209 protein-coding genes, 4 tRNA genes, 1 pseudogene and 1 riboswitch (2 of these 215 cut by a window edge) are annotated in these 230686 nt (G+C 68.5%); of the genes and pseudogenes, 112 read left to right on the top strand and 102 right to left on the bottom strand.

All coding sequences use genetic code 11. The annotated features are described in order from the left end of the window. On the bottom strand, positions 1-1079 hold the 5' portion of the coding sequence (locus ABH933_RS11800) for a sugar porter family MFS transporter (protein WP_429417168.1). 307 nt of this gene lie to the left of the window's left edge; 1079 of the gene's 1386 nt are visible here — the first part of the coding sequence; it begins with the start codon at positions 1077-1079; the stop codon falls past the left edge of the window. Between the two features lie 214 nt (positions 1080-1293). On the opposite strand from ABH933_RS11800, the gene ABH933_RS11805 reads away from it, so the two are divergent. Genes ABH933_RS11805 through ABH933_RS11830 form a run of 6 tightly spaced genes read left to right on the top strand, consistent with a single transcriptional unit; the run spans position 1294 to position 5884 of the window. Beyond that, on the top strand, positions 1294-2157 hold the full coding sequence (locus tag ABH933_RS11805; protein WP_429417170.1) for a fumarylacetoacetate hydrolase family protein: 864 nt from the start codon (positions 1294-1296) through the stop codon (positions 2155-2157). Beyond that, positions 2154-2480 (top strand): L-rhamnose mutarotase, encoded by a 327-nt coding sequence (locus ABH933_RS11810; RefSeq protein ID WP_429417172.1) that lies wholly within the window; start codon positions 2154-2156, stop codon positions 2478-2480. Before ABH933_RS11805 ends, ABH933_RS11810 begins: the two co-directional genes overlap by 4 nt. Before the next feature lie 8 nt (positions 2481-2488). Further along, positions 2489-3310, top strand: a complete 822-nt coding sequence (locus ABH933_RS11815) for an SDR family NAD(P)-dependent oxidoreductase (protein WP_429417175.1) — start codon at positions 2489-2491, stop codon at positions 3308-3310. Further along, complete coding sequence (locus tag ABH933_RS11820; protein ID WP_429417178.1) at positions 3307-4308, top strand: aldo/keto reductase; 1002 nt, start codon at positions 3307-3309, stop codon at positions 4306-4308. Before ABH933_RS11815 ends, ABH933_RS11820 begins: the two co-directional genes overlap by 4 nt. Then, a complete protein-coding gene (locus ABH933_RS11825) occupies positions 4305-5174 on the top strand; it encodes an amidohydrolase family protein (RefSeq protein ID WP_429417180.1) in 870 nt (289 codons plus the stop codon). Before ABH933_RS11820 ends, ABH933_RS11825 begins: the two co-directional genes overlap by 4 nt. Before the next feature lie 41 nt (positions 5175-5215). Further along, positions 5216-5884 (top strand): GntR family transcriptional regulator, encoded by a 669-nt coding sequence (locus tag ABH933_RS11830; RefSeq protein WP_429417183.1) that lies wholly within the window; start codon positions 5216-5218, stop codon positions 5882-5884. 249 nt (positions 5885-6133) lie between these two features. Here the strand turns inward: ABH933_RS11830 and ABH933_RS11835 are convergent, their stop codons facing one another. Further along, positions 6134-7678 carry an acyl-CoA carboxylase subunit beta gene (locus ABH933_RS11835; RefSeq protein WP_429417186.1) on the bottom strand — a complete coding sequence of 515 codons (1545 nt, stop codon included), beginning with the start codon at positions 7676-7678 and terminating at the stop codon, positions 6134-6136. A 194-nt stretch (positions 7679-7872) separates the two neighbouring features. On the opposite strand from ABH933_RS11835, the gene ABH933_RS11840 reads away from it, so the two are divergent. Further along, a complete protein-coding gene (locus ABH933_RS11840; RefSeq protein ID WP_429417188.1) occupies positions 7873-9474 on the top strand; it encodes a hypothetical protein in 1602 nt (533 codons plus the stop codon). Positions 9475-9593: 119 nt separating this feature from the next. Further along, the gene (locus ABH933_RS11845; protein ID WP_429417190.1) at positions 9594-10556 is read left to right on the top strand and encodes an MBL fold metallo-hydrolase; all 963 of its coding nucleotides are present in this window, start codon (positions 9594-9596) and stop codon (positions 10554-10556) included. Positions 10557-10674: 118 nt separating this feature from the next. Here the strand turns inward: ABH933_RS11845 and ABH933_RS11850 are convergent, their stop codons facing one another. Beyond that, entirely contained in the window at positions 10675-11388 is a 714-nt protein-coding gene (locus ABH933_RS11850; RefSeq protein WP_429417193.1) for a hypothetical protein, read from the bottom strand. A gap of 581 nt (positions 11389-11969) precedes the next feature. Here ABH933_RS11850 and ABH933_RS11855 point away from each other — a divergent pair. Continuing rightward, complete coding sequence (locus ABH933_RS11855; RefSeq protein ID WP_429417196.1) at positions 11970-12518, top strand: site-specific integrase; 549 nt, start codon at positions 11970-11972, stop codon at positions 12516-12518. Positions 12519-12699: 181 nt separating this feature from the next. Here the strand turns inward: ABH933_RS11855 and ABH933_RS11860 are convergent. After that, positions 12700-12774: transfer RNA gene (locus ABH933_RS11860), tRNA-Val, on the bottom strand. 351 nt (positions 12775-13125) lie between these two features. On the opposite strand from ABH933_RS11860, the gene ABH933_RS11865 reads away from it, so the two are divergent. The 3 genes from ABH933_RS11865 (at position 13126) to ABH933_RS11875 (ending at position 13388) form a co-directional block, all read left to right on the top strand. Beyond that, positions 13126-13198: transfer RNA gene (locus tag ABH933_RS11865), tRNA-Gly, on the top strand. Positions 13199-13221: 23 nt separating this feature from the next. Continuing rightward, positions 13222-13292: transfer RNA gene (locus ABH933_RS11870), tRNA-Cys, on the top strand. Positions 13293-13313: 21 nt separating this feature from the next. Beyond that, positions 13314-13388: transfer RNA gene (locus ABH933_RS11875), tRNA-Val, on the top strand. A gap of 138 nt (positions 13389-13526) precedes the next feature. Here ABH933_RS11875 and ABH933_RS11880 read toward each other — a convergent pair. Further along, a complete protein-coding gene (locus ABH933_RS11880) occupies positions 13527-14414 on the bottom strand; it encodes a LysR substrate-binding domain-containing protein (protein WP_429417199.1) in 888 nt (295 codons plus the stop codon). A gap of 152 nt (positions 14415-14566) precedes the next feature. Here ABH933_RS11880 and ABH933_RS11885 point away from each other — a divergent pair, with 152 nt between their 5' ends. Both ABH933_RS11885 and ABH933_RS11890 read left to right on the top strand, forming a co-directional pair. Next, positions 14567-15481, top strand: coding sequence for an MBL fold metallo-hydrolase (locus ABH933_RS11885; protein ID WP_429417202.1), 915 nt, complete (start codon positions 14567-14569; stop codon positions 15479-15481). After that, the gene (locus tag ABH933_RS11890; RefSeq protein ID WP_215922043.1) at positions 15478-15969 is read left to right on the top strand and encodes a carboxymuconolactone decarboxylase family protein; all 492 of its coding nucleotides are present in this window, start codon (positions 15478-15480) and stop codon (positions 15967-15969) included. The genes ABH933_RS11885 and ABH933_RS11890 overlap by 4 nt, the downstream gene beginning before the upstream one ends. Here the strand turns inward: ABH933_RS11890 and ABH933_RS11895 are convergent. Next, positions 15911-16678, bottom strand: coding sequence for an ArsR/SmtB family transcription factor (locus ABH933_RS11895; RefSeq protein ID WP_429417206.1), 768 nt, complete (start codon positions 16676-16678; stop codon positions 15911-15913). The two genes, ABH933_RS11890 and ABH933_RS11895, sit on opposite strands and share 59 nt — an antisense overlap. Before the next feature lie 282 nt (positions 16679-16960). Between ABH933_RS11895 and ABH933_RS11900 the strand changes: the two genes are divergently transcribed. Continuing rightward, on the top strand, positions 16961-18358 hold the full coding sequence (locus ABH933_RS11900; protein WP_429417209.1) for an MFS transporter: 1398 nt from the start codon (positions 16961-16963) through the stop codon (positions 18356-18358). A 268-nt stretch (positions 18359-18626) separates the two neighbouring features. Beyond that, the gene (locus ABH933_RS11905) at positions 18627-19826 is read left to right on the top strand and encodes a hypothetical protein (RefSeq protein WP_429417212.1); all 1200 of its coding nucleotides are present in this window, start codon (positions 18627-18629) and stop codon (positions 19824-19826) included. An 81-nt stretch (positions 19827-19907) separates the two neighbouring features. On the opposite strand, the gene ABH933_RS11910 is transcribed toward ABH933_RS11905, so the two are convergent. Continuing rightward, positions 19908-20846, bottom strand: coding sequence for a hypothetical protein (locus ABH933_RS11910; protein ID WP_429417215.1), 939 nt, complete (start codon positions 20844-20846; stop codon positions 19908-19910). Positions 20847-21092: 246 nt separating this feature from the next. On the opposite strand from ABH933_RS11910, the gene ABH933_RS11915 reads away from it, so the two are divergent. Then, on the top strand, positions 21093-22298 hold the full coding sequence (locus ABH933_RS11915; RefSeq protein WP_215922040.1) for an MFS transporter: 1206 nt from the start codon (positions 21093-21095) through the stop codon (positions 22296-22298). Positions 22299-22307: 9 nt separating this feature from the next. After that, positions 22308-22868 carry an N-acetyltransferase family protein gene (locus ABH933_RS11920; protein WP_429417218.1) on the top strand — a complete coding sequence of 187 codons (561 nt, stop codon included), beginning with the start codon at positions 22308-22310 and terminating at the stop codon, positions 22866-22868. Positions 22869-23031: 163 nt separating this feature from the next. Here the strand turns inward: ABH933_RS11920 and ABH933_RS11925 are convergent, their stop codons facing one another. Together ABH933_RS11925 and zapE are read right to left on the bottom strand one after the other, a co-directional pair. After that, positions 23032-23850: a tyrosine-protein phosphatase gene (locus ABH933_RS11925; RefSeq protein WP_429417221.1), complete on the bottom strand. Its 819-nt coding sequence runs from the start codon at positions 23848-23850 to the stop codon at positions 23032-23034. Positions 23851-23993: 143 nt separating this feature from the next. After that, a complete protein-coding gene (gene zapE, locus ABH933_RS11930; protein WP_215922037.1) occupies positions 23994-25013 on the bottom strand; it encodes a cell division protein ZapE in 1020 nt (339 codons plus the stop codon). Positions 25014-25048: 35 nt separating this feature from the next. Between zapE and ABH933_RS11935 the strand changes: the two genes are divergently transcribed. From ABH933_RS11935 to msrB, 5 genes are all read left to right on the top strand, one after another. Continuing rightward, positions 25049-25822 (top strand): pyrimidine reductase family protein, encoded by a 774-nt coding sequence (locus ABH933_RS11935; RefSeq protein ID WP_215922036.1) that lies wholly within the window; start codon positions 25049-25051, stop codon positions 25820-25822. A gap of 234 nt (positions 25823-26056) precedes the next feature. Beyond that, positions 26057-27709 carry an alpha/beta fold hydrolase gene (locus tag ABH933_RS11940; RefSeq protein ID WP_429417226.1) on the top strand — a complete coding sequence of 551 codons (1653 nt, stop codon included), beginning with the start codon at positions 26057-26059 and terminating at the stop codon, positions 27707-27709. An 81-nt stretch (positions 27710-27790) separates the two neighbouring features. Then, complete coding sequence (locus tag ABH933_RS11945) at positions 27791-29116, top strand: glycosyltransferase family 87 protein (protein ID WP_429417229.1); 1326 nt, start codon at positions 27791-27793, stop codon at positions 29114-29116. A 117-nt stretch (positions 29117-29233) separates the two neighbouring features. Continuing rightward, a complete protein-coding gene (locus ABH933_RS11950; protein WP_215922033.1) occupies positions 29234-29458 on the top strand; it encodes a hypothetical protein in 225 nt (74 codons plus the stop codon). Between the two features lie 80 nt (positions 29459-29538). Next, positions 29539-29976 (top strand): peptide-methionine (R)-S-oxide reductase MsrB, encoded by a 438-nt coding sequence (gene msrB, locus ABH933_RS11955; RefSeq protein ID WP_215922032.1) that lies wholly within the window; start codon positions 29539-29541, stop codon positions 29974-29976. A gap of 95 nt (positions 29977-30071) precedes the next feature. Here msrB and hemQ read toward each other — a convergent pair whose 3' ends face one another. Beyond that, on the bottom strand, positions 30072-30767 hold the full coding sequence (hemQ, locus tag ABH933_RS11960) for a hydrogen peroxide-dependent heme synthase (RefSeq protein ID WP_429417234.1): 696 nt from the start codon (positions 30765-30767) through the stop codon (positions 30072-30074). A 115-nt stretch (positions 30768-30882) separates the two neighbouring features. Between hemQ and ABH933_RS11965 the strand changes: the two genes are divergently transcribed. After that, positions 30883-31806 (top strand): hypothetical protein, encoded by a 924-nt coding sequence (locus ABH933_RS11965; protein WP_429417236.1) that lies wholly within the window; start codon positions 30883-30885, stop codon positions 31804-31806. Positions 31807-31974: 168 nt separating this feature from the next. Here the strand turns inward: ABH933_RS11965 and ABH933_RS11970 are convergent, their stop codons facing one another. Together ABH933_RS11970 and hemE are read right to left on the bottom strand one after the other, a co-directional pair. Next, positions 31975-33324, bottom strand: coding sequence for a protoporphyrinogen oxidase (locus ABH933_RS11970; protein WP_429417239.1), 1350 nt, complete (start codon positions 33322-33324; stop codon positions 31975-31977). A 286-nt stretch (positions 33325-33610) separates the two neighbouring features. Next, positions 33611-34687: a uroporphyrinogen decarboxylase gene (hemE, locus tag ABH933_RS11975; protein ID WP_429417242.1), complete on the bottom strand. Its 1077-nt coding sequence runs from the start codon at positions 34685-34687 to the stop codon at positions 33611-33613. A 64-nt stretch (positions 34688-34751) separates the two neighbouring features. Between hemE and ABH933_RS11980 the strand changes: the two genes are divergently transcribed. Both ABH933_RS11980 and ABH933_RS11985 read left to right on the top strand, forming a co-directional pair. After that, entirely contained in the window at positions 34752-35390 is a 639-nt protein-coding gene (locus ABH933_RS11980) for a DUF3000 domain-containing protein (protein ID WP_215922026.1), read from the top strand. Between the two features lie 22 nt (positions 35391-35412). Then, positions 35413-36732: an HRDC domain-containing protein gene (locus ABH933_RS11985; protein WP_429417245.1), complete on the top strand. Its 1320-nt coding sequence runs from the start codon at positions 35413-35415 to the stop codon at positions 36730-36732. Positions 36733-36933: 201 nt separating this feature from the next. Here ABH933_RS11985 and ABH933_RS11990 read toward each other — a convergent pair whose 3' ends face one another. The 3 genes from ABH933_RS11990 to ABH933_RS12000 form a co-directional block, all read right to left on the bottom strand. Continuing rightward, positions 36934-37737 (bottom strand): enoyl-CoA hydratase, encoded by an 804-nt coding sequence (locus ABH933_RS11990; protein WP_215922024.1) that lies wholly within the window; start codon positions 37735-37737, stop codon positions 36934-36936. Positions 37738-37917: 180 nt separating this feature from the next. Beyond that, positions 37918-39807: a 1-deoxy-D-xylulose-5-phosphate synthase gene (dxs, locus tag ABH933_RS11995; protein ID WP_429417249.1), complete on the bottom strand. Its 1890-nt coding sequence runs from the start codon at positions 39805-39807 to the stop codon at positions 37918-37920. Between the two features lie 408 nt (positions 39808-40215). Continuing rightward, positions 40216-41688 carry a class I SAM-dependent RNA methyltransferase gene (locus tag ABH933_RS12000; protein WP_429417251.1) on the bottom strand — a complete coding sequence of 491 codons (1473 nt, stop codon included), beginning with the start codon at positions 41686-41688 and terminating at the stop codon, positions 40216-40218. A gap of 672 nt (positions 41689-42360) precedes the next feature. On the opposite strand from ABH933_RS12000, the gene ABH933_RS12005 reads away from it, so the two are divergent. Both ABH933_RS12005 and ABH933_RS12010 read left to right on the top strand, forming a co-directional pair. Then, entirely contained in the window at positions 42361-43032 is a 672-nt protein-coding gene (locus ABH933_RS12005) for a potassium channel family protein (protein WP_429417254.1), read from the top strand. Next, positions 43029-43688 (top strand): potassium channel family protein, encoded by a 660-nt coding sequence (locus tag ABH933_RS12010; protein ID WP_429417257.1) that lies wholly within the window; start codon positions 43029-43031, stop codon positions 43686-43688. The genes ABH933_RS12005 and ABH933_RS12010 overlap by 4 nt, the downstream gene beginning before the upstream one ends. Before the next feature lie 62 nt (positions 43689-43750). Here ABH933_RS12010 and shbA read toward each other — a convergent pair whose 3' ends face one another. The 3 genes from shbA to ABH933_RS12025 form a co-directional block, all read right to left on the bottom strand. Then, positions 43751-44404 carry an RNA polymerase sigma factor ShbA gene (gene shbA, locus ABH933_RS12015; protein WP_429417259.1) on the bottom strand — a complete coding sequence of 218 codons (654 nt, stop codon included), beginning with the start codon at positions 44402-44404 and terminating at the stop codon, positions 43751-43753. A gap of 136 nt (positions 44405-44540) precedes the next feature. After that, a complete protein-coding gene (locus tag ABH933_RS12020; protein WP_245401765.1) occupies positions 44541-45128 on the bottom strand; it encodes a DUF3159 domain-containing protein in 588 nt (195 codons plus the stop codon). Positions 45129-45392: 264 nt separating this feature from the next. Next, positions 45393-45818, bottom strand: coding sequence for an OB-fold nucleic acid binding domain-containing protein (locus ABH933_RS12025; RefSeq protein ID WP_429417262.1), 426 nt, complete (start codon positions 45816-45818; stop codon positions 45393-45395). A 315-nt stretch (positions 45819-46133) separates the two neighbouring features. Here ABH933_RS12025 and ABH933_RS12030 point away from each other — a divergent pair, with 315 nt between their 5' ends. Next, a complete protein-coding gene (locus ABH933_RS12030; RefSeq protein ID WP_429417782.1) occupies positions 46134-46823 on the top strand; it encodes an alpha/beta fold hydrolase in 690 nt (229 codons plus the stop codon). 52 nt (positions 46824-46875) lie between these two features. Here ABH933_RS12030 and ABH933_RS12035 read toward each other — a convergent pair whose 3' ends face one another. Both ABH933_RS12035 and dut read right to left on the bottom strand, forming a co-directional pair. Continuing rightward, positions 46876-47769 carry a DUF3710 domain-containing protein gene (locus tag ABH933_RS12035; RefSeq protein ID WP_429417265.1) on the bottom strand — a complete coding sequence of 298 codons (894 nt, stop codon included), beginning with the start codon at positions 47767-47769 and terminating at the stop codon, positions 46876-46878. Between the two features lie 2 nt (positions 47770-47771). Beyond that, on the bottom strand, positions 47772-48278 hold the full coding sequence (gene dut, locus ABH933_RS12040; protein WP_429417268.1) for a dUTP diphosphatase: 507 nt from the start codon (positions 48276-48278) through the stop codon (positions 47772-47774). 79 nt (positions 48279-48357) lie between these two features. Between dut and ABH933_RS12045 the strand changes: the two genes are divergently transcribed. Beyond that, positions 48358-48846 (top strand): DUF3093 domain-containing protein, encoded by a 489-nt coding sequence (locus ABH933_RS12045; protein WP_429417784.1) that lies wholly within the window; start codon positions 48358-48360, stop codon positions 48844-48846. Positions 48847-49073: 227 nt separating this feature from the next. On the opposite strand, the gene ABH933_RS12050 is transcribed toward ABH933_RS12045, so the two are convergent. After that, positions 49074-49376, bottom strand: coding sequence for a DUF4193 domain-containing protein (locus tag ABH933_RS12050; RefSeq protein WP_033087954.1), 303 nt, complete (start codon positions 49374-49376; stop codon positions 49074-49076). Between the two features lie 464 nt (positions 49377-49840). On the opposite strand from ABH933_RS12050, the gene cei reads away from it, so the two are divergent. Next, positions 49841-50518: an envelope integrity protein Cei gene (gene cei, locus ABH933_RS12055; RefSeq protein WP_429417273.1), complete on the top strand. Its 678-nt coding sequence runs from the start codon at positions 49841-49843 to the stop codon at positions 50516-50518. Between the two features lie 27 nt (positions 50519-50545). Here the strand turns inward: cei and ABH933_RS12060 are convergent, their stop codons facing one another. Beyond that, positions 50546-51448, bottom strand: coding sequence for an inositol monophosphatase family protein (locus ABH933_RS12060; protein ID WP_429417276.1), 903 nt, complete (start codon positions 51446-51448; stop codon positions 50546-50548). A 140-nt stretch (positions 51449-51588) separates the two neighbouring features. Here ABH933_RS12060 and ppgK point away from each other — a divergent pair, with 140 nt between their 5' ends. The 5 genes from ppgK to ABH933_RS12085 all read left to right on the top strand — a co-directional run bounded on the left by ppgK (position 51589) and on the right by ABH933_RS12085 (position 57684). After that, a complete protein-coding gene (ppgK, locus tag ABH933_RS12065; RefSeq protein WP_215922014.1) occupies positions 51589-52347 on the top strand; it encodes a polyphosphate--glucose phosphotransferase in 759 nt (252 codons plus the stop codon). 75 nt (positions 52348-52422) lie between these two features. Next, complete coding sequence (locus tag ABH933_RS12070) at positions 52423-53874, top strand: RNA polymerase sigma factor (protein WP_429417786.1); 1452 nt, start codon at positions 52423-52425, stop codon at positions 53872-53874. Positions 53875-54074: 200 nt separating this feature from the next. Continuing rightward, positions 54075-55655, top strand: a complete 1581-nt coding sequence (locus ABH933_RS12075) for a Na+/H+ antiporter (protein ID WP_429417279.1) — start codon at positions 54075-54077, stop codon at positions 55653-55655. A 365-nt stretch (positions 55656-56020) separates the two neighbouring features. After that, on the top strand, positions 56021-56794 hold the full coding sequence (locus ABH933_RS12080; RefSeq protein WP_215922011.1) for an MHYT domain-containing protein: 774 nt from the start codon (positions 56021-56023) through the stop codon (positions 56792-56794). A 62-nt stretch (positions 56795-56856) separates the two neighbouring features. Further along, complete coding sequence (locus tag ABH933_RS12085; RefSeq protein ID WP_429417282.1) at positions 56857-57684, top strand: rhomboid-like protein; 828 nt, start codon at positions 56857-56859, stop codon at positions 57682-57684. Here the strand turns inward: ABH933_RS12085 and ABH933_RS12090 are convergent. Beyond that, complete coding sequence (locus tag ABH933_RS12090) at positions 57623-58018, bottom strand: DUF952 domain-containing protein (RefSeq protein ID WP_429417285.1); 396 nt, start codon at positions 58016-58018, stop codon at positions 57623-57625. The two genes, ABH933_RS12085 and ABH933_RS12090, sit on opposite strands and share 62 nt — an antisense overlap. A 377-nt stretch (positions 58019-58395) precedes the next feature. Here ABH933_RS12090 and ABH933_RS12095 point away from each other — a divergent pair, with 377 nt between their 5' ends. Next, entirely contained in the window at positions 58396-58590 is a 195-nt protein-coding gene (locus ABH933_RS12095) for a DUF7455 domain-containing protein (RefSeq protein WP_429417288.1), read from the top strand. 142 nt (positions 58591-58732) lie between these two features. Here the strand turns inward: ABH933_RS12095 and ABH933_RS12100 are convergent, their stop codons facing one another. Both ABH933_RS12100 and ABH933_RS12105 read right to left on the bottom strand, forming a co-directional pair. Beyond that, a complete protein-coding gene (locus tag ABH933_RS12100) occupies positions 58733-59797 on the bottom strand; it encodes an alpha/beta hydrolase (RefSeq protein ID WP_429417291.1) in 1065 nt (354 codons plus the stop codon). 272 nt (positions 59798-60069) lie between these two features. Continuing rightward, positions 60070-60780: a TetR/AcrR family transcriptional regulator C-terminal domain-containing protein gene (locus tag ABH933_RS12105; RefSeq protein ID WP_429417788.1), complete on the bottom strand. Its 711-nt coding sequence runs from the start codon at positions 60778-60780 to the stop codon at positions 60070-60072. A gap of 250 nt (positions 60781-61030) precedes the next feature. On the opposite strand from ABH933_RS12105, the gene ABH933_RS12110 reads away from it, so the two are divergent. Both ABH933_RS12110 and ABH933_RS12115 read left to right on the top strand, forming a co-directional pair. Continuing rightward, positions 61031-62872 (top strand): DEAD/DEAH box helicase, encoded by a 1842-nt coding sequence (locus ABH933_RS12110; protein ID WP_429417790.1) that lies wholly within the window; start codon positions 61031-61033, stop codon positions 62870-62872. A gap of 1 nt (position 62873) precedes the next feature. Then, positions 62874-63431, top strand: coding sequence for a hypothetical protein (locus ABH933_RS12115; protein WP_429417294.1), 558 nt, complete (start codon positions 62874-62876; stop codon positions 63429-63431). 70 nt (positions 63432-63501) lie between these two features. Here ABH933_RS12115 and ABH933_RS12120 read toward each other — a convergent pair whose 3' ends face one another. Beyond that, positions 63502-64242, bottom strand: a complete 741-nt coding sequence (locus ABH933_RS12120; protein ID WP_429417297.1) for an SDR family NAD(P)-dependent oxidoreductase — start codon at positions 64240-64242, stop codon at positions 63502-63504. A 105-nt stretch (positions 64243-64347) separates the two neighbouring features. On the opposite strand from ABH933_RS12120, the gene ABH933_RS12125 reads away from it, so the two are divergent. Continuing rightward, the gene (locus ABH933_RS12125) at positions 64348-64956 is read left to right on the top strand and encodes a TetR/AcrR family transcriptional regulator (protein WP_429417299.1); all 609 of its coding nucleotides are present in this window, start codon (positions 64348-64350) and stop codon (positions 64954-64956) included. A 4-nt stretch (positions 64957-64960) separates the two neighbouring features. Here ABH933_RS12125 and ABH933_RS12130 read toward each other — a convergent pair whose 3' ends face one another. Both ABH933_RS12130 and ABH933_RS12135 read right to left on the bottom strand, forming a co-directional pair. Continuing rightward, the gene (locus ABH933_RS12130) at positions 64961-66784 is read right to left on the bottom strand and encodes a vWA domain-containing protein (RefSeq protein WP_429417302.1); all 1824 of its coding nucleotides are present in this window, start codon (positions 66782-66784) and stop codon (positions 64961-64963) included. A gap of 3 nt (positions 66785-66787) precedes the next feature. Beyond that, positions 66788-67846: an ATP-binding protein gene (locus ABH933_RS12135; protein WP_429417305.1), complete on the bottom strand. Its 1059-nt coding sequence runs from the start codon at positions 67844-67846 to the stop codon at positions 66788-66790. Positions 67847-68026: 180 nt separating this feature from the next. On the opposite strand from ABH933_RS12135, the gene ABH933_RS12140 reads away from it, so the two are divergent. The 3 genes from ABH933_RS12140 to bfr all read left to right on the top strand — a co-directional run bounded on the left by ABH933_RS12140 (position 68027) and on the right by bfr (position 69606). Next, positions 68027-68635 (top strand): methyltransferase family protein, encoded by a 609-nt coding sequence (locus ABH933_RS12140; RefSeq protein WP_429417308.1) that lies wholly within the window; start codon positions 68027-68029, stop codon positions 68633-68635. Positions 68636-68729: 94 nt separating this feature from the next. Beyond that, positions 68730-68972, top strand: a complete 243-nt coding sequence (locus ABH933_RS12145) for a (2Fe-2S)-binding protein (RefSeq protein WP_429417311.1) — start codon at positions 68730-68732, stop codon at positions 68970-68972. A 151-nt stretch (positions 68973-69123) separates the two neighbouring features. Next, positions 69124-69606, top strand: a complete 483-nt coding sequence (gene bfr / locus ABH933_RS12150; RefSeq protein WP_215922002.1) for a bacterioferritin — start codon at positions 69124-69126, stop codon at positions 69604-69606. A gap of 46 nt (positions 69607-69652) precedes the next feature. On the opposite strand, the gene ABH933_RS12155 is transcribed toward bfr, so the two are convergent. After that, the gene (locus tag ABH933_RS12155) at positions 69653-71380 is read right to left on the bottom strand and encodes a DEAD/DEAH box helicase (protein ID WP_429455024.1); all 1728 of its coding nucleotides are present in this window, start codon (positions 71378-71380) and stop codon (positions 69653-69655) included. A gap of 126 nt (positions 71381-71506) precedes the next feature. Here ABH933_RS12155 and ABH933_RS12160 point away from each other — a divergent pair, with 126 nt between their 5' ends. Then, positions 71507-72643: a YihY/virulence factor BrkB family protein gene (locus ABH933_RS12160; RefSeq protein WP_429417318.1), complete on the top strand. Its 1137-nt coding sequence runs from the start codon at positions 71507-71509 to the stop codon at positions 72641-72643. A 21-nt stretch (positions 72644-72664) separates the two neighbouring features. Here ABH933_RS12160 and ABH933_RS12165 read toward each other — a convergent pair whose 3' ends face one another. Together ABH933_RS12165 and ABH933_RS12170 are read right to left on the bottom strand one after the other, a co-directional pair. After that, positions 72665-73690 (bottom strand): GlxA family transcriptional regulator, encoded by a 1026-nt coding sequence (locus tag ABH933_RS12165; RefSeq protein ID WP_429417321.1) that lies wholly within the window; start codon positions 73688-73690, stop codon positions 72665-72667. Between the two features lie 12 nt (positions 73691-73702). After that, positions 73703-74440 (bottom strand): VOC family protein, encoded by a 738-nt coding sequence (locus tag ABH933_RS12170; RefSeq protein WP_429417324.1) that lies wholly within the window; start codon positions 74438-74440, stop codon positions 73703-73705. A 218-nt stretch (positions 74441-74658) separates the two neighbouring features. On the opposite strand from ABH933_RS12170, the gene ABH933_RS12175 reads away from it, so the two are divergent. After that, positions 74659-75915, top strand: a complete 1257-nt coding sequence (locus ABH933_RS12175; RefSeq protein ID WP_429417792.1) for an MFS transporter — start codon at positions 74659-74661, stop codon at positions 75913-75915. Here ABH933_RS12175 and ABH933_RS12180 read toward each other — a convergent pair. Continuing rightward, a complete protein-coding gene (locus tag ABH933_RS12180) occupies positions 75886-76245 on the bottom strand; it encodes a DUF3099 domain-containing protein (RefSeq protein WP_308166837.1) in 360 nt (119 codons plus the stop codon). The two genes, ABH933_RS12175 and ABH933_RS12180, sit on opposite strands and share 30 nt — an antisense overlap. Before the next feature lie 241 nt (positions 76246-76486). Here ABH933_RS12180 and ABH933_RS12185 point away from each other — a divergent pair, with 241 nt between their 5' ends. Continuing rightward, positions 76487-76720 (top strand): DUF3039 domain-containing protein, encoded by a 234-nt coding sequence (locus ABH933_RS12185; protein ID WP_215921996.1) that lies wholly within the window; start codon positions 76487-76489, stop codon positions 76718-76720. A 136-nt stretch (positions 76721-76856) separates the two neighbouring features. Here the strand turns inward: ABH933_RS12185 and ABH933_RS12190 are convergent, their stop codons facing one another. Further along, positions 76857-77771 carry a helix-turn-helix domain-containing protein gene (locus ABH933_RS12190; protein WP_429417794.1) on the bottom strand — a complete coding sequence of 305 codons (915 nt, stop codon included), beginning with the start codon at positions 77769-77771 and terminating at the stop codon, positions 76857-76859. Between the two features lie 400 nt (positions 77772-78171). Between ABH933_RS12190 and ABH933_RS12195 the strand changes: the two genes are divergently transcribed. Beyond that, positions 78172-79167, top strand: a complete 996-nt coding sequence (locus ABH933_RS12195; protein ID WP_429417326.1) for a lipase family protein — start codon at positions 78172-78174, stop codon at positions 79165-79167. Between the two features lie 342 nt (positions 79168-79509). On the opposite strand, the gene ABH933_RS12200 is transcribed toward ABH933_RS12195, so the two are convergent. From ABH933_RS12200 to ABH933_RS12210, 3 genes are read right to left on the bottom strand one after another with little or no spacing between them, the layout of a single operon-like run. Next, positions 79510-81474, bottom strand: coding sequence for a cytochrome c oxidase assembly protein (locus tag ABH933_RS12200; RefSeq protein ID WP_429417329.1), 1965 nt, complete (start codon positions 81472-81474; stop codon positions 79510-79512). Continuing rightward, positions 81471-83741 (bottom strand): heavy metal translocating P-type ATPase, encoded by a 2271-nt coding sequence (locus ABH933_RS12205; protein WP_429417331.1) that lies wholly within the window; start codon positions 83739-83741, stop codon positions 81471-81473. The genes ABH933_RS12200 and ABH933_RS12205 overlap by 4 nt, the downstream gene beginning before the upstream one ends. A gap of 32 nt (positions 83742-83773) precedes the next feature. Next, complete coding sequence (locus ABH933_RS12210) at positions 83774-84868, bottom strand: cytochrome c oxidase assembly protein (protein WP_429417334.1); 1095 nt, start codon at positions 84866-84868, stop codon at positions 83774-83776. A gap of 219 nt (positions 84869-85087) precedes the next feature. Between ABH933_RS12210 and ABH933_RS12215 the strand changes: the two genes are divergently transcribed. Beyond that, positions 85088-85564, top strand: coding sequence for a hypothetical protein (locus ABH933_RS12215; RefSeq protein ID WP_429417336.1), 477 nt, complete (start codon positions 85088-85090; stop codon positions 85562-85564). A 390-nt stretch (positions 85565-85954) separates the two neighbouring features. Here ABH933_RS12215 and ABH933_RS12220 read toward each other — a convergent pair whose 3' ends face one another. After that, positions 85955-86680: a zf-HC2 domain-containing protein gene (locus ABH933_RS12220; protein ID WP_429417339.1), complete on the bottom strand. Its 726-nt coding sequence runs from the start codon at positions 86678-86680 to the stop codon at positions 85955-85957. 107 nt (positions 86681-86787) lie between these two features. On the opposite strand from ABH933_RS12220, the gene ABH933_RS12225 reads away from it, so the two are divergent. From ABH933_RS12225 to ABH933_RS12235, 3 genes are read left to right on the top strand one after another with little or no spacing between them, the layout of a single operon-like run. After that, positions 86788-87315 carry a sigma-70 family RNA polymerase sigma factor gene (locus ABH933_RS12225; RefSeq protein WP_429417795.1) on the top strand — a complete coding sequence of 176 codons (528 nt, stop codon included), beginning with the start codon at positions 86788-86790 and terminating at the stop codon, positions 87313-87315. Positions 87316-87359: 44 nt separating this feature from the next. Then, positions 87360-88562, top strand: coding sequence for an MFS transporter (locus tag ABH933_RS12230; protein ID WP_429417342.1), 1203 nt, complete (start codon positions 87360-87362; stop codon positions 88560-88562). Then, complete coding sequence (locus ABH933_RS12235) at positions 88559-89578, top strand: hypothetical protein (RefSeq protein ID WP_429417344.1); 1020 nt, start codon at positions 88559-88561, stop codon at positions 89576-89578. Before ABH933_RS12230 ends, ABH933_RS12235 begins: the two co-directional genes overlap by 4 nt. 73 nt (positions 89579-89651) lie before the next feature. Here ABH933_RS12235 and ABH933_RS12240 read toward each other — a convergent pair whose 3' ends face one another. The 4 genes from ABH933_RS12240 to ABH933_RS12255 all read right to left on the bottom strand — a co-directional run bounded on the left by ABH933_RS12240 (position 89652) and on the right by ABH933_RS12255 (position 93304). After that, on the bottom strand, positions 89652-90320 hold the full coding sequence (locus ABH933_RS12240) for a hypothetical protein (protein ID WP_429417346.1): 669 nt from the start codon (positions 90318-90320) through the stop codon (positions 89652-89654). 71 nt (positions 90321-90391) lie between these two features. Further along, on the bottom strand, positions 90392-91270 hold the full coding sequence (locus ABH933_RS12245) for a metal ABC transporter permease (protein WP_429417349.1): 879 nt from the start codon (positions 91268-91270) through the stop codon (positions 90392-90394). Continuing rightward, complete coding sequence (locus ABH933_RS12250) at positions 91267-91926, bottom strand: metal ABC transporter ATP-binding protein (RefSeq protein WP_429417352.1); 660 nt, start codon at positions 91924-91926, stop codon at positions 91267-91269. Before ABH933_RS12250 ends, ABH933_RS12245 begins: the two co-directional genes overlap by 4 nt. 199 nt (positions 91927-92125) lie before the next feature. Beyond that, positions 92126-93304: an acyl-CoA dehydrogenase family protein gene (locus ABH933_RS12255; protein ID WP_429417355.1), complete on the bottom strand. Its 1179-nt coding sequence runs from the start codon at positions 93302-93304 to the stop codon at positions 92126-92128. Positions 93305-93391: 87 nt separating this feature from the next. Between ABH933_RS12255 and ABH933_RS12260 the strand changes: the two genes are divergently transcribed. From ABH933_RS12260 to ABH933_RS12270, 3 genes are all read left to right on the top strand, one after another. Continuing rightward, complete coding sequence (locus ABH933_RS12260; RefSeq protein WP_429417358.1) at positions 93392-95074, top strand: CoA transferase; 1683 nt, start codon at positions 93392-93394, stop codon at positions 95072-95074. Beyond that, entirely contained in the window at positions 95071-96705 is a 1635-nt protein-coding gene (locus ABH933_RS12265; protein ID WP_429417361.1) for an AMP-binding protein, read from the top strand. The genes ABH933_RS12260 and ABH933_RS12265 overlap by 4 nt, the downstream gene beginning before the upstream one ends. 277 nt (positions 96706-96982) lie before the next feature. Further along, positions 96983-97444, top strand: coding sequence for an SUKH-4 family immunity protein (locus ABH933_RS12270; RefSeq protein ID WP_429455025.1), 462 nt, complete (start codon positions 96983-96985; stop codon positions 97442-97444). Between the two features lie 112 nt (positions 97445-97556). Here ABH933_RS12270 and ABH933_RS12275 read toward each other — a convergent pair whose 3' ends face one another. Then, positions 97557-98816, bottom strand: a complete 1260-nt coding sequence (locus tag ABH933_RS12275; RefSeq protein ID WP_429417367.1) for an MFS transporter — start codon at positions 98814-98816, stop codon at positions 97557-97559. Between the two features lie 110 nt (positions 98817-98926). Here ABH933_RS12275 and ABH933_RS12280 point away from each other — a divergent pair, with 110 nt between their 5' ends. Continuing rightward, entirely contained in the window at positions 98927-99313 is a 387-nt protein-coding gene (locus ABH933_RS12280; RefSeq protein ID WP_429417369.1) for an ArsR/SmtB family transcription factor, read from the top strand. Between the two features lie 547 nt (positions 99314-99860). On the opposite strand, the gene ABH933_RS12285 is transcribed toward ABH933_RS12280, so the two are convergent. Next, positions 99861-100679, bottom strand: a complete 819-nt coding sequence (locus ABH933_RS12285) for an MBL fold metallo-hydrolase (RefSeq protein ID WP_429417372.1) — start codon at positions 100677-100679, stop codon at positions 99861-99863. A gap of 112 nt (positions 100680-100791) precedes the next feature. On the opposite strand from ABH933_RS12285, the gene ABH933_RS12290 reads away from it, so the two are divergent. Beyond that, positions 100792-101391: a helix-turn-helix domain-containing protein gene (locus ABH933_RS12290; RefSeq protein WP_429417375.1), complete on the top strand. Its 600-nt coding sequence runs from the start codon at positions 100792-100794 to the stop codon at positions 101389-101391. A 403-nt stretch (positions 101392-101794) separates the two neighbouring features. Here ABH933_RS12290 and ABH933_RS12295 read toward each other — a convergent pair whose 3' ends face one another. Then, positions 101795-102634, bottom strand: a complete 840-nt coding sequence (locus tag ABH933_RS12295) for a LysR family transcriptional regulator (RefSeq protein ID WP_429417378.1) — start codon at positions 102632-102634, stop codon at positions 101795-101797. A gap of 105 nt (positions 102635-102739) precedes the next feature. On the opposite strand from ABH933_RS12295, the gene ABH933_RS12300 reads away from it, so the two are divergent. After that, entirely contained in the window at positions 102740-103474 is a 735-nt protein-coding gene (locus ABH933_RS12300) for an SDR family NAD(P)-dependent oxidoreductase (RefSeq protein ID WP_429417381.1), read from the top strand. Positions 103475-103801: 327 nt separating this feature from the next. Here ABH933_RS12300 and ABH933_RS12305 read toward each other — a convergent pair whose 3' ends face one another. Further along, positions 103802-104134, bottom strand: a complete 333-nt coding sequence (locus ABH933_RS12305; RefSeq protein WP_429417383.1) for a winged helix-turn-helix transcriptional regulator — start codon at positions 104132-104134, stop codon at positions 103802-103804. Between the two features lie 99 nt (positions 104135-104233). Between ABH933_RS12305 and ABH933_RS12310 the strand changes: the two genes are divergently transcribed. The 4 genes from ABH933_RS12310 (at position 104234) to ABH933_RS12325 (ending at position 108931) form a co-directional block, all read left to right on the top strand. Continuing rightward, complete coding sequence (locus ABH933_RS12310; protein WP_429417386.1) at positions 104234-104560, top strand: hypothetical protein; 327 nt, start codon at positions 104234-104236, stop codon at positions 104558-104560. Positions 104561-104564: 4 nt separating this feature from the next. Next, the gene (locus ABH933_RS12315; protein WP_429417389.1) at positions 104565-105209 is read left to right on the top strand and encodes a cysteine hydrolase; all 645 of its coding nucleotides are present in this window, start codon (positions 104565-104567) and stop codon (positions 105207-105209) included. A gap of 51 nt (positions 105210-105260) precedes the next feature. Beyond that, the gene (locus ABH933_RS12320) at positions 105261-107102 is read left to right on the top strand and encodes a CDGSH iron-sulfur domain-containing protein (protein WP_429417392.1); all 1842 of its coding nucleotides are present in this window, start codon (positions 105261-105263) and stop codon (positions 107100-107102) included. A gap of 467 nt (positions 107103-107569) precedes the next feature. Further along, the gene (locus ABH933_RS12325; RefSeq protein WP_429417394.1) at positions 107570-108931 is read left to right on the top strand and encodes a flavin monoamine oxidase family protein; all 1362 of its coding nucleotides are present in this window, start codon (positions 107570-107572) and stop codon (positions 108929-108931) included. 48 nt (positions 108932-108979) lie between these two features. Here ABH933_RS12325 and ABH933_RS12330 read toward each other — a convergent pair whose 3' ends face one another. Continuing rightward, positions 108980-109282 (bottom strand): DoxX family protein, encoded by a 303-nt coding sequence (locus tag ABH933_RS12330; protein ID WP_429417397.1) that lies wholly within the window; start codon positions 109280-109282, stop codon positions 108980-108982. Here ABH933_RS12330 and ABH933_RS12335 point away from each other — a divergent pair. Continuing rightward, positions 109239-110093, top strand: coding sequence for an erythromycin esterase family protein (locus ABH933_RS12335; RefSeq protein ID WP_429417400.1), 855 nt, complete (start codon positions 109239-109241; stop codon positions 110091-110093). The two genes, ABH933_RS12330 and ABH933_RS12335, sit on opposite strands and share 44 nt — an antisense overlap. Before the next feature lie 78 nt (positions 110094-110171). Here ABH933_RS12335 and ABH933_RS12340 read toward each other — a convergent pair whose 3' ends face one another. Both ABH933_RS12340 and ABH933_RS12345 read right to left on the bottom strand, forming a co-directional pair. Further along, positions 110172-110804, bottom strand: coding sequence for a response regulator (locus ABH933_RS12340; RefSeq protein ID WP_429417797.1), 633 nt, complete (start codon positions 110802-110804; stop codon positions 110172-110174). Then, the gene (locus tag ABH933_RS12345) at positions 110795-112024 is read right to left on the bottom strand and encodes a sensor histidine kinase (RefSeq protein WP_429417403.1); all 1230 of its coding nucleotides are present in this window, start codon (positions 112022-112024) and stop codon (positions 110795-110797) included. Before ABH933_RS12345 ends, ABH933_RS12340 begins: the two co-directional genes overlap by 10 nt. Before the next feature lie 220 nt (positions 112025-112244). Between ABH933_RS12345 and ABH933_RS12350 the strand changes: the two genes are divergently transcribed. From ABH933_RS12350 to ABH933_RS12360, 3 genes are all read left to right on the top strand, one after another. Next, a complete protein-coding gene (locus tag ABH933_RS12350) occupies positions 112245-112403 on the top strand; it encodes a hypothetical protein (RefSeq protein ID WP_429417406.1) in 159 nt (52 codons plus the stop codon). 207 nt (positions 112404-112610) lie between these two features. Next, positions 112611-113408, top strand: coding sequence for a CPBP family intramembrane glutamic endopeptidase (locus tag ABH933_RS12355; protein ID WP_429417409.1), 798 nt, complete (start codon positions 112611-112613; stop codon positions 113406-113408). Positions 113409-114060: 652 nt separating this feature from the next. After that, a complete protein-coding gene (locus ABH933_RS12360; RefSeq protein WP_429417412.1) occupies positions 114061-114882 on the top strand; it encodes a GNAT family N-acetyltransferase in 822 nt (273 codons plus the stop codon). A gap of 325 nt (positions 114883-115207) precedes the next feature. On the opposite strand, the gene ABH933_RS12365 is transcribed toward ABH933_RS12360, so the two are convergent. Together ABH933_RS12365 and ABH933_RS12370 are read right to left on the bottom strand one after the other, a co-directional pair. Continuing rightward, positions 115208-116260, bottom strand: coding sequence for an aldo/keto reductase (locus ABH933_RS12365; RefSeq protein WP_429417415.1), 1053 nt, complete (start codon positions 116258-116260; stop codon positions 115208-115210). Between the two features lie 61 nt (positions 116261-116321). Next, entirely contained in the window at positions 116322-116789 is a 468-nt protein-coding gene (locus tag ABH933_RS12370; protein WP_429417418.1) for a VOC family protein, read from the bottom strand. A gap of 113 nt (positions 116790-116902) precedes the next feature. Here ABH933_RS12370 and ABH933_RS12375 point away from each other — a divergent pair, with 113 nt between their 5' ends. The 3 genes from ABH933_RS12375 to ABH933_RS12385 all read left to right on the top strand — a co-directional run bounded on the left by ABH933_RS12375 (position 116903) and on the right by ABH933_RS12385 (position 119174). Beyond that, positions 116903-117892 carry a helix-turn-helix transcriptional regulator gene (locus tag ABH933_RS12375; RefSeq protein WP_429417421.1) on the top strand — a complete coding sequence of 330 codons (990 nt, stop codon included), beginning with the start codon at positions 116903-116905 and terminating at the stop codon, positions 117890-117892. A gap of 73 nt (positions 117893-117965) precedes the next feature. Next, positions 117966-118391, top strand: a complete 426-nt coding sequence (gene arfB / locus ABH933_RS12380) for an alternative ribosome rescue aminoacyl-tRNA hydrolase ArfB (RefSeq protein WP_215921946.1) — start codon at positions 117966-117968, stop codon at positions 118389-118391. A 129-nt stretch (positions 118392-118520) separates the two neighbouring features. Continuing rightward, complete coding sequence (locus ABH933_RS12385; RefSeq protein ID WP_429417425.1) at positions 118521-119174, top strand: nitroreductase family protein; 654 nt, start codon at positions 118521-118523, stop codon at positions 119172-119174. A gap of 676 nt (positions 119175-119850) precedes the next feature. On the opposite strand, the gene ABH933_RS12390 is transcribed toward ABH933_RS12385, so the two are convergent. Further along, on the bottom strand, positions 119851-120249 hold the full coding sequence (locus tag ABH933_RS12390; protein ID WP_429417428.1) for a DUF4870 domain-containing protein: 399 nt from the start codon (positions 120247-120249) through the stop codon (positions 119851-119853). A 338-nt stretch (positions 120250-120587) separates the two neighbouring features. Here ABH933_RS12390 and ABH933_RS12395 point away from each other — a divergent pair, with 338 nt between their 5' ends. Both ABH933_RS12395 and ABH933_RS12400 read left to right on the top strand, forming a co-directional pair. Continuing rightward, positions 120588-121484: an aminoglycoside phosphotransferase family protein gene (locus ABH933_RS12395; RefSeq protein ID WP_429417431.1), complete on the top strand. Its 897-nt coding sequence runs from the start codon at positions 120588-120590 to the stop codon at positions 121482-121484. Between the two features lie 397 nt (positions 121485-121881). Continuing rightward, the gene (locus ABH933_RS12400; protein ID WP_429417434.1) at positions 121882-122298 is read left to right on the top strand and encodes a hypothetical protein; all 417 of its coding nucleotides are present in this window, start codon (positions 121882-121884) and stop codon (positions 122296-122298) included. Between the two features lie 491 nt (positions 122299-122789). Here ABH933_RS12400 and ABH933_RS12405 read toward each other — a convergent pair whose 3' ends face one another. The 10 genes from ABH933_RS12405 to ABH933_RS12450 all read right to left on the bottom strand — a co-directional run bounded on the left by ABH933_RS12405 (position 122790) and on the right by ABH933_RS12450 (position 133798). Next, a complete protein-coding gene (locus ABH933_RS12405; RefSeq protein ID WP_429455026.1) occupies positions 122790-123011 on the bottom strand; it encodes a hypothetical protein in 222 nt (73 codons plus the stop codon). A gap of 402 nt (positions 123012-123413) precedes the next feature. Next, positions 123414-124208 carry a glycosyltransferase family 2 protein gene (locus ABH933_RS12410; protein WP_429417799.1) on the bottom strand — a complete coding sequence of 265 codons (795 nt, stop codon included), beginning with the start codon at positions 124206-124208 and terminating at the stop codon, positions 123414-123416. Further along, entirely contained in the window at positions 124201-124482 is a 282-nt protein-coding gene (locus ABH933_RS12415; RefSeq protein WP_429417440.1) for a hypothetical protein, read from the bottom strand. Before ABH933_RS12415 ends, ABH933_RS12410 begins: the two co-directional genes overlap by 8 nt. A gap of 251 nt (positions 124483-124733) precedes the next feature. Then, positions 124734-125480 carry an SDR family NAD(P)-dependent oxidoreductase gene (locus ABH933_RS12420; RefSeq protein ID WP_429417801.1) on the bottom strand — a complete coding sequence of 249 codons (747 nt, stop codon included), beginning with the start codon at positions 125478-125480 and terminating at the stop codon, positions 124734-124736. A gap of 82 nt (positions 125481-125562) precedes the next feature. Further along, complete coding sequence (locus ABH933_RS12425; protein ID WP_429417443.1) at positions 125563-126492, bottom strand: NAD(P)H-binding protein; 930 nt, start codon at positions 126490-126492, stop codon at positions 125563-125565. 332 nt (positions 126493-126824) lie between these two features. Further along, the gene (locus tag ABH933_RS12430; RefSeq protein ID WP_429417450.1) at positions 126825-127094 is read right to left on the bottom strand and encodes a hypothetical protein; all 270 of its coding nucleotides are present in this window, start codon (positions 127092-127094) and stop codon (positions 126825-126827) included. A 76-nt stretch (positions 127095-127170) separates the two neighbouring features. Next, complete coding sequence (locus tag ABH933_RS12435) at positions 127171-128364, bottom strand: MFS transporter (RefSeq protein WP_429417453.1); 1194 nt, start codon at positions 128362-128364, stop codon at positions 127171-127173. A 130-nt stretch (positions 128365-128494) separates the two neighbouring features. After that, on the bottom strand, positions 128495-131725 hold the full coding sequence (locus ABH933_RS12440) for a BTAD domain-containing putative transcriptional regulator (RefSeq protein WP_429417455.1): 3231 nt from the start codon (positions 131723-131725) through the stop codon (positions 128495-128497). Between the two features lie 95 nt (positions 131726-131820). Continuing rightward, the gene (locus ABH933_RS12445; protein ID WP_215921927.1) at positions 131821-132258 is read right to left on the bottom strand and encodes a nuclear transport factor 2 family protein; all 438 of its coding nucleotides are present in this window, start codon (positions 132256-132258) and stop codon (positions 131821-131823) included. 16 nt (positions 132259-132274) lie between these two features. Next, positions 132275-133798: an aldehyde dehydrogenase family protein gene (locus tag ABH933_RS12450; protein WP_429417459.1), complete on the bottom strand. Its 1524-nt coding sequence runs from the start codon at positions 133796-133798 to the stop codon at positions 132275-132277. 183 nt (positions 133799-133981) lie between these two features. On the opposite strand from ABH933_RS12450, the gene ABH933_RS12455 reads away from it, so the two are divergent. Beyond that, positions 133982-137200 (top strand): AfsR/SARP family transcriptional regulator, encoded by a 3219-nt coding sequence (locus ABH933_RS12455; RefSeq protein ID WP_429417462.1) that lies wholly within the window; start codon positions 133982-133984, stop codon positions 137198-137200. A gap of 95 nt (positions 137201-137295) precedes the next feature. On the opposite strand, the gene ABH933_RS12460 is transcribed toward ABH933_RS12455, so the two are convergent. Next, complete coding sequence (locus ABH933_RS12460) at positions 137296-138120, bottom strand: HpcH/HpaI aldolase/citrate lyase family protein (protein ID WP_429417465.1); 825 nt, start codon at positions 138118-138120, stop codon at positions 137296-137298. A 162-nt stretch (positions 138121-138282) separates the two neighbouring features. On the opposite strand from ABH933_RS12460, the gene ABH933_RS12465 reads away from it, so the two are divergent. Next, positions 138283-138942, top strand: a complete 660-nt coding sequence (locus tag ABH933_RS12465) for a GntR family transcriptional regulator (RefSeq protein ID WP_429417803.1) — start codon at positions 138283-138285, stop codon at positions 138940-138942. A gap of 4 nt (positions 138943-138946) precedes the next feature. On the opposite strand, the gene ABH933_RS12470 is transcribed toward ABH933_RS12465, so the two are convergent. Both ABH933_RS12470 and ABH933_RS12475 read right to left on the bottom strand, forming a co-directional pair. After that, positions 138947-139573 (bottom strand): putative glycolipid-binding domain-containing protein, encoded by a 627-nt coding sequence (locus ABH933_RS12470; RefSeq protein WP_429417468.1) that lies wholly within the window; start codon positions 139571-139573, stop codon positions 138947-138949. 145 nt (positions 139574-139718) lie between these two features. After that, a complete protein-coding gene (locus tag ABH933_RS12475) occupies positions 139719-140336 on the bottom strand; it encodes a DedA family protein (RefSeq protein ID WP_429417471.1) in 618 nt (205 codons plus the stop codon). 159 nt (positions 140337-140495) lie between these two features. Here ABH933_RS12475 and ABH933_RS12480 point away from each other — a divergent pair, with 159 nt between their 5' ends. Then, on the top strand, positions 140496-142013 hold the full coding sequence (locus ABH933_RS12480) for a DUF7059 domain-containing protein (protein ID WP_429417473.1): 1518 nt from the start codon (positions 140496-140498) through the stop codon (positions 142011-142013). 231 nt (positions 142014-142244) lie between these two features. After that, positions 142245-143213, top strand: a complete 969-nt coding sequence (locus tag ABH933_RS12485) for a sigma-70 family RNA polymerase sigma factor (protein WP_429417476.1) — start codon at positions 142245-142247, stop codon at positions 143211-143213. Positions 143214-143401: 188 nt separating this feature from the next. On the opposite strand, the gene ABH933_RS12490 is transcribed toward ABH933_RS12485, so the two are convergent. After that, a complete protein-coding gene (locus tag ABH933_RS12490; protein ID WP_429417478.1) occupies positions 143402-144142 on the bottom strand; it encodes a helix-turn-helix domain-containing protein in 741 nt (246 codons plus the stop codon). A 278-nt stretch (positions 144143-144420) separates the two neighbouring features. On the opposite strand from ABH933_RS12490, the gene ABH933_RS12495 reads away from it, so the two are divergent. Both ABH933_RS12495 and ABH933_RS12500 read left to right on the top strand, forming a co-directional pair. Further along, entirely contained in the window at positions 144421-145233 is an 813-nt protein-coding gene (locus ABH933_RS12495; RefSeq protein ID WP_429417481.1) for an alpha/beta fold hydrolase, read from the top strand. Positions 145234-145279: 46 nt separating this feature from the next. After that, positions 145280-145717, top strand: coding sequence for a hypothetical protein (locus tag ABH933_RS12500; RefSeq protein WP_429417805.1), 438 nt, complete (start codon positions 145280-145282; stop codon positions 145715-145717). A 103-nt stretch (positions 145718-145820) separates the two neighbouring features. Here ABH933_RS12500 and ppc read toward each other — a convergent pair whose 3' ends face one another. Then, positions 145821-148643 (bottom strand): phosphoenolpyruvate carboxylase, encoded by a 2823-nt coding sequence (gene ppc, locus ABH933_RS12505; protein ID WP_429417484.1) that lies wholly within the window; start codon positions 148641-148643, stop codon positions 145821-145823. Between ppc and ABH933_RS12510 the strand changes: the two genes are divergently transcribed. After that, the gene (locus tag ABH933_RS12510; protein WP_429417818.1) at positions 148551-148853 is read left to right on the top strand and encodes a hypothetical protein; all 303 of its coding nucleotides are present in this window, start codon (positions 148551-148553) and stop codon (positions 148851-148853) included. The two genes, ppc and ABH933_RS12510, sit on opposite strands and share 93 nt — an antisense overlap. A 41-nt stretch (positions 148854-148894) precedes the next feature. On the opposite strand, the gene ABH933_RS12515 is transcribed toward ABH933_RS12510, so the two are convergent. The 3 genes from ABH933_RS12515 to ABH933_RS12525 form a co-directional block, all read right to left on the bottom strand. Continuing rightward, the gene (locus ABH933_RS12515; protein ID WP_429417807.1) at positions 148895-151624 is read right to left on the bottom strand and encodes a GNAT family N-acetyltransferase; all 2730 of its coding nucleotides are present in this window, start codon (positions 151622-151624) and stop codon (positions 148895-148897) included. A 25-nt stretch (positions 151625-151649) separates the two neighbouring features. Further along, complete coding sequence (locus tag ABH933_RS12520; RefSeq protein ID WP_215921893.1) at positions 151650-152894, bottom strand: acetoin utilization protein AcuC; 1245 nt, start codon at positions 152892-152894, stop codon at positions 151650-151652. A gap of 69 nt (positions 152895-152963) precedes the next feature. After that, positions 152964-154382: an RNA-guided endonuclease TnpB family protein gene (locus tag ABH933_RS12525; protein ID WP_429417486.1), complete on the bottom strand. Its 1419-nt coding sequence runs from the start codon at positions 154380-154382 to the stop codon at positions 152964-152966. 149 nt (positions 154383-154531) lie between these two features. Here ABH933_RS12525 and ABH933_RS12530 point away from each other — a divergent pair, with 149 nt between their 5' ends. The 3 genes from ABH933_RS12530 to galE all read left to right on the top strand — a co-directional run bounded on the left by ABH933_RS12530 (position 154532) and on the right by galE (position 156673). After that, complete coding sequence (locus ABH933_RS12530) at positions 154532-154768, top strand: hypothetical protein (RefSeq protein ID WP_429417489.1); 237 nt, start codon at positions 154532-154534, stop codon at positions 154766-154768. Between the two features lie 225 nt (positions 154769-154993). Beyond that, a complete protein-coding gene (locus ABH933_RS12535; protein ID WP_429417809.1) occupies positions 154994-155680 on the top strand; it encodes an iron dependent repressor, metal binding and dimerization domain protein in 687 nt (228 codons plus the stop codon). Between the two features lie 12 nt (positions 155681-155692). Beyond that, on the top strand, positions 155693-156673 hold the full coding sequence (gene galE, locus ABH933_RS12540) for a UDP-glucose 4-epimerase GalE (RefSeq protein WP_429417491.1): 981 nt from the start codon (positions 155693-155695) through the stop codon (positions 156671-156673). A gap of 77 nt (positions 156674-156750) precedes the next feature. On the opposite strand, the gene ABH933_RS12545 is transcribed toward galE, so the two are convergent. Together ABH933_RS12545 and ABH933_RS12550 are read right to left on the bottom strand one after the other, a co-directional pair. Further along, a complete protein-coding gene (locus ABH933_RS12545; protein WP_429417493.1) occupies positions 156751-158022 on the bottom strand; it encodes a DUF4192 domain-containing protein in 1272 nt (423 codons plus the stop codon). Positions 158023-158212: 190 nt separating this feature from the next. Next, entirely contained in the window at positions 158213-158833 is a 621-nt protein-coding gene (locus ABH933_RS12550) for a sensor domain-containing protein (protein WP_429417495.1), read from the bottom strand. A gap of 376 nt (positions 158834-159209) precedes the next feature. Between ABH933_RS12550 and ABH933_RS12555 the strand changes: the two genes are divergently transcribed. The 5 genes from ABH933_RS12555 to ABH933_RS12575 all read left to right on the top strand — a co-directional run bounded on the left by ABH933_RS12555 (position 159210) and on the right by ABH933_RS12575 (position 165926). Next, a complete protein-coding gene (locus ABH933_RS12555; RefSeq protein ID WP_215921883.1) occupies positions 159210-160166 on the top strand; it encodes a proteasome assembly chaperone family protein in 957 nt (318 codons plus the stop codon). A 45-nt stretch (positions 160167-160211) separates the two neighbouring features. After that, on the top strand, positions 160212-162719 hold the full coding sequence (locus tag ABH933_RS12560) for a DEAD/DEAH box helicase (RefSeq protein WP_215921881.1): 2508 nt from the start codon (positions 160212-160214) through the stop codon (positions 162717-162719). A gap of 304 nt (positions 162720-163023) precedes the next feature. Then, positions 163024-164139: a type III PLP-dependent enzyme gene (locus ABH933_RS12565; protein WP_429417499.1), complete on the top strand. Its 1116-nt coding sequence runs from the start codon at positions 163024-163026 to the stop codon at positions 164137-164139. Between the two features lie 8 nt (positions 164140-164147). Then, the gene (gene speD, locus ABH933_RS12570; protein WP_429417502.1) at positions 164148-165365 is read left to right on the top strand and encodes an adenosylmethionine decarboxylase; all 1218 of its coding nucleotides are present in this window, start codon (positions 164148-164150) and stop codon (positions 165363-165365) included. 114 nt (positions 165366-165479) lie between these two features. Continuing rightward, a complete protein-coding gene (locus tag ABH933_RS12575; protein ID WP_429417505.1) occupies positions 165480-165926 on the top strand; it encodes a hypothetical protein in 447 nt (148 codons plus the stop codon). Between the two features lie 42 nt (positions 165927-165968). Here ABH933_RS12575 and eccCb read toward each other — a convergent pair whose 3' ends face one another. The 7 genes from eccCb to ABH933_RS12610 all read right to left on the bottom strand — a co-directional run bounded on the left by eccCb (position 165969) and on the right by ABH933_RS12610 (position 177490). Next, a complete protein-coding gene (eccCb, locus tag ABH933_RS12580; RefSeq protein WP_429417508.1) occupies positions 165969-170324 on the bottom strand; it encodes a type VII secretion protein EccCb in 4356 nt (1451 codons plus the stop codon). Further along, positions 170317-170685, bottom strand: coding sequence for a hypothetical protein (locus tag ABH933_RS12585; RefSeq protein WP_429417511.1), 369 nt, complete (start codon positions 170683-170685; stop codon positions 170317-170319). The genes eccCb and ABH933_RS12585 overlap by 8 nt, the downstream gene beginning before the upstream one ends. A gap of 227 nt (positions 170686-170912) precedes the next feature. After that, entirely contained in the window at positions 170913-174395 is a 3483-nt protein-coding gene (locus tag ABH933_RS12590) for an indolepyruvate ferredoxin oxidoreductase family protein (RefSeq protein ID WP_429417514.1), read from the bottom strand. Between the two features lie 534 nt (positions 174396-174929). Then, positions 174930-175421 (bottom strand): gamma-glutamylcyclotransferase family protein, encoded by a 492-nt coding sequence (locus ABH933_RS12595; protein WP_429417517.1) that lies wholly within the window; start codon positions 175419-175421, stop codon positions 174930-174932. Further along, complete coding sequence (locus ABH933_RS12600; RefSeq protein ID WP_429417520.1) at positions 175418-175612, bottom strand: hypothetical protein; 195 nt, start codon at positions 175610-175612, stop codon at positions 175418-175420. Before ABH933_RS12600 ends, ABH933_RS12595 begins: the two co-directional genes overlap by 4 nt. Positions 175613-175693: 81 nt before the next feature. Further along, positions 175694-176488 carry an MBL fold metallo-hydrolase gene (locus ABH933_RS12605; protein ID WP_215921867.1) on the bottom strand — a complete coding sequence of 265 codons (795 nt, stop codon included), beginning with the start codon at positions 176486-176488 and terminating at the stop codon, positions 175694-175696. 93 nt (positions 176489-176581) lie between these two features. Beyond that, positions 176582-177490, bottom strand: coding sequence for a hydrogen peroxide-inducible genes activator (locus tag ABH933_RS12610; RefSeq protein ID WP_429417523.1), 909 nt, complete (start codon positions 177488-177490; stop codon positions 176582-176584). Positions 177491-177600: 110 nt separating this feature from the next. Between ABH933_RS12610 and ABH933_RS12615 the strand changes: the two genes are divergently transcribed. Both ABH933_RS12615 and ABH933_RS12620 read left to right on the top strand, forming a co-directional pair. Then, a complete protein-coding gene (locus tag ABH933_RS12615; protein WP_429417526.1) occupies positions 177601-178188 on the top strand; it encodes a peroxiredoxin in 588 nt (195 codons plus the stop codon). 173 nt (positions 178189-178361) lie between these two features. After that, a complete protein-coding gene (locus ABH933_RS12620; RefSeq protein ID WP_429417529.1) occupies positions 178362-178901 on the top strand; it encodes a carboxymuconolactone decarboxylase family protein in 540 nt (179 codons plus the stop codon). A 142-nt stretch (positions 178902-179043) separates the two neighbouring features. Here the strand turns inward: ABH933_RS12620 and ABH933_RS12625 are convergent, their stop codons facing one another. From ABH933_RS12625 to ABH933_RS12635, 3 genes are all read right to left on the bottom strand, one after another. Then, a complete protein-coding gene (locus ABH933_RS12625; protein WP_429417532.1) occupies positions 179044-179652 on the bottom strand; it encodes a DUF5134 domain-containing protein in 609 nt (202 codons plus the stop codon). 195 nt (positions 179653-179847) lie between these two features. Continuing rightward, a complete protein-coding gene (locus tag ABH933_RS12630; protein WP_429417535.1) occupies positions 179848-181071 on the bottom strand; it encodes an aspartate aminotransferase family protein in 1224 nt (407 codons plus the stop codon). 18 nt (positions 181072-181089) lie between these two features. Continuing rightward, the gene (locus ABH933_RS12635) at positions 181090-181368 is read right to left on the bottom strand and encodes a hypothetical protein (RefSeq protein ID WP_429417538.1); all 279 of its coding nucleotides are present in this window, start codon (positions 181366-181368) and stop codon (positions 181090-181092) included. Positions 181369-181493: 125 nt separating this feature from the next. Between ABH933_RS12635 and hrpA the strand changes: the two genes are divergently transcribed. Continuing rightward, entirely contained in the window at positions 181494-186113 is a 4620-nt protein-coding gene (hrpA, locus tag ABH933_RS12640) for an ATP-dependent RNA helicase HrpA (protein WP_429417540.1), read from the top strand. A gap of 131 nt (positions 186114-186244) precedes the next feature. On the opposite strand, the gene ABH933_RS12645 is transcribed toward hrpA, so the two are convergent. Then, positions 186245-186733 carry a MarR family winged helix-turn-helix transcriptional regulator gene (locus tag ABH933_RS12645; protein WP_429417543.1) on the bottom strand — a complete coding sequence of 163 codons (489 nt, stop codon included), beginning with the start codon at positions 186731-186733 and terminating at the stop codon, positions 186245-186247. A gap of 95 nt (positions 186734-186828) precedes the next feature. Between ABH933_RS12645 and ABH933_RS12650 the strand changes: the two genes are divergently transcribed. Continuing rightward, a complete protein-coding gene (locus tag ABH933_RS12650; protein WP_429417546.1) occupies positions 186829-187263 on the top strand; it encodes a nuclear transport factor 2 family protein in 435 nt (144 codons plus the stop codon). Positions 187264-187302: 39 nt separating this feature from the next. On the opposite strand, the gene ABH933_RS12655 is transcribed toward ABH933_RS12650, so the two are convergent. Then, positions 187303-187710, bottom strand: coding sequence for a MerR family transcriptional regulator (locus tag ABH933_RS12655; protein ID WP_429417549.1), 408 nt, complete (start codon positions 187708-187710; stop codon positions 187303-187305). Positions 187711-187738: 28 nt separating this feature from the next. On the opposite strand from ABH933_RS12655, the gene ABH933_RS12660 reads away from it, so the two are divergent. Further along, positions 187739-188425 carry a methyltransferase domain-containing protein gene (locus tag ABH933_RS12660; protein ID WP_429417552.1) on the top strand — a complete coding sequence of 229 codons (687 nt, stop codon included), beginning with the start codon at positions 187739-187741 and terminating at the stop codon, positions 188423-188425. Positions 188426-188520: 95 nt separating this feature from the next. Here the strand turns inward: ABH933_RS12660 and nrdR are convergent, their stop codons facing one another. After that, positions 188521-189018, bottom strand: coding sequence for a transcriptional regulator NrdR (gene nrdR, locus ABH933_RS12665; protein WP_215921854.1), 498 nt, complete (start codon positions 189016-189018; stop codon positions 188521-188523). 125 nt (positions 189019-189143) lie between these two features. Beyond that, entirely contained in the window at positions 189144-189653 is a 510-nt protein-coding gene (locus tag ABH933_RS12670) for a LysM peptidoglycan-binding domain-containing protein (protein ID WP_429417555.1), read from the bottom strand. A gap of 272 nt (positions 189654-189925) precedes the next feature. On the opposite strand from ABH933_RS12670, the gene lexA reads away from it, so the two are divergent. Next, positions 189926-190675, top strand: a complete 750-nt coding sequence (gene lexA / locus ABH933_RS12675; protein ID WP_429417558.1) for a transcriptional repressor LexA — start codon at positions 189926-189928, stop codon at positions 190673-190675. A gap of 45 nt (positions 190676-190720) precedes the next feature. On the opposite strand, the gene ABH933_RS12680 is transcribed toward lexA, so the two are convergent. After that, positions 190721-191689 carry a cytochrome c oxidase assembly protein gene (locus ABH933_RS12680; RefSeq protein WP_429417811.1) on the bottom strand — a complete coding sequence of 323 codons (969 nt, stop codon included), beginning with the start codon at positions 191687-191689 and terminating at the stop codon, positions 190721-190723. A gap of 54 nt (positions 191690-191743) precedes the next feature. Next, entirely contained in the window at positions 191744-192736 is a 993-nt protein-coding gene (locus ABH933_RS12685) for a cation diffusion facilitator family transporter (RefSeq protein WP_429417561.1), read from the bottom strand. Positions 192737-192936: 200 nt separating this feature from the next. Beyond that, positions 192937-193105: riboswitch (M-box (ykoK) riboswitch) on the top strand. Between the two features lie 317 nt (positions 193106-193422). Here ABH933_RS12685 and ABH933_RS12690 point away from each other — a divergent pair. From ABH933_RS12690 to ABH933_RS12720, 7 genes are all read left to right on the top strand, one after another. Continuing rightward, a complete protein-coding gene (locus ABH933_RS12690; protein WP_429417820.1) occupies positions 193423-193599 on the top strand; it encodes a hypothetical protein in 177 nt (58 codons plus the stop codon). Positions 193600-193846: 247 nt separating this feature from the next. Continuing rightward, positions 193847-195601 (top strand): NRAMP family divalent metal transporter, encoded by a 1755-nt coding sequence (locus ABH933_RS12695; protein WP_429417563.1) that lies wholly within the window; start codon positions 193847-193849, stop codon positions 195599-195601. 212 nt (positions 195602-195813) lie between these two features. Further along, entirely contained in the window at positions 195814-196287 is a 474-nt protein-coding gene (locus ABH933_RS12700) for a MarR family winged helix-turn-helix transcriptional regulator (protein ID WP_429417566.1), read from the top strand. A gap of 34 nt (positions 196288-196321) precedes the next feature. Continuing rightward, positions 196322-196903 (top strand): hydrolase, encoded by a 582-nt coding sequence (locus tag ABH933_RS12705; protein ID WP_429417569.1) that lies wholly within the window; start codon positions 196322-196324, stop codon positions 196901-196903. Between the two features lie 361 nt (positions 196904-197264). Continuing rightward, entirely contained in the window at positions 197265-197600 is a 336-nt protein-coding gene (locus ABH933_RS12710) for a histone-like nucleoid-structuring protein Lsr2 (protein WP_429417571.1), read from the top strand. Between the two features lie 203 nt (positions 197601-197803). Beyond that, positions 197804-199114, top strand: coding sequence for a diguanylate cyclase domain-containing protein (locus ABH933_RS12715; RefSeq protein WP_429417574.1), 1311 nt, complete (start codon positions 197804-197806; stop codon positions 199112-199114). 5 nt (positions 199115-199119) lie between these two features. Further along, complete coding sequence (locus ABH933_RS12720; protein WP_429417577.1) at positions 199120-199932, top strand: SAM-dependent methyltransferase; 813 nt, start codon at positions 199120-199122, stop codon at positions 199930-199932. Positions 199933-200174: 242 nt separating this feature from the next. On the opposite strand, the gene ABH933_RS12725 is transcribed toward ABH933_RS12720, so the two are convergent. Beyond that, entirely contained in the window at positions 200175-201170 is a 996-nt protein-coding gene (locus tag ABH933_RS12725) for an alpha/beta hydrolase (protein ID WP_429417580.1), read from the bottom strand. A gap of 369 nt (positions 201171-201539) precedes the next feature. Here ABH933_RS12725 and ABH933_RS12730 point away from each other — a divergent pair, with 369 nt between their 5' ends. Next, on the top strand, positions 201540-202760 hold the full coding sequence (locus ABH933_RS12730; protein WP_429417813.1) for a PucR family transcriptional regulator: 1221 nt from the start codon (positions 201540-201542) through the stop codon (positions 202758-202760). Between the two features lie 7 nt (positions 202761-202767). Here the strand turns inward: ABH933_RS12730 and ABH933_RS12735 are convergent, their stop codons facing one another. Next, positions 202768-202971, bottom strand: coding sequence for a hypothetical protein (locus ABH933_RS12735; RefSeq protein WP_429455027.1), 204 nt, complete (start codon positions 202969-202971; stop codon positions 202768-202770). Between the two features lie 383 nt (positions 202972-203354). On the opposite strand from ABH933_RS12735, the gene ABH933_RS12740 reads away from it, so the two are divergent. The 3 genes from ABH933_RS12740 to ABH933_RS12750 all read left to right on the top strand — a co-directional run bounded on the left by ABH933_RS12740 (position 203355) and on the right by ABH933_RS12750 (position 205634). After that, complete coding sequence (locus tag ABH933_RS12740; RefSeq protein WP_215921822.1) at positions 203355-204257, top strand: helix-turn-helix domain-containing protein; 903 nt, start codon at positions 203355-203357, stop codon at positions 204255-204257. Between the two features lie 36 nt (positions 204258-204293). Further along, positions 204294-205169 carry an SAM-dependent methyltransferase gene (locus tag ABH933_RS12745; protein ID WP_429417585.1) on the top strand — a complete coding sequence of 292 codons (876 nt, stop codon included), beginning with the start codon at positions 204294-204296 and terminating at the stop codon, positions 205167-205169. A gap of 69 nt (positions 205170-205238) precedes the next feature. Then, on the top strand, positions 205239-205634 hold the full coding sequence (locus tag ABH933_RS12750; protein ID WP_429417588.1) for a hypothetical protein: 396 nt from the start codon (positions 205239-205241) through the stop codon (positions 205632-205634). 113 nt (positions 205635-205747) lie between these two features. Here ABH933_RS12750 and ABH933_RS12755 read toward each other — a convergent pair whose 3' ends face one another. Beyond that, positions 205748-206101 carry a hypothetical protein gene (locus tag ABH933_RS12755; RefSeq protein ID WP_429417591.1) on the bottom strand — a complete coding sequence of 118 codons (354 nt, stop codon included), beginning with the start codon at positions 206099-206101 and terminating at the stop codon, positions 205748-205750. Between the two features lie 132 nt (positions 206102-206233). On the opposite strand from ABH933_RS12755, the gene ABH933_RS12760 reads away from it, so the two are divergent. The 6 genes from ABH933_RS12760 (at position 206234) to ABH933_RS12785 (ending at position 213850) form a co-directional block, all read left to right on the top strand. Then, complete coding sequence (locus tag ABH933_RS12760) at positions 206234-207358, top strand: LLM class flavin-dependent oxidoreductase (protein ID WP_429417593.1); 1125 nt, start codon at positions 206234-206236, stop codon at positions 207356-207358. Further along, entirely contained in the window at positions 207351-208712 is a 1362-nt protein-coding gene (locus tag ABH933_RS12765; RefSeq protein WP_429417596.1) for an NtaA/DmoA family FMN-dependent monooxygenase, read from the top strand. The genes ABH933_RS12760 and ABH933_RS12765 overlap by 8 nt, the downstream gene beginning before the upstream one ends. A gap of 226 nt (positions 208713-208938) precedes the next feature. Beyond that, the gene (locus ABH933_RS12770) at positions 208939-210792 is read left to right on the top strand and encodes an SCO2524 family protein (protein ID WP_429417599.1); all 1854 of its coding nucleotides are present in this window, start codon (positions 208939-208941) and stop codon (positions 210790-210792) included. Next, a complete protein-coding gene (locus tag ABH933_RS12775; protein ID WP_429417601.1) occupies positions 210767-211714 on the top strand; it encodes an SCO2523 family variant P-loop protein in 948 nt (315 codons plus the stop codon). Before ABH933_RS12770 ends, ABH933_RS12775 begins: the two co-directional genes overlap by 26 nt. A gap of 4 nt (positions 211715-211718) precedes the next feature. Continuing rightward, entirely contained in the window at positions 211719-212792 is a 1074-nt protein-coding gene (locus ABH933_RS12780) for an SCO2522 family protein (RefSeq protein WP_429417603.1), read from the top strand. A gap of 2 nt (positions 212793-212794) precedes the next feature. After that, positions 212795-213850, top strand: a complete 1056-nt coding sequence (locus tag ABH933_RS12785; protein WP_429417606.1) for an SCO2521 family protein — start codon at positions 212795-212797, stop codon at positions 213848-213850. Between the two features lie 5 nt (positions 213851-213855). On the opposite strand, the gene ABH933_RS12790 is transcribed toward ABH933_RS12785, so the two are convergent. From ABH933_RS12790 to ABH933_RS12805, 4 genes are all read right to left on the bottom strand, one after another. Further along, the gene (locus ABH933_RS12790) at positions 213856-214677 is read right to left on the bottom strand and encodes a hypothetical protein (protein WP_429417609.1); all 822 of its coding nucleotides are present in this window, start codon (positions 214675-214677) and stop codon (positions 213856-213858) included. A 57-nt stretch (positions 214678-214734) separates the two neighbouring features. Beyond that, positions 214735-215241: a GNAT family N-acetyltransferase gene (locus tag ABH933_RS12795; RefSeq protein ID WP_215921810.1), complete on the bottom strand. Its 507-nt coding sequence runs from the start codon at positions 215239-215241 to the stop codon at positions 214735-214737. Between the two features lie 205 nt (positions 215242-215446). Next, complete coding sequence (locus ABH933_RS12800) at positions 215447-216523, bottom strand: alcohol dehydrogenase catalytic domain-containing protein (protein WP_429417612.1); 1077 nt, start codon at positions 216521-216523, stop codon at positions 215447-215449. Between the two features lie 79 nt (positions 216524-216602). Next, positions 216603-217973 carry an APC family permease gene (locus ABH933_RS12805; protein WP_429417615.1) on the bottom strand — a complete coding sequence of 457 codons (1371 nt, stop codon included), beginning with the start codon at positions 217971-217973 and terminating at the stop codon, positions 216603-216605. Between the two features lie 696 nt (positions 217974-218669). Between ABH933_RS12805 and ABH933_RS12810 the strand changes: the two genes are divergently transcribed. Beyond that, positions 218670-219053 (top strand): limonene-1,2-epoxide hydrolase family protein, encoded by a 384-nt coding sequence (locus ABH933_RS12810; protein ID WP_215921806.1) that lies wholly within the window; start codon positions 218670-218672, stop codon positions 219051-219053. 31 nt (positions 219054-219084) lie between these two features. Here the strand turns inward: ABH933_RS12810 and ABH933_RS12815 are convergent, their stop codons facing one another. Both ABH933_RS12815 and ABH933_RS12820 read right to left on the bottom strand, forming a co-directional pair. After that, positions 219085-219420, bottom strand: a complete 336-nt coding sequence (locus ABH933_RS12815; RefSeq protein ID WP_429417618.1) for a YnfA family protein — start codon at positions 219418-219420, stop codon at positions 219085-219087. 106 nt (positions 219421-219526) lie between these two features. After that, positions 219527-220006 (bottom strand): DUF3237 family protein, encoded by a 480-nt coding sequence (locus tag ABH933_RS12820; RefSeq protein WP_429417621.1) that lies wholly within the window; start codon positions 220004-220006, stop codon positions 219527-219529. A 165-nt stretch (positions 220007-220171) separates the two neighbouring features. On the opposite strand from ABH933_RS12820, the pseudogene ABH933_RS12825 reads away from it, so the two are divergent. Then, positions 220172-220519: pseudogene (locus tag ABH933_RS12825) on the top strand (LysR family transcriptional regulator); the annotation flags it as partial. A 231-nt stretch (positions 220520-220750) separates the two neighbouring features. On the opposite strand, the gene ABH933_RS12830 reads toward ABH933_RS12825, so the two are convergent. After that, positions 220751-224155 carry a carboxyl transferase domain-containing protein gene (locus tag ABH933_RS12830; RefSeq protein WP_429417624.1) on the bottom strand — a complete coding sequence of 1135 codons (3405 nt, stop codon included), beginning with the start codon at positions 224153-224155 and terminating at the stop codon, positions 220751-220753. A gap of 235 nt (positions 224156-224390) precedes the next feature. Further along, a complete protein-coding gene (locus ABH933_RS12835) occupies positions 224391-225296 on the bottom strand; it encodes an alpha/beta hydrolase (protein ID WP_429417627.1) in 906 nt (301 codons plus the stop codon). 112 nt (positions 225297-225408) lie between these two features. On the opposite strand from ABH933_RS12835, the gene ABH933_RS12840 reads away from it, so the two are divergent. Next, positions 225409-225849 carry a MarR family winged helix-turn-helix transcriptional regulator gene (locus tag ABH933_RS12840; RefSeq protein ID WP_429417630.1) on the top strand — a complete coding sequence of 147 codons (441 nt, stop codon included), beginning with the start codon at positions 225409-225411 and terminating at the stop codon, positions 225847-225849. 31 nt (positions 225850-225880) lie between these two features. Here the strand turns inward: ABH933_RS12840 and ABH933_RS12845 are convergent, their stop codons facing one another. Then, entirely contained in the window at positions 225881-226273 is a 393-nt protein-coding gene (locus tag ABH933_RS12845; protein ID WP_215921801.1) for a protease inhibitor I42 family protein, read from the bottom strand. Positions 226274-226393: 120 nt separating this feature from the next. Continuing rightward, entirely contained in the window at positions 226394-227890 is a 1497-nt protein-coding gene (locus ABH933_RS12850) for a carboxylesterase/lipase family protein (RefSeq protein ID WP_429417634.1), read from the bottom strand. 348 nt (positions 227891-228238) lie between these two features. Here ABH933_RS12850 and ABH933_RS12855 point away from each other — a divergent pair, with 348 nt between their 5' ends. Next, complete coding sequence (locus tag ABH933_RS12855) at positions 228239-228520, top strand: YggT family protein (protein WP_429417637.1); 282 nt, start codon at positions 228239-228241, stop codon at positions 228518-228520. Between the two features lie 506 nt (positions 228521-229026). On the opposite strand, the gene der is transcribed toward ABH933_RS12855, so the two are convergent. Together der and cmk are read right to left on the bottom strand one after the other, a co-directional pair. Further along, complete coding sequence (der, locus tag ABH933_RS12860) at positions 229027-230466, bottom strand: ribosome biogenesis GTPase Der (RefSeq protein WP_429417640.1); 1440 nt, start codon at positions 230464-230466, stop codon at positions 229027-229029. Further along, positions 230463-230686 carry the 3' end of a (d)CMP kinase gene (gene cmk / locus ABH933_RS12865; RefSeq protein WP_429417815.1) on the bottom strand. It continues 475 nt past the right edge of the window, so the window shows 224 of its 699 coding nt (coding positions 476-699); its start codon lies beyond the right edge, outside the window; the stop codon is at positions 230463-230465. Before cmk ends, der begins: the two co-directional genes overlap by 4 nt.

Raw genomic sequence — 230686 nt, forward strand, 5'->3', positions numbered from 1 at the left:
GTGAACACGAACACGCACACGATGTCCAGTGCGGAGGCGTGCGGGAACAGGGCCAGCAACACCAGCGGCGGCACCTGCCCGCCCAGGCTCACGGCGAGCATTTTGACCCGGCCGATCCGGTCGATGAACGGCAGCGACAGCGCCGTGGACAGCACCAGCGCCCCGCCGACGCTGTAGTTGGCGATGATGCCGGTGTCACTGCCATGGCCGGTGGCGCCGGCGAATACCGTCGGTGCGTAGTAGACGACCGCATTGATCCCGGTGAACACCTGGAAGAAGGTCAGGACCAGACCGATGTTCACGGCGCGGCGGTAGCGGCGGTACAGCTCGCGCAGACCGGCGCCCTGGTGGTTGAGGCTGTCCTGGATCTCGGCCGCTTCGGTGTCGGCCTCGGCCGCCGAGGAGCGCAGCCGCGATAGCACCCGGTGCGCGTCGTCGGTGCGTCCGCGCAGCGTCAGCCAGCGGGGACTAGCCGGGCTGAGGATCATGCCGATCAGGAAGAACACCGCAGGCACGGCGCCGAGGCCGAGCATCCACTGCCACGATCCGGTGCCGCGCAACGCGTCGCCGGTGCCGTAGGCGACCAGAATGCCCACGTTCACGCTGAGCTGGTACAGCGCGCTCAGCATTCCTCGGACGCGTTTGGGGGCGAGTTCGGTGAGGTAGATGAGCCCGAACATATTGGCCAGCCCGACCGCCAGACCCAGCACGAACCGGGAGATCAGCAGTTCGGTGACCGTGGTGGACAGGGCGCAGCCGAGGGAGCCGACGACGAAGATGACGCCCGCCAGGATCAGCAGATGCCGGCGATCGAACCGCTTGGCGGCCAGCGTGCCCGCGACGATCGAGGGCAGCGCGCCGAGCAGGATCAGGCTTGCCACCAGGCCCTGCTGGGTGGATGTCAGCCCGAACTGTGCCGTGGCGAGGGGCAGTGCGGTGGCGATGGCGCCTGAGTCGTATCCGTAGAGTAGTCCGGCCATCCCGCCGAGTACCGCGACCACCAACACGAAGCGGGGGATCGGGACGGTCGCCTCCTCACGGCGGTCGGCCGAACTGTCGAAACGCACGGAACCAGCCATGCTTCCTCCATCAAACGAACGAATTTCCTATAGGAAATTTAGACAGGCGTTGAGTATGCGATGTGGCTCACTATCCGTCAACCCCTTGTCTAGCTGCACATATGCATCACTGCACCGTTCGACGCACAGAAGAGCTTCCACAACTTGAGTATTTCCTATATGTTTTGGCTCACGTCGGGATTGCCGTAGCAAGGAGGTACCGAGCATGCAGCTCATGCGAGTAGGAGAGCCGGGCCGGGAACGACCGGTGGTCCGCGAGGACGACGGCACGCTGCGCGAGCTGACCCCGCTGACCACCGACATCGACGGACGGTTCCTGGCATCCGGAGGCATAGCGGCGACCCGGGCGGCACTGCGGGCCGGCACGCTCCCGGTCGCACGCGAGACGCAGGACCTCCGCATCGGTCCGCCCGTCGCGCGGCCGCAGGCCGTGCTGTGCATCGGCCAGAACTACGCCGCCCACGCCGCCGAGTCGGGCAGCCCGCCACCCGAGGCGCCGATCGTGTTCTTCAAACATCCCAACACCGTCGTCGGCCCCTACGACGACGTCCTGCTCCCGCCCGGCGCCGAGCAGATGGATTGGGAGGTGGAGCTGGCGGTGGTCATCGGAAAGCCGGCGCGCTACCTGGAATCACCGCAGGCGGCGGCGGAATGCATTGCCGGCTACGCCGTTTCACACGACGTCTCCGAACGGCGCTATCAGCTGCAGGATTCCGGTGGGCAATGGTCGAAGGGCAAGTCCTGCGAGACGTTCAATCCGCTCGGGCCCTGGCTGGTCCCCGCGGACGAACTGCCCCAGGGCCCGCAGGCATTGCGGCTGAGCAGCCGGGTCAACGGGCAGCCACGACAGGACTCCATCACCGCGGACATGATCTTCGGCGTGCACGAACTGATCCGGCACCTGAGCCACTATCTGGTGCTCGAACCCGGCGACATCGTCAACACCGGGACGCCACAGGGCGTCGCGCTGTCCGGCCGGTTTCCCTATCTGCGCGACGGCGACGTAGTCGAGCTCGAGATCGAGCGGCTGGGCACCCAGCGCCAGCGGGTACGGGCACACCGGCAGGTGGTGTTGTGATACGGCGCGTCGCCCAGGTCATCAGGGTGAAACCGGACCGGCTCGCGGAGTACCGGCAGCTGCATCGCGCCGTCCCCGAACCGGTGCTGGACCGGCTGCGGCGCAGCAATATCACCAACTATTCGATCCACCTGCTCGGCGACCGGCTGTTCAGCTACTTCGAATATCACGGCGACGATCTGGAAGCCGATCTGGCCGCCATGGCGGCGGACGAGGCCACCCGGCACTGGTGGCGGCTGACCGACCCGTGCCAGGAACCGGTCCCCGAAGCGCGCCCGGGCGAGTGGTGGGCGCCGGCGGAACAGATCTTTCTCATGGAATGAGGGCAACAATGACGGTACGAAACGAGACAGCGGACGCGCCGGCGGCGAGCGGGGAATTCGGCGGCCGGGTCGCCGCGGTCACCGGCGGCGCCTCCGGCATCGGAGCGGCCGTCGCCGCGGAACTGGCCCGGCGCGGCGCATCGGTAGTGGTGCTCGATCTCGTCACGGACGGCGTGCCCGCCGGGCTGGACCGGCAGCCATGCGACGTCACCGACAGCACCTCGGTCCGCGCCGCGATCGAGGCCGTCGAGCGACGCCACGGACGACTCGACATCCTGGTGAACAACGCCGGTATCGGCGCGCAGGGCACCGTCGAGGACAACGACGAGTCCGAATGGCAGCGAGTCCTCGACGTCAACGTCACCGGAATCGCCAGGGTCAGCGCTGCGGCGCTACCACTGTTGCGGAAAACGGCGGCGGCCTCCGGCGAGAGTGCGGCCATCGTCAACACCTGCTCCATCGCCGCCACCGCCGGGCTGCCCCAGCGCGCGTTGTACTCCGCGAGCAAGGGCGCGGTCCTGGCGTTGACCCGCGCCATGGCCGCCGACCATGTGCGCGAAGGAATCCGGGTCAACTGCGTCAACCCGGGCACGGTCGACACCCCGTGGGTCGGCCGGCTCCTCGACGCCGCCGCAGACCCAGACGCCGAACGGCGGGCCCTGGCCGCCCGCCAGCCCACCGGCCGGCTGGTGACCGCGCGCGAAGTCGCCGTCGCCGTCTGCTACCTGGCCGGCCCGCTGGCCGATGCCACCACCGGCACGGCGCTGGCCGTGGACGGCGGGATGCAGGGCCTGCGGCTGCGCCCGGTCGCCGAGGGTGCCACACGATGAGCGGGAAAAACCGGCCGGCCACCGTTCCGTTCGGCCGCGGGCGTCTCGAGATGACCGGTCTCGGTTTCGGCGCGGCCCCGATCGGCGGCCTGTTCGAGCCGATGACCGACGAGCAGGCCGACGAGGTTCTCCGCGCAGCATGGGATGCCGGAATCCGATACTTCGACACCGCACCCCACTACGGAGTCGGCCTGTCCGAACAGCGACTCGGCCGCTTCCTCTCCCAGCACCCCCGCGACGACTACGTGGTGTCCACGAAGGTCGGGCGCCTGCTCGTCCCGCACAACGGCCCCGCGGCCGATGTCCAGGGCATCTCCGGCTTCTACGGCACCCCCAACCGGGACCGCCGGATCGACTTCAGCCGCGACGGCGTGCTGCGCTCGCTCGACGACAGCCTGCGCCGGCTGGGGCTCGACCACGTCGATATCCTGTACATCCACGACCCGGACGACCACGAGGAGCAGGCGCTGGCCGAGGCGTACCCGGCGCTGGCCCAGCTGCGCGATGAAGGCGTCGTCAGCTCCATCGGGGTCGGCGTGAACCAGACCCGCAGCCCGCTACGGTTCGTCCGCGAGACCGACATCGACTGCGTACTCATCGCCGGCCGGTACACCCTGCTGGACACGCAAGCCGGTGCCGAACTGCTCCCGTTGTGTGCTGAACGCGGTGTCGACGTCGTCAACGCCGGAATCTTCAACAGCGGGCTGCTGGCCGACCCGCAACCCGGCGCGACCTACGACTACGAACCCGCACCGCACGAAATAGTCCAGCGCGCAACACATATCGCCGACATCTGCCGCCGCCACCAGGTCTCCCCGGCAGCCGTGGCGATCGCCTTCGCCCGTAACCATCCCGCCGTCCGCACCGCGCTGATCGGCATGCGCACTCCGGCGCAGGTACGGCAGAACAGCACCGCCGCGACGTCGATCGTACCCGCCCGGCTGTGGGCAGATCTGTCCGCCGCCGGACTGCTGCCCGAAAACGGAGCACTCACATGACCATTCGCATCGATGCCCACCACCACCTGTGGGACCTCACCATTCGGGACCAACCCTGGATCACCGGGGCGGCGCTGGCGCCCCTGCGCCGCAACTTCGGCCTACCCGAACTGGTGCCACAGGTCACCGCTCGCGGCATCACCGCCACAGTGGTCGTCCAGACCGTGTCCGACGAGCAGGAGACCATCGACCTGCTCGCCCTCGCCGCGGACGCCGGCCCCATCGCCGCAGTCGTCGGCTGGACCGACCTGACCAGCCCAGATATCGCCGACCGGCTGGCCACCCTGCGCGAGCGGCCCACGGGCGCGTACCTGCGTGGCATCCGCCACCAAGCACAGGACGAACCCGACCCGCGCTGGCTCTGCCGCGCCGACGTGCGCCGCGGCCTGCGTGCCGTCGCCGCGGCCGGGCTGGTCTACGAACTGCTCGTCACACCGGCCCAGCTGCCCGCCGCCGTGGAGACCGTCGCCGCGGTACCCGAATGCCGTTTCGTACTCGACCATCTGGCCAAGCCAGCGGTCGCAGCCGGGCTCGTCGAACCGTGGGCGAGCGATCTGGCCCGGCTGGCCGCCCTGCCCAACACCGTGTGCAAACTGTCGGGCCTGGTGACCGAAGCGGACTGGGTCACCTGGACGGTTCGCGACCTGCGCCCCTACACCGACCGCGCGCTGTCGCTCTTCGGGCCCGAGCGGATCCTCTTCGGCTCGGACTGGCCCGTGTGCACCCTGGCCGCCGACTACGGGAGGGTGGTACAGGCCACCGAAGAACTCACCATGGGCCTGACGGCTACCGAACGGGCGGCGGTGTTCGGCGGCAACGCCACCCGCACCTACCAGCTCAACCAGCCCGAAAGCTATATGCAATAGGATGTCGGAAAAGTGGTCGAGTTGGCACGAAGAGGGGAAAAATGCTCGCCCAACAGCGCACGTTGCCGCATCGCGAGGCATTGGCCGACACCGTCTATGAAGCCGTCAAGGCCATGATTATGGACCTTGAAATCAAGCCAGGCGAACGCGTCGGCATCGAGGCGATCGCGCGCACCCTGGAGGTGTCCCCCACACCGGTACGCGAGGCACTGGCCCGCCTGGCAGCCGACGGCCTGGTCACCAAACGGTCCCTGGCCGGCTACCGGGCCACCGAACTACTCACCCCGCAGGGACTCGAAGAACTCTTCGAAATGCGCCTGCTGCTCGAACCGAAAGCCGCCGCGCTCGCGGCCGAGAACTGCGACGAAACCCACCTGGACCGCATCGAGGACATCCTCGAGCGAATGCGCGCCTGCCCCTACTCCGGTGAGCGCTACGCCGACTACGGCGAGTTCGCGGCATTCGACCAGCTCTTCCACGACACCATCGCCGCCGCCAGCAGCCGCCACCTGCTGGCCAACGCCGTCGAACGACTCCACTCACACCTGCACATCTTCCGCCTCGGCGGCGTCCCGGGCGCCGGTCAGCTCACCATCGCCGAACACGACCGCATCCTGCGCGCGATCCTGCGCCGCAACCCCGACCGCGCCGCGGACGCCATGACCGAACACCTCCAACTCAGCCTGGAACGCCAACGCGCCCGCCGGTAATGGAGCCCTGTCCGCGGGAAGCATGGTGGCCCAACGAAATCCCGTGACGCCTGCCTGCGCTAAATCTGCATCCACCGACGTGGTTTTCGGGCTGACCTGCGGGTACGGTGAATCGTCGACGATCGACGCGCGTCACGCGCCAAATGGTGGGCGGCTGGACACCCGCGATGTCCTGCTGCCGCCGCAACCAACGGAACCTGCTCGATATGTATGAGGGAGCATAGGCTGTGGGATTGCGCATATGTGTTGTTACAACGGCATGAGGTTGTGTTTGCGGGGGCCGTGCTCGACTGACTTGTCCCGTAAGAGCCGTAGCGCCTTGCGGATTCCGAGCCGGGTGTGGGCGGGTTCGATGACTGCGTCGATGTAGCCGCGTTCGGCGGCGGTCCAGGGTGTGGCGACTGTGGCGTTGTAGTAGTCGATCAGTTGTTGGCGCAGGGCGGGGCGGTCGGCTTCTGGGGCTGCGGCGAGTGTTCGCCGTTGGGTGAGGCCGACGGCGGCCTCGGCGCCCACGACCGCGATGCGCGCCGTGGGCCAGGCCAGGTTGATGTCTGCGCCGAGCGATTTGGAGCCCATAACTGCGTAGCCGCCGCCGTAGGCTTTGCGGACGTTGATGGTGACGATCGGCACGGTGGCTTCGACGACTGCGTAGAGGAACCGGCCGCCGCGTTTGATGACGCCGATCTTCTCCTCCTCCAGGCCGGGTAGCACACCTGGGGTGTCGACGACGAAGACCAGCGGTAGCCCGAATGCGTCACAGAGCCGGATGAAATGGGCTGCCTTGTCTGAGCTGCGGGCGTCGATGGATCCGCTGGAGATCAGGGGCTGGTTGGCGACGACACCGACAGGGTGGCCATCGACCCGGGCGAATCCGGTAATCATGTTGCGGGCGTTCGCATCACCGATCTCGTGGAACTCGCCGTCGTCGAAGATCCGGAGCAGGATGTCGTACATGTCGTAACCGGCGCGATCGGAATCGGGGATGATCGTGTTCAGTTCCCAATCGCTGTCGGTGATCTCCGGTTCGAGGCCCGGATTGACTACGGGTGGCCGGTCGAAGCAGTTGGACGGCATGTAACTCAAGTAGTTCCGCACCCAGTCGAAGGCTGCTTGTTCGTCGGATGCGACGTGATGAATGTTGCCGTTCTCGGCCTGGGTGTACGCACCGCCGAGTTCGTCGAGAGTGACCTCTTCGCCGGTGGTCTCGCGGATGATGTCGGGACCAGTCACGAACATGTACGCCGACTCGGTGGCGACCAGCACGTCGGTGTTGATCGGTGAATAGACTGCGCCGGCAGCGCATTTGCCCAGCATCAGTGACACCTGCGGCACGACGCCGGACAGTCGTAACTGTCGCCGGCCGAATGCTCCATACCACGCGAGCGAGGTCACCGCGTCCTGGACTCGCGCGCCGCCTGAGTCGTTGATGGCAACGAACGGGCAGCCGATATCGGCGGCGAAGTCCATCGCTTTGGCGACCTTGCGCCCGAACGTCTCACCGACCGATCCGCCGAAAACCGTCTGATCGTGCGAGATGACAACCGCCGCACGGCCATCGATCGTCCCGCGGCCGGTGACCACGCCATCGCCGTAGAGTGCGCCGGGGGTGCCGGGCTGTTTCACCAGTGCATCGAACTCGAGGAAACTGCCCGCGTCCAGCAGCATCGCGATGCGTTCGCGGGGGCTCGGGATGCCCTTCGCCGCACGTTTGGCGATCCCTGCCTCCCCGGCCGGCTCCTTCGCGACCGCCAAATGCTTGCGCAGTGTGGTGAGTTTATCGGCAGTCGTCTCCACGGAGGCGTCCTCCTTCGCGCTGGCACCGGGTGCGCCGGTTCTTGGTCGGAACTCCGACCGTAAATCGCGGTGGACAGGTTCACAACGATGTGTACTGCAATAGACTCAACAGGGTGTCGTCCACAGCAAAACCCCGCAGTACGCCCAGTTACCAGGCACGAACCGGTCGAACCCTCGAGGAGCACACTCGGGCGATGATCATCGCCGCGTCGGAGCGGTTGATGGCGGCCAGGATCGCTACGCCGGGCGGTTCCCTCGATCGCTTGACGATCGCCGAGGTGTGCGCCGCCGCGCGCGGCTACATCCGCCGTGACGGCACCGAGGGCCCAATCCCCAAGGCGACCATGTGGAAACACTTCAAAACAATCGAAGCCCTGGCCGCTGCGGTCGTGGAAAACATGACCGCCGAGGACCGGACGGTTCCCGCCGAGATCGCAGCTTTGGCCGCCCGTGACAGTCATGCCGGCACTCGTCCCGAGAACCCCGATGTGCAGCGACTGGAGGCACGGTTCTCTGCCCGGCATTTCGACATCACGGGCTTGGAAGGCCAATTCGAGGCCGCAGCGGCGCGCGGCAACCACTCCGACATGTTGTTCTGGTCGGCCGAGCTGGCCGAACGTCACCTGCAACACCACCGCCGCGGGGACCGGCAGCCGACCATCACTGCCCGAGACTGGGCCCGACGCGGTCTCGCCCTGGTCGATCCCGACTCGCGCCTGGACGCCATGATGGGCATCCGGTGCACCCGCGCAGCGACTGCGGCCGAGACGGCGCTGGCCAGGCGGGCCGACTACGAACCCACGGCACTGAGCCGGATCCGATCGCTCGAGGAGACCGAGTCCGCGTTGGCCGACGCCCTCGGTTGGGACCTGCACCGCGAACTCGCCCAATTCCACGCCGAACACGCCCGTGCCCTCAGCGAAGAGGATCCCGAGCGGGAAATGCGCGCGTACGCCGCCATCGGCGCCACGTTGACCGGCCTGTGTGCGGCCAATCCGACCTCAACCCGCGAGCCTCAGGACGTCCTACGAGCGGCAGAGCTGGCCGAAATCATCGTCGGACTGTGCCGAATCGACATGGCCTACGCCGCCCATCCCGACTACCAGGGGATATACGCTACGACCTTCGGTGACGGCATGGCCACAATTACACGAAATCTGCTGGCGTGCTTCCCCGCAACCATCAGCGAACGTCCCCGCCACGAGGGCAACGTCCGAGCGCTGCTTCGCTTGGTCGATCTCACCCGCCGTCTCGATCACCACGACTCGGCCGTCGGCGCCGATCACATCGCGTCAGCTATCCAGGACTACGGGCAGGCGTCCAGCGATCTGCTCCGCACCGCCGAATACGGCACCATCCGCGACATTCTGGTGGCGCGCTTTCTCACCGCCAAAGCCCGTACCCTCACCCACCCCGCGGCCACGCCCGATAATCCCAGCGCAACCATCGCGGCAGATCGACCACAAGACTCGCTGGTTCACCCACACCCTGCCGCGCTGATCCAGGGCGCCATCCAGTTCTACGAGCACGCCGCCAGCACAGCAAGCCCCCGCGGCTCCACCGGGATCCTCCGGTCGCTGGCAGCCACCGCCGGCGCCGAGCTGACACGCTCAAACCCACTGGCAGACCACGCAACCGCACCCGCGAGTAACGAATTCGACAGCATCGCCCGAGCGATCAACGACCTCGTTCTGATCACGGTCAGCCGCCGAAACCGCTTCACCGACAGCGAGATCGAACACCTTCTCGACATCGTCGACCCGATGTACTACTACATCGCCGCCGGACGAAACTAGATGACCTCGACGAAAACCACCCCCAGAGCCTTGTGGACCGGAGGGCCACCGAAGGAGCCGGTTGGTCGCCGACGAATACCTGACCGCCGCACACGCCCGGTCGCGCGCACAATGGACCGATGTCCGCTCTATCGACGGTGCTCGATCCGCTCCGGCACACCGCTGACTATGCGCGGTATTTCCTCAACAAGAGCGCTCGCGACCGTGAGGATGCGCAGGCATTGCACGAACTCGAGGCCCGGCCTCTGACGCTGCCGGCGGGTATGGAACTCCAATGGCTGGGCACCGCCGGATACCGGATGACATACGAGGACCGGACCCTGCTTGTTGATCCGTTCCTGACCCGGGTTCCGCTGTCGACGGTCGTGCGCCGCCGCACCGCGCTCCCCGATCCCGCGTCGATCGACCGCTTTCTACCCGATCCGGGAACGGTAGCAGGAATCGTTGTGGGACATGGTCATTGGGATCACGCATTGGATGCGCCGGAGCTCGCGCGCCGCTTCGGATGCGCGGTCTATGGCTCGCAATCGGTGCACAACCTCATGGATCTGCACGGACTCGGCGATCGGGGCGTGGTGGTAGAACCGTACCGCCGCTACGAGCTCGGACCGTTTACGGTGACCTTCGTGCCGAGCGTGCATTCGAAGATCCCCTTCGGCACCCGTATCCCATCCCCCGGCGACACCAGTTGCGAATCCCTGGCCGCGCTCTCGCCCATGGCCTACGGCTGCGGACAGACCTGGGGCATCCACATCGCGGTGGCCGGTATCGAGATCTATCACCAGGGCAGTGCCGACCTCATCGACGAGGCGATCCGGCACCGGGATGTCGACATCTTTCTCGCCGGGGTTGCCGGGCGGTCAGTGACACTGGACTACTGGCACCGGATCCTGACCAGGTTGCGTCCTGCCATCGTTGTGCCGATGCACTACGACGATTTTCTCCGGCCATTGGACGCGCCGATGGGATTCACGGTCGATATCGCGCTGGCCTCGGTACCCGACGAGATCGGCGCCGTGAGTCACGCGATCGATGTGATAGCCCTGCCGGCGATCAGCTCTCGCGAACCGGGCACCCGATGAGCAGACGAGCCGGAATGAGCTGCCGGTCGATCGCCGATGCGAGCGCCGCCGACCAAATCCTCGACAGCCTCGCCCACTACTGCCACAAACTTACGGCGCTGAACAACGACTCAGCACACTAGCCGGACCCCACGTCCTTGCGCGCGTGCGCGACGAATTTGTCGATCGCTGTGTCGCCGACGAACCTGTCGATGGCGGCAGCGCCCGCGGCGGCGACTCGCGGCCAGTCCGCATCGGTCACGATGTCGTGGTTGTGGGCGTAGGCGAGGGTCGCACCGAGGGAGTCCGGCGCCTCCCACAGGGCCCGTTGAGCGGCGAGCATGCCGTCGAGTTCGGGGTCCATCGAGCTGCTGACGATTTGGAGTGAACCATAACTCCGCTCGTAGGGATCAAGAGCGGCATGAACCGGGGCGACCGCGGCGTCCAGGCCCGCGCGATTCGGAGGTGTGCGCTGCAATGCCCCTTTCAGTCCACCCAGTTGCACCTCGAGATCGGAGAAGGCGACGACGAAATCCGAATAGCCACGCACCCGATCGGCCCGTATCGCCTGTTCCCGCGCAAGTCTCTCCTGCCGGTCGAGCTGGGTTCCGGCGACATGCACGGACGCCCACGCGGACACGCCGGCCGACACCAGCGCCGCTACAGCGGCCAGGATCGCGACGACCAGCGCGTAATGCCCGTTGCGCAAGGCGACTTGGATCTCCGGCGGGATCCGGTCCGGCGCGGAGTCGGATTGCGCGGACTCGGATTGTTCAGCGTCCCGCGACTGTTCGGGATCCCGCGCGGGTGCGGCCTCCGCCGCCGGTTGAGGTCGAGCATCGTCGGTCGCCACGAGGTGAACTTCCTCCCATCATCCGAGAGCACCCGATACCGCACTGAGCCGCACCACGAATCCTCCTCCAGCCGCGCCGCGAAACGTAGCTCTCCCGGCGGCGTGCCGCCCAGCAATCGGGCCCGGGCAGACCGCGGAGGGTTACCCCGACTACCCGCGGTGGTCACCGGATACCGCGCCGGTCGGGTAGCCGCCACTACGCCCGTATGTGCGCTGCTCACGATGTCGGGCTGGTGTTCCTGCGGACGTATTCGTCGTGGTTGAACCGGATCGTGCGACACGAAGTCGCATGAGTAACAGTGGAACTCGTAGAAGGAGGGATCGGCCGATGCCGATAACGTAGTTCCCGATCCCGTGCGCGTGGATCGTCCCCGCCTCGGCGTGCGTCATGGGTGACCGTGGGGTGCGAAGCCCGAGGGCACGGCCCAAGGACCCTTGTTCCATCCGGGGGTTACAGGCTGGGGAAGACCGGGCGGGTGAATCGCGTGAACCCTCGTCGACGCCCCCGCCCCCTAAGAACCGGCCGTGCCCGTAGCGAAGGCTCGGAGCCAACGGGGTTGCCCAGGGTCTGCTCGTACGCAATGTCGCCCGGCTGGTCGATCGCGTGTCCGCCACCAAACCGCCGATCGAGACCTTCACTCCAGAGGAAGTCCGGCGCCTGCTCGCCCAGGCGAACAACAACCGTCTGGCACCTTGCCCTATCGGGCCTGCGACGAGGCGAGATCGGCGGGCTGCGCTGGTCCGACATCGACTTCGACCAGGGCGAGTGGGGCGTGCTGCGCATCGCCAACAACATGGTTCCAGTGGAGGGCGGATCCGAGGAAGGCGAACCCAAAACAGCGGGATCCTGCCGGACCCTTCCGCTGACCAGGTCGCTGCACGACGCCCTCGAGAAGGCTCGACTGATCCAGGCAACGGAGAAGCTGGCGCTGGGAGATAACTACGGCCCCGGGACTCACGTCGTGTGCAACGAGACCGGTAGGTCGTACCACCCCGACACGTTGTACGACTTGTGGGTGGCAATGTGCCGAATGGCGGGGGTCCGCAGGATCAGGCTGCACGACGCGCGCCACACCTGCGGGACGCTGATGCATCTTCAAGGCGTACCGATCGCGGTGATCGCGGCGTAGCTGGGGCACGTGGAACGCGCCTTCACAATGCGAACCTACGTGCACAGCCAGAACGCCGAGCTGTTCGCCGCAGCGAAGACATTGGACGGAGTTGCGACCAACCGTGACCAAACCGCAGATCGGACTTCGCGGCATCGCATCGCGTAAGACGCTGAATGTGCTGGTCAAGGCATATTTTTCGTGGTGGTCCTAGCTGGTTTCGAACCAGCGACCTCTCGCGTGTGAGGCGAGCGCTCTCCCGCTGAGCTATAGGACCGGATGCGGGTGTTCGGGTCGGAGGAGCTCCGTTCCGGACGAGATGGAACCTTAACACGCATCACCCTTGCCACACCAAATCGCGGCTCTACCTGGCGATTTTCAGTATCGCTCAGAGGTGGGCCGCTGGGGTGGGTGTGCCGCGGGCTGATGCCGGGTGCGGACACCGCCCAGGGGTAAGGCTCGAGGGGCGGCACAGCGCCGGGCCTGCGGAAGCACAGTGGTGTAATTCCGATTTACCCGCTTCTACCAGCGGATTTGTTGCTGACGCAGATCGTGGGCTAATGTTCTCTCTCGCAGCCGGAAGGGCCACCACGGGCCGGACGGAAGCAACTTGCACACTACAGTGCATGCGGATGTAGCGCAGCTGGTAGCGCATCACCTTGCCAAGGTGAGGGTCGCGGGTTCGAATCCCGTCATCCGCTCGAAGGCCAACCCGGCCTTGGTTGGCGGTGTGGCCGAGTGGTGAGGCAACGGCCTGCAAAGCCGTGCACACGGGTTCGATTCCCGTCGCCGCCTCGAAAGAGGCACCAAAGACCCGCGCGATTAGCTCAGCGGGAGAGCGCTTCCCTGACACGGAAGAGGTCACTGGTTCAATCCCAGTATCGCGCACCAGAAATGACAGGTCAGCCCCGGTTATCCGGGGCTGACCTGTTTTCGTGTGCCCACCGGTGCACCCGGCGGGGTTACGATTCACTGTTCGCGCCATCGCCGCCGGGAAGATGCGGCGAAAGGTTGTGCCGCGCAGCGCGATCAAGCGCGGCGAGAGGCCCGCCCCGCTGGACGGTAGATCGCGTCGGCGACACGGATGAACGACCGGATCAGCGGATCGCTGTTGGCATCGCTCCAGGCGACGACCAGCGGGCTGCGTGGCATATCGGCCACAGGCACGGTGATCAGGCCCTCGGGGAGCGCGTGACCGAGGGGAGTCAGGCCGATCGTGCCGTTCCACAGGACGGCCTGCAAGCACTCCTGGACGGTGCGGACCTCGGGTCCGTCGCGGTACGGGCCCTCCGGCGTGGTCGCGTTCCAGAACGCCCGCCAGACAGGGTCGGTACCCTCCGGCAGCCGGAACCACGGCCGATCCGCGAGGTCGGCCACGCGCAGGACCTCCCGCCCGGCCAGCGGGTCGTCCGCGCGCAACACCACACCGACCGAATCCTGGCGCAGCACATGGGTTCTGATACCGGAGTCCTCGAACGGCCCGCGAGTGAGCGCGACATCCACGCGCCCCGTGCGCAATCCGCAGGTCGGGTCGCCGAGATCGGCCTCCCGCACGCGGACCCGGACCATGGCGTGGTGTGCACGGAAGGCAGCCACCAGGCGCGGCCCGGCCTCTTCGGCGCTGTCGCCCAACGTCCCGACGGTCAGGGTGACGGTGCCCGCGACCGCCGCGACCCGGGCGGGGATCCGATCGGCGTGCTCCAGAATCGAGCGCGCCTCAGCGTAGAGGACCTCACCGGCGGCCGTGAGCGAGACGCCGCCGGGAGCCCGGCGCAATAGGACCGCACCGAGGTCCGCCTCCAGCGTCTTGATCGCGCGACTGAGCGGTGGCTGGCTCATGTGCAGTCGATCCGCGGCACGCCGGAAGTGGAGTTCCTCGGCGACGGCCACGAAGTAGCGGAGCAAACGCAGGTCCATTACGGGCGACGATACCCGTGCGGTATCGCCCGCACGCAACGGGTCTTGGACCGGGGCGAGGGACCGGTGCTGGACTGGAATCGACCGGTCCCGCCGCGGAGATAAGCCCGCCGGGCACCGTCAACTCATACCTCTCCCGAAGGAGTCGACCCATGCCCGAATACCCGTACCCGGACCCAGTCGTCGAGATCGAGGACGTGCGGGAACTGGGCCACGACCTCGTCGTGGTGCCGAACCGCGGCGTCGATCTGGTGCCCAATATCGGGGTGATCGGCGGGATGCACTCCATACTGGTCGTGGACACCGGCATGGGGCCACGCAATGCCGAGAAGGTCCTGGCCTTCGCCGCCGAGCAGGCCAGGGGGCGGCGAATCTACTTGACCACCACGCACTTCCATCCCGAGCACGCGTTCGGCGCCCAGGTGTTCGCCGGCGAGGCGACCTATCTGATCAACCGGGCCCAAGCCGACGACCTCGCGCACAAGGGCGAGAGTTATCTGGCGATGTTCTCCCAGCTCGGCGAGCCGATCGCCCGGCAGCTCGAGGGCGTCACGCTGACCACGCCGGACCAGGTGTACGAGGGCGCCTACGAGCTGGATCTGGGTGGACGGACCGTCGAGCTGCGCCCGACCGGCCGCGCGCACAGCAGGGGCGACCAGGTCGTCGCCGTCCCCGACGCCGGCGTGCTGTTCACCGGCGACCTCGCCGAGGCCGGGCAGTTCGCAATCTTTCCGTGGTTCCCGCCGTACGACACCGACGTCTCGGGGCTGCGCTGGATCTCGGTGATGGAACGGCTGGCCGCGGAGCCCGCGCGGGTGGTCGTGCCGGGGCACGGTGCGATCGGCGATGGCCGGCTGCTCGCGGATGTGCGCGACTACCTGTGCGAACTGCGCGACGAGACCTGGCGGCGACGGGATTCGGCCATGAGCGAGGACGACATCGCCGAGGAGGTTCGTGCCCTGATGATCCAGCGGCACCCGGACTGGACGATGCGGGAATGGATCGAGCGCGGCGTCGGCTGCCTGTGCGCCGAACACGCGGAACATGCCGCCGGAGGGGTGCGATGACCACCGCCGATGCGGACCTGACCGCCGAGAATTCCGCCGCGGCCAGGCGGGCGCGCGGTATCGCGGCGTACGCACGAATATTCGATGTCCCCGAGCAGGACGTCGAGGCGGCCATGACGGCGCGGGTCGGACCGGTATTCGCCGCGGAGGCTTTCGCTTCCGCAGGCGGTCCAGCCTGGTCGCACGGCGCGCTGACCGCCCGGGACCGGAGCGTCGCCATCATCACCGCGCTGACCGCCCAGGGCGTCACCGGCGACCGCCTCGACACCCACCTGCGATTGGCGAGCGCGAACGGGATCGGCCACGAGGGCCTCACTGCGCTGATGACGTTGCTGGCCAACTACATCGGTTACCCTCACGCATCGGCCGCCATGGAGTCCGTCGAGCGCGCGGCCCGCTCCGGTCTGCTCGCCGCGGACGGCAACCCCGCTACGCCGCCAGCTCCACGCCCAGAATCCGATCCAGCGCCCGGGCGCCCGGGGCGGTGAGTTTCAGGGCACGCCGCGAGCTGTGGCGCTCCACCCAGCCCGCGGATTCCATGCGGGTCAGGACGGCCGCGCCCAGGGCGCCGCTGAGGTGGTGGCGTTGTTCGCTCCAGTCGACGCAGAAACGCAGGAGCGGGCGGCGTTCCAGGCGGACCACGGGCAGGTCGACGCCCAGGGCGGCGAATACCGGTTCGGCGGCGGGGCCCAGCTCGTAGGGGTGATCGTGCACGCGGGCCGAGAGGCGGTCGCCCTCGGCGCGGCAGAGTCCGGACAGGCCGTCGGTGCGGGTCAAGGCACCGTGGTCCAGCAGCGCCTCGGTGACGGCGACGCCGAGACGGCCGGCGAGATGGTCGTAGCAGCTGCGGGCGCGGCGCAGGGCCGCCGCGCGCGTGGACTCCCGCAGCGACCGCACCGAGCGGGTCGGCGCGAGCGCGGCCAGGGCCTCGAGCGCCGTCGCCACCTGCGGGTTCGCGATCGAGTAGTAGCGGTGGCGGCCCGAACGCTCGACCGTCAGCAGCCCACCCTCGACCAGGCGGGCGAGATGTTCGCTGGCGGTCGAGGCGGCGACCCCAGCCTCGGACGCCAACACCGAGGCGGGCAGCGCGCGACCGTCGGCCAGACAGATCATGATCCTGGCCCGCGTCGCATCGGCCAGCAGCGAGCCGATCTCCGCGACATCGGAGTATCCATACAGGGGCCGCACATCCGTCATGCCCCCAGTCTGCCGCGTGAACACTTCGGCCGACGCCGAAATATGCGCACCGAGTCCCCCGCGGGCAGTCGTACCGGCATCGGTCCTCATCGCCCGGGCAGGACGGACACCGATCAGCGCGTTGTGCAGCTGGCCGGCCAGTTCCTTTGCCGCCGCTTCCGCAGTCCGCTTCAGCTGCCGCAGTCCAGTTCAACGGCGGAGCCCCGGGACCGGACACCTCCCTGACTCCGCTCCGCCCATTCTTCGGCCCACACCGAACTTTTCCCGGGACACACTGTCCGCATGAGCATTTCGAGTCTCACCATCCGAAACGAGGAAATACGCGAGATACAGCCCGGACGTGTGCTCGGCGTGATGTGCGCCGGCATGTTCCTGGTGCTGCTGGATGTCACGATCGTCAACGTCGCCCTGCCCGATATCGGGCACGGCCTGCGGTCGGACGTGTCGATGCTGCAGTGGGTGGTCGACGGATACGTGGTGGCGATCGCCGGCCTGCTGCTGGCGGGCGGAACCATCGGCGACCGGATCGGTCATCGCCGGGTGCTGATCGCCGGGTTCGCGATATTCGGGGTGGCATCGCTGATCTGCGCGACGGCGCCGGACGTCGGGGTGCTGATCGGGGCGCGGGTGGTGCAGGGCGTGGGCGGTGCACTGCTGCTGCCCAGCACGATGGCGGTCATCGTCGAGGCGTTCCCGGACCGTGCCGACCAGGCCCGGGCGCTGGGCACGTGGGCGGCAATCTCGTCGCTGGCGCTTCCGGCCGGGCCGCTGCTGGGTGGGATCCTGGTGGGCTGGCTCGGCTGGCGGCCGGTGTTCTGGATCAATGTGCCGCTGACCGCGCTGACCATCGCGGCCACGCTGTGGACGGTTCCGGCCCGGCCCGGGAACCGGAGCGGGCGGCTGGACGTGCGCGGGCTGGCCGGGTTCGTCATCGGCCTGGGCGGGCTGGTGTTCACCATCATCTCGATCGGACACCATGCCGCGCCCGTGTTGATCGCCGCGTCGGCGGTGGCGACGGTGGCGGCGCTGGCCACCGCGCTGACCTCGGCCGCACGCAGCACCCATCCGGTGCTGCCGCTGGATCTGTTGCGCCGCAAGGAATTCCTGAGCCCCAACGTGGTCGCGCTGACCATGAATCTGATCTTCAACGGCCTGCTGTTCGTCACCACGCTGTATCTGCAGGACGTACTGGGCTATTCGCCGCTCGCCTCCGGACTGTCCGTGCTGCCCTTGGCGGTTCCGCTGGTGGTGCTCGCGCCCGTCGCGGGCCGGGTCACGGCGGCACGCGGGCCTCGCACCTCGGTCACTCTCGGCTGTGCGATCGCCATCGTGGGATCGCTGACGCTGACCCAACTGCACGGCGCGGGCGGAATCGGCTGGCTCCTCGTCGGATTCGGCTTGCTCGGCTGCGGATCCGGATTGATCACGGCGTCGGTGGTGGCCGCCGTCGTGCGGGCGACGCCCGCCGACCGCACCGGGCTGGCGACGGGCACCTCCAACACGGCCCGCCAGATCGGAACCGCCAGCGGCGTCGCGATATTCGGCGCCGTCGCGGGCTCCCCCTCCGGCACGCATTTCGTCAGCTCCCTGCACTGGCTCGCCCTGGGGACCGCTGTCGCTTGGGCGGGCGCGCTGGTCATAACACGCTACGGCGTCGCCGGACGTCCCGTCGCCGAGTAGAGGTCCCGGCCCACGCGAGTTCACTCCCTAGCGGCGGCCCGGGAATCGGCATGGCGGGAACTCCCCGCGGCCCCGGATCGGCGTAGCGGGAAGCTCGACAGCGGGCCGGCCCCGTCCCGGCTCGCTGTCAGCGCCAACTGATGGAACCCACGGTGGCACAACGCCACCGAGCGTGGCACGCTCGACCCGACACAGCTCTCGCCTACCGCCCACACGCCGCCCGCCGGGATACCCTATTCGAACGAACGGGCGAAAGCGGGCGAGACTGGTGACGACAGACGAGATCACGGACGGGCGCACCGCCCTGCCCGACGACCTCGAGGACACGGTCACCGTCGATCTCGAGCACTCCGACGAGACGCTCGCCGCGATGGTCGCCGAGCAGGCGCAGGAGCGGCCGCGCGACGGCGAGCTGATGACCCTGCGCCTGGGCCTGGACGGCGAACGACCGGAGACGCTGACCCTGCTCGGGGCCCGCTACGAGCTCTCCCGGGATCGTGTGCGACAGGTCTACACCCGGGCCGCCGGGCAGCTGGTGCGGCGTGTGCAGGCCACCGGACATCCCAGCACCGAGGTCTTCGCCGCCCGCTACCCGGTCGGCTGGGGCGACCAGCGGCTGATCAGAACGCTGCTGGCCGAGATCTACGCCACCGACGCCGATATCGCCGCGCAGGATCTGGCGTATCTGCGGCTGCGGCTGGCGGGGCACGCCCTGCTCGATGCCAAGCGCTTGGCGGGCTTCGTCTTCCAGCGGATCGCGGGCTGGCAGCAGCGCGGCCGCTGGCATCCGGGCACTCCGCGCGCCGCGGAATCGGTGACCGGGCAGCTGAATCCGCTGTTGCGGCGCGTCGAATGGGCCACCGGCAGCCCGGCCCCGCTGCCGGAGCTGCCGCTCACCACGATCGACTCCGCCGACGATGCCCGCGGTTCGATCTTCTCCGACACCCTGGGCCGGGAAACCAGTTTCGATACCGCGCTGGAGGCGCGCCTGCTGCGCATGCTGGACGAGAGCGATCAGGTCGCCGCGTACACCGAACGGCCCGCGGCCGCGGAGTACCGCCTGGACGGCGTGGAGCGCGTGCACTGCCCCACGGTCGCGGCCCGGCTCACCGACGGGCGCGCGGTGCTGATCGATGCGGTTCCGCTGGCGCGGATCGCGGTGCACGGCAACCGAATCAAACTCGCCGCGACGCGTGCCACCGCCCACGAGCACGGCTGGGGCCACCTGGTGTTCACCGGCAGCCGGATCGGCGAACCCGATCTACGCGCCCACACCGTGCCCGCCCAGCACGAGAACATCCTGCGCAACCGGCTCGCCCACGGACCGCTCGCATGGGACGAATTCCAAGGCTACGCACAGGAATTCGGCGTCGGCATTACCGATCTGGCCGCCATGGTGCTACGTCACGACTGGCGCTGGGAGCGCGGGCCGTTCCGGCTGAGCGTACCCGCCCCGTCGGCCCCGTAAGCTCCACCGCACACCGCCCGGTGCTCCCCCGTCGACTCCGAAAGCTCCATCGCGGGGCCATCCGGCGGCGCGAGCGCCTGCTCAGTGCAGGATCACCGCGGACCCGATGAAGGCCACGATGATCAGCATGGCGAAGCAGGTGATCAGCTGCCAATGCGTCAGCGCCGCGCGCTGACGGGCGAGGGTGAGCCGATAGGTCGCATCGATGCGGTTGTGATCGGAGATCTTGCGACGCGCCGCGTCGAGCTCGTCGGCGATCTGCTCGGACCGTTCGAGCCGATGCATCAGCTTGTGCACCTGTTTGGCCTTCTCCCGGGTCGCCTTGCGGGCCAGCGCCAGCGCCGTGCGCTGATTCATCAGTTCCTGGCGCTGCTGCGCGATCCTCGCCGCCTGCGCCCGGGTGTGCTGCTCCCACGTGCTCACCGCCGCCCAACCTCCCGTGATCTCGTCGCGCCAGCCGAAGGCCAGCGCACCGGCAACCCATTCCCGCATGACATCCCGCACCGGCCGGGGCTCCTCGCACGGCGCCGCGGTCCCGGTCGGCCCGACCCCGAGCAGCCCCGAGACGACCTGGTACTCGCAACCCGCGGCCGCGAAATCGTCGATGGCCACGGCGGGCAGGTGCCCCACCCAGAATCCGGGCGGGCACATCCACAGCACCTCGTCCACGCCCACCGCCCGCAGCCGCGCGGTCCGCTCCGCGGCGTGCCCGATATCGACCGGAGCGCTGTGCACCTCGACAGCGAACAGGCGAGATCCGTTGCGCCACACCAGACCCGGCGTCTGTGCGCCGAGCGGCCGATCCACCTCGACGTCGTCGGCGCCATCGGCCAGCAGCCGGCCGCGTAACCAGTATTTGAACCGCTGCACATCCCAGTGGCAGTTCCCACAGCCGGGCTCCCGGCACCGCTCACCCGGCTGATGCCCGCGCGGATTCGGTTCCACTACAGGAAGATTCACCGAGTCCGGCGGATCGAGCACCGTCGCATGCCCCTGCTTCAGGTCGACCTGCTTACTCACGCGACTCACCACCCAAACACCGTGCACCGCGGACCATGCGGCCCGTCCCCCTCCAGGGTGCCCCAAATGCCGGGTGCCTTCATGCCAATGTGCCTACTTTTGTTACGCAACCGGGAGCCGCGCGTGATCATCGCCCCTACCGGAACGCCGAGCGGTCTCGGCGCGGCGACCGGAATGGACAGCGGCGCAATGGAGACGCTCGGCTCTCCCCTATCGGATCGATGGCCCTGCCGCTACGCTTCGCAGATGGTTCCCATCGGATACACTCCTGTATCGACCTCGCTCCGCGCGGCGCGCGTGGCGAATTCGGTCGCCTTCGGGCTGCAGGGATTCTTCCTGTCGGTGGTGCTCACCGAGCTGCCGCAGATACAGACCCGGTATCGCCTCGGCGACACCCTGATCCTGGTCGCCGTCGTGGGAATCACGCTGCTCGCCGCGGTGGGCAGCCTCATCGCCGAACAGCTGGCCGTGCGCTGGTCGAGCCGGGTGTCGCTGCGGATCGGGCTCGGGCTGATCGCGATTGCGGGCACGGTCACGGCGCTGGCACCCACTGCGGCGGTGCTGTTTCCCGCGCTCGCCATCTATGGCATCGCGGTCGGCATCGTCGATGCGAGCACCAATATGCAGGCGGTGTTCATTCAACACGGGTACGGGCGCTTCGTGCTGTCCTCGTTCTATGCGGCCTGGAGTGCGGGCTCGATCCTGGGCGCGCTGCTCGTTTCGGCCTGCGAGGCAACACATGTCACGCTCGCCGAGGCCGTGTTCGCCGCGGCGATGGTGGTGCTGGCCGGTGGGCTGGCCCTGGGCCCGCGACTGCTGGGCACCCGGCAGGCCGAGGCCGAACCCGCCGAGGTGCAGGCCGCGGCGGGCGAGTCGGCGGAGTCGGTGCACATCGTTCCGCTGAAGATGTACCTGGCCTTCGGCATCGCGATGGCACTGATGTTCGCGATCGACCAGGCGAACAACAACTGGTCGACGTTGTACATGAAGAACTCGCTGCTGGCCTCCTCGGCGACCGCCGCGCTGTCGCTGGCCACCTATCAGGGCGCCGCGCTGCTCACCCGACTGACGGGCGACTGGTGGGTGCGACGATTCGGACCGCGCGCGGTGGTGCGCACCGCGGCGCTGATCGGCGTGATCGGCCTGGTGATCGTGGTGAGCGCGCCCGGCCCGATCCCGGCGCTGGCCGGATTCCTCATCATCGGTCTGGGAGTGCCGGTGGTGGCGCCGCTGTGCTTCAGCGAGGTGGGCCGACTCACCGGCGGGCGCGGCCTTGATGCAGTCATCGCGCGGCTCAACCTGTTCAACTACGCCGGGGCGCTCGTCGGCGGCGCGGTGGTGGGCGCGGTGTCGGACGCCTCGACCATGCGGATCGGATTCGTGCTGCCGCTGATATTCGCGGCGTCGCTGATCCTGCTGGCACGGTATTTTCACGCGGGAATCCGTGATTGACTTCATTTCATGACCGAAACCCCAGTCATCACCGTCGACCGGGCCGGACTATGGGACGCGGAAGCCCTCAGTGATGTGGCGGCCGCGACCTTTCCGCTGGCCTGCCCGCCTGATCTCGCCGCCCGGGATGTCGAGATGTTCATCGACGAGGTGCTCTCGGACGAGCGGTTCGGCGAGTACCTCAGCGATCCGGACCGCACGGTGCTCAAGGCCGTCGCCGACGGCCAGATCGTCGGATACGCCATGCTGGTGGCGGGCGATCCCGGCGATCCGGTCGTCGCGGAGGCAGTGGATCTGCGGCCGGTGCTGGAGATCAGCAAGATGTATGTGCTGTCCGGCCATCACGGCGCCGGCGTGTCGACCGCGCTGATGCTCGCCGCGCTGGACCACGCGCGCATCGGCGGGTATGCCGGAGCCTGGCTGGCGGTGAATCAGGACAACGTGCGCGCCCAGCGGTTCTACGCCAAGCGCGGGTTCCGCACCGTCGGCACCCGCACCTTCATGGTGGGCACGACGCTGTGCCACGACTACCTCATGCAGCACGCGCTCGAACCGGACGAGGCACCCTGAAACACGTTGCCGGACCGACGATGTCCGCGCCGAACAGCGATGGGTACAGCGATCCAGCCCTGGTCGTCGCACTCCAGCTCGATGAACACGGTGTCGACGCAGGTCGAGCCCGGGCCGTCGCGAGCCGGGCTCGACGAAGAACGTTGCCGTCCAGCGGCATTCGTCAGGACAGCATCTTGGCCTGCAGCGCCGCGACGTCGCTGTTGCTCAGCCCCAGACCTTTGTGCACGTAGTTGTCGAAGCTCCCGTACGACCTGTTGACCTGGTCGAACGCGGCGTCCAGATCGGCCTGGGCGACGCCGTTGGCCATATCGCCGCTCTGGGCGTTGCGATAGTAGTTGGACAGCAGGTAGTCGTAGTTCACCGTGTTGCGGTCCACGCCCAGGATGGTCAGCAGCACCGCGGACGTCCAGCCGGTGCGGTCCTTTCCGGCCGTGCAGTGGTACAGCACCGCACCGTCTTCGGTGTCGATGATGTCGCGCAGCACGCCCGCGAATGCCTGGTTCGCGCCGGGGGTGGTGATCATCCCGCGGTACATCGCGGTCATGTCACCGCCGCCGAGCGCGCTGGACAGCATCACCTGTGGCGACGCCTGGGCCATGACATCGTCGACGTGTGCGGTCGCACCGGCGGGCACCCGGTCCGGGGACAGCGCCCGCTCGTACACGGTCCGCAGGTCGTCGACGTACTTCACAGTGTGCTGAGTGAGTGCGGCCAGGTCGGCGTCGGCGGCCTTGTTCAGCCCACCGGTGCGGTACACCAGGCCCATGTGCACCATGCGGCCGTCGGTGGTGCGGTACCCGCCGATGTCGCGGGCGTTCAGCACGCCCTGCAGCGGAATCGCGCGCTGGTGCACGTTGTCGACGACCGCGCTGGTCGCCGCGGTCGGATCGGCGGCCAGCGCGGTGCCCACGGCGGGGCCGAGCGCGAGGGCGGCGGTGGCGGCGACCGCCGCGATGACACGAATCGAGCGATGGACCATTTCCAGCTCCGATCTCCGGGTCGATGACCCACACGACTAGCGGCCGTCCACAACCGGAACAGCCGTTCCCATTTCGGTATCGGCAGTCACGGTACACCGAGTGGTCACTCGGTTAGTCGAATGGTGTCTCGCCCCACACGGAATCAGGCCGCGGGCACCTCGTACCGCGACAGGGCCAGCAGCCGGGAGATCGCACGCAGGTACTTCTTGCGGTAGCCGCCGTCGAGCATCTCCTGGGAGAAGATCGCGTCCAGCTTCGCACCGGACACCGTCACCGGAATGCCCGCGTCGTACAGCCGGTCGGCCAGCACCACCACGCGCAGCGCGACGGCCTGATCGGTGACCTCGTGCACGCCGGAGATGAACACCGCGCTCACCCCGGCGATCAGCGCGCCGAACCGCGAGGGATGCAGGGTGCTCAGATGCTGCAACAGCGCGTCGAAATCATCGAGGGTGGAATTCGGGGTGGCCGCGGCCTTCTCGGCCAGCAGCTCGGGTGCGGTCGGCTCCGGGGCGGGCGGCAGATCGCGGTGGCGGTAGTCCGGGCCGTCGACGCGCACGGTCTCGAACAGCGAGCCCAGCTTCTTGATCTCGCGCAGGAAGTCCTGCGCGGCGAAGCGTCCCTCACCCAGCTGGCTGGGCAGCGTGTTGGAGGTCGCCGCGACCGACACCCCGCGCGCGGTCAGCTCGGTCAGCAGCCGCGACACCAGCGTCGTATCGCCCGGATCGTCCAGCTCGAATTCGTCGATGCACAGCACGCTGTTGCCCGCCAGCCGCTCCACCGCATTGGTGAAGCCCAGCGCGCCCACCAGATTGGTCAGCTCGCCGAACGTGCCGAACGATTCGGGTCCCGGGGATGCGTGATAGATCGAGGCCAGCAGGTGGGTCTTGCCGACGCCGAAGCCGCCGTCCAGATACAGACCCGCGCCCTGCACGGGCTTCTTCTTGCCGAACAGGCTCTTCTTGCCGGCCGCGGCATGGATCTTGACGACCTGCGCGGCGAAATCCTCCGCCTTGCGCACGGCCGCGGCCTGGGACGGCTCGTTCGGGTCCGGAATGTACGAGCCGAAGCTCACCTCGTCGAACGTGGGCGGGGGCACCATCTGGGCGATGAGTTGATCGGCCGGAACTTCCGGATGACGATCGACGAGGCGTTGTTGCACGCACGTAGCGTACTGACGTGGTGTGATCGGTACTTATGCAGCGTGTGCCCAATGCGATCCAATTCACAACTCTGGATCCGGACGAGCTGGTGCGGCTCTACACCTACCCGGCCGCACTCGAATCGCCCTGGTTCCGAGTCAACTTCGTCACCAGTATCGATGGCGCCGCGACCGTGGACGGACGGTCCGGCGCCCTCGGCAGTCCGGCGGACCACAGGGTCTTTCCGCTGCTGCGCGATCTGGCCGATGTGATCCTGGTCGGCGCGGGGACCGCGCGGGCCGAGAACTACGGCGGCGCCCGCACCGACGCGCATCGCCGGTTGCGGCTGCATCATCACGGCCTGGGCGGCAGCCCGGACGGCACGCCGCCGCCGATCGCCGTCGTCACCGCGAGCGCGGCGCTGGACCCGGCGAGCCGGCTGTTCACTGACACCACCCGCCCGCCGCTGATCCTGACCACCGCCGCCGCACCCGCGGACCGCAAGCGCGCTCTCACCGACGCCGGGGCGGAGGTACTCGAGATCGGGGACGACACCGTGACCGCGGCGCAGATCCGGACCGCGCTCGCCGCGCGCGGGCTGCTGCGGGTGCTGTGCGAGGGCGGGCCCTCGCTACTGGGCAGCCTCATCGCTGCCGAGACCGTGGACGAGTTGTGCCTGACGGTGTCGCCGCTGCTCATCGGCGGTACCGCGGGCCGAATCGCGGTGTCGCCCAACGCATTGCCGACCCCGATGACGCTGCGCCACGCGCTGCTCGACGACGACGGGACGATCTTGACCCGCTGGGAGCGCAGCCACACAGCCTGCTGACCCGCCCGTCCGGCTCACCGTCCCGCTGCGACGTATCGCCTCGGCCGACCTACCGTCCCGATGCGTCACGCCGACCTCGCCGACTCTGTTGGCGTACGCTCCGGCTGCGTCCGATCCACCCCGCCGGCTCCGTCGGCCTACGGTCCCGATGCGCCATACCCAGCCCCGCCGGCTCCGTCGGCCTACCGTCCCCCGAGGCTGAAACGGCCCGCCGAACCTGGCAGGCTGTATCGCATGCGCTGGACACGACGGCGGTGCCGCCCAACGACTCCGGGGCTGCGCGGCCCATCGACACGGGGGCTGTGCGGCCCATCGATACCACGGGGCCCGCGCCCGACGACGCTGGCCGTCGTCGCGTCGTCCTCGGTGATCGTGCTGCTCGCGGCCGCCTGTGGTGCGGGTCCGTCGGATCGTCCGGGCATCGCCGAGGCCCGACCGCACGCCGGCGGCGCGGCGCCCACCTCCGCGACCGGACAGGCCGCCCCGCCCGCCGCCGAGATGCCCAAGGCGGACCTGGGCTGGCACGACTGCGCGGGCGCCACCTTCGGCCAGCTCGGCCTGGGCACTCCGCCCGCCGGCCTGATCTTCGAATGCGCCACCTATTCGACGCCGATCGACGTCGGCGGCACGGTGCTGGGTACCTTCCAGAACTCCGCGGTGCGCGCGCGGCTGCCACAGACCCCCGCCAACGCCGCGCCCGTGGTGCTCACCTCCGGCGACGACCGCTCCTCGACCTCCGCACTCGCGGGCCTGGCCGCCGGACCGGCCGCGGCCGTGCTGGCCGCACATCCGATCGTGGCGGTCGACCGCCGCGGCCTCGGCAGCTCGCAGCCGATCAACTGCATGCCCGTAGACACCCGGCGCGGCCTGGCCGATGGCGGGCAGAATACCGGCGGCAACCCCGTCGACGTGATGGCCAAGCTGAGCCAGGACGCCACCATCGCCTGCTCGGATTTTCTGCAGCCCTACCAGAACACGTTCGACGCCGGGCACGCCGCCGACGACATCGACCAGCTGCGCAAGCAGTGGCAGGTCGACCACATCGCGATAATCGGCACCGGCGACGGCACCCGCGTGGCACTCGCCTACGCCGCCCGGTACGGCGAGCATCTGGCCCGGCTGGTCCTGGACTCGCCGATCGCGGCCAAGGCCGATTCGCTGACCCGCACCGAACAGCGCGTCAAGGGCTCCGAGGCCGCGCTCACCGCCTTCGCGCAGCAGTGCGCCGCGGCCGGATGCTCGCTGGGCGCCGATCCCCGCGGTGCGATCGTCGCGCTGGTCAACCGGGCGGCGTCCGGCCAGCTCGGCGACGTCAGCACGGGCGGGCTGCTCACCGCCGTCGCCGGATTCCTCGGCGAGCCGCGCGCCGACCAGTCCTCCCACATCACCGAGCTCGCCGACGCGCTCTCGGCCGCCGGGCGCGGCGACAACGGCGCCCTGGACCAACTGGTGCTTCGCGAACAGACCGCCCTCGGCTCCGACGGGCAGTTCGTCTCCAGCTGCAGCGACAACCAGCAGCCGGCTACACCCGATCGGGCCAAACAGCTCGAGTCCACCTGGGGCAACCAGTATCCGGTCTTCGGCAAGGTCGCGGCCGCGGAACTCATGGCCTGCACCGCCTGGCCGGCGCCCGATCCACAGCAGTTGCCCACCACCCTGCCGCTGCGCGTGCTGGTGCTGGGAAACGACGCCAACCCGATCGTCGGCGCCGACGCCCGCCCCTCGGTCACCGGTGCGCTCGGCACCGCCGGCGCCAACACCTCGACGGTGACCTGGCAAGGCTGGGGCTATCCGGTCTTCACGCACTCCAGCTGCATCCAGCAGAACCTGGTCACGTACCTGAAGGACGCCACCCTTCCCGCCGACGCGACCGTCTGCCCGGCCTGACTGACGGGCCGTCCAGCAATCGCAGGTCATTTCGGCGGGTCCGGGCAACAGCCGGAGCGGTTTCCGGTGTACCGTGCCCCAGTGTTCCTTCGTCACCTCGAGCCTCGCACCGCTCGCACGACCTCCGAGGTCCTGAACTTCGCGCTGTGGCCTTTCGCGGTCATGACCGTGATCCATCAGGCCTTCGTCATGGGGACGAATTTCAACGTCACCGACGACTTCGCACCCGTTTACAAGGCGTCGCTGGCGTTCCTGCACGGGCGGTCGATCTACAACGACAACTTCGATCTGGTCGATCCGCACTACCTGTATCCACCGGGCGGCACGCTGCTGGTAGCGCCGCTGGCGTGGATCGATCCCATGCACTCGAAGTGGTGCTTCGTCGCGCTCAACGTCGTGGCGCTGCTGCTCGCCTGGTATCTGCTGCTGAGGCTGTTCGGGTTCAGCATCAAGTCCTATGCCGCGCCGCTGACGCTGCTGCTGATGTTCGCCTCCGAGACGGTCATCAACACACTGGCTTTCGGCAACGTGAACGGGTGCGTGCTGCTGGCGGAGGTGGCGTTCATCATGCTGCTGCTCAGGCGGCGTGATCTGTGGGCCGGGCTGATCATGGGCCTGACGATCACGGTGAAGCCGACCCTGGCGCCGATGCTGCTGATCCCGCTGGTGCGGCGGCAGTGGAAGGTGTTCATCACCGCGCTGGGCGTGCCGATCGCGCTGAATGCCATTGCGGTGGCGGTCATCAAGGATCCGATGGATTACCTCCGCAAGACATTCCCGTACTCGATCCAGGCGCGCGACTACTTCAACAGCTCGATCCCGGGATCGGCGGCCTACTGGGGGCTGCCCTCGCCGCTGGTGTGGTCCATGCGGATCGGCATGGGTGTACTGGTGCTGATCTCGCTGTGGCTGCTGTACCGCTACTGCCGCAACAACGAACTGTTCTTCATCTGCACCAGCGCGGGCATCCTGCTCACCGCCGAATTCCTCATCAGCGGCCTGGGGCAGATGTACTACTCGATGATGCTGTTCCCGTTCCTGATGACGGTGGTGCTGCCCAATTCGGTGCTGCGCAACTGGCCCGCGTGGCTGGCGATCTTCGGGTTCACCACGTACGACAAGTGGCTGCTCGATCACTGGCAGAGCCTGGGCCGGGATCTCGAATACCTGCGGGTCACCTTCGGCTGGGGGCTGCTGCTCGTAGTGACGTTCTGCGTGCTCGTCGATCGGTATCTGGCGGCGCGGCGCGAGGGGCGCCTGGACTCCGGGATCGATCCGGCCTATCTGCTGCCCGAACGCGAGACGGCGACGCCGGAGGACACGGCTGCCGGGGCTGCGGTCCTCGCCGACGAACCGGACATCGCAGCCCCGGAAGCCAGCGCATCGGAGGCCACCGCGCTGCGGTAGCCGCGAATAACCTTCATTACAACCCGCGGCCCCGGGTTGTCCGATTCGCACTATGGTGACCCGGACATTCACACCGGATCAGCATGGGAGCGGGCAGTGTTTTCGAAAATCGTTGCGGTGGGCGCAATCTCCGTGGGCTTGACGATCGGCCTCGGCGGCATCGCGGCGGCCGATGGGCCCGTCCCCGGGCCCAACTCGGTCGGCCCGTTCACCCAGGGGTCGAACGAGCCGACAGGCAAGGCCGCCTGCATGGCAGCGTCGACCAAGACCGGCAGCTACCAGCAGTGCTACGAGTACCCGAGCGGCAGCCTGAAGTACTACTACGACAAGCCCGCCGGCTGAGCCGAACCGGCGGCGCCGTCAGACTTCCGTCATACCTGCGGGGCGGCGCCACCGGGGCACGCAAAACTACACTCGGAGCCATGAGTTCCGAGACCTCGCTTCCCGCGCCCAAGATCGTGCTGACGCCGCAGCAGTGGCGGGCCAAGCTCAACCCGCAGGAGTATGCGGTGCTGCGCGAGGCGGGCACCGAGCGCGCCTTCACGGGTGAGTACACCGATACCGAGACCGCCGGCGTCTACGAATGCCGCGCGTGTGGTGCCGAGCTGTTCCGGAGCACCGAGAAATTCCATTCGCACTGCGGCTGGCCGTCGTTCTTCGATCCGGCCGACTCCGACGCGGTGGTACTGCGCTCCGATGTTTCGCTGGGCATGCGCCGTGTCGAGGTGCTGTGTGCGAACTGCCACAGCCACCTCGGCCACGTCTTCGAGGGTGAGGGTTATCAGACCCCGACCGACAAGCGGTACTGCATCAACTCGATCTCGCTGCGCCTGCACCCCTCGGACGACGCAACACACTGAAGCGACCGGGGAGAACCCTACGGGCGCGGGGTTGCTGAGCGCATGCCCCGAGTTTTCGGGGCAGCTGCCGAAGCCCCCGCGCCCAGCGGGTTCGCTCAGGGCAGGGCGGCGACCAGCTGCTCGACCTCGACACGCGGGCCCGTGAAGAACGGCACCTCCTCGCGCACGTGCCTGCGGGCCTCGGTGGCCCGCAGATCGCGCATCAGGTCGACGATGCGGTGCAGCTCGGGGGCCTCGAAAGCCAAGATCCACTCGTAGTCGCCCAGGGCGAACGACGCGACGGTATTGGCGCGCACGTCCGGATAGCCGCGCGCCTCCTTGCCGTGGTCGGCGAGCATCTTGCGACGCTCCTCGTCGGGCAGCAGGTACCAATCGTAGGAGCGCACGAACGGGTACACGCAGATGTAGTTGCCCGGCTCCTCGCCGGCCAGGAACGCCGGAATGTGGCTCTTGTTGAATTCGGCGGGCCGGTGGATCGCGGCGTTGCTCCACACCGGCGCGATGGCCCGGCCCAGCTCGGTGGTGCGGCGCAGATCGGCGTAGGCAGCCTGCAGCTCCTCGATCCGCTCGGCGTGCCACCAGATCATGAATTCGGCGTCGGCGCGCATCCCCGAGACGTCGTACAGCCCGCGCACGACCACACCCTTGTCCGCGAGGCCGTCGAAGAAGCCACGCGCCTCCTTGATCGCCGCCTCACGATCGTCCCCCAATACCCCCGGTTGCACCTGGAACACCGAGAACATCAGATACCGGATGGTCGAGTTGAGGGCCTGATAATCGAGTCGCGCCATACCCCCATCGTGCCACCGCCCGCCCACGCCCCGCACAACCGCACCCTCTCCGCGCATCCGCACCCGAGACACACCGCCGAAACGCCGCGAAAATGTTTGTCTCGCAAGATAATTGATGCATCTGCTAGCGCCTTGTGACAGTCTCCATGGCGTGCCGTCCATACCCCACGAGGCGCCCCTCGAACTTTTGCGCCACAACCCTTATCTCGCAGCGGTGCTACTAGCGGGCACCGGCGTCGACATCCCCGCCGACGCTGTCGCGACCCCCGCCGACGGCGACCTCACCGCCTGCGAACCCACCGAGCTCCGTGCCGACGCGATGGTCATCCTCCACAACGAACACCGCAAGCTGGCCGTGATCGTCGAATCGCAAACGGCCCCACCCAACCGCAAGAAGCGCCGAGCCATGGCAGCCTACGTCGCGCTCGCCCAGTCTGAACACGATTGCGACGCTGTACTGATAGTGATCACCCGCAATCGTGAGACGGCCCGCGCCTGCAGCAAGACCATCCACACCGGACATCCCGGATACGACCTGAAACCGTTCGTCATCGGTCCCGACACCACCCCAGATCCCACCGACCCGGCCAATGCGCGAGCCACCGCGGAACTCACGGTGCTTGCCGCCCTCACCCACGCACTCGACCTGGATAGCGAGACAACGATCCACACGGTATGGCGAACCCTCGTCGACCTCGATCAGGACCAACGCGAGACCTACACTCGACTTATCAACCTCGCCGCCTCGCCCGAGGCTCGAGCCGCCCTGGAGGACCTCATGACGATCAGCTGGCCCCGTGACCCCTTCCTCGACGGCATCAAAGACGAAGGCCGCGCCGAAGGCCGTGTTGAAGGCCGTGTTGAAGGCCGTGTTGAAGGTGAGGCACGGGCCCTGCTCCGAATGCTGACCAATCGCGGCTTGGCGATCCCGGCGGCGATTCGGGAGCGGATCATGTCCACCACCGACATCGGTCAACTCGATACTTGGTTCGATCGGGCGTGCACCACAACCAACTTGGACGAGGTCTTTGCCGACTGACGGTTCCGCGGACGCCGGTCCGTTGGACAATTGCGGCAGCCGAGGATCAGTTGCCGCCCCGAGGGAGGTCCGCTCTCGGGCCTTGGACCGCAGGCCGCCTGGGAACACCGCAGGCCGCCTGCGAACACTGCGCAGCGCCCAGCGTCTCGGTAGGCCCTTTTCGACGGATCAGCCGAGGTGCGCGAGGATTCGGGTAGCCGCGGCGGTGCCGGAGGCGGTGCACGCGGGGACGCCGACTCCGTTGAGGTAAGCGCCTGCCACGGCGAGCCCGGGAACGTCTGCGACGGCGGATTCGATTTCTGCAACGCGGCCGTCGTGGCCGGGGGCGTATTGCGGTAGACCGCCGGGCCAGCGCTGGACCAGGGCGGACAGCGGGCGGATTTCCAGGCCGGTCACGGTGGCCAGGTCAGCGGAGGCGGCCGCGATCAAATCGGTGTCGGGCCAGGACAGGAGGGTGTCGTCGCCGAAGCGGCCGAAGGAGACGCGGACGAGCGCGACGTTGCGGGTGGCGAGGTGCGGCCATTTGCGGCTGGACAGGGTGAAGGCCTTGGCGCGCAACGGTTCTCCGGTGGCGACCAGGATGCCGGAGTTGTCGGGCAGAGGAGTGTCCGCGGGCAGTGCCAGCGCAACGAGTGCGGAGGAGGACAGTTCGATCGTGGCCGCCGCGCGGGCCGCCTCCGGCGACGCGGAACGAAGCAGCGCGGCGGTGACGGGTGCGGGCGTGGCGAGGACCACCGCGTCGACAGCGCCGATCGGATCCACGCGCCAGCCCTCGGGCGTGCGAATCAGATCCGTTACCGCGGTGCCGGTTTCGACCTTCGGCGTGGCGGCAGCCAGCAGGGCGTCCAGCAGCACCCGGTAGCCGTCGCGGATGCCGCCGAATACCGGCGCGGTGGAGGAGGACGGCGGCAGCGCGCGGGCCACCGCCTGCGTGAGGCTCGGCGCACCGGCGTCGAGGGCGGCGGCCAGCGTCGGCAGCGCCGAGCGCACGCCGATCGAGTTGGCCAGTCCCGCGTACACCCCGCCCAGCAGCGGATCGACGCTCCGGCGCACCACCTGTTCGCCGAACCGCTCCCCCACCAGTTCCGCGACAACGACGTCGCCGCCGGACGTCCACCGCAGCGGCCGGTTCGGCTCGTCCGCGATCCACGCCAGCGTCGCGTCGTCCACCAGCCCCGCGACCGAATCCGGCCCCGCGGGAATTCCCATGAGCGTGCCCTCGGGCAGCGGATGCGCCGTCCCGCCGGACCAGATCAGCGGGCGCCGGCCGGCCGGATACACCAGCTGGTCCTCGAGCCCCAATTCCCGCAGCAGCGCCGGGATTTCGGGACGCCGCGCGATGAAGGCCTCCGCCCCCAGATCCATCGGATCCCCCGCGAGCTCCGCCGTGTACAGCACGCCGCCGATCCGCTCGCGCTGCTCGACCAGCACCAGCTCGAGTTCGTCGCCGAGCGCAACCCGCAGCCGATAGGCCGCAACGAGGCCGCTGATCCCCCCACCGACGACCGCGACCCGCATACCCGCTCCGTTCCTGCTCCTGCCGCGCCGGGACCGCTACCCACATCCGCCACGGTTGGCGCGCCGCTCTGTTGGCAAGCTACTCGCACCCCGACGCAGCGAATGCGACGGATGCGCACCGCTCATCATTCCCCGCCGGTTGGATTGCCCGTCTCGCCGGTTCGATCTCGCTGTTCGAGGACACCGCGTGCCTTCGCCGGAGAGCCCGGCCGATCAGACCGCCGGCCGGCCCGCGTCGCGACGGCTGCGCAGTTCTGTTGGCCAGGACTCGTGCCGTCGCCGATTCCTACAGCGGCTGGGGCAGGCTGTGGATCAGCTCGACGGTGGCGGTGAGTGCGCCCGGGTCGGTGTCGGGCAGGACGCCGTGGCCGAGGTTGAAGATGTGACCCGCCGCGCCGAGGGCGATCGCCTCGTCGGCCTCGTGGGCGATGCGGCGCACCTCGCGCTCGATCGCCTGCGGTCCGGCGAAGAGCGTGGCCGGATCGAGGTTGCCCTGCAACGCCTTTCCTGGACCGACCCGCCGCACCGCCTCGGTCAACGGCACCCGCCAGTCCACGCCGACCACGTCGGCGCCGGCCTCCCCCATCACGCTCAGCAGCTCACCCGTGCCGACGCCGAAATGGATGCGTGGCACACCCGCATCGCCCACCTCGGCGAAAACCCGCTCCGAATGCGGCAGCACGAACTCCCGGTACTGCGCCAGCGACAGCGCACCCGCCCACGAGTCGAACAGCTGCACCGCGTCCACCCCGGCGGCCAGCTGGGCGCGTAGGAATTCGATGGTGATGTCTGTGAGCACGCCCAGCAGCGCATGCCAGGTCTCCGGATCGGCGAGCATCATCGCCTTGGTGCGTTCGTGGTTCTTGCTGGGTCCACCCTCGACCAGATACGAGGCGAGTGTGAAAGGCGCACCGGCGAATCCGATCAGCGGGGTGTCCCCCAGCTCGTCCACCAGCAGCCGCGCCCCCTCGCCGATGGCGCCGACCTCCTCGCGCCGCAGCCGGGGGAGCGCCCGCACATCGGCGACGGTGCGCACCGGATTCGCCACCACGGGCCCGACGCCCGGCACGATATCGAGATCGATCCCCGCCGCCTTGAGCGGAACAACGATGTCGGAGAACAGGATCGCCGCATCCACCCCGTGGCGGCGGACCGGCTGCATGGTGATCTCGCACACCAGCTCCGGATCGAAACAGGATGCGAGCATGCTGATCCTGGCGCGCACCTCCCGATACTCGGGCAGCGACCGCCCGGCCTGTCGCATGAACCAGACGGGGCGCCGACTCGGGCTCGCACCGGTGGCGGCGGCCAGGAACGGCGCATCGGACAACCGGCGGCGTGTTGGTGTGCTCATCACGGCCATCGTAGGCTGCGCCGCACGGCGCGCCTCCGGCCCCCTCGAGCCATTGAGGGCTAAGTTCACATACGTGACACCGCTCGACTTCCGCGACGGCGCCGCACCGACCCCGGAACCCGCCGGCGAACCGGCCCAGTTTCGCGCCGCGGTCGATGCGATGGGTACCGCATCCGTGCATCCCCGGATCGAGCTTGCACCGATCCGGCCGCCGCAACGGCTGGCGCCGTACTCCTACGCCATCGGCGCGGAGGTCAAGCACCCCGAGACCAATGTGATTCCGGTCGATTCGATCGACGACGCATTCGGACGACTGATCCTGCTGCACGATCCGAACGGCCAGGAGGCCTGGCACGGGGTCTTCCGGCTTGTGGCCTACATCCAGGCCGATATCGATGCCGCGCTCGCCGGGGACCCGCTGCTGCCGGAGGTGGCGTGGAGCTGGCTGGTCGACGCCCTGGAATCGCGGGGCGAAGCATTCACCGCGCTGGGCGGCACCGTCACGTCCACGAGCTCGGTCCGGTACGGCGACATTGCCGGACCGCCGCGCGCCCACCAGCTGGAGCTGCGTGCATCCTGGACCGTGGAGTCGACCGAACTCGGACCGCACGTCGAGGCCTTCTGCGAGGTACTGGCCTACGCGGCCGGTTTGCCCCCCGCCGGCATCACTCATTTGCAGCCACGTCCGCAGATTGCCGACGACCAGTTCTGACCGCAACGTAAAGTTCAGTCCTATGCCCGATGCCGACGAGTCCGCACAACCGCTGGGTGAAAGCGGGGATAATGCCGCCGTTCCCCTGCTCGAGCCCGCCGAGGGCGTGCCCCCGGTCTCGGACACCGCCTCGGCCGTCGCCGAGGCGGCCGCCCGCCTGGCCGCCGGAACCGGTCCACTGGCCGTCGATGCCGAACGAGCCTCGGGCTTCCGCTATTCCAATCGCGCCTATCTGATCCAGTTGCGCCGCAAGGGATCCGGAACCTTCCTCGTCGACCCCATCCCGGTCGCCGACGCCCTCGAGCCCCTCGCCGCGGCGATCAACGGGCTCGAGTGGGTGCTGCATTCGGCCGATCAGGATCTGCCGGGCCTGGCCGAGCTGGGTTTGACGCCCGCGCGCCTGTTCGACACCGAACTGGGTGGGCGGCTGGCTGGTTTCGAGCGGGTCGGCCTGGCCGCGATGGTGGAGAAGCTGCTCGGGCGCGAACTTCGCAAGGGCCACGGCGCGGCCGACTGGTCCACCCGCCCGCTGCCCGCCGAGTGGCTCAACTATGCCGCCCTGGATGTCGAGCTGTTGCTGGAGTTGCGCGAGGCGGTTGCGGCCGCGCTCGACGAACAGGGCAAGACCGAATGGACCACACAGGAATTCGAACACGTCCGCACCGCGGAGCCGTCCACGCCGAAGCCGGACCGGTGGCGGCGCACCTCGGGCATTCACACCCTGCGCCGCACCCGCCAGCTCGCGGTGGTGCGCGAGTTGTGGGCCACCCGCGACAATTTGGCCCGCACCCGGGATGTCGCCCCGGCGCGGATCCTGCCCGATTCGGCGATCGTGGCGGCCGCGACCGCGGACCCGAAATCCATCGCGGCGCTGCGGGCCCTGCCGGTCTTCGGCGGACCGCGCCAGCGCCGGTATTCGCGGGATTGGCTCGGTGCGGTGGAACGCGCACGCGCCCTTGCGGATTCGGACCTGCCCACGCTGACCGCGCCCTTCGACGGCCCGCCGCCCGTGAACCGCTGGGAGCGCCGCGACCCGGAGGCGTCGGCCCGGCTCAACGCCGCGCGCGCCGCGATGGGTGAGCTCGGCGCCCGCCACGCGATCCCCGTGGAGAACCTGCTGACCCCGGATCTGCTGCGCCGTTTATGTTGGGACGGCCTGCCCGAGTTCCGTTCCGGCGGGATGCCGGAGGATCCGGCGGGAGCCATCGACGCATTCCTGGCCGCTGGCGGCGCCCGCCCCTGGCAGCGCGAACTCGCCGTCGAGCAACTGGTAACGGCGCTGTTCGGCGGCCGATCCGACGGCGAGGCCAACCCGCCGCCCCGCGTCTCGGCTCACCAATAGGATCGGCTCGCTCGGCAGGACCGACCCGTTCGGCGGGATCGGCCCGTTCGGCGCCTGCCCTCGGATCCGTGCCTCCAGGCACCTCCGATCGGCCACCAGCAGGAGGCACGTCGAAGTTGCCGAGGCCCGAGCCTCAGGCGACGCACCCAAGTCGCTGGGCCCGCCCCTCAGACGGACACGCCCAAGTCGCCGGGCCGCCCCTCAGTCCTCGAACGCGGGGGCGCGGCGGTCCCGGCGGGCGCGGATCGCCTCGTCGAAGTTCTCCGTCGTGAGCCGCACGTAGAGCTGCGCGGTCCCCTCGTGCTGCATGTGCGACTCGAAGCTGCCCGCCTCCAGGCCGCTCCACAGCATGCGCTTGGTGAGTTCGGCGCCCACCCGGCTCCACCGGATGATCTGTTCGGCGGTGTCGTAGGCGGTCTCCAGCAGCTTGTCACCTGGCACGACGCGGGACACGATGCCGATGCGCTCGGCCTCGGCGGCATCGACGTCCCGGCCGGTCAGCATGATCTCGTAGGCCCGTGTGGTGCCGATGGCGCGCGGCAGCAGGTAGCTGATGCCGAGCTCGGCGGAGGTCAGGCCGTTGTTGATGCCCGCGGCCCGGAAGTAGGCGTCCTGCGAGGCGATGCGGATATCGGTGCCGATGGCCAGGCAGAATCCGCCGCCGATGGCCGCGCCGTTGATCGCGGAAATCACCGGCTGGTGCATGCGCCGGATCGTCAGCATCACGTTGTTGAGCAGTTCCATCGAACGCCGCGCGATGCTGGTCTTGGTCAGCCCCTCCACCCCGGGCACCTTCCCTGCGTGCTGCAGGTCCGCACCCGAGCAGAAGCCGTGCCCGGCGCCGGTCAGCACGACCACGCGCACCTCGTTGTCGGCGGACACGGCCTCGAGCGTCTCCCGCAGCGGAATCATCACGTCGAAGGCCATGGCGTTCATTCGTTCGGGCCGGTTCAGGGTGACCAGCGCGATCTGCGGACGCGGCTTCTCGACCAGAACAAACGACATGCGGGCTCCCTACCTGCTGCGGACTTCTAAAACTGTAACCAGTTCTAGAAGTTACGCGACAGCCCCCGGCATCCGACGATGATCCGCCGATTCCGGCCATCCCAGCCTGTCAGCCCCGCCCACTCGTCGGTCCGGCGTGCTTGCACGACGAATGGCGGGAGCCCGGGCAGGGCCGCCGGCTCAGATCCCGCCGAGCCAGCCGGTGATCCGCTGCGCGATGTCGGCGGCGGTCAGGCCCAGCGCCTCGTGGATCTGCGCGCGCGAGGCGTGATCCAGGAAGCTTTGCGGCACACCGATATCCCGCGTCGGCACATCCACACCGGCCGCGCGCAGCCGCGACGACACCGTAGAGCCGATCCCACCGTGCAGCCCGCCGTCCTCGAGGGTGACCACCAGCCGGTAGTTCTCGGCCAGCTTCACGACCGTGTCCGAAACGGGCAGCACCCAGCGCGGATCCACCACCGTCACCGAAATCCCCTCCGGCGCCAGCAGATCCGCCACCGCCACCGCGGCCTGCGCGAATGGGCCGACCGCGACCACCAGCACATCGCCGCGCACGGCGCGGGCCGAGGCGCCCTCGGGCATGCGCAGCACGTCCACGCCGTCGAGTCGCTCCACCGCCGCGATATCCTCCGCGACCGGGCCCTTCGGGAAGCGCAGGGCGGTCGGGCCGTCGGCCGTGGCCAGCGCCTCGGCCAGTTCCTCGCGCAGTGTCGCACCGTCGCGCGGCGCCGCGACGCGGATGCCCGGCACGATGCCCAACACCGACAGATCCCACATGCCGTTGTGGCTGGCGCCGTCCTCGCCGGTGATCCCGGCCCGGTCCAGCACCAGGGTCACCGGCAGCTTCAGCAGCGCCACGTCCATGACCAGCTGGTCGAACGCGCGGTTGAGGAAGGTCGAGTAGATCGCCACGACCGGATGCAGCCCGCCCAGGGCCAGGCCCGCGGCCGAGGTGACCGCGTGCTGCTCGGCGATGCCGACGTCGAACATGCGCTCGGGGAACCGCTCACCGAACGGGGTCAGCCCGGTCGGGCCCGGCATGGCCGCGGTGATGGCGACCACGTCGTCGCGCTGTTCGGCCTGGCGGATCAGCTCCTCGGAGAACACCGAGGTCCAGCCGACCGTCTTGCCGCCGGTCGGCTGCCCGGTCTCGGGATCGATGACGCCGATCGAATGCATCTGATCGGCCTCGTGGTCCTCGGCAGGCTGATAGCCGCGCCCCTTCTGCGTGACGACGTGCACGACGACGGCACCGCCGAAATCCTTGGCCCGGCGCAGCGCGGCCTCCAGCGCGACGGTGTCGTGGCCGTCCACCGGGCCCAGGTATTTCAGGCCCAGATCGCTGAACAGCTCCTGCGGTGCCACCGCGTCCTTGATCCCGGCCTTGAGCGCGTGCAGCATCGAGTACGCCGAGCCTCCCACGCGCGGAATCCCTTGTACAAAACGCCTTGTCGCATCGAGGGCCTGCTCGTAGGCGGGTTGCATGCGCAGCGCGCCGAGCCGGTCGGCCAGGCCGCCGATGGTGGGCGAATACGACCTGCCGTTGTCGTTGACGACGATGACCACCGAGCGGTCCGGCGCGGCGGCGATGTTGTTCAGCGCCTCCCAGCACATGCCGCCGGTGAGCGCGCCGTCACCGACCACCGCGACCACATGGCGGCGCTGCTTGGTCAGCGCGAACGCTTTGGCCAGGCCGTCGGCGTAGGAAAGCGCCGCCGAGGCGTGCGAGGACTCCACCCAGTCGTGGGCGCTCTCGGCGCGGCTCGGATAGCCCGACAGGCCACCCTCCTTGCGCAGCCGATCGAAGGAGTCCTTCCGGCCGGTGAGCATCTTGTGCACGTAGGCCTGGTGGCCCGTGTCGAAGATGATCGGATCGGCCGGGGAGTCGAAGATCCGGTGCAGCGCGATCGTCAATTCGACGACGCCCAGATTCGGCCCGAGATGTCCGCCGGTGACGGCCACCTTCCGCACCAGGAACTCGCGAATCTCCCCCGCCAGTTCGCTCAGCTCCGATACCGTCAGCCGACGCAGGTCCTCGGGCGTCTCGACCCGGGCAAGCACACTCACCGCTATCGCTCCCTACTCCGGTGGCTCGTCTGTTTCGGAACAGTCTACGGAGCATCGGCACCGAGCCACGCCGGGAACCGCGAGCCGCCCACGACACACCGAAATACTGTGAGCCGACACACACCCGAGAACACCGTGTCCCGCACACCATGGCTCGCATAACCGGGAGCGCGGCAGCCCGCACACCCGAGAACACCGCGGCCACACGACCGAGAACCCGACAGCCCACACCCGTGAACCACAGCCGCACACCCCAGAACACCGCAACCACACAAACCCGGTAGCTGCACAACCGCAACCGCGGCTGCCGCACAACCGGGAGCACGGCAGCCCACACCCGGAACACGTCGCCCGCGCACGCGGAACGACAGTGTGGTCCGCACGCTCGGAACATTGTGGCCCGCAGGCTCAGGAACGGACCGGTTCGAGGAGGGTCAGGCATTCGACATGGTGGGTGCCGGGGAAGGCGTCGAAGGCACGCAGGCGGGTCGGCGCGTAACCGGCGGCTCGGTAGAGGGAGATGTCGCGAGCGAATGCGGCCGGATCGCAGCCGATATGGACGATGCGCGCCGGGACGGCTGCGGTCAGCGCCGCGACGACGGCCTTACCGGCGCCGGCGCGCGGCGGGTCCAGGACCACGACATCCGGTGCGGCGCCGCCGGATTCACCGGCAATCCAGCGTTCGACGCGGTCCGCGCGCAAGCTCGCCCAGGGCAGGTCGCGCAGCGCCGCCACGCCGTCTGCCACCGCCGGCCGCGCCGATTCCACGCCGAGCACCGCACCCGCCGGACCGACCGCCTCGGCCAGCCGCGCGGCGAAAACGCCCGCACCGCAATACAGATCCCAGGCCCGGTCGCCCGGCGAAGGGTCGGCCCATTCGGCGACCACATCCGAATAGCACTGCGCCGCACCACGATGCGCCTGCCAGAAGCCGGTCGCGGACACCTCCCAGCGCCGCCCCGCGACGAATTGCACCGCGCGCCCGCTGCCCTCGATCACCCGCTCATCTCGGTCGGCGTGCGCGGCGGCCCGACGCGCGGCCGTACTCCCCCGATCACCGGCCCGGTCGGCCCCGGCCCGATGCAATGCTTCCCGCCGACCGGCACCGCTGTACCTCGCACCGCCACGCCCGTATTCGCCACCACGCCCGCGTTCGCCACCGCCGCCGTATTCACCACCGCGGCCATGTTCGCCGCTACGCCGCGCACGACGATCATTGCCGGCCCGCGAATTTCCTTGCCTACGTTCATGTTCCACAAGTGCAGGGGCCACCTCGACGACGTGCCGCATCCCGTCACCGTCCACCGCGACCACAAGATCCGCACCGGGAGTCCAGATCCGGTCGGCGATCCCCTCGAGTGCCCCCGAAACCGGTTGCGGGCAGCGCAGATCCGCGATGATATCGGTGCTCCGGAACCGGTGGACCCCCGCCCGCCCCCGCTCATCGACCACGAGCCGGATGCGAGTCCGCCACCCGACGTCCTGCTCTCCGCCCGGAATCGGCTCCACCACCACGTCGGTCTCCCACGCCGCCACCCGCCGCAGCTGCTCGCTCACCACGGTCGCCTTCAGCGCCCGCTGCGCCGCCGGAGTCGCGAACGAAAAATCACAACACCCCGCACCGCCGGGCCCGGACACCGGGCAGATCGCGGGCACCCGATCCGGCGACGCCTCCAGAATCTCCACCGCCTCCGCGCGGCAGAAGGACCCACCGCGGTCCTCGCTCACCCGCGCCCGCACCAACTCCCCGGGCAGCCCGTGCCGCACGAACAACACCCGCCCCTCGTGCCGCGCCACACAGAACCCCCCGTGCCCGGGTGACCCGAGCCGCACCTCGAAGACCGAACCCTCCCAGTTGGATTCGCCGTCACGACCGCTCACAACCACTCCTCATCACCGATGGTCCACACGATCGGACCCGTACACCGTGGCGCGAAGGATCCACCGCGATGCGCCCGGACGGCACAACATATCCCGGCCACCCCGCATCGCACTGCCCCACCGTCACGTGCCGGCTGTCCCGAGTCCCACACCGGCGCCGAGCTGGAATACGCCAAGCTTGTGTGCGACGCCCTGTGCTCGTCACCAGCGCGCGCCGGGTGTGCGACACCACTGCGCACAGCGGAATCACACCGCCGGCGCGCGGATCCATTTCCGGTCTGTCCCACCAATGCGCCGATCCACCGCCCGACCGCGCACGGCGGCGCCGCCGGTTCGCCCGAGAACCTGTGTCCGCGGATCCGGCGACCGCGCAGGCCGCCGGGCCCATCGCCGCCACCTCGTGCCGAGACGGAACATGATTCGGCCCCCCACGCGGGGAGAGCTCCGCTACGGCCCGGACTGCTCGAGCCGGACAGGGCGGATACCGCGGCGCGCGTCGACAACGGGAACACTCCGGTCAGCATAGAGCCGCGGGCGGCGGCGTCCGTGCGGTGTACCTGGTGTTTCGATCCCGCGGACGAAGAATACCGCTGCTGGGGCTCCGTAACGGGTACGGTTCCCTGCGGGTAGTGGAGCAGACCGCGCAGGCGGTTTCCAGAACGGGGTCGGCAGGTGTACGTAGTGATCATGGGGTGCGGCCGGGTCGGCTCCTCCCTGGCCCGCGCGCTGGTCCGGGTCGGACACGAGGTCGCCGTCATCGACCGCGATCCCAGCGCATTCCTCCGCCTGGGCCGGGACTTCACCGGTGAGCGGGTCATCGGCGTCGGCTTCGACCGGGACGTGCTGCGGCGGGCCGGAATCGAACGGGCCGGTGCGCTCGCGGCGGTGTCCTCGGGCGACAACTCGAACATCATCGCCGCGCGGGTGGCACGCGAGACGTTCGGGGTGAACCGTGTGGTGGCGCGCATCTACGACGCCAAACGCGCCGCGGTGTACGAACGCCTCGGCATTCCCACCATCGCGACCGTGCCGTGGACAACGGACCGCTTCCTGCGCACCCTCATCGGCGAGGACGACACCGCGCCGTGGCGCGATCCCAGCGGCAGCGTCGCGGTCACCGAGCTCAGGCTGCACGAGGCCTGGTTCGGCCATCCGGTGCGCGATCTGGAGAGCGCGACCGGCGCCCGGGTGGCCTTCATCATCCGATTCGGGCAGGGCCTGCTGCCCACCGAAAGGACGCTGCTGCAGGCCGAGGACACCGTCTACGTGGCCGCTACCGAGGGCCGGGTCGCCGAGGCCGTCGCCCTGGCGGCCGCCGCACCGTCGAGTGGGGAGCACTGGTGAAGGTCGCCATCGCGGGAGCCGGGGCCGTCGGCCGCTCCATCGCCCAGGAACTGCTGCGCGGCGGGCACGAGGTGATGCTGCTCGAACGCCGCATCGACCACATCGATCCCGGCGCCGCCCCCGCCGCGGCCTGGGTGCACGGCGACGCCTGCGAGCTGGAACTGCTCGAGGAGGCCGCGCTGCAGGAGTACGAGGTGGCCATCGCGGCCACCGGCGACGACAAGGCGAATGTGGTGTTCAGTCTGCTCGCCAAGACCGAATTCGGGGTGCGCCGGGTGGTCGCGCGGGTCAACGATCCCCGCAACGAATGGCTCTTCGACGCCTCCTGGGGCGTGGACGTCGCGGTATCGACGCCGCGGCTGCTGGCCTCGCTGGCGGAGGAGGCCGTGGCGGTGGGCGATATCGTGCGCCTGATGACGCTGCACCAGGGACAGGCCAACCTGGTCGAGATCACCCTGCCCGCGGACACCCCGCTGGCGGGCCGTGCGGTCCAGACGCTCGAGCTGCCCCGCGACGCCGCGCTGGTGACCATTCTGCGCGGCGGGCGGGTGATCGTCCCGCAGCCCGACGACCCGCTCGAGGGCGAGGACGAACTGCTGTTCGTGGCCTCGGTCGAGGCCGAGGACGAGCTGCGCCGGGTTATGGGAGAGGGCTAGGCGTACCTCCGCATTCGCTCCGGCCGTGCGCGGTTTACGGACGGCTGCGCCGACAGCGCCCCTTAGGCGGCCTCCCGCAGCCGCGCCCGCAGCTTGTTCAGCGCCCGGTGCTGCATGACCCGCACCACGCCCGGGCTGGTGCCGATCGCCTCCGCGGTCTGCGCGGCGCTCCAGCCCAGCACGATACGCATCACCAGCACCTCGCGATGCGCGGGCGCGAGCACCTGCATCAGCTGGTGCGCGACCCGGGCCCGCTCCGAGGCGATGGCCAGCTCCTCCGGCCCGGCGGCGAGCGAGGGTTGCTCCGGGAACTCGGACACCGGATAGTCCGGGCGCTGGCAAGCGTGCCGGAACGCGTCGGCAACCTTGTTGGAAGAGATGCCGAATACGAAGGCCAGGAACGACTTTCCCTGATCGCGATACCGGGGAATGGCCTGCACCACGGCGAGGCAGATCTCCTGCGTCACATCGTCGGCGGTGACGTGCACGTATCCGCCGGAGGTCAGGCGGCCCGAGCAGTACCGGCGCACCAGGGGGTAGATGATCTTCACGATCTCGGTGACCGCCGCGGAGTCCCCCGCGACGGCGGGCCCGATCAGGCGGTCCAGCTCGGCGGCGACCCGCTGGCTGTCGGAGCGAGGGGACTGCTGCCGAGCCGCCGCCGGACGCGAGCCACGCTGCCGCACCGCCCGCGTTCCCGACCCCTTCAACGCCACTGGTCTGTCCTCGGTAGCCAACACCCCGGTTCCTTCCGCCGACCCCTGTAGTCCTTACAGACGATCGTGCTGTGAACCGGGCCACCGAACCAGGCACCCCAGGGTGGGCTGATCCCCACCCCCCGGCCGGAAAGGGTCAGTCCGCGGCGGCCGGGGCATGCCCGGCCCGGCGCACCGCCCACACGGTGACCAGCAGGGCCACGGCGGTCAGCGGCCAGCCCATCGCGATGCGGGTGACCGCGAGCAGACCGGTGCTGTTGGTCGCGTAGAAGTGCGACTGCACCAGGTACCGGGCGCCGAACACCAGCACCCACACCAGCGTCGCGAGGTCGTAGAGCCGCACCACGCGACGATCCGAACGCCATTGTGTGCCGTGGCCGTTCAGCACGCCCCAGATCACCCCGGCCAGCGGCCAGCGCACCACCAGCGAGGCCAGGAACACCCCCGCGTACAGCAGGCTGGCCCAGATCCCGAACAGGAAGAACCCCTTGGCCGCACCCATCCGGTAGGCGATGAACGCGCAGACGCCCACGCCGAGGAAGCCGGAGATGGCGGGCTGGATCGGATTGCGGCGCGCGAGCCGCCAGACCAGGATGGCCGCCGCCACGCCGAGCGCGGTCCAGATGGCCGCGCCCAGGCCCCACAGCGCGTTGGCGGGGACGAACACCACAACCGGCAGCGTCGAGTAGATCAGGCCGCTGATGCCGCCCAGCTGCTCGAGCAACGTCTCCTCGGCCTCGCGATCGGCGGCATCGTCCGCCTCGTCGGTCTCCGCGGCGGCCGGCGCGCCGGCCACCGACTTCCCCCGTGATTTCCGCAACCGCCCGAGGTCTAGCCCGTTTGGGTCGGTGTCCGCGTCGGTGAGATCCGGCCCCCACGAATCATGGTCGTCATGCTGATGGGCGGGCGCGAACCGATCGTCGGATGCGGCGCGGCGCTCGTTGTTGGCGACGAGGGCGCCCTCGTCGTTGCTGGGTGTCGGCATGCGTCAGGAATTCTCACGGAGTTCGTAGTAGGGATTGAAGATGACCTTGGCGCCATCGCGATCGCCGATGCGGCCGCGAACCAGGATACGGCGTCCGGGCTCGATACCGGGGATCCGGCGCCGCCCGATCCACACCAGCGTGACCGCGTCGGTGCCGTCGAAGAACTCGGCCTCGAGGCACCCCGTCGCCGCCTGCGGGCACTCCTCCACGCTGCGCAAGCGGCCCAGCATGGTGACCTCCTCGCCGCGCCGGCACTCCGCGGCCTGACAGGCCCCGGAGGCCTGCGAGGTCTGCGCCAGCTCCTGAGCGTCGAGCCGGTCGAGATCGGCCGTCAGCCGAAAGCCCAGGCGGCGGAAATACCCACTGTCGGGTCCGGCCTCGGGCACAGCGGCCCCGGAGACCGCCCTGTTCCTGCCGGAGAATGGCATGGCGTACACACTTCCTGCACTGCTCTGCGGCGGCGTCACGCGCCGTCGGTCCTCGTGACGACCGGCCACCTCGGCCGCACACCGCCACTGTAGATCGGGCCCGCCGGGCCCGCCACGCGCGCCGCCCGCCCTGTGACGGGAGGCACCGACAGTGTCGTCTTCCCTGTGGTACCCCGGTCCGGGACCTTCAACCCTTGTGCGTGCGATCGCGGCGACCTGCGGCAACCGCCGCGGCCCCGCCACACTCGGCACGGCGGGACCACCGCGTACTCTCGAGCCGTGCCAGATCTACCCCGCCCGGCGCTCGTTGTCGGTCTGCCCGGAACCGGCTCCGATGCCGACTTCGCCCGCCGCGCCTTCGGACCTGCCTGTGCCGCATGGGATCTGCCGTTCCTGGCGGTGGAACCCGACCCGCGCCGGGTGGTGGCCAGCTGCAGAGCCGCGCTGGACACCGCCGCCCGCTCGGGCCCGGTGCTGGCGGCCGGAATCTCGCTGGGCGCGGCCATCGCGGTCGAATGGGCCTGCGCGCGAGCCGAATCCGCCTTCGGCGTCATCGCCGCGCTGCCCGCTTGGACCGGCGCGGACACCTCGGGATGCCCGGCCTCGCTCAGCGCCGCGGTCACCGCCGAGCAGCTGCGCGCGGACGGTCTCGAGGTGGTCGTCGAGCGGATGCGTGAGGGGAGCCCGGACTGGCTGGCCGCGGCCCTGACCCAGTCCTGGCACGCCCAGTGGCCGGATCTGCCCCAGGCCCTGGAGGAGGCGGCCGACTACGCCTGGCCCACGCCGGAAACCCTTGCGGCGCTGTCGGTTCCGGCCGTCGTCGTCACCGCGGTGGACGATCCGGTGCACCCGCTGGCCGTCGCGGAGGACTGGGCCGAACTCATCCCACGCGCCGAATTGCAGCGCATCACCCTGAACGAACTGGGCGCGGATCCGGCCGTCCTCGGCGCCCGCGGCCTGGCGTCCCTGTTCGGCCGCCAGACCACGTCCGGGCGCGCGCGCTGACCGGGAGGCGGCGCTGCCTGTCGGCCGAACGCCGCCTCCCGCGAACCGACTACTAGTTCCGACCCAACTGCTGCATGGCCGAACCCTCCGCGCCCCGGCGCGGCCCCTCGGGCTGCGGCGCTACGGCGGGGAAACTACCTGTCGCGTGGGCTTGCGCCGCGGCCGCCTGCGCCGACAACGCGTCCTGCTGGGCCTGCACCTGCTGCTGATGCGCGGCCTGCAGCTGATCGGCCAGATCCTGCGGCAGCACCACCGGCAGCGGATCACGCACCGGCAGCGGATCGTCGCCGCGGCGCACCACGGTCTCGCCGAGAATGGCCCGGGCCGCGGCGACCAGCGGCCGGCCCTCGTCGACCGCGCCCGCCGGGCCCGCCGCCACCAGCCGCACCATCCACCGGTATCCGTCGACGCCGATGAATCGCAGATCGGCGCCCTCGGTCACCGCGTGCAGCTCGCGCCCCCACGGGCCGGACTGCACCGACACCTGGGCGCCCTCGGCGCGCAGCGAATCGGCCAGGTCCGCGGCCACCGCGCGCCACTGTCCCGGCGACTTCGGCGCGGCATAGGCGGCCACGGTCAGCCGGCCGTGCTCGGTCGCCAGGTGGACCGCCTGGGGGGTGCCGTCGGGGGTCATCTCGACCTGCAGCTGCCCGCCCGGCGGCACCGGGACGATCACCGAGCCGAGATCCAGGCGCTGCTCGGTCACGTTCTCGAGCAGATCGGCCACGTCGTCGAAGTCGTAGGGCCCGGTGCGGGGAGCCGAGTCCCCGGGGCCCTCGTCGTACTCCGCGGCCGCGTAAGCGGGTTCGTCGTATTCGTCCTCGTCCTCGTACCCGGGCTCGTCGTAGCCCTCGTCATCCTCGTCGTATTCGTCGTCGTACCCGTAGTCGTCGTACGCACCGGCCCCGGCGCCATCTTCCGGGGAGCTCTTCTTCCGTCCGAACATCCTCATGCCTCCTTGCCGGCCGAGACGTCTCCACCAGCCCTCACCCCACCATTATCGAGGCTGGCGTGACCGCCGCTGGACCCGTATCCGCCCGCGCCGCGGGCAGTCTCGTCCAGGCTCTCGACCTCCGCGAATTCGACCAGCTCGACGCGCTGGACCAGCAGCTGCGCGATGCGGTCGCCGCGGCGCAGGGTGATCGCGGCACGGGGATCGTGGTTGATCAGGCAGACCTTGATCTCGCCGCGATATCCGGCGTCCACGGTGCCGGGGGTGTTGACGATCGACAGACCCGTCTTGGCGGCCAGGCCGGAGCGCGGGTGGATGAGGCCGACGGTGCCCGTCGGGAGCGCGACGGCGATGCCGGTGCCGACCAGCACCCGCTCCCCCGGCTCCAGGATGACGTCCTCGGTCGTGCACAGGTCCACGCCCGCATCCCCCGGGTGCGCACGGGCGGGAACGGGGATGCCGGGGTCGAGCCGCAGCAGGGGTATGGATGGAATGCCGGTCACGTCGAGGGAGCCTACGCGGTCACCACGACGGGGACTGACCTAGTCTGATGTGGTGTCCGACCAGCCCCCACAGGTAGCCATGCCGCGCAACGAAACCACCTCCCCCGTGTACTCCGAACGCCAATGGGCGCCACTGTGGTGGTGGCCGGTGGGGCTGGGCATCATCGGCCTGTTGGCCGCGACCCTGCACATGGGCGCGCCGGGGATCCAGGCCTGGCTGCCGTACGTGCTGCTGCTTCCGATCCCGGTGTGGGTGCTGCTGTGGTTCGGCCGGCATCGTGTCGAGGTGGCGCCGGATGCTGCCGGAACTCTCGAATTGCGCACGGACAAGGCACATCTGCCGGTAACGTATGTTGCGCGGGCGGCGGTCGTACCCGCCAGCGCCAAGAGCGCAGCGATGGGCCGTCAGCTCGACCCCGCCGCCTTCGTGCAGCATCGACCCTGGATCGGGCCCATGGTGCTGCTCGTCCTCGACGATCCGGACGATCCGACGCCGTACTGGCTGATCAGCGCCCGCCACCCGGACAGGGTCCTGGCCGCGCTGGGCATCACGCCACGCACGGCCTGAGGGCTTCCCGGCAGGGGTGACACGCCGTGGGCGGCTCGTCTGCGGCGGTACAGGCCGCGCACGAGCCCGGCGGCACGGCGACACGGCGGCGCCGCACCGATCGCCGACGCGCGGCTATTTCGGCGCGGGCCACACAGGTATTGGCCGCGCTCGGCCTAGCCGAGCGCGGAGTGGGCGGATGTGTGTTCCAGGGGCAGTGCGTGCGAACGCGATGATTCGCCTCGGGCTCAGGCCGCGCAGTCCATGCAGATCAGCTGCCCGCCGGCCTCGCTGGCCAGGCGGCTCCGGTGGTGCACCAGGAAGCAGCTGGAACAGGTGAACTCGTCGGCCTGCTTCGGGATCACCCGGACCGAGAGCACCTCCTCGGACAGATCCGCGCCGGGAAGCTCGAACGACTCCGCGGTATCGGATTCGTCGATATCCACGACGGCGGACGCGGCCTCGTTGCGACGAGCCTTCAGCTCCTCGAGCGAGTCCTCCGAAACCTCGTCGGATTCACTGCGCCTAGGTGCGTCATAGTCGGTTGCCATGTCGTATCCCCTCGTCCTTACTTCGTATATCCCGGACCGGTCTCTCCGCACCGCTCCCGGCCGAAAACGGCCGGATTCGGCTCGGCGAGTACCGCTCCGCCGGTGGTGTACGTCACGTGTACACCGGTCGCACACCGGTCCGGATCTGCGGAATCCGTTCCGGATCGCGCTCGGTTAACGCAGGACATGCCCTCGTTGTTCCCGATAACGCACCCCTGATTCACCTCGGTCGATTCGAATCAGGCCGCCAGACAATAGCGGACGTGGAGGCAAAAGTCGCAATCAAAACACTCGCGAGTCGAAACTGAGGGTCAATCGTCATCGCAGGGCCGGGCCGAGGCGATTCCGTGGTCACCGCTGATGCAAACCGTTATCGACGCGACACGAGACGGATACCGAAGGGGCGCCACACGCTCGGCGGCACGCATGCGAGGAACCGCCGCCCCAACTCGTAAGGTGTGCGTGTGGTTTCACTGATCACCGAAGGCAGCACGACCGACAAGAAGGGGCGCCCCTTCACCCGGCGCCGCTATCAGCCCTGGGTCGCCATGGTGGCGATCCTGACGCTGATCTGCGCAATCGTCTGGATCAAGGCGCTGACGACCCCGGACCACTCGCACACGGCGATGGCCTGCAACTCCCCCAGCCCCGCCTCGGGACCCGACGCGCCGAAGCCCGCACCGCTGGGCGAGCGCGTCTCGCCCTCGCGCCTGCACGACGTGGAACCCGCAGCCCTCGCCCAGGCGAAGGTCCGCGTATACAACGCCTCTGGCGAGCGCGGCCTGGCCGAGCACATCGCCACGGGCCTGAGCGACTACGGATTCGCCAGCCCGCCCCCGCCGGTGTACGCCAACGATCCGGTCTACACGAACGGCGACCTGAACTGCACCGGCCAGATCCGCTTCGGCGTCAACGGCCGTCCCGCGGCCGCCGCGGTGCAGCTGGTCGCGCCGTGTGCCGAGCTGATCGAGGATCAGCGCACCGACAACACCGTCGACCTGGCGCTGGGAACGCTGTTCGGCAACGACATCCAGCCCAGCGACAACGCCGAGGAGGTGCTCAAGTCGCTGAAGAACCCGGCGCCGGGCAACCCCTCGATAGATTCGGGGCTCCTCTCGGCCGCCCGCGCCGCCAGCTGCTGACCCGGGCCGGGGCGTCGGCGACCCTCGTCACGGCTCCGGAATCGCCTCCGACACGCCCAAGCGGTCGAACAATTTTGTCAATTCGGCGGCTATGCCCGGCGCCGCGGCAACCACGAGTTCACCGGTCTTGGCGACCGTCCCGGCCGCGGGCAGCGTGAGCCGGGCGCCGGCCTCCGCGGCGATCAGCGCGCCCGCCGCCCAGTCCCAGGTGTTCAGGCCGTGCTCGTAGTGGGCGTCCACCTGACCGGAGGCGACCATGCACAGATCCAGCGCGGCCGAACCGACCCGCCGGATGTCACGCACCCGCGGCAGCACCTGCGCGATCAGCTCGCCCTGCCGTGTCCGGCGGTGCACGCCGTAGCCGAATCCCGTGGCCAGCAGCGCCATTTCGACCGAGCCGACCTCCGCGCAGCGCAGCGCGCTCGTCGTGCCGTCCGCATCGGTCCGCTCGGCGCCCGCGCCCAGGCCCGCGCTGTAGACCCGCCCGCGGACCACGTCGGCGACCGCGCCGGCCAGCGACCGCCCGTCCCGCATGGCGGCCACCGACACCGAATACGCCGGGATGCCGTACAGGAAGTTCACCGTGCCGTCGATCGGGTCCACGACCCAGACGATGTCCGCGGCGCCCTCCTCGATGCTGCCGCCGCCCTCCTCGCCGAGGACGCGCTCCCCGGGCCGCAGCCGCGCGAGCAGGCTGCGGATCAGCTCCTCGGTCTCGGTGTCCACGACGGTGACCGGATCGGTCGGGGTGCTCTTGGACTGCACGGCGTCGGCGTGCAACGCGCCCGCCGCACTGCTGACCTGAGTCCGGCGCAGCCGCACGTGCGCGGCCGCCGTCCGTGCGAGATGTATTGCGACACGCCGCAATTCGGCGATTTCGTCGACGTCGGGGTTCGGAACCGCAGGGTTGATATCGTGCACGACCCCCATCGGACCACAGAATGCCCATTGCTCGCATTAGGCTTGTCGTGCACGACACAGTCCGTCCGTCGCGCACTCCACCGCACATCGGCGTGTATTGTGCCGCGCGCAGTCGTTTGCGCCGACCTCACAGGAACGAGGAGTCGTCAATGTCCACTCGGGGCCAAGCCTTCGGTATCGACATCGGAGGGAGTGGCGTCAAGGGCGCCGTGGTCGATCTGGCCACCGGCGACCTCGCCCACGAGCGCATCAAGATGGCCACACCGCAGCCGGCGACCCCGAACGCCGTCGCCGAGACGGTGGCCAAGCTGGTCGCCCAGGCCGACTGGGACGGGCCGGTCGGTATCACGCTGCCCAGCGTCGTGGTCAACGGCATCGCCCGCACCGCGGCCAACATCGACAAGAGCTGGGTGGACACCGATGCACACCAGCTGTTCTCGCTGGCCCTGGGCGGGCGCGAGGTAGTGGTGCTCAACGATGCCGACGCCGCCGGCATGGCCGAGGACCAGTACGGCGCGGCCAAGAACATCAAGGGCCTGGTCATGCTCCTGACCTTCGGCACGGGCATCGGCTCGGCGCTGATGTACCACGGCACGCTGATGCCGAACACCGAATTCGGGCACATGGAGATCCACGGCAAGGAGGCCGAGCACCGGGCCGCCTCCTCGGTCAAGGAACGAAAGAATCTGTCCTACAAGGAGTGGGCCGCGGAGGTTACCAAAGTGCTGGTGACCTTGGAAAACCTGCTGTGGCCGGATGTCTTCGTGGCCGGTGGCGGCATCAGCCGCGACGCCGAGCATTGGATCCCGTTGCTGGGCAATCGAACCCCCGTGGTGGCCGCGCATCTGCGCAATACCGCGGGTATCGTCGGGGCCGCGATGGCAGTCGATGCCGGTATCGCGCCATAGGCATTCCGTTTAGATAGTTACAATGGAACGCATGCCCGGCGGTGAGCCGGAACCGACCCCGGCACGAGAGCCGGGATACCCCCGACAGAACCGCTCCGCCGGAATGACTCACTCTGGCGTGACGCCGCACGAGACCGTCACGAAAGGGCGTACGTGGTAGCCACGAATACCCGAGAGACCGCCGATTCGGCCCCCGAGGCCGACTCCGCAGACAACACTGCCGCACGGCCGGTCCGCAAGGCCCCGGCCAAGAAGGCCCCCGCCAAGAAGGCCGCCGCCGCGAAGAAGGCGCCGGCCAAGAAGGTCGGCGCCAAGGCCGCGGCCAAGAAGGCTCCGGCCAAGAAGGCCACGACCAAGAAGGCCGGCCCCGAGACCGAGGGCGAAGAGAACCTCGACGAAGAGGCCATCGACCTCGAGGATCTCGGTGACATCGACGTGTCCGAGGACGACCTCGCCGAGGAGGAGGTCGTCGAGGACGCCGTCGAGGAGGAGGCCGAAGAGGAGGCCGAGGAGCCCTCGGCCGCCGACAAGGCCTCGGGCGACTTCGTCTGGGACGAGGAGGAGTCCGAGGCGCTGCGCCAGGCCCGCAAGGACGCCGAACTCACCGCCTCGGCCGACTCGGTGCGCGCCTACCTCAAGCAGATCGGTAAGGTCGCCCTGCTCAACGCGGAGGAGGAGGTGGAGCTCGCCAAGCGCATCGAGGCGGGGCTCTATGCCACCGAGAAGTTCCGCGAGCTCAGCGAGAAGACCGAGAAGCTGCCCGTCACCACGCGCCGCGATCTGAACTGGATCATGCGCGACGGCAACCGCGCCAAGAACCATCTGCTCGAGGCCAACCTGCGTCTGGTCGTCTCGCTGGCCAAGCGCTACACCGGCCGCGGCATGGCGTTCCTGGATCTGATCCAGGAGGGCAACCTGGGCCTGATCCGCGCGGTCGAGAAGTTCGACTACACCAAGGGCTACAAGTTCTCCACGTACGCCACCTGGTGGATCCGTCAGGCGATCACCCGCGCGATGGCCGACCAGGCCCGCACCATCCGCATCCCGGTGCACATGGTCGAGGTCATCAACAAGCTGGGCCGTATCCAGCGCGAGCTGCTGCAGGACCTGGGCCGCGAGCCCACGCCCGAGGAGCTGGCCAAGGAAATGGACATCACCCCGGAGAAGGTCCTCGAGATCCAGCAGTACGCCCGCGAGCCCATCTCGCTGGATCAGACCATCGGCGACGAGGGCGACAGCCAGCTCGGCGATTTCATCGAGGACTCCGAGGCCGTGGTCGCGGTCGACGCGGTGAGCTTCACGCTGCTGCAGGATCAGCTGCAGTCGGTGCTGGAGACGCTGTCCGAGCGCGAGGCGGGCGTGGTCCGGCTGCGCTTCGGCCTCACCGACGGCCAGCCCCGCACCCTGGACGAGATCGGCCAGGTCTACGGCGTCACCCGCGAGCGCATCCGTCAGATCGAGTCCAAGACGATGAGCAAGCTGCGCCACCCCAGCCGCTCCCAGGTGCTGCGGGACTACCTGGACTGATCGACTACCGCATCGTGACAAGGCACCGCCGGATCTCCCGGCGGTGCCTTGTTACGATGCGTGACAACTGATTTCGCATGAACATGGGTAACTCGCCGGGCACCGGCCCACCTTGACCGGGCCGTCATCCGCCGGCCCGACGAGCGAGTCTCGTGGTAGGCAACGGCACGCTGAAGTCGCGGAGAGGCGGGACAGCGCTCGTGGATCAGTTGGTGTTGGTGTTCATTCTGGCGTTCGCGACGATCCTGGCGCAGCCGCTGGCGCGGTGGACCGGGCTGGCCCCGGCGGTGCTGATGACCGTGTTCGGACTGATTCTCGCGGTGATTCCGGCGGTGCCGAACATCAATCTGGAACCCGAGCTGATCCTGCCGCTGGTGCTGCCGCCGCTGCTGTACGCGGCCGCGCGGCGCACGTCCTGGCAGCAGTTCGCGAGCAGTGCGGGGCCGATCCTGTTGCGCGCGGTGGGCCTGGTCGTCGCGACGGCCGTGGCGGTGGCCGTGATCTTCCACCTTTGGTATCCGGCGGTTCCGGTGGCCGCGGCGCTGGTCTTGGGCGCGGTGGTGGCGCCGCCGGATCCGGTGGCCGTCAGCGCGCTGGCCGAGCGGCTGGGGCTGCCGCGGCGCCTGATGAGCGTGCTCGAGGGTGAGGGCCTGTTCAACGACGTGACGGCGATCGTGCTCTACAACGTCGCGGTGCAGGCGGTGGTCACCGGCAGCTTCTCCGCGTGGCACACCGCCCTGGAGTTCGTGCTGTCGGCCGTCGTCGCGATCGTGGCCGGACTGGTGCTGGGCTGGGTGGGCAGCCGCATCATGCGCCGCCTCGAGGAGGCGCCGTGGCAGGTTGCGCTGGGCTTGCTGCTGCCCTTCGCCGCCTACGGTATCGCCGAGTCCGCGCACGGGTCCGGGGTGCTCGCGGTACTGGTGTGCGCGCTGTATCTGACCGATGCCGCAACCGATTTCAGCGACAGCGACTACCGGATCGTCGGCGATTCGTTCTGGGATGTCATCGACATGCTCGTGACCGGATTCGCCTTCGGCCTCATCGGCCTGGAGCTGTCCTCGGTGCTCGCGGCCACCGGGCCGGACTGGCCGCGCCTGCTCAGCGGCGCGGGGATCGTGATCGCGCTGGTGGTGGGGCTGCGGCTGGTATGGCTGATGGTCAGCACCGCCGCGGTCCGCGGCTGGTGGTATAGCCGCACCGCGGACGAGCCGTATACCTGGCGCGAGACGCTGGTGACCTGGTGGGCCGGGATGCGCGGGGTGGCCACGGTCGCGCTCGCGCTGGCCGTGCCGCTGACCACCGATGATGGTGCGCAGTTTCCGGGCCGCCCCGAGATCCTGTTCACCGCGTTCGCGGTCGTGCTGTTCACGCTGCTGCTGCAGGGCACCACGCTCCCCGCGGTGGTGCGGCTGAGCCACGTGCAGGCCGACACCGAGGCCGAGCGCGCCCTCGAGCGCGACCTGTGGATCCGCATCCTGCGCGCCGAACTGGCCCGCCTGGACAAGCTCGCCGTCACCGACCAGCTGCCGCCCGCGGTCCACCAGCGCCTGCGCGACGGATTCGAACGCCGCCTGGCCCATGCGGACCCGGCAACCGCGGACAACGTCAAGGATGCCGACAAGCCGCTGCGATACTCCCGGAAAATCCGTGCGATCAGCAACGAGGTGCTCGATGCCGGGCGCGCCGAGGCCCTGGCCGCCCGCCGCGAACCCGGAATGCCCCCGGATCTGGTCGACCGGCTCATGCGCCGCCTGGATCTGCGCCCGGCGCCCTTCGTCTAACCGGGGCCCCGGCACGGCCCCGTCGATCCGGGCGCGGCACGCATTCGCCCGGCGCTCGCAAATCCGCTGTGCGCCGATGCCTTTCGGCTATGAGCTCGCCGCGCGGCGGGTGCACCCGGGCGCGCTGCCGGACATTCGCCCGATTCCGAAGCACCGGCGCTCCAGTGCCATTGACGTACTCGCGACACGCCGATCCAACATGCTCAGGGCCGTGACAGAGTCGTTACCTGCGGACATGCCGCCAGCAAACTCAGCTATTTACAGGAACTAAGTACTTCAAATTTACTACCTGTGAGTATCGGGCTAATGTGCGGGAGTGTCGTCGCCCGTTGGGTCCTGCGGCGACTCGCTAGCAAGGAGTTGGCATGTCGGAGATCAACCAATTCACCTACGGGTGGCTCACCCCCGCCCTCGCATACCTCATGTCGGTCATCGGGTCGTTGCTCGCACTGCGCTGCATGACCCGCGCCCGCACCAGCCCCAAGCCCCGCGGCTGGATCATCACCGCGGCCCTCGCGCTGGGCGGCACGGGCATCTGGGTCATGCATTTCATTGCGATGCTGGGCTTTTCGGTGCACGGCGCGACCATTCGCTACAACATTCCGATCACGATCCTGAGCGCGCTGGTCGCGATCGCCGTGGTGTGGATCGGGCTCTCATTGGTGGTCCGCAGGCAGGGCGATCCCACCGCGCTGCTGATCGGCGGCACCATCACCGGCCTGGGCGTGGGCGCGATGCACTATGCGGGCATGTTCGCGATGAAGTCCAACGCCCAGATCAGCTACGACCCGTGGATCGTGCTGCTGTCGCTGGGCATCGCGATCGCCGCCGCCACGGCCGCGCTGTGGTTCGCCATGCACGTGCACGGCATCCTGTCCTCCATCGGCACAGCCCTGGTCATGGGCGTCGCGGTCACCGGCATGCACTACACGGGCATGTACGGGATGCACACCCAGGGCTCGGACGGCATGGCCATGCCCTCGGGTGCGCAGGCGCACGAGCTGCTGACCCCGCTCATCATCGGGGTGAGCATGCTGACGATCCTGCTGTTCCTCCAGGTCGGCATCACCGACCCCGACGAGCCGGACCTCACCCGCATCCAGGGCCAGCGCGCGAGCAGGTACTGGCCCAGCCGCTGACCGATTCCCGACACACCTCGCCGTTGTTGCTCCAGCCACGGCCGACCCGCCAAACTGATCGCGTGCCCGTCTCGGTGCTGACCCGCTACCGATCCCCGTGGACCCGGACCGTCGACGCCGGGACGGCCCTGCATGGACTGCGCGAGTGGTGGCGCGGACCCGAACGGCTGACCCGCGCGCTGCGGGCCCTGCGGGACCTGCTCGGCGACGCACCCGCCAGCTGCGCCTACGCGTTCACGCTGTTCGTCACGTGGTGGACACTGCGCGGAATCAGCGATTACGCCGGGCACCGGCTGATCCTGTCGCAGTCGACGAATCTGCACAACATGCGTCGCGAGCCGGTGCAGGTGCTGGTGGCCTCCGCGTTCTGGACCGAGGGCGGATTCCCGTGGGGCACGATCATCGGATTCCTGATCGTCATGGCCTTCGCCGAACGCTGGCTCGGCACGCTGCGCTGGATCTTCGTGTTCGCGGTCGGGCATGTCGGCGCGACGCTCATCGTGGTCACCGGGATCTCCTACGCGGTGCACCACCACCTGATCCCGCTGAAGGTCGTCCTGGCCACGGATGTCGGTTCGTCGTACGGCTTTTCGGCGGTGCTGGCGGTGCTGGCGTTTCATCTGCGTGGCACCACCCGGGTCGCCTGGATGCTCGCGCTGGTGGTCTGGTACGCCCTGGGCGTCTGGCGCGGGCACACGTTCACCGACTACGGCCACCTGACGGCGGTGCTGCTCGGCTTCGTGCTGGGCGCGGCCTCGCTGCTGATCTCGCTGCGGCTCGAACGGTGGCGCGACGGTCAGGCCCGCACCACCACGACCGATCCCCTCGCTACTGCGCCGAGCCTGCCAGCTCCGGATACGTCCCGTCCGGACCCGGCCGGTAGTCGGTGACCGAGACCACCGCCGCGGCCGGGAGCGGCCCGTACAGGTGCGGGAACAGCATCGAGTCCGGATCGGACGGAACTCCCGGCTCCCATTTCACCGTCGATCCGAGCCGGTCCGGATCGAGCCATAGCAGAACGACATCATTGCGCCCGGCGAACAGCCGATTGGCGGGAAGGTGAACCTGACGCGGGGCCGAGAGGTGCACGAATCCCTCGGAACCCAGTGCGGGCGTCCGGCGCACGCCCTCGGCTCGCGCCCGATCCCATTCCTCCCGGGTGCACAGGTGAACCAGGCTGCGCGCGTTGGCAATTGGGGCACTCGCGGCGGAAACGGCGTCCATGAAACGACTTTAGCTCATAACGACAAGGCCTGGCCTGCGAGTTTGCCGGATCTCGGGTGTGAGCGCCCACGCCCCGGGGTAATCTCCGAACAGACAACTGGATCGACGTGGCAGCGGAGGTGGGAACACTGAACGAGCAGGTGTTTCGCGGGCGTCGAACCAGCCCTGGGAGGTTTGTTCGCGCACAGCGAAACTCCTGGTCATGTTAGGGAAAACACAGTGAAACATCCCCGGGAACAAACACCCCGTCTCAAACGTCTGACAAAGTAGTCACGTAGCCCCTGCTGGGAAGTAGCGGAAGCGAGCTCGCGGAGTAGACCGACGAGCCCCACACCAGGCGAACGGTCTTCTGCACCGGGAGCCAGGACGGAGGAGTCATGCCAGGAACCCTGACTAGCACCCCACTGACCGCGGTCGACCGGTGCGACCGTTGCGGTGCGGCCGCGCGTGTACGCGCAGTCCTTCCCGCAGGTGGTGAGTTGCTCTTCTGCCAGCATCACGCCAACGAGCACATGGATCGTCTCCGCGCGCTCGAGGCCGTGATCGACACGGAGTCGGCACCGGCGCTGTAATCAGCTCCTTACGTCCGATCAACCTGAGACAACTGAATCGTCCAAATGAAACCCCGTGAACGGGCGGCCCCTTGCGGGCCGCCCGTTCCGCTGTCCCCGAAACGCCGTCCCGGGCCGTGGGTCCACACCATGAGCCACGGCATCACACTCCGAGGCCCTTCGCCAGCACGGGCCAGGAGCGCATGAAATTGTCCCGCCAGTACCCCCACGAGTGGGTGCCCGAGGGCTGGAAGTTGAAGGTCGCCGGAATCCCCAGGTGACCGAGCCTGGCCGCGAGGTTGTGGGTGCAATAGTTGACCCCTGCCTCGATAACGCCGCCGATGATCAGCTGATCCGCGAGCCCGCCGACGCCGGGCGAGGCGTACGGGCCGTCGAGGGTGTCGTGTGGCCCGGGCAGGCCGTTGCCGGAGGACACGTACAGTGCCAGGCCGCGCAGCCGGTCGGCATGCAGGTACGGGTCGTTGGCGGCCCACTCCGGCGCGCCGACGGGACCCCACATGTTGTCGGTGTTGCCGCCGCCCCAGACGTCGACGGTCATCTGGATGTATTTCGAGCCGATCGGATCGCTGGTCTGGGCGCAGCCGCTGTAGGCCGCCGCGGCCCGGTACAGGCCCGGTTTCGCGATCGGCAGCGCCAGCACCGTGGTGCCCGAGGTCGACAGTCCCGCAATGGCATTGACGCCGTTGGTGCCCAGTGCGGCGTTGACGACCGGCGGCAGTTCCTCGGTGAGGTAGGTCTTCCACTTGTTGCGACCCAGGTGCGGATCGTCCTTGATCCAGTCGGTGTAGTAGCTCCACGCGCCGCCGATCGGCTGGATCACGTTGACGTTCTTGTCGGCCATGAACGCGCTGACGATGTCGGTGTTGTGATCCCAGGTGGCGGTGTCCTCCCCGCCGCCGGCGCCGTTGAGCAGGTACAGGGTCGGGCGCGGCACCGAGGCGTCGGCCGGCCGGTGCACATCGACGGGGAAGCTCTGGCCCATCGCCGCCGAATACACCGTCAGGCGGACGTCGCGGTTGTTCAGGAGCCTGGTGGATTCGATCCGGGAGCCGTCCGGTGCGGACACATCACCCAGCAGGGAGCCCGACGCCACGATCGGATCGCCGCCCCGCGCGGTTCCGGTCCCGATATCGATGGCCGTGAGCAGCACCGCGGCCGCTGTGACCGCCGCGGTCCTGACCGCGAGGCGTGCCCAACGAAAGTTCAACTGCGAGCCCTTCCGATCGTCACCGGCGGTCCGCCGCACCGATCCCGCGGTCCGCCTTGGGAACTCACCGATACCATTCCCACAAGACAGCAATTACTCAGCAAGCTACGTTCGACACAGTAGTCGACGCGGCGATCCGGATCTACGCGGCTCGCTGGCCGCCGCCGAACGACATCGCGGACTACCGAGTCGGTTGAGGGTGCGCGCACGGCCGGAGGGAAAACGATGCAGGACGCGTGCCGCGCGGCCGACGGTGCACCGAATGCCGACGGCTATCGGCGGCCGATCTGGATACCGTCCAGCAATCGGTCGAGTCCGTAGGCGAAGGCGATGTCGGGGTTGCCGGGGGCCTGGTATGCCTCGCCGGCGGCGGCACCGACGCGCATCGCGAGCGGAAACTCCTCGGCGGGAACGACTTCCGTGAGCACCGGGCCGTACACCTCCCACCATTGCGCGTCGCTCATCTCCTCGGCGCTGCGGGCGGCGGCGACCGCCATGCGGGCATTGCCGGTGGCGAACTCGGACAGCACCGCGATGATGCGATCCATCTCCAGATCCGTCAGGCCCAGGCCCTCCAGCGCGGCGAGCTGGCGTTCGTAGCGGCGCATCCGGCCCGGGCCCAGCACCTGCCGCCAGGGCGGCACCTCCAGCAGCCAGGGGTGGGCGAGCAGTTCGGCGCGGACGCCGTGCGCGATCGCGGCCATCCGCTCGCGCGCCGGGAGTGCCGGATCGATGGGCGCGTCCCACATCGCGACCGCATCGACCATGAGCACGATCAGCGCCTCCTTGCTCGGCACGTAGGTGTACAGGCTCATCGGACGCAGGCCCAGGTCGGCCGCGACGGTGCGGATGGAGACGCGGTCGTAGCCGTCGCGGTCGGCGATGGCGATCCCGGTCCGGACCACCTCGTCGACGGTGACGGCCTGCCGCGGCCCCCGCAGTCCCTGCCGCGGAGGCAGGGACTCACGCCACAGCAGACCCATCAGGCGGGCGGCCTGGTCAACGGCCGATTCGTCGGGCACGGCACTCCTCGCGGAATTTCGGTACGATGTACGGAGTTACAATACACCGTACGCCGTACGTTGATAAGAGAGGCTCGTCCTGCCCGCCACTCCCGCCACCGCCCCGCCCAGCCAAGACTCGCGCACGCCCCAGCGGCCGCTCAGGCCCGCCGACCGGGAAGGAGCCTCCGTGCCCGCCGCCCTGCACGCCACATACCTGCCCGACCGTCACATGTTCGCCCTGTGGACATGGACCGGACAGCGCCCGGGCCCGGCGCCCGCGGGAGGTGAGCACGCGACCATCGCCCTGGCAACCCCCTCGTCCGACGGTGCTTTCGCCATCACGGACGTCGAATGCGTTCTAGTGGAACCGGATCGCTACGCCGAACAGCTCGATATCGAATCGCCCCTCGCGGCCGACCGGCCGTCGGACGATCCCCTCACGGCGACCAGAGCGGGACGCACGCCAGCCGATCCACACGGAGACGCCGCCCCGTTCCCCAGCCCGTCGTTGCATGCGTGGCGCGACGCGCTCGAGGGGCGCGACGATACCCGCACGCTGCCGCCGGCGGCGCATGCAGTGCCCAATGCCGCAGGGACCGAGATCGTTTCGGCGGAGCGGGCGATGCGGGCGCTGACCGGAACGCTGGCGGTGAGCGCCGAGCTCGGCACCACGCTGAACGCGCGGCTGCGGCCGTATCAGGCCCGCGGAGTCGCCTGGCTGCGCGAAAGCACAGCCCTGCACGGCGGTGCCGTGCTGGCCGACGAGATGGGGCTGGGAAAGACCCTGCAGGCCATCGGATTTCTGCTCGGCCGGGCTGCGGAACCACAGCTGGTGGTCTGCCCGACGTCGCTGGTCGGGAACTGGACGCACGAGATCGAGCGGTTCGCGCCGGGACTGCGGCCGCTCCCGTGGCGCGGCGGCACGCTGGCCGGCCTCGCCGCGGGTTCGGTTGTGATCACCGGTTATCCGACGCTGCGCGGCCACGCCGCGGCATTGACCGAACAGCCCTGGGCCACGGTGATATTCGACGAGGCCCAGGTGTTGAAGAATCCGCGGACACAGGTGTCCCGGGCCGCGCGGGCGCTGTCCGCACGGGCGCGTGTCGCGCTCACCGGCACTCCGATGGAGAACCACCTGGACGAGCTGTGGGCGCTGCTCAATCTGATCGCGCCGCAAGCATTCACGCATCGAGCGCAGTTCCGGCGGCGCTTCGTGCGGCCGATCCACGAGGGGTCGGCCGCCGCGGCGATCCGGCTGCGGGACACGCTGGAACCGATCGTCCTGACCCGCACCAAGTCTCAGGTCGCCGCCACCCTGCCGGCGAAGATTCACTGCGATCTGACCTGTGATCCGACCGCCGAGCAGGGGCGGCTCTACGACGAGGTGCTCGAGCGCGCCGAGGCCGAGGGTTTCGGCTCCGGCGCGCAACGGCATTCGAGGGTGCTGGCCGCGTTGACCGCGCTGAAACAGGTGTGCAACCATCCGGGGCTGATCTCGGGGGATCTCGACGAATTGTCCGGCCGCTCCGGCAAATTCGATGTCTGCGCCGACATCCTCGCCAACAATGTCGAACTCGGCGCCCCGACCCTGGTGTTCACCCAGTACCGCCGCACCGGCGAGCTCCTGGTGCGGTACTGCGCCGAGGCGCTCGGCGTGCGGGCGCCGTTCTTCCACGGCGGGCTGAACCAGGCCGAACGCGCCGAGATGGTGGCCGAGTTCCAGGCGCCGGACGGTCCGCCGGTGCTGATCCTGAGCCTGCGCGCCGCGGGCACCGGACTGACCCTCACCCGCGCCGCGGACGTCATCCACTTCGACAGGTGGTGGAATCCAGCGGTCGAGGCGCAGGCCTCGGATCGCGTGCACCGCATCGGTCAGACCCGCACGGTCACCGTCACCACCCTGACCACGGACACGACCGTCGAGGAACACATCGCGGGCATGCACGCCCGCAAGTCCGCGCTCGCCGACCTCACCGGTGGCGCCGGGACCGAGACCGGCACCGTCGCGGCGCTGGCCCGCCTCGACGACGACCGCCTGCTCGACCTCCTGCGCCGAAAGCGAGGCAATTGATATGCCCGACAACGAATTCGGTTACACCGCCTGGGGCATGGACTGGGTCCGCCTGGCCGAACCCCTGCGCACGACCCACCCCGAGCCGCTGCTCCCCCGCGCCCGCAGCATCGCTCGCAACGCGGGGGTGCACACCGAGATCGAGGGCACCGCGGTGCGCGCATCGATCCACCGCGGCGCCCAGGCCTCGGTCACCTACCTGGAACTGACGCCGCTGTCCGGCAAGGCGATCACCGCCATCGCGGCGCTGATCCCCACGGACACGGTCGAACTGGGCGACGCCGCACACGCCGCGATCACCGCCTCGGGCATCACCGTGGCCCCGCAGCCGCGCAGCACCGACTGCTCCTGTTCGGCCCGCACGCCCCGCTGCCTGCACGTCCTGGCGACCTACTATGCCCTTGCCCGCCGGATCGACGAGAGTCCATGGCTGGCGCTCGATCTGCAGGGCTACCGGACCGCCGCACCGTCTGCCGACAGCGACACGGCCGCCCCACCACCCCGCTGGACGCCTCTCGACTCCCTGAACCCGGCAACATATTTCGGAATCCCGACCTGAACCAGCGCCGCGAGCTCGGATGGCTCCCGGGGCAGCGACGGGAAACACCCTGGGCCACACACGATGACAATCAGGCGTTGGTGCCACTATCGATGGTGAGGGTGGCGCCGGTGATGCTGCGGGCTCCGGGGCCCGCGAGGAATTCGACGGTGGCGGCGACGTCGTCGGGGACGGCGAAGCGGCCCAGCGGGTTGAAGGACAGCTGCCCGGCGGCGTGGTCGCCCGTCGCCGGATTCATGTCGGTGTCGGTCGAGCCGGGCTGGACCAGGTTCACCGTGATGCCACGCGGACCCAGTTCGCGCGCAAGGGCTCTGGTGAATCCGTTCAACGCGGACTTGCTCAGGTTGTACAGCGACACACCACCGAAGAGGGCGCGTTCGGACAGGTTCGAGCCGATGCTGATGATCCTGCCGCCCTCGGTCATGTGCGCGACGGCGGCCTGCGCGGCGACGAACGCGGCGCGCGCGTGGATGGCCAGTGCCTCGTCGATCTCGGCGAGGGTGAATTCCTCGAACGGCTTGGCCGGGAAGATGCCCGCGTTGTTGACCAGGATGTCGATGCGCCCGAGTTCGTCCGCGGTCCGGCGCACGGCCTCGACCACCTGTGCCGCATCGGCGCTGTCGGCCCGGATGGCCAGCGCGCACGGCCCGAGCGCCTTGATCTCGGCCACCACCTCGTCGGCGGCGGCCTGGTCGCCGCGATAGGTCAGCGCCACGTCCGCACCGGACGTGGCCAGGCGCCGGGCGATCGCCGCGCCGATCCCCCGGCTGCCGCCGGTCACCAGGGCCGCCATGCCGGACAGGTCACTCATCTGCACTCCCAATTCTGTGTCGATCAATACATAAATAACCCAAGCAGACGCCGGGCGACCGCGTCAAGGGGTATATTTAGCGATCGACACAGAAAGGATCCGGCCATGGCGGAACGCGGACGCCCTCGCGCCTTCGACCGCGAGCTGGCGCTGCGACGCGCCATGGAGGTGTTCTGGGAGCACGGCTACGAGGGCGCCTCGATGGCCGACCTCACCGCCGCCATGGGCATCGGCTCGCCCAGTCTGTATGCGGCGTTCGGCTGCAAGGAGGCCCTGTTCCGGGAGGCCGTGGGGCTGTATTCGCGCACCGACGGCTCGCACACCGCGCGCGCGTTACGCGAGGAACCGACCGCGCGCGCGAGCATCGAGGCGATGCTGCGCGACAACGCCGTCGTCTATACCGCCCCCGACAAGCCACACGGCTGCATGGTCGTGCTGGCCGGATCCACCTACACCACGCGCAACACCGAGATCCGCGACTTTCTCATCGAAAAGCGCACGCACACAACCGAAGCCATCCGCGCCCGCCTGGACCGCGGCATCGCCGACGGCGACCTGGACCCGGCCACCGACACCGCCGACCTGGCCGACTTCTACGCGACGGTCCTGTTCGGCCTCTCCATCCGCGCCCGCGACGGCAGCCCCCTACCCGACCTCGAGCGCACCATCGACCGCGCCCTGGCCGCGTGGCCCGAGGTGCGGGTCCCGAGGTGATTCGTCAGCGCATGCGGAAGACCGGCCCGCGCGGACGGAACGGCAGGCCCGAGCCCGCCGGCATCAGGTAGGCGTGTTCACGGCGGATGCGCAGCACGTCGCATTCGCCGTCGGTAATGATCAGGATCGGGCCATCGGGCGGAAAGTCCTCGGCCCGTTCGAGCAGCCGGATGCCGGGCTGCAATTGGGTGCCGCCGCGGCCGCGCACCCGGACGCGGCCGGCTATGTCGTCGACCGGCAGATATCCGGCGTCGTGCGCGGCGGCATCGCAGAACACCACCCGCGCGGACGGGACGTCGCGGGCGCGGGCATACGCGGCGATCGCGCCCAGGCCCTTGCCCATCAGGGCCGCCGACATCGAGCCGGAGGTATCCAGGACGACGCCGAAGGTGGGCAGGCGGACCGACTCGTCGGGCCGCGTCCACGCCGGACGGGGGATGTCCGGGGTCGAGGACTGCCGGCGGGAGGCCCGGGCATAGCTGCGCCGCTTCTCCACGACCGGAACGAATTCGTCGAACCAGCATGCTAATTGGGCATCCCACGGCAGCGGCGGCTGGTCCAGGGCGCGGATCGCCTGCTCCAGCCCGGCGGGCAGCAGGCCGCGCCCACCGGCCAGGTGGTAGGCCAGCCCGGTGGACAGCGCGCCGCGGTAGTAGTCGTCGAGATCGATGTACCGGCCGGGAGATCCGCCGTGCGGCAACGGTTCCCCGACGATGTCACCGCGCCCGCGCCCGCGCAGCGTGGCCAGCTTGCGCATGCGGCGCAGATCGCCCGCGATGCGATCGTAGATGTGTTCGGCCGAAAGCCCTTTCAGCTCCGGATCGTAGAGCAGGCCCTCGGGCAGCTCACCGACGCCCATCTCCACCAGCCACCCGTTCACCACGTAGTCGCAGGCCACATTGAACAGGTAGGGGTCACGCCACTGGTTACGCTCCCCGTGACGCAGTGCGGCATGCAGCATTTCGTGGGCGAGCACGAAGCGCCACTCCTCCGTGGAGAGTCCGGCATACGGGTTGATGTAGATCTCGGCCGCCTCGGCATTGACCGCCGCGATCGAAATGTCCCACCCGCGCGCCACATCCGGATCGGCGACGATCGTCATCCCGGCCGCAAGCGCCCCCAGCAGCGGATACGAGGAGACGAACCAGTTCAGCGCCTTGTCCCACGGCCGCAACACCTTTCGCAGCCCGGCCGCGACGTCGCGCCCCGCCGCCTCCAGCGCGTCCCGGGCGGCCTCGGCGATACCCGCGGCGAAATGCGTGCGGTGGTCGGCGTTCTTGGCGATCGCCTCGGTGCCGAGGAGAAAGTCCGGAAAATCCTGCCGCCGATACGGTTCCGGCACACCGTCGCCGCGCCACCGTTCGGCCAGCGCCTGCTCGTCGGCCCCGCCGGGCGGCGGCGGCAGGTCCACCGGCTCGCTGCCGATCTTCACCGTGCGCAGGTACTGATCGACGATCGCGCAGCAGGCCGCCCGGTGCACGGGATCCGGCTGGTGCTGCGCGGGCAGCCAGTCGCCGGTCACGCGATTCGGCTCGAGCGCGTGCCCGGGCACGCCGCGCGGATCGAGATGCCCGAAACCCGCGTGCAGCAACAGATGTGCGAAGACCCAGGCCCACTCGCCGGCCTCGGCCCGCCGCCTCGGATTGCACACGACGCCGCCGTGCGGCCCGATCACGGCCCAGACATCGGCGGGCAGCACCTCGGCCTCCCGCATGCCGCACGGGAGGCGCCGGAAGATCGGATGCTCCCGCACCGCCCGCCAGCCGGCCTGCCGCTGCTCCGCCCACGGATCGGGCGTCTTCGGCCTCCTACGCGCACCTCCCGCCACGGATCACCGCCGCGCCGCCAGCCGCGGCAGATCCCGCGTGACCTCGACCAGGAACCACGACGGCAGCACCGGCACCCCCTCGTCGCCGGAGGCGATCACCAGCTGCGCGCACTCCACGGAGATCTCCGCCAGCTCCGTCAGCATCGACTTCGCCCGCAGCACAAAGCGTTTCACCCCACCCGAGGCGTGCTCACGGGAGGCCGGGAGCTCGCGGACCAACCGCGCCCGGAACGCCTCGGACAGGAAGTACAGCAGGTCGCGGTCGCCGGGATCGCGCGGCCACGACGCGTCCCCCTTGATCACCGCCTCCAGGTCGAAGGCGTGGCGCGCGGTCTTGACGAACGCCCGGAATCCCGAGGCGTGTGCGGTGGTGAGGGTGCCCGAGGCCAGTATCCACAGTGTCTGGTCGGGGATCTCGTCGCCGTAGGAATGCAGTGCGTCCGAGAGCATGTGCCATCCGCGCGGGGTGGAGAACGGCTGCTCGGTCTTGGGCGGCGCGGACCACAGATGATCGGGCCGCTGCATGAGATATTCGACGACCCAGCGGTGAATTCCGTTGTGCGCGGCCCATTTCAGCCAGTCGTCGACATCGGCGCGCAGGTGCACGTGCACCATGCGGTTCACCAGCGCCGAGGCCATCGGCCGGGCCAGCGCGTTGTCGGTGGCCCGATTCCCCGCGCCGATCACGACCGATCCGGCGGGCAGTTCGTAACTCCCCACGCGCCGGTCCAGGATCAGCGAATAGAACGACTTCTGCACCTCCGCGGGCGCGGCATTCAGCTCGTCCAGGAACAGGCAGTAGGGCTGGGCGCGGGCGATCATCTCCGGCGGCGCGAACCGGCTGCGATCCTCCACGATCTGCGGCACCCCGATCAGATCCTCCGGCGCCAGCTGGGTACCCAGCAGCGTCACGCACTCCAGCCCCAGCGATTCGGCGAACGCTCGCACCAGCGAGCTCTTGCCGATACCCGGTGCGCCCCACAGGAATACCGGCCGTACCACCGCCACGTGCAGCAGCAGCTCCGGCAACTCCTCCGGAGTCACCGAGACGGTCGCCTCCACACACCCTCCCCTACCTTCTGCCATATCTCGCATGTGCGTCGCACGCCGTCGAGACCATGGATCGGTGGTCCAGAGTAGATCCGCACCCAGGGGCCCTCCACCGAATTTCCACCCGCGGGTGGACGGGAACCGGCTGGCGGGTGGTGCCGGAGCGGGGCGTCGCCGGAGCACCCTGAAGGTATGAACATCGTGCACCTACTGACCCTCGTCGCCGGACTCAGCATCGACGTGGTCGGAATCGTGTGGCTCGGCACCGCGGTGTGGTTCGCCGCGGTGCGGCCGGGCACCCTGCGCGACAAGCTCGGGCACTTCGCCCGCACGCTGCTGCCCGAGCCGTGGATGATCGCCGGACTCGTCGTGCTGAGCGTCGTGCTGCATCTGCTGCCGCGCTCGATCTGGGACCCGATCACCTGGAAGGCCGCGGCCCTGACGGCCCTCGGGTCGTTGCTGATCATCGTGTCGGCCGGGCTCATGGTCTGGGCGCGGCTGGCCCTGGGCACCATGTGGGCGGGCAGGCCGATGATCCAGCGGAATCACGAGCTGCGCACCGACGGCCCGTACCGGATGGTGCGCCATCCGATCTACACCGGACTCCTGGGACTCATGCTCGGCGCGACCCTGCTGTCCGGATTCGGGGCCGGGGTGGTGCTGCTGGCCTTCGTCACCGCATGGTTGCTTCGCCGGGTCCGCGTCGAGGACACCATGCTGATCGACACCTTCGGCGACGACTACCGCGATTATCGGCACCGGGTTCCCGCGCTGGTTCCGCTCGCGCGGCCCCGCGCCTGACGCCGATCGGAAAACAGGGGGGTCACAACGACGGCGATCCGTGATATACATAAGGCGAGGCTTACTTCATAAGGGGAGGCTAACCTCCTCCCCGGTGCCTCACCCCGACCGACGCTCCCGCACCACGAGGCCCACCGTGTACGTGTGTATCTGCAATGCCGTCTCCGAATCGGACGTGCACAGCTGCGTCGCCGCGGGCGCCTGCTCCACCAAACAGGTCAAGAACGCTTGCGGATGGAAGCCCGGCTGCGGCAGCTGCACCCGGCGCCTCGCGGAGGTGTTCGGCCAGGCCATGACCGCCACATCGGTCGCATCGGCGCAGGCCCCGGCCGCCTGACACGCCGCCGAGTAAACCGGCCGACCGGATTGTCCCGGTATAGCCTTTAGGCCAGCCTTGCTTCGCCGGGGCCGAATTTGCCTGCAGAAAGCCGAGACACGCTGGCTGTTATAGCAACGGCGAATATCCCGGTGTGCCACGATCACACCCCATGGAAGGCGACAAGGAAATCATCGCGCTGCTCAACGAGCAGCTCACGGCCGAACTGACCGCGATCAACCAGTACTTCCTGCACGCCAAGATGCAGGAGAACTGGGGCTTCACCAAGCTCGCCAAGCACACGCGGTACGAGTCCATCGACGAGATGAAGCATGCGGAGATTCTCACCGACCGCATCCTGCTCCTCGAGGGACTGCCCAACTACCAGAAGCTCAACACACTGCGCATCGGGCAGACCGTGCCCGAGCAGCTGCGGGCCGATCTGGCGGTCGAGGTGGAGGTGGTCAACCGGATCCGCCCGGCCATCGAACTGATGCGCTCGCGCGGCGACGCCACCTCCGCGCGCATCTTCGAGACCATCCTCGAGGACGAGGAACACCACATCGACTACCTGGAAACCGAGCTCGAACTGCTGAACACGCTCGGCGAGCAGCTGTACCTGCAGCGCTACACCGATACGCCCGAGGGCGACTGAGCATCTCCACCGGGCCGGGTTCGAGACGGCCCGGTGGAGATGTCCGCTACATCCGGCGCAGGGCCGAGATGCGTTCGGAGAGCTGATCGGCCGTGGCCAGCGCCGTGGGCGGACCACCACATTCGCGTCGCAGCTCGCCGTGAATCACCCCGTGCGGCTTGCCGGTCCGGTGGTGATGCATGGCGACCAGGCTGTTGAGCTCGCGGCGCAGCTCGCCCAGCTTGTCCGCGGTGGCCACGCGCTCCGAGGCCGCGGCCACCTGCGGGCCCGCGGCCGCCGCGGCGGTGCGCTCGGCCACCTGACGAGTCTGTCGATCGCGCAGCAGCGCACGCATCTGGTCGGCATCCAGCAGCCCGGGAATGCCGAGGTAGTCGGCCTCCTCGTCGCTGCCGGAGAAGGTCGCGGTGCCGAACGAATCGCCGTCGTAGATCACCTGATCCAGCTCGGCATCCGCGGCCAGCGCGACGAACTTCTTCTCCTCCTCGCCCGGCTCGTCCTGCTGCTTGTTCGCATCGATCAGCAGCTCGTCGTCCAGGGCGTTCTTCTCCCGGTGCGGCTTGCCGATGACGTGATCGCGCTGAACCTCCAGCTGCGCGGCCAGATCCAGCAGCACCGGCACCGAGGGCAGGAACACGCTCGCGGTCTCCCCGGGGCGCCGCACGCGCACGAAGCGGCCGATCGCCTGCGCGAAATACAGCGGCGTCGAGGCGCTGGTCGCGTAGACCCCGACCGCCAGGCGCGGCACGTCCACCCCCTCGGACACCATGCGCACCGCGACCATCCACGGCTCGGTACTGCGGGCGAACTCGTCGATCCGATCCGAGGAGCCCGGATCGTCGGACAGCACCACCGCCGGCTTGGTGCCCGAAATGTGTTCCAGCAGATCGGCGTAGTCGCGCGCCTTCTCCTGATCGGTCGCGATGACCAGCCCGCCCGCGTCGGCCATGCCCGTGGCGCGCAGCTGTCGCAGCCGGGTGTCGGCCGCGATCAGCACCTTCGACATCCAGTCGCCCGCCGGATCGAGCGCGGTGCGCCACGCCCGCGCGGTCTGCTCGGCGCTGAGCGGCTCGCCCAGGCGGGCGGAATACTCCTCCCCCGCGCTGTCGCGCCAGTGCGCCTCGCCCGAGTAGGCCAGGAACACCACTGGTCGCACGACGCCGTCGGCCAGCGCCTCGGAATAGCCGTAGGTGTGATCGGCCCGCGAGCGCGGGAAGCCGCTCTCGTCGGGTTCGTAGGTGACGAACGGGATCTGGCTGTCGTCGCTGCGGAACGGGGTACCGGTCAACGCCAGGCGGCGGGTGGCGTCGCCGAACGCCTCGGCGGTCGCCTCGCCCCAGCTCTTGGCGTCGCCCGCGTGGTGGATCTCGTCGAGAATGACCAGGGTGCGGCGGTTTTCGGTGCGCACTCGATGCTTGAACGGATGCGAGGCCACCTGCGCATACGTGACCACGACGCCGTGATAATCGCCGGAGGTACCGCCGGTGGAGTTCGAGAAGTTCGAATCCAGCGCGATGCCGGTGCGCGAGGCCGAGGCCGCCCACTGATGCTTGAGATGTTCGGTGGGCGCGACCACGGTGATCTGGTCGACGGTGCGATCGGCCAGCAGCTCGGCCGCCACCCGCAGCGCGAACGTGGTCTTGCCCGCACCCGGTGTCGCGACCGCGAGAAAATCGCGTGGCTTGGTCGTCAAATACCTGGTCAGAGCCCTGCGCTGCCATGCACGTAAAGAACCGCCACCACCCGAAGTCACTCGAAGGAGAGTACCGATCCCCACCGACAGAAAGGTAATCCGACACTGTGTGAGTGCTTACGCCCGGAATGACTGTGACGCTCCCCACCGGCGACACGATCGGCCGCTGCGCGCGCGTCCCGAGCGTCGGTGGGCGATGCTGTAGGCAGCATGGACGCTCACGACACGCCGGACCCGCACCGCGACGGACCCGCAACGCCCGCCGGACCCGCAACGCCCGCCGGACCCGCGCCGCACGCTGCGCCGCCCGCGCGGGCCGTTGTGCCCGGCCGGTGGCTGGCCCCGGTGATCGGCCGGATCATCCACGCATTGCTGCGGCTGTGGGCGTTCGTGGCGCGCGTGGCCGTGAAATCCTGGAACGACGAGATATTCGGCAAGTCCGCCTCGGCCGCCTTCTGGCAGACGCTCTCGCTGGCCCCGCTGCTGCTGGGCCTGCTGGGCTGCCTGGGCTACGTCGGCGGCTGGTTCGGTCCCGACACCGTCCACATCGTCGAGTCCAAGATCATCACCTTCAGCCGGAACCTGTTCAGCCCCACCGTCGTCGACGATCTGATCGCCCCCACGGTGCGTGATGTGCTGCGTCGCGGGCGCGGCGCGGTGGTGTCGATCGGGTTCGTGCTCTCGCTGTGGGCCGGATCGTCGGCGATGGCGACCTTCGTGGACGCGATCGTGGCCGCGCACAACCAGCAGGACGCGCGAAATCCAGTGTGGCAGCGCATCTTCGCCCTGCTGCTGTATGTGCTGTTCCTGATCGTGTCGGTCTTCGTGCTGCCGCTGGTGGCGCTGGGACCGACGTTGATCGGGCGGGCACTGCCGCTCACCTGGCGCGAACCGGGGCTGCGGCTGATCGACGCGTTCTACTACCCGGGCACCGGCCTGCTGCTCATCGTCGGGCTCACCACGCTGTACAAGCTGGCCCTGCACCGGTCGCTGCCGTGGCACCGGCTGTTCGGCGGCGCGCTGATAGCGGGCGTGTTCTTCATGACCGCGAGCACGATTCTGCGCGGCTACCTGGCCTGGGTGGCCCGCACCGGAATCAGCTACGGCGCGCTGGCCACCCCGATCGCCTTCCTGCTGTTCACGTTCTTCCTGGCGTTCGCGGTCATTCTCGGCGCCGAGTTCAACGCCACCGTGCAGGAATTCTGGCCCGCCCGTAGGACCCGTTTCGACCACATCCGCCGGCGGCTCGTGCACCGGATGCGCGCGCGGCGCAACGTATCCGGCGCGGCCAGCCAGGCTGCCCCGGCGCCGGAGGCCCCGGCGCACGGAACCCGCCCGGCCCCGTAGCGCACATCGAATGGTTACTACTCAATGGATTACCGCGTGCCGCACCGCTCGAAAGGTCTTGCGGTAGGCCAGCGGCGGCACGCCCAACTCGGCCCGCATGTGGTGGCGCAGCGAGGACGCGGTGCCCATGCCCGCCGCCCGCGCCACCTCGTCGATCGGGAGTTCGGTGGTCTCGAGCAGGTGCCGGGCGTGCCGCAGGCGCTGCTGCAGCAGCCATCCGCCCGGGGCCTGCCCGGTCTCCGCCTTGAAGCGGCGGGTGAAGGTGCGCACGCTCATGCGGGCATGGGCGGCAAGGGAATTCAGGTCCAGGTCGTGGTCGAGATGGCGCACCATCCACGCCCGGGTGGGCGCGGTGCCGTCGGAACCGTCGTCGGGGACCTGGCGATCGATGAACTGGGACTGGCCGCCCTCGCGCCACGGCGGAACCACGCAGTAGCGCGCCGCTCGATTGGCGACCTCGCTGCCGTGATCGGTGCGCAACAGCTGCAGGCACAGATCGAGCCCCGAGGCCAAACCCGCTGCGGTCCAGATGTTTCCGTCCTCGACGAACAGCAGGTTCTCGTCCAGCAGCACGCGCGGATACAGCCGTCGGAAGTCGTCCGCGAACGACCAGTGCGTGGTGGCCCGGCGGCCGTCGAGCAGCCCCGCCGCGGCCAGCACGAACGCGCCGGTGCAGATGGACACGACACGGGCATCGTCCCGGATGCTCCGCAGCGCCCGCGACAGATCCGGCGGCAGCGTGCCGAACCGGCGCGCCCCGGGCATCTGGGTACCGGGCACGACCACGGTATCGGCCGTGGTCAGCAGCTCGGGCCCGGCCTCGGGGATGATCGCGTAGCCCATCGTGGACCGGACGCTGGAGGTGTTCAGGCCGCATATCTTCACGTCGTAGAGCGGCGTGCCATCCGGCGCCTCTGCCGAACCGAGCACGGTCGGCGGGATCGTCATGTCGAAACCGACAACCGGCTCCAGCGCCAGCACCGCCACGGAGTGCCGGCGCGACGTTTCGGACTGTGGCGCAACCGATTCCGAGAGCGTCCCTGCCATCTGCCCGCTCCCCTACTCCGTCACGCGACCGGTGTGCGGGTCACGGCTGGTCAGGCAGTACGTGCCGCCCGCGGGATCACGCATCACCGCCCACGTCCGGCCGCCGCCGACCCGGCGCGCGCCCAGCCGCTCGTGCCAGGCCGCGACCGCGTCGACGTCCGAGCACGCCATATCCAGATGCGCGGACGGCGGACGGTCTTCGTTCAAGCGCTGCAACAGAATTCGGATCGGCAGCCGCGACGGCACCGCCAGCCGGGCGAATTCGGGGTCGGTGGTGGGGGTTAGACCCCACCCGGTGAACGCGGACCAGAAGCGGACCTCGTCGTCGAATCCCGCGGGCCCGATGTCCAGGCAGATCTGATCGAGGCGGCTCAGGGCACCGTCCGGCGACGGGACGGCCGGCGGCGCCTGCTCTCCGTCCTCGACGGTCAGGCAGAACACCACGCCCCGCGGCGAGCGCAACACCGTCCAGTCGTCGTGTGCGGCAACCAGGCTCGCCCCGTGGCTCAGGGCCGCGCGCCGCGCCGACTCGGGATCGTCCACGTCCAGGTCCAGGTGTGCACCGCCGGGCCCGCCGACCACCTGGATCCGGAGACAGGGGTCGCCCGATTCCGGCAGCAGGGTCGCGAATTCGCCTCGCTCGCCGCGTCGTTCGGACAGGCGAGCGCCCGTCACCCGCGCCCAGAACGCGCCCGCCGCGTCGAAGCCCTCGGCGGGGCGATCGATGAATGCGGTATTCCAGCGGATCATGGCGCCTCCCACGGTGGCCGGATCGAGTGGCCAGATATTGACGGATTGTGGCACTCCGGCCACTCGTACCGCAACCGAATCTCGGGGACGATCTTCCGGTGACCGAACTGCAGGACCCGGCCCGCGGCCCCGAAGCCGCCGGGCGGAACGACGCCCTCACCTCCGACGCCACCGCGCCGCACCTCGGCGCGCGGCCCGCCCGCACCGGCCCGTTCGGCATGCACCCGGCCTGGTTGGTCGCGGCCGCCGGGTTCGTGGCGCTCATCGGCGCGGCCGGATTCCGATCCGCACCCAGCGTCCTGATGGACCCGCTGCACCACGAATTCGGCTGGTCGCACGGCACGATCGGCGCCGCAGTCTCGCTGAATGTGCTGCTGTACGGGCTGATCTCGCCGTTCGCGGCCGCACTCATGGACCGCTTCGGCATCCGCCGGGTGGTGGCGTGCGCGCTGCTGCTGGTGGCGGCGGGCGCCGGACTGACAGTCTTCATGACCCGGCCGTGGCAGCTGCTGGCGACGTGGGGGCTGCTGGTGGGCGTCGGGGTCGGATCGATGTCGATGCCGTTCGTGGCGACCATCAGCACCCGCTGGTTCGTCGGGCATCGCGGGCTGGTGACCGGCGTGCTCACCGCGGCCGGCGCGACAGGTCAGCTGGTATTCCTGCCGCTGATCTCGGCGCTGGCCCAGGCCCACGGCTGGCGGACGCCATCGCTGGTGATCGCGGGCGCGGCCCTGGCGGTGGTGCCGGTGGTGCTGCTGTTCATCCGCGACTTTCCCAGCGATATCGGCGTCACCGCGTACGGCGCGGAACCCGGCAGCCAGGTCGGGGTACGCAAGGAACTGGGAGGCGGGGCCGCACGCGCGGTGACGGTGCTGTTCCGCGTCGCCCGCAGGCCGCAATTCTGGCTGCTGGCAGGGGGTTTCATGGTGTGCGGTGCCTCCACCAACGGGCTGGTGGGCACCTATTTCGTCAGTGCGGCCCACGATCACGGCATGCCGCCCACCACCGCGGCGAGCCTGCTGGCCACCGTCGGCATCTTCGACGTGGCCGGAACCATCGCCTCGGGCTGGCTCACCGACCGCACCGATCCGCGCTACCTGCTGGTCGCCTACTACGGGCTGCGCGGGCTGTCGCTGGTTATCCTGCCGTCGCTGCTCGCGCCGGACACCAAACCCAGCATGTGGGTGTTCATCGTGTTCTACGGACTCGACTGGGTTGCGACGGTGCCGCCGACGGTGACATTGTGCCGCAGGTATTTCGGCGAGGACGGACCGGTGGCGTTCGGCTGGGCGTTCGCCTCGCATCAGCTCGGCGCGGCCCTGGCCGCCACCGGAGCCGGCATCATCCGCGACATGCGCGGCAGTTACGACCTGGCCTGGTACATCGCGGGCGGGCTGTGCGCGGGCGCCGCGATCATGTCGGGATTTCTCCGCTCGCGGCGCGCCTCATCCGTCGATGGAGCGGTTCCGGCCTGACTCGAGCGCCTTGTGTTCGGCGCGGCGCCCGTCCCACCGGCTGGGCTCGTCCTTGCGGCGGGGCGGGCGGTCGTTCGCGACGAGCACCGCGATCCACGGCAGCGGAACCGAGACGCCGATGATGGCCAGCGAGATCAGCGCGTTGTGCCACTCACCGTAGGCAATCGCGGCCAGCACCAGGCAGGGGATGCGGAACCCCATCAGGATCGAGTACCTGCGCACCCGGTCCCGATGCTGCTGCTCCAGCGAGGGCGCGGCCTCGGTGATCAGGACCGGCCTGTCCTCCTTCGACGGACGGAAGAACCCCTCGCGCTTGCGCGGCGGCGGCACCGGGCCCTGATTCAGGGTGTCCCGGAAGAAACCCTCGCCGTGCACCGCATCCGGCGCCGGGACCTCGACCTCGGGTTCGGAGCCGCCCGGGGCGCGGTCATCAGGGGTTTCGCCGTCACGCTGCATACCTCGAGTCTTCCACTCCCCCGTGACGAATGCACATGCGGTAATCCACCGCCGGGCGAACAAACCCCCGAGGCTGCGGCGACGGCCCGGGCGCCGATGCGGCATCATGGAAGGGGTGAGCACCGATACCCTGGTTCGCCCGGATACGACCACCGACGAGTCGACCGGTAGCGATATCCCCAAGTACTTCCATTACGTGAAGAAGGAGAAGATCGCCGAGAGTGCCGTCATGGGCACCCACGTCGTGGCCCTGTGCGGCGAGGTGTTCCCGGTCACCCGCTCGGCCAAGCCCGGCTCCCCGGTCTGCCCGGAGTGCAAGCGCGTCTACGACATGATGAAGAAGAGCTAACCATTTTCGCTGGTCAACGGGTTGCGGGCCGCTGAACTAGCCCCCAGAGTGCCATTTTGGTGCTAGCACACCGTTGGATCGCGAACCGGCTCCGTTCCATTCTCAGCGCTCAACGACCACCACTGTGGTGCAGGTTTCAGGGTTGGTGGACCGGCAACGTCCGCTGTGCGTCGGAGCGATAGCGGGAGGGCGTGGTCGCCGTCCAACGGTGGAATGCTCGCCGGAAGGCGCTCGGTTCGGAGTAGCCGAGCCGCGTCGCGAGGTGAGCGATGGGTTCGCTGGTCCTGGTCAGCGCCGCAATGGCACGGTCCCGCAGGATTTCGTCCTGCAAGCGCCGGAACGATGTGCCTTCTCGTCCGAGTAGGCGGCGCAGGTGAGGTGGGCTCACGGCCAGTTCCCGCGCCACCGCATTCCCGGTCACCGGTATCGGGCCGCGTTCGAGGATTTCGATGACTCGGCCCGAGACCGAGAGCGCCCCGGATCGATCGGACAGCAGACCGGCGGGAGCGTCTCGAAGCAGCTGTGTCAGCTCGGCTTCGGTGCGAACGACGGATTCGTGCAGTGACCCGGCGCAGAACATCAGCCGCGCCGGCTCGATGGCGGCGTGGGGAACTGCCCTGCCGATGAGCCATTCGGCGAAACGATGCACACCGGTCAATATCGCGCCCGCCATGGCCGGGTCGGGGCTTGCCGCGTCAGCGGGGTCGAATTCGATTCGCATACAGCGATGTTCATCGGTCGACGAGGTGAACGGGATACCCGTAGCGAGCCGGCCGAACTCGACCGTGCGGGCAAGTGCCTCGGCCAGGGTGCGGGTGTGGACGACCGCGACCGCGAGCAGGCGCAGCATCCCACGTGGGATCGGGCGCGGACCCAGACCCAGCAGTTCGTCGTCGGTTTTTTCCCAGATCGTCCGGACGACTCGATTGGCAGCCTCCGGCCACCGGCCGCCCGTCCGGCCCGCGCCCGCGACCTGCAGGGCCTGTTCGATATCGGTGCCTTGCGCGGCAATCCGGGCCAGCAGTGTCTGTAGTGGCGGTGACGGCTCCATCGGAATCACCGGGCTCCTTGCGGGTGGCGACAGGGTCACGACAATATCAGGATTCGATGATCGCTTCGGTCCCCTGATCCGCGCAGTCCAGTGCTCACCGCGGTGCCAACCGGGTTCTTACCGTTCCTGATGGCGCCACTTATCGGCCGAGGAACCCTGACAGGAGCGGACCATGCGAACGGCCAGCGATGACACCCGAGACACGAAACGCGTTCCCCCGCAATGGAGGACTGCTGTCCGCCACCGCGTCGCATTGGCCCTGGCCGGGCTGCTCGCGAGTGTCGAGCCGGCGCTCGGACCCATGGCCGACGCCGCGCCTTCGCTCCCGGGGATGCTGGTATCGATTCGGTCATTGCAGCCCGACGACCTGATTCCGGGCGCTACCAAAGGGTTTCGGATCGTGTACACGACCACCGGACAGAACGGGACGGCCGAGGTCAGCGGCGGCGATGTCTATCTCCCAGGAGAGCATCCTCCGGCCGGGGGCTGGCGGGTCGTGTCATGGGGCCACGGCACGACGGGAATCACCTTCGGCTGCGCGCCGAACCTCACCGGGGGCATTACCGGGCCGATCAGTCAGACACCGTACCTGTCACAATTCCTGGACGCAGGATATGCCGTCGCGGCAACCGATTACATCGGGCTGGGCGCACCGGGCGTCAACGAGTACCAGGCCGGACGCGCGGAAGGGCATGCGGTGCTCGACATCGTGCGGGCCGCCCATCGGCTCGACCCGGCGATCTCGACCACCGCGGTCTCGGCTGGCCATTCACAGGGCGGACACGCCGCGTTGTTCGCCGCGGCCATCGCCCAGCAGTACGCACCCGATATCGACGTGCGCGGCAGCCTCGCCTACGCACCGACCAGCCACGCCGAAGACATCATCACCCACCTGATGGGACCGGCCTTTCCGACCCTGCCGATAGGAAATGACCTGCAGCTCAACCTCATTCTCATTCTCGCGGGCCTCGACCATGCCCGGCCCGACCTCGATGTCGACGGTTATCTCAGCGACCGCGGCAGGCAGGTACTGGCGATAGCGAGAAAGGGATCAGGCTGTCTGACGGAGCTCAAAACGGCCGTACACGGACAAGCCCTGGGAACCCTGCTGTCCCGTCCACTGTCGGACCCGGCGTTGGTCGCCGCACTACAGGATTATATGGCGGTACCCGTGCACGGCTATCGGGCGCCGATCACCCTCGAACAGGGTGTTGTCGACGACATGCTGCCAGCACCGTTGACTGTCACACTGGCCCAACAGCTTTCGACCAATACGAGCCCGACCCGCCTGCAGCTGTATCCAACCGCGAACCACTTCACCATCCTCTCGCAGGCATCCGCGGACGCCCTCGGCTTCCTGAACGAACACATGCCTCCCACCGGCAGCAGTCGCTGAACCGCGACTTCTACATCACGGTCGGCCGAAACGTCGTATCGGCGCGAGTTCCGCCGATGGTCGAAGAATGCGCCCGCAGTCGAGCACAGCGCGCTACAAAGGCGGACATTCGTTGTGAACCCGGTCGGTAGAGCCAATCGGTAAATCTCAGCCGCTGAGCCCCTACGCGTGGGTAGTGTGCGCTGCCCATCGGGCGTGAAGTAGCGCGGCGCCCAGTGCGAGAGCCACCGTCAACACGGCCGAGGTAAGGAAGACCGCACCGATAACGCCCCGGAAAAGTGCAACTTCGACTGCCACTTTCAGGGCTGTTCGGCAGCTGGGTGAAATGCGGGTCCTTCTTCATCATCTCGTGGAGGAGCTGAGCTGCGGACTGTGCTCGTGGTGGGAGCGCAGGGCGTTGGCGAGCGCCTTATACGGGTCGGTGGCGTCGTCCCCGGCTTGTTCGGTATCGGAGCGCCAGCGGAAAACGAGTGCGGCAGTGGCGATCAGGAGGGCAGCCTCGCCGATGAGCAGGGCTGCGAGCGCGGCGGCGTGCTGATCGGCGAACAGGTCTCTCACCCACGGCAGGCGCAGTGCGGAGTACATGTTGGCGCTGGCGCGGCCGTCGCCGATCAGGGTGTGAGTGTCGAACAGGGTGGCGGCGAAGATAATGTCCGCGGGCATGGCGGCCAGGAGCATGCCGAGGCGGGCGATCATCGGCATCGGGCGGGGGCCTGGGTCGGGTCCGACGACCATCCAGGCGAAGAGGTAGCCGATGCTCAGGAACACCACGTCGATCAGCAGGTGCGCCCAATGGAAACGTACCGCCGCGTCGAACAGTCCGGTGCAGTAGAGAACAAAAGGCGCACCTGCGAATATCGCAGTGGCCGACAGCGGATGGGTCAGTGCCCGGATGAGGCGCGATTCGGCGAGCGTGGTGATCCACTCCGTGGGACCCGAGCCCTCGCGAGCCCCTGTCGATCGTAGGAGGGTCAGGGGTGCTCCGAGGGCCAGCAGGACGGGTGCGAGCATGCCGATGAGCATGTGCGCGACGATGTGGTAGCTGAACATCGCGCCCGCGTAGCGGGCGATTCCGCTGCAGCTGGCGATGAGCAGGACCGCACATCCGGTCAGCCACGCGACCGTTCTCCCACGCGGCCAGCCACGGCGGCGGATCCGATAGCACGCGGCCAGGTACACCGCGGCCAGCAGCAGCGCGAGGGTGCCCAATAGCGGATCGAACCGCCAGTCGAGCAGCAGTCGCATCACGCCCGGTGGATGCGGGAGGTCGAATCCGAGAAAGGCTTGATCGGGGGTGGCGACGGGGCCGGTATCTGCCGGTGGCGTCAGGTGTGTCAGTCCGACTGAGATACCCGCGGTCGCGGACAGTACAACCAGCTCGCCGGCGCACAATCCGAGCATTCTTGCGGTGCCCGATCGGTGATTCGGGTTGCGCCGCAACCATATTCCGATCACTCCGAGCCCAGCGACCAGGACCACCTTGACCAGGAACCACCAGAGGTAGTCTCCGGTGCGGTGCCGCCCCGCCGGTATCAGCACCGCGGCGACGACGAGTCCGGATCCGGCCAGCGCCAGCCAGCTTCCCAGCGCGAACCGCTGGTAGCGGCGACGCAGCACCTCCGCGGGTACACCGCGTCGCCAGGCCGGCCGTAGCAGGGCGATCAGTAGCCCGATCCATGCCACCGCGACCGGAACATGGATCACCAGTGCCGCCTCGGCTAGATCGTGCCCGGCATCGGAGGCACTGTGTCCGGTGACAGCCTGCGGCAGCACCGCGACGATCGACACTGCCCACACCACCACGGTCGGTTGCCAGCGCAATACCCATCGGCACGCGACGGCTACCGCGGCGGCCAGCACCGCGGTGACGAGCCAGGCCATCGGTTGTTCGAGAGTGGCCCACAGCGCGAGCTGATCGTTGACCGGCGCCCGCAGCGGTGGTCCGGACAGCGGTACGCCCGACAGATCCGCTGCCTCCACCGGGACGAGTGCCGCAGCCGCGACCGCCCAGCCGACCGCCCACCGTCCGGCACTCACCACCGCGGCGTACCCGTGGGGTGCGAGGCGACCCGACTCGTCCGGGGCGAAGAATGCCGCGAACGTCAGCGCCCCGGCACAGATCACCGCACACGCCTCGGCGATCAGGCGCAGCAGCGGCGCGACCCCTCGTACCAAGGTCCCCGGATCACCCAGTCCGAGAAGGGAATACGGTGCGCTGCCAGCGGTCACCGCGACCGCGATCACGATCGCCGGTGCGGCGATCGCAGCGAGCGGCACCGCCCAGCGCCCGAGCCGGCCCGCGCTCATCGACTCGGTGACAGCTTGCGCAGCCGGAGGCTGTTGGTCACGACGAACAGCGACGACACCGCCATGGCCGCGGCGGCGATCAGGGGGTTCAACAATCCCGCGGCGGCGATCGGGATGGCGGCGATGTTGTAGCCGAACGCCCAGACGAAGTTCCCGCGAATGGTCGACAGGGTGGCGCGCGCCAGCCGTACGGCGGTGGGCACCACATCGAGTTCCTCGCGGACCAGGATGATGTCGGAGGCTCCCAGGGCGATGTCGGTGCCGGTGACCACCGCCAGGCCGAGATCGGCGCGGGCCAGGGCCGGTGCGTCGTTGATGCCGTCACCGACCATGGCCACCACCCGGCCGTCGGCCTGCAGTCGCGCGATGGTCGCTTCCTTGTCTGCCGGCATCACCTCGGCGATGACCTCGGCGACGCCGATCTCCGCGGCGACCGCCCGCGCGGTCACCGCGTTGTCCCCGGTGAGCAGAACCGTGGCAAGGCCGAGCCGATGCAACTGTGCGATCGCTTCGGCCGCGCCGGGTTTCACGACATCAGCGAGGGACAGCACACCGATCGCGGTACCGTCGACCGCCACGGTCACCGTGGTGCGTCCCTGCTCCTGCTCGGCATTCCGCTCGGCGGCCAGCTCCGCGGGCACGATGACATCGGCGTCCGCGGCCAGGCGCGTGGATCCCACCAGGACCGCGCGGCCCTCGACGGCGCCACCGGCGCCCAGTCCGGCCAGGGCGGTGAAGCCGGTGACCATTGGCAACGAGCCGAGTTCGGCCCGGGCCAGCGCCGCGATCGCTCGGCCGACCAGATGTTCCGACGCGTCCTCCACCGCACCGGCCGCACGGAGCAGTTCCGCGCGCGTGCGCCCCGGAGCGGGATGCACCGCGACGACCGTCATGCGGCCGAGCGTGACCGTACCGGTCTTGTCCAGCACCACGGTATCCACCGCACGCGCCGACTCGAGTGCCTGATGTCCCTTGATGAATACCCCCAGCTGCGCGCCGCGTCCGGACGCGACCAGCAGGGCGGTCGGGGTGGCCAGGCCCAGCGCACACGGGCACGCGATGATGAGTACCGCCAGTCCGGCGCTGATGGCATGTTCGGCGGTGCCGCCCGCGAGCAGCCATCCGATCAGCGTCAGTAGTGCCAGCACCACGACGACCGGCACGAACACCGCGGAGATCCGATCGGCGAGGCGCTGGATCCCCGCCTTGTCCTGCTGTGCCCGCTCGACCAACCGCACCAGTTGCGCCAGTTGCGTATCCGCGCCGACCCGGTCGGCGCGCACCACCAGCCGCCCGGCCAGCACCACGGTTCCGCCGATCACCTCGTCGCCGACCATGACCTCGATCGGCGTCGCTTCTCCGGTCATCGCGGAGGTGTCCACCGCGCTTCCGCCCTCGACCACGACCCCGTCGGTCGCGACGATCTCGCCGGGACGAACGACGAACCGGTCGCCGACTCGGAGCATGCGGACATCGATACGCTGTTCGGTACCGCCGTCCTCCAGGACCGCGACGTCCTTCGCCCCGAGTTCGGCCAGCGCCCGCAGCGCCCCGCCCGCGGTGTGCTTGGCCTTGGCCTCGAACAGTCGCCCGCCCAGGACGAAGATGGTGACCCCGGCCGCGACTTCGAGGTATACCGAGCCGCCGGGAGTGAACAGCGCTCCCCACCCACCCCCGGACGGATCGGCCGAGCCGTGCGCGAAGATCGTGTACAGCGACCAGCCCGAAGCGGCGATGATGCCGATCGAGACGAGCGTGTCCATCGACGTCGCGCCGTATCGCAGCCCGGTGAACGCTTTGCGGTGGAACGGCCACGCGCACCAGGTCACCACCGGCAGCGACAATGCCAAGAGCAGCCACTGCCAGCCCTCGAACCGCATCCGCGGCACCAGCACCATGACGAAAGCCAGATCCCCGGCGGGCACTCCGAGCAGCATCGCCACCGCGAGCCGCCGCCACAGATACCGCACCCGCCCCGATTCCGGATCGCCGTCCGGGCGCTGCTCGACCGGTACCGCCCGATACCCGGCGCGCTCGACCTGACCGATCAGGTCCTCGACCGTGAGCTCGCCGCCGGCCTGCACCGTGGCCTTCTCGGTGGCGTAGTTGACCGTCGCGCTCACGCCGTCGATCTTGTTGAGCCGCTTCTCGATTCGCGCCGCGCATGCGGCGCACGTCATCCCGCCGATCTGCAACTCCACCGCGCGGGAGGCGGGTGGCGGCCCTGCGACCGGACTCAGGGTGGGCGTCTGGGTCACTGAAGCCATGCCGTCACTCGCTCGCAATCGTCGGAGGGAATCTACGTGCGCTCATGCAGGGTTACCGTCCTTGCATCGCGCCGGGGAACAGGCCGCCGGCCGTGTAGCTGTGCGAGCCGGGCGTTGTAGGCGTCCAGCGCTGCCTGCTCGGCGTCGATGTCGCCGCCGGACGTGGATTCGCCGAGGAGGGCGCGCTGGCGAATGCCATCGAGCCACGGGCCGAAACTACGGGCCTGATCACCGGTACGGACCCACTGGCCCGCGACGATGATCATCAGCACCACCATCAGTCCATCCCCGCCCAGCCACATGATCACCCCGGCGGTGTTCTGGTCGGTCAGTGCACCCGGACCCCATGCCCGCGACGCCGCATAGGCGGGTGCCAGGACGGTCGAGGACATCATCAGCGTGACCCCGACGAGGGTGTCCGGTCCGACGCAGATCGCAAGCACCAGCAGCCGCAAGCCGTACGGCCACGCCGGCTCGGTCGTCAGCTCGCCACCCGCGAGCGGGAGAAGCAGCAGATAACCGCTGATCAGATACAGGAGCAGTTCGGCGGTATGAACCCAGGCATGGGTGAGCATCGCCTGCTGGAACCCGGTCAGATGGGTCAGCACCAGCACCGCCGCGTACAGCGGCACCGTGAACCGTGCCGGTATCAGCCACCGCCACGGCGAACGCAGCCGGGCGGCGTCGATGATCGCGCGGGCGCGTGGGCCGCCGGTCAGATGCAGCAGCCGGATGGGCTGCCCCCACACCATCAGCGCGGGAACGACGGCGATCATCAGCAGGTGGACCACCATATGGATGGTGAACAACCGATGAGAGTACGTCGCCAGCGCGCTGTCGAGGGCCAGCACCAGACAGGCCAGTCCGGCATACCAGCTCGCGATGCGGATTACGGGCCAGTGCTCCGAGCGGCGGTGCGCCCGCAGCACCATCCAGCCGTAGCCCAGGGCGGCGACCGCGATGAGGATGTCGGCGACCGGTGAGAACGTCCAAGTGGTCAGCGCGCCGGTCACCGTCGGCGCCGGACCTTCGATCGGCACAGCCAGGGTGGCGGTATGCAGCAGTTGCTCAGCGCACACGATTGCCCCCTGCGGGTAAGGGTGATCGCCGAGCTCTGGTGGCGACATCCGCATTCACCTCTGGACAGTCGGACCGGAGACCGCCAAAGTTCCCGGGGAGACAGATCGGGCCAATCTCGGCGGTGCGCGCTCCATTCGCCGCGCCCGGCAGAACTTCTGCGACTCGCGACCGTTCTCCGCACCCGCACCGGACCATCCCGCCGTGCCGGGAACCGAACACCACGGCACCGACGACTCCTCTACGGAAGAAAATCGAGTAGGAGCTCCATGCACACGATGCCGCCCGATATGCCTTCGATGACCGGTCCCGCCCCCGACATGTCCATGCTGCCCGGGTGGGTTCGCGTGCTGTGGACCATCGCGTTGCTGGCGGTGGCGCTGTTGCACGTCCGGCACGCCGCCGAGGCTCCCGGACAGGCACGATGGTGGCACGGCACGCACGTGGTGATGAGCCTGGCCATGGCCGCCATGTACGCCGTGGATCCGATGCGGCAGCACCTGCTGGACCGCTGGCTCGCGACGTTGTTCGCGGCGCTCACCGTGGCACTGCCCCGGGTGATCACCTGGGTGGTCGTCGCCTACCTGGGTGCCGCGACCCTTGCCTGGCTGTTCCGCTTATGGGATCGGGCCCATCGGGCGCACCCCACCGCCGGGTTGATCGGACACGACAGCCTCGATGTACGCATCAGCCTGGCGGTCATGACAGCGGCCATGGCCGACATGCTCGCGTCGATGCTCGGATAATCGGCGCGACCCGTCCGGTCCGCAGCGGCGGTTCTGGCCGATCCGCATCTCCGGCTATCCCATATCCGAACGAATACCATTCACCCGCAACCATATTCGCCGACCCGGCACCACCCGGACCGGCACCGGCAACCCCGCCGGGAATACCCCTGGGTCAGGGCCGAGGGGTATTCCCGGACGCCAACTCAGACGACCGTGAAATTTCCGCCCGAGTCCAGGGCCATCTGCACCTCGTCGGGGCGCAGTTCGTGGTCGGCGTCGACGGTGAACCGGATCGGACATGGGCCGCACCGACCGAGCCGACCTCCACACGATCGTACTGCCACTGATAGACGTGAACTATGATCCGGGGATCGCCGAGTCGCGGGTCAACGGGTCGCCCGAGGACGGCTAGGCTGCGCGCCGGCTTGCCGGGCGTTGATAGCCCTCGGAGTGCCGGGGATCCTGGTACACAGGCTCCGCTCCGGGCGCGCGGTCGTAGCCGAATCCGCCGGGAGCCGGGAGCGTCCGGCCGGGCAGGGGTTGCTCGTCGTCGCGATGCTGGCGATGGACCAGGTACAGCAGGGCGACACCGACCACCACGGGTACGTGCGACAGCAGCCGCATCACGGTGACCTCGCCCTCGGCCAGATCCAGCAGCGAGGCCGCGGCGAGCACGCCGACGAAGACGGTCATCATCGGCAGTTGGCCTGCTGCGGCCCGGGTCCGCAGAGCGGCCCACGCCAGTCCGATGCCGATGGCGACGTTCCACGCCGCGCTCTCGTGGCTCATGTGGCCCATCATGAACGCCGTGCCACTACCCATGCCCGGGTCGGCCCCGAACAGCTCGGCCAGGGCCAGGCCGGTCTGGGTGATCGCCACGACCGCGAGCAGGACCCGCAGGGTTTGCCGGGCACGCCGGGGTGCGGGAAGTTGCGCCATGACCGCCGCGGTCAGGTCGGGCACCACGGGCGCGCGGTGCAGGATCGTGGCGCGGCGAAAGGCATCGGCGCGGCGGTACCAGTCCTGGCAGGCGGAGCAGGCGGTGAGATGCCGGTCCACCATCTCGGCGGGGACGGGCTCCTGCTCACCGTCGAGACGCGCCGACAGCGCTTCACGGACCGTTTCGCACTTCATGCACCTATAGTCGCGCAGTTGCCCTGGGAAGTTCCACGACAGGGTGTAGTAGCCTCTGCGATGTGCAGGGTGGCAATGACGAGGACGACCGATTGACCGTGCTCGCCATGGCCGCGGGCCGTGGCGACCGGCACGCGTTCGAACAGTGGGTTCGGGCCCTGCAGGCGGACGTGTGGCGATTCCACGCCTACCGCGCCGGGGCGAACGTCGCCGATGACCTGACCCAGGAGACGTTCGTGCGGGCCTTCGGCAGCCTGCCGCGGTTCGCGGGACGCTCCACCTCGCGGGCCTGGCTGCTCTCGATCGCGCGGCGGGTCATCGTCGATTCGATCCGCTCGGCGGTGGCGCGGCCGCGGCTCCACGCGGGCGAGGACTGGGAGGCGGTGGCCGAGCAGCGGGCCGCGCAGCAGCGTTCGGGACGTACCTTCGAGGATGTGATCGAGGTGCGCATGCTGCTGGATGATCTGGATCCGGAGCGGCGCGAAGCCCTCGTCATGACCCAGATGCTCGGCCTGTCGTATCAGGAGGCCGCCGACGCGTGCGGCGTTCCGGTCGGGACGATCCGGTCACGGATCGCGCGGGCGCGAGAGGACCTGCTCGCGGCGGGTCGGGTCCGCGACGACGGCGTGGGCTGAGGACGCGCAGGAACTTTCCCGCATGCCCCGCCGACTTTGCCGGTGTGAGTGTGGATGTCGCGAATACCGATGCCCGAGGGGCAAAATGGCGTCCGGCGGTACTGACCGGGTTGTTGGTCACCGCCATGACGATGTCCATGCTGCCGCTTTTCGTGCTCGGGGCGCTCGGACCGCGGTTGGTCGATCAATTCCATGTCTCCGCTTGGGCTCTGGGCGCGCTGGTATCCGCCGGGTTCGGGGTGGCGGCAGTGGTGTCGCTGATGGTCGGCCCGATGGTGGCAGCGCTGGGGGCACGGCGCTGTCTGATCGCGATGTTCGTCATCTCCGCCATCGCACTCGGTCTGTTCGCGGCGGCGCCCTCGTACCCGGTGCTGGTGGTGGCCGTCGCTGTCTCCGGGCTGGCGCAGGCGTTGGCGAACCCGGCAACGAATCAGTTGATCGCAGCACGGATCTCGCCCGCGCGCCGCGGCAGTGTGGCGGGCTGGAAGCAATCCGGGGTGCAGTTCGGCGCCTTCCTCGCTGGGCTGCCGCTGGCCGCGGTAGCCTCGGCGACGACCTGGCGCGCCGCGGTCGCGCTCATCGCCGTCGTGGCGCTCTGCGCGGCCGGGATGAGCTTGTTGATAGCGAACGACACTGTGCCACTGCGACTTCCGCCGCTGCGGTTCGCACGTGCACGAGGCGACGCGGGCTGGTTGTGCGGATACTCGGTGCTCCTCAGGGCGGGGGTTTCGGCGATCAACACGTATATAGCGCTGTATGCCGCCCGGCATCTGGCCATGTCTGCGCCCGCGGCAAGTGCACTCGTGGCGGTCCTGGGAGTGGCCGGCATCGCCGGACGGGTCGGATGGACGCGACGCGCGGCGGGAGCGGGCAATTCCGGAGCGTTGCTGGGGCCGTTGGCTTTCGGTGCCACGATCGCCGCGGCATTGATCGGTCTCGCGGGCCGGTTGGAGGTGTGGCCGGTCTGGCTGGGGGTGTTGGGAATCGGCGGCTGCGCTGTGGCGGCGAACGCGGTATCGATGATGACGGTCATCGCGATGGCGCCCCCGGATCGAGTCGGGCCCGACTCGGCGGTGGTCTCCGCCGGTTTCTTCGCCGGATTCGTGATCGGGCCGACCGCTTTCGGCGTTCTGGCCGGAAGCGGCTCGGGCGGATATGATCTCGCGTGGCTGGCAGTGGCGGTGGCGTTCCTCGCCGCCGCGGCGGTGGCATGGCGGTGGCAGCGTCGCGTAGCTGGTTCTCGATGAACGATATTCTCCGGGATGCGCTGGGCCGCATGATCGTTCGGATCGACAACACAGAACTCCTTGTCGGCGAGCGTTTTCCGCTGTATGCCGATCCAGCGACGGCCGAGTGGGTTACGACCCGCCGCGGTTCCTGGGTCGCCGGTTTCTGGGTCGGACAACTGTGGCTACGAGCATCTCTGGCCGGCGAGCGGGCACACCACAGCGCGGCCGAGGAGTGGACGACCCGCTTGAAGCCGGGTGTCTCGGCCGACACCGCGACTCGTGGGCTCACGTTCTGGTACGGCGCGGCGGCCGGCAGCCGACTCGGCCTGTCCGCCGCCGGCGATGCTATGGCCCGCACCGCCGCAGCGCATTTGGCCGAAACGATCGATCCCGGCTCGGGCATTCTGCCTTGGGGTACCGGATTCGGCGATCCGCCCGATCCGATAGTCGCCCGCGTCGACGGATTGCCCGGTGCCGTTCCGCTGTTGGCCTGGGCAGGCGCCGGGCCGGTCGCCGACCGGTATCTGCGGGCGATGCTCGCGATCGGCCGGACCTCCAGCGGTCCGGCCGCGGCACTGGAACTCTCGGCCGGTCGGTGGCGGGTCCGCTCCGAACCACCGCCGGGGTGGTCACGCGGTCGCGCGTGGTTGCTGCTGGCGCTGGCCGACGCAGGACACTGGATCAACGCCGAATTCAACAGTTACGCAGACGAACTCCTGAATGCGCAATCGACGCCTGATCCGGCCGCGGTACCGGACGCCGTGCTGGGCGCCGGCACGACACCCGATACTTCGGCCGCGGCGATCACCGCCGTCGCGCTGTGCAAGCTCGGCCGCCTCGATCAGGCCGTCGCGCTGACCGAGACGCTGATCGCCGAACATCTCTCCGGCGCTCCGCGGCCCGGACGCCTCCTGAACGGCTGCTACGACCTGCCCCGGAAACTGGCGGTCGAGCACGAACTCATCTGGGGCAACTACTTTCTGCTGCTCGCACTGGCCATTCTGTGCGGTGAGATACCGGCGACGGCGGTGTGAAGCAGGTCGGTACGGGCCGGTCGCGGACACCCGGATCCGCACGACTCCGGGTGTCCACGTATCCGTGAGATGATCAGTTCTTCAGCGCAGCAACGATTTTCGACTCGGCGTCCCGGTACACCGACAGCAGATCATAACCTTGCGTCGGGTAGTTCGTCAGCGCGATCTGTGTCGCGGATGTCCCGGGCAGCACTGTGCCGGTGTCCATCTGGGCATTGCCGAACACGAACTGGGGCTTCGTCGCCGACAGATCCGCGATCTGCTTCGCGGTCACCTCCTCGGGCCCGTAGGTCCCCAGTACCTGCGCGCCCGAGAGCTGGGCGGCGAAGCCCATGAAGGTCTCCGCGACGACCTTGGGCGGCTGCCCGTCACGCCAGGCGGCCTTCGCCTCGCCCGCGAGCGTGTCGTATTCGGTGCCGAAGCTCTGGATCCAGCGATCGGCGGACGCTCGGGTGCCGAACGCGTCACCGAGCGTGCGAACCTGCTTGACGACGTTGTCCCTGCTGTTATCCAGGTTCAGTTGCAGCACTTTGGCTTTGGATCCGGCCGCGTCTTTGATCTTGCTGGCGAAACCCTCGAACTGCGCGTAGAGCACGAAGCCCGCCTGCGAGACCGCCGCCAGGTCAGAGGGTTTGGGATCGTAGTCCGGGGCGTGCTTGATCGAGGGCGGCACGATCACCGTGACATCGGTGGCGCCGGCGGCTTCGGCGAATGCCGCCTCCCAGCTGCTGGCCGCCACCACGTGCGGCCCGGTGTTGCTGCCGTGATCCTGCTGCCCGGAACCGCATCCGGCCAGTACCTCCGCACCCGTGATCAGTGCAACGACACCGATTCCGAGGCGGACGAACCGCCGGCGTGTGTTGGGAACCATCCTCGTCTTCTCCAATCGGGTAACACATGAACCGCGAGGGCGACCGCCCCCGCAGACAACACCAGCACCGGCCCCGGCGGGAGATCCAGCCACACGGCCAACACGAAACCGGCCACGTTGACCAGTAATCCGACGGCCACGGCCGCAAAGACCATGCCCGGCAGGGAATTCGCCAGCCGGCGCGCGGCCAGCGCGGGCAGCAGGGTCAGCGCATCCACCAGCAGCGCTCCGGTGAGCCGGATTCCACTGGCCACGGCTACCGCAACCAACACCAGCAGAATCAATGTCAGGCGATTGACCCGCACACCCGAGCAGGCCGCGAGCTCGCGATCGTGCAATAGCAGACTCAGCTGACGCCGCCGCAGCACGAACAACATCGGCACGATCACCGCCAGCACGCCCAGCAGCACGACATCGATGGTGCGGGTCGCCAGAATCGAGCCCCACAACAATTCGAACGCGCCATTGGCATTCACCCCGACCACCGACAACGTCAGCAGTGCGCCCGCGATCGCCAGGCTCATCAGCAATCCCATCGCGCCGGACAATCCGGTCGAACTGCGGGCGAGCGGAGTGAGCGCGGCGCCCGCGGCGGCACACGCAACCAGGGCGCACAGCATCGGGTCCAGGCCGGTCCACATGCCGACCGCGATCCCGAACAATGCCACGTGCATCATCGCGAAACGCACCGGCATGATGTCCAATCCGATGATCACCACGCCGACGATCGGCAATCCGATCGCACCGAGCACCAGCGCGAGCAGCGCGCGTTGTACCGGTATCAGATGCCACAATTCCACGAAGTTCGACGCGCTGTTCACCCGATCTCTCCACTGCGCGAGGAGATTTCACGAAGCTGACCGTCGGCCATCTCGAGCACCCGATCGCACCGGGCCGCCAGCGCCCGATCGTGGGTGACCACCAGCAGCGTCACCGGAACCGTGGTCAGCAGTTCGCTCGCCTCCTCTTGACCCGCGAAATCCAATGCGGCTGTGGGTTCATCGGCTAGCAGAACCCCTGCGCCCGCCGCCACACAGCCGAGTGCCCGCGCCAGATACATGCGCTGCAGCTGCCCCCCGGACAGGGTGTGCAACGGCCGGTCCACACACTGCCCCACGCCCAGGCGTTCGGCGGCTCCGGCCGCGGACGCGAAAGCCCCGCTGCTGTCGAGTAGTTGCCTCGCCAGCAGCGGAAACCTGCCCGGCGCCTGCCGTTGTGGAATCCAGGCCGCGATGCGACGACGACCCCGCCAATCCCGCGGGGTCCGGGCCACGTGCCCGTCGACCGCGATCGTCCCCGACGAGATCGCGTGCAGCCCGAGCACACTGCGTAGCAATGTGGTCTTCCCCGACCCGTTGGTTCCGGTCAACGCCACCCGCTCACCGGCCGCCACACTCAGATCCACCCCGCGCACCACCACCCGCCGGCCGTGCACACAACACACCCCGGACAGCTCCACCGTCGAACTCTTCGGCACCGCTCACTCCACTCGTCGTCACCCGAGAGGTCGGCCCGCGCGTACCGAGAGTTCCCAACACTCCGAAGCCCGAGGACGACACCCATCTCAGCCTCGCGCACCGACGGAGCCTCAGCTGAGGCAGTGGACGCCGCGCGGACGATGCCCGACACGTGGCCGGCGACCAGCTCCGAATCGGGGCCATACCGAGATTCGTTCCTCAGCCACCGATCTCGGCCACGATGGGCTGATAGCTGCGAATCAGGCGCCGGGCCGTGCTACTGACGTGAAATTCGTCCGCCCCGTCCAGAATCCGCGCGGCACGGGCAACCCGAAGCAATCGCGGCAGACCGGTTGCGGCAGTGAGGCCCTCGGCCCCGTAGACCTGAATCGCATTGTCGGCGGCAACGGTCAGCGCACGCGCGGAGGCGACTTTGGCCATGCTCACCTCGATCTGCGCGGTCTCGTCGGCGGCGACCAGTTCGGCCGCACGCGCGGTGAGGAGCCGGGCGGATCGGACGGCCAGTTCGGCATCGAAGACCATCTGCTGCACGAGTTGCCGATCGGCGAGTGTTCCACCACCGAGACGGCGCTGCCCGGCGCGGGCGGCCATCAGCTCGACGGCCCGCTGCGCCTGGCCAACCCAGCGCACGGCCCGCAGGGTCCGGCCGACGGCCAGCCGAGCGCCGGCCAGTGCGAGCGCGCCGCCGACCGGACCGATCAGATGAGTGTCCGGCACGAGTACCTCGTCCATGGCGATCTCGTACTGCCCACCGACGCCCAGTACATCGAGTTCGCGCACCACCCGGAACCCCGGCGCCGCTGTGGGTACCGCCAGAATCGAGCAGGCCGCGCGGGCGGGACCGTCCCCGGTACGCGCGACGACCAGCACGTAGTCCGCCCCGGCGGCGCCGGTGGTGAACCACTTGCGGCCGCTGACCCGCCACTCGGCGCCCTCACGAACGGCTCTGGTGCGCAATGCTTCCGGGTCCGATCCGGGCACACCAGGTTCGGTCATGGCGTAGCCGACCGACAGCGCACCGGACACCACCCCGGGCAACAGCGCATCACGTAACTCCGGGTGTGCGTGCGCGGCGAGCATCCGCACATTCAGCAGGGCGGCCGATCCGAGTGCATCGGGTCCGTGGTCACTGCGCCCCTCGGCCTCGGCAAGGGCGAAATACTCCGCCGGCCGTAGTCCCCCGCCGCCGTACTCGACCGGCAGTGGCAATGCCCACAACCCGGCCTCCACCGCGCGGTCCCGCAACCGTGAGCGGGTGTCGCGGTCACCGGCATCCAGTGCATCTTCAGCCGGAACAACCTGGTGAGCAACGAATTCCCGGACCCGCTCGCGCAAGGCGTCGAGGCGGTCGGGAATGCGGGACGACTCATCACACATGTCCAGATCACATCATTTGCCGGAACTCACCCGGCACGCCGCCCGACCTTGTCTGCGCATCAGCATGCTCTCGATGGAAGGCGAACCATGACGAACACCTCTACATCCGGACCTCCCATCGACCTGTTTCCCAGCGGCACGCTCGCGCGAGTGACCGGCACCGGTCCGGCCGCCGAAGTGTTGCGCGAACACCTGCGTGCGTTCGGCGCCACTCTCACGGAAGCTGCGGATCCGGGCGATTCCGGATCCGCGGCCACCGCAATGCTGGACCTCGGCAACGGCATCCGCAGGGAGGTGTTCGTGCCGTGGGCGGGCCCGATCGACGAACCGGCACTGACGAATGAGACCACCGTGCAAGCGATCTGCGGTGTCATGCACGTCAACGGCCGCCGCATCGGCGCTCCGCGCGGGATATCGCTGGACTACTGCGCCACCACTGCCGGCGTCCTCGCGATGACCGGTCTGCTGGCCAGCCTGCTGGTTCCCGCCGAACATCTCCGGATCGACACGAGCGTCGCGGAGTCGGCGCTCCTGGCGATTTCGCAGTATCTGGCGGCGGCGGGTGCCGACGATCCCGAAGCGGTCGATCTCGCGCCGGGCGGACCGCCGTTCGTCAGCGCCGACGCCATCCGGTTCGAGATCGAGTCCCTCCAGCCCGAACCCTGGGCCGCCTTCTGGACGGCACTGGGCGTAGAAGCCCGCACGGCCGGAAAGGGCTGGCGGCCCTTCCAATTCCGCTACGCGACCGCGACCGCCCCGCTCCCCCGAGCGTTGCACGCGGCCGTCCGGTCCCAGAGGTTCTCCGCGATCGCCCAGACGGCCGCACGCACCGGCGTATCGGTGTGCAGACTGTACGGGGCCGCCGAGCCAGGCACCCCGGCGACGGATGTACTGCCCGCCCCATGGTCGATCGCCGCTTCGATCGATTCTACTGTCCAGCATCGTGATTCGATCGCATCCCCGAGCTCACCACTCGGCGGTGTATCGGTTCTGGAGGCGGGACGCCGGGTCCAGGCACCGCTGGCCGCGCACCTGCTACGGCTGCTCGGCGCGGACGTCACCCGTATCGAACCGCCCGGCGGTGATCCGCTGCGCGAGATGCCGCCCTACAGCGGCGATCTGTCCGCACGCTGGCTGGCACTCAATCGCGGCAAGCGGGCCGCCGAATTCGATATCAAATCTGCCGCGGACCGGGCCCGTCTGCGCGAGCTGGCAGCGGAAGCCGATGTGTTCCTGCACAATTGGGCTCCGGGCAAGGCCGAGGAGCTGGAACTCTCGGCACAGCATCTGCCACCCGGTCTGGTCTACGCCTACACCTCCGGCTGGGCCGGGCTGGATCTCGAGGACGCACCGCCGGGTACGGATTTCATGGTCCAAGCCCGCACCGGTCTCGCCGAACTGGTCGGACCGCCCGATTCGCCGCCCGCGCCGTCACTGATGACCCTGCTCGATGTACTCGGGGGCATCCTGGGCGCTGAAGCGACCGTCCTGGGACTGCTGCGACGGCACAGCCTCGGTCGCGGCACAGCCGTGCAAAGCAGCCTGCTCGCCGCCGCCAATACGCTACGGCGACACGGCATCTCGACCACACCCCTGGCATTGCGGCAACCGTTCCGGCTCGACAGCCGATGGGTCGTCAGCGCACCGGACGCCCTGGTTCCGGTGACCGACGACCCGGCCCAGCTGCTCACCAATCCCCGGTTCGCGACCGTCCTCGGCCGTGACGACCACGGCTGCCCGGCCCTGACCACCCCCTGGAGAATGTCGTGAACCGCGTCGAAAACACCAGCCGCTACCGCGATCTCGTCCCCGCGGACCTGCGCGAACACTGGGCCGCGGCTGGTTACTATCCCGGCGTCGACATCTATTCGATGTTCGCCCGGCACGTCACACGGCAGCCGGATGCGCCGGCGGTCATCGATGCCGACGGAACAGTGACCTATGCCGAACTCGACGATCTGGCCCGCCGCCTGGCCGCGGGCCTGGCCCGGCTCGGCGTCGGAGTGGAAGACATTGTCGCGGTACAGCTTCCGAACGATCGGCTGGCCTGTGCGGCCGACCTGGCCATCGCTGCCCTCGGTGCGATCGCATTGCCGTTTCCCGTGGGACGCGGCACCCGCGAAGCGGCCGGCCTGTTACGCCGCTCGGGGGCGGTCGCGGTGATCGCTGCGGCCGAGTACAACGGTTTTCACAGTGCAGGGCAGATCCGGGAAATGGCCGCGGACCTGCCCTCCTTACGCGCCGTCGTCGCCGCCGGACGCCACGTCTGCCGCGGCTGCATCCCGCTGCACGCGCTCCTTGCTCCCGAGCCCGGCGATTTCCGGCCGCACCGGCCCGACCCGGACGGCCCCACTCGCATTCTGGTCACCTCCGGATCCGAGGCCGAACCGAAAATGGTCGTGTATTCCCACAACGCCCTCGCCGGAGGTCGCGGCGCGATGCTCGCCGCCCTGCACGCGGGTCCAGGCGTGATGCGAAACATGTTCCTGACCCCGCTCGCGTCGGCATTCGGCTCCAGCGGCACCCCGGTCACCCTGGCCACACTGGGCGGCACGCTCGTGCTGCAGCCGAGATTCACCCCGGCAAGCACCTTGGCAATGATCGAGAAAGCCTGTCCCACACACCTTCTCGGGGTTCCCACCATGCTGCGGATGCTGCTGGATCACGTAGCGGACGGCCTCGGCCCTACGAGCCTGCGCGCGATCGTGCTCGGCGGCTCGCCGCTCGACGCCGACACCGTCCGGCGTGGTCGCGACACCTTCGGATGCCCGATCGTCAATCTCTACGGCGCCGCTGACGGGGTCTCCTGTCATACCGCACTCGATGACCCTGTCGACCGCGCAACCAGCGCCGGGCGTCCCGATCCCGCCGTCGCCGAGATCCGTGTGGTCGATCAGCACCAGACCTCGGTGCCCACCGGGCAGGCGGGGGAAATCCTCGCCCGCGGGCCGATGTCCCCGATGTGCTACCTCAATGCGCCCGACCTCGATGCCATCATGCGCACACCCGACGGCTGGACTCGTACCGGCGATATCGGCCGCCTGGACGCCGAGGGCTATCTCACGGTCGTCGGGCGCGGCAAGGACATCATCATCCGCGGGGGCCTCAACATCAGCCCCGCCGAGGTCGAGGCGCTGCTCATCACCCATCCCGCCATCACCGATGTCGTCTGCGTCGCGGTTTCGGACCCCCTCTACGGTGAACGCCTGTGCGCCTGCGTCGCAGCTACCGATCCGGTGAGCCTGCGGGAGGTCACCGATCATCTGGCCGCGCAAGGCCTGGAACCGCGCAAATTCCCCGAACGTCTCCTGCAACTTCACACACTTCCCCTGGGACCGGCCGGGAAAATCGACCGTCGCGCCCTGCGCGCTCGGGCCCAGGCCGATTCAACCGGTCAATAGAATTGCCGAATCTTCTGGTGGACAGCATGATTCCTTCCGCCCCTGCGGCGACCATTTGTCGGCAGCGAATTCTCGCTGCCGACAAGCATTCTGGGAATCGGAGGCAGATAATGATGGTGTGCAGGGGCGCTGCTCTCGCAGCGCTGGTCGTCATCTCGACGCTGGGGGTCACAGCCGGAACAGCTTCGGCGGGACCCGCTGCCGCGCAGCCGGAATCGCGGGAGCGCAACGACTCGGCCGGTCCAGGGCATACTGTCGGGATGGCCGCCTCGAGCCGGTGCCGGCCCAACTCGTCAGCCCCAGGCTCTCGGTGCCGACTCGAAGCTTTCTGACCACGATCGGCCTGCCATACGGAAGTCATTGGGCAGAGTTCTTCCACGACGACAGGCTCTCGGGGCCCGTCGTCCAGCAGGGCCGCGAATACCTGCCCATCGGCGCGGATGACCGGGGGCCGCTGGTAATCGAACCCGAGTCGGATTCGATGTTTCATCTCCTGCCCGAGCCCTACTATGTCAACGCCGACGTGTCCCTGTTCGTCTACTTCCACGGGTTGTTCGTCCGAGAGATCCAGCGCCTGGACTCGGTGACCGAGATGGAACACGACGAATTCGCCGATCTGGTCGACGATTCCATAATGGGCATCGATCGCCGGATGCGTGACCTCGACCCATCCGCGTGCACGACCGGCAGCTGGTGGGACTGCCTGCTGACGGAGATGGTCGAGCAGGGGCACATGTAGCCGTTGAATCAGCTTCATCCCGGGTATGCGGTCGGGACCGGCACCCGCGCCGGCAAGAACGCGCAGCCGTCGCCGTACCCGCGCGGTCATGGTCCGCGCGGGCCCTCATCTGTCAGCTGTTGGCGGTTGACCGTCGGTCGGTGGAGGTCGGCGTCAGCTTTGCGATCGCCAGGCCGCCGATGACCGCGGAGGTCATCAGGACGAGGGCGAAGGTCGTTGCCGCGGCTGGAAGTCCGGCTGCGTCGCTGAGGTAGCCGGCGATGACCGGGAGCAGTCCTGCGGGAATGTAGCCGCCGATGTTGAATGCCGCGTTGGCCTCGGCGAGGCGTCGTGTCGGGATTGCGGTGTTGAGCAGGGACAGTCCGCCCAGCTGCCCGAGCCCCTGTCCCGAACCCGCCAGTAGCGCCGAGGCAAGCAGTCCGGGAATCGATCCCACGGTGATCGCCACTATGAGGGTAATCATGGCGAGGGTCGTGGCGGCCGCGGACGCGATCATGATTGTCCGCTGCGGTAGTGCGCGGACGGCGAATTGCACTGCGGTGGCGGTGACGAACATGCCGAATGCCATGGCACCGGCCATGATCGGACTGCTGGTGCCGAGCAAGCCGGAGAGCAGCGCGGGTCCGAGTGACAAGACGAACGAGGTCGCGGTGATGCCGGGCGCGAACACCGCGATCCCCAGCACGAGCCGACCGCGCTGACCGGACGGCACGCCCGGGACACGGATCCATGATCGGGTTCCGCCGGCTGCCGGTCGGGTGACGGGCATGCGCACCACGACCAGTGCCGCGGTGACGAGTAGGGCGATCTCGACGCCGAAGACCGTCACGGTCGGTGCGGGCAGTGTTTCGGACAGGATTCCCGCGAGCAGTGGTCCGGTTCCTGCGCCGAAAACCATGGCGCACGAGGCAAGTAATGCGGCGAGCGGTTTGCGTTGCGGCCCTGCGACATCGGTGACCGCGGCCATTCCGGCCGAGACCGCGGCCCCGACGGCGATACCGGTGAACAGCCGCGCGATCATCAGCATGGCCACGTTGGTCGCCATCGCGAACGTCAGGCAGGCGATGATGGCCACCACTATGGCGGGCAGCAGAACCGCCCTGCGCCCCAGCCGATCCGACGTAACCCCGGACACCAGCAGCGATCCGAGCAGCCCGACGATGTAGCAGGCGAACACGACGGTCATGGTGCCCTTGGAGAATCCGATCTCCCGTTGCCACACCACATACAGCGGTGTCGCCGCGTTGGACAGCACGAAGACCGCCATCACTGGCCATGCCGCCAGCCACACCCACCACGTGGGCGTCGCTGCTCGCGGGAGTTGGACGGGCACTGTCGGTGTGCCCTGAACGGAAGTGTGTAGCGCGGTCATCGGCGGTGACTCCTCAGTCGTAGTACGAAAAATTTCGAACTAGTACGATCGAAGTCGAACTTAGCATAAGTACGATTAAACTCGTACTGCGATGGAATCGGAGGAACCTGATGGCTGCCGCTACCAGCCGGGAGTTCGCGGTGCATCCGCCGCAGGACCGCCTGCCCGACCCGCTACCGGAGCCGGCCATGGCCGAACTGCGCCTGGAGGCGGTGCTCGGGGTGTTGAGCGATCCGCTGCGGTTGTACATCGTGCGCGAATTGCTTTTGCGTTCCGAGGCTTTCGACCACACGTGTGGATGGTTCGGGATCGATCGACCGAAATCGTCGCTGACCCACCACTTCAAGGCGTTACGCGAGGCGGGTGTTATCCGGCAGCGCCAGTATGGCCTCGAACGCCGTAGTCACGTCCGCATAGATGATCTGCAGGCCCGCTTCCCTGGGCTGCTGAACTTGGTCGCCGACTGGAAGAATCGGGAAGAAGGCCACTCGATCTGATGCCGGTCCAGGTTGGTTCGCGCTCGGTTGTAGCGCATGGTGGTGCGCGGATCGGCGTGACGGGCGGCGATCTGGACATCGCCGGCGTGGGCCGAATCCCGCGCCGCCCTGAGCATCGCCTCGAACTGAAGACGCGAAAGCCCCAGCGTCGGTGACTCGTACGCGATACGTGGCCGGCGTACACATCCGCTGGCGAGTGCTCCAGGACACCGTCGATGAACCTGCGGGTCTCCCGCATTCACCGCACATACCGTTCCACCTCCGGCCGCACCACAGCCAGGGGTGTGAGCTGACGCTCGATGCACCGCCTGAAATACAGGCGCAGATCCGAGGTGCAGTGGATTCGGGAGCTTCCGCTGTAGCGAGCGAGGTAGGCCGCGCAGGCCACCCGCAGCACGAGATCCTCACCGGCGAAGGCGACGTCGATATCGGTCGAGGTACCCGTGCTTCACGATGACCGCGAACGGCAACCTATTCACCACCCTGCTCGCGGCATTTCCGCGTATTCGCTTGGTATCACGTGGCGGATACGTGCCGACAGGTTCGATCAGCCGATCGGCGGTGCGAGGTATTCCAGCGCATAACCGGCGCCCGAGGGGGCGACGCGTGCGATGCCAGGTGAATCGAGGTGCGCGCCGGCCACGAAATGACTTGGCCGAGTGAGTCGTTCGAGGAGGGCCGCGCGCGCGGCGCGGGCCTGGGACTGGTTGCCGTCGAACTCCCAGGACACCTTCGGCTGATCGAATTGGAGCGTGGGAACGTGAACGGTGTCGCCCCAGACAAGAAGGTGGCCGGTGCTGCTTTCGATGTCGTAGACGGTGTGGCCGGGGGTGTGGCCCGGTGTCGGGATCGCGATCGTCCAGTCGTTGATGGCGATCTTCTCCGACACGGGGACGACCCGATCGCGGATCGGCTCGAGCCGTCCGGTGAACACCGAGGTGTCGCCCGCACCGATCCACACGCGCTCGAGTTTCGGGAACGCCTCCGAACCGTCCGGCGCGATCAGGCCGCTCACGTGGTCTTCATGGTTGTGGGTGATGGCCACATCGGTGATGCGCGCACGGTCGATGCCTGCTTCGTCGAGCGCGTCGTAGATCAATCCCATGGTGGGGTCGTGCCAGTTGTCGGATGCGCCGGTGTCGATGAGAACCGATCGTGTGCCGTCGGTGACGAAGAAGGCGTTGACCGCCAGCCGCAAGTTGCCGCCGACCAGCGGCACGACGGCGGGCAACTCCTCGAGCGGACACCCGCCCTCGTCGCGGAGCCGTGTCGGCGGCATGTCGATGTACCCGTCTCGCAACGAAATCACCTGCAGATCGCCGAATTCGAACGTCGCATGGTGCCGGCTACTCGAGATCAAACGCATGGAAGCCTCCATCAGGTTGAGCGTCTATCGCACATCTTCGATAGAAGATGCTATCTTCTTTAGGAGAAATCTACACTGTGAGCGGCGAGATATCCAACGATCGAGGAGCACGGTGGTCGAGCAAGACGCAAACGAACCACACCACGGTGATGACCCGGCCGGCGCGTTCGGCGGTCACGTGCGGCGACGCCGTGAGGAGGCGAAACTGACGCTCGAGCAGCTGTCCATCCAGTCGTCGGTCAGCCGGGCGATGCTGTCCAAGGTCGAACGCGGCGAGAAGAGCCCGACGATCGGCGTCGCATCCAAGATCGCCCACGCGCTCGACGTGTCGCTCTCGGACCTGATCGGCGGGCCGACCGCCGCGTCCGGGGCGGCCGTGGTCATGCGCAAAAACGAACGCCCGATCTTCCGTGACCCGGACACCGGTTTCGAACGGCACATGGTGTCGGCTGCGCCGGGCGCGGGAACCGGCGAGATAGTCGTCCACTATCTGCCCGCCCAAGTCTCCCTCGGACTGCTGCCCGCATATCCGCCGGGTACGGAGAAACAACTCGTGGTACTCGAAGGCACCCTCACGGTCTTGCTCGGCGGGATCACCGAGACCCTGGACACTGGCGACTCACTGTTCTTCCAGGCCGACACCGACCACGGCTTCGCCAACCGGACCGACCTCCCGTGCGAATACATCATGGTCATCTCACGCAGAACCTGAACGGCCGCAGCCATCGCCCACCGAGCACGAGGCAGAGGCGGACGCGGATCGGTCGCCCGGGCACGCGGTCACCTGGTCGGCCCTGCAATCGACATGTACGGATGTTCGGCGCCGCAGTCGATCTCGCTGCGCGACCCTGCGTGTAGCAACATGATCGGATGTCGCCCGACAACTGTGGCGCTCAGAAGGCGAGGACATCGAGCCCGGCAGGTGTTCCACGACTCGCCGACGCGACGGAATGTGGTGCGGCAGAACGACTTCAGTGACTTGTAGCCATCACCGTGACCCCGACCGCTCGCAGCGCCGACGCGCCGGCCTGCCTCGGGTCGACGGTCGTGAGATCGGACCCGCTGCTGCCCAGCGCAATCTCCACCGGCTGCGAACAGCGGTGCAGCGGTGTCGGTTAGAGGCGTGTCGCGGTGCGAACGAGGTCGGCAACGGCTTTGGATCTGCTGTGTGGTGGCCAAGCGATGACGGTCGTGACGGCCGGTGCGTCCGGCACCGGCACGATGGCGTGGTCGTCGCGTCGCTGGTCTCGGAGCGACTCGGGCACGACGGCGCAGGCCAGTCCGAGCGCGATCAGTTGGAATAGTTGGGTATGGTCGCGGATCTGCGGGCCGGGGCCATCCGGATAGCTGCCATCCCGTCCAGGCCAGCGCGGCAGAGGCAGGTCCGTCTGGGTGTTGACCTCGGCCAACGACAGATGCGCCCGGTTGGCGAGGGGATGACCCACGGGCAGGACCACCACCTGCTGTTCGGTGTGCAGATCCTCGGTGTCGAATCCGGCTGTCGTGTCGTAGGGCCGGTGGAGCAGAGCAACGTCGGCACGCCCGGTGCGCAGCAGACTTTCCGGCTCGCCGGGCCCGCACAGGATCACCTCGACGGCCACGGCGCCCGGTTCAGCGGCGTAGGCGTCCAGAAGCTTCGACAACAGTTCCCTGGACGCTCCGGCCTTGGTGGCCAGCACCACACCCGGCTGGTCGGCCGCGGCGCGGCGGGTGCGGCGCTCGGCGGCTTCGACCGCGTCGAGCGCGGTCCGGGCCTCCCGCAGCAGCACCGCCCCGGCCTCGGTCAAAGTGATTGCGCGAGCAGTGCGGTGCAGCAGAACGACTCCGAGCCGCCGTTCCAGCTGCTGGATCGCCCGCGACAGCGGTGGTTGCGCCATCGCGAGCCGTTGTGCCGCACGCCCGAAGTGCAACTCCTCGGCGACGGCGACGAAGTATCGCATCTCCCGCGTCTCCACCAGGTCATGGTATCCGGCGCTGACCACGATCAATACTCGTGCGGTATCGCCGCCCACCCGATCTGTCTTGGACGCCGCACCCGGAACCGCAGCAGGATCGACGGCATGAGTGAACGGATGATCGCGCTGGTGACCGGCGCGAACAAGGGAATCGGATACGAGATCGCCGCTGGCCTGGGCGCGCTCGGCTGGCGAATCGGTGTGGGCGCGCGGGATCGGCAACGCCGCGACACCGCGGTGGAGAAGCTGCGCGTGGCAGGTACCGATGCGTTCGGTGTGCCGCTGGACGTGACCGACGACGCAAGTGTGGCCGCGGCAGCCGAATTGATTGCCGACCATGCCGGAGGGCTCGACGTCCTGGTGAACAATGCCGCGATCAACGGCGTCACCGGCGATATGCCGCAGACACCGACCACGGTCGATCCCGCGACCGTGCGAGCTATCGTGGAAACCAACGTGATCGGGGTCATCCGCGTCACCAACGCGATGCTGCCGATGCTGCGCGCCTCGGCCTCACCGCGAATCGTCAACATGTCCAGCAGCGTCGGCTCGCTCGCCCTGCAAACCACACCCGGCATCGACATGGGCCCAGTTCCTGCTGCCTATTTGGCGTCGAAGACCTTCCTCAACGCCGTCACCATCCAGTACGTCAAGGAACTGAGTGATACCAACATCCTGATCAACTCCGGCTGTCCCGGTTTGACCGCCACCGACTTCACCGGTTTCAGCGGCGACCGTACACCGCAACAGGGCGCGGCCATCGCGATTCGCCTCGCGACCCTGCCCGACGACGGACCGACCGGTGGATTCTTCGACGACGCCGGAACAGTGCCCTGGTAGCAGCCACACCGGCGCGATGGCGGACATCGAGGAGTCAATCCAGGCGTGCACCCGTAATCGGAGCCAGCGGACCGCCTGTTTCGCGGCGGCGATCTCGTAGTCTTGTCAGGTGAAGTTGGTTGATACTCAACCATATTGGAGTCGAATTCGACTGCCGGTTGTTTCTGGACCCATTGAATTCTGAAAAGCTTTGGCAGTAAACATGTTTCGCCACCCCACTCTGTGGCCCCACTTCCAGTGGGGTGGCGCTGACCAGGAGTCGGTGTCAAGTGTCCGGCACCTGGACGACACACCTCAGCAGCGTATTTCTCCTATAGGACAAGTCGATCAGCCGAGGGTGATTTCCGCTCGTTCGCAACGCCTCAGACCCCACTCGTAGAGGGCGGTGAGGACGGGGGCCAGGCTGCGGCCCTCCTCGGTCAGCTCGTAGCGCACCTGGCGTGGAACGGTATCGAGTGTGGTTCGTTGCACCAATCCGTCGGCCTCGAGTTCGCGCAGCGCTTGCACGAGCATTTTCTCGCTGATGGACGGCATCAGCCGACGCAGCTGACCGTAGCGGTGCACACCTTCCTTGAGGTGGGCAAGGATGACCGGCTTCCACCGGCCACCGATCAGATCGATGGCCACGTCCACCGGGCAGTGGTAACGCTTCGTCGGCACCTGCTGACCTCCGTACTTACTGAAAAGTGCGTTCTTGCAACACTGTAATCATTTCGCTTGCATAGCTCTGACACCATTCGGACATGAAGGCGGACTTCCATGAAGGTCATCACCTACGACAGCTTCAAACCCGGCGTCACGCTGGAGACCATCGCACCGTACCTGCCGGAGGAGGTCGCCAACGTCTGGCGGCTGTGGAAGGCCGGCATCGTCCGGGAAAACTATGCTCGCGCCGACGAATCGGGTGTAGTGATCGTGTTCGAGGTCGACAGCGTCGAGGATGCCAAGCGCTATGTGGCGGATTTCCCGCTCACCAAGAAGGGGTTTCTGGAATGGACCTACATTCCGGTCATGGCCCCGCTGCCGCTCGAAGCCCTGATGGATGCGTCGGTCGACGTGAGCGAACCGTACGACCGGACCAAGTGAGCAGATGATGCGGTACCACCACGGACTGACCATCCCGCAGACCGTCGAGGATGCCTGCGATCCCGCTCGGATGGCGGTGTTGTTCTACGACATGCAGGTCGGCATCGTCGCCCAGATCGGCGCCGGGCCAGGGATCGTCGATGCTTGCATACGGATACGTGATGCGGCTCGGGCCAACGGTTTTCGAGTCTTCTATACGCGGCACATGTCGTTGCCCGTCGCTGCGGCAGGAGTGTCGCAACTGCGGACCGCAATGGCGTGGCAGCACGTGGACGATCCCGCCGAGGTGCACTCCGCATTTCCCCAGGGCTCGCCGCAGTATCAGTTGGTTCCGGAGCTGACCCCGGGCCCGGACGAAGTGGTCTTCGACAAGATCACGATGTCGGCGTTCGAATCGACGCCGCTGGATATCGCACTGCGCGACTGCGGAATCGACACCGTCGCCATCGCGGGTATCGCCATGGAGGTGGGTATCGAACCGACCGTACGCCACGCTCTCGATCTGGGGTATCTCCCGGTTCGGGTCGCCGACGCTTGCGGCGCAGGTGATCGCCAGGCCGCCGAGCGCTCCGCTGCTGCACTGGCATTCACGGGCGGTTCGCTTGCCGTGGACACGGCGAGCCTCATCGATTTGATGGCCCGGAACTGACCGGCGCTGCAGTGTACGACGTCCACGGTGTTCCTTCGAAAGGCTGAACTATTGACAACCGAAGACCAAGACATCTCGGGTGCTGCGCAGCTGCGTGAACTGGTGCGGCGGGCAGAAGCGCTGGCGGCGCAACTGGAGAATGCAGGCGGTGCAGTCGATTCCGCGGTCGCTGCGCGACTATGCGACCGCGTGCTACGGCCGCTGCGGGCGATGGCAGGTGCTGCAGTCGGTGAGGCGGTGGCACATCAGGCAACGACCGGCGGCGACGTCGCGGCAAGTGCCGACCTACCCGAACACGAGAATTCGGATTCCGATGGTGCGCTGTGGCGACTGGCATACGATGCCACGTCCCTGCTGGCAGCGTCGCCGGACCTGATGGCGCTGGGGGAGCCGGTCGCCGCACTGCACGAGCTGGTCCTGGAGTGCGATGGTGACGAGGCCGTACAGACCGAACAAGCAACCGCGCTGCACGCTCTCATGTCCGGTTTGCCCACCCGGATCGCCTGTCTGCGTAACGGCCCCTACCTGGTCACCAACGTGCGACACCTGCACGACTGGCAGGGCCTGCCGCTGCCGGTACGGCCGCAGCTGGCGCTCTGCCGTTGCGGCGCATCGGCATCCAAGCCGTACTGCGACGGAAGTCACGCCCGCAGTGGATTCTCCGGTGACAAACACCCCGATCGCGTTCCGGACCGTCTCGATACCTATGTCGGGCACCAACTTACGGTGCTGGACAACCGCGGCACGTGTCAGCATTCGGGTCTGTGCACCGATCGACTCGCCACGGTGTTCCGAGCGCAGCAGGAACCGTTCGTTGCACCCAGCGGAGACCGGATGGACGAAATTATCCGCGCGGTGCGGGACTGCCCCTCCGGCGCGCTCGGCTACGCGATGGACGGGATTGCGGCGCGCGGCGCGGTGGACTGGCACGGGACTCGCGAACCCGCCATCGAAGTGTCCAAGGATGGGCCGTACCGGGTGGTCGGCAGTATCGAGTTGGTCGACGCAACGGGACGAGACACAACGCGCAACGCCGGTGCCTCGCGTGAGCATTTCGCGTTGTGCCGGTGCGGTGCCTCGAAGAACAAGCCGTTCTGTTCGGGAATGCATTGGTACGCCGAATTCCGCGATCCGGTACCGGATCCCGACTGCGAACCGACGATCTTCGAATGGGCGGGCGGGGTGCCGGCGTTGACCAGGATGACCCGGCTGTTCTATGAGAAATTCGTGCCGGCGGATCCGCTCCTGGCTCCGCTGTTCGCCACCATGTCCGCCGATCATGCTGAACGGGTCGCGAAATGGCTCGCAGAAGTGTTCTGCGGCCCACGCGCCTATAGCCGACAGTACGGGGGATATGAGCGGATGCTGTCTCAGCACATCGCCAAATGCTTGACCGAGGAGCAGCGCAGCCGGTGGGTGTCCCTGCTGCTGCAGGCCGCCCGGGAGGCGGGCCTGCCCAACGACCCCGAGTTCCGCTCTGCGTTCCAGTCCTACCTCGAGTGGGGCTCCCGTTTGGCGGTGGAGAATTCCCAGTCCCATGCGCAGCCACCGCAGCACATGCCGATCCCACATTGGGATTGGAATACTGCCGCGGGGCCGCCGGGGAGCCGCATCTCGGCACTCGCCACGTCAGCCGACACCGATCCGCCACCGGTACTACCCGCTTCCGATACACAGCCGAGCTTCGAGCGGCACATCAAGACGCTGTTTCGGCAACGCGATCGCCGCGCTATGCAATTCGCCTTGGACCTGTGGTCACTTGCCGACGTCCGCAGCCACGCACCGGAGATCCTGCGCCGGGTGCGCGCCGGAACCATGCCCTGCGACAAGGCGTGGCCGCGCGAGTGGGTCGAGGCGTTCGAACATTGGATCGATACCGGCATGAATGCCTAGGGACACGGTCCTGACGAGCTGGTTGGCCTCCGCAGAGAATCGGCCTGCCTGATTCGTACAGGCGAAACCCATTCCGCCATAGGTCACCGGACAACTATCGGCTGCCTGATTCAGGGTCGGAGTCGAGGATCCGTAGTCGCTGGATTTCGTTGCGCTGGGCGGCGATTGCGGCAAGGGCCGGGTCCGGAAGTCGGCGAGTTCGTCGATCGTGCCGCTGGCCTCAGCGAGCACAGAGCGTAGCTCGAATCCTAGCCCGAGATGGCCGTGGGGCCGACCGCAGCGCGGCGGGGCCGTCCTCGAACAGCGACTTCTCGGCGCAGGCCAGGCACTCCTCGATTTGCTCTAGAATTGCTGTTCGAAGTGCCGGCCTGATCGAAGGTGGTTCGTATCCGTGGAGTCGCGGGTACGAGCAGTGCCGTGGCCCGATGGTCACCAGGTGGAGAACTCCGAGACGAAGGCGGCTCTCGATGAGAGACTTCGACTATTGCGTAATCGGTGGCGGATTCGCGGGATTGACAGCCGCGTTGCGGCTGAAACAGGCGGGGCGATCAGTGGCGGTGCTGGAAGCTCGCGACCGGCTCGGCGGGCGCACGTTCACCGAGGTGCGCGCGGACGGTTGCTGGATCGACCGTGGCGGCGCCTGGATCGGGCCGGGACAGGACCGGATCCAGGCCTTGATGAACGAGTTCGGGGTACGCAGCTACCGGCAGTACACCGACGGTGAGGCCATGATGGTCGTCGACGGCAAGCAGTACCGCTACACCGGCACGATCCCGTGGACGATGAGCCCCTGGGCGTCGATGAATCTCGGCGCGACCTTTGTCGAGCTGGGGCACATGTGCAAGGCGATCCCGCTGGAGGCACCCTGGGAAGCGCCGAAGGCCGGCAAGTGGGATCGGATCAGTCTGGCGCAGTGGCTGGATCGCGCCGTCTGGTCCAAGCCCGCCTACGAGCTGCTCGAGACCGCCATCGCAGGCAGCTACACCTCGGCCGCCTCGGAAGTGTCGATGCTTTTCGCGCTGTACCAGATGGCATCGGGAGGTGGGCCCAACTTCGTTTTCGGCGTCAAGGACGGCGCCCAGGACGCCCGGCTCGTCGGGGGCATGGGCGCGCTCTACGGGCCGATGGCGGCCGAGCTCGGCGACTCGATCCACCTGTCGCAGCCGGTGCACCGCATCGAGCAGGACGCCGCCGGGGTGACGGTGCATGCGGATGGATCGACGGTGCGCGCACATCGGGCGATCGTGGCCGTCCCCCTGGCGATCGCCGGTCAGATCCGGTACGACCCGATGTTGCCGGTCGATCGCTCGTTCCTGCATCAGCGGGTGCCCAGTGGCTCCATCATCAAGATCTCCGTCCTGTACGACGAGCCGTTCTGGCGGCGCGACGGATTGTCGGGACAGTCCGCAGCACCCGGGTCGCCGGCCACCGTCACCATCGACGGCTGCACCGACGCCGGGCGGCCCGGGGTCCTGTGCGTCATTTCCGAGGGACCCATCGCACGGCAGATCGGCCGCCTCGACGCAGCCGAACGCAGGACGGCGATACTACGCGAACTCATCACGCGATTCGGTGAAAAGGCCGGTGCCCCAGTCGATTACGTCGAGCAGGACTGGAGCGCCGAACGCTACTCCGGCGGTGGAATGCTCAGTCACACACCGACCGGTGTGCTGACCCAGTTCGGCCATGCACTCCGCGAACCGTGCGGCCGTATCCACTGGGCCGGAACCGAGAGCTCGGCCGTCATGTGCGGTTGGGTCGACGGAGCCATTCGCTCCGGTGAACGCGCCGCAAGCGAAGCGCTGCGGCACGAACTCGCCGCGGTATGACCAGACCCGCCACGACCACCACAAGGGTTCGGATTGGTCGGCCGCGGATCAGAGTCTGAGCGCGTCGATTATGGCCAGCGCCACGGCTACGGCGCCGATGACGAGGGGCGGGGGGGCGGTGGTGTAGAGGCTGCCATGGATGTGAGCCACCGATGCGCCGATCATGAGCAGGGCCAGCCCGGCCGCCGCCGCGATCCCGAACGGGGCGTAGGCCAATCCCGCCGCGAGTCCCAGCGAGCCGAGCGCCTCGAGGTAGCCCACGGTATGCATCAACCCGACCGGCACTCGCAGTTGTTCGGCGGTGGCGGTGACCGATTTCAGTCGCCGCAACTTCGGCAGCGCCGACCGCACGAAGACGGCGATCAGCAGGACCTTCGCCCGAGTGACCGGGTACCTACAGAGCGACCATCCGGGATCCCTAACACGGCTCACCGAGCTCTACACCGGACTGCGCCCGATCGACAACGTCTTCGCCTACCTGGACAGGCCGCTTGCGGAACGACAGCGGCTGGCCACTCAGGCGCAGCAGGCCCTGGATCTGATCAGCGACCTGAAGGGTTCCGGCGGAGAAGCGTTCGACTGGGCCGAGCAGAACGCCCGATCCATCGCTCAGACCGCCGCATTCCTCACGATGGACGTCAACGATCCGAACTCGCTGGCCAGCTCCGAGCGTCTCCGCGATGAAGTGATGGCCGAGAACGTCACGTGGTGGCAGCGGCACACCGGGTACAAGGTTCTGTTGTCGGCGCACGACGACCACGTCGCCTACCTCCCCGGTGATCCCACGATCTACCCCAAGACGCAGGGATCATTCCTGCACGACACGATGGGCGCCGACTATCTCTCGATCGGCTCCACCTTCGACCGGGGCTCGTTCCTCTCCTCGGACAACGCCCTCGGTGGCGACTGGAAGAAGTTCACCGTGGGCGCCGCCGGACCCGGCACGAACGAGTACACCCTCGACCAGGTCCACTACCAGGACTACTACCTCGACATCCGTAATGCCCCGGCCGCCGCGCGTGCCTGGCTGGACACCGTCCGGCCCACGCGCGAGATCGGGACGCAGTACCCCGTCGATCCCGAGAACATCGCGCTCGCCCGCTCCTTCGACGTCCTCGTCCACCTGCACGAGGTCCGCGAGGCCGACAAATGCAGGCCGTGAGGCCCTCGGCGTGCATCCGTCCCACCTCGACCGGCCGAGGGCTGCCCGCCCACGCCTGGCGCACCAACGGGTGCGGCTCTAACGACTGAGGTAGGCCAGCACCGCGAGTACTCGACGGTGGCCGCTGTCTTCGGCGGGGAGGTCGAGCTTGGCGAAGATATTGCCGACATGTTTATGGATCGCACGCTCGGTGACCTGCAAGCGTAGAGCGATCTCGCCGTTTGCATAACCTTGGGCCATCAGCTCGAGGACTTCACGCTCCCTGCCGGTGAGTGTGGATACCGGATCGTGGCGGGTCATGAGCTGTTCGAGCACTTCAGGGTCCATCACGGTGCCGCCCGAGGCGATGTGTTGCAGGGTGCGCAGGAAGTCGTCGACCCGTGCGACACGGTCCTTGAGCAGATAGCCGACGCCACCGCCATCGCGCAGCAGATCGCGTGCGTAGCTGTGCTCTACGTACTGCGAGAAGACGAGCACGGGTTGCCCCGGAAAGCGGGAGCGCACCTCGAGCGCCGCGCGGATACCTTCATGCCGGAAGGTCGGCGGCAGTCGTACATCGACGACGGTGACATCGGGGCGATGTTCGGCGACGGCAGCGATGAACGACTGGCCGTCGATGGTGACCGCCGCGACCTCGTGCCCCTCCTCGCGCAACAGGAGCACGAGCCCTTGTGCGAGTACAACATTGTCCTCGGCGATCACTACTCGCATGGGCACGCCGCCCGCAATACGGTCGGACCGTCCAGCGGGCTGTCGACGGTGAGAACCCCGTCGAGCGCCTCCAGCCGTCTTCGCATGCCGGCCACCCCCGTGCCCTGGGACTCGTCGACACCGCCACGCCCGTTGTCGTGTACCTCGACGGTGACGTACCGGCCGATCTTGCGCACCTCGACGCGTGCGGTGGTCGCACCGGAGTGGCGTGCGGTGTTGGTGAGTGCCTCGGCGACCACGAAATACACCGCTGCTTCCACCGAGGCAGGTATGTCACCAGAGACCTCGATCTCCACATGGGTCGGAACAGCGCAGCGTGCCGCCACGGCGGCGACCGCACCGTCGAGGCCCTGATCGGCGAGAATCGGCGGATAGGTGGTGCGCAGGACTGTCCGCAGGTCACTCATCGCGGCTTCGGCACCGTCGCGGGCTTGTTCCAGCAGCGGGCCGACTGCCTCGGGGTCCCGCTTGAGGACCCGCATCGCCAAACCCAGCCGCATCGCGAGACCAACCAGGTGGGCCTGGGTGCCGTCGTGCAGGTCGCGTTCGATGCGCCTCAGGTCAGCGGTGTGTGCGTCGACCGCCCCGGAACGGGTGCGTTGAAGTTCGGTGATCTGATGCGCCAACTGTTGGTTCATTCCCGCCCGTAGGCATGCTTCCGATATTTGCATGCCGATACGCGCGATCAGCGGCACACAGGCGACGGCCACTGCCGTGGTGACGACCGTCTGCACGATTCCCACGGTGAACGCCGACGCCCATCCGGTGATCGGCACGTTGGCCACCACCCGGACAGTGCCCTGCGGGAACAACCACCACAACCAGATGGCCGCAAAACTCAGCACCGGTAGCACTGCGAGGGCGAGGCCTACCGCGCCGAGGACAATGCCGGCGAAAAGCATCGCGACGACCCACCGCACTTCACGCCACACGGTTCGGTCGGTGATGAGCGCGGGTAGCCACCGAAAGGGCCTGCCGGTCGGTACTTCCGGACTGCCCAGTTCACGGGCCAGCCGGATCCGCTCGGCATCGGCGATTCGACCGAGCACCCACAATTGCGGTGGCACGAGCACGAATCCGATGCCCACGAGGCAGGCGACGGCCGTGTAGATCAGCAGGGGGACTGCGATAATCGCGTACAGGCCTATTCCGAGAGTGGTTGCGCTGGCGCGGGCTCCATTGCCTACCCGATCCCACCATGAAGCGACTGATACAGACACCCCGGGAGTCTTTCATCCCGATCCGGCCGTGACGGTGTAGCTGGCACTACCACCAAATGGGGTGAGTGCTACCGGGTATCGGCCCGGTGCCGTACCTAACGTTGCCGATCGTGATGAGCAGCAACGAAATCAGGGGTCGACAGGTCAGGGCCGACAAAGATAGTGCGGCTCGACCGCACGCGTGAAGGCCGAATGCCCGAGCACCTCGAGACTCGGCACAATGAGACCTCAGACCACTATCGGACCCAACGGGCAATCCGACATGACGATGATGAACGACTTCGGCGATTGGGAGCAGACCTACGTGGTCGGCATCAAATACCTGGGCGCGGAGGTTGACAACAATTCCCGGCGGCCTTCTTCCGGGTCGACCGGATAACACGGCCGCGACGTACGAACACGGGCAACCGGACGCGAAGCGCTTCGCGCCGAGACGATTTCCCAAGGGGCACCCGCACAGGGTGCCCCTTTCTTCATGACCACTGCCGGTTCCGTGTCGAGGCCGGGCCGGTGTAGCTGACTCCACCTTCGAGCGGGGTGATTGTGTCACCGCACCAGCTCGTCGACCTGCCTACCGTTTCCGAGTGTGACGCAGACGAACAGGAACGAATTGCGAACACCCCCCGGATACCAGCGGGACGATCCGCGCAGCCGAGCGGTCAAGGAGTTGTGGTACTTCGTGCCGGCGGCCTACATCGGTGCTTGGCTGGTGGCAACACCGTTGTGGCTGACGGGATTTCGGCGCGAAGCGCCGTCGCAGCACGCGGGACCGTTGGTGGCGGCCTGCCTGTTCACCATGATGGTCGTTCCCGCCGCGGTCGCGATCCCGCTGACCCGATGGCGCCATCCGTGGCGTGACGTGCCGCGAATTCTATCGCTGGGACTGCCCCGCCCGCGGCGGCGTGTAGTAGCCCAATGCCTGTGGGCGAGTACAGTTTTCGTCGCAATCACCCTGGTGGGATTGATACCCGCGGCGCTGTCCGGCGTGTATCGGCCGGCATGGCCGCAGTCGGCGTGGTCGCTGCTGGCTCTGCCGTTGTCGGCGATTGTCTCGCTGCCCCTCTATCTCGGCGAAGAGATCGGCTGGCAGGGATACATGATGCCGCGGTTGACACTTCGCTTCGGCACTGTCACGGGCATCTGCGTGGGCGGCGCGCTCTGGGGTCTGTGGCATTTGCCGATGACCGCGCTGGGCGGAAGCTATCCCGGCCACCCGCTCTACGTCGCGATCCCCACTGCCGTCGCGGTAGCTGTCGCCGCGGGCGCAATTATCGCTGTGATCCGGATCCGCACGCACTCGGTCTGGCCCGCGGTCGCAGCCCACAGTGGCGCCGGTCATCGGCGTGGACTGCGTGGAACCGGTCGAAAATCGAGGGGCGGCTAAGCCGCCTGGCTGGTCCCGGTCGACGACCTGGACGGGCGGCCATACCCATGTTCGTGCCTCGATCTGCGATCGATGCTGCACCGCAGTGTATTTCGTGTCCCAAACCGCCCTGTATGCGGCAGTACAGGATGTTCAGCGAACGGTCTGGCCGATGGCCCTCAAGACATCGGCAAGCCACACGAGGTGATAGCCGAGACCAGAAGACGTCCTGATCGAGGGTAATGGACTGTGCGGTCGCCATGGCCTCGACGTGAGCCAGCACCAACTCGAATGCGTTGCGCAGCTCAGAGAACGGCACGGTAAGGGGGTCTCCGGTCACGATCATCATCATGGGGTCTGCCGCCCTCAACACCAAGTCATGCATTCGCCGACGCGTCTGTGGCCGGCTCGGTCGGCGCGGTCCGCGGCACTGCAGGGCGTTCTCCAGCCGCTGTCGCAAACCGCCCGCAGGCACGAGCGTGGGCAGACCAGAGCGGGGGGTGACTCGCAGCGATGGCTGCGGAGGATTGGCGTTGTCAGGCGGCGCCGAGGACGAGGGTGCTGCAGCTGGACCGTGTTGAACTGTCCATCGACACTGTAACCGATTGCTGCCGTTGGAAACTCGCAATCAATTGGGATGCGCGTCGAACATCGTTTCGGCAGGATGGGCGGCATGGGCTGGAACTTCACCGAAGATGTTGAGCAGTATCTGGGGGCGGCTGGAGAGTTTCTGCGGTCTCGACCTGCCGAACACAATGTCGCGTTGACCGTGAGCGCTACCGTTGCCGCTGGCAATGCGCCAAGGTATCCGACCCCGCCGCTGTTCGGCTGGTTGACGCGCGACGGTCGGGTTGGCGGAGCGCTAGTGCATACCCGGCCATTCCCACTGGGCCTGTTCGGACTTGCCGCCGCCGATACGGCCGAGTTGATCGCGGTGCTGAACAACGCCGGTTGGGAAGTCGACCGTGTTGTCGGCCCAGTCGGTATCGTGCGCGCATTCGCCGAGGCTACGCAACGTAGATCCGAGGTCGTTGGCCACCAGCTTCTCTACCGACTGGGTGGGCTGGTGGCGCCCCGCCCAACGGCCGGGCGGGCCCGGCTTGCTCAGCAATCCGACCGGGCGGTGCTGGAGGATTTGACCAAGGTGTTCGCAGAGAAGGACACCTCAGTGTCATTCGATCAGGTCGGTGAGAGGTTGTCCTACAACGGCATCTGGTTGTGGGAGGTCGACGGACAGCCGGTGTCGGTCGCCTCGCTCTCGCGCAGCGTTGCCGGGATCGTGCGGGTCGGCTTGGTAGCCACCCCACCGGAACATCGCGGACACGGCTACGCGGCAGCGGTGACGCACCATGTGTCGCGAGTCGCATTGGAGACAGGAAACCATGAGGTTCTGCTGTTCACCGACAAATCGAATCCCACGAGCAACGGCATCTACCAGCGGTTGGGCTACGAGGTCGTTGAAGAACAGATCCAAATGCGGTTCGGCGCAACCTAATGGGGCAGTCCCTGTTGGGCCGACTGCGAGATACACATTCATTAACCGGGCTCCGATCGCGGACTAGTCACAGCTCGCTGAGGGGTACCCAACCTCGGCAAAGGAATTGACAAGAATCTACGGAAATGTCGAGTCCAACCATCGTGGTACCGGATCGGGCATCGAAACCGCTCTCTCATCGGCAAGAGCGTGCGTTCGACAGACACGCCCAGGTCGCTGGACGCGCTCGCCGATGACGTCAGACAGGCGTAGCCACGGGCGCCGTGGGCGCCGACCGATCGTGGTGTCGGGTTCAGGGCGGGCATCGCGAATGCCGAACCCGTCGTCATTGTGGCGACTGTCGGCGCACTGCCCGGGTTTCGGTAGTGCGCCGGCGGAGTTCCGGCTGTGCGAGCGCCGGTGGGACATAGGCAACGTCGACCGGTCCGACGTCGGTTCCAGGCGGCACGATCTCGTCGATCTGGTCGAGCAGGTCGTCGTCCAAGAGCGTGCCGGCCCCGGCAAGGAGGCCGTCGAGCTGCTCGGGCGTGCGCGGACCGATGATCGCCGAGGTGACGGCCGGGTGGGCGGTCACGAACGCCAGTGCGAGGTGGGGCAGAGACAGCCCGGCCTGCTCGGCGATCCGGGCAAGTGCTTCGACGGCGTCGAGCTTGCGTTCGTCGGTCAGGTGCTGCCGCGCCCAGTGCAGGCGCCCGGCCGACGCCGTTTCCGCGCTGCCCTTACGCAGGCGACCGGCAAGCAGGCCCATCGCCAGCGGGCTCCACACCAGGACACCCAGCCCGTAACGCCTGCAGACCGGCAGGATCTCGCGTTCGATCCCGCGGTTGAGAATCGAGTAGTGCGGTTGCTCGGAGCGGAAGCGTGCCATCCCGCGCCGTTCGGCCACCCACTGGGCTTCCACGATCTCCGACGCGGGCAGGTTCGAGTGGCCGATTGCACGTATCTTGCCTGCGCGCAGCAGGTCGGTCAGCGCGCTGAGGGTTTCCTCGATGTCGGTGCCAGGTTCCGGGTGGTGGGCCTGGTAGAGGTCGATGTGGTCGACACCCAGGCGGCGTAGCGACCCTTCGGCGGCGGAAACGATCCACCGGCGGGAGTTGCCGCGCCGGTTGAGGTCGGAACCCATGGGGCCGTTGAACTTCGTGGCTAGCACGACGTCGTCGCGGTGGCCGCGCAGAGCCTTGCCGAGGATCGTCTCGGAGGTACCGTCGCCGCCGTAGACGTCGGCGGTGTCGATGAAGTTGATGCCGCCGTCGAGGGCGCGATGGACGATGCGCACGCAGTCGTCGGCATCGGGGTTGCCGTATGGTCCGAACATCATCGTGCCCAGGGCATAAGCGCTGACCTGAATGCCGGTTCGGCCGAGCGGGCGAGTTTGCATGGATTCTCCTGCGACGGTAAAGGAGTGCGGCCGCGACCGGCCGCACTCCTTGTGGAGATGGTCAGGCCTGGGTGTATTCGGCCGCGACGTCGACGATCCAGGTGACGCCGAAGCGGTCGGCGAGCATCCCGAAGGCGGGCGCCCACTGCGCAGGACCGAACTCTTCGATCACGGTCGCGCCCTTGGCGAGACCCTCCCACACCGGGGTGACCTCGTCGATGCTCTCGCCACGTACGGAGATGAAGAACGGCTCCTCGGTGATCGTGGTGCCGTTCTCACGACGAGTGGTGGGTGCGTCCGGAGCGGTAGGCATGTGCTCGCCGGGCACGTCGTAGGCCATGACCTGGAAACCGTTGTCGGCCACGACTTGGCCGAACACGACGTGGGCGGCGCCGGGAAGCTCGGCGGGCATTCCGAAGTCGGCATAGGTGGCGACGGTGAGCTGCCCGCCGAACACCGACTGGTAGAACTCCAGGGCTTCACGGGCCTGGCCGTGAAAGTTCAGGTGGGCGACAGCGTTGAGCGACATGGTGTTCCGGTCCTTCGCGAGTAGTTCCCAATGCCGGAGGTTCCGGCGGCAGGAACGACAATGCAGGCAGTACCGGTCAGAGAACGTCCGCTACTCGTGGCAGGGTGGAAACTATGCCGATCGCCTCCTCGACGACAACCTCCAGCCGGCTGCTGTCGCTGCTGTCGCTGCTGCAGGCCCGACGGGACTGGCCGAGCGGCCTGCTCGCCGAGCGGCTCGGCGTCAGCGAGCGGACCGTGCGCCGCGACGTCGACCGGCTGCGCGAGCTGGGTTACCCCGTCCAAGCGGTCAAGGGCCCCGACGGCGGCTACCGGCTCGAAGCGGGCAGTCACATGCCGCCACTGCTGTTCGACGAAGAGCAGGCGGTCGCGCTGGCCGTGGCGCTGTGGATCGCCGTCGGGACGGGCGCGGGCATCGAAGAGGCGGCCGTGCGTGCCCTGGCCACCGTGCGGCAGGTGCTGCCGTCGCGGTTGCGGCAGCGTGTCGACGCCCTCGAAATCAGCTGGGCCGGACACGGTACCGATCCGCAGGTCGACACGGTCATCCTGCTCGACCTGAGCGCCGCGGTCCGAGCGGGCGAGGAACTGCGGTTCGACTACCGCTCACCTGGACGACTCGAGCCCGCCGAGCCGCGCGCGCCCCGCCGGGTGCAGCCCCATCACCTGGTGGTGCGGGCCGGACGCTGGTACGTCGTCGGCTGGGACCCCGACCGCGGCGACTGGCGGACCTTCCGCGCCGACCGGATGACATTGCGGGTACCGAACGGCCCGCGGTTTACGCCCCAGGAAGTGCCGGGCGGCGACGTCGCCACGTTCCTATCGGCACGGTTCAAAGGTTCCCAACGCACAGACGCCTGGCCCTGCCGCGGCGAAGTGATCCTCGACCTGCCCGCAGCCGAGGTGACCCCGTTCGCCGGCGAGGGCGTCGTAGAGGAACTCGGCACCGCCCGGACCAGGCTGACGATGGGGTCCTGGTCCTGGGCCGCCCTCGCGGCGGCGTTGGCCCGCTTCGACACCGAGATCGAAGTGGTCGGACCGCCCGAGCTGCGAGCAGCGTTCGCGGAGCTTTCCCGTCGCGCCAGACGCGCCGCGGGAACCGGGTAGGGGCGGCTGGCTACATGTCGGCGGACCGATGGAATAGCATCAACTCGCGGATCGGAAAGAGCGGCGTCGAATCATGGCAGAGGACCTGACCGTGACTGGGGTGCTGGTGATACCTGCATCCGAGTTACGCGAGCGGTTCTCACGGTCGTCCGGTCCTGGAGGGCAGCACGTCAACACCACCGACAGCCGGGTAGAGCTGTCGTTCGACCTCGCCAACTCGCCCTCCGTGCCGGAGTGGCTGCGTACCCGGATGCTCGACCGCCTGGCCACCCGCCTGGTCAACGGGGTGCTCACGATCGCTGCATCGGAGCAACGTGCACAGTTGCAGAACCGTGCGAACGCCCGCGAACGCCTGGCCGCGTTACTGTCTGACGCCGCCGCCCCGCCACCCGTTCGCCGCGCCACCAAGCCCTCGCGCGGAGCAAAGGAACGTCGCATCGCCGCGAAGAAGCGGCGCGGCGTCACCAAACGCAACCGCCGCGTCTCCCCCGACGACTAGCCGACGGACAGCGCCACAGGTTCCGACGGTGCGTCCCACGCCGAATGTTCATCCGATTGCCGAAATATATTGCAGTAGTTCACTGTCACGCGGACAGCGATGGCAGCAGGCCACGAGAGAGGATATGGAATGACAGTCGGGAATGCGCTGAACCTGTCCGCCGACGAGGTCCTGTCTACCACGCGTTCGGTGCGGAAGCGGCTGGACCTCGAGCGTCCGGTGCCGCGTGAGGTGTTGCTGGAGTGCCTCGAATTGGCGCTGCAGGCGCCGACGGGTTCGAATTCACAGGGTTGGCAGTGGGTGTTCGTCGAGGACGCCGAGCGGAAGAGGGCGCTGGCCGACATCTACCGGACCCGCGCGACCCCGTACCTCGACGCGCCGAAACCCGCGTTCGGCGACGAACGCGATCTGCGCAGGCCCCACGTGTTCGACTCGGCCAGATACCTCAACGATCATCTCCACGAGGTGCCGGTCATGCTGATCCCGTGCCTCGAGGGTCGAGTGGACAACACGCCGGGGGTATCCAGCGCGGGTTTCTGGGGTTCGCTGTTGCCCGCGGTGTGGAGTTTCATGCTGGCGTTGCGCTCGCGCGGACTGGGTTCGGCATGGACGACACTGCATCTCGTCGGTGACGGCGAAAAACAGGCCGCCGACCTTCTCGGTATCCCGTTCGACCGGTACAGCCAGGGCGGGCTGTTCCCTATCGGCTACACGAAGGGCACCGACTTCCGGCAGGCGAAACGCCTGCCTGCCGACCAACTCACCCACTGGAATGCCTGGTAGGCCGCAGACGAGTGCTGTCCCGGCCGGATCCATCCGACCGGGACAGACTCGAGGTTGCTGAGATCCTCACCACCGCAGGCGATCACGTCGCCCAAGGGGGCATCGTAGCGGTCGACTGAACATTCGATAATCGGCTATGAGGGGATACCGGCCTCAACCTGCCGCCGCCACCGCTCTCCACGCCTTCCTGGAACGTGAGCGGGCCTGCGGGGCGGCGTATTCGATTCGCCGACGCGCATCGGAGGCACTGATCCGCAGCAGATCACTCAATAGCTCCGCTGTGTCACGGTAGCCGGTGCCGGCGGGTACGCAGCAAGTCGACATCGGCCAGTTCCGGCCATCTCCGCGCCGGAGCATCCGAGGCCAGTGCAGTCGAATGTGTGTTCACCCGGGCCAGCCTACCTTATTCTCGAACATATGTTCGAGAATCCGCTGGTCGGCGCTCCGAACTTTGTAGCACCGGCTCCGTCTTAGTCGACCGTGAGTACGATCTTGCCTTCGACGTGCCCTAGGGCGGCACGTTCGTCCTCACGACCGGAGGACCCGGCTCACCGAACACACCGGCCGAGGCATCGCACTGAACTCGGCAGTTCCGGACGTTCCGCGCGGACGCCAACGGCCCGAGATGACCTCGGGCCGTTGATCTTCGGACTCAGCCGGGACTTCGAATACGCCGCTACTCGAGCGAGTTGGCCAACCGATCGGCATAAGGGGCAGTGAATTTTCCGACAATGGGAAGCCCCGCGCGGACACCGCCGGTGTTGTTCGCCTGGACCATGGCCATGATCCAGACGACGACCGCGAAGACCGCGACTGCGAGTCCGGCGAGGCTGAAGAGGATCCCCAGGACCCCGAGGAGCGAGCCGACAACGCTCAGAACGATATTGACCACCGAGACCACTCCGAAGAAGACGATCGATTGCGAGGCATGGAATTTCACATCGGGATCGTTCTTTCCGACGAAGAGGAAGATGATTCCGGTGAGCCACCCCAGCGCGTACGACAGGATCGCGCTGGTCTTTTTGTCCAATCCGGCGGACTGCGGCTGGTTCGCGGGAGGTTGAGAAGATGTCATGGGGTAAGCAGACACCGCGCACGTCTCCTACCGATCCCAACTTTCAGCACGAGCCCACAGGTCGCGGACTCCGAGCGAGGAGCACGGACCGCGCCAGCGGCCGGCAAGCTCACCTGCGATCGCACGTTACAGCGCTGCGAGTTGCGCCTACGTCATGTAATCGGCATGTGCGTGCGGTTGCCCGGCCGAGACGATCACCGCCAGTGGATCTTCCGGCAATCGGCTGCCGTCCGCCCGAACCGCGCGACCAGCGGCATGGGACGTTCCGTATGGGGTGTGCCGTTGCGGTACCGTTCCGCGGCAATGTCGGGCCGGCCGCCTCGGTACTGTGACGTCGTATGGTCGACACCGAGATCGAGATCACCGCGGACCTGGTCCGCGCCCTGCTGCGAGAGCAACATCCAGACCTTGCGGGGCTGACCATTCGTGAGGTGGTGGGCGGCTGGGGCAACCACATGTGGCGCCTCGGAGACGAGTTGGCCGTGCGCATGCCGCGCATGGACCCCACCCCGGAACTCCAACTGAAGGAGCGGCGATGGCTACCCGTGCTGGCGCCGCGCCTGCCACTCCCAGTACCGACCCCGGTGCGGTTCGGCGAACCGTCTGAACGCTTCCCCAAGCACTGGACCGTGATGACCTGGGTCCCCGGCGAACCGCTGGACCACGGCACGATCAGCCGCGGCACCCACGCGGCCGACACACTCGCAAGCTTCCTGCGGGCGCTGCATGTGCAGGCACCCGCCGAGGCGCCGCTCGCCACGGACCGCGGAGCCCATCCCAGGAACTGCACAGACGGTTTCGAGAACTTCTTGCAGGCCGTTGCCCCCGACGACATCACTGCCGAAGTCCGGGCCGTCTGGAACGACGCCGTCACGGCTCCCGCGTGGGAGGGCCCGCCGGTGTGGGTGCACGGCGACCTCCACCCCGCGAACGTCGTGGTCTCGGACGGAACACTCTCGGGCATCATCGACTTCGGTGACATGTTCGCCGGCGATCCCGCGTGGGACCTCGCCGCCGCATGGGTGCTGCTACCCGCGGGCACGGCCGCACGGTTCTTCGACACGTACGCGCACGCAGACGAGGCAGCGATCCGCCGCGCCCGCGGGCTCGCCGCTCTGAAGAGCCTGTTCCTGATACTCATGGGACACAACGGAAATCGAGGCCGTCCCGGCGGCAAGCCGCACTGGGGACCAGTAGGTCGCGCGGCACTTGATCGTGTTCTGAACAGTGTCTGATGCACACGCGCTCACCGGCACGAGGGGATACCTTGTGGACGCAGCATTGTTGGTGACGTCGCAGTGGATTTCGACGCGCTCGATGCCCGGAAGGTTGAGGGTGATCGCGCAGGCAAGCCAAATATCTGCGCTGTCGTCAGGGTTGGGTTCGCGGATGAGCGACGGACGGGCAATATTTCAATCCTGCGTTATTCGGCAGAGTTGGGAAGGGTTGCGCGGCAACAGGTCTCGACCGGCAGATGGCCAGTTTGGATCGGCCGAACCTCGCGGTGACGGACGCCCTGCATGCCTGGTCGGTTCGGATCGATCATATGCCGTCGAACATCTCGGACCGCCCAACGGCGAACAGCGTTACCGCGCCGCCCACCCCGCAGCGAATCCCACCCAATTGTTCGAAATGCTCACCAGCGATTGGCTTTTCCGGATGCCGAGCCTGCACCTGGCCGATGCCGTGTATGCCGGCGGTGGACGTGCGTGGGTCTACGAACTGGCGTGGAGTTTCAACTCCCGTCAAGGCGCTTCCCACTGCCTGGACTTCCTGCTCGTCTTCGGCACCCTCAGTCCCACCGAAGCCGCCGCGCACCCTTACGCCCACCCCTGCGCCGCAGACGAACTCACCCGGGTCGGTGATCAGATGCGCACCGACTGGACAACCTTCGCGGCCGACGGCGACCCTGGCTGGGCACCGTACAATCCACGCACCCGCATCACCCGCGTCTACGACACCACGACCACCGAACGCCCATACCCACATCAGCCCTCACGCCGCATCTGGGCCATGCACCGCTTCGACACCCTCGACCTGCTGCCCTGAAACAGCCAGCAGCCCCGCCGCGCCCGCAGCTCACGCTGGCCGGTTCGGTCAGCGCGGTCAGCGGCAATTGAGGATGTTTCGGCCATCGCAGGTTCGGTGGCCGTGTCGACCACCTCAGCACGGGGAACTCGTTGCCCTGGTCGGCGAATTCGTCACCGCATCCACCAGTTCTCGGGCCCTTGTCGAATGCCGACGACCCACGACACCTTCGGGAGGTGACGCGGGTCGTCGGCGTGCACGGATGTTCAGGTGAGCGCTAGGCGGAGGGGCTGGCGATCAGGACGCCGACGAAGACTCCACGCCTTGCGAACATTCGAACTCCTCGAGGCGCGATCGATGACTGCTGTTGGGGATCGGATTTGGGTAAATCAGATTGCAACGCAGGCCGATCCGAGATTGATGCCGGTCCCGACGTCCACGGGTTGCCTGATCTGGGCGGTGGCATTCGGCTGGATGGCGTAGATGTAGGTGACCTTCGTGGAGGACGGAGTCTAGACAGTCCGGCTGTTGTCGTCGACCGATACCGTCACGGTGTACGAGCAGGTTGTCCCGTAACGGTGGATGCCGAGGGTGAAGGCGGGGGCGATCGCGATGCTGGTGACGGTCGCGGATGCCGACGGGGCCGACAAAGCGGTGACGGTCGCGACTACGCCCATGGCGGCGGCCGCCGCCACGGCGCGTTTCATGGTGTGCGACTTCGATATTCGAGGCACGATTGATCGAGCTCCTGTCAGGTGTCGGGGGTCGGCGATATCGGGCGATGACCTTCCCCGGACTGTTCGTCGGATGACCCGATGGAGCCGTTAGCCGAACCTGTGACCCCAAAACCTGGGGCTGGCGGCGAATGCGATGGTTCCGCAAGGGATTGCGGTCGCCGTACGAGCAGTCGCGCTCGTCGTACGCCGTGCTTCCGATCGTCCCCAACTCGGCAATACCGGGTGGTCGTCGGAATCGCCTGTAGGCCAACGACTGTGGCGCGTCCGAGCGCCGGGAGCGTGGCAGGAGAGGGCACTCCGGTGGTTGAGGCGTGTGCTGGACCGGTCGATGGGGTGGGAGGGAGCCAGGTCACGCGTGTGTGCCGTGGGGTGTTTTCTCCCAGGTGTAAGGGGAGTGGATCAGTTGCCCGGCTGCGCGCCAGGATGCCACCGACACCCGACTGCCACTATGGCGTTGGCCGCGCATATCGTGGTGGATAGTTCGGTCAGGTTGGTGCCCGCCGGTGACCACCCGGCGTCTGCTGTGACCGTCCAGAGCAGCATCAGTACGATCGGGGTGGTCAGGCCAGCCACGGGGGTGGCAGCGATGATGCCCACCACCGAACTCAGACCGGCGATTCCGAAGCGGCGCAACGTCTGTCGCGGCCGTCTGGTGTGCACCATCGCGGTCATCAGAAATCCTTTGTGCCAGCGTGTGCGCTGGCGCACGAATACTCCCAGGCGTGGGGGAGCCTCGGTGTAGGTCACCGAGTCCAAGACCTCCACGCGATAGCCGCGCGCGGCGCAACGCATGCCGAGGTCTGCATCCTCGGTCACGTTCCAGGCGTCCCAGCCGCCCAGCTTGCGTAACGGGCCGGTACGGAAATGGTTGCTCGAACCGCCCAGCGGTATGGGGAGCCCGATGCGTGACAACCCGGGCACGAGCATTCCGTACCGCAACGCGTATTCCATGGCGAACTGTTTGGTCAACGCATTGCGGTTGCCGTTGCCGGGTACCAGTTTCGCCTGCAGACCCACCAATCGATCCCCGCCAGCGGCGAAATATGCCGCTGCGCGGCGTAATTGGTCCTGATCTGGCCGGTCCTCGGCATCGAAGATGGTCAGCAGCTCCCTGTGGCGATCAGCAGGCCGTAGTTGCAGGAGCGAGGCTTGGTCTGGGGAGCCCCAGCGGGCAACTCGACGACTCTCACGAATTCGGGTGGTTGCGCCGCGAGCCCAAGCTTGCGGCGGCGATCACCACCTGCAGGATGGAACTGCCCAGCAGCACAAACGACAACACCGCCAGCAGGACCACCGGCGCCATCACCGCCGCGACCACGACGGCGCCCGCCGCCACCCCGACACCGATGCGCTGCCACGGCCTGGGCCCCGTCCGCACTGCGAACTCCGGATAGCGCCGGGTGAAATCGTTGGCGATGCGATCCACCGGCAGATTGTCGGGCACATTCCGCAGATGCTCGGCTTCCATGAAACTCCTTACGCAGGAATAAGCTTCGTCACTACTTCCCGAGGCCACTGCCGATTGAACCGCATAAAACGGTCATTCGCCGATAACTACTGGATAACCGGCGCGTCATGGTTACAGACGTCGCCGGACGTCTCGCCGAACGCGTGCTCATCGGTAGACGAATGTGATTCGGTGGCAATTGCGACATCCTCTCGCTGTCGCGAGCTGCTCATTTGCGCCAACGGGCCCCCGGTGGAAACGGCATGAGACGGTCAGACCTGCTTTAGACCTCCGTCGACGAAGAGTTCTGCTCCCGTCATGAAACTGCTTTCGTCCGACGCGAGGAACAGCACCGCCGCGGCAATTTCTTCGGGTCGTCCGACTCGCCGCATCGGCATCGGTGCGGCCAGGCCAGCGAGAAACTCTTGTTCGTGGCCGGCCGGTGCTGCACCCTTGAGTCCGGGTGTTTCCACCGGCCCGGGCGCGACTGTGTTCACCCTGATCTGTTTGTCGGCGAGTTCGGCCGCCCAGGTCCGGCCGAACGAGCGGATCGCCGCCTTCGATGCGGAATAGGCGCCGAACGCAGGCATGCCGCTGTAGGCGTTGGTGGATCCCGACAGGATGATCGAGGCACCCGGGTTGAGGATCGGCAAGACCTTCTGCACGGTGAACACTGTGCCGCCGACGTTGCGGTCGAACGTGGCGAGGAGGTGCTCAGTCGTAGTGTCGGGCAGCGTGGCGACTTCGCCGCCGCCAGCGTTGGCGAACACGATGTCCAGCCCGTGTCCATAGGCCGTGACTACGTCGACGATGTTGTCCAGATCGGTCGGGTTGGTGACGTCGCTACGAATGCCTGTGGCCGCGGCCCCTATCGACGCGGCGGCCTCATCAACTGTCTGCTGGTTGCGGCCCGCGATGAAGACGTGTGCGCCCTCGGCTGCCATCCGCTGCGCGGTAGCGAGTCCGATACCAGAAGTCCCCCCGGTGATGAGTGCGGTTTTGTTGGCGAGCTGGGCCATGATGATGTCTCCGTTCTGCGTCATGGGGAGACTGATTCGGGAGGAGTTGTCGTCTCGTGGATCACGATGTTGTGATACGGCATCATGAACTTTCCGATGCCGACTTCGGAGGCACGAAGTTCGAACCGTTGCGATCGAAGTCGTTCCTCCTGTCGATGACGAACTGCTCTACGGTCAGTGGGGAACGATTGCCGATGACCTCGATGAGGTTGTTCGTGCCCTGGAAGATGCCGTTCTGGTAGTCGATGGCGACATTGCTCAGATGCTGGATCAGGTGGGGCGACACCCCCAGGGAAGCCAACCCGTCCGCGAATTCCTCGACGCTGATGGGTTCGTACGTGACCGGGATCCCGAGTGCTCGCGAAACTGCCTCGGCGATCCCGTAATGGTCCATCTCGACCGGGCCGTGCAGAGGATAGGCCTGACGATCGTGCGGCTCCGGCTGCTCGAGGATGGCGGCGATCACGTATGCCTGATCAATCCCGGCGACGGGAGCGTGACGACCGTTTCCAAAAGGCAGGCGGAGCACACCCTCGTCTCCCCGGCGGCCCCACCACCAGCTGATCCACTCGGCGAAGAACGTCGGCCGCAGGTGCGCGGTGAGCAGCGTCGTGCGGTCGAGCAGGCGCTCACCGAGCCAGTGCTGGCGCGCTTGGTTGCTGACGGCTTCCCTGCGGGCGGAGATCTGCGACATGTTGACGACCGATCGGACGCCGGCCTCGGTGGCCGCCTGCGCGAACGTGACCGTGGCGTCGAGCAGCCCCGGAGCGATCGGGTAGCAGAAGTAAGCCCCACTCACTCCCCGCAGGGCGGAGCTCACGCCGTGGAAGCCGAGCAGATCACCCACGACGATTTCGGCTCCCGCGGCAGCGAGCTGCCGTGAACGGTCGTCCTCCCGGTGAACGAACGCACGTACCCGATGCCCTCGTTCCAGGAGCAGTCGCACGGTGACTTTCCCCGTGTTCCCCGTTGCCCCGGTGATCAGGAAGAGACGGTCATCGTTGTTCGTCATGTTCGTCGGCCTCCTTGCGAATCGTGTCTGCCCGCGACCGGGGAATGGTGCGCAGCTGAAGGAAAGCGCCGGGCAGGCGACTGGAGTGTTGTGCCAGGGCGGCTTGTGACCTGAGCGATGCCGGCGCCCTCCAACGCCTGGTCCAGGCCCTTCCTAGAGACCAGGGCGACACCGGGTCCCGCGGCCGTGGCACGAGTGGTCGACTACCTCGCCGCTTCTACAGCATCCCACCAGCAAACGGATGGCGTAATGCGTCTGTCGGAAGTCGATGAATTCGAGCCCTGCCGCGTCATGTTGGGGTACACCCCACCACCACGCCCGCGACAGGCCATTCAGGTGGTGGTGCCAATGACGAGGGTGCTGCGTGCGGTTTCGACGACGTCGGCGGTGATGGTGTGGAGTTCGTTGATTCGCATGATGCGCTGGATCCGGGCGAAGAGTCGTTGCAGGACGCGGAAGTTGCCTCCGGTGATGCGGGCGACGGCGGCGATGGCTTTGGGCGTCGGTGAAGTCGCCAGTGTGTCGAGAAACGCGTGGGAAGCCGCGAATGTCCGACAACTTGCATTGACCGATTTTCGGACGGATACCACCGGCAGCGGCACACGCTAATCGGCATGAGCGCTTACAGTCGATGACCACCCGGCCTGGTGTCTCCGGCGCCGGGCGGGTTCGAGTGCCTTATCGCCGTCGGCCCGTGGCCGCGACGGTCGCGATCGCGACGACGGCGAATCCCGCGCCGGTGAGCAGCACGCCGCGCACCGATGTGGCGTCGACGACAAGGCCGCCGAGTAGCGCTCCCACCGCGACGGCGAGGTTGTAGACCGAGGTGTTCAGGGCGGTGGCCGCCTCGGCATCGTGAGGCGCGGCCTGCAGGATCCAGGTCTGCACGCCCACCGGGATTACACCGAAGGCCGCACCCCAGACCAGTAGCACCGCGATGCCGCCGATCGCGGTGGTGCCGACCGTCGCGAACAGCGCCAGCGCGGCCGCCAGCAGCGCGGCCGCCGCCAGCAGCGCGCGGCGCGGATCGCGCGCGGCCGCCGAGCCTCCGGCGAATGTCCCGAGCACGCCGGCGACACCGAAACCCAGCTGCGCCGGGCCGATGGCCGAGGCGCTCAGGCCCGAAAGGTCCTGCAGGGCGGGGCGGACGAAGGTGTACGCGGCCCAATGACCGCCCACCAGCAGGAATGTCGCGATCACGCCCGCCCGCACGGCGGGAATGCGCAACTGCCGCAACAGCGCTCGCGGGGAGACCGGGGTGAGGGCGGGCAAGCGTGGGAGCAGCACACCCAGGGCGATCGCCACCACCGCACCGAATCCGGCGACGGCCAGGAACGCCACCCGCCAGCTGGACAGGTTGCCGATCAGCGTTGCGGCGGGGACGCCCAGCACGTTCGCCACGGTGGCGCCGCCGAAGGCCAGCGAGGTCGCCCGTGGAATATGTTGCGGCGGAACCAATCTGATCGCGCACGACGCCGCCAGCGCCCAGAAGCCGCCGATGGCGACGCCGACGACCGCCCGCGCGGCCAGCAGAATGGCGAACCCGGAGGCCGCCGCCGAGACCGCGGTGGCGGCCAGCATCAGCGCGATCAACCCCAGCAGGACCAGCCGGCGGTCGAGCCGCCCGATGGCCACCGGCAGGATCGGCGCGGCGAGCGAGGCGACCACCCCGGGCAGGGTGACCGTCAGTGCGACCGCGCCGGCCGACACGTGAAAACTGTGGCCGATCGAGGTGAGCAGCCCCACGGGCATCGCCTCGACGGTGACCATGGCGAAGGTCGCGGTCGCCACCGCGGCGACGGCCAACCAGTTCCGCACCGAGGCCGCGGAATCGTCCCGAATATCCTCCGGCGCCGTTGAGTCGGTGGTCATAGCGTCGAACCCTCTTCTCGCTCAGCGGTTTCGGCGTCGGCTCGGCGGCGGCTCGGGTCGGTGATGCCGTTCATGGCTTCCTTTCAGACGGACGTGACCCACGATCGCCGTGCCCGCTGAGATGGCCCTGTCAGCGACTGCCAGCCGGATGTGCGAGGTCGTCGAGCATCGTGTGCAGCCGGTCGGCCGGCACGGATCGCCCCTGCGCGAGAGCGGATTCGTAGCGACTGCGCCCGAGCACGGTGCGCGCGACGGTGTGTGCGCGATGTACATCCGGATTGTGGTGGGCGGGAGTGGCTTCGAGGCCGGGGCGGCCGAAGGCGCCGAGCAGTCCCGCGGCCCGCTCGGGCTCGCCGGTGGCCAGCAGGACCAGGGCGCGGCCGACCGCGATCGTCGGCAGCAATGGCGGTGCGTGATCGAGCGCGAGACGGTGAGCGTGTCGCAATTGGCGCATGGCGGCATCGATTCGGTCGATGTCGAGCAGCGCGATCGCGTAGTTCGTGCGCCCACGAACCTCCTCGATGACCAGGTTGGCCACCGGCGTGGCCTGCTCGTCGTCGACATCGTCGAGGGAGCGGCGATACAGCTCGACCGCGGCGTCCGGATCACCTTGCCGCAGCACCAAGTCGGCCCCGGCAACGCGCAGCCACCGCAGCGTGTTCTCCGAAACCCGGACATCGACCAGCGTGTGTGCGTGCGCCAGATACGCGGCGCCGCCGTCGATATCGCCGTCGTGCAGGTGCAACTGAGCGGCCCGCCACAGCACTCCCACCAGCTCCTCGGCGCCGAGATCGGCGCTCAGCAGCCGGGTCGCGCGTGTGATCAGCGGCTCGACCGCCGCCAGGCCCTCCGCCGGGATCCGGAACGACGCCAGCAACAACAGCGCCCGGCTCAATCCGCGCGGCTCACCGAGCTGGTCCAGGCATGCCACCGCCGCCTCGAGGTCGGCGACCACGTGCGGACCGGACCGGACGTCACCGCGCATCTTCTCGAGCGCCGAGAGGACCAGGGCGTTGCCGCGCAGCCACTCGTCGCCGGCCTCGGCGCACCCAGCCAGCGGTTCGACGTTGCCGCGGTGATATTCGCGCAGCGCCGACAACAGCACGAACACCGGGTGCGGCCGGGAACCCTCCGCAACGGCGGCGGCGACCAGGCGATCGAATTCGCCTGTGCGATCCGGGATCTGGCCGGGCCGCAGCAGCTCGTGATAGCTGGGCAGAACGTGCGCGTAGGTCAGGGCCAGATACTCGCCCGTGGTCCCCGGCGGTATCCGGCCCTCCAGCAGCGCCCGAACGCGAGGCTGCCAGGCCGACGCTTCCGCGCGCAGCCCGCACAGCAGCCAGTGCCAGACCAGGTTGCCGTACAGCCGCAGGGCGCGGGCACCGTCCCCGGCATGGACCGCCCACCGCAGTGCGGCCATGCAGTTGGCGTGTTCGGCCGCCAGCTGCGGCACCGCCTGGTCATGCCGCGCGCTCAGCAACCGATGCGCGGCGGCACGGGCGAATTCGATGAAATGGTCCGCGTGCGCGGCGGCCAGCCCATCGGCCTCCCCCGCATCGGTCAATTCCGTTGCGGCATAGGCGCGGATCATCTCGGGCATCCGGTATCGGACGCCGTCGAACTCCACCATGGACTTGGCGACCAGCGCCGCCAGTGTGTCCGTGGTATCGATTCCACCCCCGCACACCCCGAGCACGGCGTCGAGGGTGGCGCCGCCGGCGAATACGGCTAGCCTGCGCGCCAATTCGACCTCCCCGCGCCCGAGTAGATCCCAGCTCCACGACACCGCTGCGGACAAATTGCGATGCCGGTGCGACTCCTGGCGACCGGCCGAGTGCAACATCCAGAATCGATCGTCGAGCCGGGACGCCACCTGGCCGACGGGCAGGGTATGCAGGCGCGCCGCGGCGAGTTCGAGCGCCAGTGGCAGCCCGTCGAGTCGTCGCACGATGCGGGTGACATCGGCGCGATTGGCCTGGGTCAGCACGAAATCGGGCTGGACCGCGCGAGCGCGATCCAGGAACAGGCGCACCGCCGGAGCGCACGCGGTGCGGGCGAGCGAGGCGTCCTCGTCGGGGACCTCGAGACTGCGGACCGGGTACAACGTTTCGCCCTCGATACCGAGTGGTTCGCGGCTGGTGGCCAGCACGGTGAGGTCCGGGAACCGCTCCAGTAGCCGTGCGGTCAGCTCGGCGACCGCGGTGATCACATGCTCGCAATTGTCGAGGACCAGCAGCATGCGCCGTTGTGCGACAACTCGATCCAGGGCGGCCTCCCGGTGACCGTCGTCGCCCGGCTCGATCGCGCCGAGCGCCGACACCACTGCCGCCGCGACCGCCGCCGACCGTGTGGTACCGCCGGCATGTTCCGGTGCCACGCCTGCGAGCTCGACGAACAGGCATCCGTCCGGCCACGGTGCCCGGCAGGCGATTTCGGTCGCGAGCCGGGTCTTGCCGACGCCGCCGGCACCGGTCAGCGTGAGCAACGGCGAGCCTTCGAGCCGCTGCATCACCCGCGTCATGTCCGTCTCACGATCGATGAAGCTGGTCCGATGTCGCGGTGGCCGCCGGCCCACCACGCAGGGGGCGTGATCGTCCGGCGGCCGCGCCTGTGCCCGGGCCTGCGGGGGCGGTGCGGGGGCGTCGGTGGTCGTCAGCGCCTCGGACAGCGTCCGCGAGGGAGCGGTGCCGAGCTCGGCCCGCAGCAGGTCCTGCGCGCACCGGTAGACCCGGTGCGCCTCGGCCTGGTGCCCGGTGGCACGCAGCACGGCGATCCGCCGGGCGGTCAGTGATTCCCGGAACGGGTGCGCGGCACACTCGGCGGCCAGTTCGGCGAGGACCTCGCCCCCGCGTCCGAGGGTCAGATACAGATCCGCCCTGCGTTCGACGGCGGTCAGTCGTTGCTCGGTCGATCTCGTTGCCAGAGTCCGCATTTCGGCCGAGTCTGTCACACCGGCAAACGCGTTCTCGCGCCACAGCGCCAGCGCCCGATCGAGACTGCGTGCGGCTCGATCCGCATCCCCGGCCCGCTCCCACTCCCGGCTCTCGTCCAGAAGCCGGCCGAAGCGCCGGATGTCCACCGCGTCGGGCTCGATCTCCAGCAGGTAGCCCTGCTCCCGGCGCAGCAACCGCTGCGGGCCGACTACCGCGCGCAGCCGGCTCACCAGCGAGTGCAGCGCATTCTCGGCCTTGGCCGGCGGCCGACCGTCCCAGATGCCCTCGAACAGCCGGGGCGGCGCCACCACCTCACCGGCCCGAATCGCCAGCAGCACCAACAGGGTTCGCAACCGAGGTCCCTCGATCGCGAACTCCTGCCCCGCCGTGGTGACGACCGACACCGGGCCCAACACTCGCACCTGCACGGATCCTCCTCGACACGATCATGATTACCGGACGTGCCCGTCCGGTGTCGACCGTGCCGCGCGGTGCCGGCAAGCAGGGGGCGTCTCGCGACGACTCAGATGACCGGATGCGTCCCGACGGTCACCTCGGGCACCCGCTCCCGCACCTGCCAGTGTTCGACGATCAGCCCGTAGTCGATGCGGAAGACATCGGCGACCGCGACCCCGCGGTCGCCGGGCCCCGTGGTGAACAGCGAGTGCGCGAACACCAGGTCGCCGTCGGCGGCGATGCGGCGCAGCTCGAACCGGGCGTCCGGAAATCGTTGCCGCACCCCGTGAATCAGATCCACCAGGGCACGGCGGCCGTCGGGCAGGCTCGGGCAGTGCTCGACGAGGCCGCACGCCACGAAGCGCGCGGCCAGATCGGTGCGACCCCGGTTCCACATCAATTCGAGGTAATCGGCGATCAGCGCCGTCAGCTCGGCCCGGTTCGCCTCGTGCCGAACGCTGAGCCGGTGCGCTCCGACCGGCGGCCGGGTCTCGTTCCACAACACCGGGGTTCGCTCCGTCTCAGGCTCGGGCTTCCAGCATCACTGTCTTGAGTTCGGTGTACGCCTCGATGGCCGTGCGACCGCCCTCCCGGCCGAGCCCGGAGGTCTTGTAGCCGCCGACGGGGGAGTTGGGCATGAAAGTGTAGCCGTTGATGCCGACCGCACCCGCCCGGATGCGACGGGCCAGGCGGAAGGCGCGGCCGAGATCGCTGGTGTAGATACCCGCGGCAAGCCCGTATTCGGTGTCGTTGGCGATGCGGATGGCCTCGTCCTCGTCGGTGAAGGGGATGACGGCCAGCACGGGCCCGAAGATCTCCTCCTGTGCGATGCGGATGCGGTTGTCGACCTGGGTGAAGATGGCGGGATTGACGTAATTGCCCGCGCTCAGCTCACCGCCCGGACGATCGCCGCCGAGCAGCAGATGGGCGCCGTCGGCGGTGCCGCTCTCGATGTAGTCCAGTACCTTCACGAGCTGGCGCTGATTGATCAGCGGCGTGGCGTTGGTGGCCGGATCGAAGGGGTTACCGTATCGCACCGAGGCGGCTACCTCCTTGGCCCCGTCCAGGAATTCCTCGTAGCAGTCGGCGTGCACCAGGGCACGGGTCTGCGCGGTGCACTGCTGGCCCGACATCCCCAGCGCGACCATACCCATCACCGTCTTGGCGGCCTTGCGGACGTCCGCGTCGGGGAATACCAGGGCCGGGCTCTTGCCGCCGAGTTCGAGGGTGGCGCGCTTGATGTTGTCGCCGCTCGCCTCGAGGATGCGCCCGCCCACGCCCCGGCTGCCGGTGAAGCTGATCTTGTCCACGCCGGGATGGGTGATCAGCGCCTCACCCGACTGTGCGCCGACGCCGGTGATCAGGTTGAAAACCCCGGGCGGCAAATCCAATTGGTCGATCAGTTCGGCGATGGCGAGGCTGGTGAGACTGGCGTACTCGGAGGGTTTGAGCACGACCGTGCAGCCGGCGGCCAGGGCCGGTGCGACCTTGTTCGCCATCTGCAGGACCGGCGCGTTCCACGGCACGATCGCCGCGACGACGCCGACCGGCTCGCGGAAACTCAGGTACTGCAGGTCACTGCGGTCGGTGTACTGCGGGAACGTCTCGCCCGAGAGTTTGTCGATCCACCCGGCGTGATAGTCGAAGACGTCCGCGGCGACTTCGGCCGAGAGCCGGTACTGGGTGGTGAACCCGATCGGCATGCCGTTCTCCAGTGTCTGGAGCCGGCTCAGCCGCGGTGAGGCCTCGCGCAGCAGTTGTACCAGCGGCTCGATCAGCCGCTTGCGCTCGTGGGCCCGCAGGTGCGGCCACGGCCCCTCGTCGAAGGCCTTGCGCGCGGCCGTGACCGCGCGGTCCACGTCGACGGCGGAGGCGTCGGCGATCGTGGTCACTTCCTCGTTCGTGGCCGGGCTCAGATGATGCCACCGGGCATCGGAGACCGAGTCGACCCACTGGCCGTCGATATACAGGCGACCGGGTGTGATGCCCAGTTCGTCACGGTAAGGAAGTACGGATATGGTGGTCGTGCCGTGGGAATTCGTCATGGGCGCCACCGTGCACGGCCGCGCGGATACGGGTCTGGCAGCGGTTGCCAGACCCGTGTCAGGCGGTGCCGTCAGGCTTCCCGCCGCGGCGAACCGGTTGGTGGCCGCGCACGCCCGACCGGCGCCACCGTATTGTGAAACAGGACTGTCCCACCGCAGCGTGAGGAGACGGGGACACAGCTCATGCAAGTCAGGCTTCTCGGGCCAGTCACGGTAGGCATCGGCGACAGCGGCGCCATCGCGATCGGCGGACCACGGGTGCGAACCCTGTTGGCACTGTTGGCGCTTCGCGTCGGCGAGATCGTCGCCACCGAACGTCTGATCGACGGCGTGTGGGGCGAGCGCCCGCCCGCGGATGCGGAGAACGCGCTGCACACGCTGGTCAAACGGTTGCGGGCCGTCCTCGGCGCACAGTGGGTGCTACGGCGCGCGCCCGGCTACGAGCTCGCCATCGATCCGGATGCCGTTGACGTGCATCGGTTCGCGTGTCTGCACGGCGAGGGCACCCGGCTGCTGGCCGCCGGGAATTCGCGCGCGGCCGCTGATGCCCTCGATCGGGCGCTTGCGTGCTGGCAGGGGCGGATCCCGCTCGAAGGCCTGAGCGAGTCTGTCGAAATATCGACTACCGCAACCGTTTTGGCGGATCAGCGGTTGACCGCGACGGAAGCGCAGGCCGACGCGTACCTGGCGCTGGGCCGGGGTAGTGAAGTGCTGCGCACCCTCGCCGCGGAGGCCGATGCGCTACCACTGCGAGAGACCTTGGCCGCGCGCCTGATCACGGTGCTGGGGGCCGCGGGCCGCGAATCCGAAGCGCGGCAGGTCTTCCGGCGTATCGAGGCCGGGCTGCGCAGCGAACTCGGCGTCGAGCCGTCCGCCGTGCTGCGGCAGGCCGTCGCGGGTCTGGATGCCGTGCCCGCGCGGCCCGACGCCACGACGGCTGGATCACCCACACTCCCCCGACGCCTCACCAGCTTCGTGGGCCGTACCGCCGACGTCGACGAGGTGGCCGCGATGCTGCGCCGAGGTCGGCTGGTGACGCTCGTCGGCACGGGCGGCGTCGGAAAGACCCGGCTGGCAACCGAATTCGTCCGATCGCACGGCCGCGACTGGCCGGACGGATACCTGTTCATCGAGGCCGCGGCGGTGAGTCCCGAACGCGGGGAAACCTCGGGGGCGGCGCTGGGCGCCGCGATGCTCGCCGCGGCCGGGCTGGTCGACCGGGATACCCCCACCGAGGACTGGGTGCAGACGCTGGTGCGTACGCTGTGGGCACGCCGAACCCTGTTGATCCTCGACAATTGCGAGCACGTGCAGCGGTCAGCGGCGGAAGCGACGACACAACTGCTGCGGCAACTTCCGCAGCTGAGCATCCTCGCCACGAGCCGGGCTCCCCTGTCGGTGGCCGGTGAAGAGCGGTATGCCGTGCTCCCCTTGGCGCTCCCCGCGCCCACGGGCACCGCCGAGCACACCGTCGACAGTCCCGCGATGCGATTGTTCATCGACCGCGCCACCGCGGTGCAACCGGATTTCGCTGTGACCGAAGCGAATTGGCCCCACGTCCGCGCGATCGTGCGCGGCTTGGACGGCCTGCCGCTGGCCATCGAGCTGGCCGCCGCACGATTACAGGGGTTCCCGCTCGCGGAGGTAGCGGCGCGACTCAACGATCGGTTCCGGTTGCTGACGAACGGAACCCGGCTCGCGACGCCCCGCCACCGAAGTCTGCAGGCCGCTGTCGCATGGAGCTGGGATCTGCTCGGCGACGTGGAGGCCGCATTGGCCCGCAGGATGGCGGTTTTCGCCGGCGGCGCGACGCCGGAGCACCTGATGCGGGTGTGCGGGGACGGATTCTCGGTGCCGCGCTCCGAGATCGCCGAGACGGCACGGTCACTGGCTGCCAAGTCGCTCATCGAATTCGACGGCGAGCGCTACCGGATGGTGGAGACGATCCGCGCCTACGCCGCCGAGGAAGCACAGCGGGCCGGCGAGTCCGAACAATCGGCGCGCGCACATGCCGACTGCTACATCGAATTCGCCGAAGCGGGCACTACCGGATTACGCGACACCGCCCACCGAGAATGGTTACGTCGGTTCGCGGCCGAGCACGGAAACTGCCGAACCTCTCTCCAATGGGCGGTGGAAAACGCAGACTACACGCGTTCGGTGCGATTGTTCGGCAACCTGTTCTGGTACTGGCAGTCCAGCGGACAATGGGGCGAGATCCACACTTGGCAGCCGCTGGTGTTGGAGGCCGTCGGCGATCGGGTCCCCCGGGGCTGCGCCGGAGCATATCTGACCTGCCGGTACGGCCTGTACCTCCCCGAGTACGCAGCCAACTTCTCGGCGAGCAATATCCCTCAGGACATAGGCGAATTCGAGCCTGACGTGCGTGCCGCCATGGCCGAGGACGACGCGGGCCACCCCATCTTCGTGTTGATCTTGGCACTGCAAGAACATCAACGCGGCAGGCCACAGTTGCTGGACGAGTGCACGACCGCCGCAGACGCCTGGCTACGCGGCCATGCCTTGTACCACAGGGCGTTCGAGGAACTCTCCCTCGATACCTTCCCCCGCCTACACACGGATCTGGAGGCGGCAGTCACATGCCTGAGGGAATCCGCCGATCCGGGTGCGCATGCCCGGTCGCTGGTTCTGCTCGCCTATGTCCACAACCGACTGCACGGCATCGGTTCCGCGGAACCTCTGCTCGCGCGAGCCACGGAACTGTTCGGCGCGGACGTCAGTGCCAGCGATCGAGTACAGATGCTGTGCTGGGTCGCGATTCAGCATCTCCTCGGCGGAGATACCGTCGGCGCCGCAGGCTATCTCGCACGCTCCGATGAACAAGATCCACGGCAGGCGCGGGAAGGAGCCAAGCAGATCCGCGGTATCGCACGGGGTTACCTGGCCGCCCGAGAAGGTCGCCTCGAGGACGCGATCAACGCATTCAGTTCCACAATCGGCGGTCCCGACGATCCACCGCCGACCGCGCCGAACCCCAACGAGCGCGGGTTGGTTCGATGGGCCGATGCGATCAATGTCCGCACTCTCTATGGCGTCCTTCTGATCGACGCCGGCCGCCTGGATTCCGCACAGCGGCAACTGTCCTATGCCCGCGATGTCGCAGCGACGGAAGCCCCGCCGATGCTGCCCGACGTCGCCGTCGGTTTCGCAGTCGCCTCCCTGGCCACCGGCCATCTCGAGCACGCCGCGCGAATCTTCGGCGCCGTCCTGCACGCATTCGGTCGCATGGGCCGCGAGGTACTCGGCCCCGATGCCGAGCGAGTTGCCACGCACCTTCGCGCGGTCCTGCCCGAAGCCCGCCTCACCGCACTCACTGCGGAAGGCGCGGCACTCGACCTCGCCAGCCTGCTCACCGACCCCGCCCTCCGGTTGAGCGCCTGATCGCCCCAGCAGACCGATTCCTCATCGTGGATCGCGAATCCGCACTGTGTTCACCGGCCGCGCGGCGTGTTGGCCCCTTGCGTGCCGAACGGCGATCAGGAGAAGACGGCCGCCATCCGGTTGATCCGGTGCGCCCGGGCGAGCTTGGGCAGATCGCTTCCGTCGGCGACGTTCTCGCCCGCGGCGCCGAGCCGGCCGATAATCTCCGCCGCCCAGGCGATCTCGTCGGGCTGCGGGCTCAGCGCGCGATTGACCACCGCGGTGTCGCGGGCGTGCATGCAGAGCTTCCCGCTCATTCCCATCGACTTGGTCACCACGAGCTCCGCGGGCAGTTCCGCCGGACCGGTGACACACGGTCCATCGATCGGCCCCGCGATGTCGGCGGCCCGGCTGGCCACGACCAGGCGGCTGCGCGGGTACGCCAGGGCGTCCGCACCGACGTTGGTGTCCCGGCGGTAGTCCCCGGTGCCGAAGGCCAGCCGGACCGTGGCAGCGGCCGAGGCGATATCGAAGGCGAATTCGATCCCCCGGGCCGACTCGACCAGGGCCAGGATCGGGACGCCCGGGAGCGCGGCGGCTGTGCGATCGACCTGCTCGCCGGACTCGGTCTTGGCGAGCATCACACCGTGGAGGCCGGCAACGCCGCTCAGCGCCGCGAGATCGGCGGCCCAGTCCGCGGTGGTGATGTTGTTGATACGCACCCAGCCGGCGCCGCCGGCCGCGAAGAATTCGGTGACCTGTTCGCGGGCTTCGCTTTTCGCGGACGGGATCACGCCGTCCTCGAGATCGAAGATCACGGCGTCGGCCGCCGAATTCATGGCGTCCTCGAACCGATCGGGGCGCGAACCGGGGACCAACAGCCAGGAGCGGGCGTGGATCGCCGGGACCGTGACGGTTTCCGGCGCGGACGTACGGGTCATACGGTGTTCGTTCCTCTCGATTCGGTACGCCAACCGCGTTGAACAGTACACCACATCCAATATATTGGCTGTGGACGACGTCCCTCGATCCCAGATATATCTTGCCGGTAAAGCGGACGTACAGTATCCAATATGTTGGGTGACCGCGTGGAGCGACGGCGCATGAGCGATGTGGCGTTCGATCGGATCTGCGACGCGATCGTCACCGGCGAGCTCGCCCCCGGATCCAGGGTTCGCGACGCCGATCTGGCCGATCAGCTGGGCCTGAGCCGAACCCCGGTGCGCGAGGCCCTGGCCAGGCTGATCGACACCGGGCTGGTCGAGGCCAAGCCGGCCGCCTTCACCCGCATCACGCCCCTGCACCGCGACGATGTCGAATCGACGCTGGCCGTGCTGGAGGTACTGGACCAGCTGGCCGTGAAGACGGGCGTGCCCAATCTCACTCCCGACAACATCGCTCTCATGCGCAGCGCCAATGACGATCTCGCACAGGCGATCAAGGCCGACAACATCGGCGCGGCCCTGGCCGCCGACGACGTCCTGCACGGCGTCATCGTGGACGCCGCCGGCAACCCGCTGCTCAAAAGGCTTATCCAGCAGGTTCATCCGCAGATCCACCGGATCTACTACCGCAAGTTCTCCAGCCTGCGCGGCTGGCAGGACGCCCTCGAGCACCACGAGAACCTGATCCGGTTGTGCGCGGCGGGCGACGGCGCTGCCGCCGCCGAAATCTCCTCGCAGCACCGGCGTTTCCTCGGCGGGCTGATCGGCGAACTCTTCGACATCGACGAGCACAGCAACTCGGCCGCGCCGGGCCGGTAAGAGGTCACGGTGTGCCGGGCCGGACCGAGCCCGCGCCCGACGAACGTTCCTGCGCGGTAACCGATTCCACCGGGTCGATGCGGTGCGCCATGGTCGGATAGTCGATCACGAGCCCGTCGCCGTCGAACAGCAGCTCACTGGTGAACGTCCCCGACGCGTACCGAACTCGCGTACCGCCCGGTTCCGGTCCGAGATGGGTGTAGGCCTGCGCCGAGGGGACCACCCGCAGGCTCGGCACCTCCACGAACGCCATCGTGAACCGCTCCGTTCCGGGCTCGCGGTGCAGCCGGTGCCGCAGCACCGGCATCGTATTGGTCAGCGGAGAGCACGCCAGATCGCAATCCAGCGCCGCCGCCAGATCCGGCCGCGCGTGTCCGTTCACGGTCCACCCGTGCTCGTCGCGCCGCAGGTCCAGCCGGGTCTCCCCGCTCCCGGTGGTGCAGGCGACCGCGAGCCGCGCGGTGGCTGCCCGCTCGTCGGTGCGCAGTTCGTACGACAGCCGGTACGGCTCGGGCAGCTGCCCCGCCACGGTGCCGTCGGCACGCAGCTCGAGCCCGTCGATCCGCACCCATGCCGCTTCGAACCCCGCGGTCTCCACCACCTGCCACAGCACGAAGCGATCGATGCCCACGCGAGGTCCTCTCGTCGCCGCCGGATCCCTTGTCCAGCACCGCATCCGGCAGAAAGGTCAGCGGCGCCGTCCTGCCGCCGGATCAAGTATGTCCCGGATACCCCATCCGCAGTGCGCGATTCGGGCCCTCGACCGGTACCCGAGGCTAGGCGTTCGCGCGGCTCGGGGCGCCCCGGCGGCGACGCCGCAGCACGACGCCCATACCGACCGCGATCGCCACGACCACCAGCCCGGCGATGATGTAGCTGGGTCCCTGCAACGTCTTCTCGAGATGCTGCCAGTTGGCGCCGACGCCGTACCCCGCGAGGGCCAGGGCCGCGGTCCACGGCAGGCAGCCCGCCAGGGTGTAGAGGCCGAAACGGCCTGCGGGCATGCCCGCGATGCCCGCGGGCAGCGAAATGAAGGTGCGGATGCCGGGCAGCAGCCGGGCCCAGAACACCGAGGCGCTACCCCGGCGGACGAACCAGTCCTGGGCGCGGTCGATCTCGTGTTCGCGCAGGAAGATGTAGCGGCCCCAGCGGTGCAGCGCGGGACGGCCGCCGTAACGGCCCGCCAGCCAGGCCACGTAGCTGCCGATCACATTGCCCGCGGTGCCCGCGGCGATGACGGCGACCAGGCTGGGGTGCGGCCCACTCACCGCACCGGCCGCCAATGCGCCGCCGAGCAGCATGGTGAGTTCGGACGGGATCGGTATGCATGCGGATTCGGCGGCCATGAGCAGCAGAATCGCGGTGAGGCCGTAGCTGAGGATCAGATGCTGCATCGCGGCACCTCGGCGATTGCGCGGGAATTCGAATTCACCACGCCACAGTCGCAAGGCGGCGCTGAGAGCACGCTGAGACCGTCGCCAGGCCCGCTCCTCGCCGGCCTCGGACGGCCCCACTACCAGGTGCGATCAACTCGGCCTGGCAAAGTTCGGGGCATGCCGACGAATCCGACCGCCGTCCTCTCACCGCTGGCCGCGCTCGCCCCCGACCTGCGCACCGCGCTGGTCCGGACGCGCTACGACGCCGACACCCTGCTCGAGGTGCTGGGCCGGGACGCGCACGCGGCGCTGGGACGGTCCGAGCCCGTGCCGGTGCGCCGGGCGGTGCGGGACGCGGGCGAGCTCGGCACGCTGGTGCGGCTGCTGCTGCTCGGCGATCCGGAGCCCGAGCGCGGGGTGGCCGCCGCGCTCGCGCCGCTGGACCTGGATCGCGCGGTCGCCGCCGGGCTGCTCGCGCGCGACGGCGACCGGATCCGGGCCGCGCTCGATCTGCGGCCCCTGGACCTGGGCGCCGGAAACCGCTGGGTCCTTTCCGATCTCGACGACTCGGTGCAGCGCCGCAGCCTCACCCACGATCATGTGCTCGGCGTCGGCCATGCCTCGCTGTCGCTGCTGCGTGCCACCCCGACCGCCCCGGCGGGTTCGGTCCTGGACATGGGCACCGGCTGTGGAGTACAGGCCGTGCACGCCTGCGGCTACGCGAACGCGGTGACCGGCACCGACATCAGCGCGCGGGCGCTGTGGCTCGCGCAGGCCACCGCCGCGCTCAACGACCTGGACATCGAGCTGCTCGAAGGATCCTGGTTCGAGCCCGCCGCCGGGCGCCGCTTCGATCGAGTGGTTGCCAATCCGCCGTTCGTGGTCGGTCCCGCACGCATCGAGCACACCTACCGCGACTCGGGCCTGGCCCTGGACGGGGCGAGCGAGCTGGTGATCTCGCAGGCCCCGGCGCTGCTGGCGCCCGGCGGCACCGCGACGATGCTGGCCTCCTGGGTGCATCGCGAGGGACAGGACTGGCGGGCCCGGGTGTCCTCGTGGCTGCCCGATCGCGGCGTGGACGCCTGGATCGTGCAGCGCGATATCGCGGATCCGGCCCTGTACGTGGGCACCTGGCTGCGCGATGCCGGGCTGGATCCGCGCGATCGCGAGGCGCAGCAGCGCGCCGAGGCCTGGCTGGCGGCGTTCGACGCCGCGCAGGTCGAGGGCATCGGATTCGGATTCGTCTATCTGCGCGCCATAGACGGGCCCACCGAGCTGCTGGCCGAGGACCTCACACACGGCTTCGACGATCCGCTCGGCCCCGAGGCGATCGCCTACTTCGAGCGCTCGGCCTGGCTGCGCGCGGTGGCCGCGGACCCCGACGCGGCCTGGGAGTCCCGCTATCGCGTGGATGCCGCGACCGCGCTGGAGCGGGTGTACCTGACCGGCGAGGAAGGCTGGGAGCAGCGGGTCGCGCGGCTGCACCGCGGCGACGGGCCGCGCTGGCAGCACGAGGTGGACGATTCGACCGCGGCGCTGCTCGCGGGAATGCGCGCGGACGGCCTGCCGTTGCAGGAACTGGTCGACCTGCTCGCGGTCGGCCACACCGGCGCGGAGGCCACACCCGAGTTCCGCGCCGCCGCACTGACGATCGTCACCGGATTGGTTCGTCACGGCCTGATTCACCCGGTGTGAGGCGCATCGGATAACGGGCCGGTTCGGCTCCGGTCACCGTCGGGAGACGGTGGGCGCTCCGAGACGAAACTGGCGCACCGTACCGTTCCCAATCCGCGCCCTTCTTAGGAACTTCTCAGATGGGTGTGCCGAAAGCCGCAGCTCAGCACGGTTTATCGGGGCGGTTGCGGGGAACTTTTCCGATGTCGGGTCCGTTGTTCGGAGTGAGACACCACCGACAGGAGGCAAGTCATGACAAGCCCCGCCACCACTGGAGTGCGCGCCAGCGATCAGGACCTCGACGCCCAGAGCCCCGCAGCCGACCTGGTACGCGTGTACCTGAATGGAATCGGCAAGACCGCGCTGCTCACGGCCGCCGACGAGGTCGAGCTGGCCAAGCGCATCGAGGCGGGTCTCTACGCCCAACATCTGTTGGAGACCGGTAAGCGATTGGCCGCAACCCGCAAGCGCGATCTAGCCATTCTGGTCCGCGATGGCCAGTCCGCCCGCCAGCACCTGCTCGAGGCCAACCTGCGTCTGGTCGTCTCGCTCGCCAAGCGGTACACCGGCCGCGGCATGCCGCTGCTGGATCTGATCCAGGAGGGCAACCTGGGCCTGATCCGCGCGATGGAGAAGTTCGACTACGCCAAGGGCTTCAAGTTCTCCACGTACGCCACCTGGTGGATCCGTCAGGCCATCACCCGCGGCATGGCCGATCAGAGCCGCACCATCCGGCTGCCCGTGCACCTGGTCGAACAGGTCAACAAGCTGGCCCGGATCAAGCGCGAGCTGCACCAGCAGCTCGGCCGCGAGGCCACCGACGAGGAACTGGCCAACGAGTCGGGCATTCCGGTCGACAAGATCGCCGACCTGCTCGACCACAGCCGCGACCCGGTAAGCCTGGACATGCCGGTCGGCAGCGACGAGGAGGCTCCCCTCGGCGATTTCATCGAGGATTCCGAGGCCACCTCCGCCGAGAGCGCGGTCATCGCGGGCATCATGCACAACGACGTCCGTAGCGTGCTGGCCACGCTGGACGAGCGCGAGCAGCAGGTCATCCGGCTGCGCTTCGGCCTGGACGACGGCCAGCCCCGCACACTGGACCAGATCGGCAAACTGTTCGGTCTCTCACGTGAGCGAGTGCGCCAGATCGAGCGCGAAGTCATGGGCAAGCTGCGCAAGGGCGAGCGCGCCGACCGGCTGCGCGCCTACGCTAGCTGAGAGAACCGGCCCGTCGGCGCCACACCGCCGCGGGCCCCGCAGACGCTGGGCCGTCCGGAATCCGGCCCAGCACCACCGCGGTGATCACTGGGAAAACGATCACCTCGAGCGCCGGTCGGCGTCCGCGCGTCCCGTCCCCTCCGGGCACAGCGCGAACCGACCGGCGCTACAGTAACTTCGATGGGCTTTCACGACCATCGCGGGCCGGCACCACCCGAACCCGCTGTGCCCCCACGCTTTCGCCACTTGTCCATGGCCTGCTCGAAGGCCTCGGTCACGAGCAGAAGAAGTTCGGCGGAGGATTCGAAGCGCGCGCCCGCAGGCGTTGCGGGCCCGAGGATTTCGGCCGCGCGCCGCTGTTCGGCCACCAGGGCATTGTTCGCCTGCACGGTGGCCAGCAGACTTCGGAGCCAGATCTCGTCGTCGATAACGTAGCGCTCTCGGCGTTCCCCCGAATCTCGTTCCCGCCGAAGCATTCCCTGCTGTTCGAGAAACGCGACGGCGTGTGACACCGACGCGGGGCTGACACCCAGCCGCCGCACCAGGTCGGCGGCGGTGAGAGTGCCCGAGTCGGTGACATACAGGCAGGCCAGCACCCGCGCCTCCATTCGCGGCATCGCCTGCTGCACAAGAACTTCGGTGAACGATTCGGTGATATCCCGGACCACTCGCGGGTCGCGCCCACCGACGCCCTCCGGGACCGGCGGCGGCACGCTACGGGTCTGCTTCTGGCGACGCGCCCGCTCCCGGGTGGCCTGCTGCGCGCGGTCCGCGCCGTAGTCGTCGAGCCCGCCGTTGCGGGTGACCTCCCGCATGATGGTCGAGGCGGGCCGCTCCAGACGCCGGCCGATCTCCGCGTATCCGAGCCCCTCGGCCAGCCCCTCGGCGATCTGCCGACGGTCCGCATCGGTGAGTCTGCCTCCGGGCATCGGTGCTGGTCTCCCGTCCGTGGATGGTCGCGGCCGCCCCGCGCTTGTAGCCCAGTATGCGGCCGGCCCGAGCTCATTGCAAAGAAGGCTCTGGATCAATCTTTGCATTCACTGTCATTCTCATTGCAATACAGCTCTGCATTCACTACTCCGACCGGCTGTTTGCACCAGACAGAAGTGTTGACCGATTTATAAACGCAATGTACTGTCGTGGATGTTCAGAGATTTTCAAAAGATTTCGACCCACGGCTCGAACATCGCACGCAAGGAGATTCACGATGAGGAAATCAACCGCTTCGAACTCGGCCACGTCGACCTGGACCGGCATGGTGCCAGTCGAGGACACCGAGCTGTACGTGACCGACACCGGCGGCACGGGTCGCGCCGTTGTCTACCTGAACGGCACCTACGCCGACCAGAAGCACTTCCGTCGCGTCATCGCCGAACTCGGCCCCGAGTACCGGCACATCGCCTTCGACGAACGCGCCCGCGGCAAGTCGAAGCAGTCGGCGGACTACTCCTTCGAGGCGTGCGTCCGCGACGTCGACGCCGTCCTCGCGGCCCGCACCGTGGAGCGGCCGATCTTCGTGGGCTGGTCCTACGGCGCGCTGGTCGCGGTGCACTGGGCCGATCGCAATCCGGCCCGCGTCGGCGGCATCGTCGCCCTCGACGGCGCGGTCCCCTACGGCCTGACCGGCGAGGAGGGCGCCGAGCGGATCCGCAAACTGTTCCGTCCGATGCGCCCGATGCTGCCGATCCTGCGCCCGCTGGGCCTGGCCGCACGCATGACCGTCGACCAGCACATCAAGGTCAACATCGAGCAGAACGCACTCAACGCCGCCATCGAACCCATCCTCGAGCGCGCGAGCTACCAGGTGCGTTATCTCCAGGCCACCGGCGCCAGCCTCGGCGGCGGCGCGGAGGAGATGGAGGCGATGCGCGCCTCGCTCGAGCCGGTGCTGGCCCGCAACCCGAACCTGAAGGTCAGCGCGAAGGTCGCGAGCAACCACGCCAAGATCCTGAGCAAGGACTTCAAGGCCGTCGCCGACGTGGTCCGCGAGCTGGCCGCCGGAGGTCCGGAGATGGGCTGAACGGCCGTCGCGGGGCACCGCGATCTCCTACGATCACGGCATGAAAATGAAACGGGTGTCAGTTCTGACGCTGGCCCTCGCGGCCACACTGGCCGGGGCGGGCGCCGCGACCGCGGTGCCGATGATTCCCAGTGACCCCCGCGAGGCCATCGCCATGGCCTATCTCAACGCGCTGCTCACGCACGACGCGAGCAATGTTCCCTTCGCACCCGATTGCACGCGGGTCGAGGCCGGAATCCAGACCGGCTACTCCGGCCCGCAACTCACCCACGATCTGGACACCGGCCCGCAATACCAACTCGTCCAACGCATCTACGACGTCCGGTTGAGCGACACCGGGTCCGTCGTGACCGCGCGGTACCACCTGGATTCGGGCATCGCCGGACAACGCCTGGTCACCGTCGCGATCACCGAGACCTTCGACATCCCGGACGGCTCGATCCATCGCATCGTGGCCGACATCGTGCCGATCTCGCTGTCCTGATCCCGAGGCCGCGGTCGTCGCCGTCGATGTGGAGTGGGCCGACGGCACGCGACAGCACGTCTCCCATTCAAATCCCATCGACTGTCGGTCTTGGCTGGCTGCGCTATCCGGAGTTGCGCAGCGCCGTCGCCAAGCCGTTCATGGTCAGCAGGATTCCGCGCTCGACGAGTTCGGAGTCGTCGCCCGCGCGGCGGCGGCGCAGCAGTTCCACCTGCATCTGGTTGATCGGCTCGAGGTAGGGGAAGCGGTTGCGAATGGATTCGGCCAGCGCCGGATTATCGGCCAGCAGATGGTCGCTGCCCGTGATGGCGGCGTGCATGCGCACGGTGCGATCGAACTCCTCGCGGATCATGCCGAAGATGGTGTCCCGCAACGTCTCGTCCGGCACCAGCTCGGCGTAGCGGGCGGCGATGTCCAGGTCCGCCTTGGCCATCACCTGCGCCAGGTTCGACATCACCGTGCGGAATAACGGCCAGCGCCGGTACAGCTCGGACAGCGTCGCCAGCCGCGCTGGATCGTCCCCCACCCACTGCTCGAGCGCAGAACCAGTGCCGTACCAACCCGGCAGCATCACCCGCGACTGGCTCCACGCCATCACCCACGGGATCGCGCGCAGATCGCTCACCGAATTGGTCGGCTTGCGCGAGGCCGGGCGGCTGCCCAAATTCAGGTCGCCGACCTCGGCGACCGGGGTCGAGGCGCGGAAATACTCGACGAAGCCGGGTGTTTCGTGCACCAGCCGGGCGTAGGCCCGCCGCGCGAGTTCGGCCAGCTCGTCGAACAGCTCGTAGGCCGGTTCGGCGTCGGCGCCCAGGCCCTCCACGTCCAGTAGCGTCGACTCCAGCGTGCCCGCGACCAGCGACTCCAGATTGCGGTGCGCGGTGCCGGGCTCGGCGTACTTGGTGGAGATGACCTCGCCCTGTTCGGTCAAGCGCAGCGCGCCCCGGACCGCACCGGCCGGTTGGGCAAGGATGGCGTCGTAACTACGACCGCCGCCACGACCAACGGTGCCGCCACGACCGTGGAAGAGCCGCAACCGGATTCCGGTCTTGCGCGCGGCCTCGACCAGATCGAGCTCGGCGCGATACAGGGCCCAGTTGGCCGCCAGATACCCGCCGTCCTTATTGGAGTCGGAGTAGCCGAGCATCACCTCCTGCCGCATGCCGCGCGCAGCGATCAGACGGTGATAGGCGGGCACCTCCAGGGCCGCGACCAGTGTCTGCGCACCGGCACGCAAATCCTCGATGGTCTCGAACAGCGGCACCACCCCGGCCGGGCTGCTCGGCGCGGTCTGCGCGTCGCCCGGGTCCAGGATGCCGGACTCCTTCAGTAGCAGGGCGGCCTCGAGCAGATCGCTGACCGAGGTGCACATGCTGATGATGTAGTTGGGCACCGTGTCCGGGCCCAGATCGTCGAGGGCGGCCTTGGCCGCACGCAGCACGCCCAACTCCTTGGCCGCCAGTTCGCTCAGCCGCGCGTCCGGTCCCAGCAGCGGGCGCCGGGTGCCGAGTTCGGCGGCCAGCAGCTCGATCCGCTGCGGCTCGGGCAGGCTCGCGTAGTCCCCGTGCACCCCGGCCCAGGCCAGCAGTTCGGCCACGACCTGCTCGTGCACCTCGGAGTTCTGGCGCATATCCAGGCCCTGGAGGTGGAATCCGAAGGTGTCGACCGCGCCGCGGAGCGCGGCCAGCCGGTCGTCGGCGAGCAGGCCGTCGCCCGAGGCGCGCAACGACGCGTCGACGACGTCCAGGTCGTCGAGCAGTTCCCGCGGGTCGCGGTACGGGACCAGCTGCGCAGACTCGGGCTCTCCTGTGCCGGAACGTCTCTCGCGATCCGATTCGACGTGCCCCAGCTCGCCGGGAGCGATGCCGTCGAGCGGGACCTCGCCCAGCGCGCGGTCGGCCGTCACGGTCAGGCGGGCCCGGATACCGCGCAGGGCCTGGCGATACGGCTCGTCGGAGCGTTGGGGGTCGAATCCGGCCGCGGCCAGGCGCGCAAGGTCGTCGGTGACCGCGGCCAGGCGCACCGACAGCGACAGCGTCTTCTCCAGCTCGAGCAGCTCGGTCAGGTAGTGCCCGAAGGCGACCGCGCTCGCCCGACGGGTTGCACGGTGCACCACCTCTCCGGTGACATTCGGGTTGCCGTCACGGTCCCCGCCGATCCACGAGCCCGGCCGCAGCATGGGGCGCTGCAGCAGGGCATGGTCCGGCCAGCGCGCCCGCAGTGCGGCGCGCACGTCGGCGTTGATCCGCGGAATCACCTCGAGCAGCGTCAGGTCGTAATATCGCAGGCCGACCTCGATCTCGTCCTGAATCCGCAGGCGGGCCAGGCGGATCAGGGCCGTGCGCCACAGCGTCAGAATCTGGCGGCGCAGCTCCACCTCGATCTCGGCGTACTGCGGATCGGGAGCAGCGTAGTGCTGCCGCCGGCGCATCAGATCGGTGATGCGGGACTGCACGTCGAACACCGTGCGACGGCGGGTCTCGGTCGGATGGGCGGTGATGACCGGTGAGGTCAGCGCGTCGTCGAGCAGATCGGCGACCAGTGCCCCATCCGGGCGTGCGGCATCGAGCTTGCGGTAGGTGGCGGCCAGGCTCGATTCCTGCGGCGGCTCCCCCGCCGCGAGGTGCACCGCACGCCGGCGGTCGCGTTGCAGATCCTCGGCCAGATTCGCCAGCAGCAGAAAGTGGCTGAATGCCCGGATCAGCGGGAGCGCGACGCGAATATCGGTGTCGCGCACCATATCCGCGACCGCGCTGCGTTCGACCTCGGAGCGGCACACCCGGAATGCCTCCACGCGGACCCGCTCGATGAGGTCGAACACCTCCGGCCCCTCGTGATCGCGGATCGTGTCCCCCAGGATCGCTCCCAGGAAACGGATATCGTCCCGCAGTGGCGCGGTGGCAGTCTCTATCTGATCTTCGCGCATGAGCCCAGCGTATCGGCCCGGGGCGAGCGGCCGGGGTCCGGCGCGGCCGAGGCGGGAACAGATCGCGCGGTCAGCTTCGGGCACAGGGCCATCGGGTTCGCCGCCGACCTCGTGGAGGTGCCCGGCGGCGGCCACTTCCTCGCCGATGAGGGCTTCACCAAGCTGCCCGAGGTACTGGACGCCGTCGAGCGGATCGCGGGCGGCGCCTGAACCTCGACGCCCGCGGGACCAGTGCCACCGGCCGCTTCGGTTCAGGCGAGACGACGTGGGCCGATGTCGAAGCGGCTGGGCTCCGGGCCGATGCGGACGCGGGCATAGAGGACCGCGGCGCCCTCGGGTGAGGCGAGCACCGGCTCGATGGACAGCTCGCGCACCTCCGGCAGGTCGTCGCACATCGCCGAGATGCGTTGCGCCAGTTCGGAGAGGGCCGATTTGTCCACCGGCTCACCGATGGTCTTGCCCGGTACGCCGGTGCGGCCCTCGAGCAGTGGCGCGGCCCGCGGCGCGTCGATCAGTTCGACCGATTCGGCCTCGGTCAGCGGCAACGCGCGATAGACGCGATCACCCAGCAGATCGATGATCATGCCCGACAGCCCGAAGCTGATCACCGAGCCGAACGAGGGGTCGTCCTGCACGCGCAGCACGCAGCCGACCCCCTTGGTCGCCATCCTCTGGATGTGCACCACCTCGTTGCCGGAGATCTCCGACAGATCGTGGTAGGCGCGTTGCACAGCCGAGGGCCGCCACAGATCCAGCCGCACCCCGGTGAGATCGGAGCGGTTGCGCCACATCTCCCCCGTTGCCTTGGCCGCCACCGGATAACCGAGCTCCTCCGCCGCCGCCTCGGCCGCGGCCGCGTCGCGGACCTCACGGAATTCGACCACCCGGACGCCGTAACAGTCCAGCAGCTCCACCGCCTCCAGATCGCCGAGCCAGCTCCCCTCGGGCGAGCGAATCATCCACCGCTCCATCAGATTCCGCGCCCGGTCCACATCCAGATCCGCCGGGCGCCGCACCGCCGAGGCCGGGGTGGTGCGCCAGTCCGCGTAGCGGTGCACCCGCGCCAGCGCCCGCGCGGCACGTTCGGGATCGGGGTAGGACGGGATCGAACCGTTCTCCACCGCACCCCCGACGCCCCTGGTAGCCAGCAGATTCGGCATGCCGTGATCGGCGACGAACGTGGTCAGCACCGGCTTCGCGGAGCCATCGGCCGGGGCACGACCGCCACCGTCCGCGTACACCCCCTGCCCGGCCCCGGAACGAATGGCCTCGGCGTAGGCGGCCGTGGCGGTGGGCACCGGCGGCGCGAAGATCACGATGACCGCATCCACGACGTTGGACGCCACCGCCGCCGCGGTCGCCGTCAGGTAGTCCTCGGGCCCGGCCTGCGGCCCCAGATCCACCGGCTCGCCCACCTCCAGGCCCTCGCCGCGCGCCGCGTCCACCGCCAGCCATCCCAGCGCGGCGCTGTTGCCGATCACCGCCAGCCGCGGCCCCGCCGGCAGCGGCTGATAGGCCAGCAGCATCGCACAGTCGAACAGTTCGGAGATCGTGTCGACCTGCACGATCCCGGCCTGAGCGAACAGATCGCGCTCCACCGACCGCTCCAGCGAGCTCGGCGAGGCGCTCCGCATGGAATTGCGCCCACTGCTCACGGCCACAATGGGTTTGGTGCGCGCCACCCGCCGCGCAATCCGGGAGAACTTGCGCGGATTGCCGAACGTCTCCAGGTACAGCAGCACCACGTCCGTATCGGGATCGGTGTCCCAGTACTGCAGCAGGTCGTTACCGGACACGTCGGCGCGGTTGCCCGCCGACACGAAGGCCGACAGCCCCAGCCTGCGCGCGGCCGCCTCCCCGAGGATCGCGGCCCCCAACGGCCCGGACTGACAGAAGAATCCGACCCGTCCCCGGCCGGGCAGCACCGATGCCAGGGTCGCGTTGAGCGACACCGCGGGATCGGTGTTCGCGATGCCCAGGGCGCTGGGCCCCACCACCCGCATGCCGTGACCGCGGGCCGCGGCGACCAGCTCCCGTTCGGCCTCGAATCCCGCCGGACCGGTCTCGGAGAATCCGGCGGTCAGCACCACGAGGCCCTTGACCCGCTTGGCCATACAGTCGTCGAGCACCGAGGCGATCTGCGCGGCCGACACCGCGACCACCGCCAGATCCACCTCGTCGGGGATGTCGCGGACGGTGGCATACGCCCGCACCCCGCGCACCGAGCTGCGATTCGGATTCACCGGGTACACCGGGCCCTGGAACACCCCCGACAGCAGGTTGGCCAGCACCGTCCCGCCGACCCGGCCCACCGACGGAGTCGCCCCGATGACCGCGACCGACCGCGGGTGCAGCAGATTGCCCACGCTGCGCGCCTCCGAGGCACGCTCGCGTGAATCGCGTACCGACAGCAGCGCTTCGGTGGGGTCGATGGCGAATTCCAGATGCAGCACCGACCCGTCGCGGCTGCGCTGCACCTGATATCCGGCGTCGCGGAAGACCGTCACCATCGCGCTGTTCTCCGCCAGCACCTCCGCCACGAAGGTCTCGATGTCGTTCTCAGCGGCGGCGCCCGCCAGGTGCTCGAGCAGAATCGAGCCCAGGCCCCGGCCCTGATGGGCATCGGCGACGACGAACGCCACCTCGGCCGCGCGCGGCCCCTCGCGATCGGTGAGCAGCTCGTAGCGCCCCACGGCGATGATCTCCGCACCCAGCTCGACGACGAGACCAACCCGATCGTGATAGTCCACATGCGTGGTCCGGTACAGGTCCTTGGGCGTCATGCGCGGATACGGTCCGAAATACCGCAGATAGCGGGTGCGATCGGACAGCCGGGCGTGAAATTGCTCCATGCCCTCGGCGTCGTCCGGGACGATCGGGCGCAGCCTGACCACCCCGCCATCGGAGGCGAGCACATCGGCGAACCAGTGTTGCGGCGGTGGTGGCGGCGTCTCGGGGGTGTCGGGGCCGAACGTCTCCATCCAGCTGGGGCGGGAGTGCTCGGGATCAGTCACGGGGGTCCTCCGGATCAAGGCCGAGCAGCGGGTACACCGCCCGGCGCGTGGCCAGCAGCGCGGTGTCGACCGCACGTTGCGCCCGGTCGGCCCGTGCGTCGCCGGTATCCGGCGCACCGCCCGGACCGTCCCAGCGCACATAGTCGGCCGCCGTTCCGTCGCCCATGGTGCGCGGCGGTTCGACCGCGGGCGCGTAGGCGCGGACCTGTTCCACCCAGGCGGCCGGAATCTGCGTGGCGGGGTCGATATCCCGGTCCAGGGCCGCGGCCAGCAGATGCGTCCATGCCCGCGGCACGACCCGGACCAGCCCGTATCCGCCGCCGCCCACCGCGAGCCACCGGCCCTCGGCGTACCGGTCGGCCCAATCGCGCATGGCCAGGAACGCCGCGCGCTGCCCGTCCACGGTCAATTCCAGATCGGCGAGGGGATCTTCCCGGTGGGTGTCGACACCACATTGGCTGATCAGCAGCTGCGGCCGGAACGCGGCCAGGGCGCCGGGCACGAGCGCATGAAATCCGCGCAGCCACTGGGCATCCCGGGTTCCGGGCAGCAGGCCGAGATTGACCGCCGTACCTTCGGCCGCACCCGCCCCGGTCTCCTCGGGCCATCCGGTGTTGGGCCACAGCGTGGCCGGATGCTGATGCACCGAGATGGTCAGCACCCGAGGGTCGCCGTAGAACGCGCGCTGCACGCCGTCGCCGTGGTGCACGTCGACATCGACGTACGCGATGCGGTCGAATCCGTGGTCCAGCAGCCACGAAATGGCCACCGCCACATCGTTGTAGATGCAGAAGCCCGAGGCCGAGTCGGCCATCGCGTGGTGCATGCCGCCGCCGATGCTGACCGCCCTCCGGGTGCGGCCCGCCGCGATCTCGCCCGCCGCCGCCAGGGTGCCGCCGACGATCACCGAGGCCGCCTCGTGCATGTGCGGGAAGACCGGATTGTCTTGCGTCCCCAGCCCGTACGGCGCGGTGACCGGGGCGGCGGCGCCGGGCGGGGCGGGCTCGGCGTGACGCACCGCGTCGAGATATGCGGGCGTGTGGATGCGCAGCAGTTCGGCATCTCCTGCCGGCCCGGGCGCCAGCGGCTCCACGCCGTCGAGCAGGCCCAGACCACGGGCCAGCGCCATCGTGAACCGCAGCCGTGCCGGTTTCATCGGATGCTCCGGCGTCCAGGTGTAGTCCAGGAAACGGTCGGTCCACACCACGGTGGCAGGGCTGTGCGCTGCGCTCGCCATACGTGTCACGCTACAGCGAGTCTCCCTACGGTAAGGCTGGGAGACACCGTCCTTCTCGGACGTCCACACTCACGCTGAAACGGTGCGAGTGTCGGTTCCCGCGTCATCCGGGCCGGTTTCACCCACACCAGTGTGTGGGCCAGAGCCTTCCCGTCGGCGGGCATTGATGACCGGGGCTCGCGCTTCGGGCTCCCGGACCTGGGAATGATGTTGCTCGCCCCAGGCAGCGAGGTTGACCGCGGCGTTATGGTCGCGATCAAGCTGATTGCCGCACCCGCAACCGAAGACCCGATCGGCCAGGCCCAGCTCACGTTTGCGCAGACCACAGCGTGAACAGAGCTGGCTCGACGGGAACCAGCGATCCGCCACCAGCACTGAGCCGCCCCGCCATGCCTGTTTATAGGCGACCTGCCGTGCGAACTCGGCCCATCCGGCGTCACTGATCGACCGTGCGAGGCGGCGGTTGCTGAGCATCCCCGCGGTGTTCAAGTCCTCCACCACGAGTCGGTCGTGAGTATTGACCAACTCCGTGGAGACCCGATGAAGAAAATGGTGACGAATACTGCCAACCCGGGCATGGTGGCGACCTAACCGGGCCGCCGCGCGCCGTCTGTTGTTGGACCCCTTCGGTTTCCGTGATACCGCTCGCGCGAGACGACGTTGTTTACGCATTCCAGTCGCCAGCGCCCTTGGTGGATCGGTGATTCGAGCGACTCGAGTTCCGTCGCTCGTGGCGGCGACCAGAAAGGCCGACAGCCCGCGATCAACCCCGACCCAGCCACCCCGATCGCGGGTGCTGCGGGGTCGGTGACACGCATGCGGGTGCAGGTCAGCCGCCTCCACGTTCACCGCCACTTGCCAACGCCCTGCCCGCTTGCTGAGGGTGGCGAACAGAATTCTCGCACGCCCGGTGCTCAGCATTCGCCGTAACCGGCGGGTGTCCTCACGCACTCGGATCGTCCCGATCCGGGGCAACGTCACCGACCGTGGACTGTCGCTATCGCCGACTCGGATCATGGGTCGTGCGCCACGAGCATGTTTGTTGCGCAACCGGAACGACGGACATGCCGTGGATTTCTTCTTGAACCGGGGAAATCCGACCCGCGGCCCTTTGCGAGTGCCGTGCCGCGAGTCGGCCCAGCCCGCCAATGCCCGTGCACAATCAATGGCTGCTTCTTCGAATGCCTGCTGGCACACTTGATCACGCCAGGCAAGCCCGGTCGCCGACACAGTGGCAGTACCCCTGGTGTCGACGATGAAGACTCGGCCCGCGTCCTCGGTCTTCTTCCACTGGTTGAAGTAGTTGATCAGGTCGAACCCCGACCATGGCACCGACACAGCCGGATCGGTCGTACGGTCGTCCAACGCCGACTTCACTGCCGACAGGCATTGATTGAACGCGAACCGGGCGGCACCAGCGTGTCGCGACAGTATCTGCTGTTGCTCGACCGTGGGATCCAAGCAATACGAAAACGACGTGTGCCGCACCGCTGCAGCATCCCACCTGCCACCGACAAGAATGCGACGCGACTTCCGACGAAGTTACGACCTCCGCCTACCACGCCCGCTATCTGGCGACGACCGCCGAGCTCACGGCCGAATGCGGTCATCCGGGCGCCGATCCCCGGCTCGCGGGCGTGGCCGAACGGATCGCCCGCAACATCGACGTACTGGTGGCGCATCTGGGCCGTGCGCAGGACCGGTCGCCGATCGAGGCCGGCCCCGGCATCGCCGCCCTGCTCGAGACCGACAGCCTGGGGGTTCCCACCCCGCACACCGTGACCTTCCGGGTGCTGCGGCACCTGCAGCGCATCGACGAGGACGTCATCGCCCTGGCTCCGCCCCCGGGCGTCCAGGTCCCGGCGCCGAACTGACCCGGCGTCCCGTGCGGACCGCCCCCGGCCTCCTGACACGGAATGCGGCACACCTTTTTTGTCGTTGCTATGCAGTACAAATGCTAAGCAGTGCGGCGCGCCGGATTCCGGCGTCGCCGGGGCGCGCCCGTGCGGCTCGGCATTTCCGCAGGACAAGCGAAATATGCTGGCGCGCGGGACCGCGACCGCGCGTGGGTAGAATTCGTGCCGACGAAGGGGTATCAGGTGAAGGATCTGGTCGACACCACGGAGATGTATCTCCGTACCATCTACGATCTCGAGGAGGAGGGCGTCACACCGCTGCGCGCCCGCATCGCGGAGCGCCTCGAGCAGAGTGGCCCGACGGTGAGCCAGACGGTAGCCCGGATGGAGCGGGACGGCCTGCTGCTGGTGGCGGGCGATCGCCACCTCGAGCTGACCGAGAAGGGCCGCTCCATGGCGGTCGCGGTGATGCGCAAGCACCGGCTGGCCGAGCGGCTCCTGGTCGACGTGATCGGGCTCGACTGGCAGAACGTGCACGCCGAGGCCTGCCGCTGGGAGCACGTGATGAGCGAGGATGTCGAGCGCCGCTTGGTCGAGGTGCTCAACAATCCCACCACCTCCCCCTACGGCAACCCCATTCCCGGCCTCGACGAACTGGGCGTGACGGCTTCCGGCTCGGCCGAGGAGAAGCTGGTCCGGCTGTCCGACCTGCCGGCCGGCCAGGTCGTCGCGGTGGTGGTGCGCCGGCTGTCGGAGCACATCCAGACCGATCCGGAGATCATCGGTCAACTGCGGGAGGCGGGCGTGGTGCCCGATGCCCGTGTCACCGTCGAGACGAAGCCCGGGGTCGTTGTCATCTCGGTGCCCGGCCACGGCGGATTCGAATTGTCGGACGAGATGGCGCATGCCGTCCAGGTGAAGTTGGTCTGAGGAATCCACAGCATGAAACTTCTGGTCACCGGTGGTGCGGGGTACGTCGGCGGCGTCTGCGCCCAGGTTCTGATCGAGGACGGCCACGAGGTCGTCGTGGTCGACGATCTGTCCACCGGCAATGCCGAGGGAGTGCCCAGCGCGGCCAAATTCGTCGACGGCGACATCGCGACCGTCGGCGTGGAGCTGATCGAGTCCGAATCCTTCGACGGCGTCCTGCACTTCGCCGCGCAGTCGCTGGTGGGCGAGTCGGTGCAGCGGCCCGAGAAGTACTGGCAGGGCAATGTCGTCAAGACCCTGGCGCTGCTCGAGGCCATGCGCCGCGCCGGCACCCCCCGGCTGGTGTTCTCCTCGACGGCGGCGGTCTACGGCGAGCCCGAGCGGGTGCCGATCACCGAGGACGCCCCCGCGCGGCCGACCAATCCGTACGGCGCCTCCAAGCTGGCGATCGACCACGCCATCACCTCCTACGCGGTGGCCCACGGGCTGGGCGCGACCAGCCTGCGCTATTTCAATGTCGCCGGGGCCTACGGCGGGCTCGGCGAGAACCGGGTGGTGGAAACCCATCTCATTCCGCTGGTTCTGCAGACGGCTCTGGGGCATCGGGAATCGATCTCGGTGTTCGGTACGGACTATCCGACCGCCGACGGGACCGCGGTCCGCGATTACATCCACATCCGGGATCTCGCGCAGGCGCATCTGCTCGCGCTGGCCCAATCCCGCGCGGGCGAGCATCGCATCTTCAATCTCGGCAGCGGCACCGGCTTTTCGGTACGCGAGGTGATCTCGGCCTGCGAGCGGGTGACGGGCCGCCCGATCACGGCGGTCGACGCATCCCGGCGCGCCGGCGATCCCGCGGTGCTGATCGCCTCCAGCAAGCGCGCGATCGCCGAACTCGGATGGCGTCCGGAGCACAACGACCTCGACGAGATCGTCACCGACGCTTGGGCTTTCCTGCAGTCGCTGGGCGCCCGCGCGCACAGCGCCCGGTAGCACCGCGCCGGGCGGCCTCCGGCACCCGGCCGCGCGACGCCGGTGGCGGGCACGCATCGATCGTCCGGCCGCAGACCTCACGGCTGCGGCCATTCCGGGTGCAGATCGAGCTCGACGCCGAGTTCGGCGGCCTTGGCGCGGCCGCTGCAGGCAAGTTTGCGGATTTCCTGGGGCTGCATCCCGACGCCGAGCGCCGTGTCGAGCAGCCGGGCGAGGGTGTGGTCCGAATTCGATTCCAGTGCGGCCTGCAGTGCGGTTCCCGCGAGCGACCGGTCGCCGCGGGTGAACGCGCAGTAGCCCAGCAGAGTCGCCGCCTCCGCGCGGTCCCGTCCGGTCAGGGCCCGGCACAGGTGCGCCCACACCTGCTCGGCGGCGTCCGCACGAGGGCCGCCGGCCAACGCGAACATCGCGTCGCGCACGGTGGGATCGCGCAGGGCGACGGCAATGCGAGCCATGGCACGCGCACCGAGCTCGCCGCCGGCGGCGACACCGTCGACGCGGTCGAGTACCTCCTCCAGACTTGAACGCTGGTAGCGGCTCACCTCGTCGCGGAACACCGCGGCGCGGAATCGGTGCCCCGCCTCGATCGTCGCCATCTCGAGCTCCCCGCGCACGTCGTGCGAGAGCTGCGCATCGAGCTCCAGCGGAACGCTCGGCTCGGTGTGCGAGGAGCAGGTTCCGCGCTCGTCGAACGCCTCGGCCAGCGCGACGGGCGAGGCGGCAGGATCGGTCTGCACGCCTGCGGTCCCGGGTGCCAGCACATCCCACCACGGTGCGCCCGGGGCGATCGCGCACATACCCCAGGCCTCGTCGAGCTGGATGCCCTCGGCAGCCAGTGCGCTCTCGAGCGCCCCGACGAGTTCGCGGTGCCGGCCACGTCGGCGCGTCGCGCGATCCCCGCCGGGCTGTGCCGCGCGGTCATCGATGATCAGCACCAACACCGCGACGACGCGCTGACGCGCGCACAGTCCCGCCAACTGCTCGGAGAGCCGCGCCCATGCGGCGGGGCCGGACAGGACCAGCTCGTGGTGGGTGACGGCGCCTAGGATCACCGCACCGGACCGCGGCGGCGCCTCGTTCAACAGCAGGGCGACGATCGATTGGCGTGGCACGTACCCGAGCAACGCGGGGACCGCGGCGATGCATTCGGAGGGAGTGTCGACCCGTAGCGACAGCCGATCGGCCGCCGGTTCGTTCGGCGCGCAGGCACCATCCCGGGCCGACCCCGCGGGTCGGCCGGTGACGGTCGGGGGTGTGGTCCGGGCGGCCTCGGGCCGGATCGATGCGGTGCCGGCACAGTAGCGACCGGAGGCGTTGTCGGCGGGAGTGGGATCGGTAGCGGTTGTCATGCATCCACCCTGGCCGCAGCACGTGTCGGCGGTCAGGCGGCGACCTGGGCTTTCGGTTGGCCTGGGGATAACCTTCGGCGCTGTGCATCACTCCCCCGATCAGGGTCCGCGAGGCGGGTTCATGTCGGGGGCGGCTGCTATCGTCCGGACAGGGAGACTCGCGGGCAGGCGCGCGATCCGTCCCGACGGTTCAGCCCTTGCGGACGTCCGCGACCGCCGCCGTGAACACCTGATCCAGCCCCTCCATGTCGGGTGTGCCGTCCCCGAAGCTCAGATAGGTGGCGGTGATCCGCACGTCACCGAGCTGCGCGGCCAGCGTCCGCATGGACCTGTCCAGGCCCGGCCCCCGCTGCTGCCCGCTCACCGTCCGGCTCCAAGCGAGCGAGTCGTCGGCATTCACCGGCGGCGGTGGATCGAGTTGCGTCACAACGGTATTGGCGATCGGGCCATGCTGGGCCCGCACCGTGCCGCAACGCCGCAGTTGCGCGTGCAGCCGCGCAAGCGGCTCGGCGGCCCGCGTCAGTTCGACGGTGATCGTGGCCCGGGTGTCGTCGTCGGTGCCGACCACGATCGCGACGGCGTTCGGATCCGACGGCGACGCCGTCGCACACCCGGCCGGGGTGACGGTCGTCACCCCGTCGGGAATGCCGGTCAGGTCCGCCGCGGCCCGAGTGGCCTCCTCGGACGACAGCACCGCCGTCTGATAGGAGGAGGGAAACTGCGCCTGGGTCGGCAGCATCGAGGCCAGGTCCGTCGCGGCTTGCCGCGCCACGGCGCTGCTGCGCACCTCGGCGGCGGGATGTCCGGGCACCGTCGATCCGCAGGCGGTGAGCAGGCACCCCAGTGCCGCGTAGCCGGCGACCAGGGCCCGACCGCCGCGAGGCCGCCTCGTACCCCGAGGCCGCCCCGGATACGGTCCGCCCGGCACGTTCACCCTGCTCACTATGCCGAACTCGCGCGGAGAGCCTACGCTGCCACGCCGAGGGCACGACCTGGGAATGCGGACCGGCCGGTCGCGCGTTGTGCTCCGGGAGCGCGTCGATCATCCAGCCCGACGACACCGTGCCGGAAACACATGAGGGACAATGGAAGGTGGTCTCACGGACCAGAACGGTAGGCGGCGCCCGGATTCGCCCCCGCCCCGCCGCCGGCCCGGTCGTGGCGGACCACGCAGGAAGGAGCACGCGATGGAGGACTACGAGTCGCGAATGTACGAATTGGAATTCCCGGCGCCGCAGCTGTCGTCCGCCGACGGGGCCGGTCCGGTGCTGGTGCACGGGCTGGAGGGTTTCACCGATGCCGGCCACGCCGTCCGCCTGGCCACCACCCACCTGCGCGAGAGCCTCGAGGCGGAGCTGGTCGCCTCCTTCGACGTGGACGAGCTGCTCGACTACCGCTCGCGTCGCCCGCTGATGACGTTCAAGACCGATCACTTCTCCGACTACGCCGAGCCCGAGCTGTCGCTGTGGGCGGTCAAGGACACCACGGGTACGCCGTTCCTGCTGCTGTCCGGCCTGGAGCCGGATCTGCGCTGGGAGAAGTTCGTGACCGCGGTGCGGCTGCTGGCCGAGCAGCTCGGCGTGCGCCGCACGATCGGCCTGAGCGCGATTCCGATGGCGATTCCGCACACCCGTCCCCTGGGTGTCACCGCGCACTCCAGCGATCGCGACCTGATCGGCGAGCATCAGCGCTGGCCCGGTGAGCTGCAGGTGCCGGGCAGCGCCTCCTCGCTGCTGGAGTACCGGATGGCGCAGCACGGCCACGAATCGATCGGCTTCTCGGTGCACGTGCCGCACTACCTGGCGCAGACCGCCTATCCGGAGGCGGCCCAGACCCTGCTCGAGAACGTCGCCGACAACGCCGGGCTGGATCTGCCGCTCGCGGCCCTGGGCGAGGCGGCGGCGCGGGTGCGAGAACAGGTCAACGAGCACATCGCCGGCAACTCCGAGGTCGAAACGGTGGTGCAGGCCCTCGAGCGCCAGTACGACAGCTTCGTCACCGCACAGGAGCGCCAGTCCAGCCTGCTGGCCAGCGATGCCGACCTGCCGACCGGCGAAGAATTGGGCGCCGAGTTCGAGCGTTTTCTGGCCGAGCAGACCGGCTTCGGCGACACCGATCTCCCCGACGGCACCGATCAGCTCTGACGCCGATGGCCGGGGCATCACACCCGGCCACTAGACTCGTCGCACGTGCAGCTGTCCGAACTGATCCCCGACCGTGTCGTCCCCGACGTGGATCCCGACTGGCTGTACGAGACCTTCGCCGAGTGGACCGTCGAGCAGGGCCTCGCGCTGTATCCGGCGCAAGAGGAGGCGCTGCTCGAGCTGATGACCGGCGCCAACGTGATCCTGTCGACGCCGACGGGGTCCGGTAAGTCGATGGTGGCGGTGGGCGCGCATTTCGCGGCACTGAACCGCGGGCAGCGCAGCTACTACACCGCCCCCATCAAGGCCCTGGTCAGCGAGAAGTTCTTCGCGCTGTGCGAGGTGTTCGGCGCGGACAAGGTCGGCATGGTGACCGGGGACGCCGCGGTGAACCCGAACGCGCCGATCATCTGTGCGACCGCCGAGATCCTGGCGAATCTGGCGCTGCGCGAGGGCGAGGGCGCCGATGTCGGCCAGGTCGTCATGGACGAGTTCCACTACTACGCCGATCCGGATCGGGGCTGGGCGTGGCAGGTGCCGCTGCTCGAGCTGCCCAGGGTGCAATTCCTGCTGATGTCGGCCACCCTGGGCGAGGTCGACTTCTTCGCCGCGGATCTGCGCCGCCGCACCGGACGCGAGACGGCGATCGTCAGCGGCGCGGAACGACCTGTGCCGCTGATGTTCTCGTACGTCCGCACGCCGATCACCGAGACGCTCGAGGATCTGGTCACCACCAGTCAGGCGCCGGTCTACGTCGTGCATTTCACGCAGGCCGCCGCCCTGGAGCGCGCGCAGGCGCTCACGAGCGTCAACTTCTCCTCGAAGGCCGAGAAGGAGGCGATCGCCGAGGCGCTGGGCGGATTCCGCTTCGCCACCGGCTTCGGCAAGACACTCTCGCGGCTGATCCGCCACGGCATCGGAGTGCACCACGCGGGCATGCTGCCCAAGTACCGCCGCCTGGTGGAACGCCTCGCCCAGGAGGGACTGCTGAAGGTGGTGTGCGGCACCGACACTCTCGGCGTCGGCATCAATGTGCCGATCCGCACGGTGCTGCTGACGGGCCTGACCAAGTTCGACGGCGTGCGCACCCGCCGGCTCAAGTCGCGCGAGTTCCATCAAATCGCCGGACGCGCGGGCCGTGCCGGTTACGACACGATGGGCACGGTCGTGGTACAGGCGCCCGAGCACGAGGTGGAGAACGCCCGCCTGCGCGCGAAGGCGGGCGACGACCCGAAGAAGCAGAAGCGGGTGCAGCTGCGCAAGCCGCCGGAGGGCTTCGTGTCCTGGTCGGAGGAGACCTTCGACCGGCTGGTGGCCGCGCAGCCCGAACCGATGGTGTCGCGGTTCCAGGTGACCAACGCGATGCTGCTCAATGTGATCGCCCGGCCCGGCAACTGCTTCACCGCGATGCGGCATCTGCTCGAGGACAATCACGAATCTCGGTCAGCGCAGCGCAAACATATCGTCAAGGCCATTCGCCTGTACCGCGCGCTGCGCGATGCTGGTGTGGTGCAGCAGCTGGACGAACCCGACGCCCTGGGCCGTCGCGCGCGCCTGACCGTCGATCTGCAGCGCGATTTCGCCCTCGATCAACCGCTCTCGCCGTTCGCCCTGGCCGCGCTGGAACTGCTCGACAACTCGACCCCGACCTATACGCTGGACGTCGTGTCGATCATCGAGTCCACGCTCGAGGACCCGCGCCAGCTCCTGCTCGCCCAGCAGCACAAGGCGCGCGGTGCGGCCATCGCCGAGATGAAGGCCGACGGTATCGAATACGACGAGCGCATGGAGCTGCTCGAAGAGGTCACCTGGCCCAAGCCGCTGGCCGAGCTGATCGAGCCCGCCTTCGAAACCTATCGCGGCGGTCATCCCTGGGTGTCGGAGTTCAGCCCCTCACCCAAGTCGGTGGTGCGCGAAATGATCGAGCGCTCACTGACTTTCGCCGAACTGGTCAGCAACTACGAGCTGGCCCGCTCGGAGGGCGTGGTGCTGCGCTACCTGGCCGACGCCTATCGCGCGCTGCGCCGCACGGTGCCCGAATCCGCGCGGACCGAGGAACTCGAGGATCTCACCGAGTGGCTGGGTGAGCTTGTGCGCCAGGTGGATTCGAGCCTGCTGGACGAGTGGGAACAGCTCACTAATCCGGGTTCGGAGAACGATTCGCAGCAGCTGGCGTTCGGCGCGGAGACCGTCCGCCCGATCTCGGCCAATGAGCGGGCCTTCCGGGTACTGGTGCGCAATGCGATGTTCCGGCGTGTCGAGCTGGCGGCGCTGCGGCGCTGGGCAGCCCTGGACGAGCTCGACGACGGCCCGGACTGGGAGTCCGAACTGGCCGGGTATTTCGACGAATACGCCGAGATCGGCACCGGCCCGGCCGCGCGCGGCCCGCGGCTGTTCCAGATCGAGCAGCGCCCCGGCCTGTGGCGGGTGCGCCAGGTGCTCGACGATCCGTCCGGCGATCACGGCTGGTCCATCGATGCCGTGGTCGATCTGCCGGAGTCGGACGCCGCCGGCGAGGTGGTGTTCGACGAGGTCACGGTGAGTGCGGGATGAACGCCGCGCGCGTGACGCGGGCACAGACCCGCCGTACCCACATCCGTGGTCGCCACGACTCCGGCAGGGGCCACCGCGCCCCGGCATCCGGTGCGATCCTGGGCCGAAAACCCGGTGTCGTGCGCACACATCCGGCGGTCCGGTAAAAGCACTCGTCGTTCGGCGAGCGGCCCTGCCGCGGCACCGTGCGCAGACGTGATCAAGACGACGTCGATCCAGTTCGTTCCGCATCCCCTCCCGCTGATACGCTCTCGCTCGCTGTCTGCGGCGGGCGGCTGCCCGGAAGAAAGAGAGTTCCCTTAGATTGTTCGGTCTACACGCGCCCGAGTCGCCCTATCTCGTCATCGACCTCGCCCGGGTGCGCGACAACTTCCGCGCACTGCGCTCAGCGCTGCCGACAGCCCGAATTCGGTTCGCGGTCAAGGCTTCTCCGATGCCGGAGATCATCCGGCTGCTGGCCGCCGAGGGGGCGGAATTCGACGTCGCCAGCATCGGCGAGATCGAGCAGTGCCTCGGCCTGGGCGTAGACCCGGCCACCCTCTGCTACGGCAATCCGATCAAGAAGGCGACGCACATCGCCGCCGCCTACGCCGCGGGCGTGCGCCGCTACGCCTTCGACACCGAGGACGATCTGGACCGCATCGCCGAGCACGCGCCCGGTTCGCGGGTCGAGTGCCGTTTCCTGGCGTCGGCGCCGCAGTCGCAGACGCCGTTCGGCACCAAATTCGGCTGTGCGCCCGGCGAGGCGGTGCGCCTGCTGGTGCGCGCCCGCGATGTCGGGCTCGTTCCGGTGGGACCGTATTTCCATGTCGGCTCACAGCAATTGGACCCGGCGGCCTGGCGGATCGGCATCGAACAAGCCGCGGCGATCACCGAAGCCCTTGCGGTCAAGGACATTTCGGTGGAAGCGGTGAATATCGGTGGCGGACTGCCGATTTCGTATGCGGAGGCGGCGCCGGAGCTGTCCGAGCTGGGCGCGGTGATCGCCGCGGCGGTCGCGCGCCATCTCCCGGAGCACATCGATCTGGTGGTGGAGCCCGGCCGCGCCCTGGTGGGCAACGCCGGTGTGATCCACGGCGAGGTCGTGAATGTGCGCATCGCGCCGGACGGGCGGCGCTGGATATACCTCGATATCGGCCGCTACAACGGCATGGCCGAGACCGAGAACGAGTACATCGCCTACCGGATCGAGACCTCACGAGACGGTGACGTGCGGGACGAGGCGGTGATTGCCGGTCCGACCTGCGACGGGGACGATGTACTCTATCAACGCACGCGTGTCCTCCTACCGACCACGTTGCGAGCCGGTGATCCCATTCGGATCCTCGATACCGGCGCCTATACGGCGAGCTATTCGTCGGTGTCCTTCAACGGTTTTCCGCCTTTGACAGTCCATGTCATCGGCGCTGAGCGAGAGTGAGTTTGCCCATGACGGCAGAATTCACCGGCTGGCACGTGCTGGCCGAGTTCGGTGGTGTCGACGCGAACCTCTGCGACGATCTCGAACGACTCGAAGCAGCGCTTCGAAAATCGTTGGTCGCCGCGGGGGTGACCATTTGCGAAGTGGTGCACAAGAAGTTCGATCCGCAGGGTGTCACGGTGCTGGCACTGCTGTCGGAGTCGCACGCCTCGATCCATACCTATCCGGAGTCCGGCGACATCTTCGTCGACGTATTCACCTGCGGCAGCATCGGTGCCGGTGCGACGAAGGCCGTGGAACTGCTGCAGCAGGAGCTCGCACCGGCCTCGGTGCACATGGAGGTGGTCCAGCGCGGGCATGCCGCGCGCCGGATCCACGAGCCGGTGGGCAAGGGCCTCACGCGCGTGTGGGATCTGCACGAGATCATCGTCGATACCCGAACTCCGTTCCAGCACATGGTGATCGCGCGCACCGATCAGGGCGTGAGCCTGTTCTCGGACGACGATCGCCAGTCCACCGAGTTCTCCCAGCTGACCTATCACGAGGCCATGCTGGTGCCCGGCTACGCGCTGGCGGAGAAGCTCGATCGGGTGCTCATCGTCGGCTCGGGCGAGGGCGTCGCCTCGCAGATGTCGGTGGCCGCGGGCGCCTCGCACGTCGACCATGTGGACATCGACCAGCTGGAGGTGGAGCTGTGCGCGAAGCATCTCCCCTACGGCTATTCCGAGTCGGATCTGGCCGAGGCGGTCGCGCAGTCCGGACCCATCAAGATGCACTACGCCGACGGCTGGGACTTCCTGGCCCAGGCGCAGGCCCGGGGCGTGCGCTACGACCTGATCTGTATCGACCTGCCCGACGAGCGGGTGGAGGACGCCCAGCACAACCGCCTGTACGAGGACGAGTTCCTGGAGCGCTGCAAGGCGCTGCTGGCCGAGGGCGGCGTGCTCGCGGCGCAGGCGGGCTGTCAGACCATGTGGCGCAACGAAACCCTGGAGCGCTCCTGGACCCGGTTCCACAAGCTGTTCGACACCGTCGTCCCGTACGTCAGTGACGAGCACGAGTGGACATTCATCTTCGGGACCCCCAAGGCGATCGAGGATCCGGTGGCCAAGATGACCGGGACGCTGCCGCGGCTGCCGTACCACGCCGCGACGGTCGACGAGCGGGCGCTGGTCCGCGGCGCCATCGAGCCGCACGCGCTGCGTTCGGCGGCCGCCGTCGGCTGATGCGGTAGGTCGGTCGCGCGCACCCGGAATCACCGCGCGCGACCGACCCGCCGCCGCCATGGCGCATCCGCGAAAGTTGCGAGCGGCATCCATCGCCCCGCCATACCCTGGAGTATGCGCACTTTCGTCCATCTGCTGCTGTTCGCCTGTGCTGTCGCGGTGGCGGTGGGAGCCTTCGGGCCGCTCATCGGCACGGTCGGGGCACGTCACGTGCAGCTCACCGAGCTTCGCGACGGGTTCCCCGCGGGCCGCTCGCTGGATCAGATCCAATCCCAGTCCGTGACCCTGCAGACGTCGCTGGCCCTCGTGGTGCTGTGTGTCGCGGCAGTCCTCCTGCTGGCGGCCCTGTTCGGCTCGCGCATCCTGGGCTGGCTCGGCGTCCTGGTCGGTCTCGTCACGGTCGGCGTCCTGGCCTGGCGCCTGGACGGTTCCTTCGACCACCAGCTCCGCACCGACTACCACCACCTGCTCACGGGTGCCTGGGGGTTGTACGCCCTGGGCGGCGGGCTGATCATCGCGCTGCTGTGCCTGCTGGTGCCGCGGGAGCGCCGGAAGTTCTGAGAGCCAGTTCATCGGTACGCGGTGGTGCACTCCCACCGGCCTTCATCCGGTGGCAGCGGCCGGTGGGACCAAGGCGGTCTGGATCATCTCCTCGCCCGCGCGTGTCACCAGCACTCCGCGGCCCGGGGGAAGAGGTGTGGGCCTGGTCGTGCCGAGCAGCACCCCCTCCTCACGGTTTCCGCTCATGACCAGACCGGCCGATCCGAGGTCCTTCATCCGCGCGATGACCGGGTCGTACAGGGCTCGGGCCGCGCCGCTCGCGCGCCGCGCGAGTATCAGATGGAAGCCCAGATCCCGAGCATGCGGCAGCTGTTCCAGCAGAAGACTCAGCGGGCTCTCGCCGCCAGTGGCGAGCAACTCGTAATCGTCCACGAGCACATACAATTCCGGGCCGCTCCACCATGACCGCTCACGCAGCTGCTGCGGTGTCACGTCCGGCGGCGGCACCCGCTTCTCCAGGAACGCGACGAGATCGGCGATGACCGCGGTGAGGCTCGACGCGCTCGTCGCATACGCGGCCTCACAGCCCGACGGTATGTCCCCCAGCAGGGTGCGCCTCGGATCGGCCGCCACGATCTGCACCGAAGCGGGATCGTTCGATTCGCAGATGCCGCGCACCAGAAGTCGCAGCAGATTCGTCTTCCCGGATTCGGACTCCCCGAAGATCATGAAGTGTGGCGTGCTCCCGAAGTCGATATGGACCGGCGCCAGTTCGGATTCGTTGAGGCCGAGCGGAAATCGCAGGGACGCGTCCCTGGGTGGCGCGACCGCGTCCCGTTCCGCGACGGCACGCAGCAGCTCATCGTGGGCCAATCGCACCGGCAGCAGGCGGATCTCCGGTGCGCCCGGACCGGGAGAGCGCGAATTCAGCTGGTGGACAGCCGAAACCAAGCCATCGACCACCTCCGCAGGGTTCCCACGGGCATCGAGGCTCGGCAACGCCATCAGCATGTGCTCCCCGTCCGGGGTCATTCCACGACCTGGACGCCCCAGGGGGACCGACGACGCGATCTTGCGGCCGGACTCGGAATCGGTGGGATCCCCGAGGCGCAGCTCGATCCGGGTCCCCAGCCGATCCTTCAGCGCCGGACGCATTACCGACCAGCGCCCCGCCGACAGCACGACGTGCACCCCGAACGCGAGTCCGCGCGAGGCGATATCGGTGACGATCGACTCGAGGGCCTCGAAGTTCCCGCGCACGCCGTCGTACCCGTCGATCACCAGAAACACGTCGCCGAAGGGATCGGTCCCCACCGGGTCGCCCGCGATCCGGTCCGTACCCGCCTCCGCCAATTCCGCCTTGCGACGGCGGTATTCACTCATCGAGTCGATCCCGGCCTGCCGGAAGATCTCCCCGCGCCGCTGCACCAGCGCGGTCAGCTCGGCGAGAGTGCGGCGCGCCAATTCCAGGTCACGGCGACCCGCCACCGCGCCCACATGATCGAGTCCGGCCAGCGCCGACATGGCCCCGCCGCCGAAGCCGAGGCAATAGAACTGCACCTGTGCGGGGGTGTGCGCCGCGGCGAGCGCGAGGATCAGGGTCAGCAGCGCCGTCGACTTACCGGCCTGCGGGCCGCCCACGGTCGCGACATTTCCCCGGCTGCCCGACAGGTCCGCGAACAGCAGGTCGTAACGGTGATACTGCGGCTTGTCGACGATGCCGATCGCCACCGGACTCAGGTCGGGTTTTCGGCCCGGTGTCGGCGACATCAATGCCCCCACCGTCGGCGCCACGCCGAGCGGGGGGAGCCAGACCTGGTGTGATCGTCGGCCATCGACGGGTACGGCATCGACGATCACCTCCCACAGCGGGCGATCGGCGACCTCGGCGGCTCCGTTCGCTCGATCGGCCAGCACCGCGCGAGAGCTGTGCGCGGCCATGAATCGAATCAATTCCCCACCGGGATGCGTACGCAGGAATCCGCTGCCGGGGGCACTGGGCAGCGTGTAGGCGTCCGGCACATCCAGCAGGACCCGGGATTCGCTGGCGGAGAACGTCTTCAGGCCGATCCGGTAGGACAGGTGGGACTCGAGGCCACGCAGCAATGTCTCGTCCAGGCGCCGCGAGGCGAGCAGCAGGTAGACACCCAGGGTCCGGCCCAGGCGCCCCACCGCAGTCAGCACATTGGCGAAATCCGGTACCTCGGACAGCAATTCGGTGAATCCCGTGACGATGACGACCAGATCGGGCATCGGCTCGAGCGGCGCACCCACCGCGCGCGCCTGCTGATATTCGTGGATGCTGCTGAAGTTCCCTAGCTCGCGGAACAGTTCCTGGCGCCGGTTCAGCTCACCACTGAGCGCCTCCTCGAACCGCCGCACCAGTGACAGATCCTCCACCATGTTCCCGACATACCCTGCCACATGCGGTAATCCGGCGAAATCGCCCAGCATCCGGGAGCCGTCGAACTCGACCAGCAGGAGATTCAGTTGTTCGGGAGCATGCTCGATCGCCAGCCCGAGAACGATCGTCCGAATCAGCATCCGCAGCCCCGACCCCGTCGAGCCGATGATCAATCCGTGTGGGCCCATACCGTTTTCGGCACTCTGCTTGAGGTCCAGCAGGACCGGTCGGCCGCTATCGTCCACTCCGAACGGAATCCGCAGCCGGTCGGCACCGTACTTCGGCTGCCAGCGCCGCTCGAGGTCCAGATCGGCGGGATCGATTATTCCGTAGAGCGTGGTGAAATCGTTGTCGCCACCGCTCTCCACCCGACGGGGGCCGCTCTCGCCGCGCCGGCTTCCCAGTGACCGGGTGATCCGGGTGACCAGATCCGCCGCGCCATCGGTCATTTCGGGCTGCTCGACGACATCGGCCGGGATGCCCCGGATATCGGGCATCGCGATGCGGAACGGCCGCTGCCCCACCAGCGCCCAGCCCGGGGCCTCCGGCAGCCGCATCGCACGCTCGCGATCGACGCGCGACTCGTCCGGCCGGTGCAGGCGCAGTTCCACATGCGAGGCCACCAGATCCGCCAGCCAGTCGGGGACCTCACGCCAGTCCCGGAGGGTCGCGACGACATGGACCGCGTATTCCGGCCCCACGCCGACGATCTGCTTGAGCATGACGGCGATGTCCGGCAGCAGATCCGCGAAATCGCCCCACCGGTCCAGCAGCAGAAACAGATCCGGAACCGGGCCGTGCGCCAGCCCCGACCGGACCGAGCGCAGGCTCCCAGGCGAATCGATCGATTGCTCCCGGTACAGGCGCTTGCGAACGCGTATCTCCTCGACGATCTCTTGCAGCAGCGACCGCACCTCCTCGGGCTCGTCGTCGCCGACGACGCGCGCGATATGCGGCAGCTCACGCAGTGATCCCACGCGATTGCTCGACTCGAGCGCGAAGATCCGCACCTCGTGCGGGGAGTGTGTCAGGGCGAGCGCTCCGACGAGCGTGCGCAGGAAGGTGCTCTTCCCGCTGCCGGACCGGCCGACGACGATCAGGCTGCGATCCGGACCGGCGAAATCGAGCCAGACGGTCTCGCCGTCACCGCCGTCCGGCCGGCGCTGCTGGCCGATGGGCACCACCAATCGCCCCGCGCCCCACCAGTTCTCGGCCCACAGACCGCGGTCCGCGGTGGATTCGAGCCGGCCCAGCAGGCCGCCGAGGGCCACCCGGTTGCTGCCGTCGATCACCGCCGGAAGCCGGCGGCGGGTGCGCGCGATATGGACCTCTTCCTTCAACATCCCGTAGTGACTGGGCGTCTGCGCGCTGGTCCGCCCGCGCACCTCCGCGCTGACGTAGCGCCACAGACTGTGGGTGTTGACCAGGCCGGTACCATCGTCGGCCAGGCCCGAGGCGATCCCCTGGACGATCGCCGCGGTGAACACCGACAGCGGCGCGGAGCGATCCGGACCGCCGTCCTCGGCGACCTGCACGGCCGTGGTGGCGGTCAGCACGCAGATGCCGTCGCCGGAGGCCAGATCGTGCCCGAAATCGTCGATCGTCGGCTGGGACTTGATCATCTCGCCGCCCAGGAACGCGCCGCTGTAGCAGCAGTCCAGCAGGATGATGGTCGTCGCCGCCGCGGTCTCGCGGATGAGTTCCTTGATGAACGAGGCCGATACCGCGGAGCTGCTGATGAGATCGATATCGGTATTGCTGGTCACCAGATACAGATTCTGCCGCGTGCGGATCCCGTGGCCGGAGAAGTAGAACAGCACCACATCGTCCGGTCCGGCGCCGCGAAACAGTCGCTCGATACCGCGCTCGATCTCGCCCTTGGACTCGTTGACCAGCATCTCGGCCGGGGCGAATGCGCCGATCTCCGGGTCCCGCAACAGTTCTCGCAGCGCATGCGCGTCGGCGACCGGCGCGTACAGCCGCGGGATGCCGGGCGAATGGAAGGTGTCGTTGGCGACGAACAGCGCGCGGCGGCGGGCGGGCGGATCAGTCATCCTGCAGGATGTCTCGCATCTGCTCCACCAGGCCGTCGACCTGGGCATCGGAGGGCCGCTCGATGACGACCTTCTTCTCGCCGTTGCTGATCGTGATCGATTCGGCGCGGGTGCGGTCCAGGAAGCGCAGGGCGACATCGCGAATCACGAGGCTGACGGCAGTGAGCGCGGAGCCGGATACCGCCAGCTGCCCGATCGTCAGTACCGTGCCCGATTTCGTTCCGGTGATGCCGACGTCGGCGACCTCGGTCACCGCCACGCTGCGGATATCCCGCAGATCCTCGGCCAGCTCGCCGGTCAGCCGGTCCAGCATCCGGGAATCCCCGCGTCCGCCCGCAACCGTGAAGATCACTGTCGGCACTACCCACCACCCCTTCTGCGCCGCGTGTGCGGCACAGCCTCACTGTAGCCAGTGGGCGGCGGGAACGTTCACGGTTACGTTGAGCGCGAAACGAATCCGGTATCGCGGACGAACGCCGACCGGACGTTCCGGCCGCACGGCTCGCCCGGCACGGACCGCCGGAGGTTCGGCCCGTGCGCCGGGATGGCGCGGCGACCGGATGCCGCCGCGCCCCGCCCGGCAGCGGATCAGGGAAGCACCGGCGGCTCGATGCCCAACTCTTGCAGCCGGTTTCGGTACAGCTCGACGTTGGCCAGCTTGATGTCCTCGTAGCCGCGGACCATGTCGGGCAGCGAGGCCACCTCGACCGCGCGGTCGTAATCGGAGGACAGCGTGGCGGCCAGCGCCTGCACCATCTCGGTGTAGTGGGTGAGCAGGGCGCGCTCGACCCGCCGCACACGGGCCCGGCCGAACGGATCGAATGCGGTGCCGCGCAGCCGCTTTCCCTTGGCCAGCAGGCGCAGGGCCAGGTGCGAACGGGGACCGAAGCCGATCTTCTCGGTGCGGCCGAGGGCGCGCAGGATCGGCGGATGCAGGCGGTAGGTGAGATTGGCGCCGTCCGGGATGGTGGCGGCGACCTCGTCCAGGAACGCGGGATCGGTCAGGCGGCGAGCCACCTCGTACTCGTCCTTGTAGGCGGTGAACTTGTACAGCCCGCGCGCGACCTGTTCGCTGAATTCGGTGCGGTCGGTCACCCGCTGCTGCGCCTCCCAGATGCGCTGCACCGCACCGACGTACTCGCGCGCCACGCGCGCGCCGCCGAACCCGACCAGCTCGCCCGCCCGCAGCTCGACCAGGCGACGGGTCTCCCCCGTCGCGGTCAGGCCGTCGAGCAGGTCCGCCGGAATCCGCTCCGCGGGACGCGCGCCGGCTGTGGCGGCGGTGGCAGCCGCGAACTCCTCGGGCCGCGCCACCGCGGCCCGGCCCCACCGGAACGCGGCGATATTGGCCGCGACGGCGACGCCGTTGATCTCGATGGCCTCCTCGATCGCGGCGGCGGGCAGCCGCAGCCCGCCGACCTGATAGGCGGCGCCGACCAGCAGGAAGTTGGCGGCGGCGGTATTGCCGAAGAGCGTCTCGGCGGCGGCCAGCGCATCGAAGGACGACACCGTCCGCGACACCCCGGCCAGGCGGGAAAGCAGCAGCTCGGTCTCCGGGTACTGCACCGACTTGTCGTACACCATGGCGCCGGTCGGCGTCTTGCTCGTCGAGGCCACCGCGATGGTCGATTCGGCCGAGCCGTACGCCAGATTCTTGGCATCGGCCGCGGCCAGCAGGTCGAAGGCGAGAATGCAGTCCGCGGTCCCGGGCGTGAGCCGGTTCGAGGGCTCCACCGTGCCGGCCGCGAACCGCAGATGGGACACCACGGGTCCGGCCTTCTGGCTCATGCCGATCTGATCCAGCCCCGCGACGTCGTATCCCGCTCGCAGAGCCGCGGTCTCGAGCACCTGATTGACCGTCACGATGCCGGTACCACCGATCCCCGCCAGGAACACATTCTGCGTGGCGAGCGGCGCGCCGAAATCGACATCGGGCAGCGACGGAGGCTCGGGACGAGTCCGCTTGCGCGGCAGGGACTTCCCCGCGCCCGTGCCGGGTTCGGGCAGTTCCACCGTAACGAAGGACGGGCAATCACCCTTCAGGCAGCTGTAATCGGTGTTGCAGGAGGTCTGATCGATCCGGGTCTTGCGGCCGAACTCGGTGTCCACCGGCTGCACCGACAGGCAGTTGCTCTGCACGCCGCAGTCCCCACAGCCCTCGCACACCGCCTCGTTGATCACCACCCGGGTGCGCCGCGTCGGCAGTTCGCCGCGCTTGCGCTTGCGGCGCGCGTCGGCGGCGCAGTGCTGGTCGTAGATCAGCACCGTCACCCCGGGAATATCGCGCAGCATCCGCTGCGCCTCGTCGAGCCGATCCCGGTGCCACAGCAGCGTTCCCGCCGCGAGATCCCGGGTGCGGTACTTCTTGGGCTCGTCGGCGCACACGATGATCTGCCGCACGCCCTCGGTGGTCAGCTTGTGCGTCAGGCGCGGCACCGCCAGCGCGCCCTCGGCGTCCTGGGCGCCGGTCATCGCGACGACGTCGTTGTAGAGCAGCTTGTAGGTGATGTTCACCCCCGCCGCGATGCAGGCCTGCACGGCCAGCTGGCCGGAGTGGAAAAACGTTCCGTCGCCGATGTTCTGGAACAGGTGCGGCACCTCGGTGAACGGCGCCAGCCCGATCCACTGCGCGCCCTCGCCGCCCATCTGGGTCAGCCCCATGACGGCACTGTCGGTGCGCCCGGACATGGTGACCAGTGTGTGACAACCGATTCCGCCGCCGGCCAGCGAGCCCTCGGGGACCGCGGTGGACCGGTTGTGCGGGCATCCGCTGCAGAAGTAGGCCGCGCGGGCGGCGGGCAGCACCGAGAGCGACAGCGGTTGCGGCAGGGGCCGTTTCAGCTCGAGGTGATCCCGCAGGACCCGGCGCAGCGGCGCCAGGATGCGGCCGGTCGTCAGCTCCCCGTCGCTCGGGAACAGCGGGCGCGCGTCCGCGTCGCGTTTGCCGAGAATTGCCGGGGCGCCGTTCATTCCGTAGAGGATGTCCCGAATCTGGTTCTCCAGGAAGGAGGTCTTGTCCTCGACCACGATGACCCGGGACAGTCCGGCGGCGAATTCCCGGACCCGCTCCGGCGCGATCGGGTACGGCATCCCGATGCGCAGCAGCCGCACGCCCGCGCGCTCGAGCACCGCGTCGTCGGCGCCGAGATCGGTGAGCGCCTGCCGCACCGCATCGAATGTGGTTCCGGTGGCCGCGATTCCGATCTCGGCTCGATCCGGATTCACCTCGATGACATCCAGCGAGTTCAGCGTGCTGTACGCCTGCACCATCGCCCAGCGCGGACCGTACAGGTCGGCCTCGGCCAGCACGCTGTCCGCCGGTGCGGCCATCGGGCGCTGCCGATAGACGAACGGCCGCCCCTCCCAGGTGATTTCGGGCAGCGCGATCTCGAGCTCGCCGACCGAGCCGTCGACGGTCCAGGCGCCGTCGGCCACATCGGCGACGATCTTCAGCGCCACCGGGCAGCCGGAGACCCGCGACAGGGCCACCCCGTGCAGGCCCATCGTGATGATCTCGCGGGCATTGCGCGGAAACAGCACCGGAATGTTCATCGCCGCCAGGGACCGCTCCGACACCGCGGGCACCGTCGAGGATTTGGCCGCGGGGTCGTCGCCCACCAGCAGCAGCACCCCGCCGCGCGGATTCACCCCGTACATCGTGGCGTGGCGCAGCGCGTCGGTGGCGCGGTCCAGGCCCGGGCCCTTGCCGTACCAGACTCCGACGACGCCGTCGTGCGTCATGCGCGCGCCGTCCGGATCGGCCTGGCTGCCCCACACCGAGGTGGCCGCCAGCTCCTCGTTCACACCGGGCACGAAGTGGATGTCGTGCTCGGCGAGCGTCTCGGGCATCCCGGCGAGCATCCGATCCACCCCGCCCAGCGGCGAGCCCTGATACCCGGAGACGAAGGTGCCGATACGCCGTCCCGCGCGCAGGTCGCGCACGTGCTGTTCGACCAGCTGGCGGGCGATCGCCTGCACTCCGGTCAGGACAACGGTTCCAGCGCCGACGCGGTAGCGGTCGGCGAGGTCGTACGGTGCTGGGATCAGGTCGCGGTCGGCGAGCTCCGTCATCAGTTCCACCCGTCCGGGCGGCACCGATCAGCGCCGCCCTAGATTGAGCATTCGTCGCGGACATCCTGTCTCCGCGACGCGAAATGAACAACCGATGTAGGAAAAATTAAGCACTCTGCGCAATTTTGCAGGTGCTGGATGGGCACCGATTATGCAGGGTGCGACCTCGAATGTGACGGCGGACACGCCGATACCGCGGGCTCGGAACGTCCCGTATCGGCGCGTGGGACCCAACCGCCCCGCACGCCCTGCGCGCCTGCGGGCGGGCCGGTGAACGCATCCTGGGATTGCGGGCGCCGGAGCGCCCCGGCTTCATTGCCCCGGAACCCGGGATACCGCGTCGGATCGGCGAACGGATTCACGCCGGCACAAAGGTTCCCAGCTCGGGCGGGGCGTCGAAATCGTTCGGAATTGTCAGCTGCTGACCGAATGCGCCTGCGCCGGTGTCGAACCGCGGTGCGCAACGAACGCTCGCGCCGTCCCGGAACTCCGACCGGACGCGATGAAGCGTGGGCGAACCGGCCTCGTCCGGCTTTACTCCTGCTCGGCGCGCCAGCGGGCACACAGGGCGGTGTACCCCGGCAGCTGGTCGGCGGCGAATACCTCGGGCAGCCAGTCCGCCTCGGAGACCACGGCCGTCCACACGAAGGACGGCACCAGCTCCTCCCGCCCCACCAGCTGGATCGAGCGGACCCCGTACTCCTCGTCCTCGAAGGCGTCGATGATCGCCCATTCCGCGGGGGTCAGCCCGCGCAGCAGCAGTCCGCCGGCCATGCGGCCCGGCTCGGCGACCAGACCGGGGTAGACACGCTGCGGCAGCACCGCCACCCGGCGGTCGCGCGCGACGGCGAATTCGGTGTCGGGCAGCCGTCCAAGTAGCGCCTCGAGGACCGGGCCGAATTGCAGAGTGCCGTAGACGAACAGCTCGTCGGCCCGCTGCGGCAGCGAACTCAGCCGCCCGGTGAATACGGGCACGGCGGCATCCGGGCGCGCTCCGGAGGAGCGGCGCGCGGTGCCACCTGTCACGCGAGCCCTCGTTCGACCCGCCCGTCGGGCAGGACGCGGTAGACGGCCCGGAAGTGCGTGCCGGTCGCGGGTTCGCCGAAGGTTTGCGGTGTGGACTCTCCGAGCGCGGTCAAGGCCGCGACGATCCGTTCGATCTGGTCGGGGCGCGCGACCGGCACGGCGGAATCGAGCTGGGGCGCATTACGTGTCATGTAACCATGGTGCCCTATTACGGCCCGAATGGCCGGAAATTGGTGACCGTGAAGTGACTCACGCTCCGGATTCGCCGCCCCTCAACCGGCCGGACGCACCGTCGAACCCGCTAATTGCTTGAAAGCACGCGCATCGTGGGAGGCGAAAATCGTGATGTCCTTGCCGTGTTCACGATTCAACTCCAGCAGCCGCCGCCGGTTCTCGCGGTAGGGCATCCCGGCGATCGATCCCAGCTCGTACAGGCGCCAGATGAACGGGGTATGCGGTTGTACCGGGTCGATTTCGGTACCGGTGTAGAACGCGTCCCCGGCGTGCAGCAGCCACCCCTTCCCGGTGTCCACCGCCACCCCGGCATGCCCGCGGGTGTGGCCGTGCAGTGGCACCACAAGGATTTCCGGCGGGAGGCCGGGCAGGTCGCGGACCGCGCGGAAGCCGAACCACTCCTCGCCGCCGTCGATTTCGTTCACCATCCAGCGCGGGCCGTGCGCCCACTGCTGTGCCCGGTAGCGCATCCGCTCCGACATGGTGCGCCCGGCCGTGGCCGCGCGGAATTCGGGGCCGTGCACGTGCACGGTCGCGTCCGGGAAATCCGAGAGTCCGCCCGCATGATCGAGATCGAGGTGCGTCAGCACGATGTGGCGCACATCCGCCGGGTCGAATCCCAGGCCCTGGATCTGGCGCAGGGCCGTTTCGTGCTCGGCGAGCTCTGCGCCCAGCATGAACCGGCTGGGCCCGACGAGCCTGCGGGGGTCGCGCACGCACCCCAGGCCGAACCCCGTGTCCACCAGGACCAATCCCGCACCGGTCTCGACGAGCAGGCAGTGGGCGACCGTCCCCCGTGCCATGCTGCCGCAATTGAGATGATGAATCCGCACGCCGTGAGCGTCCCAGACGCATTCGAACCGGTCAATTGCGCACGTCGGAGGCGCAACCGATCACAGGTGCGCGGCGCGGCGCGCCCCCATCCGTCAGACGGGCCGCTGCGCGCGAATGACATCGGCCAGGTGCTCGTAATCCTCGGTGCGCGCGGTCGACGCCCGGAAGGCCAGCCCCAGCGTCCGTCCCGGGGCCGGTGCGGCGAACCGGGCGATCTCCAGCGTGCCTCGCGAGGTTTCGGCCGCCACCGCCATCTGCGGTATCAGCGTCACACCCAGCCCGCCCGCGACGCACTGCACCACGGTCGCGAGCGAGGCCGCACGGGTGTCGCCGGCCTGGCCGGGCCGCACCTCCTGGGCGCGGCACACGTCCAGGCTCTGGTCGCGCAGGCAGTGTCCCTCGTCGAGCAGCAGCAGGGGCAGCGCCTCCAGCGCGGCCAGGGAAAGGTCGGTCCGCCCGGCCAATTCGTGCCCGGGCGGCGTTACCACAACGAATTCCTCACTGTAAAGGGGGATTTCGATCAGCCCCGTGGTCTCGGTGGGCAGCGCGAGCAGCGCGACGTCCACGAGGCCGTTGCGCAGCCCGTCCAGCAGGCGCGCGGTCTGGTCCTCGATCACATGCGGCACCATGGCCGGAAATCGCCGCCGCAGCTCGGGCAGCAGCGTCGGCAGCACATACGGAGCAACCGTCGGGATGATGCCCAGACGCAGCGAACCGCCGAGCCCGTCACCGACCGCGCTGGCCATGAAGCGGTCGGCCGCCTCGAGCGTCGCCATCGCCTGAGGGAGCAGCCGCTTGCCCGCCGCGGTAACGAGCACCCGGCGCGTGCTGCGCTCGATCAGCTGCAGCCCGAGTCCGTTTTCCAGCGATGCCAGCGCCTGCGATAACGTGGGTTGGCTCACGTTCAATCGCGCGGCCGCACTGCCGAAATGGCGGTACTCCGCGATCGCCGCGAACGCACGCAGCTGTGACAGGGTGGGCTGATAAGTCTGATCAGTCACGCCTATCAGTATAGGTGCACTGATCAGTTTTACCTTTCACCGATTTCCGGGCACCATCTCAGCGAACACTTCGAACGGCAATCCCGACAACGAAGCAAGAAGGAGACCCCATGGCTTTGCTGACCATCGGCGACCAGTTCCCGGCGTACAACCTCACCGCGGTGATCGGCGGTGACCTCTCCCAGGTCGACGCGAAGCAGCCCGACGACTACTTCACCCAGGTCAGCAGCGACGACTACGTGGGCAAGTGGCGGATCGTGTTCTTCTGGCCCAAGGACTTCACATTCGTGTGCCCGACCGAGATCGCCGCGTTCGGCAAGCTGAACGACGAATTCGCCGATCGCGACGCGCAGGTACTCGGCGCCTCGGTCGACAACGAGTTCGTGCACTTCCAGTGGCGCGCCCAGCACGAGGACCTGAAAACCCTTCCCTTCCCGATGCTCTCGGACCTCAAGCGCGAACTGGCCACGGCCACGGGTGTTCTCAACGCCGACGGCGTCGCGGACCGCGCCACCTTCATCGTGGATCCGAACAACGAGATCCAATTCGTCTCCGTCACCGCGGGTTCGGTGGGCCGCAACGTGGACGAGGTGCTGCGCGTGCTCGACGCGCTGCAATCCGACGAGCTGTGCGCGTGCAACTGGAAGAAGGGCGACCCCACCATCAAGGCGGGCGACCTCATGACCGCCAGCGTCTGACCCTGTAAGGAATTGTGAAGTGACCGAGCGAAGCGAGGGAACCATCAACACAGCACCTCCGGTCACTGCGGAGCCGAGCGCCAGCGAGGTGGAGCAGTGACCGAGCGAAGCGAGGGAACCATCAACACAGCACCCCCGGTCACGGCGGAGCCGAGCGCCAGCGAGGTGGAGTCGTGACCGTTGAGAATCTGAAGAACTCGCTCCCCGAATACGCCAAGGACCTCAAGCTCAACCTGTCGTCCGTGGCGCGTTCGACCGTGCTGACACCGCAGCAGCTGTGGGGCACCCTGCTGGCGTCCGCCGCGGCCACCCGCTCCGCGACCACGCTGCGCGAGATCGCCGGCGAGGCCGCCGGCGTGCTGTCCGCGGAGGCATACGATGCGGCCCTGGGCGCCGCCTCGATCATGGGCATGAACAACGTGTTCTATCGGGGCAAGGCGTTTCTCGGCGGCCGCTACGACGATCTGCGCGCCGGGCTCCGGATGAACATCATCGGCAATCCGGGGGTGGACAAGGCCGATTTCGAGCTGTGGTCGTTCGCGGTGTCCTCGATCAACGGCTGCCAGCACTGCCTCGAAGCGCATGAGCACACGCTGCGCGAGGCGGGCGTCTCACGCGAGGTGATCTTCGAGGCGCTGCGCGTGGCGGCCATCGTCGCGGGCGTCGGCCAGGCGGTGCAGTCCACCGAGGCGCTCGCCGCTGTCGACGCCTGACAGGCATTCTCGCCGAGCCGAACGACGTACGGCCGTGCCCTCGAGCTATTCGGGGCACGGCCGCACTGCTGTTCAAGCGGCGGCGCCGTACCGCGGATCTCGGTGGCCGCCGGATGACGGCACCACCTGAAGACGGTCGCCGCTAGCCCGTTGCCGTGGCGACGAGCATGTAGGCCGTCCCGAGATCCATCACGACGTGTGGAATCACCGTCGTCCGCCCGTACGCATGCCCGAGGGCGTGGCGCAGCAGCGATGTCGGTCCGGGCACGAACATCAGGGCCGCGTCGGCGACGAACAGAGCCGCCAGCAGCGCCATCGGGATCGAATGTCCACCGCGCGACATCTCCATGCCCGGCCCATGTGTCGCCCACAGCATCGCCCCGGCCGCCGCCAGGTGATACCCGAACGCGACCACCCGGCCCGACCGGATCGCCCGATCACCGTGACGGAACTCGTGCAGCCGGGCCGCCAGCACCGCCGAGTACGCCACCAGCATCGCCACCAGCACGCCTCGCAGCGCCTGTGGGGCGGCGGCCATCGGGAAGATCAGCATCGCGAGCATGACCAGGCACATCAGCAGATGCGCGGCGTCCGATTCGGGGTCGGCATCCGCCCGGCCGCGCGCGATCGCCACTCCCCTGGCCCCCTGGGTGACCGGAGCGAAGCGCGCGACCACGATCAGGGCGGTGAGCACGAACCCGGCGACGACACCCCAGCGCAGCACCGCGTATTCCTGCACGAATCCGCCCACACCCCACCACCTTCCGCCGCGTTCCTCGGCCCTTCCATGATCGCATCGCAGGAGGGGCAGGGCACCGATTCACCCGGTTCGGGGCAGTGAAAGGGCTACAGAACGGCCGTTCCGGACGACACCGGAGACAACCGCGGCGTTGGGCCGCCCGAGGTGCAGCGTCGGGCGACCGGACAACGAGGCAGGGTGCGGCGTTCAGCCCAGGGCGCGGCCGATGGCGGCGGCCAGCTCGGCCACCTGCTGTTCGGTGATGACGAACGTCGGGGAGATCTGTAGCGCGCCCTGACCGGCCGCGCGGCCCGAAACACCCTGCGCGCGCAGTGCCTTCACCATCGCCGGGCCCTCGGACGGATCGGCCAGCTGCACCGCCGCGACGGCGCCCAGTCCGCTGCGTACCTCGGACACCCGTGGATGCGAGGCCAACGGCGAGAGATGCTCGTGCAGTAGGGATTCCAGGTTCTTGCTGGCGTCGATCAGGTTCTCGCGCTCGATGATGTCGAGGTTGGCCATCGCCGCCGCGGCCGCGCCCGCATGACCGCCGTAGGTGTAACCATGCCGGAACCAGACGCCGCCGGAGAAGAACGGCTCGGCCACCCGGGGCGCCGCGAACAACGCGCCCATCGGCACGTATCCGGAGGTCAGGCCCTTCGCGGTGGTCATGAGATCGGGTTCGAGGCCGAATCGGGTGGAGGCGAACCAGGATCCGCCGATGCGCCCGAACCCGGTGACGACCTCGTCGGCGACGAAGAGAATGTCGTGCTCACGGCAGATCCGCCGCACCTCGGCCAGGTAGCCCTCCGGCGGCAGATACACCCCGCCCGCACCGATGATCGGCTCGCAGAAGAACGCCGCGATCCGCTCCGCGCCGACCTCCTCGATCAGTGCCGTGAGCGCCTTGGCCTCGTCCCATTCAATCGTGCGGGCGTCGGGCACCAGTTCCCCGTAACCCTCCCGGTTCGGCGGTAGACCACCCAGTGCCGTTCCGGCGAAATGCATTCCGTGATACGCCAGCCGCCGCCCCACGATGAGGGTCTTACCGGGCTTGCCCATCTCGTGCCAATACCGGCGGGCCAGCTTGGCGGCGGTGTCGACCGAATCCGAGCCGCCGGAGGTGAACAGGATCTTGCTGCCCGGCACCGGCGCGATATCGGCCAGCCGCTGCGCGAGATCCTGCGTCACGGGCGCGGCCAGATCGCCGAAGTTGGAATAGTGCGCCAGTGTGGACAGCTGCGTGGCCACCGCATCGGCAATCTCACGGCGACCATGACCGACATTGGTGAACCACAGCCCGGCCGTGGCATCGAGGTACCGGGTGCCCTCCCGATCCCAAATGTAGGCGCCCTCACCGCGTGCGACCGCGAACGCGCCATCGCGCTCCACGGCGCCCATATCGGCGAAACCATGCCACAGCGATCCCATAATCGAGGCTCCTCTCCACTACGCTCGGCGCGCCGCCAGCCTACCTGCGAGTAGAACGGCCGCCGCGAGCAGTGCGAAGACCACCGCGAGGATCACCAGGCTGTACCCCCCCGAACACCGCAACACCACCACACCGAGGATGTTCGACTCGATCGTGAAGTAGCTCAGATAGTTGGCGAGCGAGAAGGCCGCACCGTTGCTCCGGAACGGAATCCATACCAGCGCAACGAGTCCCAGCACCCCGAAGGCGAACCGCGCGATACGTGCCCAGATGGGCGCCCCTGCCTCGCCGACCATGATCCGATCATGGCACGGCGGTCCGTCGCCAACGCCCTACCACACGGAAGGCAACCGCATGGCTACCTCGGACAGCACCCGCGATGCCCGGTCGGGGGCCCAGCTTCGCTAGGATTGTCGGCGCAATGACCAGGACCGCCACCACAGCTCGTGAGCTCCGCACACGCCTGGCCGAACTCTCGATCCGCGACGAATACCGGTTACGTCGGCGGCTGGACAAGGCCCGCGGCGGCGATCTGGGCAACCTCGAGACCGAGATCGCCGCGGCCGAACGCCGCATCGCCGCCCGTCGGGCCGCCGTGCCCGCGATCGTCTATCCCGAGCAGCTGCCGGTCTCCGCGCGCCGGGAGGATATCGCCGCGGCCATCGCTGCCAACCAGGTCGTCGTCATCGCCGGTGAGACCGGGTCGGGCAAGACCACGCAGATCCCGAAGATCTGCCTGGAACTCGGTCGCGGCATCCGCGGCACGATCGGCCACACCCAGCCGCGGCGCCTCGCGGCCCGCACCGTCGCCGAGCGCATCGCCGAGGAACTGGGGACCGAGCTGGGCGATGTGGTCGGGTACACCGTCCGCTTCACCGACCAGGCCTCGGACCGGACGCTGATCAAGCTGATGACCGACGGCATCCTGCTCGCCGAGATCCAGCGCGACCGGATGCTGCGCCGCTACGACACGATCATCATCGACGAGGCGCACGAGCGCAGCCTCAATATCGACTTCCTGCTGGGATACCTCAAGCAGCTGCTGCCCCGGCGGCCGGACCTCAAGGTGATCATCACCTCCGCGACCATCGATCCGGAGCTGTTCGCGCGGCACTTCGGGAGCACGCCGGACACCGCCCCGGCACCAAGCGGTTCCGGGCGCTCCGAACCCGGCATCGGCGAGAACTCCTCCCCGCGAAGCGAATCGGCTCTCCGGCCGGAGTCGGACGAAAAGGGTGCCGAACCCGAAACCGCCGCGGGCGAGTCCGGTGGGACGCAGACCGAACCGAGGTCGGACGCGGGCAATGCGGCGCCCATCGTGGAGGTCTCGGGCCGGTCGTATCCGGTCGAGGTGCGGTATCGCCCACTGTCGCTGGAGATTCCGGTGACCTCCCAGGATCCGGACGACGAGGACACCGAGATCGTCGACCGCGATCCGACCGATGCGATCGGCGACGCGGTACGCGAGCTGCTCGCCGAGGGAGACGGAGACATCCTGGTCTTCCTGTCCGGCGAGCGCGAGATCCGCGACACCGCCGACTCCCTGCGCGATATGCGGTTGCCGCGCACCGAGATTCTGCCGCTCTACGCGAGACTGTCTGCGGCCGAACAGCATCGGGTATTCGAGCCACACACCGGCAGGCGCGTCGTACTGGCGACCAACGTCGCCGAGACCTCGCTCACGGTGCCCGGCATCCGCTATGTGATCGACCCCGGCACGGCTCGTATTTCGCGCTATTCCATGCGCACGAAGGTGCAGCGGCTGCCGATCGAGCCGATCTCCCAGGCCTCCGCGCGGCAGCGGTCCGGGCGCTGCGGGCGCGTGGCGGACGGCATCGCCATCCGGCTGTACAGCGAGGACGACTTCGACGCCCGGCCCCAGTTCACCGAGCCGGAGATCCTGCGCACCAACCTGGCCGCGGTCATCCTGCAGATGACAGCCCTCGGGCTGGGCGATATCGAGGGCTTCCCATTCGTGGAGCCGCCCGACGGCCGCGCCATCCGCGACGGCATCGCGCTGCTCGAGGAGCTGGGAGCGCTGGCCCGGCGCGACGATGCCCCGCGGCGCGGAGCGGAGCCCGGGGATCTGATGCTGACCCCGATCGGCCGGGAAATGGCGCAGATCCCGGTCGATCCCCGGATGGCCCGCATGCTGGTCGAGGCCCAGCGCGGCGGCTGCCTGCCCGAGGTGCTGGTCGTCGTCGCGGCCCTGTCGATTCAGGATGTGCGCGAGCGCCCGGTCGAGCATCAGCAGGCCGCGGACACCAAGCACGCCCGGTTCACCGTCGAGGGCTCGGACTTCCTGGCCTACCTGCGCCTCTGGGACTACCTGCGCGAGCAGCGAAGGTCCCTGTCCTCCAACCAGTTCCGGCGCATGTGCCGCGACGAGTTCCTGCACTACCTGCGCATCCGCGAATGGCAGGACCTGCACGGCCAGCTCCGCACCATCACCCGGGGTCTGGGCTGGCATCCGGATGGGGACCGCGAGGAGTCCGGCGATGCGGCAGTAACTTCCGAGGCCCAGGCCGAGCGCGGTGGAAATCGCGGCGGCAGTGACGGGCGGGGAAGCCCTGCGGGATCCCGGCGCAACCGTGGATCGGCGCACGGCAACGGCGAATCCGATCGCGGTAGCGGAGAGCCGGTGCGCAGCGGCCGAACCGGGCGCGACACCGGAAATTCTCGCGGCGGCGGCGAAACCGACCGTGCCGAGCGCGAATCCGGACGTACCGGTTCCCGAGCCGGGGACCACGTGAATACCGGAAGCAACAGGAGAACTTCCGAGCGGAACGCCGAATCCGACCGCCGGGCCGGCGAATCCGGACGAAACAGCGCCGGACATGGCGACCAGGGCTCGGGAGGATACAGCGACGCTGGACGCACCGGCGGGGGATCCGCCCGGGCGGGCGATCCGAAGCGGACCGGGCGTGCAGCCATTCTCATGGTGGATTCCGAGTCCGAGTCGCTCCCTTGGGATGTCACGTCCATCCATCAGGCACTGCTGGCCGGGATGCTGTCGCACATCGGCGTGCGCGAGGCCGAGACGCGGGAGTTCCTGGGGGCGCGCAACGCCAAGTTCATGATCTTCCCCGGGTCCTCGCTGGCGAAGAAGCCGCCGCGCTGGGTCATGGCGGCGGAGTTGGTCGAGACCTCGCGGTTGTGGGGGCGCACCGCGGCGCGGATCGAGCCGGAATGGGCCGAGCGGCTGGCCGGGGATCTGGTCAAACGCACGTATTCCGAACCGCATTGGTCGATCAAGCGGGGCGCGGCCGCGGCCTACGAGCGGGTCACGCTGTACGGGATTCCGCTCGTCACCCAGCGGCGCGTCGACTTCGGGCGGATCGATCCAGAGCTCTCGCGAGAACTGTTCATCCGGCACGCGCTGGTGCAGGGCGAATGGCAGACGCGGCACGATTTCTTCGCGCGCAACCGCGAATTGCTGGAGGACGTGGCCGATCTGGAACACCGGGCCCGGCGTCGCGACATTCTGGTCGACGACGAGGTGCTGTTCGAGTTCTACGACCGGCGTATTCCCGCCGACATCGTCTCGGTCCGGCATTTCGACAGTTGGTGGCGCAAGGCGCAGCGCACCGATCCGAGCCTGCTGGACTTCACCGCCTCGACGGTGGTGAACGAGGATGCGGCCGTGCTGGATCCGGCCGCGTACCCGGACAGCTGGCGCCAGGGTGAGCTGAGTTTCCCACTCACCTACCAATTCGAGCCCGGGCAGGACGATGACGGCGTCACCGCGCATATTCCGGTCGCCCAGCTGGCCCACGTGCGGGCGGTCGGCTTCGACTGGCTGGTGCCGGGCATGCGGGAGGAACTGGCCGCCGCGCTGATCAAGACGCTGCCGAAGCATCTTCGCCGCGTGGTGGTTCCGGCGCCGGACTACGGGCGCGCGGCGCTGGCGCGGCTGACCCCGCGCGCCGAACCCCTGCGTACCGGACTGGCCCGGGAGCTGTCCCAGCTCGGTTCGGTCACCATCCGGCCCGCCGATCTGGATCCCGCGGCGCTGCCCGACCATCTCCGGATGACCTTCGCCGCGACGACACCCGACGGCACGATCGTCGATCGCGGCAAGGATCTGGCCGGGCTGAAATCCCGTCTGGCCGACCAGGTCTCGAAGTCGGTGTCCCGTGCGACCGCGGCCGCCGAGCGACCGCCCGCCGCGGTGTGGACCTCGGAATCGCTGGGCGCCCTGCCGGCCACGGTGCGCCGGGAGGTCGGCGGGCAGACCATCACCGGCTATCCGGCGCTGGTGCCCGAGGGGGAGGGCGTGGCCGTCCGGGTGCTGCCCTCCCCCGCCGCGCAGGCCGCCGCGATGCGCACCGGAACCCGTGTGCTGCTGCTGAATCAGCTGCCCTCCTCGGTGCGTACCGCCACCGCGGGCCTGCGGCCCGCCGATCGGCTTGCCCTGAGCCAGAATCCGTCCGGCTCGCTCGAGGCGTTGATCGAGGACTGCCGCGCCTGCGCGGTCGATGAGCTGATCGCCGAATTCGGTGGCCCGGTCCGCGATCCGGGTGAGTTCGCCGCCTTGCTGGATCGGATTCGCCCCCGGTTCGGCGCCGCCGTGGCGGAGGTGGTGAAGCTGATCGTCCCCGTGCTGGCACAGGCACATCGGGTGCGCGCGGAGCTGACCGGCGTGGCCGACCGGGAGATTGCCGACGATGTCCGGCAACAACTCGACGAACTCGTATTCGCGGGATTCGCCACGGAATTCGGCACGGCCCGGCTGCGGGAGCTGCCCCGGTATCTGCAGGCCGCCGCGCTGCGCCTGGAGGCACTACCGGCCTCGGCGCCCCGCGATCACCAGGGCATGGCCGAGCTCGACCGCGTCCACGCCGCCTACCAGCGGCTGCTCGAGTCCCTGCCCGAGGCTCGTCGCACCGGCCGCGACATCACCGAAATCTGGTGGATGATCGAGGAACTCCGCGTCAGCCTCTTCGCCCAGCAGCTCGGCACGCCGTACCCGGTGTCCGCCAAGCGAATCGAACGCACGATCACGGCGGTCCGCACGGCGCCCGCGCGCCCGTCCCGCTGAGCGCGCGATACGCGGACCTCGCCTGCGACATCGTCGCCACGCTCGGCTCACCTCCGGTCTGCGATACCCCGTGCGAAAATTACTGAGGCCGTGATGATTTCCCGCGTGCCGGGTCGATGCGAGCTTGGGGATCAGCCGTGGCGGGGCGGGTTGGCGAGGTGGGCGTTGACGCGGCCGAGCAGATCGAACAGCTGCGCGCGTTCGTCGCGGTCGAGCGGGGCCATGATGTGCTCGTTGACGCCGTCCAGGACACGATCGAGTTCGGCGAGGTGGCGTTCGCCCGCGGCGGTGATGGTGATGACGTTGCGTCGTTTGTCGGCCGGGTCGAGGGCCCGGCGAACCCAGCCACCGTCTTCGAGGTCGTTGAGAACCGACACGAGGTCGCTCTTGTAGATCCGGGTGCGTCCGGAAAGCACCGCCTGGCTCGCGGGGCCGAACTCGGCCAGCGCGGCGAGCGCCACAAAGTGGTCCTTGTGGGCCCCGACCGCGCGCAAGGCGTCGCCCGCGACGCGGTGCGTCTGCGCGGCAGTAAATCCGACGAGGCGAGAAAGCTGCCCCTTGAGCCGCGCGGGAGTCTGCTCACCCTCATCGAATCGCAGGTCGTCGTCGCTGGTCTCCATGACGACAGCCTACCCCGGTTGCGTTAGTGTCACTAACGATCTAGATTCGTTAGTAGCACAAACGTTAGTGCTCCTAACAGATGAAGGAAGCTACCATGACCAGCACCGAAACCCTGATCCGCGATCTCGCCGACCGCGCCGAACTCACCGACCTGATCGCGCGTCACAGCGTGTGGATCGATGAGGGCCGGTTCGACGAGACCGACCGGATCTTCACCGAGGATGTCCTCGTCACCTCTCCCCGCGGACACGCCAGCGGCATCGAGGCCCTTCTCGGACTCGTGCGCCCGGGCCACGACACCTATGCGCGAACCCTGCACAACAAGGCCAACCTCGTCATCGACCTCGACGGTGATACCGCCACGGTGCGCGCTCACGACATCGCGGTGTTCGCCATCGACGACAAGACCGCGGCCGTCGCGGCCGGAGTCCACCACTACGGGGCGCGCCGCACCGAAAACGGCTGGCGCTTCGATCGTCTCGAGATCACCCCGGTGGCGCTGACCGAAGCCCTGGGCCGCGCCTTGTAGCCGATTCCCGGTGCCGCACCGAGGAATCCGCGATACCAATCAGGAGTCGGGTTCACTGTCAACCGCTTGCGCACCACCACGCAGCCGGTCGGACAGGAGCGCTCGAAAATGCGGGCACGTCATGATGTCCTCGTGCGGGCAATCGCCCTCGAGCAGGTCGAGCGCGGCCCGGGCCCGGGCGATCCGGGCCAGGAGTCGCTCGCGATGCCGGGCCGCCACCTCGGCGCGGGCGGATGCGGACCGGGCGGTCAGCATGGTCCGGATGTCCGCGAGTGCGAAGCCGGCGTCCTTCGAGATCAGGATCGCCGCCACCCGGTGCAGGTCCGCATCGGTGTAGCGGCGGCGCTCACCCGCCCGGGCGGGTGTCAGCAGTCCTTGTGTCTCCCAATACCGCAGCACGTGTGCGGGCAGCCCGAACAGGGCCGCAGCCTCGCCGATTGACTTCATGTGCACATTAAGTCGCACACTGACGGCCATGTCCACGTTGCTGTCTCTCCTCGACGCCCTCGACGACCGTCCGCAGGCCCGCGATCTGCGGCTGCGAACATACGAAGGCCTCGGCGATACCGTCGTCGACGTCGGCTGCGGCGGCGGGCGTGCCGTCGGCGAGCTTGCCGCCCGCGGGGTCCGGGCCATCGGTCTGGACCTGGATCCCGCGATGATCGAGATCGCCGCCCAACGCTGGCCCGCAGCGGAATTCCATGTCGCCGACGCCACCGCGCTGCCCTTGGACGACGGCTCGGTGACCGGGTACCGCGCCGACAAGGTTCTGCACGCCCTCACCGAACCCGAGCGCGCGATCGTCGAGGCGCGGCGTGTGCTGGCCCGAAGCGGGCGCGCGGTGCTCACCGGGCAGGACTGGGACACGTTCGTCATCGACTCCGACGATCCCGAACTCGTCCGCGCGCTCGTTCACGCCCGTGCGGATCGTATGCCCAGCCCCAGAATCGCCCGCCGATACCGGAACCTGTTATTGGACAACGGCTTTACCGACGTCACAGTAGACGTTCATACCGTTGTGTGGACGGACGCCGCGGTCCTGCCGGTGCTCGCCAACATCGCGGAAGGCGACTGGCTCGACGAACAAGCCGCGCGGGCACGCAACGACCGGCTGTTCGTCGCGGTCCCGATCTTCCTGGCCTCCGGAACCCGCGCCGACTGAGCCGTCCGCCGTCCATGCGACGGTTCGAGCGTTCGCCGGGCCACCCGGAAATCCCTCGAACGGACCGTCGGCCGAGGAAGAGTCCGGCCGCGACCTCAGTCCTTGGCCGCGGCCACCGCGTGCTCGGAGTCCGCCCGCTCACTATCGGCGCGGCGGCGCCGCAGATCCGCGATCTCGTGTTCGAAATCGGCGGCGGAGCTGAAGGATCGGTAGACCGAGGCGAAGCGTAGGTAGGCGACCTCGTCGAGGTCGCGCAGCGGGCCCAGGATGGCCAGGCCCACCTCGTGACTGGGCACCTCGGGAGATCCGGTGGCGCGCACCGCATCCTCGACCTGTTGCGCCAGCAACATCAAGGCATCGTCGTCGACCTCGCGGCCCTGGCAGGCGCGCCGGACGCCGCGAATCACCTTCTCCCGGCTGAACGGCTCGGTGACACCGCTGCGTTTGACCACCGACAGGATCGCGTTCTCGACGGTGGTGAATCGCCGCCCACATTGCGGGCAGGCACGACGACGCCTGATGGCCGTGCCTTCCTCGGCCTCACGCGAGTCGACCACCCTGGAGTCCGGGTGCCGACAGTACGGGCAATGCATCCGAGTTCCTTCGTCGATGCCTGCAGTCGTCCATAGCCATGCTGTATTTTCACAGCACTGTTGAGGATACCTGCCGGACTGTACGGACTCGGATGCGGCGTCGAAGCCGCCGCGGCGCACGGGGATTACCGTCCGGATACCGGCACGATCAGCGTGCTACCCGAAGCCACCTGCGCGCCCTGCAATGCGTTGAGCTGCACGATCTTGCGCACCGTATCCTGCACCGGCACCCCGGGCGCCACCCGCGCGGCCACCTCACTGAGCGGTTCCCCCTCCCGCACCTGCACCACCGTGGTCTGCGGGGCGGCGACGGCGCCGGAGCGGAGCTGGCCCAGCTCGAGCAATCCACAGACGGCCGCCGCACTGAGCAGCGCGGCCAGCGCGAGGCTCGCCAGTCCGAAGCGCGCCCGTTCCACCTGCACGGCCGGATGCGGCACGCGCGAGGCCCGGACCTGTGCGTGGCCGTACCGCACGCCGGCCGATGCGGGCCGCGCGGGACCCGGCCGGCGGGCGCCCACGCCGCGGGCCGACCCTGCGGGCCGGGCCGCGGGACCCGACGGCCGGAACCCGCGCGGCGCGGCAACGCGGGCGGGATCGGTTGTGGTGATATCGAATTCGCTGATCGTGGCGCGCATCGGACAGACCTCCAGGGACGGTGAACAGGATGGATATCCGGGATTCGATCATGTGTTCGAAGAACTGGTGTTCGATTTCTACCACGCACCACTGACAAAGTCACCACCTTCACAACATGCGTCGAACAGATGTTTGAAACCTGGCGGCGAGCGGACTACATTCGGATCACGAAACCGGACTGGCCCGGGCGAGGAGGATCAAGCACACCCATGAACGGGAGGACTACGACCGTGAGTGAGCGAAGCGGAGCGAGCGTCGGCGAGGTGCGAGCATGAGAGAGCGCACCGTAGACGGAAGCGACGCCGGCGACGATCCCGTCTCCGCGGGCGACGATGTCGAATCGCCCGGCACCGGAGCCGATCTCAGCGCGCGCCAGCGCAAGGTGCTCGAGGTCATCCGCACCTCGGTGAGCGAGCGCGGCTATCCGCCGAGCATCCGCGAGATCGGCGATGCGGTCGGGCTCACCTCCACCTCCTCTGTCGCGCACCAGTTGCGCGCGCTCGAGCGCAAGGGCTACCTGCGCCGCGATCCGAATCGCCCACGCGCCGTGGATGTCCGGGGCCTGGACGAGACGGCGGTGCGGGCGGTCGCCGGGGTCACGGCCCTGCGGTCCGTGCCCGGCGAGCCGGCCGCAGCCGATCAGCCGATCCCCACCTATGTGCCGGTGCTGGGCCGGATCGCCGCCGGTGGCCCGATCCTGGCCGAGCAGGCGGTGGAAGACGTGTTCCCGCTGCCGCGCGAGCTCGTCGGCGAGGGTTCGCTGTTCCTACTCAGGGTCGTCGGCGAGTCGATGGTCGACGCCGCGATCTGCGACGGCGACTGGGTCGTGGTGCGTCAGCAGAACGTCGCCGACAACGGCGATATCGTCGCGGCGATGATCGAGGGCGAGGCCACGGTCAAGACGTTCAAGCGCACCGGCAAGGAGGTGTGGCTGCTGCCGCACAACCCGCTGTTCGAGCCGATCCCGGGCAACGATGCGCAAATCCTGGGCAAAGTGGTCACGGTCATCCGCAAGATCTGAGCACGGCGAGAGCCCTGCGGGGCAACACCGGTTGCCGCGCGGGGCTCACCTCCGGAAGCGTTGCCGGAATTGCGGATCGTTCTCCCACCACAGGCCGCTGGTCGCCGCGGCCTCGCCCGTCTCGGGCTCGGCCGCGCTCCGGCTGAACTTGCGCCGTGGTGCAGGCGCGGGCGAGTCCGCCTCGGCCGCATCGAGTTCCGCGTCGAGTTCGGCGGCCTTGCGCCGCTCGTCCGAGGCCCATGCCCGCATCAGCGACAGCAGGTACGGCAGCCCGAGCACATCGCCCAGCACCCAGATGATGCCCGCCGAGATGGTCTGATCCATCCGCAGGTCCGGACCCCAGTGCCGCCCCACCGCGGTGTAGTAGCCGACCGCGATCAGTGGGCCCCACCACAGCACGATGCCCAGTATTCCGTCGGCCAGGGATTCGAAGATCGTGATGAGCAGCGAGAGCCCCTGCGAATACCGGTGCGGCACCGGATCGGCCTGCAGCCGGGAGTAGAAGTACACGAAACCGATGCACACCAGCACGATTCGCGTCAGCGTGTCGGCCGCGGAATTCCGCAGCACGATCTCGTACCAGGGCGACAGATACAACAGCCACGGCGCGGCCAGCATCGCCAGCGACGGGCCGAGCGGGAAGGTGACCGCGCGGGCGATCGTCGAGTCCAGCAGCCGGTCCAGGCGCGCCTGGCCCACCGGGCCGAGAGCATCGCGCAGCACCGTGAGCGGCCGGCCGCTGGCCAAGCCGAACGGCACCACATACAGCAGCAGCAGCATCTGCAGCGCCCGCACCCACATCAGCGTGTCCGAGTAGACCCCGACCACGCTGATCCCGGTGAGCAGCCAGAGCGCCAGGCCCATCACTCCGAAGAGCGCCACCCGGCCGGCGGGCTGGGTCGCCGCACCGCGCCGCGCCGCCCGCGACCGAGCCATCGCGTATCCCACCGCGAGCGCGGCGGTCACCACGACCGTCGAGGCGTCCCAGCGCCAGGACTCGAACACGGACTGCATGGTCAGCGGCGTCTCGATCCATCCCACGGCTGCCAGTATCCACCCGCGGATTTTTCAGTGACCAACCACGTGGGGGCTGCGATGCGCGGGGCCGTGAGCGTCCTCACAGTGGGCGGCGATATCCGCTCCGAGCGCGATCACTTCCGGCTGCGCGTGGTCGACCTGCAGCGTGGCGTGTTCGATGTGATGGTCGTGCTCGAGCCAGTGCGCCAGATCCAGGCGCACCGCGTGGCAGTCGCGGCCGGGCTCCACCAGCACGTGCGCGGACAGCGCCGGCGAGCCGGAGGTGATCTCCCAGATATGCAGGTCGTGCACCTCGACGACGCCGTCGCGCGCGGCCATGGCCTGGCCGATCGCGGTGGGATCCAGATCCGCGGGCGCGGCCTCGAGGAAGATCCGGCTCGAGGCCCGGACCAGGCCCACCCCCGCCTTGACCATCAGCGCGACCACCACGAGGGTCGCGATCGCATCGGCGCGGGCGAATCCGGTGGTCACGATCACCACACCGGCGACCGCGGTCGCGATGAAGGCGAAAAGGTCCGTGAGGATGTGCTGGTAGGCACCCTCGACGTTCAGACTGGTCCGGTTGGCGCGCGAAATCATCCAGGTCGCAGCGAGATTCACCACGACCCCGACCAGCGCGGTAATCAGCACCAGGGTGCCGGCGACCTCCGGCGGAGACAGCAGCCGGCGCACGGCCTCGTAGGCCAGCCACGCCGAGAGCAGCAGCAGAGTCAGGCCGTTCGCCTGCGCGGACAGGATCTCCACCCGCTTCCAGCCGAAGGTCATCCGCCCGGCGGCGGGCCGCGCGGCCAGGCGGATCGCCCACAGCGCCAGCACGATGGAGGCGGCGTCGGTCAGCATGTGAGCGGCATCGGACAGCAACGCCAGCGAACCGGCGGCAATACCGACGATCACCTCGCCGAGCATGAACGCCACGATCACCGCCAGCGCCCCGGCCAGCCAGCGACGGTCGCTGTCCGGTGTGGCATGTGCGTGCGCGTGGCCGCCGCCGTGCGCGTGGCCGTGGGCGTGTCCTGCCCCCATGGGCATGCTCCTTTCGTCGCGTCTGGTCCGTTCAGATAATATGCACACATCGCTATGTATGCAAGGAGACCGCTTCCGGCGATTTCCCCTACCGAAGTGAACCTTCCGGTCGGTACGCGAAAGCGGTTGCGGGACAAAATCTTTCGCCATATGGCGCGGTCAACTTGACATCTCAGGCGAAATGGTTGAACATTTCGTGGTCAGCACCTCGCTAGGCGAGGCTCCTGTTCGAACACAGGCCACTGATCCGACGACGTCGAGAGACGCCCAGGGTTAGGACAGATCTTCCCGGATTAAGGGGTGATCCGAAGTGGCTTCCCGTCCGGGATACGTCGTTCAGTGCCGAAGCTCTGACGAGAGGGGTGCCCACTCGGTCGTTCGAGGCCGGGTTTCATCTCCCCTCTCATTCGTGGTGGCGCTGACCCGAGTAACGACGTGCGCGTGCGTCCTGGCAGCAAGGAGGTGAGGGACGACCAATGTCCGGCGATAGTCCGTATCCGAGTCCGGATCGAAAACCCGTTTCGTTCCCAACTTGCTGCGACATCATCCCTGCCTGACCGCAAGCAGAAACCAGCCATCGGCACCCCCGGCGACATCCGTCGGCGGGTAGGTCGATGCCGGTTTCCGTGCGATCAGACGGGCATGAAATCAGTTGCGGCAGTTGGCCTTCCGCAAGGAGCAAGGTCATGACCTTCAACACCTTCACCCGTCGCAACTCGATGATGGCCGCACTCGGCGAGTCCGCTCGCCGCGTCCGCGCGCGCTACAACCTCACCCCAGAGGAGCGCCACAACCTGCGCGCCGCACAGACTCCGCTCGCGGTGGTCACCGCATCCCTCGGCGGGCACGCCTACCACCGGTAGGACACCCCTTCGCGAGATAGGCCGGAAATGCCTGCGCCGCAACCCATCCCGGATACGCCGACAGTAGATTTCGTCGGCATATCCGGCGCGTCCGAAGCCCGGGCAACGATGCCCGGGCCCGACCAGCGATGAACACCTCAGCGCGGCCCCACCGGGAATTCCCGCGTCGTCAACGCGTCGGCCAGCGATTGTCACGGCGTACGAATTTTGCAGCACAGCAACATATTCGAGGAAGGAGGGAACGGCGATGGCCTTCTTCTCCAACGGCGCGACCCGCCGCGGCACCACCACCGTCACCTCACCCGCATCCGACGCGACGGCGGGCACCGCCGTGATGGACAGCGCCCACGTCGGCGACATCGTCGGCGCCCTGGGCAGCATCGGGCAGCACGACACCATCGAGGGCCGCACCCGCTGGCAGCGGTTCCGCATGCTGCTGGCCGTGATCGGCCCCGGCCTGATCGTCATGGTCGGCGACAACGACGCCGGCGGCGTCGCGACCTACGCGCAGGCCGGGCAGAACTACGGCATGGCGCTGGTGTGGACCCTCGCACTGCTCGTCCCGGTGCTCTACGTCAACCAGGAGATGGTGGTCCGCCTCGGCGCGGTCGCCGGCGTCGGGCACGCCCGGCTGATCTTCTCCCGCTTCGGTAAGTTCTGGGGCGCGTTCAGCGTGGGCGACCTGTTCATCGTCAACGCACTGACCATCGTCACCGAATTCATCGGTGTCACCATGGCGCTCAACTACTTCGGCGTACCCCGGGCCGTCTCGATTCCGCTGGCCGCAGTGCTGCTGTTCGCGATGGTCGCGGGCGGGTCGTTCCGGCGCTGGGAGCGGTTCCTGTTCGGGCTGATCGCGATCAACATCGTGATGTTCCCGCTCGCGTTCATGGTGCACCCGAACATCGCCTCCACCGCCAAGGGCATCATCCCGTCGTTCCCCGGCGGCCTGAACTCCACGCTGCTGCTCCTGATCGTCTCCATCGTCGGTACCACCGTCGCGCCCTGGCAGCTGTTCTTCCAGCAGTCCAACATCGTCGACAAGCGGATCACCCCGCGCTGGATCAAGTTCGAGCGGATCGACCTGTGGGTCGGCATCGTCGTGGTGATGGTCGGCGCGATCGCGATCACGGCGGCGGCCGCCTTCGGCCTGGGGCCCAGCGCCATCGGCAACTTCACCGATGCCGGTACGGTGGCGAAGGGCCTGCACGACCACCTCGGGCAGGGCGCCGGCGCGCTGTTCGCGATCCTGCTGCTGGACGCCTCACTGATCGGCGCCAACGCGGTGGGGCTCGCGACCACCTACGCCCTCGGCGACACCATGGGCAAGCGGCACTCGCTGCACTGGAAGATCACCGAGGCGCCGCTGTTCTACATCGGCTATGCGGTTCTGCTGGGCATCGCCGCGGCGGTGGCGTTCAGCCCCGATCACGTGCTGGGGCTGCTGACCCAGGGCGTGCAGGCGCTGGCCGGGGTGCTGCTCCCCTCGGCGACGGTGTTCCTGGTGCTGCTGTGCAACGACAAGGCGGTACTCGGCCCGTGGGTGAACACCACGCGGCAGAACATCATGGCGGGCATCATCGTGTGGTCGCTCGTGCTGCTGTCGCTGGCGCTCACCACGACGACGTTCTTCCCGAACACCTCCACCCGCACGCTGGAGATCGGCTTCGGCATCGGTGTGCTGGTCGGTGCACTCGGCGGCGTGACCGTCGCGCTCGGCAAGCGGCGCGCCGACCGCAAGGCTGCCGAGCGCACCGCGGCGGAGCTGGGCGGGCTCGACCCCGAGCAGATCGAGGAGCTCGACGACACCAAGCTCAGCCGCGCCGAGCGCAAGCAGGTGCTCGCGCAGGACCGCGACACCTGGCGCACCCCCGCGCTGGACACCCTGGAGCGGCCGGCGTTCTCCTCGCTGCGGATGGCGGGCATGATCGCGCTGCGCGGTTACCTGCTCATCGCGGTCCTGCTGGTCGGAGTGAAGATCTTCCAGCAGATCACCGGATAACACAGGCGGGCCGATCCGCCCGGCGCACGGACTCGGGGATACCCGGATGGATCGGCCGACATACGGCCTGGTGATGTATCGCAATGGGCGGTGCATCACCAGGCCGTTTCCGTTTTCGGCCAGACTGTCCCACACATGACGACCCTGAGCCCGGCCGTCGTAATATGACAGCAAAACTTGCAAGTTTATCTGCTATATTTCATACTGGGCTCATGGCGGCGACCCCTGAGCACGATGCGCACCCCGGCGAGACCCGGTCCGCCGTCGAGCTCGCTGTCGCCGCCACCGAACTGCGGGTCACACTCGCCCGCATCCTGCGCCAGCTGCGCGTGGCCCACTCCACGATGGAGATCACCCCCTCCCAGAGCGTGGTGCTGGACCGCCTGCTCACCGACGGCCCGGCCACCGTGGCCGCGCTCGCCCGCGCGGAAAACGTACGCCCGCAATCCATGCGGGTCACCCTGGCCGCACTCGAGGAGCGCGGCATGGTCCGCCGCAGCCCCCACCCGACCGATCAGCGGCAGGTGCTGCTGTCGGCCACCCCCGAGGTCGAGCAGCAGCTCGCCGCCGTACGGACCGCCAAGGAGGACTGGCTGGCCCGCTCGATGGCGGACAAGCTGAGCCGCGCCGAGCAGGATTCGCTGCTCGCGGCGATTCCGCTGCTGCGGCGACTGCTCGAACCCTGAGCCCCACAGAACAAGTAGCCCCGAGAGGACATCCATGCCCGCGACCACCCTCGATCCCCGCACCGCCCTGGTCGTCATCGACCTGCAGCGTGGCATCGCCGCCGCCCGGACCGCACCGCACGAGAGCTCGGACATCGTCGCCCGCAACGTGGAGCTCGCACGCGCATTCCGCGCGGCCGGGCTGCCGGTCGTGCTGGTCCGGGTCTCCTGGTCCGCCGACGGCTCGGACATGCCGCCCGGGCGCACCGAGGCCCCGCGCCGGAGAGGTGGCGTGCCCGAGGGCTTCGACGTGCTCATCGACGAGCTGGACGTGCAGCCCACCGACATCGTCATTACCAAGCGCCACTGGGGCGCCTTCCACGGCACCGAGCTGGACCTGCAGCTGCGCCGACGCGGCGTCACCGGCATCGTGCTGAGCGGAATCGCGACCAGCATCGGCGTCGAATCCACCGCCCGCGCCGCACACGAGCACGGATATCACGTCACCGTCGCGACGGACGCCTGCGGCGACCGCGATGCGGATTCCCACGAGCACAGCGTCACCAAGATCTTCCCCCGGCTCGGCGAGACCGCCACCACCGCCGAGATTCTGTCCCTTGTCTCGGCGCCCCGCTGACATATCGCCCGGACGCGATGGGGACGCCCGGACCCACGGCGCCGAGCCGGTTGAACGCGCACGGCGGTGAAATGCACACTCCGGCACCAGCTCCCGCATCCCCGCGCCGAGCCCCGGCTCACGCGCCCGCCCGACGCGCACGGATCGGGCGCAACGGCCTCACCAGCACCGACAACACCGCATTCACATATCCGAATCCTCCCGCGCCGGACAATTCCAGCACCCGCCGGAATCATTAACACTCTTTCCCGAGAATCCCGGCCTGAAACGCCGAATAGCGTTGGATTCGCTGCATTCCCTGACGTTGCTGTACGGTATATGCAATCCGAGTTGATCCGTGTCCGTGCGAAAGGGCTCAGTGATGGCCAAGAAGGTCACTGTCACACTCATCGACGATTACGACGGTAAGTCCAAAGCGGATGAGACCGTACAGTTCTCGATCGATGGTGTGGCCTACGAAATCGATCTGTCCACGTTGAATGCCGGCAAGCTTCGCGGCTCCCTCGAGCAGTGGACGGATAAAGCGCGCAAGGTGGGCCGGTTGAAGGCGGGAGCCTCCGCGCGCCCGAAGTCCGCCGCCGATCGCGAGCAAACCGTCGCCATCCGGGAATGGGCCAAGAAAAACGGCTACACCGTGTCGGCCCGCGGCCGAATTTCCTCCGAAGTCGTCGCCGCATATCACAAAGCCAACAAGTAGCCCCAGCAGCGTTTTCTACCGAGCCCCGGCGGTCCCGAGACCTCCGGGGCTTCGTGGTTTCACCGGCTCCGGCGGCCGTGCGGCGGTCCGCCCCGACGCCCGGAACCCCGGTCGGCGCGAACAGTTTGCACCGACACGGTAACCTGGAATTCTGGTTCGGCAACACGTCGTTCCCGCAAGTCGCAACGTCGGATTGAGCGGGGGTGGGTTTGATACGAGATCACCGAATCGCGGAACTCGCCAGCCGGTGGCGTAGCGCGGTCGCGGATACCGGCTTCGTACCCATGTCCCAACGCGAACTCGAACAGCTGCTCTCCGATCTGATCGACAAGTTGGTCGCCACCCTGTCGGGCGAATCGCTCGACACCAACGCGGCCGCCGCGGTGGGAGCGCGGCTGGTCCACGCGAATCTCACCGATCCGCAGGTGCTCTCGCGCACGGCCCGCGCGCTGGCCCCGCTCGCGGATCTGATTGCACCGCACGGCAATCGTCTGATCCCCGCGCTGGGCGAGCTGGCCCGCGGCTATACCGAGGAACTGCTGGCCACCCGCGCCCGCCATCAGGAGATGCTGCATGCGGCGATGGCCGATGCCCGCAACGCGGCCGAGGCGCGGTTCCGGGTGGTGTTCGACAATGCCGCTATCGCCATCGGCATCGGCGACAGCCAAGGCCGGGTCGTGGACGCCAATCCGGCCCTGGCCGCGATGGTCGGGAAGCCGCTGGCGGGGCTGCGCGGACAGCCGGTCTCCGAGCTGGTGCATCCCGACGATCACGACGAGGTGCAGTCCCGCATCTTCCAGGAGCTGTTCGCCGCCGGATCCGGCACGGTGCGCCTGGAGCTGCGCTACACCCGCGCCGACGGCGACGGTGGCTGGGCGGCCTGGGCCATCACCCTGGTCCCCGAGGCCGGCGGCCGCGCGGCCTACCTGCTGATCGTCGGCGAGGACACCACCCAACGCCGCGCCCTGCAGGCCGAACTGCGGCGCCAGGCCCGCCACGATCCACTGACGGGGCTGCCGAACCGCCGTCAGCTGGTCGACACGCTCGCGCAGATCATCGTCGATGCCGATCCGGACGACCGGATCGGTCTGGGCTTCATCGACCTGGACGGTTTCAAGGCCGTCAACGACACCTACGGCCACGGCGTCGGCGACCGGTTGCTGGCCGCGGTCGCGAGCCGGCTGGCCGTGGCGGCCGACGGAGCCACCCTGGCCCGGGTGGGCGGCGACGAGTTCGTGATCCTGCTCGCCCCGCCGTGCGATGCGGTGCGGGTCTCGGCGGTTGCGGAGGCGCTGCTGAGCGCGCTGGCCGACCCCATCCCGGTGGACGAGCACCGGTTGACGATCTCGGCCTGCATCGGTGCGGTGGTCACCCCGGTGTCCGGCGCCGATGCGGAGAAGCTGCTCGACGCCGCCGACGCCGGGCTGTACCGGGCCAAGGCGGCGGGCCCGAACCGCTGGGTACTGCACAGCATCGACATCACGGCGGGGGTCGGCCTGACCGGCCTACGATGAACCCCGTGCAACCATTGCTACCGGACTGGGCCGCCGATGATATCGATCCCCATATTCCCAGCCCCGCACGGATTTACGATCACCTCCTGGGCGGTTTCGCCAACTTCGATGTGGATCGCCGAATCGCCGCGCGGATGAGCCGGATCATTCCCGAGATTCCGCGTACCGCACGGGCAAATCGGGCATTCCTGCAGCGGGCGGTGGGATTCCTTGCCGCACAGGGCATCGATCAGTACCTGGATCTGGGGTCCGGCATTCCCACGGTGGGGAATGTGCACGAGATCGCGCAGCGCGAAGTCCCCGGTGCGCGCGTGGTGTATGTCGATATTGATCCGGTGGCGGTGACGATGAGCCGGCGGCTGCTGGCCGATAACCCGAATGCCACCGCGACACACGGGGATTTCACCCGCATCGATGCTGTACTGCAATTACCCCAGGTCACCGGGTTCCTGGACTTCGATCGCCCGATCGCGGTGCTGCTGGTGTCGGTGCTGCATTTCGTCACCGACGATGCGGTGGCGCAGCACCTGTTCGACCGGCTGCGCGAGATCATGGCGCCCGGAAGCCATCTGGCGGTGTCCCATCTGACCAACGAGGGCCCGCCCGAACAGCTGGACCGGATGCTCGCGGTCACCGAGCAGGTCACCGGCCGCGGCGACCGGCTGCGCACCCACGACGAAATCACCGGTCTGCTGGGCGATCTCACGCTGGTCGACCCGGGCCTGGTGTATCTGGCGCAGTGGCGGCCGGACCCCGACGAGCCGATGCCGGAGATCCGGCCGCTGGACGGCTACGCGGGCATCGCCCGCAGGAACTGATACCGGGCCGTACTACGGAACCAGCAGCTGGCCGATAAAGGTCGAGAAGGCACTGCTGAGCTGATGGATGAAATGCGGAATCATCTATCGAAATCCTTTCGTCTCCACGGTGTTTCGCCGGTCCGGCGGGGCCGCCGACCGCACGTCGCGGCGGGCCGGACATCCTGTTCAGGTATTCGGCGCGGCACGCTCGCCGGATGGGATCGGTTCGCCCACCGGATGCTCGGAGACGGTGGACGGCGTCAGATTCCCAGGGAGCGAGCGAATCCCGGCCACGCCGCGTGCAGCGACAGCTGCCAGTACGGCCAGGAGTGCTGTCCGCCGGGCACGTACTGGAAGGTTGCCGGAATGCCCAACCGGCTCATGGACGCCTGCAACCGACGGGTGCAGCCGGAAACGACCGATTCCAGCGCGCCGCCCGCGGCGGGTGTCACGCCCGTAGCGTCGCGGCCGCCGGTGCCCGCGCTGATGTGCAGGTTGGTCCCGCGCAGCTTGGCCAGATTGGCGTCGGTCGAGGGATCGTTGGCCACCCAGCCGGGAGCGCCGTCCGGGCCCCAGATGTTCCAGGGGTTGCCACCGCCGGACAGGACGACGGCCTGCACGTACCGGCGACCGGGATCGGTGCTCGTCTGTGCGCAACCGCTGAACGAGCCGACGCTGCGGTAGAGACCGGGCGCGGCCTCGGCCAGCGCCAGGGCCGAGGTGGCCGACATCGAGACCCCCGCGATGGCGTTGCGCCCGTTGGTGTCGTAGGCGGCGTCGACGACCGCGGGCAATTCCTCGGTCAGGAAGGTGGTCCACTTGTTGCGGCCCAGCACCGGATCCTCGGCCTGCCAGTCGGTGTAATAGGAGTACCGGCCGTCCAGGACGGTCACCACATTGACGTTCTTGTCGGCCGTGAAGGGGATCACGTCGGTCTGGGTCTCCCACGACGTCTCGCGACCGCCCGGCCCGATGCCGTCCTCGGCACCATCGAGCAGGTAGAGCGTCGGGCGCGGCACGCTGGTGTCGGCGGCGCGGATGACATCCAGGGCGATCACCCGGCGCATCGCGGCCGAATACACGTACACCGTGGACCGGCGGGCGTCGATCGGCACCGTGTGGTCGATGTGGGAGCCGTCGCCTGTCGTCGCGGCGGGCCGCACGTCCGCGCGCGCCAGCCCGGGAACCAGAGCCAGCGCCGCGGCCAGAATGACAGCGCAACACCGCCCAATCGCCGTAATTCTGTGATCGTTCATACCGCCGCCTCACGGTTCTGCGTTCGACACTGTCCGCGGTCCGGCCGCCACGAGGGACGGGGGGCCATGGGCGCAACGATCGGGCTACCGCTCGCGGTTCCGCCGCCAACCGAAACGCGACGGAGATCACTCGCGTCGGGTCCGTACCGCGCCGACCCACCACACAGGCGGGCGCGGCATCGTTGTGAACGATCACTATGGCTGTGCGGCACCGCATTCCCAAACGTCACTACCGTCCGGGAAACTCGTCACGGCCGGTCTCGGAACGATTACGGTGATGGCACTGCAGTAACGGGGGAAGCGGTAACCGGGGGTTGAAGGAGTACGCAGGTGTCCATCTCCGCTCCCCTGACCATGGCCGGTCGCCCGATGTCGCTGCCGCTCAAGGATGTCTGGGCATTGTCCCGGCAGATGGTGGGCCACTTCGTCGAGAATGTCGCACCGTGCGGCACGCTGCCGGGCGATGCCATCGCCGGTGACGTAACCACCATCACGCGCACCTGCCTCGAGCTCGCCGTCAGCATGCTCGACGGCAAGGACATTCGCGCCAAGACCGAGCGGCTCGAGGATGCCGCCGGGCAGTGGGCCCGCGAGGGCGTGCCGATCAACACCATCCACCACGCCATCCACGAGGGCTTCAAGATCGGCCTGGACCTGGTCACCGGCACGGCGCTCCGGCATGCGGTCGGCGCCGCCGAGGTGCCGGCCGGGACCGTGCTCACCCTCGGTGCCGACGATTACGAGAGCCTCGCGCACTGCGCCAAGCGCGTGGTCGAGATGCTCGACACCATGACCACCGCGGTGTCCGTCGCCTATGTGCGCGAGCTGCGGGCCGCGGTCAGCGAGCATCACACCGCGGTGCACACCCTGACCTCGGCGCTGCTGGGCGGGCACCCGACCTCCACCATGGCCCGCGAATGCGGAATCGAGATCGCCGAGCGGTACGACGTGCTGGCGGTGGCGATTCCGGCGCATCCCGAGCAGTCCAATCCGATGCTGGACGCCACCGTGGTGGCCCGCCGCAAGCTGCGGCGGGTGCAGGCCGAATTGGCGCTGCGCTGCGGCGAATCGCTGCTGTCGCTGCTCTCGGTGGACGGTGGCACCCTGCTGATCCCCTCGGGCCGGTTCGACGCGGACGCCCTGGCCGAACTCGTCGCGCGGCTCACGCGCGCCGCCCGGGTTCCGATCACCGCCGCGGTCGTCGCCAGCGCCGCCGCGGACATCCCGACCGCCGCGGACCAGGCCCATCAACTGCTGGACATGGTGCAGCGGCTGCGGTCCGAGCCCGGGCTGTACCGCTTCGACGAACTGGCCCTGGAATATCAGCTGACCCGCCCCGGGCCGGGCCGGGAATATCTCGGCTCGCTGCTCGAGCCGCTGGACGAGCACCCCGAACTGCTCGAGACGCTGCGGACCCACATCGCGCACAATCTCAATCGCCAGCGCACCGCACGGCTGCTGCATGTGCACACCAACACGGTCGACTACCGTCTCAAACGCATCGGCCAGCTCACCGGCTTCGATCCGACCCAGGCCAGCGGACTGTGGCATCTGCGCTCGGCGCTGGTCGCCCGAACCTATGGCAGCTGAACGGAGTTCACGCCGGCCGACCCGAATCCGGCCGGATCCGGCCCTCCTCCACCAGGGTTCGATAGGCCGCGGCCTTGCGCGGACACTCCTCGCGCAGGCAGCCGCGATGGCGCTGCATAGTCAAATGCGCCTCGGTGACGGTCAGCGGTTCCTCGGGCGCCTCGTGCGGCCAGCCCATCGGCCACAGCGATATGTCCATATCAGTCGTCATCCAGCCCGGCCGACAGGTACGCCACCGCGTCCAGCCATCTGGTACACCAGGGGGTGTGCTCGGCGTGCAGTATGCGACGCGCAAGCGGATCGGACAGCTCACCGGCGAGATCTCGGCAATTTCTGCCGTCACCGAATTGGCAAGGCGCTGAGCGCAATTGCGTGGTCGCCGACATCCGACTCCCCCTCCGCCGAGGCGTATCGCGCCGATCGCGGGGACCGCCGTGATACCGAAAACATGATAATCTCCAACGTGATAGATGCTAGCGTGATTATCACCTGAAGGCTACAGTTGCGCTGCAGTTGATGTGTCGCCTTCTTCAGTGAAAGTGGTTGCCGCGGAAGGAGTTTCAGGCGCGTCGACCTGCCGGCGCGCTGACGTCCATGGGTACACGATTGCGCACCGCACGAAAACTGCTGCTGGGGCGGGAAATCGAGCACATGCTCGGCTCCGCCGGTGTCAGCCAGAGCGAGGCCGCCAAGATCATCGAGACCAGCCAGAGTCGCATCGCCATGCTGGTGGTCGGCGCGGGCTCGATCACCGTGGGTGATCTCGAGCGGCTGGCCACCGAACTCGGCTTCACCGAGGAGAACTACCTCGAATCGCTGAAGGAACTGCGTCGCGACAACCACAAGCGCGGATTCTGGAACACCGGGTACCGCCGCGCCTACGTGGAGGACCTGCGCCTGCTCGTGGATCTCGAGGCGCACGCCGGAAAGCTGCGCGTGGCCGAGGCCGAGATCATGCCCGGACTCATCCAGTGCGAGTCCTATATTCGCGCACTACACGACCCCGGCCCCGCCGACGACGTCGATCCGGACGGAGTCACCGTGGAGGATTCGGTGCAGGCCCGGCTCGCACGCCAGCAGATCCTGGTGGCCGCCCATCCGCCGCAGTTCCACGCGATCCTGTCCGAATCCTGCCTGCGCCGCGAATACGGCGGCCGCGCGGTGATGGTGGAGCAGCTCGAACACCTACTGGCGCTGTCGAAGCGGCCCAACATCCTCATCCAGGTGCTGCCGTTCACGGTCACCACCCGCGGTGCGGGCGCGGAGGACCGCTTCACCCTGATCCGCGTGCCCTCCCCCGGTGCGGCCGGGGATCTGGACATCGCGATCGTCGAAAGTCAGGGCGACATCCGCTATATCGACGACAAGCCGGCCGTCACCGCCCGCGAGGCGGTGTGGTCCCGGCTGTCCGCGGCCGCGCTCTCGGCCTCGGACACCCGCGCGTTCATCGAGCATGTCGCGCGATCGTTCCGCCGAAAATCCTTCACCGGCGCGTAGGACGCCGGGACAACGCCGTCCGGAAGGAGTCCGCCAGTGACCGAGCGAAGCGAGGGAACCGATGATGCAGTCCGCCTCGGGGACGCCGTGAGCGACGATGCCTTCGAATCCCGTGAGATCGATGCCACCAAGCCGTCAGCGGCCCGTCTGTACCACTACTATCTGTCCGGCGAGGCCATCTTCGATATCGACAGGGTGTTCGGGGAGCAGGTCTTCCAGGTGCTGCCCTACGCCGACGTGATCGCGCACCATATCCGGGCGTTTCTGCGGCGCAGCACGAAATTCATGGTCGCCCAGGGGATCCGGCAGTTCCTGGATATCGGCTCCGGCCTGCCGACCGTCGGCAACACCCACGAGGTCGTCGGCGCGCTGGCCCCCGAGAGCCGGGTGGTCTACGTCGACAACGACCTGGAGGCCGTGACCCGGTCACACGAATTGCTGACCGATCAGGGCGAACTGCACCGCGCCGCGATCATCGAGGGTGATCTACGGCTGCCGGATGTCGTTCTGGGCCATGCCGATACCCGCCGGCTGCTCGATTTCGACGAGCCGATCGGCCTGCTCATCGTCAGCGTGTGGCCGTTCATCCCGGACAGCGACCGCCCGCTCGAGGTCATGGCCCGCCTGCGCGATGCGCTGCCCGCCGGCAGTTACGTCGCGATGAGCCAGAGCTCGACGTCCGAGATGCCCGCCGAGGCCCAGCAGACGGCGGCGGAGGCGATCGACATCTACGACCAGACCTCGGATCCGGTGACCATGCGCAGCCGGGCGGAGTTCGCCGCCTTCTACGAGGGTTTCGAGCTCGTCGACCCCGGCATCGTCTATCTCCCCGATTGGCGACCGGAAGGCCCGGTCGACCTGGAGGATCCGGCCCGCCCGTGTAATTTCGCCGCGGTTGGCTACAAGGGATAGGTACACCCGGTAGTGCGCGGGAGACCTTCCCGCGTATCTGCATTTTTACCCCGTAGAAAGGGAACACCGATGACGCTGCTACCCACCTTCACCGTGCGCGAATTCCGCAAGGCCACGCGCAGCTCGCCGAACCAGAACTGCGTCCGCATCGCGCGCAAGCAGGGCTGGACGGCGGTCTGGGACGACAAGCGCAGCACCGCCGCGACGACTCCCGCGACGACGCTGCCGGACAGCGAGCTGCTCCTGCTCACCGATGCCGAATTCGACAGCTACCAAACGGCCGTGCGGGACGGGGACGCCGGCGACGCACCGCTGAGCCTGCAGCGCCGCGGGGACGGCCTGTACGTGTTCAGCCTCGCCGCGGCCCCCGCGGCGACCGACACCCGCGTCGAGCTCGTCTTCGATCAGGACGAGATCGACGCCTTCTACGACGGCGTGCGCAACCACGAGTTCGATCACGCCTGATCTCATCCACCCGCCGGTTGCGTGACGTCCGGCGGTTCACCACCCGAATCGATCGCGGTCGTGCGGCATTCCGCATGTCGACGACAGCCGTCGCGCGACCGCTCCGTTAACTCTCAGGCCGCCGGATCCAGGCGCACCTTCACCGTGACCCGTCCCTTGTCGTCACGGGTGGCCACGGCGTGGCCCGTTCGATCGCCACCGTGCAGGCGCAGGGTGATGGCGGCGCCCTCACCGAGGAAGTTCCGCCACCAGCTCTTCTTGTCCGGCATGGCGACACCGATGACGATGTCCTCACCGGAGCGGCGGTAATTGACCGGCGTGCTGAACGTCTTGCCGGAGCGGCGGCCGACGTAGCTGATCTCGACGAAGGCACCGCCCATGCGGCCGCCCAGCGCCGAGGACTTCATCAGGGCCAGTATGCCGTTGTTCATCGTGCGGACCACCGATCCCGCGAATCCGTTTGCCACCGTATCCTCCTCGTCGCCAGATGATCTCGGCGCCAGCCTAATGGCCCCGACGGCCCCGCGCCGCCACCAGTGTTGTGATCACGCAGAGGCAAAGGGTGGTCGCCCGAGTGTGGTTCGACGATCGTCGTACGTATGAGCCGCTTCGCATTAGGGATCGAACTCGACGGCGCCGGATACCATCCCGCCGCGTGGCGGCGGTCCGCGGACGAACCCGCGCGGCTGCTGTCCGCACAGACCCTGCAGGCCCGGGTGAGCGCCGCGGAGAACGCCGGATTCACCCTGGCCACCTTCGCCGATTCCCTCCTGCCGCCCGCCGCCGGTCCCGCGGGACGGGTGGACGCGCCCACCCGCGCCTCGTTCGTCGCCGCGACGACCAGCACCCTCGGCCTGGTGCCCGCGGTGGCCACCACCTACGCCGAGCCGTTCCACACCGCCTCGGCCCTTGCGACGCTGGACTATTCCTCGCGCGGGCGGGCCGGCTGGCTGGCCACGGTCGATCCGGGCGCGGCCGCGGCCTGGGGGCGCCCGCCCCGCACCACCGAACCCGAATTGCGCCGCGAGCACCGCGATTCCATCGAGGTGGCGCGGCGACTGTGGGACTCGTGGGAGGACGACGCGGTGATCCGCGATTGGACCACCGGCCGGTTCCTGGATCGAAACAAACTGCACTACATCGACTTCGAGGGTGAGAGCTTCTCGGTGAAGGGGCCGGCCATCGTGCCGCGGCCGCCGCAGGGCCAGGTCGTCGTATTCAGCGACGGTGTTTTCGGCACCGGGCAGGCCATCCCGTCCGAACTCGAATCCGGCGTCGGCGCACCATCGTTCGGTGCGGCCGATGTAATCCTGGTCAGCGGGCCGGACCCCGAAACCGCCATCGCCGCGGCCGAGCGCGCCTCCGGTGCCACACTGGTCTTCGTCGACCTCGAGGTCGCGCTGGATCTCCCCGGCCGGCCCGCGGCGGACAGGCTGGCCGAGCTGAACGCCCATTGCCCCGCGGAATCCGGTGCCCGCCTGCACTTCTCGGGGGCACCCGGCGAGTTGATCGCACTGCTCACCAGGCTGTCCCGCCACGTCGACGGCGTGCGCCTGCATCCCGCGGTCATCGACGAGGATCTGCCGGTCCTGGCCCGGGCCGTGCTCCCGGCGCTGTTCCGCACCGGCGTCGCCCATCGTCCCGTCCCCGGCGGCACGCTGCGGGCGAATCTCGGACTGGACCGCCCGGCCAACCGCTACGCGAAGGACCACATCAGTGAGTGAGGACCGTTTCCCCGACGCGACAATCCATTTCGGCGTCTTCTTCCAGGGCGTCAACCACAGCACGATCTGGTCCGACTCGGCCAGCGGCTCGCAGATCGACTTCGAGACCTTCCGGCGCCTCATCGGTACCGCCGAGCGGGGCCTGTTCGATGCGTTCTTCCTCGGTGAGGGGCTGCGGCTGCGCGAACAGGACGGCAAGATCCTGGATCTCGACATCGCCGGGCGCCCCGACGCGATCACGCAGCTGGCGGCGCTGGCGGGGATCACCCGTCACATCGGCCTGGTCGCCACCCAGAACATCACCTACAACGAGCCCGCCGATCTGGCGCGCCGGCTGGCCGGGCTGGATCTGCTGTCCGGCGGACGCGCGGGCTGGAACGCCGTCACCACCGACAACGCCTGGACCGGTGCGAATTTCCGCCGCGGCGGCTTCGCCGATCATGCCAAGCGCTACGAACGCGCGGGCGAATTCGTCGCCACCGCACGGGCGATCTGGGACTCCTGGTCCGACACCGCCATCGCCGGATCCCGGCACGGCCGCGACTGGCTCGAACCGAACGCGATCCGCCCCGTGGAGCGCGACACCGAACACTTTCGGGTATCGATCACCCCGACACTGCCGCGCAGCCCACAGGAGCATCCGGTGGTCTTCCAGGCAGGCGACTCCCCCGGCGGCCGCGATTTCGCCGCCGCGCACGCCGAGGTCATATTCTCCCGGCACGGCACGCATTTCGACGATGCGCTGGGCTTCGCCGACGATATCCGCGCCCGGCTGCGCGCGGCCGGGCGCCCCGAGGACGACATCAAGATCCTGCCCGGCACCCAGATCGTGCTAGCGGAGAAGGAATCCGAGGTGCCGGAGAAGGTGCGCTGGGTGCTGGAGAACCAGGTGACCGGGCCCACCGCGCTCTCGCTGGTCGGGCAGATCTGGGGCATCGACCTGTCCGATCGCGACCCCGACGGGCCGTTGCCCGCCGAAGACCCTGTGCCCCTGCCGGTTTCGGTGACCCGTGGCACCCCGCGCCACGGCGAGGACCCGGTCGTGATCGCCCGCGCATGGCGCGAGCTGGCCGAGGCGAAGAACCTCACGCTGCGCCAGGTCGCGATCGAGACCTCGCAGCGCACCGGATTCGCCGGTACCCCCGGGCAGGTCGCGGACGAGCTGACCCGTTGGGTGCGCCGCGGCGCGAGCCACGGCTTCAACATCACGCCCTACCTGGTGCCCACCGGGCTCGACGAGATCGTCGACTGGCTGATTCCCGAACTGCAGGAACGCAATTCGTATCGGACCGAGTACACCGGCAGTACCCTGCGTGAGCATCTCGGGCTGCGGCCCCCACCGACCCGGCGCTGAGCCCCTGCCGCCCCATTCGTCGCAGGGCGCGACCGCATGAAGGCAACCGACCAGTCCTGCGAATTGGCCGATTCGGTTGGCCCCCGGCTGCTTCGCAGGGCACACTCTAGATAGTCGATGTGCACGGCGAGCCGGATGTGGGGGCATGAGGGAGCGAGCGAATTCCGACACAGCTGGGCGCCCATCGGCGCCACCGAGCTCCCGCCGCGGCGGCAGGAGTGGATAGATGAGAATTCGGCCGCGGCAACAGCTTCTGGATCTGTGGCGGGCGGTGCTCGAGTGTTGCCTGCGCGACGACACCTGGATCTGGGGCGGGCGCGACGGATCCAATTCCATCAGCGACGCCGAGCAGCTGCTGTGCCTGCTCTACCCGGCGACCTCGCTGGCCGCGTTCACCCTGGACCAGCCCGACGACATCGCCGAGGACGCGAAGAACGCGCTGTCCCCGTTCGGCAGCGAGACCCGCATCGGCAGCGTGCTGGTCAATCTGATCGAGGCGTACATCGAGCGCTACACCGACCAGGACGACGAGCCGGTCTTCGCGATGGGCAGCTATCTGCGCTCCGAGGAGCGCACGCCCACTGCGGATGAGCAGTCGGTGGAAATCGTCGATTCGTATTCGATGTCGTTGAGCCTGTGCATCGCCGCGATGCGCTTCCTCAAGGGGTACGAGCGGTCGGTGTCCGGACTGTTGCGCGACGAGCCCAAGCGGCAGTTCACCGAGCGGATGAGCAAGCTGCAGGAGCAGGTCGGCAGCCGGCTCACGGCCGCGATGACGGGCCTGGTGCGCAGCTTCGTCATCCACACCACCGAGCCGGAATCCGAAGCGGGACTGGCGATCCTGCACATGCTCAACCAGGGCGCGGCGCCGACCCCCGAGGTCATCCGGACGCTCTCGGCACAGCTGGAACCGCTGCGGGTGCGGGCGGCCAACGAAATCCGCCTGGCCCAGGCCGAGGTGTTCGACATCGCCAACGACCGGCGGCTGTTCGAATGCGGCTGGGGCTGGGGCGTGGTGCGCACCGCCGCCCCGATCGACATCGTCGACAACCACGTCGGCTCCGCGACCGGGCATGCCGAGCCGCGCCCGTTCCTGTACTTCACGATGGTGGCCCTGGACGGCATCGTGGACCTGAATTCCCAGCGCATCCGCGAACTCGACCTGCTCGACACCACCCAGCGCCAGCTCGCCGACGCGCTGCAGCTGCGCCTGGAGCTGGCCCAGACCTACTGGTCGACCGTGGCCCGCTTCGTCACCGAGCGCTGGCCGCTCGAGGACATCCCGTGGCGCACCTCCGACGGGGAGGAATCGGACTACTTCAGCCTCGTGGTCGCCGCCATCCTGATCCAGGATCTGGTGGCCCGCAAGAGCACCGACGATCTCGAGCGCACCGTGGACGTGCTGGACCAGCTGGCCCGGCGCGGGCGCATCATCAGCCGCCCCACCGTGGACGATCAGGCCGCCCGCCTGCACTATCCGGGCGTGCGCATGCGGCTGGCGGGCAGCGAGGACATCGACGGCGGCCCGCAGTTGTCCTGGTACGTACCCGATTTCGCGACGATGATGCTCAAGCGCACGCTGCAGGCGGTGCGCGTGGTGGTCGACGTGGGCCTGCGCGACCGGCTGATGGCCCTGGCCGAGGCCACCATGGACCACATCGACGGCCGCACGCTGCGCGAGGGTGCCGCGCGCGGCCTGTGGGACGACAGCGGGGTGATGATGGGGCAGGACGGCCCGCCCGATACGGATCGCCCGTCGTGGTTCCTCACCGAACGGGTGATGGAATGCCTGGTCGTCGCCTACGAGACGTTCAGCCTGATCCCGTCCGCGCCGTCGCCCATGATCAACCGCGCGCAGGAGCTGCTGCGTGAGGCGGACGACCTGCTCAACCGGGAACGGCTCGAGGTCAGCGACGAGGACCAGTCGGCCAAGCGCGTCGAGCTGGATCGCATCGAGCAATCGCTCGATCGGGCCCGAATCCTGTTGCGCCGCAGGCCGGGTACCTCGTTCAGTCTGGCCGTCCGGGCGCTCGAGCAGCTGGACGAGTTGGCCAATGCCCGCGAAGACGCGGGGCGGTGAGGACAGCACAGTGCTCGTTTTCTCGACCTCCGACAAGGGCGGCACCGGACGCTCGGTGACCAGCTGCAATCTGGCCTACCGGCTGTGCCTGACCAATCAGTCCGTCGCCTATGTCGACTTCGACTTCGGATCCCCCACGGCCGGTGCGCTGTTCGAGGTCAGTTCCGTGGAACGCGGGGTGGCCCGCGGCGGGGTGCACTCGTATCTGCTCGGCCAGCACGGCACGGTCGCCCGCGTGGACGTGGCCGCGACCACCGACCGCGTCGCCATGCGCCGCGGCCCGCGCCTGAGCCGGTTGATCCTGCTGCCCGGGGATCAGGGCGGCGCGGAGTTCCTCAGCCGCGACGACGCGATCGTGCAGCGCTGCGTGCAGCTGCTGCTGGAGCTCGAGCAGGAGTTCAAGGTCGTCATCGTCGATCTGAGCGCGGGTCGCTCCGCGGCGCTGGAGATCGCCCTGCACGCCACCGCGATGGCGCCGCTGCGCGGCCGGACCGCGCGCTGGCTGGTGTTCCACCGCTGGACCCGCCAGCACATCCTCGCCGCCTCGGGGCTGGTGCACGGCAAGCACGGACTCCTCGAGATGGGCGAGGCGTACGGGCACGACCGCGAGGAGCTGCTCGAGTCGATCCGCTACATCCGCACCGCGGTGCCGGACGCCTCGGCCCATCCGATCGGTCAGCGTCCCGCGCAGGCCGCGTGGCTCGACGAGCAGGACAAGGCGCTGCGGCAGCTGGCCAACAGCAACGAACTCGGCGCCACCTACATGCTCGGGGCGACCCCGATGGAACCCGTTCTGCAGTGGCGCGAACAGATCATTCTCGACGCCGACGTCAACGCCCACATCGCCAACGAGGAGACCGCGCTGGCCTATGCCGAGCTGGCTCGTCGACTGGTCGACAACGCCACCTGGAGAAGGCTGTGATCACATGCTCGAGGGATACAGCGAAGCTACCGAACGACCACGGATCGCACCGGTCCCATTGTCGCACTTGTCGATCGAGGTGGGGCACTTCACGCTGAAGTCGATCGTCGAGGATCCGGACAGCATCCGCGCGGAGTTCCGCCGCATCGTCCCGCTGGTGGCCGCGTTCACCGAATCCGCACGGATCCAGTTCGAGACCGAGCCGCGGATCAGCACCTGCTACCTGATCGACGACTACTTCCTGGACGACAGCGATACCGCGCGCAATCCGGCGAAAGTCCTTCCGCGCCTGTTGAAGGCGGCCAGGGAGGTGGGGCTGCGAATCGACTATCTGGCCCGGGAGTCCGCATGCGCGCAGACCTCGATCTTCGCCGACGGGGTGCCGCTGGGCGAGCCGATTCCGGTGGCCGAGATGGTGGCCGCGCGCCTGGTGCCCGAGCCCGCCCCCGACGACAACGGCGGACGCCCGCCCACGGCCGAATCCGGCTGGCTGTGCAACGGGCGGCGGTCTTCGATATCGGAGCCGACGCAGGCGATGCGGCCTCGGATCTATGTGCCGCCCAAGGCATTCAGCGAATACGAGCACACCATATTCATCGATGTCGAGCTGTGGAGCCGGGCGGTGGTCGACGGCGCCGAACAGACCCGCTGGTCGTGCCCGTTCCTCGCGGCGGTGTGGCATCTGCTGCGACTGGGGATGCTGCGACACAACGGCGAACCCGTCGTGGTGCCGCAGCCGCACGTGCTGACGGAGCCCGAACCGGCGCCCGAGTGGGACGGCTCCGGCCTGAAAGATGGTGCGAACCTGCCGGATTCGGCCTGGCCGCAGCGTTGGGCCGACGTTCCCCCGGTGATTCAATTGCACAGCGACGCACAGCCGTTCGCGGCCTACCAGACCCTGTCGATGCTGCCCAAGCGCTACATCGAGATCGAGCACGCGGTCCGGGTGATCCTGGACCACCTGGACCTGGACGAGGATGTCACCGACCAGATCGTGACCGCCGGTGCGGCCGAGGGCATTCCGGTGTCCGCGAAGGTCAGCGAGCGGCAGTCGCATCTGCTGTTGGACGGGTCCTAGCGATGCCGTCGCCCACACCCCTCGTCGTGCTCGGCGAGGTGAGTACCTGCCTGGCCCCGTCGGCGTCCGCCCTGGACCGCACCCACGCCGACGAGTTGCTGGCGCTGATGCCCGGACGCGCGGTGTCCTGGCGCGCCCGCCCGAGCACGCTGGCGGTGTCTCCGACCACCGCGATCGGCGTGGACTGCGATCTCGCGCTGCGGTTGAGTCCGCAGGACAGCGCCGCCTACCGTGCCCGCAACCGACGAGAACGGGATCGGGCGCAGATCGTCGGCACCGTCGGCACCAGGGTCGTGCTGGCCGGCGGCCGGATCCTGCAGTCCTCGGTGCACACCCAGATCGTGCGCAGCGGGGACCGGCGGCGCCAGCCGTGGTCGCACTACGTCAGCCGCAAGGCCGTCACGGAGGTCCTCGACGTCCTTCCAGCGGAACGCGGCACGGCCAGTGCGGCTTTGGCGAAAGGGTATCTGCCCGATCCGGACGACGACGCGGAACTCGGTCCCGCACCCGACACCGGGGACGGTGAGGTGCTGGATCTGGCCTCGATCAGCAGGCGGCTGCTGGGGCGGATCCGCACCGATCCCCGGCTGGATCAGTCACCGCCGGTGCAGGCCGGCACCACCCGCCTGCGCTGGACCGCCCTGGTCGGTGGCGCCGCCGGGCCCACGGTGCAGATGCGGCTGGACGAGGACAACGTCCGCACCGTCCGGCTGGTCGTGCGCAAGGAGTCCGACCTCGATGCGGCGCAACGGTTCTGCGAGGACCTCGCCGCCCACGATTGGCTGCTGACCGTGGTGGCCGACGCGCTGGACGAGGCCGACCGGTTCGGCGCCGGCCAGGACCGCCTGGAGGCCCTGGCACCCCTGGTGCAGCATTTCACCGGCCTGTGGATGCCCGGCGCCCACACCCCCGCCGCGCTGCGTGCGCTGTGGCGCGATCTGCAGTCCGATCCCGGATTCACCCGGCAGTGGACCACGCTGCGCGACCGCCTGCGCGACAACATCTCCATCGCCACGCTGTATGCCTTGCGGCACAAGGAATTCGACCAGAGCTGGTGACTGCCCTACAGCCGGAACCACTTCCGGACCAGCAGGGCGAAGAAGACCGACATGGACACGGTGCCGGCCCAGGATTCGATCGCGAACAGCGGGCGGGCGGCCGCGTGCAGATGATCGGTGTCGCCGGGGCCCAACGGGTTCAGGAAGCAGGTGGCGACCATGTAGATCGCCTCGGTGGCCGTGGAAGTACCGGCCAGGGCCAGGCCGAGCACGGCGAACGCGACCAATTGCACGCCCACCCACCCCAGCAGCCGGAACGGCCGATATCCATAGCCGCACAGCACATCCGAGAACTGGCCCAGTAGCTTGCGGCCGCCGCGCGGCAGGGACCGAGTGCGGGCTCGGGACAGTGCCAGTCCGCAGCGGTCCTGGGCGTCGTTGTCCTCGATGATCCGGTACAGCGCCGCGGCACGGCGGTAGGCGCGCGCCGCGTGCGCGGGCAGTGCCAGCGCGGACAACTGCGCGGCGAGATCCTCGAATTCCTCTGCCAGCAGGGCGTTCTGGCGGGTGTTCAGGCGCAGCGGCCCCCGGAATTGGGCCTCGGCGGCCAGGAACGCCGCGAGCAGCGCGCTGGGCACCCGCCAGCCCTCTTCGTCATCCTCGGGCTTGCGCGCGGCCGAGTAGAGGTTCGCGAAGACGAGTCCCGCGGTTTGCCGGCGTTCGATGGGCGGATTGAAATGGGCCAGCACGGCCTCGACATGACCGTCGAACGTGTCCAGCAATGCCGGTTCGTCGTTGCCCGCGGCATCCACCTCGGGCGCGTATCTCCTTGCCTGCCTGATGATCCAGGTCGATGCCGAGGCAACCCACGGTTCGATATCGTCCATACGCGGAGAGTCTAAGACTGTAATACCAACGGCCGGTAGCGGATTGATCTCGGTCGATCAGGGGGCCGCGGAATCGCCCGAGCGCACCGCGGACAGCCCGGCGCCGCCCTGCAATTTGTATTCGAAGAGGTCGCGCGGCTCTCCGGGACCGAAGTACTGATCGTCGTGTTCGGTGAAGACGAATCCGGCCTGTTTGAACAGGTTCGAGGCCGGGTGGTTGTCGGGGCGCACCGTCAGGTACATCACGTCCGCGCCGATCTCGGCGCAGCTCTCGAGCGCCCGCTCCAGCAGCGCCCGGCCGTAGCCTCGGCCCTGCAGGTGCTTGGCGACCGCGAAGGTGAACAGCAGCGCCCGGCCGCCCTTCTCCAGGGTGAGCGCGTATCCGATGACCGCATTGTCCATTTCGGCGACGAGCCATTCGGATCCGTGCAAATCGAACAGCTGGCGCAGCATCAGGAACAGGTACGGCTCATTGAACACCTCGGCCTCGAGGGCCGCGATGTCGTCCAGGTCTGCGAACCGGGCCCGCCGATACACCGGCCGCGGCACACGCGCATTTTCCATGAGCTCCCTAGCGCCAGGGCGTAAGCCGTCCATTTCCAGCGTAGAACGGTTCCCACACCATGTGTACAACCATCACCAACCGCGCAAGCGTACGTCGCCGACACGCCGAGTAATACCTACACCTGGAGACTCGATCAGTACATCGTCCCACACATCCCGCCCGCTACCGGCGTGTCTTCGCATATCCCGGCGATCCGGCATGCGATCAGTTCGGCATCAATGTGACCTTCACCGACTCGGCGCCGCTCGAGACCAGATCCAGGCCCTTCTGGAACTCCGCGAGCGGGAGCTGATGGGTGCAGATCTTGTTCATCGGCAGCACGCCGGATTCGAGCATGCGGATCGCGGCGGGCCAGCAGTGCGGGCCGAGATGGGCGCCGCGGATGTCGAGCTCCTTGTCGTCGCCGATGATGCTCCAGTCGACCGTTGCGGCACTGCCGAATACGCCGTACTCGACGTAGGTTCCCTGTTTGCGCAACAGGTTCAGGCCCTGCGGGACCGCCGACGGATGCCCGGAGGCCTCGAGGTAGACGTCCGCGCCGTAGCCATCGGTGAGATCGGCGACGACGGCCACGGCATCCTGAGCGCGGATGTCGATCACGGTGTCCGCACCGCACTCTCGGGCCACGGCCAGTCTGTCCGGGGCCATGTCGAGCGCGATCACCCGCGCCGGATGCTTGGCCGCGGCCCCGGCGATCATGCCCAACCCGATCGGCCCGCAGCCCGCGACCACGACGACGTCGTCGAAGGTGATCCCGGCCCGTTCGACCGCGTGCAGGGAACACGACAGCGGCTCGGCGAACGCGGCGTGCGGGGCCTCGATCTCACGAGACACCTTGTGCACCAGCGCCTCCGCGGGGAAGACCATGTACTCGGCCATCGCGCCCAGGGTGCGATGCTTGAATCCGTAGACCGCGTTGCGCCGGCACATGTGGTACTGCCCACGCAGGCAGTACCGGCAGCTCCAGCACGGCACGATCTGCTCGGACACCACCCGGTCCCCCGCCGCCACGCCCCAGCGTTCGGAGCCCGCGGCGTCGACTTGCACTATCTCCCCGACGAATTCGTGTCCCGGGATCACCCCCGCCTCCACATACGCCGGACGAGTCTGGTCACCCCAGAACTTGACCGCGCCGTGATAGCACTTCAGATCGCTCGCACAGATCCCCACGGCCTCCACCCGCACCAGCGCCTCCCCCGGCCCGGGGACCGGCACCGGCACCTCCTCGAGCCGGTAATCCTCCGGCCCGCAACAGATCACCGCTTGCATCGTCTCCGACATCTCCGACTCCTTCCCACACGCCCCCGATCTCCTACTCGGACAACGCTTTCACACTGCACCGTGCCGATTCCGGACGGCATCACGGCAGACTCTCCTCGGTCTCGAGCGCCGCATCCTTCGCCACCGGGGACACCTCCGGGGGCGCGACCCGGAACCCGCGGGTGAGCACCACCAGGTAGACGATGCCGACGCCGAGCCAGCTCAGCCCCAGGACGATCGCGATCCGGTCCAGATTCGTCAGCAGCCACACGTCCACGCCCGCACCGATGAGCGGGGCGACCAGGCCCAGGAGCACCCCGCGTACGCTGCCCAGCGTGCGATTGCGGATCGCCATCGCGATCACGCACAGGTTGACGAAGGTGAACGCGGTGAACGCGCCGAAGTTGATGAACCCGGTCGACTCGCTGACATTCAGCCAGACCGCGATGATCCCGACGACGCCGACCGCGCCGATATTGAACACCGGCGTGTGGAATCCGCGATGCACGAACCCGAATACCCTGCGCGGCAACACGCCGTCGCGCCCCATCGCATAGAGCAGCCGAGAGGCACTGGCCTGCGCGGCGATTCCCGAGGCGAACTGTGTAACGACCAGCCCGGCAAGGAATATCGCGCCGAACAGACGCCCGCCGATCACCTTGGCGATATCGGAGGCGGCGGTGTCGGCGCTGGCGACATGCACCCCCGATGCGACCAATTGCGTGGCGTACGAGGCGATCACAAATATCACCCCGCCGATCACTGTCACCAGCACGATCGCGCGCGGAATGGTCCGCCGCGCATCGGTGGTTTCCTCGGTGAGGGTGGTGATCGCATCGAATCCCAGGAACGAGTACGCCGCGACCGCGGCGCCCGCCGCCACCTTGGATACCGAGGTGCCCCCGTGCCAGAACGCATGGGCCGAGAAGATCGCCCCGAACCCGCCGGCATTGCTCATGTGCCCGAACGACAGCAGCACGAAGAAGACCAGCACCAGCACCTGCATCGCCATCAGCAGCAGATTCACATTCGCGGCCACCTTGATACCGAGCACGTTCAGCACCGTGGTCAGCACGATGAACAACAGAATCCACACCCACGCCGGCACGCTCGGGAACTGCCCGTTCAGGTAGGCCGCCCCGATCAGCCAGATCACCATCGGGATGAAGAAGTAGTCCAGCAGCACCGCCCACCCGACCAGGAACCCGACCCGGGAGTCGATCGTGCGGCGCGTGTAGGTGTAGGCCGAGCCGGCCACCGGAAACGCCGCCGCCAGCCGCCCGTAGCTGGTGGCGGTGAACAACATCGCCACCAGTGCGAGCAGATACGCGGTGGGGACCACTCCGCCGGAGTCCTCGTCCAGCACCCCGAACGTGCCGAGCACGATCATCGGCGCCATATATGCCAGGCCGAACAGCACGACCGGTCCCAGTGTGAGGGTCCTGGTCAGATGCGGTGCCGAGGTGTCCATGATCTCCTCCGCAGCGTCGCGAAACGATGGATGCGCCATCCAGCATGGTCCACACCGCACCGGATTCGCGGGAAAAATCCGAATCTCGCGGCGCCGATCGCACCGGAAGATTCGCTCACCGCCCACCGCCCACCGCTCCGGCATGCCCTTCTCCGGCCCACCTCGGGCGATGCGACGGGGGGTCACACACCGGCCACGAATCCGGGCACACCCCGATGGGCCCATTGGTTTCTCAGTGGTGGCGGGCCCGAGCGGGGGCGACGGATTCGACGGTGTGGCTATTGTTCACGCGTGAGAGTCGGTCGGATCGGCGAATTGCTGTATCCCATCACCCATTCCAGAGGCGAGGGCGGGATCGCGCGGGTGTCGGTCGACGTGCACTCCGGTGCACCGTTCGCGGAACCGCTGTACAAACTGATCCTGCAGGCTGATTCGGACCGCTCCGAGGCCTTGCCGCCCCGGCATGATCCGAATCCACCCCGGCCGGAGACCGTGGAAGCTCTTGCGGCCATGCTTGAGGCGAGGAGTTGCCGGTGCGGTGGAAGCGGACGTTGTGGGCGGCCCACCGGCTGCGAAATTCGTCACTGCTCGCCTCGAAGACCGCTGGATGCGGCATTTCACTGCGTTCGGCGATTGCGGCCATGGAGGCGGGGAGGGCGTGGCATACGATCTGATCATTGCCCAGGAGGGAGCCCGATGGACAGCCCGATCGAGGTGGTGCGCAGGTTCTGCGCGGCGTGGTCCGACGATGCCGGGGTCGGTGACCTCGCCGCATTCTTCACGGACGACGCGGTCTACCACAACATCCCGATGGCACCGGTCATCGGCAGGGAGGCGATCGCCGACAACATCGCCTCGTTCATCCGCCCTGGCGCGCCAGGCATCATGGGCATCGACTTCCGCATCGTCAACATCGCGGCCAGTGGTCCGGTCGTGATGACCGAGCGAGTGGATGTGTTCACGCTCCCCGACAGGTCTTTCGAGCTCCCGGTCATGGGGACGTTCGAGGTCAGGGACGGCAGGATCACCGCCTGGCGCGACTATTTCGACCTGAACCAGTTCACCAGCCGGATGGGATGACTCGGACCGGCCGCCCGAACTTCGTCGGATTCTAGGTGCCACGCGGTGCGTACATGATGGTCGCGACACCGATCAGGCAGATCGCGGCGCCGGTGATGTCCCAGCGGTCGGGCCGGAACCCGTCCAGGGCCATTGCCCACAGCAGTGAACCGGCGACGAAGACTCCGCCGTAGGCGGCGAGGATGCGCCCGAAGTTGGCATCGGGCTGCAGGGTGGCGACGAACCCGTACACGCCCAGCGCGATGACTCCGGCTCCGATCCAGGCCAAGCCCCGGTGCTCACGCACGCCCTGCCAGATCAGCCACGCCCCGCCGATCTCGGCGACAGCGGCCAGGGCGAAAAGCGTGATGGAACGCAATACGGTCATGACAGTGACCCTAGAAGATCTTGGTCAGCGGGCGGCAGCACGGAAGCATCTGCTCCCGAACCGCCACTCTCGGAGGATGATCTACCGAAATACCTTGTAGCCCAGCCTATTCGATGAGATAAATCTCGAAGGCGACCCCGGTGGCCGCGCGGCCCGCGACGACGGCGAAGGCGCCCAGCGCGAGCCATCGCAGCTCGTCCGCGGCGACCTGAAAGCGGGCGTCGCCGCGGAATGTGTACTCCGAGGGGTCGACCGGCTCCCCGGCGGCCAGCCGCGCGAGCACCGCAGGCGGACCGTAACGGGTCGCGCGCATCTCCAGGGTCAGGGCGGCACCCGCCTCGGTGCGCAGGCCGACCCGGAGGTTCCCGATGCTCGAGCCGTCCGGGTGAATCATCTGCCGGTCCCCGCTCATCCCGGGCACGACAGCCCCGGACAGCCCCGAACCGGCGAAAGTGCCCGCGACGTGCGGGATGAACCGGCGACGGTTTCCGTCAGAATCCTGGCCGAGGTCGACGGGGGCGCCGAGCTCCGCCTCGATCCGCAGGACCGGCCGCAAAGCCGGGGCAGGCAATGCCGTAGTGACCATCGGAACCTCCGTGTCCAGACGGGTCGCCGGTCGGGTGCGGGGACCCCATCCACTCCCAACCTAGCCGACCAATCAACCTGCCACAGCACTCTGAACAGGCAGTATAGCGACATGACATCTCCCGGCCAGGAGGTACAGACTCCTACACCGGCTAGAATCGCCCGCGTGGAGCTGCGCCAGCTGCGGTACTTCCTCGCCGTCGCCGAGGAACTGAATTTCGGCCGGGCCGCAAAACATTTGCTGATCGCGGGCCCGTCGCTGTCGCAGCAGATCAAGAGCCTGGAACGAGATCTCGGGGTGCGGCTGTTCGGCCGCGATCGCCGCACGGTGGCCCTGACCAGCGCCGGGACCGAGTTGCTGCCACACGCGCGGGCCCTGCTGGAGCAGGCCGAGGACCTGCGCCGCCGCGCCGCCGGGGCCTCGGCGCGCGAGCCGGTGCGACTGGGGTACGTCAATTGGGTGCCCGCGGACCTGCTGCCTCGCACCTCGGCCGCGGCGCGGCTGCACATCGACACCCCCAGCGGGCGCTGCTGGTAGCGGCGGCCATTCTCGTCTGCGCCGCCGCCACAACCGCGTTCCTGCGCGTGGTAACGCCGACCGCCCGCCCCGCCGAGTCCGCCATCGGACGGCCAATGCGGCGGCCTTCACACTGGGCGACAGCATCAGCGGGCTGCCCAGCTGAGCCGACGTCACGGTCTGCATCGGCGCCACCGCCGACGGGCATCGGCCGCCCCTGACGCCGGATCAGCGCAGGGTGGCTATCCAGCGGCGGGTGTCCGCGGGATCGATGACGTCGTCCAGCTCCCCGACCGTGGCGGCGGTAAGTGCCTTACCGTTCTCGTACGCCAGGCCGACCAGATTGTTGAACGCGGCCTCGCGCTCCACCGGATCCTCGATGGCGGCGAGTTCCTTGGCGAACCCCAGCCGCACCGCGCCCTCGAGGCCCATGCCGCCGATTTCGCCGGTGGGCCAGGCGATCACGAACCGCGGTGCGCGGAACGAGCCCGCGGCCATCGCCTGCGCGCCCAGGCCGTAACCCTTGCGCACGATAACCGTGCCGAAGGGAACAGTCAGCGCCGCGGCATCGATGAACAGGCGACTGAATCGGGTGACGGTCGCCTCCTTCTCCGCCTCCGGGCCGACCATGAATCCCGGTGTGTCACACAGTGACACAATCGGCAGGCCGTGCAGCTGGCACAGCCGCAGAAAGGCGCCGAGCTTGTCGGCCGCAGGCGCGTCGATCGCGCCGCCGAGATGATGACAGTCGTTGGCGATCAGCCCGAACGGCCGCCCCTCGACCCGGACCAGCGCGGTCACCGCTCCCACGCCCCAGTCGCGCCGCACCTCCAGCACCGATCCGACATCGGCGACCGCCTCGATCGCGGCGCGGATGTCGAAGGCCCGCAACCTGTTCTCCGGCACCACATGTCGCGCCAAGCGCGGATCGGGCGCCTCCCACTCGTGCTGTGCCCCTTGGAAATACGCCAGGTAGCGACGGGCCAGATCGACCGCCTCGGCCTCGTCGGCGGCGACCAGATGCACCACACCGTTGCGCCGCTGCACCTCGATCGGCCCGATGTCCTCCGGCGCGTAGACACCCAGACCACCGCCCTCGATCATCGCGGGCCCGCCCATGCCGATGTTCGCGTCGGGGGTGGCGATCACGACATCGCACATGCCCAGTAGCGCGGCGTTCCCGGCGAAGCACCGGCCCGAGACGACACCGATCAGCGGCACCCGTCCGGACAGCGCGCCCATCGCGCGGAACGTGGTCACGTCCAGCATCGAGATCCCACCGTGGTCGGTGTCGCCCGGCCGGCCGCCGCCGCCCTCGGTGAAGAACACCACGGGCAGCCGCTGTTCGTGTGCGAGGTGCAGCATCCGATCGGTCTTGTCGTGATTACGCACGCCCTGGGTTCCGGCCAGCACGGTGTAGTCGTAGGACATCACCACCGCCCGGGCCCGCTCGCCGCCGAACCGGTCGGCGTTGATCGTGGCCACCCCGGCGACCAGCCCGTCGGCGGGAGTATTGGCGATCAGATCCGCGGCATCGCGCCGGCCCCGCTGCGCCGCGATCATCAGCGCGCCGTATTCGACGAAGCTGCCGTCGTCGACGACGTCGGCGATGTTCTCGCGGGCCGTGCGCCGCCCCAGCCGCCGTCGCTTGGCGACCGCCTCGCCGCGCGCCGCGTCCTCGGTCGTGGCATGACGTGCCCGGACCTCCGCGAGGTCGGCGCGCTCCGCGTCGAGATCCACGGCCGCGACCTCGGCGCTCTCGCCGTCGTGTTCGGCCTCGGCCCAGGTCAGCAGGATGTCGTGCGGGTCGACGACATCGCCGGGCGCGACCAGCTGCCGCGCCACCCGCAGGGCCGTCTCGGCGCGCAGCACGTGCTGCATCTTCATCGCCTCCAGCACCGCTGCCTCCGCCCCGGGAGGCAGTACCGTCCCAGGCTCGGCTAGGGAGACGACAACCGCACCCATCGGGGTACGCAGCGGCTGTTCGTCGGGCAGGAGGGTTTGCGTTTCCTGGTCCGGCACTTGCTTGTTCGGACCGCGCCCCCGATCTCCCGCGGCTGACGCCCACGCGCCCGCAGCGTGCTCATCCGCGGTCCGCCCCTGTCCAGCCGGGGCCGACGGGTCCGCCTCCCGAGCCGACGAATCCGCCTCCCGGGCCAACGGATCCGCGTCCGGGGCCGTCGTTCGGGAATCCGGCGGCTGTGCGTGCTCCCTCGAGGTCGGAGCTACCCCGACGGCGGCGGGCACACCATCCTGCCCCAGCGCGGTCATGGGAGCGAATTCCTCTGCGTGCGTGAGGAGTTCGCCTACGTTCCGCTCGAACCAGGAGGTGTCCACCGATTCCGCGCGGGGCAGCTCGTCCAAGACGGCTCGCAGCAGCGCCGCGTTGGTGTCGACGCCGCCGATCACCGTCTCCGCCAGCGCATCCGAACAGCGTTGCAGCGCAGCGGGATACGATGCCCCGCGGGCAATGACCTTGGCCAGCAGCGAATCGAAGCGGGCGCTCTGGCGCATGCCCGGACAGGCGGCGGTATCCACCCGGACCCCCGCGCCGGTCGGCGCGCCGAACTGGGTCAGGATGCCGGTGCTGGGCAGCAGCTCACCGCCGGCGCCGACGAGTTCGGCGTTGACTCGCGCCTGTACCGCGTATCCGTGCGGTTCGGCGGCGGGCAGGCTCAGTTCCTCGAGCGCGTCCCCCAGCGCCAGCCGGAACTGGACCGCAACCAGGTCCACCCCGCTGACCTCCTCGGTCACGGTGTGCTCGACCTGCAGGCGCGGATTGACCTCGAGGAACCAGGCCTGCTCGCCCCGCACCAGGAACTCCACCGTGACCACCCCGCGGCAGCCCACCGACTCCACGATCGCGACGGCGTCGCGGTGCAGCCGTTCCCGTAGCGCCGCGGGCAGATTCGGGGCCGGAGCCACCTCGAGCAGCTTCTGGCGGCGGCGCTGCACGCTGCAGTCGCGGTCGCCCACCGCGGCCGCGCGCCGCCCGTCGGCCACGATCTGTACCTCGATGTGGCGAGCGTGGGTCACCAGCGCCTCGGCGTAGACCGCGTCGTCGCCGAATCCCGCGCGCGCCTCGGCCCGGCAGCGGGCGTAGGCCTCGGACACTCCCGCCGGATCGTGCACCGCGCGCATACCGCGCCCACCGCCGCCTGCGGCCGCCTTGATCATCACGCCGCCGGGATGCGCGGCCAGCAGCGCCGCGACCGCGGCCTGTCCCCCCTCCGCGGTCGTGGCCGGGATCACCGCGACACCGGCCGCATCGGCCGCGGCGCGCGCGGCGACCTTGTCGCCGAAGCTCCGCAGCACCCGCGGATCCGGACCCACGAACACGAGCCCGGCCGAGGCGCAGGCCTGCGCGAAATCAGCACTCTCGCTGAGGAATCCGTATCCGGGATGGACCAGCGACCCGGCCCCGGCCTTGCGCGCGGCGGCCACCACGGCAGCGATATCGAGATACGCGGCGGCGCCGCCGCCGGGCAACTCCACCGTGTCCTGCGCCAGCCGCACCGCCAGGCTCGCGGACTCCTCGACGGTGTGCAGCACCAGCGTCGAATATCCGCATTCCCGGGCGGTCCGCAGAATCCGGACCGCCACCTCGCCCCTGTTCGCCACCACGACACGCATGGCTTCAGCCTCGCATCCGGGGCCGCGTCGCGCGCGGCCGGTCCGACTCGGAGCACATCCGCGCGCACCCGGAATCGCCCCGGCCCAGGACGAAGTCCTGCTGTCGACCGACGGTCCAGCAAGAGTTGCTGTGCCGCGGCCGCTTTCGCTCGCGACGAGCGCGGTAACGCCTGCGATGCGGTCCGGCACCGCGTCCGTGCGCGACCGAACCGGCCCGACCTCTCCCGGGGAGCCGCTACGCCGCAGCCGCTTCCGTCCAGTTCCGCTGCAGGAAGATCGCGACGCGGTCCAGCGCCGCGCCGGCCTCGTCCAGGACCGCCGACATGCCCTGGAAGACGTGCGGCACCTCCGGGGTGACATCCAGTTGCACCGGGACGTTCGCCGACGCCGCACGGGCGGCGAGCCGGGTCGAATCGTCGAGCAGGATCTCGTCGCCGCCTACCTGGATCAGCAGCGGCGCGAGCCCGGTGAGATCGCCGAACAGCGGACTGATCAGGGGATCGGTGCGGTCGGCGGCGCCCACGTAGCGCTCCGCGCAGACGGCGAGATCGGCCGGGGTCAGCGACGGGTCGATGGCCTTGCGTGAGTTCATGCTGTCAGCACTGTTGGTCATGTCGACCCAGGCCGACAGCACGACCGCCGCCGCAGGCTGCGGCACCCCGGCCGCCTTGGCCGCCAGCAGCGTGGCCAGCACCAGATTGCCTCCGGCCGATTCGCCCGCGAACGCGATGCGGGATGCGGGGACCCCGCTGTCCAGCAACGCCCGATAGGCGGCGAGCGCGTCGTCCACCGCGGCCGGGTACTGATGCTCGGGCGCCAGCCGGTAATCGGCCGACACCGCCCGCGCCCGCGCGTGCCGGATCAGCTCCGAGACCAAAGGGGCCGCATCGGAGGCGGATCCGGCGACATAGCCGCCACCGTGGAAGTGCAGCACCACATTCGGGCCATCGATGCCGTCGATCGTCACCGCGACCGCGGGCACCCCGCCCAGCTCGGTCGGCGCGATCCGCACATCCTCGGGAAGCGGTCTGGAGGTTTGCAATTCGTGGAGTCTCTGCCGCGCCACCGCCAGGTCGCCGCTGAAGTCGAGCTCGTAATCCCGAACCGCCTGATGGACCGCCGCGCGCTGCGCCTTGCTCATAGTGGACTCCTCCTCGTTCCCGGCATCCCGGACTGCGATAACATTCCCAAGAACATAATTCCCGGAAACTAAATTCCTAGGAATCTATATCAAGGATTGTGAGGTAGGACACATGACGGATCGGTGGGCGATGTTCGACGATCTGGTTCGCTGCCAGATCGAACTCTGGAACCTGGCCGACGCGCGCCTGCGGGCGGAGCTGGGCACACCCATCATCATCTGCTCGTCGCTGCGGGCGGTCGCAAGCACCACACCGAGCCGGGTTCAGGATGTCGCCGCCGCGCTGGTGATCACCATCGGCGGCGCGAGCAAGGCAGTGGATCGACTGGTGGCCCAGGGGCTGTGCGCGCGGCAAGTGAATCCGGACGATCGCCGGTCATCGATCGTGGCGCTCACCCCGGCGGGCCAGGACCTGCTGCAGCGATCGAATGCCGTGCTGGACAGGATGTTCGGGGAAATCTTCGGCGCCGCCCTGAGCGAGCCGGAACTTGCGCAACTGCACGAGTCGCTGCGCAGGCTGCGCGCCGTACTGCCGCCCACCGCCGCGCACTAGGCGACAGCGGTGGGCGAGTTCCGGATCCGTGCTAGCGGACGGTGACCTTCTCCGTAAACGTCTGCGCCGGAGCCGAACCCGGGCGCACCGAGGACAGCGTGATGGTCGTGGTACCCGGGGCCGCGGCGGTGAAGGTCCACACCGAGGTCCCGGCCGCCCCGGGCATCGGGTTCGTCCCGCGGAACTGCGGCGCGCCCTCCTGATGCAGCACCCGCTGGTCGACCGGGCTCAGCGCCCAGACATATCCCGAGGACGGGGTGTCCGGCAGCGCCACCGCCAGCTCCTGACCGACGGACAGCGTCTGCGACTGCCCGTTCCCATCGGTTCCGACGATGATCGGCTCCGCCACCGGCGTCGCGACCGGCGCGGCCTGCGCCGCCACATTCACGCCGCCGGCCGCCAGGGCCAGACCGACAACAACCATCCGCAAAGGTGTACGCACCACTGTCCTTCCATATGAATCGGGCGCTCACACCATACAGACGATCTTGGACAAACCGCCCGCCGAACCGTCGAACGCGTTACGCACCTGCGGATGCGAACGTCAGCGCCCCCCGTGCGAGGCACGCAGCGCCGCGAGCTCATCCGCGCGCGGGTCCACGTGCACCGCCGAAGCCTGGGAGTCGAAGACCTTGACCGCGCGGCGCCCGGCTGTGAAGCGCTCCCAGCCCGGGTCGCCGTGGGTGGCGAAATCCACCCAGGCCCGGTGCACCTCGTCGGCCAGGGACTGCGGCGGGTTCGGGCCGGTCAGGGTCGGCGCGGCCGCGAGCCGGTCGAAGACGAACGGAACCTCGAGCACGTGGCAGGCGCCGAGCCCCTCGATGCCGGAGCGCCAGGCGAATTCGTAGACGTGCGCCGGCTTACCCGCCGCCGCGACGGATTCGGCGATCCGCATGGTGTCGTCGCGGAACGCCGCATCGGTGATGATCACGTTGAACACGTCGGCCGCCGAGGCATCGGGCCGATTGGCCGAATACACCGGGGCCACCGCCGGATCCACGCCGTAGCGGGTCAGCACGGCGGGCAGGTTCTCCGCTGTGATGCCCGCGGCCAGACCGGTGGGCACGGTGAAGAACCGGAACTCCTCCGCGGTGCATCCGACGAGCATCGGCACCGCGCGATCCGGTTGGGCGGCAAGCACATCGCTGGGCAGCGCAGCCACCAGCTCACCGTCGAGCACCGGGAACAGGCTCATGATGCCGAGCCCGTTGCGAATGATCGAGGCGCCCCAGCGCGCCGGATCCGGATCGGTCATCAGGTCCAGCGCCATCGCGTTCTGCGCCTCCCGCAGCCGATCCGGGCCGAGCTCGCCGAATGCGGTCGCGGTCGGGGCGATTCCGGCATGCCGGGCCACCTCGGTGGCGACCAGTCCGGCATCCCGCTCCGTCGCGACGGCAATGCCGTTGCCGCTCTGCATGATCGCGCGGCCGAACAGCCCCCGCGTCACCTCCGAGGCGACCAGCGAGACGACGCTCATACCACCTGCGGACTCGCCGAAGATCGTGACATTGCCCGGATCCCCGCCGAATGCCTCGATGTTCTCCTGCACCCACCGCAGCGCGAACACCTGATCGTGCAGCCCGCGGTTCAGCGGCGCGCCCGGCACCGCCGCGAAGCCGGAGATGCCGAGCCGGTAGTTGATCGATACGACCACGACCCCGTCGCGCGCGAACGCCGCGCCGTCGTAGATCTCCCGGGCATTCGAGCCGCGCACGAAGGCGCCGCCGTGAATCCAGACCAGCACCGGCAGCCCGGAGCTCCCGGCGTCGGGGGTCCAGACGTTCACGTTCAGATATTCCTCGCCCGCGATGCCGTCGCTACCGATCAGCGCGTGGATCGGCGCGGGATACGGCGACTGCACGCACGTCGGGCCGTACTCGAGCGCATCGCGCACCCCGTCCCACTCGGGCACGCGCGCGGGCAGCTCGAATCGCGCGGGGCCCACGGGCGCGGCCGCATACGGAATCCCGAGAAACGTACTGATCCCGGCCTCGGTGCGACCGCGGATCTTCCCGCCGCTCACGGACACGATGGTCTCCATGGCATCTCCTTCGTCGCCAGCATTGTCCCCGAATCGCGGGTTCACCACACGTTCGAACCGAACAACCGGCACAATGCTCCGGTGTTGCCGATCTATTACCACCTGTTCCTGCTCTTCTTCGAAGCACAGCAAATGCTGAACCAACTCCTCGGCCCGTGAGCGACCGGATTACCCGGCGAGCAGCCGCTCGACCCGGGTAGCACAGAAGGCCGTCACACCGCCCGTCGCTCCCGTCCGATCGGCCCGCGGTCTGATCTGATAGTCGCCTGAGAACACCGCACGCCGGACACTTTCGTCCGGGGCCCGGCGTTGATATGGATAAGACGCGCGACAAAGAAGGAGTTCGCCATGGCTCTCATCGGAGCAGTCATCGGATATGCGCTGAGCCTGTTCATCCTCGCGCTGCTGGCGCGCATGGTGCTCGACTGGATTCAGATGCTCAGCAGCCCGCCGAGTGCCGAATGGCTGGTGAAGGGCCGCCGCATCGCCCACGCCTGCACCGAACCGGTCATCGCGCCGGTGCGCAAGGTGCTGCCCCCGGTGCGCGCGGGCGGCATGTCCATCGACCTGGCCTTCACGCTGGTCTTCATCCTCGCGCTCATCCTGCGCTCGATCGCGTTCAGCCTCTAGGGCGCCGCTACCCCACCGAGCCGGCCGCAGCCGATCCCGAGTTCCGCTGCGGACCAGGCGAGTACCCGTGCGTACCGGTTCACCCCGCCCGATCCCCCACGGCCCCTTACCGCTCCGGGAACGACTTCACGAACGCAAAACCGATGACCACGGCGGCAACGGCGGAGATGGCCGCGATAATCCACATGAGAGCCCCTTATTCGACTGTGCACCAAGCGGATTGAACGTACCCCTCCCCGACCCGCCCTGTCCGGAAAACGACGATCGCCGCCCTGTCCGGCTCGCCTTCCCCAGCCCGCCGTACCGCCTCGCCCCTCCCGGCATTCCCGAACTGGAATCTCCGCACCGGAATCTCCGAACTGACATGTTCCAATTCGCATATCTACCTAACAGCGTCGACTACGCCGTCTCCGGAACCCACCCATCGAGCAAACCGGCACCTCGCCCAGAACACTGGGCGGGGTGCCGATTCACGACATGGGTTCGGGCACAACGCCCGGACCCGGTTACTTCTTCTTGCGGTCCCGCTTCTCCCGGACGCGGACGGAGATGCGCACCGGCGATCCGTCGAATCCGAACTCCTCACGCAGCCGGCGCTCCAGGAAGCGGCGATAGCCCGCCTCCAGGAATCCGGTGGTGAACAGCACGAACGTGGGCGGCCGAGTGGTCGCCTGAGTCGCGAACAGCACGCGCGGCAGGCGGCCGCCACGCATCGGCGGCGGGGTCGCCGCGACGACCTCCTTCAGCCAGGTGTTCAGCCTGCCGGTCGGGATGCGCTTGTCCCAGGACTCGAGCGCGGTTTCCATTGCGGGAACGAGCTTCTGGACCGCGCGACCGGTGTGGGCGGAGATATTGACCCGCTGCGCCCACGGCACCTGCACCATTTCCCGATCGATCTCGCGCTCGAGCTGATAGCGGCGATCCTCGTCGACCAGGTCCCACTTGTTGTAGGCCAGCACCAGCGCCCGCCCGGTCTCGGCGACCATACTGATCACCCGCAGATCCTGCTCGGTGATCGGCTGCGAGGCGTCGATCAGCATCACCGCGACCTCGGCCGCCTCGATAGCGGACTTGGTGCGCAGCGAGGCGTAGAACTCGGTGCCGCTGGCGTTGGCCACCTTGCGGCGCAGGCCCGCGGTATCGACGAAACGCCAAGGCTTGCCGCCCAATTCGACCATCGAATCGACCGGGTCGACGGTGGTGCCTGCGACATCGTGCACCACCGAACGCTCGTCGCCCGAGAGCTTGTTGAGCAGGCTGGACTTGCCGACATTGGGCTTGCCGACCAGCGCGACCCGGCGCGGGCCCGATCCGGGCGCGGCCACATCCTCGCGCGGGGTCTCCGGCAGCGCCTCGAGCACCGTGTCGAGCAGATCGCCCGTGCCGCGGCCGTGCGCCGCGCTGACCAGCCGCGGCTCCCCCAGCCCCAGCGACCACAGCGACGCCGCCTCGGCCTCCAGCTTCTCGCCGTCGACCTTGTTGGCAACCAGGATCACGGGAGTCTTGGAGCGCCGCAACACCTTCACCGCCGCCTCGTCGGTGGCGGTCGCGCCCGTGGTCACATCGACGACCAGCAGGATCGCATCCGCGGTGCGCATCGCCACCTCCGCCTGCCGCGCCACCGACTGCTGCAGGCCCTTGGCGTCGGGCTCCCAGCCGCCGGTGTCCTGCACCAGGAATCGCCGCCCGGACCAGGTGGCCTCGTACGAGATACGGTCGCGGGTGACGCCCGGAACGTCCTCGACGACGGCCTCACGCCGGCCCAGAATGCGGTTCACCAGAGTCGATTTGCCGACGTTCGGGCGCCCGACCACGGCCACCGTCGGCATCGGGACGTATTCGTGCGCCTGCGCATCGCCCTCGAGATCGGCGATCTCCCAATCGGCTTCGTCGCTCCAGACCCCGTCGGCGGCGTATCCGACCGCCTCGGGAAATACCTCGGTCATCGCCGGCCTCCCACCGAAATATGCTGTGCCACAACCCGGTACAGCTCGTCGATGGTCTGGTCCCGGGTCAGCTCGCTGGTGTCGACCATGATCGCATCCGCGGCCGGGCGCAGCGGCGACACCGCACGGGTGGAGTCCAGGTTGTCGCGGCGCTGCACGTCGGCCAGCACCGCCTCGTAGTCGTCACCGCGCCCCTCGGCGATGTTCTGCTGGTTGCGCC

It is taken from the genome of Nocardia sp. GP40, from assembly GCF_050434125.1.
GTDB lineage: Bacteria > Actinomycetota > Actinomycetes > Mycobacteriales > Mycobacteriaceae > Nocardia > Nocardia albiluteola.

Bases quoted from the DNA above. Each gene is read 5' to 3' on its own strand.
- ABH933_RS11805 (WP_429417170.1), top strand. From the start codon at position 1,294: ATGCGAGTAGGAGAGCCGGGCCGGGAACGACCGGTGGTCCGCGAGGAC.
- ABH933_RS11815 (WP_429417175.1), top strand. From the start codon at position 2,489: ATGACGGTACGAAACGAGACAGCGGACGCGCCGGCGGCGAGCGGGGAA.
- ABH933_RS11820 (WP_429417178.1), top strand. From the start codon at position 3,307: ATGAGCGGGAAAAACCGGCCGGCCACCGTTCCGTTCGGCCGCGGGCGT.
- ABH933_RS11825 (WP_429417180.1), top strand. From the start codon at position 4,305: ATGACCATTCGCATCGATGCCCACCACCACCTGTGGGACCTCACCATT.
- ABH933_RS11830 (WP_429417183.1), top strand. From the start codon at position 5,216: ATGCTCGCCCAACAGCGCACGTTGCCGCATCGCGAGGCATTGGCCGAC.
- ABH933_RS11840 (WP_429417188.1), top strand. From the start codon at position 7,873: ATGATCATCGCCGCGTCGGAGCGGTTGATGGCGGCCAGGATCGCTACG.
- ABH933_RS11845 (WP_429417190.1), top strand. From the start codon at position 9,594: ATGTCCGCTCTATCGACGGTGCTCGATCCGCTCCGGCACACCGCTGAC.
- ABH933_RS11855 (WP_429417196.1), top strand. From the start codon at position 11,970: ATGTCGCCCGGCTGGTCGATCGCGTGTCCGCCACCAAACCGCCGATCG.
- ABH933_RS11880 (WP_429417199.1), bottom strand. From the start codon at position 14,414: ATGGACCTGCGTTTGCTCCGCTACTTCGTGGCCGTCGCCGAGGAACTC.
- ABH933_RS11885 (WP_429417202.1), top strand. From the start codon at position 14,567: ATGCCCGAATACCCGTACCCGGACCCAGTCGTCGAGATCGAGGACGTG.
- ABH933_RS11890 (WP_215922043.1), top strand. From the start codon at position 15,478: ATGACCACCGCCGATGCGGACCTGACCGCCGAGAATTCCGCCGCGGCC.
- ABH933_RS11895 (WP_429417206.1), bottom strand. From the start codon at position 16,678: ATGACGGATGTGCGGCCCCTGTATGGATACTCCGATGTCGCGGAGATC.
- ABH933_RS11900 (WP_429417209.1), top strand. From the start codon at position 16,961: ATGAGCATTTCGAGTCTCACCATCCGAAACGAGGAAATACGCGAGATA.
- ABH933_RS11915 (WP_215922040.1), top strand. From the start codon at position 21,093: ATGGTTCCCATCGGATACACTCCTGTATCGACCTCGCTCCGCGCGGCG.
- ABH933_RS11920 (WP_429417218.1), top strand. From the start codon at position 22,308: ATGACCGAAACCCCAGTCATCACCGTCGACCGGGCCGGACTATGGGAC.
- ABH933_RS11925 (WP_429417221.1), bottom strand. From the start codon at position 23,850: ATGGTCCATCGCTCGATTCGTGTCATCGCGGCGGTCGCCGCCACCGCC.
- ABH933_RS11935 (WP_215922036.1), top strand. From the start codon at position 25,049: ATGCAGCGTGTGCCCAATGCGATCCAATTCACAACTCTGGATCCGGAC.
- ABH933_RS11940 (WP_429417226.1), top strand. From the start codon at position 26,057: ATGCGCTGGACACGACGGCGGTGCCGCCCAACGACTCCGGGGCTGCGC.
- msrB (WP_215922032.1), top strand. From the start codon at position 29,539: ATGAGTTCCGAGACCTCGCTTCCCGCGCCCAAGATCGTGCTGACGCCG.
- hemQ (WP_429417234.1), bottom strand. From the start codon at position 30,767: ATGGCGCGACTCGATTATCAGGCCCTCAACTCGACCATCCGGTATCTG.
- ABH933_RS11965 (WP_429417236.1), top strand. From the start codon at position 30,883: ATGCATCTGCTAGCGCCTTGTGACAGTCTCCATGGCGTGCCGTCCATA.
- ABH933_RS11970 (WP_429417239.1), bottom strand. From the start codon at position 33,324: ATGCGGGTCGCGGTCGTCGGTGGGGGGATCAGCGGCCTCGTTGCGGCC.
- hemE (WP_429417242.1), bottom strand. From the start codon at position 34,687: ATGGCCGTGATGAGCACACCAACACGCCGCCGGTTGTCCGATGCGCCG.
- ABH933_RS11985 (WP_429417245.1), top strand. From the start codon at position 35,413: ATGCCCGATGCCGACGAGTCCGCACAACCGCTGGGTGAAAGCGGGGAT.
- ABH933_RS11990 (WP_215922024.1), bottom strand. From the start codon at position 37,737: ATGTCGTTTGTTCTGGTCGAGAAGCCGCGTCCGCAGATCGCGCTGGTC.
- ABH933_RS12025 (WP_429417262.1), bottom strand. From the start codon at position 45,818: ATGCCATTCTCCGGCAGGAACAGGGCGGTCTCCGGGGCCGCTGTGCCC.
- ABH933_RS12035 (WP_429417265.1), bottom strand. From the start codon at position 47,769: ATGTTCGGACGGAAGAAGAGCTCCCCGGAAGATGGCGCCGGGGCCGGT.
- ABH933_RS12045 (WP_429417784.1), top strand. From the start codon at position 48,358: ATGCCGCGCAACGAAACCACCTCCCCCGTGTACTCCGAACGCCAATGG.
- ABH933_RS12050 (WP_033087954.1), bottom strand. From the start codon at position 49,376: ATGGCAACCGACTATGACGCACCTAGGCGCAGTGAATCCGACGAGGTT.
- ABH933_RS12060 (WP_429417276.1), bottom strand. From the start codon at position 51,448: ATGGGGGTCGTGCACGATATCAACCCTGCGGTTCCGAACCCCGACGTC.
- ppgK (WP_215922014.1), top strand. From the start codon at position 51,589: ATGTCCACTCGGGGCCAAGCCTTCGGTATCGACATCGGAGGGAGTGGC.
- ABH933_RS12080 (WP_215922011.1), top strand. From the start codon at position 56,021: ATGTCGGAGATCAACCAATTCACCTACGGGTGGCTCACCCCCGCCCTC.
- ABH933_RS12090 (WP_429417285.1), bottom strand. From the start codon at position 58,018: ATGGACGCCGTTTCCGCCGCGAGTGCCCCAATTGCCAACGCGCGCAGC.
- ABH933_RS12095 (WP_429417288.1), top strand. From the start codon at position 58,396: ATGCCAGGAACCCTGACTAGCACCCCACTGACCGCGGTCGACCGGTGC.
- ABH933_RS12105 (WP_429417788.1), bottom strand. From the start codon at position 60,780: ATGGGTCTGCTGTGGCGTGAGTCCCTGCCTCCGCGGCAGGGACTGCGG.
- ABH933_RS12110 (WP_429417790.1), top strand. From the start codon at position 61,031: ATGTTCGCCCTGTGGACATGGACCGGACAGCGCCCGGGCCCGGCGCCC.
- ABH933_RS12115 (WP_429417294.1), top strand. From the start codon at position 62,874: ATGCCCGACAACGAATTCGGTTACACCGCCTGGGGCATGGACTGGGTC.
- ABH933_RS12120 (WP_429417297.1), bottom strand. From the start codon at position 64,242: ATGAGTGACCTGTCCGGCATGGCGGCCCTGGTGACCGGCGGCAGCCGG.
- ABH933_RS12125 (WP_429417299.1), top strand. From the start codon at position 64,348: ATGGCGGAACGCGGACGCCCTCGCGCCTTCGACCGCGAGCTGGCGCTG.
- ABH933_RS12140 (WP_429417308.1), top strand. From the start codon at position 68,027: ATGAACATCGTGCACCTACTGACCCTCGTCGCCGGACTCAGCATCGAC.
- bfr (WP_215922002.1), top strand. From the start codon at position 69,124: ATGGAAGGCGACAAGGAAATCATCGCGCTGCTCAACGAGCAGCTCACG.
- ABH933_RS12160 (WP_429417318.1), top strand. From the start codon at position 71,507: ATGGACGCTCACGACACGCCGGACCCGCACCGCGACGGACCCGCAACG.
- ABH933_RS12165 (WP_429417321.1), bottom strand. From the start codon at position 73,690: ATGGCAGGGACGCTCTCGGAATCGGTTGCGCCACAGTCCGAAACGTCG.
- ABH933_RS12170 (WP_429417324.1), bottom strand. From the start codon at position 74,440: ATGATCCGCTGGAATACCGCATTCATCGATCGCCCCGCCGAGGGCTTC.
- ABH933_RS12175 (WP_429417792.1), top strand. From the start codon at position 74,659: ATGCACCCGGCCTGGTTGGTCGCGGCCGCCGGGTTCGTGGCGCTCATC.
- ABH933_RS12190 (WP_429417794.1), bottom strand. From the start codon at position 77,771: ATGGAGCCGTCACCGCCACTACAGACACTGCTGGCCCGGATTGCCGCG.
- ABH933_RS12200 (WP_429417329.1), bottom strand. From the start codon at position 81,474: ATGAGCGCGGGCCGGCTCGGGCGCTGGGCGGTGCCGCTCGCTGCGATC.
- ABH933_RS12205 (WP_429417331.1), bottom strand. From the start codon at position 83,741: ATGGCTTCAGTGACCCAGACGCCCACCCTGAGTCCGGTCGCAGGGCCG.
- ABH933_RS12210 (WP_429417334.1), bottom strand. From the start codon at position 84,868: ATGTCGCCACCAGAGCTCGGCGATCACCCTTACCCGCAGGGGGCAATC.
- ABH933_RS12215 (WP_429417336.1), top strand. From the start codon at position 85,088: ATGCACACGATGCCGCCCGATATGCCTTCGATGACCGGTCCCGCCCCC.
- ABH933_RS12220 (WP_429417339.1), bottom strand. From the start codon at position 86,680: ATGAAGTGCGAAACGGTCCGTGAAGCGCTGTCGGCGCGTCTCGACGGT.
- ABH933_RS12225 (WP_429417795.1), top strand. From the start codon at position 86,788: ATGGCCGCGGGCCGTGGCGACCGGCACGCGTTCGAACAGTGGGTTCGG.
- ABH933_RS12235 (WP_429417344.1), top strand. From the start codon at position 88,559: ATGAACGATATTCTCCGGGATGCGCTGGGCCGCATGATCGTTCGGATC.
- ABH933_RS12255 (WP_429417355.1), bottom strand. From the start codon at position 93,304: ATGTGTGATGAGTCGTCCCGCATTCCCGACCGCCTCGACGCCTTGCGC.
- ABH933_RS12260 (WP_429417358.1), top strand. From the start codon at position 93,392: ATGACGAACACCTCTACATCCGGACCTCCCATCGACCTGTTTCCCAGC.
- ABH933_RS12275 (WP_429417367.1), bottom strand. From the start codon at position 98,816: ATGACCGCGCTACACACTTCCGTTCAGGGCACACCGACAGTGCCCGTC.
- ABH933_RS12280 (WP_429417369.1), top strand. From the start codon at position 98,927: ATGGCTGCCGCTACCAGCCGGGAGTTCGCGGTGCATCCGCCGCAGGAC.
- ABH933_RS12285 (WP_429417372.1), bottom strand. From the start codon at position 100,679: ATGCGTTTGATCTCGAGTAGCCGGCACCATGCGACGTTCGAATTCGGC.
- ABH933_RS12300 (WP_429417381.1), top strand. From the start codon at position 102,740: ATGAGTGAACGGATGATCGCGCTGGTGACCGGCGCGAACAAGGGAATC.
- ABH933_RS12310 (WP_429417386.1), top strand. From the start codon at position 104,234: ATGAAGGTCATCACCTACGACAGCTTCAAACCCGGCGTCACGCTGGAG.
- ABH933_RS12315 (WP_429417389.1), top strand. From the start codon at position 104,565: ATGATGCGGTACCACCACGGACTGACCATCCCGCAGACCGTCGAGGAT.
- ABH933_RS12325 (WP_429417394.1), top strand. From the start codon at position 107,570: ATGAGAGACTTCGACTATTGCGTAATCGGTGGCGGATTCGCGGGATTG.
- ABH933_RS12340 (WP_429417797.1), bottom strand. From the start codon at position 110,804: ATGCGAGTAGTGATCGCCGAGGACAATGTTGTACTCGCACAAGGGCTC.
- ABH933_RS12350 (WP_429417406.1), top strand. From the start codon at position 112,245: ATGAGACCTCAGACCACTATCGGACCCAACGGGCAATCCGACATGACG.
- ABH933_RS12360 (WP_429417412.1), top strand. From the start codon at position 114,061: ATGGGCTGGAACTTCACCGAAGATGTTGAGCAGTATCTGGGGGCGGCT.
- ABH933_RS12365 (WP_429417415.1), bottom strand. From the start codon at position 116,260: ATGCAAACTCGCCCGCTCGGCCGAACCGGCATTCAGGTCAGCGCTTAT.
- ABH933_RS12370 (WP_429417418.1), bottom strand. From the start codon at position 116,789: ATGTCGCTCAACGCTGTCGCCCACCTGAACTTTCACGGCCAGGCCCGT.
- ABH933_RS12375 (WP_429417421.1), top strand. From the start codon at position 116,903: ATGCCGATCGCCTCCTCGACGACAACCTCCAGCCGGCTGCTGTCGCTG.
- arfB (WP_215921946.1), top strand. From the start codon at position 117,966: ATGGCAGAGGACCTGACCGTGACTGGGGTGCTGGTGATACCTGCATCC.
- ABH933_RS12385 (WP_429417425.1), top strand. From the start codon at position 118,521: ATGACAGTCGGGAATGCGCTGAACCTGTCCGCCGACGAGGTCCTGTCT.
- ABH933_RS12390 (WP_429417428.1), bottom strand. From the start codon at position 120,249: ATGACATCTTCTCAACCTCCCGCGAACCAGCCGCAGTCCGCCGGATTG.
- ABH933_RS12395 (WP_429417431.1), top strand. From the start codon at position 120,588: ATGGTCGACACCGAGATCGAGATCACCGCGGACCTGGTCCGCGCCCTG.
- ABH933_RS12400 (WP_429417434.1), top strand. From the start codon at position 121,882: ATGCTCACCAGCGATTGGCTTTTCCGGATGCCGAGCCTGCACCTGGCC.
- ABH933_RS12415 (WP_429417440.1), bottom strand. From the start codon at position 124,482: ATGGAAGCCGAGCATCTGCGGAATGTGCCCGACAATCTGCCGGTGGAT.
- ABH933_RS12420 (WP_429417801.1), bottom strand. From the start codon at position 125,480: ATGGCCCAGCTCGCCAACAAAACCGCACTCATCACCGGGGGGACTTCT.
- ABH933_RS12425 (WP_429417443.1), bottom strand. From the start codon at position 126,492: ATGACGAACAACGATGACCGTCTCTTCCTGATCACCGGGGCAACGGGG.
- ABH933_RS12435 (WP_429417453.1), bottom strand. From the start codon at position 128,364: ATGACCACCGACTCAACGGCGCCGGAGGATATTCGGGACGATTCCGCG.
- ABH933_RS12450 (WP_429417459.1), bottom strand. From the start codon at position 133,798: ATGACGAATTCCCACGGCACGACCACCATATCCGTACTTCCTTACCGT.
- ABH933_RS12455 (WP_429417462.1), top strand. From the start codon at position 133,982: ATGCAAGTCAGGCTTCTCGGGCCAGTCACGGTAGGCATCGGCGACAGC.
- ABH933_RS12460 (WP_429417465.1), bottom strand. From the start codon at position 138,120: ATGACCCGTACGTCCGCGCCGGAAACCGTCACGGTCCCGGCGATCCAC.
- ABH933_RS12465 (WP_429417803.1), top strand. From the start codon at position 138,283: ATGAGCGATGTGGCGTTCGATCGGATCTGCGACGCGATCGTCACCGGC.
- ABH933_RS12475 (WP_429417471.1), bottom strand. From the start codon at position 140,336: ATGCAGCATCTGATCCTCAGCTACGGCCTCACCGCGATTCTGCTGCTC.
- ABH933_RS12480 (WP_429417473.1), top strand. From the start codon at position 140,496: ATGCCGACGAATCCGACCGCCGTCCTCTCACCGCTGGCCGCGCTCGCC.
- ABH933_RS12485 (WP_429417476.1), top strand. From the start codon at position 142,245: ATGACAAGCCCCGCCACCACTGGAGTGCGCGCCAGCGATCAGGACCTC.
- ABH933_RS12490 (WP_429417478.1), bottom strand. From the start codon at position 144,142: ATGCCCGGAGGCAGACTCACCGATGCGGACCGTCGGCAGATCGCCGAG.
- ABH933_RS12495 (WP_429417481.1), top strand. From the start codon at position 144,421: ATGAGGAAATCAACCGCTTCGAACTCGGCCACGTCGACCTGGACCGGC.
- ABH933_RS12500 (WP_429417805.1), top strand. From the start codon at position 145,280: ATGAAACGGGTGTCAGTTCTGACGCTGGCCCTCGCGGCCACACTGGCC.
- ppc (WP_429417484.1), bottom strand. From the start codon at position 148,643: ATGCGCGAAGATCAGATAGAGACTGCCACCGCGCCACTGCGGGACGAT.
- ABH933_RS12515 (WP_429417807.1), bottom strand. From the start codon at position 151,624: ATGGAGACGTTCGGCCCCGACACCCCCGAGACGCCGCCACCACCGCCG.
- ABH933_RS12520 (WP_215921893.1), bottom strand. From the start codon at position 152,894: ATGGCGAGCGCAGCGCACAGCCCTGCCACCGTGGTGTGGACCGACCGT.
- galE (WP_429417491.1), top strand. From the start codon at position 155,693: ATGAAACTTCTGGTCACCGGTGGTGCGGGGTACGTCGGCGGCGTCTGC.
- ABH933_RS12545 (WP_429417493.1), bottom strand. From the start codon at position 158,022: ATGACAACCGCTACCGATCCCACTCCCGCCGACAACGCCTCCGGTCGC.
- ABH933_RS12555 (WP_215921883.1), top strand. From the start codon at position 159,210: ATGGAGGACTACGAGTCGCGAATGTACGAATTGGAATTCCCGGCGCCG.
- speD (WP_429417502.1), top strand. From the start codon at position 164,148: ATGACGGCAGAATTCACCGGCTGGCACGTGCTGGCCGAGTTCGGTGGT.
- ABH933_RS12575 (WP_429417505.1), top strand. From the start codon at position 165,480: ATGCGCACTTTCGTCCATCTGCTGCTGTTCGCCTGTGCTGTCGCGGTG.
- eccCb (WP_429417508.1), bottom strand. From the start codon at position 170,324: ATGACTGATCCGCCCGCCCGCCGCCGCGCGCTGTTCGTCGCCAACGAC.
- ABH933_RS12590 (WP_429417514.1), bottom strand. From the start codon at position 174,395: ATGACGGAGCTCGCCGACCGCGACCTGATCCCAGCACCGTACGACCTC.
- ABH933_RS12600 (WP_429417520.1), bottom strand. From the start codon at position 175,612: ATGACACGTAATGCGCCCCAGCTCGATTCCGCCGTGCCGGTCGCGCGC.
- ABH933_RS12615 (WP_429417526.1), top strand. From the start codon at position 177,601: ATGGCTTTGCTGACCATCGGCGACCAGTTCCCGGCGTACAACCTCACC.
- ABH933_RS12630 (WP_429417535.1), bottom strand. From the start codon at position 181,071: ATGGGATCGCTGTGGCATGGTTTCGCCGATATGGGCGCCGTGGAGCGC.
- ABH933_RS12635 (WP_429417538.1), bottom strand. From the start codon at position 181,368: ATGGTCGGCGAGGCAGGGGCGCCCATCTGGGCACGTATCGCGCGGTTC.
- hrpA (WP_429417540.1), top strand. From the start codon at position 181,494: ATGACCAGGACCGCCACCACAGCTCGTGAGCTCCGCACACGCCTGGCC.
- ABH933_RS12645 (WP_429417543.1), bottom strand. From the start codon at position 186,733: ATGGAGACCAGCGACGACGACCTGCGATTCGATGAGGGTGAGCAGACT.
- ABH933_RS12650 (WP_429417546.1), top strand. From the start codon at position 186,829: ATGACCAGCACCGAAACCCTGATCCGCGATCTCGCCGACCGCGCCGAA.
- ABH933_RS12655 (WP_429417549.1), bottom strand. From the start codon at position 187,710: ATGAAGTCAATCGGCGAGGCTGCGGCCCTGTTCGGGCTGCCCGCACAC.
- ABH933_RS12660 (WP_429417552.1), top strand. From the start codon at position 187,739: ATGTCCACGTTGCTGTCTCTCCTCGACGCCCTCGACGACCGTCCGCAG.
- nrdR (WP_215921854.1), bottom strand. From the start codon at position 189,018: ATGCATTGCCCGTACTGTCGGCACCCGGACTCCAGGGTGGTCGACTCG.
- ABH933_RS12670 (WP_429417555.1), bottom strand. From the start codon at position 189,653: ATGCGCGCCACGATCAGCGAATTCGATATCACCACAACCGATCCCGCC.
- lexA (WP_429417558.1), top strand. From the start codon at position 189,926: ATGAGAGAGCGCACCGTAGACGGAAGCGACGCCGGCGACGATCCCGTC.
- ABH933_RS12680 (WP_429417811.1), bottom strand. From the start codon at position 191,689: ATGCAGTCCGTGTTCGAGTCCTGGCGCTGGGACGCCTCGACGGTCGTG.
- ABH933_RS12685 (WP_429417561.1), bottom strand. From the start codon at position 192,736: ATGGGGGCAGGACACGCCCACGGCCACGCGCACGGCGGCGGCCACGCG.
- ABH933_RS12690 (WP_429417820.1), top strand. From the start codon at position 193,423: ATGACCTTCAACACCTTCACCCGTCGCAACTCGATGATGGCCGCACTC.
- ABH933_RS12695 (WP_429417563.1), top strand. From the start codon at position 193,847: ATGGCCTTCTTCTCCAACGGCGCGACCCGCCGCGGCACCACCACCGTC.
- ABH933_RS12700 (WP_429417566.1), top strand. From the start codon at position 195,814: ATGGCGGCGACCCCTGAGCACGATGCGCACCCCGGCGAGACCCGGTCC.
- ABH933_RS12705 (WP_429417569.1), top strand. From the start codon at position 196,322: ATGCCCGCGACCACCCTCGATCCCCGCACCGCCCTGGTCGTCATCGAC.
- ABH933_RS12710 (WP_429417571.1), top strand. From the start codon at position 197,265: ATGGCCAAGAAGGTCACTGTCACACTCATCGACGATTACGACGGTAAG.
- ABH933_RS12725 (WP_429417580.1), bottom strand. From the start codon at position 201,170: ATGAACGATCACAGAATTACGGCGATTGGGCGGTGTTGCGCTGTCATT.
- ABH933_RS12730 (WP_429417813.1), top strand. From the start codon at position 201,540: ATGTCGCTGCCGCTCAAGGATGTCTGGGCATTGTCCCGGCAGATGGTG.
- ABH933_RS12735 (WP_429455027.1), bottom strand. From the start codon at position 202,971: ATGACGACTGATATGGACATATCGCTGTGGCCGATGGGCTGGCCGCAC.
- ABH933_RS12740 (WP_215921822.1), top strand. From the start codon at position 203,355: ATGGGTACACGATTGCGCACCGCACGAAAACTGCTGCTGGGGCGGGAA.
- ABH933_RS12750 (WP_429417588.1), top strand. From the start codon at position 205,239: ATGACGCTGCTACCCACCTTCACCGTGCGCGAATTCCGCAAGGCCACG.
- ABH933_RS12760 (WP_429417593.1), top strand. From the start codon at position 206,234: ATGAGCCGCTTCGCATTAGGGATCGAACTCGACGGCGCCGGATACCAT.
- ABH933_RS12770 (WP_429417599.1), top strand. From the start codon at position 208,939: ATGAGAATTCGGCCGCGGCAACAGCTTCTGGATCTGTGGCGGGCGGTG.
- ABH933_RS12775 (WP_429417601.1), top strand. From the start codon at position 210,767: ATGCCCGCGAAGACGCGGGGCGGTGAGGACAGCACAGTGCTCGTTTTC.
- ABH933_RS12780 (WP_429417603.1), top strand. From the start codon at position 211,719: ATGCTCGAGGGATACAGCGAAGCTACCGAACGACCACGGATCGCACCG.
- ABH933_RS12785 (WP_429417606.1), top strand. From the start codon at position 212,795: ATGCCGTCGCCCACACCCCTCGTCGTGCTCGGCGAGGTGAGTACCTGC.
- ABH933_RS12790 (WP_429417609.1), bottom strand. From the start codon at position 214,677: ATGGACGATATCGAACCGTGGGTTGCCTCGGCATCGACCTGGATCATC.
- ABH933_RS12795 (WP_215921810.1), bottom strand. From the start codon at position 215,241: ATGGAAAATGCGCGTGTGCCGCGGCCGGTGTATCGGCGGGCCCGGTTC.
- ABH933_RS12800 (WP_429417612.1), bottom strand. From the start codon at position 216,523: ATGTCGGAGACGATGCAAGCGGTGATCTGTTGCGGGCCGGAGGATTAC.
- ABH933_RS12805 (WP_429417615.1), bottom strand. From the start codon at position 217,973: ATGGACACCTCGGCACCGCATCTGACCAGGACCCTCACACTGGGACCG.
- ABH933_RS12810 (WP_215921806.1), top strand. From the start codon at position 218,670: ATGGACAGCCCGATCGAGGTGGTGCGCAGGTTCTGCGCGGCGTGGTCC.
- ABH933_RS12815 (WP_429417618.1), bottom strand. From the start codon at position 219,420: ATGACCGTATTGCGTTCCATCACGCTTTTCGCCCTGGCCGCTGTCGCC.
- ABH933_RS12820 (WP_429417621.1), bottom strand. From the start codon at position 220,006: ATGGTCACTACGGCATTGCCTGCCCCGGCTTTGCGGCCGGTCCTGCGG.
- ABH933_RS12830 (WP_429417624.1), bottom strand. From the start codon at position 224,155: ATGCGTGTCGTGGTGGCGAACAGGGGCGAGGTGGCGGTCCGGATTCTG.
- ABH933_RS12835 (WP_429417627.1), bottom strand. From the start codon at position 225,296: ATGAGCAAGGCGCAGCGCGCGGCGGTCCATCAGGCGGTTCGGGATTAC.
- ABH933_RS12840 (WP_429417630.1), top strand. From the start codon at position 225,409: ATGACGGATCGGTGGGCGATGTTCGACGATCTGGTTCGCTGCCAGATC.
- ABH933_RS12845 (WP_215921801.1), bottom strand. From the start codon at position 226,273: ATGGTTGTTGTCGGTCTGGCCCTGGCGGCCGGCGGCGTGAATGTGGCG.
- ABH933_RS12850 (WP_429417634.1), bottom strand. From the start codon at position 227,890: ATGGAGACCATCGTGTCCGTGAGCGGCGGGAAGATCCGCGGTCGCACC.
- ABH933_RS12855 (WP_429417637.1), top strand. From the start codon at position 228,239: ATGGCTCTCATCGGAGCAGTCATCGGATATGCGCTGAGCCTGTTCATC.
- der (WP_429417640.1), bottom strand. From the start codon at position 230,466: ATGACCGAGGTATTTCCCGAGGCGGTCGGATACGCCGCCGACGGGGTC.